This window comes from Winslowiella sp. 2C04 (assembly GCF_050037805.1).
Lineage (GTDB): Bacteria > Pseudomonadota > Gammaproteobacteria > Enterobacterales > Enterobacteriaceae > Erwinia > Erwinia toletana_A.
On sequence record NZ_CP188300.1, the window covers coordinates 2,012,417 to 2,243,102 of the forward strand.

General features: G+C 51.4%; 188 protein-coding genes, 2 tRNA genes, 9 pseudogenes, 1 riboswitch and 1 other annotated feature (1 of these 201 only partly in view). Of the genes and pseudogenes, 91 read left to right on the top strand and 108 right to left on the bottom strand.

Annotated features, from left to right (window positions below; genetic code table 11):
- Positions 1-17: 17 nt before the first annotated feature.
- Positions 18-1,394, bottom strand: a complete 1,377-nt coding sequence (locus ACP3TC_RS08980; protein ID WP_426818056.1) for an MFS transporter — start codon at positions 1,392-1,394, stop codon at positions 18-20.
- Positions 1,395-1,591: 197 nt separating this feature from the next.
- Between ACP3TC_RS08980 and kdgR the strand changes: the two genes are divergently transcribed.
- On the top strand, positions 1,592-2,383 hold the full coding sequence (gene kdgR, locus ACP3TC_RS08985; RefSeq protein ID WP_313852288.1) for a DNA-binding transcriptional regulator KdgR: 792 nt from the start codon (positions 1,592-1,594) through the stop codon (positions 2,381-2,383).
- Positions 2,384-2,430: 47 nt separating this feature from the next.
- Here the strand turns inward: kdgR and ACP3TC_RS08990 are convergent, their stop codons facing one another.
- Positions 2,431-2,667 carry a YobH family protein gene (locus ACP3TC_RS08990; RefSeq protein ID WP_313852286.1) on the bottom strand — a complete coding sequence of 79 codons (237 nt, stop codon included), beginning with the start codon at positions 2,665-2,667 and terminating at the stop codon, positions 2,431-2,433.
- Between the two features lie 239 nt (positions 2,668-2,906).
- Here ACP3TC_RS08990 and ACP3TC_RS08995 point away from each other — a divergent pair, with 239 nt between their 5' ends.
- The 5 genes and pseudogenes from ACP3TC_RS08995 (at position 2,907) to rlmA (ending at position 6,118) form a co-directional block, all read left to right on the top strand.
- Positions 2,907-3,179 (top strand): YebO family protein, encoded by a 273-nt coding sequence (locus ACP3TC_RS08995; protein ID WP_313852284.1) that lies wholly within the window; start codon positions 2,907-2,909, stop codon positions 3,177-3,179.
- 29 nt (positions 3,180-3,208) lie between these two features.
- On the top strand, positions 3,209-4,213 hold the full coding sequence (locus ACP3TC_RS09000; protein WP_313852282.1) for an MBL fold metallo-hydrolase: 1,005 nt from the start codon (positions 3,209-3,211) through the stop codon (positions 4,211-4,213).
- A gap of 540 nt (positions 4,214-4,753) precedes the next feature.
- Positions 4,754-4,825, top strand: a pseudogene (locus ACP3TC_RS09005) (DUF2627 domain-containing protein); the annotation flags it as partial.
- 85 nt (positions 4,826-4,910) lie between these two features.
- Entirely contained in the window at positions 4,911-5,120 is a 210-nt protein-coding gene (cspE, locus tag ACP3TC_RS09010) for a transcription antiterminator/RNA stability regulator CspE (RefSeq protein ID WP_313852280.1), read from the top strand.
- Between the two features lie 182 nt (positions 5,121-5,302).
- Positions 5,303-6,118 (top strand): 23S rRNA (guanine(745)-N(1))-methyltransferase, encoded by an 816-nt coding sequence (gene rlmA, locus ACP3TC_RS09015; RefSeq protein WP_313852278.1) that lies wholly within the window; start codon positions 5,303-5,305, stop codon positions 6,116-6,118.
- Here rlmA and mntP read toward each other — a convergent pair.
- From mntP to manX, 5 genes are all read right to left on the bottom strand, one after another.
- Entirely contained in the window at positions 6,115-6,675 is a 561-nt protein-coding gene (mntP, locus tag ACP3TC_RS09020) for a manganese efflux pump MntP (RefSeq protein WP_313852276.1), read from the bottom strand. The genes rlmA and mntP overlap by 4 nt on opposite strands.
- A 12-nt stretch (positions 6,676-6,687) precedes the next feature.
- Positions 6,688-6,862, bottom strand: a riboswitch (yybP-ykoY riboswitch).
- A 215-nt stretch (positions 6,863-7,077) separates the two neighbouring features.
- Positions 7,078-7,536, bottom strand: a complete 459-nt coding sequence (locus ACP3TC_RS09025; RefSeq protein ID WP_313852274.1) for a DUF986 family protein — start codon at positions 7,534-7,536, stop codon at positions 7,078-7,080.
- Positions 7,537-7,636: 100 nt separating this feature from the next.
- Positions 7,637-8,482: a PTS mannose transporter subunit IID gene (locus ACP3TC_RS09030; protein WP_313852272.1), complete on the bottom strand. Its 846-nt coding sequence runs from the start codon at positions 8,480-8,482 to the stop codon at positions 7,637-7,639.
- 16 nt (positions 8,483-8,498) lie between these two features.
- A complete protein-coding gene (locus ACP3TC_RS09035) occupies positions 8,499-9,299 on the bottom strand; it encodes a PTS mannose/fructose/sorbose transporter subunit IIC (RefSeq protein ID WP_426818057.1) in 801 nt (266 codons plus the stop codon).
- Positions 9,300-9,370: 71 nt separating this feature from the next.
- On the bottom strand, positions 9,371-10,336 hold the full coding sequence (gene manX, locus ACP3TC_RS09040; protein ID WP_426818058.1) for a PTS mannose transporter subunit IIAB: 966 nt from the start codon (positions 10,334-10,336) through the stop codon (positions 9,371-9,373).
- A gap of 519 nt (positions 10,337-10,855) precedes the next feature.
- Between manX and ACP3TC_RS09045 the strand changes: the two genes are divergently transcribed.
- Complete coding sequence (locus ACP3TC_RS09045) at positions 10,856-12,418, top strand: TerC family protein (protein ID WP_426818059.1); 1,563 nt, start codon at positions 10,856-10,858, stop codon at positions 12,416-12,418.
- A gap of 83 nt (positions 12,419-12,501) precedes the next feature.
- Here the strand turns inward: ACP3TC_RS09045 and ACP3TC_RS09050 are convergent, their stop codons facing one another.
- The 4 genes from ACP3TC_RS09050 to pabB all read right to left on the bottom strand — a co-directional run bounded on the left by ACP3TC_RS09050 (position 12,502) and on the right by pabB (position 17,867).
- The gene (locus tag ACP3TC_RS09050) at positions 12,502-14,049 is read right to left on the bottom strand and encodes an EAL domain-containing protein (protein WP_426818060.1); all 1,548 of its coding nucleotides are present in this window, start codon (positions 14,047-14,049) and stop codon (positions 12,502-12,504) included.
- A 216-nt stretch (positions 14,050-14,265) separates the two neighbouring features.
- Positions 14,266-15,630 (bottom strand): L-serine ammonia-lyase, encoded by a 1,365-nt coding sequence (sdaA, locus tag ACP3TC_RS09055; protein WP_313852261.1) that lies wholly within the window; start codon positions 15,628-15,630, stop codon positions 14,266-14,268.
- 301 nt (positions 15,631-15,931) lie between these two features.
- Positions 15,932-16,507 carry a CoA pyrophosphatase gene (locus ACP3TC_RS09060; protein ID WP_426818061.1) on the bottom strand — a complete coding sequence of 192 codons (576 nt, stop codon included), beginning with the start codon at positions 16,505-16,507 and terminating at the stop codon, positions 15,932-15,934.
- On the bottom strand, positions 16,497-17,867 hold the full coding sequence (pabB, locus tag ACP3TC_RS09065) for an aminodeoxychorismate synthase component 1 (RefSeq protein WP_426818062.1): 1,371 nt from the start codon (positions 17,865-17,867) through the stop codon (positions 16,497-16,499). The genes ACP3TC_RS09060 and pabB overlap by 11 nt, the downstream gene beginning before the upstream one ends.
- Before the next feature lie 112 nt (positions 17,868-17,979).
- On the opposite strand from pabB, the gene ACP3TC_RS09070 reads away from it, so the two are divergent.
- Positions 17,980-18,165: a YoaH family protein gene (locus ACP3TC_RS09070; protein WP_313852255.1), complete on the top strand. Its 186-nt coding sequence runs from the start codon at positions 17,980-17,982 to the stop codon at positions 18,163-18,165.
- 14 nt (positions 18,166-18,179) lie between these two features.
- Here the strand turns inward: ACP3TC_RS09070 and ACP3TC_RS09075 are convergent, their stop codons facing one another.
- Complete coding sequence (locus ACP3TC_RS09075; RefSeq protein ID WP_313852253.1) at positions 18,180-18,524, bottom strand: RidA family protein; 345 nt, start codon at positions 18,522-18,524, stop codon at positions 18,180-18,182.
- Positions 18,525-18,666: 142 nt separating this feature from the next.
- On the opposite strand from ACP3TC_RS09075, the gene ACP3TC_RS09080 reads away from it, so the two are divergent.
- From ACP3TC_RS09080 to rnd, 5 genes are all read left to right on the top strand, one after another.
- Positions 18,667-20,577, top strand: a complete 1,911-nt coding sequence (locus tag ACP3TC_RS09080; RefSeq protein ID WP_313852251.1) for an ATP-dependent DNA helicase — start codon at positions 18,667-18,669, stop codon at positions 20,575-20,577.
- Positions 20,578-20,634: 57 nt separating this feature from the next.
- Positions 20,635-21,336 (top strand): tRNA (adenosine(37)-N6)-threonylcarbamoyltransferase complex dimerization subunit type 1 TsaB, encoded by a 702-nt coding sequence (tsaB, locus tag ACP3TC_RS09085; protein WP_313852250.1) that lies wholly within the window; start codon positions 20,635-20,637, stop codon positions 21,334-21,336.
- 55 nt (positions 21,337-21,391) lie between these two features.
- Complete coding sequence (locus ACP3TC_RS09090) at positions 21,392-21,988, top strand: Slp family lipoprotein (RefSeq protein WP_313857738.1); 597 nt, start codon at positions 21,392-21,394, stop codon at positions 21,986-21,988.
- Positions 21,989-22,210: 222 nt separating this feature from the next.
- Positions 22,211-23,896 carry a long-chain-fatty-acid--CoA ligase FadD gene (fadD, locus tag ACP3TC_RS09095; RefSeq protein ID WP_313852249.1) on the top strand — a complete coding sequence of 562 codons (1,686 nt, stop codon included), beginning with the start codon at positions 22,211-22,213 and terminating at the stop codon, positions 23,894-23,896.
- A gap of 114 nt (positions 23,897-24,010) precedes the next feature.
- Positions 24,011-25,132 carry a ribonuclease D gene (gene rnd / locus ACP3TC_RS09100; RefSeq protein ID WP_313852248.1) on the top strand — a complete coding sequence of 374 codons (1,122 nt, stop codon included), beginning with the start codon at positions 24,011-24,013 and terminating at the stop codon, positions 25,130-25,132.
- A 62-nt stretch (positions 25,133-25,194) separates the two neighbouring features.
- Here rnd and minE read toward each other — a convergent pair whose 3' ends face one another.
- The 3 genes from minE to minC form a co-directional block, all read right to left on the bottom strand.
- Positions 25,195-25,464, bottom strand: a complete 270-nt coding sequence (gene minE / locus ACP3TC_RS09105) for a cell division topological specificity factor MinE (RefSeq protein ID WP_052900115.1) — start codon at positions 25,462-25,464, stop codon at positions 25,195-25,197.
- Positions 25,465-25,467: 3 nt separating this feature from the next.
- On the bottom strand, positions 25,468-26,280 hold the full coding sequence (minD, locus tag ACP3TC_RS09110; protein WP_052900116.1) for a septum site-determining protein MinD: 813 nt from the start codon (positions 26,278-26,280) through the stop codon (positions 25,468-25,470).
- 120 nt (positions 26,281-26,400) lie between these two features.
- Positions 26,401-27,102, bottom strand: a complete 702-nt coding sequence (gene minC / locus ACP3TC_RS09115; protein WP_313852246.1) for a septum site-determining protein MinC — start codon at positions 27,100-27,102, stop codon at positions 26,401-26,403.
- 160 nt (positions 27,103-27,262) lie between these two features.
- Between minC and ACP3TC_RS09120 the strand changes: the two genes are divergently transcribed.
- From ACP3TC_RS09120 to ACP3TC_RS09135, 4 genes and pseudogenes are all read left to right on the top strand, one after another.
- Positions 27,263-27,532, top strand: coding sequence for a YcgL domain-containing protein (locus ACP3TC_RS09120; protein WP_313852245.1), 270 nt, complete (start codon positions 27,263-27,265; stop codon positions 27,530-27,532).
- A 95-nt stretch (positions 27,533-27,627) separates the two neighbouring features.
- Positions 27,628-28,716, top strand: a pseudogene (locus tag ACP3TC_RS09125) (lytic murein transglycosylase).
- Between the two features lie 66 nt (positions 28,717-28,782).
- Entirely contained in the window at positions 28,783-29,442 is a 660-nt protein-coding gene (locus ACP3TC_RS09130; RefSeq protein ID WP_426818259.1) for a fumarylacetoacetate hydrolase family protein, read from the top strand.
- A gap of 62 nt (positions 29,443-29,504) precedes the next feature.
- Positions 29,505-29,957 (top strand): cysteine cluster protein YcgN, encoded by a 453-nt coding sequence (locus ACP3TC_RS09135; RefSeq protein ID WP_426818063.1) that lies wholly within the window; start codon positions 29,505-29,507, stop codon positions 29,955-29,957.
- Between the two features lie 33 nt (positions 29,958-29,990).
- On the opposite strand, the gene dsbB is transcribed toward ACP3TC_RS09135, so the two are convergent.
- Entirely contained in the window at positions 29,991-30,521 is a 531-nt protein-coding gene (dsbB, locus tag ACP3TC_RS09140; RefSeq protein ID WP_313852241.1) for a disulfide bond formation protein DsbB, read from the bottom strand.
- A gap of 122 nt (positions 30,522-30,643) precedes the next feature.
- Entirely contained in the window at positions 30,644-32,194 is a 1,551-nt protein-coding gene (gene nhaB, locus ACP3TC_RS09145) for a Na(+)/H(+) antiporter NhaB (protein ID WP_313852240.1), read from the bottom strand.
- A gap of 214 nt (positions 32,195-32,408) precedes the next feature.
- Here nhaB and fadR point away from each other — a divergent pair, with 214 nt between their 5' ends.
- Entirely contained in the window at positions 32,409-33,128 is a 720-nt protein-coding gene (gene fadR, locus ACP3TC_RS09150) for a fatty acid metabolism transcriptional regulator FadR (protein ID WP_426818064.1), read from the top strand.
- Positions 33,129-33,179: 51 nt separating this feature from the next.
- Here the strand turns inward: fadR and ACP3TC_RS09155 are convergent, their stop codons facing one another.
- Positions 33,180-34,715, bottom strand: a complete 1,536-nt coding sequence (locus ACP3TC_RS09155) for a SpoVR family protein (protein ID WP_426818065.1) — start codon at positions 34,713-34,715, stop codon at positions 33,180-33,182.
- A 531-nt stretch (positions 34,716-35,246) separates the two neighbouring features.
- On the opposite strand from ACP3TC_RS09155, the gene ACP3TC_RS09160 reads away from it, so the two are divergent.
- Together ACP3TC_RS09160 and dadX are read left to right on the top strand one after the other, a co-directional pair.
- Entirely contained in the window at positions 35,247-36,551 is a 1,305-nt protein-coding gene (locus ACP3TC_RS09160; protein ID WP_313852236.1) for a D-amino acid dehydrogenase, read from the top strand.
- A gap of 18 nt (positions 36,552-36,569) precedes the next feature.
- A complete protein-coding gene (gene dadX / locus ACP3TC_RS09165; protein WP_313852235.1) occupies positions 36,570-37,640 on the top strand; it encodes a catabolic alanine racemase DadX in 1,071 nt (356 codons plus the stop codon).
- A 3-nt stretch (positions 37,641-37,643) separates the two neighbouring features.
- Here the strand turns inward: dadX and ACP3TC_RS09170 are convergent, their stop codons facing one another.
- From ACP3TC_RS09170 to ACP3TC_RS09185, 4 genes are all read right to left on the bottom strand, one after another.
- Positions 37,644-38,834 (bottom strand): multidrug effflux MFS transporter, encoded by a 1,191-nt coding sequence (locus ACP3TC_RS09170; RefSeq protein WP_313852234.1) that lies wholly within the window; start codon positions 38,832-38,834, stop codon positions 37,644-37,646.
- A 154-nt stretch (positions 38,835-38,988) separates the two neighbouring features.
- The gene (locus ACP3TC_RS09175; RefSeq protein WP_426818066.1) at positions 38,989-39,675 is read right to left on the bottom strand and encodes a sugar transferase; all 687 of its coding nucleotides are present in this window, start codon (positions 39,673-39,675) and stop codon (positions 38,989-38,991) included.
- A 364-nt stretch (positions 39,676-40,039) separates the two neighbouring features.
- The gene (locus ACP3TC_RS09180; RefSeq protein ID WP_426818067.1) at positions 40,040-40,273 is read right to left on the bottom strand and encodes a DUF1480 family protein; all 234 of its coding nucleotides are present in this window, start codon (positions 40,271-40,273) and stop codon (positions 40,040-40,042) included.
- A 76-nt stretch (positions 40,274-40,349) separates the two neighbouring features.
- Positions 40,350-42,077 (bottom strand): potassium/proton antiporter, encoded by a 1,728-nt coding sequence (locus tag ACP3TC_RS09185; protein WP_313852232.1) that lies wholly within the window; start codon positions 42,075-42,077, stop codon positions 40,350-40,352.
- A gap of 476 nt (positions 42,078-42,553) precedes the next feature.
- On the opposite strand from ACP3TC_RS09185, the gene ACP3TC_RS09190 reads away from it, so the two are divergent.
- Positions 42,554-43,498, top strand: coding sequence for an omptin family outer membrane protease (locus tag ACP3TC_RS09190; RefSeq protein WP_426818260.1), 945 nt, complete (start codon positions 42,554-42,556; stop codon positions 43,496-43,498).
- A gap of 105 nt (positions 43,499-43,603) precedes the next feature.
- On the opposite strand, the gene ACP3TC_RS09195 is transcribed toward ACP3TC_RS09190, so the two are convergent.
- Positions 43,604-44,884, bottom strand: a complete 1,281-nt coding sequence (locus tag ACP3TC_RS09195) for a YeaH/YhbH family protein (RefSeq protein ID WP_313852231.1) — start codon at positions 44,882-44,884, stop codon at positions 43,604-43,606.
- A 92-nt stretch (positions 44,885-44,976) separates the two neighbouring features.
- Positions 44,977-46,911 (bottom strand): protein kinase YeaG, encoded by a 1,935-nt coding sequence (gene yeaG, locus ACP3TC_RS09200; RefSeq protein WP_313852230.1) that lies wholly within the window; start codon positions 46,909-46,911, stop codon positions 44,977-44,979.
- Between the two features lie 440 nt (positions 46,912-47,351).
- Here yeaG and ACP3TC_RS09205 point away from each other — a divergent pair, with 440 nt between their 5' ends.
- Together ACP3TC_RS09205 and ACP3TC_RS09210 are read left to right on the top strand one after the other, a co-directional pair.
- On the top strand, positions 47,352-48,101 hold the full coding sequence (locus ACP3TC_RS09205) for a MipA/OmpV family protein (protein ID WP_313852229.1): 750 nt from the start codon (positions 47,352-47,354) through the stop codon (positions 48,099-48,101).
- A gap of 81 nt (positions 48,102-48,182) precedes the next feature.
- A pseudogene (locus ACP3TC_RS09210) lies at positions 48,183-49,034 on the top strand (aldo/keto reductase).
- Between the two features lie 34 nt (positions 49,035-49,068).
- On the opposite strand, the gene ACP3TC_RS09215 reads toward ACP3TC_RS09210, so the two are convergent.
- The gene (locus ACP3TC_RS09215) at positions 49,069-49,947 is read right to left on the bottom strand and encodes a D-hexose-6-phosphate mutarotase (RefSeq protein ID WP_313852226.1); all 879 of its coding nucleotides are present in this window, start codon (positions 49,945-49,947) and stop codon (positions 49,069-49,071) included.
- 81 nt (positions 49,948-50,028) lie between these two features.
- Positions 50,029-51,027 (bottom strand): glyceraldehyde-3-phosphate dehydrogenase, encoded by a 999-nt coding sequence (gene gapA / locus ACP3TC_RS09220; RefSeq protein ID WP_313852225.1) that lies wholly within the window; start codon positions 51,025-51,027, stop codon positions 50,029-50,031.
- Positions 51,028-51,369: 342 nt separating this feature from the next.
- Here gapA and msrB point away from each other — a divergent pair, with 342 nt between their 5' ends.
- Together msrB and ACP3TC_RS09230 are read left to right on the top strand one after the other, a co-directional pair.
- Positions 51,370-51,780, top strand: coding sequence for a peptide-methionine (R)-S-oxide reductase MsrB (gene msrB / locus ACP3TC_RS09225; RefSeq protein ID WP_426818068.1), 411 nt, complete (start codon positions 51,370-51,372; stop codon positions 51,778-51,780).
- Positions 51,781-51,784: 4 nt separating this feature from the next.
- Positions 51,785-52,066 carry a YeaC family protein gene (locus tag ACP3TC_RS09230; protein WP_313852223.1) on the top strand — a complete coding sequence of 94 codons (282 nt, stop codon included), beginning with the start codon at positions 51,785-51,787 and terminating at the stop codon, positions 52,064-52,066.
- Between the two features lie 35 nt (positions 52,067-52,101).
- Here the strand turns inward: ACP3TC_RS09230 and pncA are convergent, their stop codons facing one another.
- From pncA to sppA, 3 genes are all read right to left on the bottom strand, one after another.
- Entirely contained in the window at positions 52,102-52,710 is a 609-nt protein-coding gene (pncA, locus tag ACP3TC_RS09235; protein ID WP_426818069.1) for a bifunctional nicotinamidase/pyrazinamidase, read from the bottom strand.
- Between the two features lie 18 nt (positions 52,711-52,728).
- Positions 52,729-53,742, bottom strand: a complete 1,014-nt coding sequence (gene ansA / locus ACP3TC_RS09240) for an asparaginase (RefSeq protein ID WP_313852221.1) — start codon at positions 53,740-53,742, stop codon at positions 52,729-52,731.
- 133 nt (positions 53,743-53,875) lie between these two features.
- Positions 53,876-55,732 carry a signal peptide peptidase SppA gene (gene sppA, locus ACP3TC_RS09245; RefSeq protein WP_313852220.1) on the bottom strand — a complete coding sequence of 619 codons (1,857 nt, stop codon included), beginning with the start codon at positions 55,730-55,732 and terminating at the stop codon, positions 53,876-53,878.
- A gap of 175 nt (positions 55,733-55,907) precedes the next feature.
- On the opposite strand from sppA, the gene ACP3TC_RS09250 reads away from it, so the two are divergent.
- Both ACP3TC_RS09250 and ACP3TC_RS09255 read left to right on the top strand, forming a co-directional pair.
- Positions 55,908-56,459 (top strand): NAD(P)H nitroreductase, encoded by a 552-nt coding sequence (locus tag ACP3TC_RS09250; protein ID WP_313852219.1) that lies wholly within the window; start codon positions 55,908-55,910, stop codon positions 56,457-56,459.
- Between the two features lie 243 nt (positions 56,460-56,702).
- The gene (locus ACP3TC_RS09255) at positions 56,703-58,619 is read left to right on the top strand and encodes a DNA topoisomerase III (protein WP_313852218.1); all 1,917 of its coding nucleotides are present in this window, start codon (positions 56,703-56,705) and stop codon (positions 58,617-58,619) included.
- 54 nt (positions 58,620-58,673) lie between these two features.
- On the opposite strand, the gene xthA is transcribed toward ACP3TC_RS09255, so the two are convergent.
- From xthA to ACP3TC_RS09280, 5 genes are all read right to left on the bottom strand, one after another.
- On the bottom strand, positions 58,674-59,480 hold the full coding sequence (xthA, locus tag ACP3TC_RS09260; protein ID WP_426818070.1) for an exodeoxyribonuclease III: 807 nt from the start codon (positions 59,478-59,480) through the stop codon (positions 58,674-58,676).
- Positions 59,481-59,614: 134 nt separating this feature from the next.
- Positions 59,615-59,699, bottom strand: a tRNA-Tyr gene (locus ACP3TC_RS09265).
- A gap of 56 nt (positions 59,700-59,755) precedes the next feature.
- A tRNA-Tyr gene (locus ACP3TC_RS09270) sits at positions 59,756-59,840 on the bottom strand.
- Positions 59,841-59,988: 148 nt separating this feature from the next.
- On the bottom strand, positions 59,989-60,837 hold the full coding sequence (gene purU, locus ACP3TC_RS09275) for a formyltetrahydrofolate deformylase (protein ID WP_052900153.1): 849 nt from the start codon (positions 60,835-60,837) through the stop codon (positions 59,989-59,991).
- Positions 60,838-60,902: 65 nt separating this feature from the next.
- Positions 60,903-61,361, bottom strand: coding sequence for a YchJ family protein (locus ACP3TC_RS09280; RefSeq protein WP_313852215.1), 459 nt, complete (start codon positions 61,359-61,361; stop codon positions 60,903-60,905).
- 106 nt (positions 61,362-61,467) lie between these two features.
- Between ACP3TC_RS09280 and rssA the strand changes: the two genes are divergently transcribed.
- The 5 genes from rssA to ACP3TC_RS09305 all read left to right on the top strand — a co-directional run bounded on the left by rssA (position 61,468) and on the right by ACP3TC_RS09305 (position 66,987).
- Positions 61,468-62,370, top strand: coding sequence for a patatin-like phospholipase RssA (rssA, locus tag ACP3TC_RS09285; protein WP_313852214.1), 903 nt, complete (start codon positions 61,468-61,470; stop codon positions 62,368-62,370).
- 100 nt (positions 62,371-62,470) lie between these two features.
- Complete coding sequence (gene rssB / locus ACP3TC_RS09290; RefSeq protein ID WP_313852213.1) at positions 62,471-63,484, top strand: two-component system response regulator RssB; 1,014 nt, start codon at positions 62,471-62,473, stop codon at positions 63,482-63,484.
- A 207-nt stretch (positions 63,485-63,691) separates the two neighbouring features.
- A complete protein-coding gene (gene galU / locus ACP3TC_RS09295; RefSeq protein ID WP_313852212.1) occupies positions 63,692-64,600 on the top strand; it encodes a UTP--glucose-1-phosphate uridylyltransferase GalU in 909 nt (302 codons plus the stop codon).
- A gap of 24 nt (positions 64,601-64,624) precedes the next feature.
- A complete protein-coding gene (locus ACP3TC_RS09300; RefSeq protein WP_313852211.1) occupies positions 64,625-65,965 on the top strand; it encodes a UDP-glucose dehydrogenase family protein in 1,341 nt (446 codons plus the stop codon).
- 14 nt (positions 65,966-65,979) lie between these two features.
- Positions 65,980-66,987: an NAD-dependent epimerase gene (locus ACP3TC_RS09305; protein ID WP_313852210.1), complete on the top strand. Its 1,008-nt coding sequence runs from the start codon at positions 65,980-65,982 to the stop codon at positions 66,985-66,987.
- Between the two features lie 156 nt (positions 66,988-67,143).
- On the opposite strand, the gene hns is transcribed toward ACP3TC_RS09305, so the two are convergent.
- Positions 67,144-67,551, bottom strand: a complete 408-nt coding sequence (gene hns / locus ACP3TC_RS09310; RefSeq protein ID WP_313852209.1) for a histone-like nucleoid-structuring protein H-NS — start codon at positions 67,549-67,551, stop codon at positions 67,144-67,146.
- A gap of 535 nt (positions 67,552-68,086) precedes the next feature.
- Here hns and tdk point away from each other — a divergent pair.
- The gene (tdk, locus tag ACP3TC_RS09315) at positions 68,087-68,707 is read left to right on the top strand and encodes a thymidine kinase (RefSeq protein ID WP_313852208.1); all 621 of its coding nucleotides are present in this window, start codon (positions 68,087-68,089) and stop codon (positions 68,705-68,707) included.
- Between the two features lie 97 nt (positions 68,708-68,804).
- Here the strand turns inward: tdk and adhE are convergent, their stop codons facing one another.
- Positions 68,805-71,489: a bifunctional acetaldehyde-CoA/alcohol dehydrogenase gene (gene adhE, locus ACP3TC_RS09320; RefSeq protein WP_313852207.1), complete on the bottom strand. Its 2,685-nt coding sequence runs from the start codon at positions 71,487-71,489 to the stop codon at positions 68,805-68,807.
- 491 nt (positions 71,490-71,980) lie between these two features.
- Between adhE and ACP3TC_RS09325 the strand changes: the two genes are divergently transcribed.
- The 7 genes from ACP3TC_RS09325 to oppF all read left to right on the top strand — a co-directional run bounded on the left by ACP3TC_RS09325 (position 71,981) and on the right by oppF (position 80,784).
- On the top strand, positions 71,981-72,628 hold the full coding sequence (locus tag ACP3TC_RS09325; protein ID WP_313852206.1) for a YchE family NAAT transporter: 648 nt from the start codon (positions 71,981-71,983) through the stop codon (positions 72,626-72,628).
- Between the two features lie 748 nt (positions 72,629-73,376).
- Positions 73,377-75,005, top strand: a complete 1,629-nt coding sequence (locus tag ACP3TC_RS09330; RefSeq protein ID WP_426818261.1) for an ABC transporter substrate-binding protein — start codon at positions 73,377-73,379, stop codon at positions 75,003-75,005.
- 177 nt (positions 75,006-75,182) lie between these two features.
- Positions 75,183-76,811, top strand: coding sequence for an oligopeptide ABC transporter substrate-binding protein OppA (gene oppA / locus ACP3TC_RS09335; RefSeq protein WP_313852204.1), 1,629 nt, complete (start codon positions 75,183-75,185; stop codon positions 76,809-76,811).
- 103 nt (positions 76,812-76,914) lie between these two features.
- Positions 76,915-77,835 (top strand): oligopeptide ABC transporter permease OppB, encoded by a 921-nt coding sequence (oppB, locus tag ACP3TC_RS09340; RefSeq protein ID WP_313852202.1) that lies wholly within the window; start codon positions 76,915-76,917, stop codon positions 77,833-77,835.
- A gap of 14 nt (positions 77,836-77,849) precedes the next feature.
- Positions 77,850-78,758: an oligopeptide ABC transporter permease OppC gene (gene oppC / locus ACP3TC_RS09345; RefSeq protein WP_313852201.1), complete on the top strand. Its 909-nt coding sequence runs from the start codon at positions 77,850-77,852 to the stop codon at positions 78,756-78,758.
- A gap of 11 nt (positions 78,759-78,769) precedes the next feature.
- Positions 78,770-79,786 carry an ABC transporter ATP-binding protein gene (locus ACP3TC_RS09350; RefSeq protein ID WP_313852200.1) on the top strand — a complete coding sequence of 339 codons (1,017 nt, stop codon included), beginning with the start codon at positions 78,770-78,772 and terminating at the stop codon, positions 79,784-79,786.
- Entirely contained in the window at positions 79,783-80,784 is a 1,002-nt protein-coding gene (gene oppF, locus ACP3TC_RS09355; RefSeq protein WP_313852199.1) for a murein tripeptide/oligopeptide ABC transporter ATP binding protein OppF, read from the top strand. The genes ACP3TC_RS09350 and oppF overlap by 4 nt, the downstream gene beginning before the upstream one ends.
- A 42-nt stretch (positions 80,785-80,826) precedes the next feature.
- Here oppF and ACP3TC_RS09360 read toward each other — a convergent pair whose 3' ends face one another.
- The 3 genes from ACP3TC_RS09360 to ACP3TC_RS09370 all read right to left on the bottom strand — a co-directional run bounded on the left by ACP3TC_RS09360 (position 80,827) and on the right by ACP3TC_RS09370 (position 84,491).
- The gene (locus ACP3TC_RS09360) at positions 80,827-81,150 is read right to left on the bottom strand and encodes an HI1450 family dsDNA-mimic protein (RefSeq protein ID WP_313852198.1); all 324 of its coding nucleotides are present in this window, start codon (positions 81,148-81,150) and stop codon (positions 80,827-80,829) included.
- Positions 81,151-81,194: 44 nt separating this feature from the next.
- A complete protein-coding gene (cls, locus tag ACP3TC_RS09365; protein ID WP_313852197.1) occupies positions 81,195-82,655 on the bottom strand; it encodes a cardiolipin synthase in 1,461 nt (486 codons plus the stop codon).
- A 156-nt stretch (positions 82,656-82,811) separates the two neighbouring features.
- On the bottom strand, positions 82,812-84,491 hold the full coding sequence (locus ACP3TC_RS09370; RefSeq protein WP_426818071.1) for a hypothetical protein: 1,680 nt from the start codon (positions 84,489-84,491) through the stop codon (positions 82,812-82,814).
- A gap of 204 nt (positions 84,492-84,695) precedes the next feature.
- Between ACP3TC_RS09370 and ACP3TC_RS09375 the strand changes: the two genes are divergently transcribed.
- A complete protein-coding gene (locus ACP3TC_RS09375; RefSeq protein ID WP_313852195.1) occupies positions 84,696-84,869 on the top strand; it encodes a YciY family protein in 174 nt (57 codons plus the stop codon).
- Positions 84,870-84,906: 37 nt separating this feature from the next.
- On the opposite strand, the gene ACP3TC_RS09380 is transcribed toward ACP3TC_RS09375, so the two are convergent.
- The 3 genes from ACP3TC_RS09380 to ACP3TC_RS09390 all read right to left on the bottom strand — a co-directional run bounded on the left by ACP3TC_RS09380 (position 84,907) and on the right by ACP3TC_RS09390 (position 88,540).
- Complete coding sequence (locus ACP3TC_RS09380; protein ID WP_313852193.1) at positions 84,907-85,203, bottom strand: YciI family protein; 297 nt, start codon at positions 85,201-85,203, stop codon at positions 84,907-84,909.
- A gap of 85 nt (positions 85,204-85,288) precedes the next feature.
- Positions 85,289-86,836, bottom strand: a complete 1,548-nt coding sequence (locus tag ACP3TC_RS09385) for a hypothetical protein (RefSeq protein ID WP_426818072.1) — start codon at positions 86,834-86,836, stop codon at positions 85,289-85,291.
- A 129-nt stretch (positions 86,837-86,965) separates the two neighbouring features.
- Entirely contained in the window at positions 86,966-88,540 is a 1,575-nt protein-coding gene (locus tag ACP3TC_RS09390) for a hypothetical protein (RefSeq protein ID WP_426818073.1), read from the bottom strand.
- Positions 88,541-88,826: 286 nt separating this feature from the next.
- Between ACP3TC_RS09390 and tonB the strand changes: the two genes are divergently transcribed.
- Positions 88,827-89,576, top strand: a complete 750-nt coding sequence (gene tonB / locus ACP3TC_RS09395) for a TonB system transport protein TonB (RefSeq protein ID WP_426818074.1) — start codon at positions 88,827-88,829, stop codon at positions 89,574-89,576.
- Positions 89,577-89,621: 45 nt separating this feature from the next.
- Here the strand turns inward: tonB and yciA are convergent, their stop codons facing one another.
- From yciA to ACP3TC_RS09415, 4 genes are all read right to left on the bottom strand, one after another.
- Positions 89,622-90,050, bottom strand: a complete 429-nt coding sequence (gene yciA, locus ACP3TC_RS09400; protein ID WP_313852189.1) for an acyl-CoA thioester hydrolase YciA — start codon at positions 90,048-90,050, stop codon at positions 89,622-89,624.
- Between the two features lie 66 nt (positions 90,051-90,116).
- On the bottom strand, positions 90,117-90,653 hold the full coding sequence (locus ACP3TC_RS09405) for a septation protein A (RefSeq protein WP_313852188.1): 537 nt from the start codon (positions 90,651-90,653) through the stop codon (positions 90,117-90,119).
- 70 nt (positions 90,654-90,723) lie between these two features.
- Positions 90,724-91,461: a YciC family protein gene (locus tag ACP3TC_RS09410; protein ID WP_313852187.1), complete on the bottom strand. Its 738-nt coding sequence runs from the start codon at positions 91,459-91,461 to the stop codon at positions 90,724-90,726.
- Positions 91,462-91,488: 27 nt separating this feature from the next.
- Positions 91,489-91,908, bottom strand: coding sequence for a YkgJ family cysteine cluster protein (locus ACP3TC_RS09415; RefSeq protein ID WP_313852186.1), 420 nt, complete (start codon positions 91,906-91,908; stop codon positions 91,489-91,491).
- A gap of 267 nt (positions 91,909-92,175) precedes the next feature.
- Between ACP3TC_RS09415 and ompW the strand changes: the two genes are divergently transcribed.
- A complete protein-coding gene (gene ompW / locus ACP3TC_RS09420) occupies positions 92,176-92,808 on the top strand; it encodes an outer membrane protein OmpW (RefSeq protein WP_313852185.1) in 633 nt (210 codons plus the stop codon).
- 80 nt (positions 92,809-92,888) lie between these two features.
- On the opposite strand, the gene ACP3TC_RS09425 is transcribed toward ompW, so the two are convergent.
- The 11 genes and pseudogenes from ACP3TC_RS09425 to ACP3TC_RS09475 all read right to left on the bottom strand — a co-directional run bounded on the left by ACP3TC_RS09425 (position 92,889) and on the right by ACP3TC_RS09475 (position 109,500).
- Positions 92,889-93,074 carry a YegP family protein gene (locus ACP3TC_RS09425; RefSeq protein WP_313852184.1) on the bottom strand — a complete coding sequence of 62 codons (186 nt, stop codon included), beginning with the start codon at positions 93,072-93,074 and terminating at the stop codon, positions 92,889-92,891.
- A gap of 220 nt (positions 93,075-93,294) precedes the next feature.
- On the bottom strand, positions 93,295-93,609 hold the full coding sequence (locus tag ACP3TC_RS09430; protein WP_313852183.1) for a BON domain-containing protein: 315 nt from the start codon (positions 93,607-93,609) through the stop codon (positions 93,295-93,297).
- A 406-nt stretch (positions 93,610-94,015) separates the two neighbouring features.
- Positions 94,016-94,606: a hypothetical protein gene (locus tag ACP3TC_RS09435; RefSeq protein ID WP_426818075.1), complete on the bottom strand. Its 591-nt coding sequence runs from the start codon at positions 94,604-94,606 to the stop codon at positions 94,016-94,018.
- A 24-nt stretch (positions 94,607-94,630) separates the two neighbouring features.
- The gene (locus ACP3TC_RS09440; protein ID WP_426818076.1) at positions 94,631-96,625 is read right to left on the bottom strand and encodes a reprolysin-like metallopeptidase; all 1,995 of its coding nucleotides are present in this window, start codon (positions 96,623-96,625) and stop codon (positions 94,631-94,633) included.
- Positions 96,626-97,030: 405 nt separating this feature from the next.
- Positions 97,031-99,637, bottom strand: a complete 2,607-nt coding sequence (locus ACP3TC_RS09445) for a zinc-dependent metalloprotease family protein (protein WP_426818077.1) — start codon at positions 99,635-99,637, stop codon at positions 97,031-97,033.
- A 405-nt stretch (positions 99,638-100,042) separates the two neighbouring features.
- Positions 100,043-102,694, bottom strand: coding sequence for a M12 family metallo-peptidase (locus ACP3TC_RS09450; protein ID WP_426818078.1), 2,652 nt, complete (start codon positions 102,692-102,694; stop codon positions 100,043-100,045).
- 283 nt (positions 102,695-102,977) lie between these two features.
- Positions 102,978-103,781, bottom strand: coding sequence for a tryptophan synthase subunit alpha (trpA, locus tag ACP3TC_RS09455; RefSeq protein WP_426818079.1), 804 nt, complete (start codon positions 103,779-103,781; stop codon positions 102,978-102,980).
- Positions 103,781-104,971 carry a tryptophan synthase subunit beta gene (gene trpB / locus ACP3TC_RS09460; protein ID WP_313852178.1) on the bottom strand — a complete coding sequence of 397 codons (1,191 nt, stop codon included), beginning with the start codon at positions 104,969-104,971 and terminating at the stop codon, positions 103,781-103,783. The genes trpA and trpB overlap by 1 nt, the downstream gene beginning before the upstream one ends.
- A 10-nt stretch (positions 104,972-104,981) precedes the next feature.
- Positions 104,982-106,343 (bottom strand): bifunctional indole-3-glycerol-phosphate synthase TrpC/phosphoribosylanthranilate isomerase TrpF, encoded by a 1,362-nt coding sequence (gene trpCF, locus ACP3TC_RS09465; protein WP_313852177.1) that lies wholly within the window; start codon positions 106,341-106,343, stop codon positions 104,982-104,984.
- Positions 106,344-106,345: 2 nt separating this feature from the next.
- Positions 106,346-107,938 (bottom strand): annotated as a pseudogene (trpD, locus tag ACP3TC_RS09470) (bifunctional anthranilate synthase glutamate amidotransferase component TrpG/anthranilate phosphoribosyltransferase TrpD).
- A complete protein-coding gene (locus tag ACP3TC_RS09475; RefSeq protein WP_313852176.1) occupies positions 107,938-109,500 on the bottom strand; it encodes an anthranilate synthase component 1 in 1,563 nt (520 codons plus the stop codon). Before ACP3TC_RS09475 ends, trpD begins: the two are co-directional and overlap by 1 nt.
- Before the next feature lie 25 nt (positions 109,501-109,525).
- Positions 109,526-109,627, bottom strand: a sequence feature (Trp leader region).
- A 155-nt stretch (positions 109,628-109,782) separates the two neighbouring features.
- On the opposite strand from ACP3TC_RS09475, the gene rnm reads away from it, so the two are divergent.
- Together rnm and ACP3TC_RS09485 are read left to right on the top strand one after the other, a co-directional pair.
- Positions 109,783-110,655, top strand: coding sequence for an RNase RNM (rnm, locus tag ACP3TC_RS09480; RefSeq protein ID WP_313852175.1), 873 nt, complete (start codon positions 109,783-109,785; stop codon positions 110,653-110,655).
- 34 nt (positions 110,656-110,689) lie between these two features.
- Positions 110,690-111,310 (top strand): L-threonylcarbamoyladenylate synthase, encoded by a 621-nt coding sequence (locus ACP3TC_RS09485; protein WP_313852174.1) that lies wholly within the window; start codon positions 110,690-110,692, stop codon positions 111,308-111,310.
- Positions 111,311-111,355: 45 nt separating this feature from the next.
- On the opposite strand, the gene ACP3TC_RS09490 is transcribed toward ACP3TC_RS09485, so the two are convergent.
- A complete protein-coding gene (locus tag ACP3TC_RS09490; protein ID WP_313852173.1) occupies positions 111,356-111,985 on the bottom strand; it encodes a serine protease in 630 nt (209 codons plus the stop codon).
- Between the two features lie 705 nt (positions 111,986-112,690).
- On the opposite strand from ACP3TC_RS09490, the gene rluB reads away from it, so the two are divergent.
- Positions 112,691-113,590: a 23S rRNA pseudouridine(2605) synthase RluB gene (gene rluB / locus ACP3TC_RS09495; protein ID WP_313852172.1), complete on the top strand. Its 900-nt coding sequence runs from the start codon at positions 112,691-112,693 to the stop codon at positions 113,588-113,590.
- A gap of 51 nt (positions 113,591-113,641) precedes the next feature.
- Here the strand turns inward: rluB and cobO are convergent, their stop codons facing one another.
- Positions 113,642-114,235 carry a cob(I)yrinic acid a,c-diamide adenosyltransferase gene (gene cobO / locus ACP3TC_RS09500; RefSeq protein ID WP_313852171.1) on the bottom strand — a complete coding sequence of 198 codons (594 nt, stop codon included), beginning with the start codon at positions 114,233-114,235 and terminating at the stop codon, positions 113,642-113,644.
- Positions 114,235-114,996 (bottom strand): YciK family oxidoreductase, encoded by a 762-nt coding sequence (locus ACP3TC_RS09505; RefSeq protein ID WP_426818080.1) that lies wholly within the window; start codon positions 114,994-114,996, stop codon positions 114,235-114,237. The genes cobO and ACP3TC_RS09505 overlap by 1 nt, the downstream gene beginning before the upstream one ends.
- A gap of 213 nt (positions 114,997-115,209) precedes the next feature.
- Here ACP3TC_RS09505 and sohB point away from each other — a divergent pair, with 213 nt between their 5' ends.
- On the top strand, positions 115,210-116,259 hold the full coding sequence (gene sohB, locus ACP3TC_RS09510) for a protease SohB (RefSeq protein ID WP_313852169.1): 1,050 nt from the start codon (positions 115,210-115,212) through the stop codon (positions 116,257-116,259).
- Positions 116,260-116,286: 27 nt separating this feature from the next.
- Here sohB and ACP3TC_RS09515 read toward each other — a convergent pair whose 3' ends face one another.
- A complete protein-coding gene (locus tag ACP3TC_RS09515) occupies positions 116,287-116,538 on the bottom strand; it encodes a DUF2498 family protein (RefSeq protein WP_313852168.1) in 252 nt (83 codons plus the stop codon).
- Between the two features lie 407 nt (positions 116,539-116,945).
- Here ACP3TC_RS09515 and topA point away from each other — a divergent pair, with 407 nt between their 5' ends.
- From topA to ACP3TC_RS09545, 6 genes are all read left to right on the top strand, one after another.
- Positions 116,946-119,549, top strand: a complete 2,604-nt coding sequence (topA, locus tag ACP3TC_RS09520) for a type I DNA topoisomerase (protein WP_313852167.1) — start codon at positions 116,946-116,948, stop codon at positions 119,547-119,549.
- A gap of 240 nt (positions 119,550-119,789) precedes the next feature.
- Positions 119,790-120,764: an HTH-type transcriptional regulator CysB gene (gene cysB / locus ACP3TC_RS09525; protein WP_313852166.1), complete on the top strand. Its 975-nt coding sequence runs from the start codon at positions 119,790-119,792 to the stop codon at positions 120,762-120,764.
- A gap of 501 nt (positions 120,765-121,265) precedes the next feature.
- Complete coding sequence (locus ACP3TC_RS09530) at positions 121,266-121,415, top strand: YmiA family putative membrane protein (protein ID WP_313852165.1); 150 nt, start codon at positions 121,266-121,268, stop codon at positions 121,413-121,415.
- A gap of 11 nt (positions 121,416-121,426) precedes the next feature.
- On the top strand, positions 121,427-121,594 hold the full coding sequence (locus ACP3TC_RS09535) for an AraC family transcriptional regulator (protein ID WP_426818081.1): 168 nt from the start codon (positions 121,427-121,429) through the stop codon (positions 121,592-121,594).
- 477 nt (positions 121,595-122,071) lie between these two features.
- On the top strand, positions 122,072-124,750 hold the full coding sequence (gene acnA, locus ACP3TC_RS09540) for an aconitate hydratase AcnA (protein ID WP_426818082.1): 2,679 nt from the start codon (positions 122,072-122,074) through the stop codon (positions 124,748-124,750).
- A gap of 170 nt (positions 124,751-124,920) precedes the next feature.
- Positions 124,921-126,006 (top strand): RHS repeat-associated core domain-containing protein, encoded by a 1,086-nt coding sequence (locus ACP3TC_RS09545; protein ID WP_426818083.1) that lies wholly within the window; start codon positions 124,921-124,923, stop codon positions 126,004-126,006.
- Between the two features lie 96 nt (positions 126,007-126,102).
- Here ACP3TC_RS09545 and ribA read toward each other — a convergent pair whose 3' ends face one another.
- Positions 126,103-126,696, bottom strand: coding sequence for a GTP cyclohydrolase II (gene ribA / locus ACP3TC_RS09550; protein WP_313852161.1), 594 nt, complete (start codon positions 126,694-126,696; stop codon positions 126,103-126,105).
- A gap of 209 nt (positions 126,697-126,905) precedes the next feature.
- Here ribA and pgpB point away from each other — a divergent pair, with 209 nt between their 5' ends.
- From pgpB to yciH, 5 genes are all read left to right on the top strand, one after another.
- Positions 126,906-127,676, top strand: a complete 771-nt coding sequence (gene pgpB / locus ACP3TC_RS09555; RefSeq protein ID WP_313852160.1) for a phosphatidylglycerophosphatase B — start codon at positions 126,906-126,908, stop codon at positions 127,674-127,676.
- Between the two features lie 151 nt (positions 127,677-127,827).
- Positions 127,828-128,136, top strand: coding sequence for a LapA family protein (locus ACP3TC_RS09560; protein ID WP_313852159.1), 309 nt, complete (start codon positions 127,828-127,830; stop codon positions 128,134-128,136).
- 6 nt (positions 128,137-128,142) lie between these two features.
- Positions 128,143-129,312 carry a lipopolysaccharide assembly protein LapB gene (lapB, locus tag ACP3TC_RS09565; RefSeq protein ID WP_313852157.1) on the top strand — a complete coding sequence of 390 codons (1,170 nt, stop codon included), beginning with the start codon at positions 128,143-128,145 and terminating at the stop codon, positions 129,310-129,312.
- Positions 129,313-129,560: 248 nt separating this feature from the next.
- A complete protein-coding gene (gene pyrF / locus ACP3TC_RS09570; RefSeq protein ID WP_426818084.1) occupies positions 129,561-130,283 on the top strand; it encodes an orotidine-5'-phosphate decarboxylase in 723 nt (240 codons plus the stop codon).
- The gene (gene yciH, locus ACP3TC_RS09575; RefSeq protein WP_313852155.1) at positions 130,280-130,606 is read left to right on the top strand and encodes a stress response translation initiation inhibitor YciH; all 327 of its coding nucleotides are present in this window, start codon (positions 130,280-130,282) and stop codon (positions 130,604-130,606) included. Before pyrF ends, yciH begins: the two co-directional genes overlap by 4 nt.
- Positions 130,607-130,720: 114 nt before the next feature.
- Here the strand turns inward: yciH and osmB are convergent, their stop codons facing one another.
- Positions 130,721-130,939 (bottom strand): osmotically-inducible lipoprotein OsmB, encoded by a 219-nt coding sequence (gene osmB / locus ACP3TC_RS09580; protein WP_313857734.1) that lies wholly within the window; start codon positions 130,937-130,939, stop codon positions 130,721-130,723.
- A gap of 435 nt (positions 130,940-131,374) precedes the next feature.
- On the opposite strand from osmB, the gene araD reads away from it, so the two are divergent.
- Together araD and ACP3TC_RS09590 are read left to right on the top strand one after the other, a co-directional pair.
- The gene (gene araD, locus ACP3TC_RS09585; protein WP_313857732.1) at positions 131,375-132,073 is read left to right on the top strand and encodes an L-ribulose-5-phosphate 4-epimerase; all 699 of its coding nucleotides are present in this window, start codon (positions 131,375-131,377) and stop codon (positions 132,071-132,073) included.
- 278 nt (positions 132,074-132,351) lie between these two features.
- Entirely contained in the window at positions 132,352-133,218 is an 867-nt protein-coding gene (locus ACP3TC_RS09590; protein ID WP_313852154.1) for a crotonase/enoyl-CoA hydratase family protein, read from the top strand.
- Here ACP3TC_RS09590 and pdeR read toward each other — a convergent pair whose 3' ends face one another.
- Positions 133,219-135,204 (bottom strand): cyclic di-GMP phosphodiesterase, encoded by a 1,986-nt coding sequence (pdeR, locus tag ACP3TC_RS09595; protein ID WP_313852153.1) that lies wholly within the window; start codon positions 135,202-135,204, stop codon positions 133,219-133,221.
- A gap of 312 nt (positions 135,205-135,516) precedes the next feature.
- Positions 135,517-135,672 carry a hypothetical protein gene (locus ACP3TC_RS09600; RefSeq protein WP_313852152.1) on the bottom strand — a complete coding sequence of 52 codons (156 nt, stop codon included), beginning with the start codon at positions 135,670-135,672 and terminating at the stop codon, positions 135,517-135,519.
- A 946-nt stretch (positions 135,673-136,618) separates the two neighbouring features.
- Between ACP3TC_RS09600 and ACP3TC_RS09605 the strand changes: the two genes are divergently transcribed.
- The 3 genes from ACP3TC_RS09605 (at position 136,619) to ACP3TC_RS09615 (ending at position 152,458) form a co-directional block, all read left to right on the top strand.
- On the top strand, positions 136,619-141,352 hold the full coding sequence (locus tag ACP3TC_RS09605) for a hypothetical protein (protein ID WP_426818085.1): 4,734 nt from the start codon (positions 136,619-136,621) through the stop codon (positions 141,350-141,352).
- Between the two features lie 77 nt (positions 141,353-141,429).
- A complete protein-coding gene (locus tag ACP3TC_RS09610) occupies positions 141,430-147,105 on the top strand; it encodes a hypothetical protein (protein ID WP_426818086.1) in 5,676 nt (1,891 codons plus the stop codon).
- 61 nt (positions 147,106-147,166) lie between these two features.
- The gene (locus ACP3TC_RS09615; RefSeq protein ID WP_426818087.1) at positions 147,167-152,458 is read left to right on the top strand and encodes a hypothetical protein; all 5,292 of its coding nucleotides are present in this window, start codon (positions 147,167-147,169) and stop codon (positions 152,456-152,458) included.
- Here ACP3TC_RS09615 and ACP3TC_RS09620 read toward each other — a convergent pair.
- From ACP3TC_RS09620 to ACP3TC_RS09635, 4 genes are all read right to left on the bottom strand, one after another.
- Complete coding sequence (locus ACP3TC_RS09620; RefSeq protein WP_313852147.1) at positions 152,455-152,751, bottom strand: YbdD/YjiX family protein; 297 nt, start codon at positions 152,749-152,751, stop codon at positions 152,455-152,457. The two genes, ACP3TC_RS09615 and ACP3TC_RS09620, sit on opposite strands and share 4 nt — an antisense overlap.
- Complete coding sequence (locus ACP3TC_RS09625) at positions 152,744-154,810, bottom strand: carbon starvation CstA family protein (RefSeq protein ID WP_426818088.1); 2,067 nt, start codon at positions 154,808-154,810, stop codon at positions 152,744-152,746. The genes ACP3TC_RS09620 and ACP3TC_RS09625 overlap by 8 nt, the downstream gene beginning before the upstream one ends.
- A gap of 244 nt (positions 154,811-155,054) precedes the next feature.
- Positions 155,055-156,992: an exoribonuclease II gene (locus tag ACP3TC_RS09630; protein ID WP_313852145.1), complete on the bottom strand. Its 1,938-nt coding sequence runs from the start codon at positions 156,990-156,992 to the stop codon at positions 155,055-155,057.
- Between the two features lie 132 nt (positions 156,993-157,124).
- A complete protein-coding gene (locus tag ACP3TC_RS09635; protein WP_426818089.1) occupies positions 157,125-159,434 on the bottom strand; it encodes an FdhF/YdeP family oxidoreductase in 2,310 nt (769 codons plus the stop codon).
- A gap of 248 nt (positions 159,435-159,682) precedes the next feature.
- Here ACP3TC_RS09635 and ACP3TC_RS09640 point away from each other — a divergent pair, with 248 nt between their 5' ends.
- On the top strand, positions 159,683-161,272 hold the full coding sequence (locus ACP3TC_RS09640) for a PTS transporter subunit EIIC (protein ID WP_426818090.1): 1,590 nt from the start codon (positions 159,683-159,685) through the stop codon (positions 161,270-161,272).
- 10 nt (positions 161,273-161,282) lie between these two features.
- On the opposite strand, the gene rsxA is transcribed toward ACP3TC_RS09640, so the two are convergent.
- Both rsxA and ACP3TC_RS09650 read right to left on the bottom strand, forming a co-directional pair.
- Positions 161,283-161,864, bottom strand: a complete 582-nt coding sequence (rsxA, locus tag ACP3TC_RS09645; RefSeq protein WP_313852142.1) for an electron transport complex subunit RsxA — start codon at positions 161,862-161,864, stop codon at positions 161,283-161,285.
- A gap of 99 nt (positions 161,865-161,963) precedes the next feature.
- Positions 161,964-163,175, bottom strand: coding sequence for a diguanylate phosphodiesterase (locus ACP3TC_RS09650; protein WP_426818091.1), 1,212 nt, complete (start codon positions 163,173-163,175; stop codon positions 161,964-161,966).
- Between the two features lie 306 nt (positions 163,176-163,481).
- On the opposite strand from ACP3TC_RS09650, the gene ACP3TC_RS09655 reads away from it, so the two are divergent.
- Positions 163,482-164,378, top strand: a complete 897-nt coding sequence (locus tag ACP3TC_RS09655) for a LysR family transcriptional regulator (protein WP_313852139.1) — start codon at positions 163,482-163,484, stop codon at positions 164,376-164,378.
- 4 nt (positions 164,379-164,382) lie between these two features.
- Here the strand turns inward: ACP3TC_RS09655 and ACP3TC_RS09660 are convergent, their stop codons facing one another.
- The 5 genes from ACP3TC_RS09660 to sapC form a co-directional block, all read right to left on the bottom strand.
- Entirely contained in the window at positions 164,383-165,516 is a 1,134-nt protein-coding gene (locus tag ACP3TC_RS09660; RefSeq protein WP_426818092.1) for a CMD domain-containing protein, read from the bottom strand.
- Between the two features lie 216 nt (positions 165,517-165,732).
- Positions 165,733-166,521, bottom strand: coding sequence for an enoyl-ACP reductase FabI (gene fabI / locus ACP3TC_RS09665; protein ID WP_313852137.1), 789 nt, complete (start codon positions 166,519-166,521; stop codon positions 165,733-165,735).
- Positions 166,522-166,661: 140 nt separating this feature from the next.
- A complete protein-coding gene (sapF, locus tag ACP3TC_RS09670; RefSeq protein ID WP_313857731.1) occupies positions 166,662-167,468 on the bottom strand; it encodes a putrescine export ABC transporter ATP-binding protein SapF in 807 nt (268 codons plus the stop codon).
- On the bottom strand, positions 167,468-168,460 hold the full coding sequence (sapD, locus tag ACP3TC_RS09675; RefSeq protein WP_426818093.1) for a putrescine export ABC transporter ATP-binding protein SapD: 993 nt from the start codon (positions 168,458-168,460) through the stop codon (positions 167,468-167,470). The genes sapF and sapD overlap by 1 nt, the downstream gene beginning before the upstream one ends.
- Positions 168,460-169,350, bottom strand: a complete 891-nt coding sequence (gene sapC, locus ACP3TC_RS09680; RefSeq protein WP_313852135.1) for a putrescine export ABC transporter permease SapC — start codon at positions 169,348-169,350, stop codon at positions 168,460-168,462. Before sapC ends, sapD begins: the two co-directional genes overlap by 1 nt.
- A 159-nt stretch (positions 169,351-169,509) precedes the next feature.
- Between sapC and ACP3TC_RS09685 the strand changes: the two are divergent.
- Positions 169,510-169,620, top strand: a pseudogene (locus ACP3TC_RS09685) (Arm DNA-binding domain-containing protein); the annotation flags it as partial.
- A 142-nt stretch (positions 169,621-169,762) separates the two neighbouring features.
- On the opposite strand, the gene ACP3TC_RS09690 reads toward ACP3TC_RS09685, so the two are convergent.
- From ACP3TC_RS09690 to ACP3TC_RS09775, 18 genes and pseudogenes are all read right to left on the bottom strand, one after another.
- Complete coding sequence (locus tag ACP3TC_RS09690) at positions 169,763-170,968, bottom strand: MFS transporter (RefSeq protein ID WP_426818094.1); 1,206 nt, start codon at positions 170,966-170,968, stop codon at positions 169,763-169,765.
- A 213-nt stretch (positions 170,969-171,181) separates the two neighbouring features.
- On the bottom strand, positions 171,182-171,418 hold the full coding sequence (locus ACP3TC_RS09695) for an acyl carrier protein (RefSeq protein ID WP_313852133.1): 237 nt from the start codon (positions 171,416-171,418) through the stop codon (positions 171,182-171,184).
- A gap of 41 nt (positions 171,419-171,459) precedes the next feature.
- A complete protein-coding gene (locus tag ACP3TC_RS09700; RefSeq protein WP_426818095.1) occupies positions 171,460-175,992 on the bottom strand; it encodes an amino acid adenylation domain-containing protein in 4,533 nt (1,510 codons plus the stop codon).
- Between the two features lie 121 nt (positions 175,993-176,113).
- Positions 176,114-177,460, bottom strand: coding sequence for a condensation domain-containing protein (locus ACP3TC_RS09705; RefSeq protein ID WP_426818096.1), 1,347 nt, complete (start codon positions 177,458-177,460; stop codon positions 176,114-176,116).
- Between the two features lie 98 nt (positions 177,461-177,558).
- Positions 177,559-178,497 carry an N-acetyl-gamma-glutamyl-phosphate reductase gene (gene argC, locus ACP3TC_RS09710; RefSeq protein WP_426818097.1) on the bottom strand — a complete coding sequence of 313 codons (939 nt, stop codon included), beginning with the start codon at positions 178,495-178,497 and terminating at the stop codon, positions 177,559-177,561.
- Between the two features lie 48 nt (positions 178,498-178,545).
- Complete coding sequence (locus tag ACP3TC_RS09715) at positions 178,546-179,391, bottom strand: ThiF family adenylyltransferase (RefSeq protein WP_313852129.1); 846 nt, start codon at positions 179,389-179,391, stop codon at positions 178,546-178,548.
- Positions 179,392-179,407: 16 nt separating this feature from the next.
- Complete coding sequence (locus ACP3TC_RS09720; protein WP_313852127.1) at positions 179,408-179,869, bottom strand: GNAT family N-acetyltransferase; 462 nt, start codon at positions 179,867-179,869, stop codon at positions 179,408-179,410.
- Between the two features lie 19 nt (positions 179,870-179,888).
- Complete coding sequence (locus ACP3TC_RS09725) at positions 179,889-180,614, bottom strand: 2OG-Fe dioxygenase family protein (RefSeq protein WP_426818098.1); 726 nt, start codon at positions 180,612-180,614, stop codon at positions 179,889-179,891.
- Between the two features lies 1 nt (position 180,615).
- The gene (locus tag ACP3TC_RS09730; protein ID WP_426818099.1) at positions 180,616-181,539 is read right to left on the bottom strand and encodes an iron-containing redox enzyme family protein; all 924 of its coding nucleotides are present in this window, start codon (positions 181,537-181,539) and stop codon (positions 180,616-180,618) included.
- A gap of 4 nt (positions 181,540-181,543) precedes the next feature.
- A complete protein-coding gene (locus ACP3TC_RS09735; protein ID WP_426818100.1) occupies positions 181,544-182,131 on the bottom strand; it encodes a pyridoxamine 5'-phosphate oxidase family protein in 588 nt (195 codons plus the stop codon).
- Positions 182,121-183,053: a fatty acid desaturase family protein gene (locus ACP3TC_RS09740; RefSeq protein WP_426818101.1), complete on the bottom strand. Its 933-nt coding sequence runs from the start codon at positions 183,051-183,053 to the stop codon at positions 182,121-182,123. Before ACP3TC_RS09740 ends, ACP3TC_RS09735 begins: the two co-directional genes overlap by 11 nt.
- 1,116 nt (positions 183,054-184,169) lie before the next feature.
- Complete coding sequence (locus ACP3TC_RS09745; protein ID WP_426818102.1) at positions 184,170-184,757, bottom strand: flavin reductase family protein; 588 nt, start codon at positions 184,755-184,757, stop codon at positions 184,170-184,172.
- Positions 184,758-185,045: 288 nt separating this feature from the next.
- Positions 185,046-186,011: a putrescine export ABC transporter permease SapB gene (sapB, locus tag ACP3TC_RS09750; RefSeq protein WP_313852121.1), complete on the bottom strand. Its 966-nt coding sequence runs from the start codon at positions 186,009-186,011 to the stop codon at positions 185,046-185,048.
- Entirely contained in the window at positions 186,008-187,636 is a 1,629-nt protein-coding gene (gene sapA / locus ACP3TC_RS09755; protein WP_313852120.1) for an ABC transporter substrate-binding protein SapA, read from the bottom strand. The genes sapB and sapA overlap by 4 nt, the downstream gene beginning before the upstream one ends.
- Before the next feature lie 300 nt (positions 187,637-187,936).
- Positions 187,937-188,191, bottom strand: a pseudogene (locus ACP3TC_RS09760) (Mor transcription activator family protein); the annotation flags it as partial.
- Positions 188,188-188,637 (bottom strand): annotated as a pseudogene (locus ACP3TC_RS09765) (DUF3102 domain-containing protein); the annotation flags it as partial. The pseudogenes ACP3TC_RS09765 and ACP3TC_RS09760, both read right to left, overlap by 4 nt.
- A 9-nt stretch (positions 188,638-188,646) precedes the next feature.
- Positions 188,647-188,952 (bottom strand): helix-turn-helix domain-containing protein, encoded by a 306-nt coding sequence (locus ACP3TC_RS09770; RefSeq protein WP_313852119.1) that lies wholly within the window; start codon positions 188,950-188,952, stop codon positions 188,647-188,649.
- 52 nt (positions 188,953-189,004) lie between these two features.
- Entirely contained in the window at positions 189,005-189,193 is a 189-nt protein-coding gene (locus tag ACP3TC_RS09775; protein ID WP_313852118.1) for a DNA-binding protein, read from the bottom strand.
- Between the two features lie 465 nt (positions 189,194-189,658).
- On the opposite strand from ACP3TC_RS09775, the gene ACP3TC_RS09780 reads away from it, so the two are divergent.
- From ACP3TC_RS09780 to ACP3TC_RS09800, 5 genes and pseudogenes are all read left to right on the top strand, one after another.
- Positions 189,659-190,645 (top strand): hypothetical protein, encoded by a 987-nt coding sequence (locus ACP3TC_RS09780; protein ID WP_313852116.1) that lies wholly within the window; start codon positions 189,659-189,661, stop codon positions 190,643-190,645.
- Between the two features lie 19 nt (positions 190,646-190,664).
- Positions 190,665-191,420, top strand: coding sequence for a hypothetical protein (locus ACP3TC_RS09785; RefSeq protein WP_426818103.1), 756 nt, complete (start codon positions 190,665-190,667; stop codon positions 191,418-191,420).
- Between the two features lie 156 nt (positions 191,421-191,576).
- Positions 191,577-191,732, top strand: a pseudogene (locus ACP3TC_RS09790) (putative holin); the annotation flags it as partial.
- Positions 191,695-192,045, top strand: coding sequence for a tail fiber assembly protein (locus ACP3TC_RS09795; RefSeq protein WP_426818104.1), 351 nt, complete (start codon positions 191,695-191,697; stop codon positions 192,043-192,045). The pseudogene ACP3TC_RS09790 and the gene ACP3TC_RS09795, both read left to right, overlap by 38 nt.
- Before the next feature lie 116 nt (positions 192,046-192,161).
- A pseudogene (locus tag ACP3TC_RS09800) lies at positions 192,162-192,462 on the top strand (helix-turn-helix domain-containing protein); the annotation flags it as partial.
- A gap of 320 nt (positions 192,463-192,782) precedes the next feature.
- On the opposite strand, the gene pspF reads toward ACP3TC_RS09800, so the two are convergent.
- Positions 192,783-193,781, bottom strand: a complete 999-nt coding sequence (gene pspF, locus ACP3TC_RS09805; RefSeq protein WP_426818105.1) for a phage shock protein operon transcriptional activator — start codon at positions 193,779-193,781, stop codon at positions 192,783-192,785.
- 176 nt (positions 193,782-193,957) lie between these two features.
- Here pspF and pspA point away from each other — a divergent pair, with 176 nt between their 5' ends.
- From pspA to tyrR, 8 genes are all read left to right on the top strand, one after another.
- Positions 193,958-194,623 (top strand): phage shock protein PspA, encoded by a 666-nt coding sequence (gene pspA, locus ACP3TC_RS09810; protein WP_313852112.1) that lies wholly within the window; start codon positions 193,958-193,960, stop codon positions 194,621-194,623.
- A gap of 81 nt (positions 194,624-194,704) precedes the next feature.
- Positions 194,705-194,932, top strand: a complete 228-nt coding sequence (pspB, locus tag ACP3TC_RS09815; protein WP_017799963.1) for an envelope stress response membrane protein PspB — start codon at positions 194,705-194,707, stop codon at positions 194,930-194,932.
- Positions 194,929-195,291, top strand: a complete 363-nt coding sequence (pspC, locus tag ACP3TC_RS09820) for an envelope stress response membrane protein PspC (protein WP_313852110.1) — start codon at positions 194,929-194,931, stop codon at positions 195,289-195,291. The genes pspB and pspC overlap by 4 nt, the downstream gene beginning before the upstream one ends.
- 58 nt (positions 195,292-195,349) lie before the next feature.
- Positions 195,350-195,574 (top strand): phage shock protein PspD, encoded by a 225-nt coding sequence (pspD, locus tag ACP3TC_RS09825; protein ID WP_313852109.1) that lies wholly within the window; start codon positions 195,350-195,352, stop codon positions 195,572-195,574.
- Between the two features lie 62 nt (positions 195,575-195,636).
- The gene (locus tag ACP3TC_RS09830) at positions 195,637-196,122 is read left to right on the top strand and encodes an N-acetyltransferase family protein (protein WP_426818106.1); all 486 of its coding nucleotides are present in this window, start codon (positions 195,637-195,639) and stop codon (positions 196,120-196,122) included.
- Positions 196,123-196,175: 53 nt separating this feature from the next.
- Positions 196,176-197,573 (top strand): YcjX family protein, encoded by a 1,398-nt coding sequence (locus ACP3TC_RS09835; protein ID WP_313852106.1) that lies wholly within the window; start codon positions 196,176-196,178, stop codon positions 197,571-197,573.
- Positions 197,570-198,634 carry a YcjF family protein gene (locus tag ACP3TC_RS09840; protein ID WP_313852105.1) on the top strand — a complete coding sequence of 355 codons (1,065 nt, stop codon included), beginning with the start codon at positions 197,570-197,572 and terminating at the stop codon, positions 198,632-198,634. Before ACP3TC_RS09835 ends, ACP3TC_RS09840 begins: the two co-directional genes overlap by 4 nt.
- 228 nt (positions 198,635-198,862) lie before the next feature.
- Complete coding sequence (tyrR, locus tag ACP3TC_RS09845; protein ID WP_313852104.1) at positions 198,863-200,428, top strand: transcriptional regulator TyrR; 1,566 nt, start codon at positions 198,863-198,865, stop codon at positions 200,426-200,428.
- A 90-nt stretch (positions 200,429-200,518) separates the two neighbouring features.
- Here the strand turns inward: tyrR and tpx are convergent, their stop codons facing one another.
- A complete protein-coding gene (gene tpx, locus ACP3TC_RS09850) occupies positions 200,519-201,022 on the bottom strand; it encodes a thiol peroxidase (RefSeq protein WP_313852103.1) in 504 nt (167 codons plus the stop codon).
- A gap of 211 nt (positions 201,023-201,233) precedes the next feature.
- Here tpx and ycjG point away from each other — a divergent pair, with 211 nt between their 5' ends.
- On the top strand, positions 201,234-202,211 hold the full coding sequence (gene ycjG, locus ACP3TC_RS09855) for an L-Ala-D/L-Glu epimerase (RefSeq protein WP_426818107.1): 978 nt from the start codon (positions 201,234-201,236) through the stop codon (positions 202,209-202,211).
- On the opposite strand, the gene mpaA is transcribed toward ycjG, so the two are convergent.
- Positions 202,195-202,902, bottom strand: coding sequence for a murein tripeptide amidase MpaA (gene mpaA / locus ACP3TC_RS09860; protein WP_426818108.1), 708 nt, complete (start codon positions 202,900-202,902; stop codon positions 202,195-202,197). The two genes, ycjG and mpaA, sit on opposite strands and share 17 nt — an antisense overlap.
- A gap of 159 nt (positions 202,903-203,061) precedes the next feature.
- Between mpaA and ACP3TC_RS09865 the strand changes: the two genes are divergently transcribed.
- The 3 genes from ACP3TC_RS09865 (at position 203,062) to licT (ending at position 207,016) form a co-directional block, all read left to right on the top strand.
- Entirely contained in the window at positions 203,062-204,684 is a 1,623-nt protein-coding gene (locus ACP3TC_RS09865) for a peptide ABC transporter substrate-binding protein (protein ID WP_426818109.1), read from the top strand.
- A 110-nt stretch (positions 204,685-204,794) separates the two neighbouring features.
- Entirely contained in the window at positions 204,795-205,946 is a 1,152-nt protein-coding gene (locus ACP3TC_RS09870) for an RHS repeat-associated core domain-containing protein (protein ID WP_426818110.1), read from the top strand.
- Between the two features lie 206 nt (positions 205,947-206,152).
- The gene (gene licT / locus ACP3TC_RS09875; RefSeq protein WP_426818111.1) at positions 206,153-207,016 is read left to right on the top strand and encodes a BglG family transcription antiterminator LicT; all 864 of its coding nucleotides are present in this window, start codon (positions 206,153-206,155) and stop codon (positions 207,014-207,016) included.
- A 50-nt stretch (positions 207,017-207,066) separates the two neighbouring features.
- Here licT and ACP3TC_RS09880 read toward each other — a convergent pair whose 3' ends face one another.
- The gene (locus ACP3TC_RS09880; protein WP_313852096.1) at positions 207,067-208,461 is read right to left on the bottom strand and encodes a glycoside hydrolase family 1 protein; all 1,395 of its coding nucleotides are present in this window, start codon (positions 208,459-208,461) and stop codon (positions 207,067-207,069) included.
- Positions 208,462-208,477: 16 nt separating this feature from the next.
- Positions 208,478-210,373: a PTS beta-glucoside transporter subunit IIABC gene (bglF, locus tag ACP3TC_RS09885; RefSeq protein WP_426818112.1), complete on the bottom strand. Its 1,896-nt coding sequence runs from the start codon at positions 210,371-210,373 to the stop codon at positions 208,478-208,480.
- Between the two features lie 340 nt (positions 210,374-210,713).
- Here bglF and zntB point away from each other — a divergent pair, with 340 nt between their 5' ends.
- Both zntB and ACP3TC_RS09895 read left to right on the top strand, forming a co-directional pair.
- The gene (zntB, locus tag ACP3TC_RS09890) at positions 210,714-211,697 is read left to right on the top strand and encodes a zinc transporter ZntB (RefSeq protein WP_313852092.1); all 984 of its coding nucleotides are present in this window, start codon (positions 210,714-210,716) and stop codon (positions 211,695-211,697) included.
- Between the two features lie 269 nt (positions 211,698-211,966).
- A complete protein-coding gene (locus ACP3TC_RS09895) occupies positions 211,967-212,128 on the top strand; it encodes a hypothetical protein (protein WP_313852091.1) in 162 nt (53 codons plus the stop codon).
- A gap of 43 nt (positions 212,129-212,171) precedes the next feature.
- On the opposite strand, the gene ttcA is transcribed toward ACP3TC_RS09895, so the two are convergent.
- The 3 genes from ttcA to ACP3TC_RS09910 form a co-directional block, all read right to left on the bottom strand.
- Positions 212,172-213,107, bottom strand: a complete 936-nt coding sequence (gene ttcA, locus ACP3TC_RS09900; RefSeq protein ID WP_426818113.1) for a tRNA 2-thiocytidine(32) synthetase TtcA — start codon at positions 213,105-213,107, stop codon at positions 212,172-212,174.
- Between the two features lie 192 nt (positions 213,108-213,299).
- On the bottom strand, positions 213,300-213,617 hold the full coding sequence (locus ACP3TC_RS09905; protein ID WP_313852089.1) for a helix-turn-helix domain-containing protein: 318 nt from the start codon (positions 213,615-213,617) through the stop codon (positions 213,300-213,302).
- Positions 213,607-213,963 carry a type II toxin-antitoxin system RelE/ParE family toxin gene (locus ACP3TC_RS09910; RefSeq protein ID WP_426818114.1) on the bottom strand — a complete coding sequence of 119 codons (357 nt, stop codon included), beginning with the start codon at positions 213,961-213,963 and terminating at the stop codon, positions 213,607-213,609. Before ACP3TC_RS09910 ends, ACP3TC_RS09905 begins: the two co-directional genes overlap by 11 nt.
- A 258-nt stretch (positions 213,964-214,221) precedes the next feature.
- Between ACP3TC_RS09910 and dbpA the strand changes: the two genes are divergently transcribed.
- On the top strand, positions 214,222-215,601 hold the full coding sequence (dbpA, locus tag ACP3TC_RS09915) for an ATP-dependent RNA helicase DbpA (protein ID WP_313852087.1): 1,380 nt from the start codon (positions 214,222-214,224) through the stop codon (positions 215,599-215,601).
- Between the two features lie 50 nt (positions 215,602-215,651).
- Here the strand turns inward: dbpA and ACP3TC_RS09920 are convergent, their stop codons facing one another.
- Together ACP3TC_RS09920 and nifJ are read right to left on the bottom strand one after the other, a co-directional pair.
- The gene (locus ACP3TC_RS09920; RefSeq protein ID WP_313852086.1) at positions 215,652-215,939 is read right to left on the bottom strand and encodes a putative quinol monooxygenase; all 288 of its coding nucleotides are present in this window, start codon (positions 215,937-215,939) and stop codon (positions 215,652-215,654) included.
- Between the two features lie 53 nt (positions 215,940-215,992).
- Entirely contained in the window at positions 215,993-219,523 is a 3,531-nt protein-coding gene (gene nifJ / locus ACP3TC_RS09925; RefSeq protein WP_426818115.1) for a pyruvate:ferredoxin (flavodoxin) oxidoreductase, read from the bottom strand.
- Between the two features lie 395 nt (positions 219,524-219,918).
- Between nifJ and ACP3TC_RS09930 the strand changes: the two genes are divergently transcribed.
- Positions 219,919-220,194, top strand: coding sequence for a putative hemolysin (locus tag ACP3TC_RS09930; RefSeq protein ID WP_426818116.1), 276 nt, complete (start codon positions 219,919-219,921; stop codon positions 220,192-220,194).
- A gap of 50 nt (positions 220,195-220,244) precedes the next feature.
- Here the strand turns inward: ACP3TC_RS09930 and ACP3TC_RS09935 are convergent, their stop codons facing one another.
- Complete coding sequence (locus ACP3TC_RS09935) at positions 220,245-221,237, bottom strand: 2-hydroxyacid dehydrogenase (RefSeq protein WP_313857730.1); 993 nt, start codon at positions 221,235-221,237, stop codon at positions 220,245-220,247.
- A gap of 203 nt (positions 221,238-221,440) precedes the next feature.
- On the opposite strand from ACP3TC_RS09935, the gene ACP3TC_RS09940 reads away from it, so the two are divergent.
- The 3 genes from ACP3TC_RS09940 to ACP3TC_RS09950 are packed head-to-tail and all read left to right on the top strand — an operon-like array spanning position 221,441 to position 224,589.
- Positions 221,441-224,074, top strand: a complete 2,634-nt coding sequence (locus ACP3TC_RS09940; protein ID WP_426818117.1) for a YdbH family protein — start codon at positions 221,441-221,443, stop codon at positions 224,072-224,074.
- Complete coding sequence (locus ACP3TC_RS09945) at positions 224,058-224,252, top strand: YnbE family lipoprotein (protein WP_390902363.1); 195 nt, start codon at positions 224,058-224,060, stop codon at positions 224,250-224,252. The genes ACP3TC_RS09940 and ACP3TC_RS09945 overlap by 17 nt, the downstream gene beginning before the upstream one ends.
- 13 nt (positions 224,253-224,265) lie before the next feature.
- Positions 224,266-224,589, top strand: a complete 324-nt coding sequence (locus ACP3TC_RS09950; protein WP_313852082.1) for a YdbL family protein — start codon at positions 224,266-224,268, stop codon at positions 224,587-224,589.
- A 114-nt stretch (positions 224,590-224,703) separates the two neighbouring features.
- Here the strand turns inward: ACP3TC_RS09950 and azoR are convergent, their stop codons facing one another.
- Positions 224,704-225,303, bottom strand: a complete 600-nt coding sequence (azoR, locus tag ACP3TC_RS09955; protein ID WP_313852081.1) for an FMN-dependent NADH-azoreductase — start codon at positions 225,301-225,303, stop codon at positions 224,704-224,706.
- A 257-nt stretch (positions 225,304-225,560) separates the two neighbouring features.
- On the opposite strand from azoR, the gene hrpA reads away from it, so the two are divergent.
- Complete coding sequence (gene hrpA / locus ACP3TC_RS09960) at positions 225,561-229,463, top strand: ATP-dependent RNA helicase HrpA (protein WP_426818118.1); 3,903 nt, start codon at positions 225,561-225,563, stop codon at positions 229,461-229,463.
- A gap of 41 nt (positions 229,464-229,504) precedes the next feature.
- Here hrpA and ACP3TC_RS09965 read toward each other — a convergent pair whose 3' ends face one another.
- Together ACP3TC_RS09965 and asr are read right to left on the bottom strand one after the other, a co-directional pair.
- Entirely contained in the window at positions 229,505-230,308 is an 804-nt protein-coding gene (locus tag ACP3TC_RS09965; protein WP_313852079.1) for a trypsin-like serine peptidase, read from the bottom strand.
- 285 nt (positions 230,309-230,593) lie between these two features.
- A protein-coding gene (gene asr, locus ACP3TC_RS09970) for an acid resistance repetitive basic protein Asr (protein WP_426818119.1) crosses the window boundary here: on the bottom strand, positions 230,594-230,686 show its end. Its footprint extends 306 nt past the window's final position; 93 of the gene's 399 nt are visible here — the last part of the coding sequence; its start codon lies off the right edge, out of view — the gene reads right to left on this strand; its stop codon occupies positions 230,594-230,596.

Consider the following 230,686-nt stretch of genomic DNA (forward strand, 5'->3'; position numbering starts at 1 on the left):
CCTTATGGTCCCCTTTTTTATTTTCCGGCGCGTGGCTGGGTCATGCGCATTGCACTGACAATGGCTGCCGCACTGGAGAAGCATCCGGCCATAATTAGCGAAGCATGGGTGCCGTGAGTACCAAACAGATTAAACATCAGTGCCACCAGCGCCGCACCACTGGTTTGCCCCAACAGACGTGCAGTACCCAGCATGCCACTGGCACCGCCACTGCGGTTACGCGGTGCGGAAGAGATAATCGTATGATTGTTTGGTGACTGGAACAGGCCAAAACCGGCACCGCACAGCATCATTCTCCAGATAATATCGACATCGGCCGGTGCGGGTGGCAACAACGCCAGCGCAAACAGACCGGCGGCAAACATCGCCAGTCCAATACCGCCGAGCAGACCGGCGTGATAGCGCTCAATTAAGCGGCCGGCAATCGGCGCCATCACCATGGTGGCCAGCGGCCACGGCGTCAACAGCAATCCGGTTGCGACTTCACTGCGTCCCAGCACGCTTTGCAGATAGAACGGCAGCGATACCATTGCCAGCATTTGCGCGCAGAATGAGCAAACGGAGGTGCAAATCGACAGTGAGAAAATCGGAATGCGCAGCAGATCGACCGGCAACAGCGGAAACGGCAGAGTAAGCTGACGGCGGATAAACAGTATCCCGATCACCAGTAACGCCACCAACTCTGCCGCGATAATTTCCCAGCGCTGGCCCTGCGCTGCGCCGCTCAGCGCGGAGATCAGCAGACCGAAGGTCAGCGCATTCATCACGGCACTGGTTATGTCAAAACGCTGTCCTTGCGCCTTCTGCGGATTATCCGGCAGAAAGCGCAGCGCGAGCCACAGCGCGGCAATACCCACCGGAACGTTGATAAAGAACAACCACTGCCAGGAAGCCACTGATAACACCGCAGCCGCCACTGTAGGGCCTGCTGCAGTGGAAACTGCCACGATCAGCGAATTTATCCCCATACCGCGCCCGAGATGGCGCTGAGGATAGATAATGCGGATCAGCGCGGTATTAACACTCATCAGTGCAGCACCACCAAATCCCTGTAACACCCTGGCAAAAGTCAGCATCTCCAGCGAGCTGGAGAGCGCACAGAACAGTGATGTGCAGCTAAAAACCACCAATCCCCACTGATAAATCCGGCGATAACCAAGAATATCGCCGAGAAATGACAGCGACAGCAGAGAAACAATGATCGCCAGCTGATAGGCATTGACGATCCAGATTGACTGGGCCGGGCTGGCCTGCAAATCGCGGGCGATGGTTGGCAGCGCGACGTTGGCAATCGCACCATCCAGTACCGCGACGGTGATGCCCAGCGCAATAGCAATGATCGCGCCGTAACGCTGCGGGATGGGTAAGCCATCCATTTGAGAGGTTTGTGACATAAGGAGAAATTAATCATGAGTGTGAATATCATCATGCTAATGGCTTTCTGCGACTAATGCATCGCATTTAATAGCAAAACTCGCTGTGCTCCTGCTGGCGCAAACTGCGTGATTTAATTGCGATATCGGCAACCTCACACGTATACTAGAAATAGTGTTCCATTTTTTGTAAAACAATTTCAGAAAGGTTGTGATTTATGGCCAATGCAGATCTTGATAAGCAGCCCGACTCCGTCTCTTCCGTGCTAAAAGTGTTTGGCATTTTGCAGGCGTTAGGTGAAGAGCGTGAAAACGGCATTACCGAACTGTCGCAGCGCGTGATGATGTCTAAAAGCACCGTCTACCGTTTTCTGCAGACCATGAAGTCACTTGGCTATGTGTCGCAGGAGGGCGAATCGGAAAAGTATGCCCTGACGCTGAAATTGTTTGAGCTGGGTGCGAAAGCGCTGCAAAACGTCGATTTGATCCGCAGCGCCGATATCCAAATGCGGGAGCTGTCGCGCCTGACCAAAGAAACCATTCATCTCGGCGCGCTGGAAGAAGACAGCATTGTCTATATTCATAAAATCGACTCAATGTACAACCTGCGGATGTATTCGCGCATTGGCCGTCGTAACCCGCTGCACAGCACCGCGATTGGTAAAGTATTACTGGCATGGCGCGATCCGGCCGAAGTGCAGGAAATTTTGCAGCATGTAGAATTTACCCGCAGCACCGCGCGTACTTTGGCCAGTGCTGAAGAGCTGTTACCGGTGCTGGAGAAAGTAAAATCGCAGGGATTCGGCGAGGATAACGAAGAGCAGGAAGAGGGCTTACGCTGTATCGCAGTGCCGGTGTTTGACCGTTTTGGCGTGGTGATTGCAGGTCTGAGTATGTCATTCCCGACAATTCGCTTCGCGGAAGAGAATAAAAAAGATTATGTCAGCATGCTGCATCGCGCTGCGAGTGCGCTGTCATCCCAGATGGGCTATCACGACTATCCATTCTGAATCTGATGCGGCTGGCGGCCAGTACGCCGCCAGCCGATCGGCGTCAATTAATTATCGACCACTTCACCGGTTTTCTTCAGGATTGGGCAGTCAGTCACGCCGATAATCCCGCTGTCGGTATGCAGATATTGTGCCGAAACCATACCGCGTGCGGTCAGATACTGACACTGTAAACCCATGCCTGCGGCATTTTTGTTACTGCCGGTCAACACCCCGTAGCCCGTTAATAACATCGCCAGCCAAATAATCGCCAGCAGTATGACGATACGAATAATCATTTTCATTTTTGTCTCCATGTTTAATCAGGCTGTTCCTCATCATCAGCCGTCGCGCCCAGCATAGCACCATGCCGTTTGCTGCACATCCCGTCGATAAGAGGATGCTGAAAGCGATGAGTATTACTCAGATTTCACCAGCAAATTATGTGAGTTATCTATCAATTCGCTGCCGAGCGAGTAAAATCGACAGGTTGTGTTGTGCGCATTGCAGCAACCTTTGAAAGTACGGTAACACTGAGGTTTGTATGAATGAGATGGCGAATGGCGTGATGGGTTTTGCGTCAATGGGATTTAGTGCAGCGCTGGTCATTGTTGGCCTGATCGCATGGTTTTTTGTTAACCGCGCCAGCGTGCGTGCCAGTGAGCAGATTCGCCTGCTGGAATCGCTGCTAGATGAGCAGAAAAAGCAAAACGCGCTGTTGCGCCGCCTGACGGATAGCGTCAGCGGTAGTGAGAGCAAAAACGCAGTGGAGCAGCAGGACGAGAAAGATTTCACTCGCCTGATTCCTGAGCGATAAGCAATGTTACGCGCTGAGGAGCGTTGAATATGGCGTGGAAAAATCCGTGGTATGACCCGTCTAAGGCGCACCATACGCCAGAGGGTTTTTGTAATCCGGAAACTGATTTACGTCAGCAGGGCGATTTAGCGCGTTGGCGCAAGGAGCGTAAAGCGCAGGGGCTGCCATTTCCCCCCGCAGCAGGGTATGCCGGGTTTATCTCCCAATGGTGGCAGCCAGCAGACCTCTCCGGCGATCAGGATGCTGTCTGGTGGCTTGGACACGCTTGCCTGATGCTGCGTATCGATCAGCGCTATACCCTGATCGATCCGGCGTTATCTCAGCGCGCTTCGCCGTTGCGCTGGTATGGCCCGGCACGTAAAACGCCTGCGGCGCTGAATATCGATGATTTACCCCGGCTGGATGTGGTGCTTATTTCGCATAATCACTATGATCATCTCGATCGTCCAACCATCAAGAAAATTTTGCGGCGCTTTCCTGAAGTGCAGTTTGTTGTGCCGCTCGGCCTGAAGCCGTGGTTTATTCGCCAGGGCGCGCGCCACGTCAGTCAGGCAGACTGGTGGCAAGCTACTGAGCTGGCGGGCATGACCATTCATGCCGTACCGGCACGTCACTGGAGTATGCGCACGCTGCGAGATCGTAATCGTTCACTGTGGTGTGGCTGGACAATAAACGTCAAAAAACTGAATTTCTGGTTCACCGGCGACAGCGGCTACTCCGAAAATTTACTCGAAATCCCGCGCCGTCTTGGGCCTTTTAATCTGGCCGCGTTACCGGTCGGTGCCTATGCACCAAAATGGTTCATGCACGCCCAGCATATGGATCCGCAGCAGGCGGTTTCTTTGCACCGCGATCTGGGTTGCCCTCTATCTATTCCGATTCACTGGGGAGTATTTGAGCTGGCTGATGAATCACTGGATACGCCGCCAGCCGAACTGGCGCATTCGATGCAGTCGGCAGGGCTTGATCCACAACGCTTCCAGCCGTGGAGAATAGGAGCAAGAGCGCTGATAAATAATATTATCCAGGAATAATCTTAGGGTGACAGATATCAACCGCAGAACATTCCACTAATCACATTATTTATAATTCTGCTTGGGAACAGATCAAATTAGTGAGTAATTTATCAGCGTTGCATTTAATTGGGGCAGGGCGAAATAATGCTCCTGATTTTGGTGCAATTTAATGTTTAATTTGTACGAAAGGATACTTGTTGTACAAGTTACATCTGCAAACTTTTAGCTTGTTACCGGCTGCTTTAATCAATCTATACAGAAGTTCTTTGCAATATTTATGCAATATTTATGCTGAATAGTAATGAGTTAGCGCAAGGTCGTATTAGACGAAACCTTTAGTTTAGGCTAAAGTAATCGGGACGTTATAGACATGCTGGGTGGGCCTTTCCTGCTTGGGTTGTATGTCTGTTTAGCCCGAAAGCGTGCATATTTGTGCATTCCGTGCCGTTAGTCGTTTCAATAATGTGCGGCAGGTCGATCACTGTTTAAAAATGGCTTGCCATTAATTAAAGGATATGTGATAACGCTTTCTGGGTAAAACGAGGTACAGTTCTGCTTATGTGTGGCATTTTCAGTAATGAAGTTCTGAGTAAAAACGTTGACGTTGAATACCGCTTCCTTGCCGAACCTTAAATTAGTGCCTCATTCAGTAATGTCTCTGGTTTCTCAGTAAGTAAGCCTCCGGGCGAATAAAACAATCTAAGGAATTTGCATAATGGCAAAGATTAAAGGTCAGGTTAAGTGGTTCAACGAGTCTAAAGGTTTTGGTTTCATTACTCCTGCTGACGGCAGCAAAGATGTGTTCGTACACTTCTCTGCAATCCAGGGTAACGGCTTCAAAACTCTGGCTGAAGGCCAGAATGTTGAGTTCGAAATTCAGGACGGCCAGAAAGGTCCAGCTGCAGTTAACGTTAATGCAATCTGATTTCGATCTCAGCCTCAGCAAGGTGTTGTAATTCATAACGCCGCTGAAACTGAATTGTGAAAGCCCCGTCATTCGTGACGGGGCTTTTTTGTTGCGCCTGACGCGAATCTGAGTGGATTACTGACGCACGCAGGCGATGAAAGGTGTAAACTGCCGCCCTGATTTTTTGCCGGAGAGCCTGAATGCCGTACCTTTGTCCACTTTGTCAGCAACCGCTGGCGCTTAATGAGCGCAGCTGGCGCTGCACGAATCAACATCAGTTTGATTGCGCGAAAGAGGGCTACGTCAATCTGCTGCCGGTACAGCATAAGCGTTCTAAACAGCCGGGCGACAGTGCGGAGATGATGCAGGCGCGCCGTGAGTTTCTTGATGCCGGTCACTATCAGCCGTTACAGCAGCAGGTAGCTGCACTGCTGGACAGCGTATTGCCACAGCAGGCGGTCAGCCTGCTGGATATTGGCTGTGGTGAAGGGTATTACACTGAAGCAGTCAGCCAGCGTTTATCGCAGCGTGAAAGCCGTCAAATATATGGTCTGGACGTGTCTAAGGTCGCCATTCGCTATGCCGCGAAACGCTATCCGGAAATTAGCTTCTGCGTGGCCTCCAGCCATCGCCTGCCTTTCGCCGCGCAGTCATTGGATGCGGTGCTGCGCATTTATGCGCCGTGCAAAGCCAGCGAGCTGGCGCGAGTCATTCGTCAGGGCGGATATTTGCTGACGGTTGCGCCAGGGCCGCGTCACCTGTTGCAGTTCAAAGAACTTATTTATCAGCAGGTAAAGCTGCATGATGAGAGTGAAGAGCAGCCGGAAGGCTTTACGCGCGTTGATCAGCAGGCGTTGAGTTACCCGATGACGCTTAACGGCGAAGAAGCCGCTGCGTTGTTACAAATGACGCCATTCGCCTGGCGTGCGCGCCCGGAAGTATGGGGGCAGCTGGTCGGTGAGACGGCGTTTATCTGCGAGACGGATTTTGTGCTGACGCTGTGGCAGCGCGATTAAGCCAGGCTGGAGTAAAGAATACTGCAACCAATGCCGATCAGCACTACGCCGCCGAGGATCTCGGCACGCTTGCCAAGCATCGGCCCGATAAAGCGCCCGACCATAATGCCTGCTGTTGACATAATCAGCGTTGCCAGGCCGATCATCATCGCGGTTTGCAGTATGTTGACTTGCAGGAAGGCAAGGCTGACGCCAATCGCCATCGCATCAAGGCTGGTGGCGATTGCGGTCATCACCAGCAGCCAGAAACCGTGACGGTGCACCGGCGCGCAGTCGCTGCTCTGGCCACGAAACCCCTCGGCGATCATTCGCCCACCGAGAAACGCCAGCAGTATAAACGCGATCCAGTCGCTCCATCCCATGACAAATTGCGTCGCAAACTGACCAATACACCAACCAATTAACGGTGTAATGGCTTCGATTACGCCAAAGATTAAGCCAGTACGGAGTGCTTCGGAAAAACGGGGTTTATGCAGGGCTGCACCTTTACCGATCGAGGCGGCAAAAGCATCCATAGACATGCCAAAAGCAAGAATAAGCATTGCGGAAAGATTCATCGAAGTCGTAACCTCGGCCGGGACATCCATATACACGTGCGCCATCCCCAACCTTACATGGGCACGTGTCTATGGTCTCGCCTTCCCGCTGCGGGCCGCAGCTGCCACGTTTATCTCTAAACGAGTATGTTGACAGATGCATTTCTGACACTCCGTCAGAAATCGGCTACTCCCCAATGACGCTGGCTACAATATCACAGCGACAAATGAAGGCAAATTAAAATTCATTATTTTTTAGCGCCAACTGATAACGATTTTCATTAATTATCTGACTTATCCGTTGCTGTTTAAATTAAGCGCAATGTTATTGCGGTTTTAACGGAAAAATAATATCCGCAGTTTTATTAGTGATTAGAATTAACATGCCTGGGGTATAATTCATACCCTTGGCTATATTTTAACTTATTGATTTTCTACCATTGTTTTATAAATTCTTTCAAGGTCGTCTAATTCTCTGACGTAAATCAGCAGGCGGCGCTGCTCTAATTGCATCACCAGTACGCCATCTTCCGATAAATTCATACTTTTGATACGGGAATAAGCTACCCAGACGTTCGCGTAGAAAAAGCCCTGCGGTTTTAACAACAATTTCGGTCGGCGAATCCAGAAAATATAAATGGCGATAAAAGCCAGAATCAGCAGTAACGTCGTGGTAACTTGTGGCCCGTTGGCTGAAACGTTGTGATAAAGCAAAATGGCGATCAAGCCGATAAAGATCAGGCTATCCAGCTTGTTACGGCGTTGCAGCAGCACTTTCAGACGGGTTTTACCGCGCAGACGATCCATCAGTAATTCATCATAAATCGCGTACAGCAGAAACAGGGCGATAACGGCAATGATGAGATAATCGGTTAAAGACATACTACAGCTCCGTGAAAGTCGTTTTGTCAGCGTTTGGCGTAAACGCTGATAAAAAGACTCTGCAATAAAAAACCGGGAGCCAGGCTCCCGGTTCAGCAGTTTACAGTCCGAGTAAACCAATCCAGTAGCCGAAGATACCAATGGCAAAGAAGCCCATGATAATCCACAGCGCATTCACTTTACGTCGCAGCAGCCACATACAGCCAAAGGTCAACAGCAGTGGCACCAGTCCTGGCATCAGCTGATCAAGGATGGTCTGAACTGTGGTGACATTGGTCTGGCCGGTCTGATCGGTGATCCTCGACACCACCAGTGGAATGTTAACATGCGTCCACTTATTAACCAGTGCCCCCATGACAAACAGGCCGAGAATTGACGCCCCCTCGGTCAGTTTTTGCAGGAAGCCGCCGCCCATGTCGCTAACAATATCGACACCTTTTTTATAGCCATACGCGACGCCATAATAGCGAGTTGCCAGACGCACCAGGTTAAACAGCACGAAGAACAGTATCGGACCGAGCAGGCTGCCACTCATGGCGATACCGGCTCCGAGTGCGGCAAATACCGGGCGCACCGTACCCCAGAAGATGGGGTCGCCGACGCCTGCCAGTGGCCCCATCAGACCGACTTTGATGCCGTTAATCGCCGCATCATCAATCGGTGCACCGTTGGCACGCTGCTCTTCCATCGCCATGGTCACGCCCAGTATTGGGGCTGCCACGTACGGGTGGGTGTTAAAGAACTCAAGGTGACGTTTAATTGCCTGTTTACGCTGGTCGTTATTCTCCGGGTAAAGGCGACGAATCACCGGCACCATTGAGAAGCAGAAACCGAGCGCCTGCATGCGTTCAAAGTTCCATGATCCCTGGAACAGGTTTGAGCGCAGAAATACACCGCGAATATCACCGGGTGTGAGTTTTTTTTGTGTGGTAGTGGTATCAACCATTTCTCTCACCTTATCCTTAGTCTAATTCGTTATCGAGGTCGTTTTTTGCCGGGCCAGACGCTGCTGCACCCGCGACGCGGTTATATTTCGGGCTGAGCTGAATATAGAGCAGTGCCATTACCACCCCAATGACACCCAGTGCGACCAGGTTGAATTCGGTAAATGCCGCGGTCACGAAGCCAAGATAGAAGAACGGCATCAGGTAACCGGCACGCATCATATTGATGACCATTGCATAACCGACCACGACAATCATGCCACCGGCGATATTCAGGCCATTGGTCACAACTTCCGGAATCGAGTTCAGCAGGTTGTGTACTACGCTGGTGCCGACGGATACAGCAACGATCAGTGCCGGAATGGCAATACGCATCGCCTGCAACACTAATGCCGAAACGTGAATCCAGCTGATTGCGGTCAGATTACCTTTCTCGGCCGCTTTATCGGCGGCGTGCTGGAAGGCAACGGTAATCGTACGCACAATAATGGTCAGAACCTGGCCAGCTGCGGCCAGCGGAATAGCCAGTGCGATACCGGCTCCGATGCTTTGCCCACCGGCGATAACCAGAATGGTCGAAATAATTGAGGCGAGGGCGGCATCGGGTGCCACTGCCGCACCAATGTTCATCCAGCCAAGGGCGATCATTTCCAGCGTACCGCCGATAATAATCCCGGTTTTAACATCTCCCAGCACAAAGCCAATTAACGTACAGGCCACCAACGGACGGTGAAACTGAAACTCATCAAGAATCGATCCCATACCTGCGACGCAGGCGACAATAAATATCAGTACAATTTGAAGAGTGGTAATCTCCATTGCACTTCTCCTTCTGACATAAGCATTCTGAGTTAAACCTGACGCGTCAGGCGATGAATAAGGCTTTCAACTTATTGATTCACTTTGGCAATCAGGTCCATCATTTTCAGTTTCTGGTCGGACGAGACCTTTCTGACTTCCAGCTCAATTCCGCGATCGTTAAGCTTCTTAAACGCGGCAATATCTTTTTCATCAACTGACACCGCATTGTTCACCTGGGTTTTACCCTGGCGGAATGCCATGCCACCGACATTGACCGAGGTGATATTGACGCCCTCTGCCACAATACGCTCGACATCCGTCGGGTTGGTGAACAGCAGCATCACTTTATCCTGACCGTATTTCGGGTTGTTGTAGACGCGCACCATTTTCGCGACGTCCACCACATGTGCAGTGACCCCTGGAGGGGCGACCTGGGTCAGCAGGGTTTTGCGCACGTTATCGGCAGCGACTTCATCACTGACGACGATAATGCGGTTTACGTTGGTTTCTTTAGTCCAGCGGGTGGCGACCTGGCCGTGGATCAGGCGGTCATCAATACGGGCCAGACCAATTTTCATATGGTCTTCCGCGCTCATTGGTTTGGTTGGTGCGGCAGGTGCGGCGGGTTTAGCTGCGGCCACCGCTGCGGGTTCAGGCTCTTTAGCCTTCAGTGCTTTGACGCCCTCACGGCCGGTTTCCACTGCCACTGCCACCAGCTCATCGAATGCCGGATCATCGTCACGTGCCATCAGCGTTTCCACCAGCATTGGGATATTAACGCCGGCGATGACTTCATAGTTTTGTTTATCGACCACAATACGGCTGGCGGCATTAAACGGGCTGCCACCCCAGGTATCAACGAGGAACAGCACGCCCTGGCTGGTGTCGAGTTCAGCAAGGCGCGCAGTGTACTTCTCAATCAGGGTTTCAGCATTTTCACCGGGGACAAAATCAATCCAGCCGACGTTTTCCTGATCACCCAACAGCATTTCGGCGGTTTTCAGAAGCTGCTCTGCTGCCCAACCATGCGTGCCGATGACAATAGCAATAGTCACTTGCTACCTCCTTTTAGAATAGTGAGCGTTTCAGCCAGTGAGCACTGAGCCGCCAACGAGTTTATCGCAACAGCGATAAGCCCACCCCAAGACAACGCTGCAATCATCAATAGAGATTTTTTGCAGAGTCAGGATATACAGCGAATGTTTCGACAATTATTTTAGTCTGTGAAAAAATAAATTATGTGACCTCGCTCAGTTAATCCGATGTATAACTTGATGATTTGTCATTCTGCTCATTTATCAGGCAGCCAAATAAAGCAGTTTTGTTAACTGTAAGAAAATATTTTGACGACAATGTTTCTGCTGGTAGAGTAATGACTCTTTTTTGCTACAGGAGTAACGGGCCTTTGCCCTCCCTATGGACTGTCACCGAAGTTGTTTATCCATGCCACCGGGTCATCCGGCTTGTTTTCTGACGCCTTCCGGCGTATCACGCACTATTGCCTGTCGTTATTCCCCACGCACGCCCATTAATATGGTGGCGGCGTTGTCCTGTTCCTTGTTTCGGAGTCTGTAATGGAATTTCTCTTAGACCCCTCAATTTGGGCCGGTCTGCTGACGCTTATCTTTCTTGAGATCGTGCTGGGTATTGATAACCTGGTATTTATCGCCATTCTTGCGGATAAATTGCCACCGAAGCAGCGCGATAAAGCGCGTATTATCGGCCTGTCACTGGCGCTGTTGATGCGTCTGGGGCTGTTGTCGCTAATTTCGTGGATGGTGACGCTGACCAAGCCGTTATTCAGCGTGGCGGACTTTAGTTTCTCCGGGCGCGATTTGATTTTACTGTTCGGCGGTGTATTTCTGCTGTTTAAGGCAACCATGGAGTTGCATGAACGGCTGGAGAACCGTCAACATGAGAGTGATGGCAACCGCAGCTACGCCAGTTTTTGGGCAGTGGTGATTCAGATTGTCATACTGGATGCGGTGTTCTCACTTGATGCGGTAATAACCGCAGTCGGTATGGTGAATGACCTGGCAGTAATGATGACCGCGGTGATCATTGCGATGGGGGTTATGCTGCTGGCGTCCAAGCCGTTAACTAACTTTGTTAACGCGCATCCGACAGTTGTGGTGCTGTGTCTCAGCTTCCTGCTGATGATTGGTCTGAGCCTGGTCGCTGAAGGCTTTGGATTCCACATTCCGAAAGGTTACCTGTACGCGGCGATCGGCTTCTCGATTCTCATCGAGCTGTTTAACCAGATTGCGCGACGTAACTTTGTCCGTCATCAGTCGCACCGCCCGATGCGTGAGCGTACCGCAGAAGCGATTCTGCGCCTGATGGGCGGGCGCCAGGGTTCGCAGCAGGTAAACAGTGAGACCAGCGAAGTGACATCGGTAATGCCGAAGGAAGCCTTTAAGGACGAAGAGCGCTACATGATTAACGGCGTATTAACGCTGGCCTCGCGTTCGGTGCGCAGCATTATGACGCCGCGCGGCGAAATCTCCTGGGTTGATGCTGAGCGCCCGCTGGATGAGATTCGCATTCAGCTGCTGGATACGCCGCACAGCCTGTTCCCGGTGTGTCGCGGTGAACTGGATGAAATTATCGGTGTGGTGCGTGCCAAAGAGCTGTTAGTGGCGCTGGATCATGGTATTGATGTGGCCACTTTCGCGTCGGCGACGCCGCCGATTATCGTGCCAGAAACGCTCGATCCGATTAACCTGCTGGGTGTATTACGCCGTGCCAAGGGCAGCTTTGTGGTGGTAACCAATGAGTTTGGCGTGGTGCAGGGGCTGATCACACCGCTGGACGTGCTGGAAGCGATTGCCGGTGAATTTCCTGATGAGGATGAAACGCCGGATATCATTGCCGACGGCGACGGCTGGCTGGTTAAAGGCGGCACCGATCTTCACTCGTTGCAGCAGCTGCTGGATACTCAGGATTTGGTTAAAGCCGAAGACGATCATGCTTCGCTGGCGGGCTTACTGATTGCGCAGAAAGGACAGTTGCCGTTACCCGGTGATGTCATTGAGCTGCCGCCACTGCGCTTCCAGATTATCGAAGCGACAGATTATCGCGTGGATTTGGTGCGTGTGACCAAAGAACGCAACGAAATGGACGATGAAGAGGCCTGATGGTTGGCCCGGGCGAGGATAATCTCGCCATCCGAAGAGAAAAACGGCGCTTAACAGCGCCGTTTTTTTTCTATCAGAGCAGGCTAACGTTCACTCAGCCATGTCGGGAAATCGGCTAACGGCATCGGTCGGGCAAAATAATAGCCCTGTAAAATATCCACACCGCGTTCACGCAAATAGGCTGCCTGCTCAGCGGTTTCCACACCCTCGGCCACCAGGCTGATATTCAGACGCTGCGCCAGCGAAATCACCATATCGGTTACCGTGGCGTTAATCGCATCGGTGCCAATTGAAGCAGTGAAGATTTTATCGATTTTCAACACGTCGGGGCTGAGCGTCTTCAGGTAGGAAAGCGAGCTGTGGCCAGTACCGAAATCGTCAATCGCCAACTTAACGCCAGCTTTTTGCAGGTGTGAAACGACGCGTTGATCGACCACCGGCAGGGCATCACGTTCGGTGAGTTCAATTACCAGCTGTTGACGCGGATTAGCTGGCCACCACAGATGCTGTAAATCGTTGAGAATGGCGCGATTGTGAAAGTGGCTGGCCGCTACGTTAAGGGCGATATGAAAATCGGGAGTATCGGGCAGCGAAGGCAGTTGGCTGACGACCTCATTAATCACGTAACGCGTCAGCGGTGCAATCAGATTTTGGCGCTCGGCCATTGGAATAAATACATCCGGTGGAACCCAGCCCTGACGCGGATTATTCCAGCGCAACAGCAATTCTATGCCGTCACATTCTCCGGTACGCGCATTAATTAGCGGCTGGCAGTAAACAAGAAACTCGTGGGACGACAGGCCATAGCTGATCTCCCAGGCGATACTCATACGGTTAGCGGTTGCCAGCCAGACGATATAACCCGTCAGCAGACTGAGCAGAAGCGCCAGCGGCAATTGAGAAGGAACGGCTGCGAGCGCCAGGCGTGCTGGCGATGGGCCAAACAGAGTAATTGTGTAGGGGTAGCGCAGCGAAGCCTCTTCGTAACTCACCTCATCTTCAGAGGGAATGGCCGGCTGAATCAGTGGGGTGCCGTATTCAAGGCTTTTACCGCCAACATTAAATATTGCCCGCTCAACCCACGGCAATGTCGGTTCGAGCAGATAATTGCTCATCATCTCGACGTTAATAACCTGCAGAATGCCGGATTTATTATTATCCTGCGATATGGGGGTCCACAGTATTAACACCGGTGAGCCTTTAAGCAGATAGTTATCGGTAGTCAACAGCATGCGCTGATTATGGATCGCCAGTTCAGGATATATTTTACTGAATGACAGGGTACGTTCACCAAATATGCTGGAGCAATAGATGCTGTCACTCTCTACCAATAACAGCGAGCGTAGTGTTTGCAGGGCCGCCAGTTTCTCCACCAGCGTAAAGCGCACGTCGCTACAGCGCTGACCGACCAGCCCGAGATTATCATTCGCTGATACATCCAGTGGCGAAAACATGCGGTCAAAGCGCAGAATGGCTTCATTGGCAAAGGTGTGTGACTGTTGCTCAATGCGATTTTTCTCTTCGAAAAAACGAAAAGCCAGGGTAAGAAAAATCACTAATGCGGCGACAGTTGCAGCAATAAATAGTCGTTTTCGGCGAAACTGACTAACAATTTGCTGGGACACTTGCATCAGTAACCATCCTTAAGTAAGCGCCAATGAAATTGCGAGTTTTAGTTATCGACCTTGCCTGGTGAAAGTTTAGTAGCAATGAATATAAATCGCTGTGAGCACAAGAACAACGCGGCCGTATAAGGCCGCGTTGTTCTACTGTAGCGTGTTAACAGCATAACCGATAGTTAGTAAGGTAACTACCGTGATGTCGCAGAATGCTAACTTTAAGAAAAATCAGTCACATTGTACTTTGATCGCCAGCCCACCACGCGAGGTTTCACGATACTTGGCGTTCATGTCTTTGCCGGTTTCGTACATGGTTTCGATGACTTTATCCAGCGAGACGCGCGGCTGACTGGTGCGGCGCATTGCCATACGCGCAGAGTTGATCGCTTTTACCGAGGCGATAGCGTTACGCTCGATGCACGGCACCTGCACCTGACCCGCAACCGGATCGCATGTAAGACCGAGGTTGTGCTCCATACCAATTTCGGCCGCGACGCAAACCTGCTCTGGGCTGGCACCCAGCAATTCCGCGAGGCCAGCGGCAGCCATCGAACAGGCGACGCCGACTTCGCCCTGACAACCCACTTCAGCACCTGAAATAGAAGCATTCATTTTGTACAGCACGCCAACCGCACCGGCAGCAAGGAAATAACGGATAAAAATATCCGGGCTGACCGATTCAATAAAGTGATCGTAGTAAGCCAGCACCGCAGGAACAATGCCGCAGGCACCGTTAGTTGGGGCGGTAACCACCCGGCCACCGGCGGCATTCTCTTCATTTACCGCCAGCGCAAACATATTAACCCAGTCAATTACGTTCATCGGATCGCTGGAGAGCTTATCGGATGACACCAGCAAACGACGCAGCGCTGCAGCACGACGCGGTACCCGCAGCGGCCCAGGCAGCACGCCTTCGGTATTCAGGCCCCGATCGATACAGTCGCGCATCGCCTGCCAGACATCGCCAAAATACTTCTCGATATCCTGGCGGCTGTGCAGCGCCAGTTCGTTTTTCATTACCATGCCGGAGAGTGACAGGCCGGTTTCATGGCAGTGAGCCAGCATCTCTTTTGCCGAATGGAAAGGATACGGCACGCTGACCTCGTCCAGCGTGGACTCACCAAAATGCTCTTCATCGACAATAAAACCACCGCCGATAGAGTAATAGGTTTTGCTGTAGATTGGTTGATCACCGGCAAAAGCGTGAATGCGCATGCCGTTCTCATGCAGCGACAGGTTATCACTGCGGAACACCATCCCGCCTTCACGTGGGAAATCGACTTCATGCTCACCATTCGCCAGCAGCAGCCGCTGACGTTGCTCAACATCACGAATAAAGCCAGGAATGCTGTCGATATCGACGCTATCGGGAGACGCGCCTGACAGGCCCATAATAATGGCGATATCAGTGTGGTGACCTTTGCCGGTCAGAGAAAGGGAACCATACACATCGACGGCAATACGCGTAACAGAAGAGATCTGGCCATTCTTTACCAGATCATCGACGAACTGTTTGCCGGCTTTCATCGGTCCTACCGTATGAGAACTGGAAGGGCCAATGCCGATCTTAAACATGTCGAAAACGCTAATCACGCTACACGCTCCTTAAAATGGTTATCTCTGCCCTGGTTATCGGGTGAGCAGAGCGACTGGTGGCAATCATGCGGGAAAAAAGATGGCTATCGCATGAAAAAAACTTATCTAAAAGAACATTCAGGCTAATGCCCGGCCTGTTTGCCGCTGGCATAGCATAACTGACTTTGTTTGTGCGAGGAATATAAATGAAAAGCCGCCTGATGTAAGTGATTTGGATCGCTTACTCAGGAATTGCCAGTGAAAAATAATGTTTTGTTCGGATATCAGGCGATAATTGCTGTGAAATGCATCAGCCGCATCAGGGCTGACCAATCTGCAGGCTGAGCTGGCGGATAATTCCGGCGGTCATGCCCCAGACAAAGTAATCCTCAAACCACGATAACCACACGCGATGCTCAATGCCATGACGGTGGATATCCAGCGGCGTATAGCGGCCAAGCCGCAGCGCTTCCTGCAGTGGCATTTCAAACACCGCCGCCACTTCATCTTCACTGGGCTGGTAAGTGATGGTGTCCGGCAGGATGCCGACCACCGGCGTAACCTGAAAGCCAGTGCTGCTGGTTACGGCGGGCAGGGTGCCAATCACCTGCACGCTGGCTGGCGTAATCGCCACTTCCTCTTCGGCTTCGCGCAGGGCAGTAAACACCAGTGAGGGATCGCTGTGGTCCATCATGCCGCCGGGAAACGCCACCTGGCCAGCATGCTTACGCAGCGAATCGGCACGACGGGTCAACAACAGTGTCGGCTGCGGGCGGGCGATAATCGGCACCAGCACCGCCGCGCGACGGGTTGGTAGCCCGGCAGGTTGCGTTTGGGGCTGTTGCAGCATAAAGCGGGTGATAAACTGTGACAGCGTGAGTGATTTAGCCGTCATGCCGTTGATCCAGTAAATAAGGAAGAATGCGATTCACTTTGTCGTAGGTTTCCTGATATTCAGCCTGCTGATTACTGTCGGCAACGATGCCACCGCCTGCAGAGCAGAACAGCTGTCCCTGTTCGGCAATTAGCGTGCGGATGGTAATACTGGTATCCATACGGCCGCACAGGCTGAGGTAGCCAATACTGCCGCACCAGGCATTACGCCGCTGTGGTTCCAGCTCTTCAATAATTTCCATTGCGCGCACTTTCGGTGCGCCGGTAATCGAGCCGCCGGGGAAGCAGGCGCGCAGCAAATCGCTGGCATTCAGTTCGGGTTTCAGTTGCGCACGAATAGTACTGACCAGATGATGTACCGCCGGGAAAGGTTCAACGACAAACAGCTGCGGCACTTTAACCGTACCGGGTTGTGCTACCCGGCCAATATCATTACGCAACAAATCGACAATCATCAGATTTTCTGCGCGATCTTTCGGCGACGCCGCCAGTTTTTCCGCCTGATGGCGATCGGCCTCAGCCTCCGCTAAGCGTGGCAGGGTGCCTTTAATCGGACGGGTTTCAATCTCTCCCTGTTGCAGTTCGAGAAAACGCTCCGGTGACAGGCTAAGAATCGCGCTCTGTTCCAGCCTGAGAAAAGCGCTGAATGGCGCGCGGTTCTGCTGATTCAACAGAGTGAACGCCTGCCATTCATCACCACGATAACTGGCGGTGAAGCGCTGAGCGAGATTTACCTGATAACAATCGCCCGCTTGCAGATACTGCTGTATGCTGTCGAACTTCTCACCGTACTGCGCGGGCGTCATATTCGATTGCCATTCGCTGGTGAGGGTAAAGTCTTCAGTCGGCTGTGCCGTCGGCAACGTCAGCAGCCAGTCGCGTCGGGCCTCATGCTGCTGGTGGGTAATCAGCGTCAGCGTCTGGCGATGATGATCGGCGACAAGCGCCCAGTCATAAAGCCCGACCGCCATATCCGGCGTGGTCAAATCGGCGCTGGCAGTCTGCGGCAGTTGCTCGAAACGTCGCCCAAGATCGTAACCAAACAGCCCCAGTGCGCCTCCCTGAAAAGGAAGGTCGGGATGCTGCACGGTCGGTAGATTCAGCTCATCCAGCGCTTGCTGCAACAGCGTCAGCGGGTCAGCCGCCGACTCGATAAGGATGCCATCCCGCTGCCAGCGCGTGATGTTACCGCGAGTTTGCAGCGTGGCGCAGGGCTCTGCCACCATAATATCGAAACGGTTATCGGCATGCTCGGCGAAGCCGGAACTGAGCAGCATTGCCCAGGGCAGATGTGCCGCGCGTGCAAACAGATTATGCAGAGCGTCGGGCGTATAGTCTAAGGCGTGGTAAACAGGCAGCATCGAATTAAGCAGGTCGTCACATCAGAAAAGTGCAAGCCTGGCATATTTTTGCCTTGCTGGCATCTGTTTGTTAGCCGTGAAATAATTTGCATCTTCATTGTAAGGAGTCACCATGATTACAGGTCTTCCAGCATTATCACATGAACAGCAGCAGCAAGCTGTGGAGCGTATTCAGGAATTGATGTCGCAGGGAATGAGCAGTGGCCAGGCAATTACGCTGGTGGCGCAGGAGATCCGTGAAACCCACACCGGTGGGCATATTACGGCGCGTTTCGAAGACGAGGACGACGAAGAGTAACGCGCCGCGCTGGCTTACATCGCCGCGATAACCTTGATCTCAACTTTATATTTCGGATTCATCAGATTCGCCTGCACCGTGCAGCGTACCGGTGCGTTACCCGGTGACACCCATGCGTCCCACGCACGGTTCATCGCCGGGAAATCTTCCAGGTTCACCAGAAAAATGGTGGCATCCAGAATACGACTTTTATCAGAACCGACACGCGTCAGAAGCGCATCGATCACCGCCAGCGCATTGGCCGTTTGCGCTTCAGCATCCTCATCCAGATTTTCCGGCACGCTGGTGTAATAAACAGTCTGATTATGAATCACTGCTTCAGACATGCGGTGCTCAGGATCAATTCGGGTAATGCTCATTTAGATTTCCTTCTGAAGGGTTTCGGCTGCCAGCCTGCCACAGAAAGCATCCTGCTGTCATCTGTGGTGCAGGGCGATTAAGGTGGAGGAGGATACAAAATACTGACATAATTACAGTGTTTTTCTCCGACAGAGAGGGTATGTGGCAGACGATTTTGCAGCAGATGGCGCACTGGCGCGGGAAATTCCCGGCTTTAAACCGCGTGAAGCGCAGCGACAAATGGCTGAGGCGGTCACCAAAGCCATTGAAAACCGCAGCGAGCTGGTAGTCGAGGCGGGTACCGGCACGGGTAAAACTTTTGCCTATTTGGCTCCGGCACTGCGCTCCGGTAAAAAAGTGATCGTCTCTACCGGCTCGAAGGCGTTGCAGGATCAGCTGTACAGCCGCGACTTACCGACCGTAGCGCGTGCGCTGAAATTCAAAGGCAGCCTCGCGTTGCTGAAAGGGCGCTCCAACTATCTCTGTCTTGAACGTCTCGAACAGCAGTCTATGGCCGGTGGTGAGCTGGCGGTGCAGGCAATGAGCGATCTGGTTCATCTGCGCGGCTGGTCAAATGAAACCGTGGACGGCGATATCAGTACCTGCGGCGGCGTGGCCGAAGACAGTACCATCTGGCCGCTGGTGACCAGCACTAATGATAACTGCCTCGGCAGTGACTGCCCGCTGTATAAAGATTGCTTTGTGGTGAAAGCGCGCCGTCGCGCGATGGATGCCGATGTGGTGGTGGTTAACCATCATCTTTTTCTCGCCGATATGGTGGTGAAAGAGAGCGGTTTTGCCGAGTTAATCCCCGAAGCCGACGTGATGATCTTCGATGAAGCCCATCAGGTGCCGGATATTGCCAGCCAGTATTTTGGACAGCAGCTCTCCAGCCGTCAGTTAATCGATCTGGCGAAAGATATTACCATTGCCTACCGCACCGAAATCCGCGATGCCCAGCAGTTGCAAAAATCTGCCGATCGGCTGGCGCAGTGTGCGCAGGATTTTCGCCTGGCGCTGGGCGATCCGGGTTTTCGCGGCAACTTACGTGAACTACTCAGTGACAGCCATATTCAGCGGGCGCTGACATTGCTGGATGACGCACTGGAACTCTGTTACGACGTGGCAAAAATGTCGCTGGGTCGCTCGGCGCTGCTGGATGCTGCTTTTGAACGTGCTGCGCTGTATCGCAACCGGCTGAAGCGGTTGAAAGACGTGTCGCAGCCGGGCTACAGCTACTGGTATGAGTGTAATTCACGCCACTTTGTTCTGGCGCTGACGCCGCTGTCGGTCTCCGAACGCTTCCGCGAAGTGATGGATGAGCGCCCGGCAGCGTGGATTTTCACCTCAGCGACGCTTTCAGTTAATGAACAGATGAGCCACTTCGTTGAGCGGCTGGGCGTAACGGGTGCAGAGTCGATGATTCTCTCCAGTCCGTTTGATTACGCCAGCCAGGCGCTGCTGTGCGTGCCGCGTAATCTGCCTTCACCGAATCAGCCAGACGGTGCGCGTCAGCTGGCTCGCATGCTGTTACCGCTGATCGAGGCGAATAATGGCCGCTGCTTCTTTCTCTGTACCTCGCACAAAATGATGCGTGAGCTGGCAGAACAGTTTCGCGCGCTGCTGACCCTGCCGGTGCTGTTGCAGGGCGAGACCAGCAAAGGACAGTTGCTGAAACAGTTTGTTGCTGCCGGCAACGCCTTATTGGTTGCCACCAGCAGTTTCTGGGAAGGCGTCGATGTGCGCGGCGATGCGCTGTCACTGGTGATTATTGATAAGCTGCCGTTTACCTCGCCTGACGATCCGCTGTTAAAAGCGCGGATGGAAGATTGCAAGGTGCGCGGCGGTGAGCCGTTTGATGATGTGCAGCTGCCGGACGCGGTTATCACTCTGAAACAAGGGGTGGGGCGTCTGATTCGTGATGTTGACGATCGTGGCGTGCTGGTGATTTGCGATAACCGGCTGGTTATGCGCCCCTATGGCGCTGTATTTCTTAACAGCTTGCCGCCGACGCCACGTACCCGCGATATCCAGCAGGCAGTTGATTTCCTTACCTCTGCGTCAGCGCAGTAATTCGCGGTACCTTGTGCTAAGATGCCGCCGAAAATTTTTATCCCGCCTGAGGTTGCTATGTCCACGCGAATTTTAGCCATTGATACCGCCACTGAAGCTTGTTCAGTAGCGCTGTTAAATGATGAAAACATTGATGCCCTGTTTGAACTCTGTCCGCGTGAGCATACGCAACGCATTCTGCCGATGGTGCAGCAGGTGCTGGAAAATAATCAGTTAAGCTTAAGCCAGCTGGATGCGCTGGCTTTTGGCCGTGGACCGGGCAGTTTTACCGGCGTGCGTATTGGCATTGGTATCGCGCAGGGGCTGGGGCTGGGCGCCGATCTTCCGCTGATTGGCGTGTCGACGCTGGCGACCATGGCGCAGGGCGCATGGCGTCAGACCGGTGCTACCCGGGTGCTGGCAGCGATTGACGCGCGGATGGGCGAAGTCTACTGGGCAGAGTACCAGCGCGATGAGCAGGGTAACTGGCTGGGTGAAAGCACTGAAGCGGTGCTGAAGCCGGACGCAGCCATGGCGCGTATGGCACAGCTGGATGGCGAATGGGCCACGGTTGGCACCGGCTGGCAAGCCTGGCCGGAGTTAGCGGCGCAAAGTCCTTTACGCTTAACCGCTACCGCCGTTGAACTGCCCGCCGCGCAAGATATGCTGCCACTGGCGGTGCTGGCGCTGGCCGCAGGCAACACCGTTGCCGCAGAGCATGCCGAGCCAACTTATCTGCGCAACGAAGTGACCTGGAAAAAATTGCCTGGACGTCAGTAACCGGCAACTTTTTTACCGGCTGAGAGTCTAAAAAACAGTACAGGGAGAGATCATGATGCGTAAACGTTTTTTTGGCCCGGTCAGTGCTTTATTGCTGGCAACTGTTTTACTTTCTGGCTGCGTTTCCATACCCGATTCGGTAAAAGGAAACTCGGCCGTTCCACAGCAAGATTTACTGCGCGTGATGAACGCGCCACAGCTCTTTGTCGGTCAGGAAGCGCGCTTCGGCGGTAAGGTGGTGAACGTCACTAATCTCACCGGTCGCACGCGTTTAGAGATTGCCACTCAGCGACTGGATGACGGCGCGCGGCCTATTCTCGGCTCGGCTTCTGTCGGGCGAATATTTGCCGATGTGAATGGTTTTATCGATCCGGTCGATGTGAATAATCAAATGGTGACGGTCGTCGGGCAGATTACCGGCACTGAAAAAGGGGAAATCGGTAAGGCTTCCTATAACTTTGTGGTAGTGAATGTGAGTGGTTATCAGCGCTGGCATATGACACAACAGGTTATTGTTCCGCCACAGCCGATAGACCCGTGGATCTGGTACGGTCCACCGCGCGGCCGACATGGCGGCTACTGGGGCCCAGGCCCGTGGGGCGGTTTTTACAATCCCGCACCGGCGCAGGTACAAACAATTTTGACAGAGTAATCCTCGCAGTAACATCGTGTTAAAACATTTTGCGGCCCGGTCGCGGTATCCAGCGTCCGGGCTTTTTTATTTAATTTCTCAGGGATTGAGAAATTTAGTGATGTGCTTCGCAACCTCGTCACAGAGAGATCTGCAAACTGGTACGCTGAGTTAAAATATTGTTAACAAGGCGTGCTGGCAGAGGCTGCGATGACAACAAATTATAATTTCCGAGGTGAATCCTTGAAAAAGGTTTGGCTTAACCGTTATCCGGCCGACGTTCCGGCTGAAATAAATTCTGAGCGCTATTCGTCGTTAATTGACCTGTTTGAGCAGGCGGCAAAACGCTATGCCGATCAGCCCGCATTTATCAATATGGGGCAGGCGATGACCTTCCGTAAGCTGGAAGAGCGCAGTCGGGCGTTTGCGGCTTATTTGCAGCAAGGGCTGGGGTTGAAAAAGGGCGACCGGGTGGCACTGATGATGCCAAACCTGTTGCAGTACCCGATAGCGCTGTTTGGCGTGCTGCGCGCCGGAATGATTGTGGTCAACGTCAATCCGCTGTATACCCCGCGCGAGCTTGAGCATCAGTTGAATGACAGTGGTGCCAGCGCCATTGTGCTGGTTTCCAACTTTGCCCATACGCTGGAAAAGGTGGTGGAGAAAACTCAGGTTAAACACGTTATCCTCACCCGACTGGGCGATCAGCTTTCTCCGGCCAAAGCCACTCTGGTTAACTTTGTCGTTAAGTACATTAAGCGGCTGGTGCCAAAATATAACCTGCCGAACGCCGTCTCTTTTCGCAGCGCCATGCATCAGGGCTACCGGTTACAATATGTTAAACCGGACATCATTAATGACGATCTGGCCTTCCTGCAATATACCGGTGGCACCACCGGCGTGGCGAAAGGCGCGATGCTGACCCACCGCAATATGCAGGCCAACCTTGAGCAGACCAAGGCCACGTATGGTTCGTTATTGCAGGACGGTAATGAAAGCGTGGTCACCGCGCTGCCGCTGTATCATATATTCGCGCTGACGGTTAACTGTCTGCTGTTTATCGAACTGGGCGGGTGTAACCTGTTAATTACCAACCCGCGCGATATTCCCGGTCTGGTTAAAGAGCTGGGTAAGTATCCCTTCACCGCCATTACCGGCGTCAACACTCTGTTTAATGCGCTGCTGAATGACAAAGACTTCCAGAAACTGGACTTCTCCTCACTGCGTTTATCGGCCGGTGGCGGTATGTCGGTGCAGAAGGCGGTGGCTGAGCGCTGGGAAAAACTAACCGGGCACTATCTGCTGGAAGGTTACGGACTGACAGAGTGCTCACCGCTGGTGTCGGTTAACCCCTACGACATTACCTGCCATAATGGCAGCATCGGTTTACCGGTGCCCTCTACCGATATCAGACTGGTGGATGATGAGGGTAACGAAGTGCCAGAGGGCGAGCCCGGTGAGCTTTGCATCAAAGGGCCACAGGTAATGCTCGGTTACTGGCAGCATCCCAAAGCCACTGATGAAGTGTTAAAAAATGGATGGCTTCGCAGCGGCGATATTGTTACCGTTGACCATGAAGGCTTCCTGCGGATTGTCGATCGCAAAAAGGATATGATTCTGGTTTCTGGCTTTAACGTCTATCCGAATGAGATCGAAGATGTGCTGATGCAACATCCGAAAGTGCGCGAAGCCGCCGCCATCGGTGTGCCAAGCGATCTGTCCGGCGAAGCGGTAAAAATCTGCGTAGTGAAAAAGGATGATTCACTGAGCAAAGATGAGCTTATTGAGCATTGTCGTCGCTACTTAACCGGATATAAAGTGCCGAAAATTGTCGAATTTCGTGACGAGCTACCGAAAAGCAATGTCGGTAAAATTTTGCGTCGTGAGCTGCGTGACGAAGCGATAAAAGTAGCGAAAGAGAGTCAGTAGCCTGGAGTATTGCTGCTAACAGTTTAAAAAACGCCGGAAATCCCGGCGTTTTTATTGATATCAACACCTGAGTACTGCCTGTTTTCAGTTTGCAGGCGGCGAGAGATAACCACTTTGAATTATTCACTAATTACGACTGATGATGCGCTGGCCGAGGTTTGTCAGGCTGCGCGCCAGTTCCCGGCGCTGGCGCTGGATACCGAATTTGTCCGTACCCGCACTTACTATCCCCGTTTAGGCTTGATCCAGCTGTACGATGGTGAGCGGCTGTCGCTTATCGATCCGCTGGCCATCAGCGACTGGTCGCCGTTTGAAGCGTTGCTGAGTGACGTTAAGGTGATCAAGTTTCTGCACGCTGGTAGCGAAGATCTGGAAGTGTTTCTCAACGAATTCGGCGTGATGCCGCAGCCGATGATTGATACGCAAATCCTCGCGGCGTTTAGCGGCCGCCCGCTATCCTGCGGTTTTGCCACCATTGTGGAGTCTTTTACCGGCATTGCGCTGGACAAAAGCGAGTCGCGAACCGACTGGATTGCTCGTCCGCTGACTGAGCGCCAGTGTGAATATGCCGCTGCCGATGTGTTCTATCTGCTGCCGATTGCCCATAAGTTGGTGGCTGAGACCGAAGCAGCAGGTCAGATGGCTGCTGCGCTGAGTGAATGTCAGCTGCTGTGTCAGCGTCGTAGCGATATTCTGCTGCCGGAAGACGCGTGGCGCGAAATCAGCAATGCCTGGCAGTTGCGCCCACGTCAGCTGGCGGCGCTGCGGCTGATGGCGGCCTGGCGTCTCGATTTGGCGCGTGAGAAGGATATGGCGGTCAACTTTGTGGTGCGTGAAGAGAACTTGTGGAAAGTGGCGCGCTATATGCCGGGTTCGCTGGGCGAGCTGGATCATCTCGGCCTCAACGGTCATGAAATCCGCTTCCACGGTAAAACGCTGGTGGGTTTTGTTGAGCAGGCCAATGCGCTACCGGAAGATCAGCTGCCAGAGCCGCTGAGCAATATTATTGAACACCCGGACTATAAAAGGGCGTTTAAGGCGTTGAAAGCACTGGTACAGGAAGCGAGTGAGCGCTCAGGATTGAGTCAGGAGCTGCTGGCGTCACGTCGTCAGATCAATCAGCTGTTAAGCTGGCACTGGCGTATCAAACCACGTGAGCGTTTACCGGAGCTGTTAGCCGGCTGGCGTGGTGAACTGATGGAAAAAGAGATAAACCAACTGTTGGCGCAGTACTAAACCGCCACGCTGAAAACATTTCCCCTGCAACAGCGCAGGGGAAACTTAACGGTAATGAAGAATCATTTCGTGGTTTCTTCCACTTCTGGCAGCGTAACGTTCAGCTCCAGAATCGAAATGTCATCTCCTTTTTGATCCAGCTGTACGGTTACCATCTCTGGATCTATTTTTACATACTTGCAGATCACTTCCAGTATGTCGCGCTTCAACTGCGGAAGATAGTGGGGCTCACTATCGCCCCTTCTACGTTCTGCCACGATGATTTGCAGCCGTTCCTTGGCTATATTAGCTGTGCTCTTTTTACGGGATAAAAAGAAATCGAGTAAGGCCATGGTTTATCCCCCGAACAGGCGTTTCAGGAAACCCTTCTTCTCTTCTTCAATGAAGCGGAAGGGGCGTTCTTCGCCGAGTAAACGATCAACGGTATCGGCATAGGCTTTGCCAGCATCGGACTCGCTATCAAGAATTACCGGCTCGCCCTGGTTGGACGCGCGCAGTACTGATTGATCTTCCGGAATTACGCCAGCCAGTGGAATGCGCAGAATCTCCAGCACATCTTCCATGCTCAGCATGTCGCCACGGTTTACGCGGCCTGGGTTGTAGCGGGTTAGCAGCAGATGTTCTTTGATCGGATCCTGACCATTTTCTGCGCGGCGTGATTTTGAGGCGATAATGCCTAAAATACGGTCGGAGTCACGTACTGAAGAGACTTCCGGGTTTGTGGTAATGATCGCTTCATCAGCGAAGTACAGTGCCATCAGCGCACCGGTTTCAATACCTGCCGGTGAGTCACAGACCACAAAATCAAACTCCATCGTGCCCAAATCGTTCAGCACTTTTTCCACGCCTTCGCGCGTCAGGGCGTCTTTATCACGGGTCTGAGAAGCCGGAAGAATAAACAGGTTCTCGGTGCGCTTATCTTTAATCAACGCCTGGTTCAGCGTGGCATCACCCTGAATGACGTTGACGAAATCATATACCACACGGCGCTCGCAACCCATAATCAGGTCAAGGTTACGCAGACCGATATCGAAATCGATCACCACCGTTTTTTTGCCTTTCTGCGCCAGGCCTGTAGCGATGGCTGCGCTTGACGTGGTCTTACCAACGCCCCCTTTACCCGATGTAACTACAATAATGCGTGCCATATTGATTAATTCCTTAAAAAAGGGGCTGTGGCTATTCCAACAGGCTATTTTACTGGTCATGCAGCGGCAGGCATTAGCCCGCCAACATTATGTGCGAATGACGCTGTAAATCAGGCCCGACTAATTCAATGTCTGAATGGTCAACGCGCCATCTTTCAGGCTCAGGCGCGAAGCTTTTCCAAAAAACTCAGCAGGAATCTGGTCCATAATCCAGTATTCACCAGCAATCGACACCAATTCAGCTGACAGGTTAGTACAAAAAATCTGGCAATCACGATCGCCACTGGCTCCGGCAAGCGCACGACCACGCATCATACCGTAGATATGAATATTGCCATCAGCAACCAGTTCGGCACCGGCGCTGACGCTGTTGGTGACGATCAGGTCAGCGTTACGTGCATAAATCTGCTGGCCGGAGCGCACCGGCGTATTGACCACGCGCGTTTTCAGCACCGTACTTTCAGCGGGCGTAGCGGCTTCAATTACCGCAGCAGGCTCCGCCGGACGTTTCTGCTCTTTACCTTCGGCCAGCACCGGCAGACCCGCACGGGCAATCATTCGTTTCAGGTTTTCATCTTTGCAACCACTGACACCAACGATTCGTAAACCGGTTGAGATCACCGCTTGCTGCATCTGTTTCCAGTTAACATCACCAGACAGGGTCGCGACATTGAGAACCACTGGCGCGTTTTTCAGGAAGGCGGGAGCCTGGTCAATTTTGTCCTGAAGCGCCTGGCGAACCACCTCGGGTTGAGAGTGGTGTAAGTGAACTACAGACAGCGTAAAACTACTGCCTTTTAACTCGATTGGCGTTTGCGACATCTGTGCTGACTCAGTCCTGTTATGTCTGTACCCGACTCAATTATGCTTAATTTTGCAATTGGCTAATCATGTCGACACATTATTCCGAAGTACTGCAAGCATGTTATAGTTACTGCTATATTCAGGCAAGTGACCATCCCGGTTAATTCGAGTAAAAAATATGTTTTGTGTGATCTACAGAAGCCCGCAGCGCGACCAGACTTATCTGTACGTTGAAAAAAAAGACGATTTCTCCCGCGTTCCTGAAGAGCTGTTGAAAGGTTTTGGTAAACCACAGCTTTCCATGCTGCTGCCGCTTGACGGCAGTAAAAAACTGGTTAATGCCGATCTGACCAAAGTGAAGGCGGCACTGGAAGAGCAGGGCTATTATTTGCAGCTGCCCCCGCCACTGGAAAGTCTGCTTAAGATGCATCTGGAAAATAGTAATTAAGCGGAATTAAGAATCATCTGTAAATATCTCCGTCGCATTCCTTAAATTGAGGTTTAAATTGCGGCGGATAAACCCGATAAATAAAGGATGCCCGCATGAAGCTGACAGCCATGAGTGCGCTAACCCTGTCGATTTTACTCAGCGGATGTGCCAGTAATAACAGCGCCGCAACGACTCCTGCTGCATCGCAGCCTGCTCCTGCTGCCGCCTCCGCGCAAAACGGTGGATTTCTGAAGCCGGGAAACGGCAAAACCACACTGGCCACCGAAGGGCGCAATCCCGCTGAGTTTCCTGCTTATGTGGAACAGCTGAAGGCGAAGGCGCGTGCGCAGGGCATCAGCGACAGTACACTGCAAAGCGCCTTTACCGACGTGCACTTTGTTGATCGGGTTATTCAGTCAGACCGTAATCAATTAGAAAAGAAAGTGACGCTGGATGATTATCTTGCGCGGACATTACCGGCTTGGAAAATTAAGCAGGCGAAGGAAAACTTTCAGCGCTACCAGCAAGATTTAGCGCCAATCAGCAAGAAATATGGCGTACCGGCGCAATATATTGTCGCGCTATGGGCGATGGAGAGTAGTTTTGGCAAAATCCAGGGTAAGGAAGATGTGATTTCCGCGCTGGCGACGCTGGCTTTTGAAGGCCGGCGTGAAGCTTTCTTCACTAAAGAACTGATTGCGGCGCTGAATATCATTCAGCAGCAGCATATCGCCGCCAGTGAGATGAAAGGTTCCTGGGCCGGAGCCATGGGGCAGAATCAGTTTATGCCAAGTTCTTTCCTGCGTTACGGCGCTGACGGCGACGGCGATGGCAAAATCGACATCTGGAACAATACCGACGATGTGTTTGCTTCAACCGCTAATTATCTGGCGCAAGAGGGCTGGCGCGCTGGCGAAGGTTAGGGGCGCGAAGTGGTGCTGCCGGTTGATTTTGTGCAAGAGCAGGCGGGCCTGAAACAGCAGCAGGCGAAAAGCGTCGGCGAGTGGCAAAAGCTGGGGATACGCATGACGAACAGCGTATCGCTGCCGGACACCTCGCAGCGCGCCTGGATCATTCTTCCCGATGATATGGAAGGGCGGGCATTTATGGTTTATGACAATTTCCGCACCATCATGCACTGGAATCGCTCTTATTATTTCGCTATCAGCATCGGTAAAATGGCTGACGCGATCGCAGAGTAAGCTATGACAGGATTAACGCCGGCAGTCAGGCTGGCGTTGCCAATCACTCACAAGCAGGGGAAAAGCATGTATCAGCATCGTAACTGGCAAGGCGCACTGTTAGATTTTCCGGTCAGCAAAGTGGTTTGTGTCGGCAGTAATTATGCCAAACACATTAAAGAGATGGGCAGCGCGACGCCGACCGAGCCGGTAATTTTTATTAAACCTGAAACGGCAATATGCGATCTGCGCCAGCCTATTGCCATCCCGCAAGAGTTTGGTTCAGTCCATCACGAAATTGAGCTGGCGGTTTTGATTGGCTCCACGCTGAAACACGCCTCGGAAGAGCATGTGGCAAAAGCGATTGCCGGTTACGGTATCGCCCTCGACCTGACATTGCGAGATGTACAGTCTGAGCTGAAAAAAGCCGGTCAGCCGTGGGAAAAAGCCAAAGGCTTTGATAACTCCTGCCCGCTGTCCGGTTTTATCGCCGCCAGCGAGTTTGCCGCTGATCCACAGAATACCGAGCTGAAACTGCTGGTGAACGGAGAAGTCCGGCAGCACGGCAGCACCTCTGATATGATCACTAAAATTCTGCCGCTGATTGCCTATATGAGCCGCTACTTTACCCTGCGCGCCGGCGATGTGGTGATCACCGGCACCCCGGAAGGCATTGGCCCGATGGCTTCGGGTGATAAGCTTGAGCTGTCGCTTGGTGGGCACGGTATTGCGACGCGGGTGCTGTAACAGTTGCATCTGCCGCCTGAACCCTTTATAAGGTGCGGGTTTTCACTAATCAGGACACAACGATGACAGAGACTCAAATCCCTTTCTGGCAACAGAAGTCGCTGGAGCAAATGACCGATGAGGAATGGGAATCCTTATGTGATGGTTGTGGCCAGTGTTGTCTGAATAAGTTGCAGGATGAAGATACCGATGAAATTTATTTCACCAATGTCGCCTGCGATCAACTCAATATTAAGACCTGCCGCTGTCGCAATTATGAGCGCCGCTTCGAATTTGAAGAGGACTGCATCAAGCTGACCCGTGACAATCTGCCGACCTTCTCCTGGTTACCGCCAAGCTGTGCTTACCGTTTGCTGGCCGAGGGAAAGGGATTACCCGTGTGGCATCCACTGCGCTGCGGATCTAAAGCGGCAATGCATGCTGAACGTATTTCAGTGCGGCATATTGCGGTGCGCGAAAGTGAAGTGGTGGACTGGGAAGATCACATCATGAATCGCCCGAGCTGGGCAAAATAGTTAACGGGCCGTCAGGCCCGTTTTGCTGTCTGTTTAGCGTGAGAACAGGTCGCGGCGCTTAGGTTTAAACGGCTGGGCAATCAGCACCAGAACGCCAACCGCCAGATATGCGGCAAACAATACCAACATCCATTGCGGCATGCTGAAAGTCAGAAAAGACCATGACTTTTCCATGCAGTCGCCGCTGGCAACAAACACGGAGGGCAGCCATTTATCCAGTGGCAGCCAGGTTGGGAAACGTGCAGCAAAGTCACAGGTGACAAAGGGACTCGGGTGTAGCTGAATCATAGTGTGCTCGTAAGAGAGGCGTACACCTTCCCATGCGCTGTAGATCCACAGGGCAATCCCGGCAAAGCGCAACGGGCTCTTGGGGGCAATTGCGCCAAGGATCCCTGCGGCTATCACCCCTAATAAAGCAAAACGCTGATAAATACACATCACACAGGGTTTCAGCCCCATGCCATACTGGAAGTAGAGCGCTACCATTTCCAGTGCGAAAGCGGTAAAAGCCAATAGTAACCAGGCACCACGTCCTCTGGAGCATTGATTTAAAAATCGCAACATAGTCTTTCCATGCAATAAACCTTGATAGCGCAGTGTAAACCAAAAGCGATGCGCTGCCAGCCTCGACAGCGAAAAATTAATCGGATAACTGACTTAAAATAAACAATTATTAACTAATGCTTTTACAACCCGGCAGAATTGATCCAGCCGTGTTGCAATAACCAGCCGGTCATCGGTTGCAGGGTAAATTCAATACACAGCAGTCCCACCACCGACAGCACCACGGTGAACGGCAGTGCCATCCACACCATACGGCCATAAGACAAGCGAATCAGAGGCGCCAGCGCTGAGGTGAGCAGGAAAAGAAACGCCGCCTGACCATTAGGGGTGGCGACCGACGGCAGGTTAGTACCGGTATTGGTGGCAACGGCTAACAGCTCGAATTGCTGCACCCCGATCGCTCCGCTGGTTAAGGCATTTTTCGCTTCATTGATATACACCGAGCCAACAAAGACGTTATCGGAGATGGAAGAGAGCAGGCCGTTGAAAACGTAGAACCACGTCAGTTGTGAACCGGGTTCAGCTTGCAGTACAAAATGGATGAGAGGGCTGAAGAGCTGCTGTTCAACAATCACCGCGACGATGGCGAAGAATACCGCCAGCAGCGCGGTAAACGGCAGTGCTTCAGTAAAGGCTTTACCAATCACGTGTTCATCCGTGACGCCGCACAGCGAGCTGGCGAGGATAATCACCGACAGGCCAATTAATCCGACTTCTGCCAGATGGAAAGCCAGTGCGATGATTAACCAGATACCAATAGCAGCCTGCACCCACAGGCGTACGCTTTCCTGACGGGTGCGTTTTGCCGCCGACTGGCGATCGTAATCTTGCAGGATTTCACGCACTTTCCCCGGCAACGGTTCGCCATAGCCAAAGATTTTAAAACGTTCAACCACTACGCTGGTGATAATGCCGCATATCAGCACTGGCACGGTGACCGGCGCCATGCGCAAAAAGAATTCGCTGAAGTTCCAGCCGGCCGCTTTGGCTATGATCAGATTTTGCGGCTCGCCGACCATGGTCATTACGCCACCCAGTGCGGTGCCGACGCCAGTCTGCATCATCAGGCTGCGCAGGAAAGCACGAAACTTTTCCAGCATCAGCCGTTGATCGGCGTCTTCAATATCGCTGTCATCATGGTTCAGCTGATCGCTGCCATTCGACACTACACGATGATAAATGCCGTAAAAACCCATCGCCACGCTGATAACCACCGCCACAACCGTCAGGGCATCAAGAAACGCAGAGAGAAAAGCGGCGGCGAGGCAAAATGCCAGCCCGATGCGCACTTTCGACTGGATGTTCAGCAACATTTTGGTAAACAGCGTCAGCAGCAGCTGCTTCATAAACCAGATACCCGCCACCATAAAGATCAGCAGCAGCAGCACTTCAAGATTCGCCGCCAGCTCTGCTTTTACCTGTTCGGGGCTGGCCATGCCAATAGCAATTGCTTCCAGCGCCAGCAGGCCGCCGGGCAACAGCGGATAGCATTTAAGCGCCATCGCCAGGGTGAAAATAAACTCTGCCACCAGCAGCCAGCCTGCCAGGAAGGGGCTAATAAAAAAGAACAGCAGTGGATTAATAATCAGAAAAGCCAGCAGTGTCAGTTTGTACCACTCTGGCGATTGCCCAAGAAAGTTGCGAGTCATCGCGCGCGTGACAGAGATATCCATCGTTAACCGTATCCTCGTTTTTATTATGCAGTCGCAATGTAAGGAAGGGTAAAGCGCATCCTGCACGCAGGCAATATGATTATGCTACAGATAATTTTCCGAATTTCTCACCGCGATCGCTTTTTACCGTCTTGTCAGGCTATGTCATGCCTGGGGGCTCTGGTATGATGAGCTGAATTTTTTGCAGTATATGAGAGCCACGAGAACAAACGCTATGGTCATTAAGGCGCAAAGCCCAGCGGGTTTCGCTGAAGAGTATATTATTGAGAGCATCTGGAATAGCCGTTTTCCACCTGGTTCCATTTTACCCGCAGAACGCGAGCTTTCTGAATTAATTGGCGTCACTCGCACCACGTTGCGCGAAGTGTTGCAGCGCCTTGCGCGAGACGGCTGGTTAACCATTCAGCATGGTAAACCGACGCGGGTGAATAATTTCTGGGAAACATCCGGGCTGAATATCCTCGAAACGCTGGCACGTCTCGATCATGATAGCGTCCCGCAGCTGATTGATAATCTTCTGTCAGTGCGCACCAATATTTCCTCAATCTTTATTCGCCGTGCGATTCGTCATCATGCGGAAAAAGCGCAGGAAGTGCTGGAAACGGCTAATCACGTCGAAGACCATGCCGAGGCTTATACCGAGCTGGATTACAATATTTTCCGCGGGCTGGCATTCGCTTCCGGCAATCCGATTTATGGTCTGATTCTTAACGGGCTGAAAGGGCTGTATACCCGCGTTGGGCGTTATTACTTCTCAAATCCTGAAGCACGCAAGCTGGCGCAGAACTTTTACCAGCAGCTGATGACTATCAGTCAGAATCAGCAGTTTGACGCGATTGTTGATGCGGTACGTGACTATGGCCGTCAAAGTGGTGATATCTGGCACAGCATGCAGAAAACCATGCCTGCCGATCTTGCGCATCAGCGTCGATAATATTCCCGCGCTAATACCGGCGGCGTTGTCGCAGCCGGTATTAACGACCCTTTATAACGCCGAAGGTCGCGGCGGGCAGCGGTCGAGGATCTCGGTGCTGCCATCCTCATTCTGCTGTTCAAGATGCACGTCGAAGCCCCACAGCCGGTGCACATGCTTCAGCACATCGCGGCGGCTTTTATCCAGCGGCGCGCGATCCTGCGGCACATAGCGTAACGTCAATGAGCGGTCACCGCGCAGGTCGACATTATAGACCTGAATATTGGGTTCCAGATTGCTCAGATTATATTGAGCGGAAAGCTGCTGGCGAATGGCGCGATAACCGGCTTCGTCATGAATTGCCGCAATCTCCAGATAGTTATTGCGATCGTCATCCAGCACCGTAAACAGCCGAAAATCGCGCATCACCTTCGGTGAAAGAAACTGGCTGATAAAGCTCTCGTCCTTAAATTCACGCATGGCAAAATGCAACGTTTCCAGCCAGTCTTTTCCGGCGATATCCGGGAACCAGTAGCGATCTTCTTCCGTGGGTGACTGACAGATACGTTTAATATCCTGGAACATAGCAAAGCCGAGCGCATACGGATTGATTCCGCTGTACCACTGGCTGTTATACGGCGGCTGATAAACCACGTTAGTATGGCTGTGCAGAAATTCCAGCATAAAGCGTTCGGAAACTTTACCTTCGTCGTACAGATGATTCAGTATGGTGTAGTGCCAGAACGTGGCCCATCCCTCGTTCATCACCTGGGTCTGCTTCTGCGGATAAAAGTACTGGCTGACCTTGCGCACGATACGCAGCACTTCGCGCTGCCATGACTCCAGCAAGGGCGCATTCTTTTCCATAAAGTACAGCAGGTTTTCCTGCGGCTCAGAAGGGTAGCGCGCGGCCTCGGTATGGACTTCCTCTTTCTCACGACGCGGCAGCGTACGCCACAGCGTATTCACCTGACTCTGCAGATACTCTTCACGACTTTTCTGACGCGCTTTCTCTTCCTGTAGCGAAATTTTTTGTGGGCGTTTATAGCGATCCACACCGTAATTCATCAGTGCGTGACAGGAGTCGAGCAGCCGCTCGACCTCTTCAACGCCGTAGCGTTCTTCACATTTGGCAATATAGGTACGGGCAAACAGCAGATAATCGACAATCGAGCTGGCATCGGTCCAGCTGCGAAACAGATAGTTATTCTTGAAAAAAGAGTTATGACCATAACAGGCATGCGCCATCACCAGCGCCTGCATGGTAATGGTGTTCTCTTCCATCAGATAGGCGATACAGGGGTTGGAGTTGATCACAATTTCATACGCCAGACCCTGCTGACCATGTTTGTAGCGCTGCTCGGTTTCAATAAACTTTTTACCGAACGACCAGTGTGCATAGTTAATCGGCATGCCAACACTGGAGTAAGCGTCCATCATCTGTTCGGACGTGATAACTTCAATCTGGTGCGGATAGGTGTCCAGCCGGTAGAGTTTTGCTACCCGATCGATCTCTGCCAGGTAGACATCAAGCAGTTCAAAGGTCCAGTCGGGTCCGTCACTGATTCTTTTGTTGTGCCTGATAGCATCGTCAAAAATAGTCGTCATAGCGCACCCCTCTTATGAGAATTGGCTTCCAGTCTCAACCTGCTGCTGAGGCTAAAATAACCATTCATAGTGACCTGAGTTTTCTCTGTTTTTCTTCCGACAAAGAAACCCCGAAAATCTGAGCGAATACTTCAATGATAGTTCACTGTCTCCCATCCGAAACAGGAAAACAAATGAAATATTTGGCAGAAAATAGAGTCGGTCAGTGAAAAGAACATTCAAATATTGAAAGATGCGAATATGGTCAATATTTTTAGAATAATATTCTGTTTATAAGATTTTTGTATCATCGATTTTTTTCTGCTGACAGATGTCGAAAAACTCAATAACAGCATAACTTGCTACTGCAAAGGGGCAGAAACTGAGATTTTATTCCGAATTTTGCTGCGTTAGTGTTTTTTGCTTACCACTCAGGTAAAAAAGATGTGAAATAGTTCACCGCGTTGGCTGCTGATTTTCGTTAGTATCATCATCTGAAGCCAGGCTGTATAAACAGTATATTATTCTTTTACTAACTGCCGTGGAGTGGTTATGCGAGTTGTCATTCTTGGAAGTGGGGTGGTTGGAGTAGCCAGTGCCTGGTATCTGGCGCAGGCGGGCCATCAGGTGACGGTTATCGATCGCCAGCCCGGACCGGCACTGGAAACCAGCGCCGCTAACGCCGGTCAGATTTCTCCGGGTTATGCTGCCCCCTGGGCAGCGCCGGGCGTGCCGCTAAAAGCGGTGAAGTGGATGTTTCAGCGCCATGCGCCGCTGGCAATCCGTCTTGACGGCAGCAGCTTCCAGCTGCAGTGGATGTGGCAAATGTTGCGTAACTGCGACATGCGTCACTATCAGCAGAACAAAAGCCGCATGGTGCGGATTGCGGAGTACAGCCGTGACTGCCTGAAGCTGCTGCGCGAGCAGACCGGAATCGCCTATGAAGGGCGTCAGGGCGGTACGCTACAGCTGTTCCGTACCGAGCAGCAATACCAGAGCGCAGAGAAAGATATTGCCGTATTGCAGCAGGCTGGCGTGCCTTATCAACTGCTGGAAGCCAGCCAGCTGGCAACGGTAGAACCGGCACTGGCGGCGACCAGTCATAAACTGACCGGTGGTTTACGTTTGCCAAATGATGAAACCGGCGACTGCCAGCTCTTTACCCGGCGGCTGGCAGAAATGGCTGCCGCCGCAGGCGTCACTTTCCGTTTTGATACGCCGGTTGATCACCTGCTGCGTGATGGCCATGCAATTTATGGCGTTAAATGCGGTGATGAAGTGATCAAGGCCGATGCTTATGTGGTGGCATTCGGCTCCTATTCCACCGCGCTGCTGCATAATATTCTCGATATTCCGGTGTATCCGTTAAAAGGCTATTCGCTGACCATTCCCGTCAAAGATGAAGCGTGCGCACCGGTTTCAACCGTGCTGGACGAGAGCTACAAAGTGGCAATCACCCGTTTTGATCAGCGGATACGCGTCGGTGGCATGGCAGAAATTGTCGGCTACAACAATCAGTTGCTGCCGGCTCGCCGTGAGACGCTGGAAATGGTCGTCCGCGATCTTTATCCGCAGGGCGGCCATATTGAACAGGCCACCTTCTGGAGCGGGCTGCGCCCGATGACCCCAGACGGAACGCCAATCGTCGGGCGGACGCCGCTAAAAAATCTTTTCCTGAATACCGGTCACGGAACGCTCGGATGGACCATGGCGTGCGGATCCGGTCAGCTGCTTTCTGATATCATTTCTGGTAACACCCCGGATATCGCTGCCGACGATTTGTCAGTAATGCGCTATCTGCCGGGATTTACCCCATCAGCCAGCACACCATTACAAAGCGCTAACGTTTCGCGTTAAGGGTTACAAGGAGAGGTTATGTCACGTCCGATTGTCGCAACCATTCATACTGCCGCGTTGCGACAAAATCTGGCTATCGCTCGCCAGGCTGCAGCTGGCTCGCGCGTGTGGTCAGTGGTTAAAGCCAATGCCTATGGTCATGGTATCGATCGCGTCTGGCAAAGTTTGTCAGATACTGATGGTTTCGCGCTGCTTAATCTGGAAGAGGCGATCCTGCTGCGTGAGCGCGGCTGGAAGAAACCGATTCTGCTGCTGGAAGGATTTTTCCATCGCGATGAGCTGGAACTTATCGATCGCTACCGGCTGACGACCAGTGTCCACAGTAACTGGCAGATTAAGGCCATTGCTGAAGCGCAGCTGTCAGCGCCACTGGATATTTATGTCAAAATCAACAGTGGCATGAACCGGTTAGGCTTTCAGCCCGAAGTGGTGCATAACGTCTGGCAAAAGCTGCGCGCGTTGGACAACGTCGCGGAGATGACCTTAATGGCGCATTTTGCTGAGGCAGAGAAGCCGGACGGCATTATTGCGCCGATGCAGCGCGTTGAGCGGGCGGCTGAAGGGCTGAACTGCCGACGCTCGCTGGCCAACTCGGCGGCGACGATGTGGCATCCTGAAAGTCATTTTGACTGGGTGCGCCCCGGTATTATTTTGTATGGCGCATCGCCGAGCGGCCAGTGGCAGGATATTGCCGGCAGCGGTTTGCAACCGGCAATGAGCCTCAGCAGCGAAATTATCGGCATTCAGAATTTGCAGGCGGGTGATGGCGTCGGTTACGGCAGCCGATATCGGGCATCCGATGTGCAGCGTATTGGGGTGGTTGCCTGCGGTTATGCCGATGGCTATCCGCGTCATGCTCCGACCGGCACACCGGTGGTGGTGGATGGTGTGCGGACGCAGACGCTGGGCGCAGTGTCGATGGATATGATTATGGTCGATCTGACGCCATGTCAACAGGCTGGAATTGGCAGCAAAGTGGAACTGTGGGGCAACGCGGTGAAAATCGATGAGGTCGCCAGTGCTGCCGGCACCGTGGGCTATGAGCTGATGTGCGCGCTCGCCCCACGGGTACCGGTAGTGATGGGTTAATGATCAGAGCGCGGTGATTCGGCCGCGCACTGTTTTACTGCAACGCCATGCAATGAAACTTAATATCGCACCTGTCAGCATCATCAGCGCCAGCGCGCTTTTCTCACCCAGTGGTATCGACATCATCAGTAAGCCGGCTGATGAGCCGCCGGCCATCTGAATAAAGCCAGCCAGTGCTGAAGCGACTCCCGCCTGTTGCTGATAGGGTTCCAGTGCATAGCTGGTCGCCGGGCCAACGGTAAAGGCCAGGCCCGCGACCGATACCGCAACCGGTAGCATATACATCGCCCAGTTGGTCTGCCAGGCGTCGGGTAATAACACCACACCGCCGTACATCATCAGCGCACCGAGCAGCATTGCCAGGCTACCGATCGCCAGACATACCGGACGGCCAACCTTACGGATCATTTTATTCACCACAACGCTGACCAGCATAATCCAGAAGCCATTAGTTCCAAAGGCGATGGAGAATTGCAGCGCGCTGAGATGACCTTCGGTCATCAGCACCTGCGGTGCCAGTGAAACATAGGTCAGTACCATGCCCAGTGCACCAGCGTTAGCGAAGGCAAACGCCAAAAAACGCGGTTGTTTCAGAATTTGCCAGTATTGACGCAGCGGCAGGCCTTTTACCGGCTGGGTATCAGCAGGGCGGGTTTCTGGCAGGAAGAACACCACAATCACACCAATAAACAGCGCATAGCTGGTAAGGAACCAGAAGGGCGCACGCCAGCCAAAGGCATCGGCCAGAAAGCCACCGAGCATGGGTGCCAGAGCCGGAACAATATTCAGCGCGCCGTTAAGAAAACCATAAGCCCGCGCCGCCTCTTCGCCGTCCAGACGGTCACGCACGCCGCTGAATGCTACCACTGCGGTACAGCAGACCGCGATACCCTGAATCAGGCGAGCGCTAAGGAACATTGGCCAGTTGATTGCCATTGCACCGAGGATACTGCCAGCGATATACAGCAGCAGGCCAATAATCGCGATCGGCTTACGCCCGAAGTTATCAACCAGGGGACCGGCAACAATCTGACCCAGCCCCATCACCAGCAAAAACAGTGGAATGGTGGTCTGAATATTACTGACCGGGGTGTCTAAACCTTCGGCAATTTGTGGCAGAGTTGGCAGATAAAGATCGATGCCAAGAGGAGCCAGCAGAACCAGACTCAGCAGCAGCAGAGTGTATTTTTGCATATAAGAGGGCGCGCAATCCGATAAAAAACAAGCCGCACAGGGTAGAGCTAACGCAGCGAAAAGAAAAGGGAAAATTACAGAAAGGTGGGGAATAAGCAGTGATAGTAATGCGTATTGCAATAACGCGCATTACTATCACCGGGCCAGCGGTTGATCAGTGTGATTTACCACTCAATAGCTGCCCCGCAGCTTTGAACAGGATGCGGCTGTCCGACCACAACGTCCAGCTGTTGACGTACAATGCATCGTAATAGGCACGGGTGCTGTAATCTTTACCCTGACGCCCTTCAGCCTGCCACAATCCGGTGATCCCCGGCTTCGCCGCCAGGTAATAACCGGCGTGGGTGTTATAGCGTTCCAGCTCTACCGCCATCAGAGGACGCGGGCCCACCAGACTCATCTCACCGCGCAGTACATTCCACAGCTGCGGCAGTTTATCGAGGCTGGTGCTGCGCAGGAACTTGCCGTCAGCGGTGACGCGTGGATCCTGCTCCAGCTTAAAATCATCTTCCCAGTCCAGCTGCGCTTGCTCACTGGTGGCAAGTAATTGGGTCAGGCGCTCATCGGCATTGACGACCATGGTGCGGAACTTGTAGCAGGTAAAGGTTTTGCCATTCTGTCCCACGCGCTGGTGGCCATAAATGGCTTTACCGCCATCGCGCGATGCCATCCACCAGAGTATTAATAGCGCTGGCGTAAGGAACAGCAGCAGGAGTGAGGCGAAAACAACATCGAAAGCGCGTTTCATAAACTGTGAGGGGCGACGTGAAAAAAGGTGGCGACCACTCATCAACATCTCCTGCTGGTCGTATAGACGCCGCGTGCGGGAGATGGCTTTCATGTCTTCCATAGATAGTTGCTCTCTTATAACAAGTAGTGGGTTATCCTGAACGCGCGCCAGGTCCGGGCAACGAACGATATTTGTTAATAACCTATCTGCTTTTAGTATTCAGGGTGAGCAATGCTACACCAGCATAATTTAACCAGGAGTGATTTAACGCTTTAAGCTTTCTGGTAACGCGAACGATTATGCAGTACAAATTGGAATTAGTTAATAGGGCAATAGTCTGAAAATAAATAAAACTTATCTTAGAAAATACCGATTAAAGAATGTTCCGATAATTCAGGTTATTGAAATAATCACAGAAAATTTAATGTTTCAGAAAAATCGCTGCCGCATTAAACAACAGGCGGCAGCGAGAAGATCAGACAGGTTTTTTCAGAATCCAGTGGTTGAGTTGCTTATCATAATGCGCGAGATCAAGATCGACCGGATTGCCGTCAATCCACGCGGGAACGCTGGTTTCGGTATCCCAACCGTCCAGTTGGTAACTGAGACCGGGATTAGTGCTGCAGGGAATACTGATGGTATCGAGGTTTTCAGTATCCATTTCTGCATCAATAATCTCGTAGCGACCAATTTTGAGTACATGACCCATATTATTCTCCCTCCGGAAAGACGTGAACAGTAAGCGTAGTCGCTCCGCTTAGGAAATCGAGGTGTCTGCGCTCAGATTATTCCTTATCTTCAGCGACGCGTACGCCAATTTTAACGACCTGATTATCCAGCTTCTCTGCCACCGTCCACACCAGCGATTTCCATTCCACCTGATCGCCGACCACTGGCGCACCCCCAATCATGCCGAGAATTAAATGCCCCAGCGTTTGTTGATCGTCAATATCTTCATCCAGCTCAAGACCATATATCTGCGAGATATCGCGTAAGCGGGCATCAGCTTCGAGTATGAAATCACCAAAGAAGCGCTGATCAAGAGAGACCGGAGGCGACTGGCTGAACAGTTTGCCAAGTGCTGGCAGGTCCCGTTCACGACCAATCACACAGAGCACATCGCCCACTTTTAGCCGGGTGTTGCCCGTTGGATGCAGCAGCAGATTGTCACGAAATAGGGCGGCAATTCGTGTTTCACGCGGCATATGCAGATCGCGGAGCGCCGCGCCGACACACCACTTATCGGCGCTTAGCTGATAAACAAACTGTTCCCAGGGATTTTCCGGATGAATATCGAGGCCGACCCGGCTAATTGGTGCGCCGGTCGGCGGCACCACTACCCGCGCTTTACGTGCGGCGTAACCGAGAGAGGTGCCCTGTAGCATCAGTGACACCAGCACGACAAAGAAGGCAATATTAAAGAACAACCGGGCGTTTTCCAGCCCGGCCATCATCGGAAATACCGCCAGAATAATCGGTACCGCTCCGCGCAGGCCGACCCAACTGATAAAAAAGCGTTCGCGAATATTAAAGCCGCGAAACGGCATCAGGCCGATCAGAATCGACAGCGGACGCGCCACCAGAATCAGCCACAATGACAGGATCATCGCCGGCAGGGCGATATGCCACAGATCCGATGGCGTCACCAGCAGTCCAAGCACCAGGAACATGCCGATCTGACTGAGCCAGGCCATCCCGTCGAAAGTTTGCAGAATACCGTGGCGGTTACGGATAGGGCGGTTGCCGAGGACAAAACCGCACAGATAAACCGCCAGGATACCGCTGCCTTCCAGTACGGTGGTCAGGGCAAAGACCAGGATGCCGCCACTGAGCGCCAGCAGCGGGTAGAGACCGTGAGCGAGGGAAATGCGATTGATCAATTGCTGAACCGCCCAGCCACCGCCCAGTCCTAATACAATACCGAGGCCAAATTGCTGCACCAGATGCACCACAAACATCCAGCTCAGGCCGCTTTGCCCCTGCTGAATCATTTCGATCAGCGTGATAGTAAGAAATACCGCCATCGGGTCATTACTGCCGGATTCAATCTCCAGCGTCGCGCTGACGCGCTCATTCAGTCCCTTGCCGCCCAACAGCGAAAACACCGCTGCCGCATCGGTTGAGCCAATAATCGCTCCGACCAGAAAGCCCTGCATCAGATCGAGCTTAAACAGCCAGGCGGCTACCATGCCGGTTAAGCCCGCGGTAATCAGCACGCCAACGGTAGCCAGCGACAGGGCCGGTCCTAAAGCGACTTTAAATGAGCTGGCCTGGGTACGTACGCCGCCGTCCAGCAAGATTATCGCCAGCGCAAGGTTAGAGATCAGGTAAGCCGCAGGATAGTTATCAAAAGCAATGCCGCCGATACCGTCAATGCCGGCCAGCATACCGAGGGCGAGGAAGATCACCAGAATCGGGATGCCGAGCCGCGAGGAAAAGGAACTTAGCAGGATGCTTGATGCGACCAGCACGGAACCGATGATAAACAGACTATAGATCGCGCTGGCTTCCAATGGGCGGGTCTCCTGCAGTAGTGGGTATTTTTACAGTGTGTAAAAGGCCGTGGTAAATGTCAAAAGCAATTCTGAAGAATAAAATAGACGATGTTGGCATCGGGCAAATGACCGTCAGTGCGTTCATTTTACGGTTTAATTGACGGATTGATCGCTGGATCTCTGGCAAACTTGCCGCGATGGCGAGCTGAGTAGCAGCAAAGTGCAATCAAACCGGCATTCACAATTGTGGGAAGTAGGGTTGATGAGTAGATAAAGAAAGGACGTTAATAATTATATGAAATATATTACCGTGTGAATACTAACTCAAAAAAGCACGATTAATTATTGTGTAACCCCAATATCTTTCGGGTTATATCGTGCAGAATTTATATTAACCAAAGCTAAACGCCTTTTTATTAGTTATTGACGCGTTATCTTGTTTCGAAGATAAAGTAGCGAATAATTAACAATCTATTAATAAAGAGAGTGGGATGATGCGATACAAGCTTTTGGTTGTGACGCTTTCCGCGCCGGTGGCCTTTGCTGCGGTAGCTGACAGTGCTAAGGATATTTTTACGCCAGGCAACGTGAGTGGGGAAATAGGTTTAGGCACGCTGAGTGGTAAAACTAAAGAACGTGTTTATGAACCCGATGAAGGGGGTCGCAAGGTAAGCCAGCTTAACTGGAAATACAATAATGCGGCAATTTTTAAAGGCTCGCTGGACTGGGATGTAATGCCGTGGGTGTCGGTCGGCGCTTCAGGCTGGACCACTATTGCCAGCCGCGGTGGTTACATGGATGACACTGACTGGGTAGATGAAAATCAGGACGGCTGGACGGATCAAAGTAAGCATCCGAATACGCGCTTAAACTATGCCAATCAGTTCGATCTCAACGTTAAAGGATGGCTGTTAAACAAACCGACTTATCGTCTTGGCGTAATGGCGGGTTATCAGGAGAGCCGTTACAGCTTTAACTCTACCGGCGGTTCCTATAATTATACAGACGAGGACACGGGATTACCGGATATTGGGGATTTCCCGGCCGGTGCAACGGTAATCGGCTATAAGCAGCGCTTTAAAATGCCGTATATTGGCCTTGTCGGTGTCTATCGCTATGAGCGTTACGAATTCGGCGGTGCTGTTAAATACAGTGGATGGGTGCGCTCATCTGACAATGATGAGCACTATAATACCGGCACTACCTTTAAGTCGCAGGTTAATAACCAGAATTATTATTCTGTTGCTGCGAACGCCGGATATTATCTGACCCCCAACGCAAAGGTTTATGTAGAAGGGGTCTGGAACCGTATTACAAATAAGAAAGGCAATACAAGCATTAACAATTCCGCAGAGGGGATCAGCGAAAGCATTACGAATGCCAGCGGTATAGAAAACTATAATTTTATGACGACAGTTGGCCTGAAATACGCTTTCTGAGTTTGTCGGATAGATGGAAAACAGGGAAGCCGCTTTAGGCTTCCCTTCGGCGGGGATGCAGACTCAGGCACCGGCGGTGAGAATGCCGGTGCCTGAATCTGCCAGTCAGTAACTCTCTTCAGCCTGTTTGTGAAACAGCTCACGAAATACCGGATAAATATCTTCCGGCTCACGGATATGCTGGATGGCAAAATTGCCGAACTGGGCTTGCAAATGCTCGTATTCACGCCATAGCGTCTGATGCGCCCGGCGGGTGATTTCAATGTAGGTATAGTAGCGCACCACCGGCAGAATATTCTTCGCCAGAATTTCATGGCACAGCGGCGAATCATCTGCCCAGTTATCGCCATCGGACGCCTGCGCAGCGTAGATATTCCACTGCGTTGGGTCATAACGCTCTTTCACCACCTCATCCATCAGTTTCAGCGCGCTGGAAACGATGGTGCCACCGGTCTCCTGCGAATAGAAGAACTCCTGCTCGTCGACTTCTTTCGCCTGGGTATGATGGCGGATATAGACCACTTCGACATTTTTATACGTCCGGCTCAGGAACAGATAGAGCAGAATGTAAAAACGCTTGGCCATATCTTTGGTCGCCTGATCCATCGAACCGGAAACATCCATCAGACAAAACATTACGGCCTGGCTGGACGGCTCAGGACGCTTCTCAAAGTTTTTGTAGCGCAGGTCAAAGGTGTCAATAAACGGCACTCTGGCGATACGCGCGCGCAGCTCGGCAATCTCTTTACGCAGCCGTTCCTCTTCCAGTAACTGGACAGGTTCCGCTTTTTCAACGTCTGCCAGCGCTGTTTCCAGTTCACCGAGCATCCGGCGTTTTCCGGCGGTCATAGCCGTGCGTCGCGCCAGCGAATTTTGCAACGAGCGTACGACGCTGATATTTGCCGGCACGCCGTTGGCGGTGTAACCGGCACGATGAGTTTTGTATTCATTCAGCTGACGATGCTGATTTTTTCGCAGGTTTGGCAGGGCAAGATCTTCAAATAACAGGTCAAGATATTCATCTTTCGAAATCTGAAAAACAAACTCATCCTGACCTTCACCGTCCTGGCTGGCATTACCCTGGCCGCTGCCGGAACCTCCGCCGCCACCTTGTGGACGCTCAACGCGGTCATTCTGCACAAAATGGTCGTTACCGGGATGAACGCGATGGCGATGACCGCCGCGTCCCTGATGGAAAATCGGTTCGTTGATGTCATCCACCGGAATAGAAACCGATTCACCACTTTCAACGTCGGTAACCGAACGCTTATTGATGGCCTCGGAGATCGACTGCTTGATTTGCGACTTGTAACGACGTAAGAAGCGCTGACGATTCACCGCGCTCTTATTTTTGCCGTTAAGTCGCCGATCGATAAAATAGGCCATAGGTCCCCCAAACAACTTTGCAAGCAGGTCGGGCGAACCCGACCTTTCCGATTTCACATCCTTGCGTGTTCTGAGCTCACATGACAGTCAGGTTAAGACGATTTACGCACCCGCAGATACCATTCGCACAGCAGGCGCACCTGCTTACGGGTATAACCTTTTTCCATCATACGGTCGACGAAGTCATCGTGCTTCTTCTGTTCATCCGTGGATGTCTTGGCGTTAAAGGAAATAACCGGTAACAGCTCCTCGGTATTAGAGAACATTTTCTTCTCAATAACCGTGCGCAGTTTCTCGTAGCTGGTCCAGTTTGGATTCCGGCCGTTATTATGCGCCCGGGCGCGCAGCACAAAGTTGACGATTTCGTTACGGAAGTCTTTCGGGTTACTGATACCGGCAGGCTTCTCAATTTTTTCCAGCTCCGCGTTCAGTGATTCGCGATCGAACAGCTGACCGGTATCCGGGTCGCGATACTCCTGATCCTGAATCCAGAAGTCAGCATAGGTAACGTAACGATCAAAAATATTCTGCCCGTACTCTGAGTAAGACTCGAGATAGGCGGTCTGTATCTCTTTACCGATAAATTCAGCGTACTTAGGAATCAGATAGCCTTTCAGATGCTCAAGGTATTTCTCCGCCTGATCCTGCGGGAACTGCTCGCGCTCAATCTGCTGCTCCAGTACGTAAAACAGATGCACCGGGTTAGCCGCCACTTCGGCGTGGTCAAAGTTAAACACCCGCGACAGGATCTTAAAGGCGAAACGTGTCGACAGGCCATTCATCCCCTCATCAACCCCGGCGTAATCACGATATTCCTGATACGACTTGGCTTTTGGATCGGTATCTTTCAGACTTTCGCCATCATAGACGCGCATTTTTGAGTAAGTACTGGAGTTTTCTGGCTCTTTCAAACGCGACAGGATCGAGAAACGCGAGAGGGTTTCCAGCGTGCCTGGTGCGCAAGGAGCATGGGTCAGCTCACTGTGGTTCAGTAACTTCTGATAAATTTTGATCTCTTCAGAGACCCGCAGGCAGTAAGGCACTTTGACAATATAAACACGGTCAAGGAACGCCTCATTATTTTTATTGTTGCGGAACTGTACCCACTCGGATTCGTTGGAGTGCGCCAGGATAATACCGTTAAACGGCAGGGCAGAGATGCCTTCGGTACCGTTGTAGTTACCTTCCTGCGTGGCGGTCAGTAACGGATGCAGCACTTTGATCGGCGCCTTGAACATCTCGACGAATTCCATGATGCCCTGGTTAGCACGGCATAGCGCGCCGGAGTAGCCATAAGCATCAGGATCGTTTTGCGCATGGTTTTCCAGTTTACGGATATCCACTTTACCAACCAGCGCTGAAATATCCTGGTTGTTCTCATCACCCGGCTCGGTTTTAGCAATTGCCAGCTGCTCAAGAATTGATGGCCAGACTTTTACCACTTTAAAGCGGGTGATATCACCGCCGAAATCGTGCAGCCGTTTTGCCGCCCATGGCGACATAATGGTGCCAAGATAACGACGCGGCACGCCATACTCTTTCTCCAGAATATTGGCGTCTTCCTGCGGATTAAACAGACACAGCGGGTGATCGTTGACCGGGCTGCGTTCGCCGTCTGCGCTCAGCACATAGATAGGCACGCGCTGCATCAGCGATTTTAACCGCTCGGCCAGAGATGATTTACCGCCACCTACCGGGCCCAGCAGGTAGAGAATCTGTTTCTTCTCTTCCAGCCCTTGCGCAGCATGTTTCAGATAAGAGACGATCTGTTCAATCGCTTCCTCCATCCCATAGAACTCTTCGAACGCCGGATAACGTGCGACGACACGATTGGAAAACAGGCGGGAAAGGCGTGGCTCAAGAGCAGTATCTACCATTACCGGCTCACCGATAGCCATTAATAGTCTTTCTGCCGCGTTGGCGTATGCACTGCGATCTTGCTTACAGGTGACAAGAAATTCCTGCAGTGTGAACTCTTCGTCCTTGGCAGCTTCATAGCGCTGACGATAGTGATCGAATATATTCATAGCGATGCCCGTCCTTTCGTTTTTAGCACAGGTAAAAGGAGCGTAATAGAAGAACTGGTTGCTCCCGGAAAATATTCTTTACTGAGTACAGCAACCCTTATGCCAACCTGACTTTTTTTATCGGCGTACATAATTATTGTGGTTACTTTTCCCGCACAAACTTAAGCCTTATGTTCACTGTAGATGGCATTGAAAAAAATTTCCTCAGCCGCATGCCATTTTTGATGAGATTTCAATAACAAAGTCACAAATCTTCTAAGCGAAACCCCTCGTCTGATGCGGCCTCAGGGCAATTTGTAAATAAGCGATATCAATCTTTAAGCACTTCTGGCGGATTAAATTGATTCTGAGTGCTGCTAAATATGTAAATTTCTCAACAGCGGCTCACACAATGGTTACACTTAGAGACCTGATTGTTATATTTATGGAACGAATAAATTGTGAACCATTTCAAAGTTAGCGCGCTTGCTGTTCTTTTACCTTGTTGTTTTACGGCTTTCTCCGCGTCAGCTGCGCCACTGACCCTGGGAGCGTCGGTACTCTACTCTGAAAGCCCTTACCGCAGTGGTCAGGACCGTTACTATCCGGTGCCGATCATTAACTACGAAGGAGAAAGCTTCTATTTCCGTAGTCTGCAGGCCGGTTACTATCTGTGGAAAGACCAGCAGGATCAGCTGTCATTGACCGTGCTTGGCTCACCTCAAAACTTTGATCCGGATGACGTCGATGACGGCGATATGAAAGAGCTGAACAAACGCCGCATGACGCTGATGGCCGGTGTTGCTTATCGTCACACCGCCGACTGGGGTACGGTTCGTACCACGCTGGTGGGCGATGTGCTGAACAACAGCAACGGTATTATCTGGGATCTCACCTATCTCTATCCGTTCCAGTTTGGCGACCTGCGCGTCACTCCGGGTATTGGTGCACTGTGGAACAGCTCGAATCAGAACCAGTACTATTACGGTGTGTCCAGCGGCGAATCTGCACGTAGCGGAATCGATCGTTATGATGCCGATGACAGCTGGAGCCCATACGTTGAGCTGAGCTTTGATTACAAAATCAATCAGAACTGGCGTGCTAACCTGGTCGGTCGCTATACCCGCCTGGGCGATGACATTAAAGACAGCCCAATGGTTGATACCAATTCTCAGGCGCTGGTCTGGACCGGTCTTAGCTATACCTTTTAACTAAAAATCATGCACTACACTGGGGCGCTTTGCGCCCCTTTGCACTTTTTGAGTGCTCGTTATTGGTGCAGGGAGGATGTTATGCGGCGTACAGTGACTTTTTCCGATGCCATTACTTTACCGGCCATCGGCCAGGGCAGCTGGTATATGGGTGAAGACCCGCATCAGCGTCAGCAAGAGGTCGCAGCGTTACAGGCCGGGCTGGAATGTGGCCTGACGCTGATTGATACCGCCGAGATGTATGCTGATGGCGGTGCCGAGCAGGTAGTGGGGGAGGCATTAGCTGGACGGCGTGATACCGCCTGGCTGGTCTCCAAGGTCTATCCGTGGAATGCGGGCGAAATTGATGCAGCAGAAGCCTGTGAGCGCAGCCTGCGCCGTCTGAAAACGGATTATCTCGATCTCTATTTGCTGCACTGGCGCGGTAATATTCCGCTGGAAGAGACGCTACGCGCGATGGAAAATTTGCAGCGGCAGGGCAAAATTCGCCACTGGGGCGTATCCAATTTTGACAGCGAAGATATGCATGAGCTGTGGTAAGAGCCGGGCGGAGAAGCCTGTGTAACGAACCAGGTACTGTATCATCTGGCATCGCGTGGTATTGAATATGACTTGTTACCCGAGTGTCAGCAGCGTCAGATGCCGGTGATGGCATATTGTCCGCTGGCACAAGCCGGCCGCTTACGTCACGCGCTAATGGATAATCCAATCCTGAATGACATTGCACAACAAAAGCGCATCAGTGTCGCTCAGTTGCTGCTGGCATGGGTTATCCGCAATGACGGGGTGATGGCGATTCCAAAAGCCAGTTCGGTGGCTCACGTTCGGGAAAATGCTGCGGCGTCAGAGGTGACGCTGACCCGCGAGGATCTGGCCGCGATTAATCTGCAATTCCCGCCGCCAGCAGTAAAAATGCCGCTCGACGTGGTGTAAGGTAATAAGGCGACGGTGAGTCGCCCCTGAATCATCAACTCTTTTTTCGCACCCGCAGGGTGGTGGCAAGGCGCGCAGGTTGCTCACAGGCACTCTTCATCGGCTTGCTGATATGGGCAGTCTCGACGCAAACAAACTTTTTATAACCGTCATTAGCCATATCGGCCATGCTGCAGGAAAGTTCTGCACCCGGATTCCACGTGACAACGTCACTATGATAGTGATGGTACACTTCAATAAAGCGATCGCCTGCTTTGTCGGCTATCACGCTGCAATCTTCAGGCTGGTTATAAATGCGGTCAACGCGGCCGGCATAGCGCTGTTTACCGTTGTCAGCATGTCCGCTCACGCCGTCAGCCACCTTATCGATAAAGCTGTTACCCAGCCCGCTGACTTCAACGTCGGCGATATCCGCGACGGCAAAGTAGCTGTGCAGCGCGGCAGTGGCCTGATAATCACCGTGAGCCTCCAGCTCAATCTCACAGCGTTCGCCGAAGCGGAAGCGGGCAAACAGGGTGAAATCATGCGGCCAGAGCTTTTTCGTCTGCTCGTTGCTTTCCAGCACCAGCGTCAGCATCGCGCTGTTTTCATTCTCGTCATGGGCAGACAGCGTCCACGGGAGATTACGTGCAAAACCGTGCGCGGGTTCACCGGCCGGGCCAAACCACGGCCAGCAGATTGGCACTCCGCCGCGAATCGCTTTGCCGGCAGTAAACGGGGTTTTATCGCTCAGCCAGATCACTGGCTTCTCACCGCTCGGTTGCCAGGCAATCAGTTGTGCGCCCTGCAAGGTTACGGCGGCACGCACCTTCGGATGACTGATCACAATCACCGGCAGGTCGCCAATCTGGCGTTGGGAAAGATAAGGCGTGATTTGGTTAATAACCGGAAGCGAAAAGAGTTTCTCGTTCATGATGAACCCTATTTTATGCAGATACTGACGATAAAAAAGGGCGACCGTAGTCGCCCTCTGTAATCAGCTTTTCAGCATCGCTTATTTTTTAGCGATGTGAGCAACCAGATCCAGTACTTTGTTTGAGTAACCAGTTTCGTTATCGTACCAGGAAACCAGTTTCACAAAAGTGTCGCTCAGAGCAATACCAGCCTTCGCATCAAAGATGGAAGTCAGGGTTTCGCCGTTGAAATCGGTAGAAACCACTTCATCTTCGGTGTAGCCCAGAACGCCTTTCATTTCGCCTTCAGCCGCGGCTTTGATTGCTTCACAAATTTCTTTGTAAGAAGCAGGCTTAGCCAGACGTGCAGTCAGGTCAACTACAGAAACGTTAGGCGTTGGAACACGGAACGCCATGCCGGTCAGTTTGCCGTTCAGCTCAGGAATCACTTTACCTACTGCTTTAGCTGCGCCAGTAGAAGAAGGGATGATGTTTTGAGATGCGCCGCGGCCGCCGCGCCAGTCTTTGTGAGACGGGCCGTCAACGGTTTTCTGCGTTGCGGTAGTCGCGTGAACGGTGGTCATCAGTGCTTCAACGATACCAAATTTGTCGTTGATTACTTTAGCCAGCGGTGCCAGGCAGTTAGTGGTACAAGATGCGTTAGAAACGATATCCTGGCCAGCATAAGAAGCATGGTTCACGCCCATTACGAACATTGGGGTGTCATCTTTAGAAGGACCAGTCAGCACAACTTTTTTCGCGCCAGCTTCGATGTGTTTACGAGCAGTTTCGTCGGTCAGGAAGATACCAGTTGCTTCAGCAACAACATCAACACCTGCTTCGTTCCACTTCAGATTAGCCGGATCGCGCTCAGCGGTAACACGGATGGTTTTGCCGTTAACAACCAGATGGCCGTCTTTGACTTCCACGGTGCCTTTGAAACGGCCGTGAGTTGAGTCATATTTCAGCATGTAAGCCATGTACTCTGCGTCTAACAGATCGTTGATTGCAACGATTTCAACGTCAGAACGTTCCTGAGCAGCACGGAAAACAATGCGACCGATGCGGCCAAAACCGTTGATACCTACTTTGATAGTCATATATTCCACCAGCTCGTTGTTAGTGAATAAAAGGTTGGCTGTAAAATTACAAAAACCTTACCAGGCGTCAAGCGGAATCGTGTCAATTGTTGCGACAAATCAATCCTTCGAGCAGGAATTATTCATCTTAAAACACACTCCGTGACGACAGATAACGTTACACATTGGGGCTGACAGCCCGAATATAAAGGGGTGACAGTGCCAAAGGGTGATCCGTATCACAATTTTTAGTGCAGCTTGAATTGTGACGGGCAGAGGCACGAAAAATTCACCTGTACTTGTTAAGTGTTTGTTAGAATACTAGCTGATTTTTCCAGAATAACACTGCCAGAGACTATCATTATGGCTAAAGATTTGACCAGACTTACACCCGAAACCGAGCTGAACGAAATGCAGCGCTATGTGACGCAACAGCGGGGTACTGAACCGCCGTTCTCCGGCGCGCTGTTGCATAACAAAAGTGATGGCATTTATCACTGTCTGGTATGCAGCGCACCGCTGTTTCTCTCCGAAACCAAATATGACTCCGGCTGTGGCTGGCCAAGCTTTTATCAGCCCTACAGCGATGAGGCGATCCGTTATATCGAAGATAACTCACACGGTATGCAGCGCATCGAAATTCGTTGCGGCAGCTGCGATTCGCACCTCGGTCATGTGTTTCCGGATGGCCCGCAACCCAGCGGCGAGCGCTACTGTGTTAATTCTGCCTCACTGAGTTTTACCGATGATGACGGCAAGCAAACCAAAGGGTGAGCTGATGCAAAAAGACCTGAATGAGATGATTGCGGCGATGACGCCAGACGTTTACCAGCGGCTGGTAACTGCCGTTGAACTGGGTAAGTGGGCAGATGGCGTGGCGCTGACTGCGGAGCAGAAAGAGAACTGCCTGCAACTGGTGCTGCTGTGGCAGGCGAAGAATAACCACCAGCCGCAGCATATGAGCATCGGACCGGATGGACAGATCGTCACCAAAACCAAGCAGCAGTTGAAAGAAGAGTTTGGTATCAGCCCTGACACCACGCGAATCACTCTGCAGTAAAGCTGACAGCGGGCTGATTTATTCAGCCCGTTGATTTAACTGATAATGGCACCCGCGGCGGCCATTTCTGCCAGCGCATGGTCACTGTCTTCTGCCGCCAGATTAACGCCGCGACAGCCTGCGCGTACCACCTCGACCTGATAACCGAGCGTCAGCGCATCCAGCACGCTGAATTTAACACAGTAGTCAGTGGCCAGCCCGAGGATCACCAGTGAGGTGATGCCGCGGCTTTTCAGCCAGTTATCCAGTTCGGTTTTGCACCGGTGACCGTTATCGAAAAAGGCGCTGTAGCTGTCCGTTAAGGCGTCCTGGCCTTTATAAAACACCGCCTCAATCACCGACGTGTCGAGCGCCGCATGAAACTGTGCGCCGTGGCTGTGCTGGATACAGTGATCCGGCCACCAGATTTGCTGCAGGCCGTTAAGCTCACCAACGGTATGCTGCGGCTGACCCGCTACTGAAGCAAAACTACCGTGGTTGGCAGGATGCCAGTCCTGTGAGGCGACAACCGCTTCGCCACACTGATAAAACGCTGCCGCCAGCTGGTTCGCCACGGCGATAGTGGCATCACCGTCATTGACCGCCAGCGCGCCGCCAGGGCAGAAATCATTTTGCAAATCGATCAGCAGTAAAGCGCGTTTCATCAGGCATCCTTAGTTGTTTCAGTTTGGGGTAAGTTCACCGCGCAGATTGCTCTGCATCAGCTGACGCACTTCGTCAGTGGAGAAGTTCTGGCTCAGCAGAAAGTGCAGTTTGGTCAGTGCCGCTTCCACCGTCAGATCGAAGCCGCTAATCACGCCGGCGTGAGCCAGCGCATTGCCGGTGGCGTAGCCGCCCATATTCACCTTTCCGGACATGCATTGCGTCAGGTTGACCACCACAATACCGCGTGCCGCCGCATCTTTCAGTTCGTTGATGAATTCAGCATTTTGTGGCGCATTACCGACGCCGTAGGAGCGCAGAATCAGCGCTTTTACCGGCTGACGCAGGAAGTTACGCACTACTTCGGCGGAAATTCCCGGATAGATGGTAACGACGCCAATCGGCTGCGGTGAAGTCGGATGAACAATTAATTCACCTTCACCTTGCGGGGTGGATGGGGTATTCAGGCGACGAATATGAATGCCGGCTTCCAGCAGCGGTGCCAGGTTAGGCGAATCGAAGGCATTAAAGCCATCGGCATGTGCTTTGGTAGTGCGGTTGCCGCGAAACAGGGTGTTATTAAAAAATAGCGTCACTTCATTAATCGGATAATTAGCGGCAACAAACAACGCGTTCAGCAAGTTTTGCTGGCCATCAGATCGCAGTTCTGCCAGCGGAATCTGTGACCCTGTCACAATGACCGGCTTCGCCAGATTTTCCAGCATAAATGACAGTGCTGAGGCGGTGAATGCCATCGTATCTGTGCCATGCAAAATAACGAAGCCGTCATAGGAATGGTAATTTTTCTGAATGTCGTCCGCAATCGATTGCCAGTCTTCCGGCGTCATATCGGAAGAGTCCATCAGCGGCTGATATTCATGGATGGTAAAGTCAGGCATTTCCGGGCGGTGAAACTCAGGCATGTTCGCCAGCTGAGTTTGCAGATGGCCGGAAACCGGAATGTAGCCGTGCTCAGAGCGTTGCATACCGATGGTGCCACCGGTGTAGGCTACATAAATTGATTTTTTTTGCATTATAAACGGACTCAACAACTTGCCATAAAGGACAACAGTATATTACTTCAGTGCAACGGCGAAAATGCCGCTGCACTGGCGGGGGTCTCAGAAACGGAATACGGGAGCGATTAATGCCCCCGTAACAGAGAGATTAACGTACGTCGCCGCAGGTCAGGCAAAGTGCGTAACGGTTTTGCGGATCGTTCATCTCATCGAACAGCCCAGGCTGTTTTTTCAAGTCTGCCACCACATCAGCCATTGGCGCTGGCAGCCAGGCTTTCAGCATGCCAGGCAACGAGGCGCGAACAGAGACGTCGAACTGGCTCAGCAGCGCATCAAACAGCGTCGGCTGATCTTGTGACCAGATCAGCTGATAATCTTTCAGCTTCGCCAGTTCGGCGGCTTTTGCGACCGCATCATCGAAGTCACCCAGTTCATCGACCAGACCATTCGCTTTAGCATCGCTACCGGTCCAGACGTGGCCTTGCGCGATCTGATCGATCTGCTCAGGGGTTTTATGGCGGGACTTCGCTACCAGGTCGATGAAATTCTTATAGCCGTTTTCGATAGTCAACTGCATCAACTGCTGAACTTCCGGCGGCAGCGCCTTCGTTAAGGCAACATCGGCCAGTGGGGAGGTGGCCACGCCGTCGGTATGCACGCCAATCGCGCCCAGCGAGTTTTCCACGGTATTGATAACGCCAAAGATGCCGATAGAGCCGGTCAGCGTACTTGGGCTGGCGATAATATAGTTGGCAGGCGTTGAGATCCAGTAGCCACCGGAAGCGGCCATGCCACCCATCGACACCACTACCGGCTTACCGGCTTCACGTGCGGCGGCCAGCTCTTCGCGGATCACTTCCGACGCTGACACGCTGCCGCCAGGACTGTTAACGCGCAGAATAATCGCTTTGATTTTTGCATCCAGACGCGCATCGCGAATCTGCTTCGCGGTGGTATCGCCACCGACCTGACCCGGCGTTTCTTCTCCATCCATAATCGCGCCATTTGCCACTATTACCGCGATATTGCCATTCTGATTGCTGTTATCGTTTAACGGATAATCATAGATACTGATGTTATTGTATTGATTATCCTGTTTATTCAGGCCGAAGATTTTCACCAGCTGCTGATCAACCAGCGCGCGTGATGCCAGTTCATCGACCAGTTTGTTGTCTTTGGCATACTGTGCAGTATCGCCGCCAACTTTCTGCAGGCCATCCAGCACGCCTTGCGCACCGGGGAACAGCTGTTGTGTCGTAAGCTGACGGTTGGCCGCAATGGTCTCAAGGTAGTTATTCCACAGTTCACCGATCCAGCGGCTGTCGGCATCGCGCGCGGCAGGGGACATATCGTCGCGCAGGAACGGTTCTACCGCCGACTTATAGGTGCCGACGCGGAAGACATGCGAGGTAACCTTCAGCTTCTCCAGCAGCGTCTTATAGTAGAGGCTGTTAGTGGCGAAACCGTGCAGATCTACATTACCCTGCGAGGAGAGCCAGACTTTATTGGCAAAGCTGGCGAGATAATATTGCGCCTGGCTGTAGCTGTCGCCAGTGGCATAAATCGGTTTGCCACTGTCGCGGAATTCACGCAGTGCTTTGCCGATATAGTGCAGAGAAGGCTGGTCGGCACCGGCGAAATCGCGCAGTTCCAGAACCATACCGGTAATGTTGTTATCATCTTTTGCCTGACGAATGGCGTTTACTACGTCGAACAGTGAATTCTCTTTCAGCCGGTCGCTGCTGGCACCCAGTAGCTGGCGGCCAATTTTGCTCAGTCGGTTACTGACCGAAGGCTGATCCACCACTACGCCGGTTAGATCGACTTTTAATGCGCCGCGCGGCACTTCAGCTGGCGCGTTGGCGCTGTTGATCTGGAAATAAATGCCAACGCAAATAAGGATCAAAAAAATCAGGAACAGGTTAAGAATGAACTCACGCATAAAGTTCATTACTCGCCATGTCCATTTAAAAATACCAGCGATAATTCGCCACAAAGTGCGCATGTCATCTCCATATTCGCAGAGTAATAGCCCGGAAGCCTTAGCTCCCGGAGGATGAGCTCATCCTAAAGAGCGCCAGCCCAATTGTCAGCAGGAAAAAGCACTATGCTGTAACAAAAGGTCAGCCTGTGTTAGTTTGCTGGCAAAAGTAAATGCAACTCATTATCAGGAGGCATTCATGGATGCACTGGATTTATTGGTCAATCGTCGTTCTGCATCACGCCTGGCCGAGCCCGCTCCGGCCGGTGAAGCGCTGGAAAATATTCTGCGCGCCGGTATGCGCGCGCCTGACCACGGTACGCTGCAGCCGTGGCGTTTTATCGTGATTGAAAATGAAGGGCGCGATCGTTTCAGTGCACTGCTGGAGCAAGCGGCGCGCCATGATCATATGGAGCAAAAAGCGATTGATAAAGCGCAGCAGGCGCCGTTCCGTGCGCCGATGATCATCACGGTGGTGGCCCATTGCGAAGACCATCCAAAAGTACCGCGCTGGGAACAACTGGTTTCTGCTGGCTGTGCAGTAATGGCGATGCAGATGGCCGCGGCGGCGCAGGGATTCAATGGTATCTGGCGTAGTGGTGCCTGGACCGAACATGCTGCGGTGCGCGACGCTTTCCACTGCCGTGAGCAGGATGCGATTGTCGGCTTCCTCTATCTTGGCACCCCGCAGCTGAAATCTTCCACCACGGTTCTTCCTCCTGACACCGCACCCTTTGTCAGTTATTTCTGAGTGACTTTTTCCACCGCAGCATGCAGGGTTGTCAGCAACCCTGTTTTCGTCGGCTTAATGAGCGAATAAACCACCAACGGTGAAGACGGGCTTATCACCGTTGGCTGAACACGCTAACATAGCGGCGGTAATGCGACGATGGAGTAAACCTAATGGAATACCTGGCTGACGAGCGGCTACGGATGTGCAGCAAACATGCATTGACTGAGATGAAACCGTGAAGCAAAAGGTTAAAGCGAAATAATGCGCCTGTTTATTGCCGAAAAACCGAGTCTGGCGAGGGCGATAGCCGATGTGCTGCCGAAACCCCATCGTCGTGGCGATGGCTTTATCGCCTGTGGTAACGATCAGGTGGTCACCTGGTGTGTTGGTCACCTGCTGGAGCAGGCACAGCCCGACAGCTACAACAGCCGCTATGCGCGCTGGTCGCTGGCCGATCTGCCGATTGTGCCGGACAAGTGGCAGTTGCAGCCACGTCCTTCCGTTGCCAAACAGCTTAATGTGATTAAAGGCCTGCTGGCGAAAGCCAGCGAAGTCATCCATGCCGGTGACCCGGATCGTGAAGGGCAGTTGCTGGTGGATGAAGTGCTGGATTATCTGGCACTGCCTGCCGAAAAGCGCGAGAAAGTGCAGCGTTGCCTGATAAACGATCTTAACCCGCAAGCGGTAGAGCGGGCGGTCAGCCGCCTGCGCGAAAACCGTGAATTTATTCCGCTGTGCGTTTCTGCACTGGCGCGGGCGCGTGCAGACTGGTTGTACGGCATCAATATGACGCGAGCATACACCCTGCTGGGGCGTAACGCCGGTTACGATGGCGTGCTGTCGGTGGGCAGGGTGCAGACACCGGTGCTTGGACTGGTGGTGCGCCGTGATGAAGAGATTGAAAACTTCGTCGCCAAAGATTTCTTTGAAGTCAAAGCGCATATCGTGACGCCAAAAGATGAGCGCTTTGTCGCCCTGTGGCAACCGAGCGACTCCTGTGAGCCTTACCAGGACGAAGAGGGGCGTTTGCTGCATCGGCAATTAGCGGAGCATGTGGTAGCGCGTATCGGCGGACAGCCCGCGATTGTCACCCAGTATAATGACAAGCGTGAAAATGATACGGCGCCGCTGCCGTTCTCACTTTCCAGTTTACAGATTGAGGCTGCGCGCCGCTTCGGCCTGAGCGCGCAAACGGTGCTCGATACCTGTCAGCGACTGTATGAAACCCATAAGCTGATCACCTATCCGCGTTCTGACAGCCGCTATTTGCCGGATGAGCATTTCGCGGGTCGCCATGCGGTACTCAACGCCATCAGCGTGCATCAGCCGGATTTAACCCCGCCAGCGGATTTCGATACTGACAGAAAAAATCGCTGCTGGGACGATAAAAAGGTCGACGCTCACCACGCAATCATTCCCACCGCGCGCAGCAGCCAGACGCGCCTGAGTGAAAACGAAGCCAATATTTATGGGCTGGTTGCCCGCCAGTATCTGATGCAGTTTTGCCCGGATGCGGTTTATCGCAAATGCGTAATTGATCTCGATATTGCTGGCGGTAAATTTGTGGCTAAAGCACGTTTCCTTGCCGAAGCGGGCTGGCGTGCGCTGCTTGGCAGTAAAGAGCGTGACGAAGAGAACGACGGTACGCCGCTGCCGGTGGTAAAAAAGGATGATGAGCTGCTGTGTGAACGCGGTGAAGTGGTGGAGAAGCAGACGCAGCCGCCGCGCCCGTTTACCGATGCCACCTTGTTGTCGGCAATGACCGGAATTGCACGCTTTGTGCAGGATAAAGATCTGAAGAAGATATTGCGTGCTACCGACGGCCTGGGGACTGAAGCGACGCGTGCCGGTATCATCGAATTACTGTTCCGCCGCACTTTCCTGTACAAAAAAGGGCGCTATATTCACTCGAGTGAGGCGGGGCGTGCGCTGATTCACTCACTGCCGGAGATGGCGGCGCGGCCGGATATGACAGCACAGTGGGAATCCACGCTGACTAAAATCAGTGAAAAGCAGTGTCGTTATCAGGACTTTATGCATCCGCTGGTGGAGACGTTGTACAGCCTGATTCATCAGGCGCGTCAGCAGCCAGCCGCCCATGCATTTCGCGGATTGCCCGCTGCGAGCAGCAGTAAAAAGCCGCCGCGTAAAAAGACGAAAGCCAAGGCCGCCGGCTAATCACAGCATCAGGACATTCCCGCTGACCGCCTCTGGCGCTCAGCGGGAGGGCTGTCAGAGGCGGAATTCTGCCCAGATTGGCGCATGGTCAGAAGGTTTTTCCATGCTGCGGATATCGTAATCGATGCCGGTGGCGACGCAGCGCTCTGCCAGGGGTTTGCTCGCCAGCACCAAATCGATACGCAGACCGCGATTATCATCAAATCCTTTCGAGCGGTAGTCAAACCACGAGAAACGGTCATTCAGCTCGGGGTTTTGTGCCCGCCAGGTATCCACCAGGCCCCAGTTCATCAGGCGATCCATCCATTCGCGCTCTTCCGGCAGGAACGAGCACTTGCCGGTGCGCAGCCAGCGCTTACGGTTCTCTTCGCCGATGCCGATATCCAGATCGCTGGAACTGATATTCATATCGCCCATGATTACCACCGGATTCTGCGGCTGCAGGCTCTGCTCAAGATAATCCTGCAGATCGCGATAGAACTTATCTTTGGCCGGGAATTTGGTCGGATGGTCGCGGCTTTCTCCCTGCGGGAAGTAACCGTTAATCACCGTCAGATTGCCGATCGGCGTTGCCAGCTCCGCCATGATCAACCGGCGCTGTGACTCTTCGTCATCGCCCGGAAAGCCACGGCGCACGGAAATCGGTTGCTCTTTGGTCAGCAGTGCCACGCCATAATGGCCTTTCTGGCCGTGATAGAAGACGTGATAGCCAAGTTTACTGACCTCTTCCAGCGGGAACATATCATCGTGAACTTTGGTTTCCTGCAAACCAATAACGTCGGGTTGATGCTGCTCGATAATCGCTGCAAGCTGATGTGGGCGGGCGCGCAGCCCATTGATATTAAAGGAAACGAATTTCATTTCAGTTGCCATTTCGCGAGGAAAAAGATGGCCGGATGGTAGCAGAATTTAACCGTGGCTGTCACCGTTTGTCGCGGTGTTACCGGGTATCGTTGCAATAGAGTCATGCGAGAAAACAGGGAGTAACGCTGAAATGGTGGTGGGGGAAGGATTCGAACCTTCGAAGTCGATGACGGCAGATTTACAGTCTGCTCCCTTTGGCCGCTCGGGAACCCCACCAGGGGAAGCGTCTTACCGTTATAGCAGGATAATCAAACTGACGTGGCGTCAGCAGATGGTGGTGGGGGAAGGATTCGAACCTTCGAAGTCGATGACGGCAGATTTACAGTCTGCTCCCTTTGGCCGCTCGGGAACCCCACCACTGGCCTGGCTACTATGCTGGTAAGCGGGGCGCATCATATCAAATGAAGCGTGGCTGTAAAGTACTGGATAAAGGAAAGTTTATCGTTTGCCGTTTTTTTACCCGTAGCGCTGAATTACCCAGCAAAACAGCGCTACCGGTGATCGATTACAGGATGATAGTGCGGTTGCCGTAAACAAATACGCGCTGCGCCAGCACTTTATCCAGCGCGCGGCTCAGCACGTTTTTTTCCACATCACGCCCGGCGCGCATCATATCTTCTGCGGTGTAATTGTGGTCGACGTGAATCACGTCCTGCATGATGATCGGGCCTTCATCAAGATTATCGTTCACGTAATGCGCCGTGGCGCCAATAATCTTTACGCCGCGTTCATAAGCCTGATGGTAAGGACGAGCACCAATAAATGCCGGCAGGAACGAGTGGTGAATATTGATGATTTGATTCGGGTAGCGTTGCACAAATGCGGGTGTCAGCACGCGCATATATTTAGCCAGCACCACGTAATCAGGCTGATAGCGATCAATTTCTGTCGCCATGTTGTTATCGTGCTGTTCACGCGTCATGCCTTCATGGCTGACCAGAACAAACGGAATATCAAAACGCTCCACCAGCGTGCGCAGGGTTTCATGGTTGCCAATCACCGCCGCAATTTCAACGTCCAGACCACCGTAAGTGCTTTTCATCAGCAGATCGCCAAGGCAGTGGGCCTCTTTGGTCACCAGAATGACCACCCGACGACGGCCTGCCGCACCCAGTTCGCGCACCGAGCCTTGCGGCAGCGCGCTGTCGAGATCGGCCAGCAGCGTGTTGTCGTTGAAAATTCCTTCCAGCTCGGTGCGCATAAAGAAACGCCCGGTGCGGTGATCAACAAATTCGTTGTTCTGCACGATGTTCAGTTCGTGCTTGTAACAAATGTTGGTGATTTTAGCGATCAGCCCTTTGGCATCCGGGCAAATAGTCCGTAAAACTTTTCGTTGCAGTGTTTGCGCTTGCATTTGTTTATGGATCCTGTCGAAGCGTTTGTTCGTTTATCAAACATCAAATCTAAACGGCAATAATTCTATTGGCCGCAACATTTTTTGTATTTTTTTTCACCGCCGCACGGGCAACGATCGTTTCGTCCCACCTGTGGAGTGGTACCGTCGATATAGTACCAGCGATGATCCTCCCGAATAAAGCGCGAGCGTTCATGAATGGCCGCAACACGCTGATTGTCGAGGAAACGCGCAAAAAAAGTCACGAAAGCTTCATTATCATGGCTTCCTGTCTCCTGAGCGATTACATTCAGACTAAGCCACTCGGTGCTGGCAAAACTTTCCTCAAGTACACTTTGCAATTGTGCTTGTCGACAACTACTGTGCCAGGTGGCAGCAAGATAAGCGGCATCCTGTTTAACATAGGCGGTATAACGCGAGCGCATTAATTTTTCAGGGGTGGACGGAATTGCCGACCCACTCAGCCATGGCTCGCAACATAGGCTATACTGCATTCCGCTACAGCACGGGCACTTTTCAGACACATGAACTCCGGGTTGTCAGATAACAGGTATAAATTAAAACAGGCGTTATGTTAACCGAGCGGCAGTCGGTTAGCCATTTGCACGTTAAGTTATCACCAGAGGTTGAATGAGACAGGTTAAAATTGGACTGGCGCTGGGTTCTGGCGCTGCCAAAGGATGGGCCCATATCGGCGTGATTAATGCCCTGCAACGCGCAGGCATTCAGGTCGACATCGTGGCAGGCTGTTCGGTTGGCGCACTGGTTGGTGCTGCCTATGCCAGTGAACGGCTGCCGATGATGGAAAAATGGGTGCGCTCATTCAGCTACTGGGATGTGCTCCGGCTGATGGATTTTTCATGGCGTCGCGGTGGTTTATTACGTGGGGATCGGGTGTTTAATCATGTTCGCCGGGTAGTGGAACATGAAAATATCGAGCAGTGTAAGCTGCGTTTTGGCGCGGTGACGACCAACCTCAGTACCGGCCGTGAGCTATGGCTGACGGAGGGCGATCTACATCGGGCAGTACGCGCATCCTGCAGTATGCCAGGCCTGCTGGCTCCTGTTGGTTATAACGGTTACTGGCTGGTCGATGGGGCGGTGGTGAATCCGGTGCCGATTTCACTGACCCGCGCGTTGGGGGCTGATATAGTTATCGCCGTCGACTTACAGCATGATGCCCACCTGATGCAACAGGACTTACTGTCAGTCACACCCCAATCTGAGGAGCAGCAATATGAACAGGCGACCAGCTGGGGTGGAAAGCTCCGTCAGCAACTGTCTAAAATGGCCCAGCGACGGATCAACCATAGCCCTGGGGCGATGGAGATTATGAGCACCTCTATTCAGGTGCTGGAAAACCGGATTAAACTTACTCGTATGGCTGGCGATCCGCCGGATGTACTTATTCAACCTTTTTGCCCGCAGATATCAACGCTGGACTTCCATCGTGCAGATGAAGCGATTGCTGCTGGCAAAGAGGCCGTCGAAAAAAAAATGGATGAGCTTTTACCGCTTGTTCGGAACAGATAATTGAGGCTGGTCAGGCACACATGTTACTTCAGGCAATTCTGACAGGCATAAGTGCGTTTTATGAACCACTATTTAATTATCTGGCGCACAAGGGGGAACAATGGAAAAACCATTAAACGGGAAACAAATACTCATCGTAGAAGATGAGGTGGTTTTCCGTACCCTGCTGGAAAATTTCCTTCAGGCATTGGGTGCAACTATCTTCTCGGCCACCGATGGTCTGGAAGCCGTTGATGCGCTACAGCGCGTGTCACCAGATTTGATGATTTGCGATTTGGATATGCCGCGAATGAATGGCATTAAGCTGGTGGAACATCTGCGCGCGCGCGGTAATCAGTTACCGATTCTGATAATCTCGGCAACCGAAAATATGTCGGACATTGCCCACGTGCTGCGTCTTGGGGTGCAGGATGTATTGTTAAAGCCGATCAAAGATCTTGAGCGATTGCGCGAGGCGGTTTATGAGTGCCTCTATCCGTCGATGTTCACCTCAAAAGTTGAGGAGGATGAGCAGCTTTTTCAGGACTGGGATGCCCTGGTGCGCGATCCTTCAGCGGCGGCAAAATTGCTTAAGCAGTTGCAGCCCCCGGTACAGCAGGTGATTGCCAACTGCCGTATTAATTATCGCCAGTTAACGATGGCTGAGCAGCCGGGACTGGTGCTGGATATCGCAGCGCTTTCCGAAAAAGACCTCGCATTCTACTGTCTGGACGTCACCCGCGCCGGTGATAACGGCGTGCTGGCGGCGCTGTTATTACGGGCGCTGTTCAATGGTTTACTGCAGGAGCAGTTATCCGGTCAGGGTCAGCGACTGCCAGAATTAAGCGGGTTGTTGAAGCAGGTTAACCTGTTATTACGGCAAGCCAATCTTACCGGTCAGTTTCCGTTATTAGTCGGATATTACCATCAGGGTTTAAAAAATCTGATTCTGGTTTCTGCCGGGCTGAATGCCACGCTCAACATCAACACTCATCAAATTCAGCTCAATAACGGCGTACCGCTGGGAACGCTCGGCAGCACGCATCTTAATCAAATTACTCAGCGATGTGATGCCTGGCAGTGTCAGGTTTGGGGCGCGGGTGGCAGATTAAGACTTATGTTATCTACTGAATAATAAACGAAGTAATAATAAACTCAGATCGGCTGACGACAGGCTCAGCCATTAGCTTTAAACTTACGATGAACTTGGGTAATAGTCTTAATTTTACTGGAATTTGTCTATCCGGGATAAATCCCGGGCCTCTGAACTGATATACTCATTTCGTTTTTAATTCGACATACTCAAGTAAAAAACTTGAACGGCCTAAAGAGAGGTATCTTGATGTCTGCCTATAAGTCTAAAGTAAAAAAAGCGGTAATCCCTGTAGCGGGTTTGGGAACACGTATGTTGCCAGCAACCAAAGCTATTCCAAAAGAGATGCTGCCGCTGGTTGATAAGCCGTTGATTCAGTATGTCGTTAATGAATGTATTGCCGCAGGAATTAACGAAATTGTGCTGGTTACGCACTCTTCCAAGAACTCCATTGAAAACCATTTCGATACCAGCTTTGAACTGGAAGCGATGCTGGAAAAACGCGTTAAGCGTCAGCTGCTGGACGAAATCCAGTCTATTTGCCCACCACATGTGACCATTATGCAGGTGCGTCAGGGTATTGCTAAAGGTCTTGGACACGCGGTGATGTGCGCGCATCCGTTAGTGGGCGACGAGCCCGTTGCGGTTATTCTGCCTGATGTGATTATCGACGAGTATGAGTCTAATCCATCCAAAGATAACCTTGCAGATATGCTGAAGCGCTTTGATGAAAGCGGCCACAGCCAGATTATGGTTGAGCCGGTAGCGGATGTGACCGCCTACGGCGTGGTGGATTGCGAAGGTCGCGAACTGAATCCGGGCGAAAGCGCTCCGATGGTGGGGGTGGTTGAGAAGCCTAAAGCCGCTGAAGCGCCATCTAATCTGGCAGTAGTGGGCCGTTATGTGTTGTCTGCTGATATCTGGCCTCTGCTGGCGAAAACCCCTCCGGGCGCAGGCGGTGAAGTGCAGCTGACTGACTCTATTGCCATGCTGATGGAAAAAGAGACGGTTGAAGCTTACCACCTGAAGGGCGTCAGCCATGACTGCGGTAACAAACTTGGCTATATGCAGGCTTTCGTTGAATATGGTGTGCGTCACGCGTCACTGGGTAGTGATTTCAAAGAGTGGCTTGAAAGCACCGTTGGCAACAAAAAGTAATGTTTTTTAACGCGAGATAAGTTAATGAAAGTTACCGTATTTGGTATCGGCTATGTGGGTCTGGTTCAGGCTGCGGTTCTGGCCGAAGTTGGACACGACGTTCTTTGCATCGATGTTGACGCTAACAAAGTCGAAAATCTCAAGAAGGGTATTATCCCTATCTTTGAACCCGGCCTGACGCCTCTGGTCATGCAAAACTATGAAGCTGGCCGACTGAAATTCAGCACCAATGCTGAAGAGGGTGTGAATCACGGTGTGATGCAGTTTATCGCTGTGGGTACACCGCCAGACGAAGATGGTTCAGCGGACCTGAAATATGTTACTGCTGTGGCACGTACCATTGCGCAGTTTATGAACGGTCATAAAGTGGTTATCGACAAATCTACCGTGCCGGTAGGTACTGCAGACCGCGTACGTGCTGTGATGTCGGAAACGCTGAAGACGCGCCAGCTGGATATCAGCTTTGATGTGGTGTCGAATCCGGAGTTCCTGAAAGAGGGCGCTGCGGTCAGCGATTGTATGCGTCCTGAGCGTATCGTGGTCGGTACTGACAATGAAGAAGTGGTTGAACTGCTGCGTGAGCTGTACGAGCCGTTTAACCGCAATCACGATCGTATGATCCTGATGGATATCCGCAGTGCAGAGCTGACCAAGTATGCGGCCAACTGCATGCTGGCAACCAAAATCAGCTTTATGAATGAGATTTCGAACCTGGCGGAGCGTCTGGGTGCCGATATCGAAAAAGTCCGTATGGGTATTGGTTCCGATCCGCGTATCGGCTACCACTTCATTTACCCTGGCTGTGGCTACGGCGGCTCCTGCTTCCCGAAAGACGTGCAGGCACTGATTCGTACCGCTGAGTCGATTGGTTACAACCCACGCCTGTTGAAAGCGGTGGAAGACGTCAACGATTCGCAGAAAACCAAACTGCCAGCGTTTATTAAGCGCCACTTTGGTGATGATCTACAGGGGAAAACCTTCGCACTTTGGGGCCTGTCGTTTAAACCGAATACGGATGATATGCGTGAAGCTTCCGCCCGCGTGCTGATGGAGACTTTATGGGAAGCGGGTGCTTCGGTTCAGGCGTTCGATCCTGAAGCGATGGATGAAGCACAGCGCATCTACGGTCATCGTACCGACCTGAAGCTGATGGGCACTAAAGAAGCGGCACTGCAAGGTGCCGATGGTCTGGTAATTTGTACCGAGTGGAAAAACTTCCGCGCACCTGACTTCGATGTGATTAAAAATGCCTTAAAAGAACCCGTGATTTTTGATGGTCGTAACCTGTATGATCCAGAAAGAGTCAGCAAGCGCGGTTTTGTTTATTATGCAATCGGCCGCGGAGCGTCTATTCAAATTGCATAATTAATGAGGACAGTATGAAATATCTGGTTACCGGCGCAGCAGGCTTCATTGGTTTTCACGTTAGCCAACGTTTGTTGTCAGCCGGTCACCAGGTTGTCGGAATCGACAACCTGAATGATTACTACGATGTAAACCTCAAGTTATCCCGCCTCGAACTGATTAAAACTCATCCTGAATTTGTATTCGTTGAATGTGACCTCGCCGACAGGCAGGGGATGGCGCAATTATTCGCCGAGCAAGGTTTTGAGCGGGTAATACATTTAGCAGCACAGGCTGGCGTGCGTTATTCCATCGATAATCCGCATGCCTATGCTGATGCTAATCTGATCGGCCATTTAAATGTGCTGGAAGGTTGTCGTCACCATAACATTGGCCATCTGTTATATGCTTCTTCAAGTTCGGTATACGGTCTTAACAAAAAGATGCCATTCTCGACAGATGATTCTGTCGATCATCCGGTTTCACTTTACGCCGCGACCAAAAAAGCTAATGAACTGATGTCGCATACTTATTCTCATTTGTACGGAATTCCGACAACTGGTTTGCGATTCTTTACTGTTTATGGCCCGTGGGGCCGTCCGGATATGGCACTGTTTAAGTTTACCCGCGCTATTCTCGCCGGTGAAAGTATTGATGTGTATAACCATGGACAAATGCGTCGCGATTTTACTTATATTGACGATATCGTTGAATCAATATTTCGGTTACAGGATATTGTGCCGCAGAAAGATCCACAGTGGACGGTTGAAACCGGATCGCCAGCCACCAGCTCTGCGCCTTACCGTGTCTATAATATCGGCAACAGCCAGCCCGTTACCCTAATGGCATACATTGAGGCACTGGAGAACGCGCTTGGAATGATAGCCGATAAAAATATGCTGCCGATGCAACCGGGTGATGTGCTGGAAACCAGCGCGGATACCAGCGCACTGTATGACGTTATAGACTTTAAGCCGCAGACAGGTGTGGATGAAGGGATTAAACGCTTTGTAGAGTGGTACAGGGCGTTCTACAAGGTGTAGTGGCGGGTATGCTATGACATGTCATAAAATAAAAAAGGAAGCCAATGGCTTCCTTTGTTTTTGCTTACCCTGATGGAACAAATGTTCAACAATTATCAACAATAAAAAACCCCATTTTATCAAATGGGGTTAATTGGGAAGCACCCTGAACAGCTATTACAGCAGGAAATCATCCAGCTGTTTACCTTGCTCTTCAATTGCTTTTTTGATTACTGCTGGAGTACGGCCCTGGCCAGTCCAGGTTTTGGATTCGCCGTTTTCATCGATGTATGAATACTTAGCCGGACGTGCAGCACGTTTCGCTTTGCCCGCAGCTTTGGTTGCAGCCATAGTCTGCAGCAGTTCATTAGGATCGATGCCATCAGCAATCAGCATTTCACGATATTGCTGCAGCTTACGAGTACGCTCTTCAATCTCAGCCTGAGCCTGAGTATCTTCTTCACGACGTTCGTTAACGACGACTTCCAGTTTTTCCAGCATCTCTTCCAGAGTTTCCAGGGTGCATTCTCTGGCTTGTGCACGCAGGGTGCGGATGTTGTTCAGAATTTTAAGTGCTTCGCTCATTGTCTAATCTCAAAATTATATTGGGTGGGAGAAAATGTTCTGCCTGATAATAATAGAGGTCGGAAATAGGAACTGCAATAGATAATTTTGTAAGAAACTCAAAATAACTATTTAACCTGCGATAAGTTTAACCCTATTTGCCAAATTTTAAAGCCTGCTGCCTTAGAAATATGCCATTTGATAAAAAAATAGGCCTTAACACCCCTGCGCGATCAAGGATATGTACTGCCACGAAAAGCCAATTATTGATAACGCACAGGTAAGAATGGGCTTACATAGCAGCTCCATGTAAAGTGAAATAGAGAAAAGTCTGAGAATATTAAAGACTTCTTTATAGCGTGTTTGACGTTTTATGCGATGCAAACGCCGATGCTTATGACGCTGTTTAAAACAGCAATCACAGTAATGAGTCGTAAGCAGGGTGGAAAACAGCTGGCAGCGACATCCGGTTTAGTCGCCGTAAAGGCGTATATAGCCCGATACTGTGATACACTTCCGCCGGACACTTGTTAACCTTTTTGTGGAGTTTGGCCTGATGGCTCAGCTTTATTTTTATTATTCGGCGATGAACGCGGGCAAATCTACCGCGCTGTTGCAGTCATCTTATAATTATCACGAGAGAGGCATGCGCACGCTGATCTATACCGCCGAGATTGACAACCGCTTTGGGCTGGGCAAAGTCAGCTCGCGAATTGGTCTCTCATCTCCAGCGAAGCTGTATAATAACCAGACATCATTGTTCAATGAAATTAGCGCAGAACATCAACAACAAACGGTACATTGCGTACTGTTGGATGAAAGCCAATTTCTTACAAGAGAACAAGTTAAAGAACTTTCCGATGTTGTTGATAATCTCGATATACCTGTACTTTGTTATGGGTTACGTACAGATTTTCGCGGTGAATTGTTTAGCGGCAGCGAGTATTTATTGGCCTGGTCAGATAAGCTGGTCGAGTTAAAAACAATCTGCCACTGTGGACGTAAGGCCAGCATGGTATTACGGCTGGACAGTAATGGCGCGCCTTATAAAGAGGGTGAGCAAGTGGTAATTGGTGGGAATGAGCGCTACGTCTCAGTTTGTCGTAAACACTATAAAGAGGCGCTGGAAACCGGTGCCCACAGTGCTATTTATGGCACCCGAAGCGTATCGGCATAGTGTGATAAGCCATGGGGTGACGTTGAACCGCAGACCTGTCCCCAGCCAACAATAAAAAAACCCGCCGAAGCGGGTTTTTTAACATCTGACTACAGCGTTACTTTTTTACTTTCTTTTCAGCTTTAACACTTTTGACCGGCTGCGCTTTAACCGCTTCGGCGACAGAGGTGAAAGGCTCAACAAAGTCACGACCATAGAAGGTATCCAGCATAATCTGTTTCAGCTCAGCAATCAGCGGATAACGCGGGTTAGCACCGGTACACTGGTCGTCGAATGCATCTTCAGCCAGCTTATCCACTTTGGCGAGGAAGTCCGCTTCCTGAACGCCTGCTTCACGGATAGATTTCGGAATGCCCAACTCTGCCTTGATCTCTTCCAGCCAGGCGAGCAGCTTCTCAATTTTCTCTGCGGTACGGTCACCGGCAGCGCTTAAACCTAAGTGATCAGCGATTTCCGCGTAGCGACGACGTGCCTGAGGGCGGTCATACTGGCTGAAAGCTGTCTGCTTGGTTGGGTTGTCATTCGCGTTGTAGCGGATGACGTTGGCAATCAGCAGGGCGTTAGCCAGACCATGCGGGATATGGAACTCAGAGCCCAGTTTGTGCGCCATTGAGTGACAAACCCCAAGGAAGGCGTTGGCAAAGGCAATACCGGCGATGGTAGCGGCATTATGTACGCGTTCGCGGGCGACCGGGTTTTTTGCCCCTTCTTTATAACTGGCAGGCAGGTTATGTTGCAGCAGTTTCAGAGCCTGTAATGCCTGGCCATCGGAGTACTCATTTGCCAGCACGGACACGTAGGCTTCCAGTGCGTGAGTTACCGCATCGAGACCACCAAAGGCGCAGAGAGATTTTGGCATGTTCATCACCAGGTTGGCATCAACAATCGCCATATCCGGAGTGAGCGCGTAATCCGCCAGTGGGTATTTCTGACCGGTAGCATCATCGGTAACTACCGCAAACGGTGTCACTTCTGAACCGGTGCCGGAAGTGGTGGTGACGGCGATCATTTTCGCTTTCACACCCATTTTCGGGAATTTATAGATACGTTTACGGATATCCATAAAGCGCAGCGCCAGCTCTTCAAAGTGGGTTTCCGGATGCTCATACATTACCCACATGATTTTAGCCGCATCCATTGGTGAACCACCACCCAGAGCGATAATCACATCAGGTTTAAAGGAGTGCATCTGCTCGGCACCTTTACGCACGATGCTCAGCGTCGGATCCGCTTCAACTTCGAAGAACACTTCTGTTTCAATGCCGTGAGATTTCAGCACAGAAGTGATCTGGTCAGCATAACCGTTGTTAAACAGATAGCGGTCAGTGACGATGAACGCGCGTTTTGCACCGTCGGTCGCCACTTCTTCAAGGGCAATAGGCAGTGAACCGCGACGGAAGTAAATGGACTTCGGAAGTTTATGCCACAACATATTCTCTGCTCGCTTGGCCACGGTTTTCTTGTTGATCAGATGTTTAGGTCCGACGTTTTCAGAAATGGAGTTGCCACCCCATGAACCACAACCCAGCGTTAACGACGGTGCCAGCTTAAAGTTATACAGATCGCCGATCCCACCCTGTGAGGCCGGAGTATTGATCAGGATACGGGCGGTTTTCATCTTGTCGCCGAAATAATTAACGCGTTCGCGTTCATTATCCTGATCGGTGTACAGGCAAGAGGTGTGACCGATACCGCCCATCGCTACCAGCTGTTCCGCTTTGCTGACCGCGTCGGCAAAGTCTTTCGCACGGTACATCGCAAGGGTAGGCGACAGTTTTTCATGAGCAAAAGGCTCAGATTCATCAACCAGTTTCACTTCACCGATCAGAATTCGGGTATTCGATGGCACGGTGATACCCGCCATCTCAGCAATTTTCACTGCTGGCTGGCCGACAATTGCCGCGTTTAACGCGCCATTCTTCAGGATGATATCCTGCACCGCTTTCAGATCCTGGCCCTGTAGCAGGTAGCCACCGTGGCTGGCAAAACGCTCGCGAACCGCGTCATAAACTGAATCAACCACGATTACTGACTGCTCTGATGCGCAGATCACGCCGTTATCGAAGGTTTTCGACATCAGAATCGATGCCACCGCACGTTTGATATCTGCCGTTTCATCAATCACCACCGGCGTATTACCCGCGCCGACACCAATTGCCGGTTTACCGGAGCTGTACGCCGCCTTCACCATGCCCGGGCCACCGGTCGCGAGGATCAGGTTAATATCCGGGTGATGCATCAGTTGGTTAGACAGTTCCACCGAAGGCACATCGATCCAGCCGATAATATCTTTTGGCGCACCGGCTGCGATTGCCGCCTGCAACACGATATCGGCCGCTTTGTTGGTGGCATCTTTAGCACGTGGATGCGGAGAGAAAATAATGCCGTTACGGGTTTTCAGGCTGATTAATGCCTTGAAGATAGCGGTGGAGGTTGGGTTAGTGGTCGGAACGATACCGCAAATAATACCGGTAGGTTCTGCAATGGTGATAGTACCAAAGGTGTCATCAGTTTCGAGGATACCGCAGGTTTTTTCGTCTTTGTAGGCGTTGTAGATGTATTCTGAAGCAAAGTGGTTTTTGATGACTTTATCTTCGACAATACCCATACCCGATTCGGCAACGGCTAATTTAGCGAGGGGAATTCGGGCATCTGCGGCAGCGAATGCGGCAGCGCGGAAAATTTTGTCTACTTGCTCTTGAGTGAAATTGGCGTATTCACGCTGTGCTTTTTTAACACGTTCAACAAGTGCGTTAAGTTCAGCGACATTAGTAACGGCCATAATGCTCTCCTGATGGAAGTTTAAACTCTTTTAGTAAATAAACCTGATTAGCGAGTATAGTCAGCGCATCTGATACTGTCGTTTCACTGCGCTGAAGTCGGCATTTGAATCGCGCTAACCTCTGCTTCATTTACTGAAAGAGTTTTACTGCATTTACAGACTGATGCTACGCTCTGCTGCGGTTTTATCTCTCCTTTATTTGTCACTGAGCTTACCCCCTCCGAGGTAGCTGTTTTTTGATCTGCATCAACCTTTATGTAAGCTGACACCTTTCAGCCGAAGTGATTTGTTGACAAAAAGTATAAATTTTTCTGATTAATTAACAGATTTGTTACTGCTTCGCATAACAAGCTGGGTTTGGTGCTATTTGTGGAATTTTATGCTGGTTAAATGACCTAATCTTTGTGTGATATGCTGCTTTGCCCGCTGGAATCCGCGACAATTTTCGATTAAATTAGCCGCCTTAAACTGGCTCAGGTCTGGAGCGCTGAGTGAACCCTGAAATTCTTGATTTATCCGGCTACATTAAATTCTTTGTCGGACTCTTTGCGCTGGTTAATCCGGTCGGCATTATTCCGGTATTTATCAGCATGACCAGCTATCAGGGCGCGGTAGAGCGCAATAAAACCAACCTGACGGCCAATCTGGCAGTGGCGATCATTCTCTGGACCTCACTGTTTCTCGGCGATGCCATACTGCATGTATTTGGCATTTCTATCGATTCCTTCCGCATCGCTGGCGGTATTCTGGTGGTGACGATAGCGATGTCGATGATCAGCGGTAAGCTGGGAGAAGATAAACAGAACAAGCAGGAGAAGTCAGAAAGCGCAATCCGCGAAAGTATTGGTGTAGTGCCACTGGCGTTGCCGTTGATGGCCGGGCCGGGTGCTATCAGTTCGACGATTGTCTGGAGTACCCGCTATCACAGCTGGCAGAACCTGATTGGTTTCAGCCTGGCGATTGCGTTGTTTGCCGGCTGTTGCTGGCTGCTATTCCGCGCGGCGCCGCTAATGGTTCGCTTGTTGGGTCAAACCGGAATTAACGTGATTACCCGAATCATGGGGTTACTGCTGATGGCGCTGGGCATTGAATTTATCGTCACCGGCATCAAATCAATTTTCCCCGGCCTGCTGGGCTAACCCTTTTCTCTGCTCCCACCTTCAAAAATAAGCGCATATTATGCGCTTATTTTTTAGTATTAAACTTCCCACGCGCAAAAACAGTGCATCCTGTGAAACTATTGCCTCTTTATGGTGCAATTATTCGTTCTGCTTAATCTGCGCGACACATTATAAGAATCATTTCTTTCGATCTGCTGACAATGATGGCAGTGTCTGGATGATGTTATTTTTTTCACATGATTCTCTGATAGCTAAATGCTTTTTTCTGGCGTTCTTATCATTAATTATGCATTTAATGCAGCGTATTGTACTGGGAGAGTGATAATTTAACAAAATTTGTGCATTTTGTGCGCACTCAGATCTTTCTGGTAACTTTAAACCAACATTAAATTAAATAATATCGATATAAATCAATCATTTGAAAGATGTTTTTATTTAACAAATAACGCTTTGACGTCAATCGTTAACATGATAAAAGAGAATTAGTTAACATTTTTAGGATTTTGCTTTGGCGCAGAATGACGTGTTCTGTTAATTTCCGACACATCGTGAAAAAAAATTCGGGCTGTTGGCAAAATGAGAACGGATTTTGCTTAACCCTTAAGTTATTTGAAGTTGTAGCGGAGCCAGCGGAATTCTGACAGCCGAATTACTGAGTTTAATCAGTTAATCGTCTGCTGCGATCCTGAAGTCTGGCTGCCATGTCAGACGTACTGGCTATCCAGTTGGTAAGCCCATTATAAGGATGAATTAACGTTTCATGAAATTGAGCAACGCTATGCGAAAACGCATTTCGCCCGGTTTTATCCTTACATTCGGACTGGCCGGTCCGGTTGTTGCCGCCAGCGTACCGGCGGGCACTGACCTTGCTGCACAACAGTCGGTGGTGATCAATAACGGCACCGAAGTGGCTTCCCTCGATCCGCATAAAACCGAAGGCGTGCCGGAAAGCAGTATTATTCTTAATCTGCTGGAAGGCTTAGTGTCGAATGATAACTACGGGCATCTGGTACCGGGCGTGGCAGAGCGCTGGGAAAATCAGGGAGGCAAAGTCTGGACGTTCTGGCTGCGTGACGATGCGCGCTGGAGCAATGGCGAGCCGGTCACCGCACAGGATTTCGTCTGGAGCTGGCAGCGACTGGTTGATCCCAAGACCGCGTCGCCTTACGCCAGCTATGTACAGTATGCCCATATTGAAAACGTCGATGACATCATCAACGGTAAAAAGCCGGTCAGTGCTCTTGGCGTTAAGGCGCTGGACGATCGTCGTTTGCAAGTGACGCTCAGTGAGCCGGTGCCTTATCTGCTGTCGATGCTGGCCCATACCGCGATGAAACCGGTGAATCGACACGCGGTGGAAAGCTATGGTGAACAATGGACGCGGCCAGAACACTATGTTGGTAACGGCGCTTACACGCTTGGCAACTGGGTGGTTAACGAAAAGATTGTGCTAAAGCGTAATCCGCAATACTGGAATAACAGTAAAACGGTCATTGAGCAGGGCACATTTTTACCGATTGCCTCTGAGGTCAGTGATGTAAACCGCTATCGCAGCGGTGAAATTGATATCACCAACAGCGCCATTCCGCCCGATCTCTACCCGATGCTGAAAAAGCAGCTTGGGCAGCAGGTGCGCGTCAGTCCTTATCTTTGTACCTTCTATTACGAAATCAATAATCAGCGTGCACCTTTTACCGATGCGCGGGTGCGCACCGCGCTGAAGCTGACGCTGGACCGGGATATCATTGCCGAAAAAATTATGGGGCAGGGACAAATCCCGGCCTATGGTTTGACGCCACCGTTTACCGAAGGAGCCAGTTTAACGCCACCGTCGTGGTTCACATTGACGCAGGCCGAACGCAACGCGAAAGCCAAAGCGCTGCTGGCGGAAGCGGGTTACAGCGCCGATAAACCGCTGAAATTCACCCTGCTGTATAACACCTCCGATCAGAATAAAAAGCAGGCGATTGCCGCCGCATCAATGTGGAAAAAGAACCTCGGTGCCGATGTCGCTTTGCAGAATCAGGAGTGGAAAACGCTACTGACCGCCCGTCACAACGGTGAGTTTGACGTGGTTCGCGCCACCTGGTGTTCTGACTATAACGAACCGTCGACCTTCCTCAATATGTTACTGAGTGACTCGTCGACCAATACCGCTTTTTATAAAAGCCCGGCTTTTGACCAACTGATGGCGAAATCACTGACGGCAGGCAACGATCGGGCGCGGGCGGCGATTTATCAGCAGGCAGAAAATCAGCTTGATAACGACTCGGCGATTATCCCGGTTTACTACCGCGTCAGCGTACGACTGGTTAAACCCTGGGTCGGTGGCTATACCGGTAAAGATCCGCAGGATAATACCGATCTGAAATATTACTACGTTACTAAACATTAATTTGCTGCGTACCGGGCGAAACAGCTCGGGTGCGGCGAACGATGAAGGCTCTGCGGGGCCACAAGAACGCTGCTGGCGACATTTATTCGTTCCAATGTCGCCAGCAGGTTACCCGGTTACGGGAGATAGCTGAGCTCTCACTGCATCAGCAATAATAATCACTGGAGTATTGACACAATGACCAACATCACGAGAAAAAGCCTGATCGCCGTTGCGGTGATGGCCGCGCTGGGTGCGCAAAGCGCACTGGCGGCAAATGTGCCGGCAGGCGTTGAACTGGCCGCTAAACAAGAGCTGGTAAAGGGCAACGGTGCTGAACTGCAATCGCTCGATCCGCATAAAATCGAAGGCGTGCCGGAATCAAACGCCAGCCGCAATTTGCTGGAAGGTCTGATTATCAGTGATTTGGACGGTCATCCAATTCCGGGTGTGGCAGAAAGCTGGGAAAATAAAGATGGCAAAGTGTGGACCTTCCACCTGCGTAAAAATGCCAAATGGTCGAACGGCGAGCCGGTAACTGCGCAAGATTTCGTTTACAGCTGGCAGCGTCTGGCCGATCCCAATACCGCATCGCCTTACGCCAGCTATCTGCAATACGGTCATCTGGCCAATATCGATGACATTATTGCCGGTAAGAAAAAGCCAACCGAACTGGGTGTAAAAGCGATTGACGCTAATACGCTGGAAGTCACCCTCAGCGAGCCGGTCCCTTATTTCTACAAACTGCTGATTCACCCATCAATGTCGCCAGTGTATAAGCCAGCGGTAGATAAATTTGGTGAGAAGTGGACTCAGCCAGCAAACTGGGTCGGCAATGGTGCCTTTAAACTGAAAGAGTGGGTGGTCAACGAGCGTATCGTGATGGAGCGTAACCCTGAATACTGGGATAACGCCAACACCAAACTGGAAAAGGTGACGTTCCTGCCAATCTCTTCTGAAGTGACCGATGTTAACCGCTATCGCAGCGGCGGCAGCGATATGACCTATAACAATATGCCGATCGAACTGTTCCAGAAGCTGAAAAAAGAGATTCCAAAAGAGGTGCGTGTTGATCCGTATCTCTGCACTTATTACTACGAAATTAATAACCAGAAGCCGCCATTTAACGATCCGCGGGTGCGTGCTGCACTGAAGCTGGGTATTGACCGCGATATCATCGTACATAAGGTGAAAAATCAGGGCGATCTGCCGGCTTACAGTTATACCCCGCCATACACCGACGGTATCAAACTGACCGAGCCGGAGTGGTTTAGCTGGTCACAAGAAAAACGTAATGAAGAAGCGAAAAAACTGCTGGCAGAAGCCGGCTTTACCGCCGATAAACCGCTGACCTTTGACCTGCTATACAACACCTCAGATCTGCATAAAAAACTGGCAATTGCCGCCGCCTCTATCTGGAAGAAAAATCTGGGCGTTAACGTTAAGCTACAGAACCAGGAGTGGAAAACCTTCCTTGATACCCGCCATCAGGGTAACTTCGATGTGGCGCGTGCTGGCTGGTGTGCGGATTACAACGAACCGACCAGCTTCCTGAATACCATGCTGTCTGACAGCAGCAATAATACCTCACACTATAAGAACCCAGATTTTGACAAGGCGATGAGCCAGACGCTGGCAGCACCTTCCGATGAGAAACGCAGTGAGCTGTATGCCGAAGCGGAAAAAATTCTCGATAAAGATTCGGTGATCGTTCCGGTTTATTACTATGTCAATGCGCGTCTGGTGAAACCGTATGTTGGCGGCTATACCGGTAAAGATCCGCTGGATAACGTTTACGATAAAAATCTGTATATCATTAAGCATTAATTAGCAGCCAACAGGTTGCGGGTCGCAGGGGCGGCGAATTGCTGCCCCTGATTGCGGCATCGTTTGTTTTTATTCTGTAGTTTGAGCCATGTAGGTACGGGCAATGTTAAAGTTCATTTTACGTCGTTGTCTGGAAGCGATTCCGACGTTATTTATTCTTATCACCATCTCATTCTTTATGATGCGTTTAGCACCGGGCAGCCCTTTTACCGGTGAGCGCACGCTCGCGCCAGAGGTTATGGCCAATATTGAAGCCAAATATCACTTAAACGATCCGATTATGACGCAGTACTTCAGCTACCTGAAGCAGCTGGCCCACGGCGATTTTGGTCCATCGTTTAAATATAAAGACTATACGGTGAACGATCTGGTCGCCGGTTCATTCCCGGTATCGGCCAAACTGGGCGCTGCGGCGTTTCTGCTGGCGCTGGTATTGGGGGTGACTGCCGGGGTGATCGCGGCACTGAATCAAAATACCAAATGGGACTACACGGTAATGGGGATCGCCATGACCGGGGTGGTGATACCCAGCTTTGTGGTTGCGCCGCTGCTGGTGATGGTGTTTGCGATTATGCTGAAATGGTTGCCGGGCGGTGGCTGGAACGGCGGGGCGCTGAAATTTATGATTCTGCCGATGGTGGCGTTATCGCTGGCCTATATTGCCAGTATTGCGCGTATCACCCGTGGCTCGATGATTGAAGTGCTGCACTCCAACTTTATTCGCACAGCGCGAGCGAAAGGTTTACCGATGCACCGTATCGTGTTGCGTCATGCGCTGAAACCTGCGCTGCTGCCGGTACTGTCTTATCTCGGGCCAGCCTTTGTCGGTATTATCACCGGCTCAATGGTAATTGAAACCATTTATGGCCTGCCAGGTATTGGTCAGCTGTTTGTGAACGGGGCGCTGAACCGTGACTACTCACTGGTACTTAGCCTGACGATTCTGGTGGGTGCGCTGACTATTCTGTTTAACGCGATCGTTGATGTGCTGTACGCCGTTATCGATCCTAAAATTCGTTATTAACGCTGGAGCTCGCCATGATTTTAAGTAAGAAAAATAGCGAAGCTCTCGATGCTTTCAGTGAAAAGCTGGAAGTCGAAGGGCGCAGCCTCTGGCAGGATGCGCGTCGTCGCTTTATCCATAACCGCGCAGCACTAACCAGCCTGGTTGTGCTGTTGCTGATTGCGCTGTTTGTTATTCTCGCCCCGATGCTGTCACAGTATGCCTATGACGATACCGACTGGGCGATGATGTCTGCGGCTCCGGATATGGCCTCCGGTCACTATTTTGGTACCGACTCTTCCGGGCGTGATTTGCTGGTGCGCGTGGCGATTGGTGGACGTATTTCACTGATGGTCGGCGTATCGGCGGCGCTGGTGGCGGTACTGCTTGGCACGCTGTATGGCTCGCTGTCCGGTTACCTTGGCGGTAAAATTGACTCGGTGATGATGCGACTGCTGGAGATCCTTAACTCCTTCCCGTTTATGTTCTTTGTCATCTTGCTGGTAACCTTTTTTGGCCAGAATATTCTGCTCATTTTTGTCGCTATCGGCATGGTTTCCTGGCTGGATATGGCGCGTATTGTGCGCGGTCAGACCCTGAGCCTGAAGCGTAAAGAGTTTATCGAAGCGGCCCACGTCGGCGGTGTCTCGACCTTCAATATCGTGGTGCGACATATTGTGCCAAACGTGTTAGGCGTGGTGGTGGTTTACGCTTCACTGCTGGTTCCCAGCATGATCCTGTTTGAATCTTTCCTCAGTTTCCTGGGTCTCGGCACGCAAGAGCCGCTGAGCAGCTGGGGCGCGCTGCTCAGCGATGGTGCTAACTCGATGGAAGTGTCGCCGTGGCTGTTGCTGTATCCGGCGGGCTTCCTGGTGGTGACGCTATTCTGTTTTAACTTTATTGGCGATGGCCTGCGTGATGCCCTCGACCCGAAAGATCGTTAAGGAGTTTCCCGATGAGCATAATTGAAACACAGCCAGCAATGGCAAAAACCACGGGAAGCGCGGCGCTGCTGGATGTAAAAGATCTGCGCGTAACCTTTAAAACCCCGGACGGAGACGTCACGGCAGTTAACGATCTTAACTTTAGCCTGAGTGCCGGTGAAACACTGGGGATTGTCGGTGAGTCCGGCTCCGGTAAATCGCAAACCGCTTTTGCGCTGATGGGGTTGCTGGCCAGCAATGGTCGTATTGGCGGTTCGGCACTGTTTAACGGTAAACAGATTCTTAATTTGCCGGAAAAGCAGCTGAACAAACTGCGCGCCGAACAGATTGCGATGATCTTCCAGGACCCGATGACTTCGCTGAATCCCTATATGAAAGTAGGCGAGCAGTTAATGGAAGTGTTGCAGCTGCATAAAGGCATGAGCAGCAGCCAGGCATTTGAAGAGTCGGTGCGGATGCTGGATGCGGTGAAAATGCCGGAAGCGCGCAAGCGTATGAAGATGTATCCGCATGAGTTTTCCGGCGGCATGCGCCAACGCGTGATGATTGCAATGGCGCTTCTCTGCCGGCCGAAACTGCTGATTGCCGATGAGCCGACTACCGCACTGGACGTGACGGTACAGGCGCAGATCATGACGCTGCTGAATGAGCTGAAACGTGAATTCAATACCGCGATTATTATGATTACCCACGATCTCGGCGTCGTGGCAGGCATCTGTAATAAAGTGCTGGTGATGTATGCCGGAAGAACCATGGAATATGGTCAGGCGCGCGATGTGTTTTATCGTCCGGCGCATCCTTACTCCATTGGCCTGCTGAATGCGGTGCCACGGCTGGATGCAGTGGAAAATGATACGCTGATGACCATTCCGGGTAATCCGCCAAACCTGTTACGTCTGCCGAAAGGCTGCCCGTTCCAGCCGCGTTGCCCGTACGCAATGGATATTTGTGCCAGTGCACCGCCGCTGGAAGCCTTTGGTGAAGGGCGCTTACGTGCCTGCTTTAAGCCGGTGGAGGAGTTGGTATGAGCGTGGTAGCCGAAAAGAAAGTATTGCTGGAAATCGCCGATCTTAAGGTGCATTTCGATATTAAAGATGGCAAACAGTGGTTCTGGCAGCCGCCGAAAACCCTGAAAGCGGTCGATGGCGTCAGCCTGCGTCTGTATGAAGGCGAAACCCTTGGGGTGGTGGGTGAATCGGGCTGCGGTAAGTCGACGCTGGCGCGGGCGATAATCGGGCTGGTGCCCGCTACCGACGGTCGCGTGGCCTGGTTAGGGCGCGATCTGCTTGGGCAAAATGCGGAAGAGTGGCGTAAGGCGCGCAGTGATATTCAGATGATCTTCCAGGATCCGCTGGCCTCGCTAAACCCGAGGATGACCATCGGTGAGATCATTGCCGAGCCGCTGCGTACTTACCATCCGAAAATGCCGCGTCAGCAAATTAAGGATAAAGTGAAGGCGATGATGATCAAGGTCGGCCTGCTGCCTAACCTGATCAACCGCTATCCACACGAGTTCTCAGGCGGTCAGTGTCAGCGTATTGGTATTGCCCGCGCGTTGATCCTTGAGCCGAAGCTGATTATCTGTGACGAGCCGGTGTCGGCCCTCGACGTGTCGATTCAGGCGCAGGTGGTCAATCTGTTGCAGCAGTTGCAGCGTGAGATGGGGCTGTCGCTGATCTTTATCGCCCACGATCTGGCGGTGGTGAAGCATATCTCCGATCGGGTGCTGGTGATGTATCTCGGCCATGCGGTGGAGCTGGGTACCTATGACAACGTCTACAGTAATCCGCAACATCCGTACACCAAAGCGCTGATGTCGGCGGTGCCGATACCCGATCCCGATCTGGAAAAGCAGAAAACTATTCAGTTGCTGGAAGGGGAGTTGCCGTCGCCAATTAACCCACCATCAGGCTGCGTGTTTCGCACTCGCTGCCCGATTGCCGGGCCGGAATGCGCTAAAACCCGCCCACTGCTGGAAGGCAGTTTCCGCCATGCGGTCTCTTGCCTGAAAGTGGATCCAATGTAACGGATGATGCAGTTGCAGGGGAGCCGCTTTCGGCTCCCGTTTTTACTCACGCCATAAAATATGGCACAGCTTATGATCTTTCTCCCGGCACAGCAGCACGCGGGCAAAAATATCGTTAATCGGCTCACCGTCGGCATCACCGAGGCCAATGACGACTTCAGCGAAAAAGTCAGGATTAAGGTCGAAATCGACATGCTCCTGCCAGTCTTCTGCCGGATCCATCAGTTCAGCGCCGCCACGTTCTTCAAACTGCAGATTAAATATAATAATATCGGCTGGATCGAGGTTATCCCCTGCCAGTTCCAGAAAGATATCGTAAGCCTGTTCCAGCGTTTCGTCTTCGGTAAGGCGGTTATTTAAATCCATGATTAATCCCTTGGCTTTGCGGACATTTTGCAATTTCGCTCGTTTTACAGCAACGGACTGAAGAAGTAAAACAGTCGTTCAACGATTCGTTGCCAGTAAGCACGTCGTGACCAGCGTTTGGCATCAAGCAGCTGTGAGCGCGCAATATAATCGTCCTGCACGCAGGCTAAATCAGCGCCAAAACCTTCATCATCAATCACCAGCGTAATTTCGAAATTGAGCCACAGGCTGCGCATATCCAGATTGACCGTGCCCACCAGGCTAAGTTGTCCGTCGACCAGAATACTTTTGGTGTGCAGCAAGCCGCCCTCGAACTGATAAATTTTTACGCCGGCATCAAGCAGTTCGGCAAAGAATGCGCGGCTTGCCCAGCCGACCAGCATCGAATCATTGTGATGCGGAACAATCAGACTGACATCAACACCACGCTGCGCGGCGGTGCATATTGCGTGCAGTAAATCATCGCTCGGCACAAAATAGGGCGTGGTCATTATCAGCTGTGAGCGCGCTGAATAAACCGCGGTTAACAGCGCCTGATGGATCATGTCCTCCGGGAAGCCAGGGCCGGAAGCAATTGCCTGAATGGTGTGGCCGCTCTCCTGTTCGAACGGCATCACATTATTATCCGGCGGCGGCGGTAAAATACGTTTGCCGGTCTCAATTTCCCAGTCGCAGGAGTAGATAATCCCCAGCGTGGTGGCCACCGGGCCTTCCATACGCGCCATTAAATCGACCCACTGGCCAACACCGGCATCCTGTTTAAAGTAGCGCGGATCTACCAGATTCATACTGCCGGTGTAGGCAATATAATTATCAATCAGCACCACTTTACGGTGCTGACGTAAATCCATACGGCGCAGGAAAACACGTAACAGGCTGACTTTTAATGCTTCCACTACATCGATGCCAGCATTGCGCATCATCGCTGCCCATGGGCTGCGGAAAAATGCCACGCTACCGGCAGAGTCGAGCAGCAGTCGGCAGTGTACGCCTCGCCTTGAGGCTGCCATCAGCGACTCGGCGACTTCATCTGCCATCCCGCCGGGCTGCCAGATATAGAACACCATCTCGATATTATGGCGTGCCAGCTGGATATCGCGAATCAGCGCCTTCATGGTGTCTTCGGAGCTGGTCAGCAGCTGAAGCTGATTGCCTTTCACCCCGGCAATACCCTGACGTTTTTCGCAAAGCTGGAATAGTGAACGCGCCACATCACTGTTTTCAGTGGCAAATATATGGTGGCAGGCCTTCAGATCATTAAGCCAACGCGCCGTTGAGGGCCACATGGTGCGCGCACGTTCGGCGCGCCGTTTTCCCAGATGCAACTCACCAAAGGAGAGATAAGCAATGATACCGACCAGCGGAATAATATAGATGATCAATAGCCAGGCCATTGCCGATGGCACTGCCCGACGCTTCATCAGAATGCGTAATGTCACACCGGCAATCAGTAACCAATAACCAAAAAATAGTAGCCAACTGATTAGGGTGTAAAAAGTTGTCATTAAGTGGAAATCCTGTTCACGCTCATGGTTAAGTCAGTTTACGTGCAGAAAACAGTTGGCGAAACCCTGTTACCCATTTTTCCGCGTTTAAGCAGGAAAAACGCTGACAGTTTACCGACGATTTATAAACAATCGTCGGTCGAAAGGGCCTGTTGATCACCGTTTAATCGATTTTACCGGCGTCGCTATCACTCTGCGCAGCTTATCGGCTACCGCTGGCGATAAGTCGGCCACCGTCGCGCTGCGTTTACGCTGCCGGGTGTCTGTCTGCCAGCGCGGAGCGTGGGTGGGGAGCTGCAATGCACGATCAAGAATATCTTCACCGCACTTTGCTATCATTTGCTGATAAAGCTGTGCGATTTGCTCATCCTGCACGATTTCCGGAGTCATCTGAGCGGCGACAGGTGCATTGACAGATTCTGGTAACGCAATGTCATCTTGCGCACCGGGCTGATTTAACCATTCAAGGATCCGCTGATTAGGCGGATAGATGGGCAGATATTGCAATGTCACTGAAGCTGCCACCTCCGTTTGGGCGGAGAAATCTTCTCTTAGATTATCCTTGTTGTAATCTCTGAATGCCTTAACGATGTAGCTTTTTGCTGGCGGATTTTCGTCCAGCAGCATTAGCGCGCTATGCAGCATAGAGGCGCTTATCGGTTGCGGCATCGCTGGCTGCCTGATTAATGCATTAATTTTATCGGTTATTGCTTGCGAATTGTTTTTCGCTGAGACCGTCCAGTGCAAAGTGACCCATTTCAACAGTGCGTCGCTGACGTTACTGTTTACCCTGATGAAGGCAATTCTGATCTGTTTTTTTTGCGGAGCATTACCGCCATACAGTTTTCTCATCGCCATATACAGTTTGTTGCTGTCACGCCAACTTTGCATTAGAGGGTCGCGTAACAATGCGATAAGTCGATTTGCTACTAAACCGGATGTGCGCTCCCAGCAATTGTTCAGCAGGTTAAGCGTGTCTGAATCATTAAAGGTTTTCGTTAAATCAAGCAGCCGGCGCACGGAGCTAAGGCCTGGTCCATTGATACCGAGGAGATTATACAAAGCAATAAACAGCGTATCTGCATCCAGCTCCACCGGCGGGTTGGGCTGAGACCGCAACAGATGGATTTTTTCCTGCAATTTAAGCTCTTCGTTGCGTGGCCAGTAGAGATTAACCCATCTGTTCACCTCGCTACTGGGTACTATTCTGCTGGCGTAAAATGCCAGCGTAATGGTATTTCTTGAGTATGCCTCGTTGATACTCATGGCCAGCAGGGCTGCCCGCACTTTTGCCGGAGTAAGATCTTCTGGCGTATCTTCACGCTTGAGCAGCGTTAATAATCTAAATTCTGCCGGGCCTTCATGGCACAGGTTTTGATAAATCCAGCTGATGATATGGGGTTCTGCGGGCTGTTGTACTTCAGTGAAGGCGTATTCTATCTGGCATAAACCGACTCCCCACGCATCGATCTGGCCTAACGCCTGGTGCAACTCTGCGGCGTTGAGCGTTAGCGGCTTTTCCGGCATTTGCAGTAGCTGATGAATACGTTTTAGTTTGGTATCTCCCTGCGTTTGCGGCCAATATTTTTCGCACCACGTGATGACTTCTTCGCGCACCGTGCTGCTGGTTCTGCCCGGCGGAGTCAACAGACCATTTCGTAGTCGATAATTCTGCATCAGTGCATCCGCTGGCTGCGATACAGATAACCGGCGGGTGCTTTGCGATACGCTGGTGACGCGACTCAGTATCTCAGGGGCAGTGAATATTGCCACCTCTTGAGCAGAGGCTGTCGAAGATGTCGATGAGGGGGGGATGGCGAAAAGATCGTTTGCCATATCATGGCTCTCCTTACAACTCACCTCAGGCTGAGTGCCATCATATCCCTGCAGGCGCGGTCAGATTTACACTATCCGGCTTTTTAGCTGTTGCGGAGCGATTTCATGCTAATTATTTTGTTTTGTGTCAACACATCGGATTTGGTCTGCCAGAAACCAGGTCTATAATGCATCGCCAGTTGACCATAAGCGGGATGAGCTAAAATGAGACGAAGCAGAAACGAAGTAGCACGCTGGCGAATGATACGCCAGGTTCAGCGTCGCAGGGCGCGTTGGCTGGAAGGGCAGTCCCGTCGCTATGGTCGTATGCACTCATTTCGTCATCAGATTAACCAGCAGCAGCGACGTTCAATACTGTTTATTTCGCAATATATGTGATCGATTGGGGCCAGTGGCTGGCCCCAATTTTACGTCATCAGAAGATGCGTTTAAACGGTTTCACTGCGACCTGACGGTAAACGCCCGCCGCAATATACGGGTCATCTTCTGCCCATGACTGTGCCGCTTCCAGTGAGGGAAACTCTGCAATCACCGTTGACCCGGTGAATCCTGCGACGCCGGGATCGTTGCTGTCGACTGCTGGCATTGGACCGGCGATAATCAGACGCCCCTCGTCCTGCAATAACTGCAGGCGGGCAAGATGAGCAGGGCGCACGGCGGTGCGTTTTTCCAGAGAATCAGCATTATCTTCAGCGTAAATTACATAAAGCACGTTCAGAACCCCCGTCGGGTCGTTAAGATTCGGCGATCACGGTAAGTCATCATTCGCCAATGTGCAATTGAAAGATAACCCCGGGTTAATCCAGATCACTCTTTGCCGGGGGACGTGAGGCCGCCGCAGGTATCACTCGGCGCAACTTATTTACCACCGCAGGCGCCAGGCCCGCCCCAGTATCGCTGCGCTTATATTGCTGCTCGCGTGTCGGGTAGGAAAGCTGTTCTGATGCCCGATCGAGAATATTTTCGCCGTACATATGTACCAGCAACTGATAGGTTTGCGCGACCTGCGCATTCTGTGCAATTTCCAGCTGCAACTGGACTTCAGCAGCCTTAGCTAACATGTGCTGTTTAAAAACCTCAAAAACGTGACTTTTTGCCGGTGGATTGCTGCCTACCAGCAGCAGCGCGCTGTACAGCATCAGGGCGGTGACCGGTTGCGGCATCTCTGGCTGGGTGAGTAATTTTTCAACTCTGCTCATTGTTACATCCACACTGTCTTCTGATAAGGCCATCCAGTGTTTGGCGACCCAACTTAACAGCGCGTCGGTGACACCACCGGTGACGCGAATTACCGCTGTTCTGATCTGATGTTTAACCGGTGCATCATGGCTATAGAGTTGCTTCATCGCCCTGAGCAGGTTGTTGATATCGCGCCACTGCTTCATTTGCGGCAGGCTTAACAGTGTGATGAGCCGGTCTGATGTCAAACCGGAGGTACGCCTCCAATGATGGTCCAGCAGGCTAAGTTGTTGTACATCGTCACTGATTGCGGTGGAGTTAAACAGCTGACGGACGGTGTTCAGTTTCGGCCCATTCTCACCCAGTTGGTGAAACAGCGCGATATAAACGGTGTCTGCATCAAAGTCAGCAGGAGGATTAGGTTGCCCCTGCAAGTGTTGAATTTTTTGCGATAACGGGATATCCGGATTACACGGCCAGTGGCGACCGACCCATGACCTCATCTCGTCACTTAACGCGATTTTACTGGCTTTAAACGCCAGACTGATGGTACTTCTGCCAAATGCAGTGCTGAGATCCAGCTCCAGTAGCGCTGCGCGCATCATTTTCGGCGTGATCCCGGCTGGCCTGTCGTCACGTTTAAGCAGCGTTAATAATCTGAACTCGGCATTGCCGACACGGCATGGATTATGCTTAATCCAGTTAACCATGTGCGGATCGGCTTGTTGGTGATATTCATCGAAAGTATGCTTGATACTGGTTACGCCTGGGATCCAACTGTCAATCTGACCCAGCGCGTTGCGCAGTTCTGTGGCGTCCAGGTTTTCCGGTTTCCCTGGCGTGCGCAACAGCTGGTGGATGCGTTTTATTTTGGTGTCGCCCTGAGCCAGCGGCCAATACTTTTCGCACCAGCTAATGACTTCTTTGCGTACCTCTCCGGCGGAGTGATCACTCTTCCTGAAATGTTGCAGTTGCGCAGCATTGTGCTGTATCGGTCTGTCATGCTGTGATTGTGTGTTCAACGGCGAGGATGATAACTGACGGGGGCTTTGTGATGCACCGGTCACCTGACTCAGTACCGTGGAGGCAGGCTGCGTGCGCGCCATTGAAGCAGGCGATGTCCGGGGTGTCGATAGCGGCGGAACAGCGGTGAAATCATTCGCCATATCATTGCTCTCCTTGCAACTTAGCTTCCCTGCAATGGCGGGGCAGCACTTCAGGCAGAGGCTAATCATATCCCTGCGGTCGGGGTGAAATTTACAGTATCCGGCTTTTTTGCCGTTGAAATCACATTCCTAATCAGAGCGAGGAGCACGCCCCTCAGCTGCGGGTATCACCTTGCGCAGTTTATTAACAACGGCATCTGGCCATCCGACCGCAGCAGCGTTGCGTTTATATGACTCGGGAAAGGCCGGTTCGCCTCGAATATATTCTGCTGCCCGCTCAAGAATATCCTCGCCGCATACCTCGACCAGCAACTGATAAGCCTGGGTAATTTGCTGATCGAGCGGGGGTACAGGTTGCATCAGGGAATGAGGGTCGGTATTGCTGAGGATCACCGGCTTATTTTTTATGTAGTGATTAAAGGCTGCGATCGCGTAGCTTTTGACTGGTGGATTGCCGCCCACTAACTGTAGCGCGTGATACAGCATTAAGGCGCTGATTGGCTGCGGCATGCCCGGCTGCCTGAGTAAGGCGTCAAATCTTCTCATGGTGATATCAAAACTTATTTCCGGTGTGGAAACCCAGTGCCTGGCGACCCAGTCCAACAGTGCATCACTGACATTACCGGTGGCCCTGATAACCGCAGTTCTGATTTGATATTTTAGCGGTGCACTGTAGCTATACAGTATCTTCATCGCCCGATACAAACTGTTGGTATTACGCCACTGTTTCATATGAGGCTGGCGTAACAGCGTCAGAAGCCGGTCTGAGACCAGACCTGAAGTGCTTTGCCAGCAATCTTTCAACAACAAAAGTTGTTGTGAGTCGTTACTGATTTCGGACTCATTAAACAGTTGGCGGATGGTGGTCAGCCCCGGTCCTTTGGCACCCAGCCGGTAGAACAATGCGATATAAACGGTATCCGCTTCAAAATCTTCAGGTGGATTTGGCTGCGCGCGCAACAGATGAACTTTATCCTGTAATGAGAAATCGGAGCGGGTGGGCCAGTATTGATTAATCCATGCCTCCATTTCGCTGCTTAACACAATCTTATTAGCATGAAAGGCCAGGTTGATGGTACTTCTGCCATAGGCGGAACTGACGTTCACCGCCAGCAGTGCTGCCCGCATTTTGGCCGGAGTAATATCAGCTGGTTTGTCCTGGCGTTTAAGCAGCGTCAATAATCTGAATTCTGCGGAGCCGATATGACATTGATGACGAGTAATCCAGCGGATAATAGCCGGGTCTGCTGCCTGGTACTCTTCATGAAAGGTGTACTCAATCTGACTGAGGCTTGGCCCCCGGTTATCGAGCATATTTAAAGCCTTGAACAGCTCCGGGGCACCCAACATTGCCGGTTTATTCGGTGCATTCAGTAATTGATGAATACGTTTTAGCTTGGTTTCTGTAACGCTCAGCGGCCAGTTTTTCTGACACCATATGATGACTTCTTCACGTACAGCGACGCGGGGGAGATCGGTCGCGACCAGTTGTGTCGATGGTGCGAAGTGATAGATCGGAGAATTATAGTGTGGTTGCACCTCCGGCGTTGTTGGCGGCGGTATTAATGCTAACTGGCTGGTGCTCTGCGAGACAGCGGTAACCCTGCTCAACGCCGTGGCGGCGTTGCTTCTGGCCGTCAGTGCCGCAGCTGATACTGTCGAATAGGGGGTTATGGATGTGACGGCGGGAAAATCATTGGCCATATCATTGCGCTCCTTGTCACTTAACGTTGCGGTAATAACAGTTAAGTCCATCAGGCAAACTGCAATAATATCCCTGCTGAGGTTATCCGATTTACAGTATCCGACTTTTTGCTGTTGGTGATCACGTCATCCAGCTTAATAATCCCTTAACCTCAGCTATTTCTGAATGCAGACAGTCGTTGTTTAACGCGATTAGGCGCTTTTGCGCTGTTTAACCCGACTGCTTGTTGAAACTGATTGCTATTTGCATTTACTATTGTCCCCTGATTAAAATAGCTGAATGACTATGACGACGCTCACTACAACATTGCCCCGACGTTCTCCTTTGCCACTGCTACTGTCTCTCGCACTGCACGGCTCGGTGATCGCCGGTTTACTTTATGCTTCTTTTCACCAGGTTGTTGAAGTACCGAAAGCGTCGCAACCGATTAGCGTGACGATGGTGGCCCCTGAAGTGCAGCCAGAGCCAGAACCTGCGCCTGCACCGGTGGCACAGCCCGAACCGGAGCCAGAACCAGAACCTGCGCCGGAACCCGAACCGGCTCCTGAACCGCCAAAACCGGAACCGGTGCCAATTCCTAAACCGGAACCGAAGCCCAAGCCAAAGCCGGTGAAGAAAGATGTGGTGCAGCCGAAGAAAGAGGTGAAGCCAAAAACGCAGCCGCGTGAAGCCAACCCGTTCCAGAAAGATACCCCTGAGAATGTCGCCGCGAAACCGTCTACCGCGCCGAAACTGTCAAATGCGCCGGCGGCGAAAACGGTGTCTGACGGTCCGCGCGCGCTGAATGTTGGTAAGCCGGCTTATCCGGCGCGTGCTTTTGCGTTACGCGTAGAGGGTAAGGTACGGGTACAGTTTGATGTCGACAGTAGCGGCCAGGTCGGTAACGTGCGTATTCTCTCTGCGGAGCCGCGCAATATGTTTGAACGTGAAGTGAAGCAGGCGATGAAGAAGTGGCGTTATGAAGCCGGTAAGCCAGGCAACAATATCACCATGAGTATTGTCTTCCGCATCAATGGCGGGGCCAGTATCGAATAGTCCGGGCAGTCTCTGATAACAGGGCGGAACTCTCCGCCCTGATTATTATGGTTGGCTGTCGTGATTAAGATTGCTTTTACCGTCGGGCAGCGGGCGAGATTTGCCTTCAGGATCGACGGCAACATAGATAAACACCGCTTCGGTTGCGCGATAGCGCTGGCCAATCGGCTCAGAAGAGACTTTCTTTACCCAGACTTCCACGTTAATGGTAATTGAGCTGCTGCCGGTACGCATACAGCGTGCATAGCAACACACCACATCACCGACTGCTACCGGTTTTAAGAAGGTCATTCCGTCAACCCGCACCGTCACCACACGACCCTCGGCAATCTCTTTTGCCAGAATCGCACCGCCCATATCCATTTGCGACATCAGCCAGCCACCAAAAATATCGCCGTTGGCATTGGTATCGGCAGGCATGGCCAGCGTACGCAGCACTACTTCACCCTGCGGTGACTTCTGTTTATCGTCCATTGCTTCACTTCTTATTAAATGTGCCAGACAGGCAAAATGCCCGGCAGAGCTGCCGGGCAATAATGATTACTTTTGTTCCTGTGGCATCAGGCGGTAGATATAGACACCGCTGACCAGGGTAAATATCAGCGTCAACCCGGTCAGGCCGAACACTTTGAAATTAACCCAAAACGCCTGCGACAGCCAAAAGGCGACGTAAATATTCGCCAGGCCACAGGCGAGGAAGAACAGTGCCCAGGCGATATTCAGTTTGCGCCATGCATGCTCAGGTAACTGAATCTCTTTACCTAACATGGTCTGGATTAGCGGTTTTTTCATCCAGAACTGGCTAAAAAGCAGGGCGATGGCAAACAGTCCATAAATCACGGTGACTTTCCACTTAATAAACTCATCGTTGTGGAAAACCAGCGTCAGGGTGCCAAAAACGGCAACCAGCACAAAGGTGAAAATGGTCATTTTTTCCAGCTTGCGATAGAGCACCCAGCTAATGACCAGCGCCAGACCGGTGGCGACAATCAGCGCGCCTGAGGCGACAAAAATGTCGTAAAGCTTGTAAAAGACAAAGAATACAACCAGCGGGAGAAAATCGAGTAACTGCTTCATAAAGGTTTCCAAATCACTGACGGGGCATTGTTCAGAGTCCGGCATGCCCGTTACGGGCATGCCTTACTGTTTAACGTAACAGCATATACAGTCGATACAAATAAATTATTAATATCGCTGAAACCAGATTGCTGATTGCGTTAAATACCACCGAAGCAACATTGGCGGGCAATACGGTAAACGACGTAGCCAGCAACATCAGCAGAATTTTAGCCAGTAGCCAGAAGATGATCGCGGGTGCCACCAGTTTCATCTGGCCCCAGACCATGCGTACGCTGGTGCGCATTGAAGCAAAAACGCCGCTCTTTTCCGTCGCCAGTATTACCGGCGACAGCGCCAGCACAATCGCCAGCAGCACACCCGGCACCACCAGCACCATGAAGCCCAACTGAACCACCAGCGTGACCAGAAAGGTGAGCAGCAGCAAGCGTGGCAGCATTGGTGCGGAAGCGCCGATAGCGCGCAGGGCGCTAACCCGTTGCCCGGCGGAGACCATCGGGATCAGACATAGCATTCCACCTAACAGCAACACATTACCGACCAGTGACGCAAAGGTGCCGGCGGCAGAAGCGCGCAGTAACACCTGTTGCTGTTCGGGCGTCATGTTTTGCACCATTTCAAATAGCGTCGAAGCGCTGCCGCTGTCACCTTCGCTTAATATCGACATTTGATCGGCATCAGGCGTCAGTGCGTGACCAATGATTAGCGTAATAAATGAGGTCAGCAGCGCCATCAGTAAGATAGTAATCATTTGATGGCGCAGGAAATTTCCCGTGTCACGGTATAGCGATCCCGCCGTGATAGACATGTACACTCCTTTAGTGAATTACCGGGTTTAACTACCCGGCGATTGTACATGGTCTGGCAGTAAGCTGGCACCCTGACTTACATAACTTTCGGTAAATGCAGCGATTACTGGATGAAAAAGCGGCGGTAATCCGTATTTTGCCCGCGCGCGGTCGCAAGCATCATTAGGCTCACCATTTTCACCTGCCATCTGAAACTCCCGACAGGGGGTCGGGCGCTGCTCATAAATAGCGCATGAGACACAACCGCCAATCTCCCCCTGTAATGAGCTACATCGCGGTGTTTTATTATTCGTGCCGGCCATTGCGCGCAGAAAAGGGGTGATGGGTTCGGTCAGTTCTGCTGGCACGCGGCCGCCGCCATCATTGGCTTCAGCCCAGTAGAAAGAGACACGAAAATAGGCGCAGCACGCGCCACAGGTTACGCAAGGATTAAGATTATCGCTCATTTGATCGCCCGCCCCTCCTGAGGCTTCGAACCAAAATCACATTAATGGGGATAAGCAAAGTATCCGCTTCATGACCTTTATTCAACGGCTTTATTTGTGTAACGAATTTGTCGCAGATTGATTCAGATCAATGCATCGACTGTTAAAGGATTTGAAACAATTGATTGACATGATCTTTTGTAAATCTGCTGTCAGTATGTGCCGCGCAATAATTAAGAACACCTCAAAAGAGGTAGCAAATACAACGTGATAACAACAGGAGTGGTTATGAAGTTGGCAGCGGTAGTCCTGGCATTAACAGCAGCAATGCCAGTGATAGCAAGTGCGCATCAGGCGGGTGATTTTTTTATGCGTGCCGGTTCGGCGACGGTACGTCCGACAGAAGGGTCGGATAATGTGCTGGGTATGGGCTCGTTCAGTGTTGATAACAACACCCAACTTGGCCTGACCTTTACCTGGATGGCTACCGATAATATCGGTGTCGAACTGCTGGCGGCAACGCCGTTCCGTCATCGGGTTGGCCTGGCGGCTACCGGTAACCTGGCTGAAGTGAAACAGCTACCGCCAACGTTGATGGCCCAATGGTACTTTTTCGACAGCAGCAGTAAAGCGCGTCCCTATATTGGCGCGGGGATTAACTACACCACCTTTTACGATGCCGACTTCAATCAGACCGGGCGTGATGCCGGTCTCAGCGATCTGAGTGTTAAAAATTCCTGGGGTCTGGCCGGGCAGGTCGGTCTCGATTATCAAATCGATCCTGACTGGATGCTGAATATGTCGCTCTGGTATATGGATATCGATACCGAAGTGAAATTTAAAGCTGGTGACGAACAGCAGAATATCAAAACCCGTATCGATCCCTGGGTGTTCTTCTTTGGCGTTGGCTACCGTTTCTGATTTATTCGATAAAAATTTCATGCCAGCTAATCACTTTTTAAGGGCAATATTTGCCCTTTTTTCGCTGTCAGACTGAGCGATTAACTCTCATCACGAATATCGCTGGTTGGTCCATTTTGCTGCACTGACTTTATTCCATTGTGAGCCGCTTGTTTTGAGGTGTACATCTCGCTGGTGGCGATCACCTCGCCATTAGACGCTTTCAGTACAAAGTAGAATTCTGTTTTAACCGTCGATTTGCTTCTTTTGATCACGTAATAACCCATGACAGTCTCCTTATTCCGCCGCACAGCGCAGCAGCTTCAATATTGACCAGAAATGGCACTATTTCAATAAGTTTTATTTAACATTGTGAACCATGCCAGCGCCATGCCGAGTCTGCGATTGCGCGACAGAGGATAATTAGCCGGTTATTGTTGTGCGCAGGGTGGGGCGACGAAAAAAAAGGCCGGGTAAATCCCGGCCAGATTAATCTCAGCGTATCTGCTACTTGATTTGCATATCGTTAACTACTGATTTGACGCCTGGGACCGTGCGGGTCACTTCCACTGCGCGGTTTGCCATCTGTGGTGAGGCGACAAAGCCACTTAGCTGCACGCGGCCTTTAAAGGTTTCGACATTGATCTCAGTGGATTTCAATGAATCCTCGCGCAGAAGCTGGGTTTTCACTTTGGTGGTAATGACGGAGTCATCAAAATAACCGCCGGTGCCTTCTTTCGTTGGTGTCGGGGCGCAGGCACTGACTGCCAGTGCAACCACTGCCGCGATAACTGCACCACTTACGACTTTAAATAACTTCATTGTTTATCTCCCTGTCTGTATCAATGGATAGCACCGTCACAGATAACGGCAACCTCAATGATTGTCGGACAGAATAGTTAAATGTACAAATAACAGAGATAAAAAAGAGAAAGGAAAGAGTGCCTTATCGTGGAGCAAAGCATTTTATGCCTGGAAAACTCACGCCAGCCGTTATTAAGAATCAGTTACCGTTTTTTGAATCAAATCTCGATTGGATCCAGGATGACGCTTATTTGAACAGGATGTAAAAGGCAGATTCTAATTCGAGGAGAAATTTCTGATGATGACATCACTTAAAACAACCAGAGTTAAATGGCCGGGAGTGCCCCGGCCAGCCTGAACATCAGGTCAGATTTAAATAGCTTAACTCTTTATGGCAGCGTGACTGCTAATCAGCGGCGACAGGTTAATTAACCAGATTGCCGTTGGCATCGCGGGTTTCAATGGTCACGGTTAACTGGTCGTTTTGCGCCAGCGGCAGCCAGATATGGTTGCGATAGGAGCTGCCGGCTATCCACTGAAGGGAGCCGTCAGCCTGCATCTCACCTGCACGCAGCGTCGCTGGCGTTTCGGCGTTAAGCGCACGGGTCAAATCGGATATCCACTGGTAACGGCCAAAGTTGGCGCTGGTAATCGGCAGCTTCACTTCCTTCACAATCGAGTGGGTGGTGGAATTGCGCACGGTGACCACCTTGGTGGTGCCCGGCGTGGCATCGAGCTCGTTATGGTTGTATTTGCTGACCCACTTGTCGCCCAGCGCTTCGCCGTAGGTTCCCTGGTTGATCTGCAACTGCAATTTTCCGTCGAGGATGGACGAGATCCAGAGATTATTGCGATAGTGGCTACCCTTGATCAGGGTGATAACGCCGCTGGCAGCGTCCCTCTCACCGGCGCGGACTTCATTGGCAGACAGTCGGCTGTTAATCGTCTCGCCAATTTCTGTCGGCCAGTGATACATGCTGGTATTGCTGAACGGCAGGCTGAAGGCGGACTGCATCTTGCCAGAGGCCAGATTCTTCAGCTACACCTGGAAAAACTGACGTGCGGGCAGGTCGGCCGATCCGAGCAGTGCGCCGGTCTGATTCCAGCTGACAGGGGCGGCGCTGACCGTCTCTATGCTGGCGGTCAGCGCCTGGCGTTTGGCCAGCGGAACCCAGATTTGGTTACGGTACGAACTGCCCGCGGCAACGGCAATGGAGCCATTGGCCTGGATTTCACCGGCGCGCATCTCCTGGGTATTGCTGGCGTTAACCGCGCGGGCCAGCTGCTCCGGCCAGCTCCAGGCACCGGCGTTGCATTCGGTTATCAGAAGCGACTCGCGGGCCACTTCCTGATCGGTCTGGCTTTGTTTCAGGACGACTTGTTTTTGCGTGCCGGGTTCGGCAGCCTGTTCATCGGAGCTGATTACGCCGACAGTAAACCATTTCTGATTATCAGCTTCGGCGTAGGTGCGGCGGGTCATCTGCAGCTGATTCTGGCCGGACAAGCTGTTGTGGACCCAGATTTTGTTGCGATAGCTTGAGCCCGGGATGAAATGAATGTCGCCATTGCTGTCTCTTTCACCGGCGCGCACGGTGTTGGCCGGGAAATAGGCATTAATCGCCGCGGCCGTTTCTGCTGGCCACTGGTACATACCCCGGCCGTCGACCACCTTGTCGAGAGAATAGATGACCTGGCCGGTGGTTCTGTTTTTCAGCTGGATCTCAAAAAACTGTCTGGCGGCCAAGTCACCATTGCCTGTCAGTTCGCCGGACTGTACCCAGGTCGCAGGAGCAGGATAAAAATTCGCGACGTTCTGGGCACGGTTATTCATCCTCCGGGCGTTATTATGCTGATTGGTTGTGCCGGCGGGAATGTTCATGTAAGTGACATCCGGATTCGAGAAGTTTTGTATTCTGGAGCAGGTTGGTGAGCAATCGTTAGCCATAACTGTACGGAATCTTGGCGTGACAGTATGCTGGAATCCAGCTTCATGCGTGGCGCCGATATTATGGCCTGTTTCGTGAGCATAGGTGTAATTGGTGACAGAGCAATCCCCATTTACCACACTTAAGCCCTTGGCTTTGTTGGCATCCTGGTGTGCAACGCCGCAAACGTTTTTAACCTGGCTAAACAGAACTGCTAAGTCAGCGAGATTCTCATCACGCATCTTCTGAATAGGCGCTCCTACTGCAGAGCTTGTATTCGTCATCAGCGACAGCAGACCGGCGGCGAGCGTACCATTTTCATTGTAATTCAGGTCAAGAATACCGGCGTTAACTAATTCAATATTGACGTTACTGCGTTTATAGATTTCGTTGGTGCGTGCAATCGACAGGTTAGCCAGCGCCCGCGTATCAGGGTATTTGATACGGGCATCACTGGTCGATGCCGTTAGCACGCGGATTTTAATCGGGTAATTCTGAATGCTGACGTCATTATCTTCGCTGTGGGCAGCACGGTGTTCATCATCGCTGGCGTCAGCTGTTGCGCCATGATTATGTTCATGACCGTGAGCCGAATGGTCTTCGATGCCGTCGTCGCCATAGTCAGGGAACTTACTGGCATCAGTTTTAACAATGGCGTGATTGCCATCTGCCATTGGGGTAACCATATACTGCTGGCCGTCAACGGTGATGACGCCGGTGATATTGTTACCGTTGCGCACCAGCAGAACTTCGTTTTTGGCTGACTCTTCATCAGACATCTGGGCAGGCTCACCGAGAGTCCCTTTCCAGAGGCTGGTGCCGTCGGCATTGTCTTTAAAATCGAGCTGATGTGCGGTAACGACCAGGCCCGGCTCAACTTCCAGGGCAATATCTTTGGTGCTGGCGGCAACCAGTGCGGCGCGGACAGTGATAAAATTAACCGATTCCGTCGCCGGGCTTTCAGTAAAGATATTTTTTTTGGTGTCCAGTATCGAATGGGTTTCAGCAAACAGCTGATTTTCCTGTGACCAGGCGGCAGTGGAAGCCAGCATTAATACGCCAGCCGAAAGTAAGCGCGTGCGCTTTAATTTAAAATCCGGGAGAAACATTTTTACACCTCGTTTATTAGAAGTGTGAAATATATCCGTATGCAAGGTTTGATCAATGCTCTGCGCGGCGATTAAATAAAAACAGAAAAGTCCTGATTGATGGCGGGTGGTTTCTGCGAAAATTAATGTAAGCAAAATAAATATTAAATAAGCGATCGTTTAACTAAGTTTTAATCATGGCGTAATTGTCCTCTGCCAGCAGTGTAATCATATACAGGTCGCGCTCAATGCTGACAGCAGAAGCCAGAATAATCTCTGTTTGCGAAGGGAAGGTTCTTGATGAGTACGTTGCTAAAAATAACTGGAGTTAAATGGCCGGGAGTGCCCCGGCCAGCCTGAACATCAGGTCAGATTTAAATAGCTTAACTCTTTACGGCAGCGTGACTGATAATCAGCGGCGACAGGTTAATTAACCAGATTGCCGTTGGCATCGCGGGTTTCAATGGTCACGGTTAACTGGTCGTTTTGCGCCAGCGGCAGCCAGATATGGTTGCGATAGGAGCTGCCGGCTATCCACTGAAGGGTGCCGTCAGCCTGCATCTCACCTGCACGCAGCGTCGCTGGCGTTTCGGCGTTAAGCGCACGGGTCAGATCGGATATCCACTGGTAACGGCCAAAGTTGGCGCTGGTAATCGGCAGCTTCACTTCCTTCACAATCGAGTTGGTGGTGGAATTGCGCACGGTGACCACCTTGGTGGTGCCCGGCGTGGCATCGAGCTCGTTATGGTTGTATTTACTGACCCACTTGTCGCCCAGCGCTTCGCCGTAGGTTCCCTGGTTGATCTGCAACTGCAATTTTCCGTCGAGGATGGACGAGATCCAGAGATTATTGCGATAGTGGCTACCCTTGATCAGGGTGATAACGCCGCTGGCAGCGTCCCTCTCACCGGCGCGGACTTCATTGGCAGACAGTCGGCTGTTAATCGCCTCGCCAATTTCTGTCGGCCAGTGATACATGCTGGTATTGCTGAACGGCAGGCTGAAGGCGGACTGCATCTTGCCAGAGGCCAGATTCTTCAGCTGCACCTGGAAAAACTGACGTGCGGGCAGGTCGGCCGATCCGAGCAGGACGCCGGTCTGATTCCAGCTGACAGGGGCGGCGCTGACCGTCTCTATGCTGGCGGTCAGCGTCTGGCGTTTGGCCAGCGGAACCCAGATCTGGTTACGGTAAGAACTGCCCGCGGCAACGGCAATGGAGCCATTGGCCTGGATTTCACCGGCGCGCATCTCCTGGGTATTGCTGGCGTTAACCGCGCGGGCCAGCTGCTCCGGCCAGCTCCAGGCACCGGCGTTGCTTTCGGTTATCAGAAGCGACTCGCGGGCGACTTCCTGATCGGTCTGGCTTTGTTTCAGGACGACTTGTTTTTGCGTGCCGGGTTCGGCAGCCTGTTCATCGGAGCTGATTACGCCGACAGTAAACCATTTCTGATTATCGGTTTCGGCGTAGGTGCGTCGGGTCATCTGCAGCTGATTCTGGCCGGACAAGCTGTTGTGGATCCAGATTTTGTTGCGATAGCTTGAGCCCGGGATGAAATGAATGTCGCCATTATTGTCTCTTTCACCGGCGCGCACGGTATTGGCGGGGAAATAGGCATTAATCGCCGCGGCCGTTTCTGCTGGCCACTGGTACATACCCCGGCCGTCGACCACCTTGTCGAGAGAATAGAGTACCTGGCCGGTGGTTCTGTTTTTCAGCTGGATCTCAAAAAACTGCCTGACGGGCAAGTCACCGTTGCCTGTCAGCTCGCCCGACTGTACCCAGGTCGCAGGAGCCGGGTAAAAATTCGCGACGTTCTGGGCACGGTTATTTAGCGTCCGGGCATTGTTATGCTGATTGGTTGTGCCGGTGGGAATATGCATCCAGGTCACATTAGGATTTGAAATGTTTTGTATTGCGGAGCAGCCTGAGCATGAAGTGGACATGACAGTATAGAATCGCGGCGTGGTAGTGTGTCGGTATCCAGCTTCATGCGTGGCGCCGATGTTATGGCCTATTTCGTGAGCATAGGCGTTATTGGTGACAGAGCAATCCCCATTTACCACACTTAAGCCCCTGGATTTGTTGGCACTCTGATGTGCTACGCCGCAAACGTTTTTAACCTGGCTAAACAGAACCGCTAAGTCAGCGAGATTCTCATCACGCATCTTCTGAATAGGTTGTCCGATTGCAGAGCTTGTATTCGTCATCAGCGACAGCAGGCCGGCGGCGAGCGTACCATTTTCATTGTAATTCAGGTCAAGAATACCGGCGTTAATTAATTCAATATTGACGTTACTGCGTTTATAGATTTCGTTGGTGCGTGCAATCGACAGGTTAGCCAGCGCCAGCGTATCAGGGTATTTGATACGGGCATTACTGGTCGATGCCGTTAGCACGCGGATTTTAATTGGGTAATTCTGAGTGCTGACGTCATTATCTTCGCTGTGGTCAGCACGGTGTTGATCATCGCTGGCGTCAGCTGTTGCGCCATGATTGTGTTCATGACCGTGAGCCGAATGATCTTCGATGCCATCGTCGCCATAGTCAGGAAACTTACTGGCGTCGGTTTTAACAATGGCGTGATTGCCATCTGCCATTGGGGTAACCATATACTGCTGGCCGTCAACGGTGATGATGCCGGTGATATTGTTACCGTTGCGCACCAGCAGAACTTCGTTTTTGGCTGACTCTTCATCAGACATCTGGGCAGGCTCACCGAGAGTCCCTTTCCAGAGGCTGGTGCCGTCGGCATTGTCTTTAAAATCGAGCTGATGTGCGGTAACGACCAGGCCCGGCTCAACTTCCAGGGCAATATCTTTGGTGCTGGCGGCAACCAGTGCGGCGCGGACAGTGATAAAATTAACCGATTCCGTCGCCGGGCTTTCAGTAAAGATATTTTTTTTGGTGTCCAGTATCGAATGGGTTTCAGCAAACAGCTGATTTTCCTGTGACCAGGCGGCAGTGGAAGCCAGCATTAATACGCCAGCCGAAAGTAAGCGCGTGCGCTTTAATTTAAAATTCGGGAGAAACATTTTTACACCTCGTTTATTAGAAGTGTGAAATATATCCGTATGCAAAGTTTGATCAATGCTCTGCGCGGCAATTAACTAAAAACAGAAAAGTCCTGATTGATGGCGGGTGGTTTCTGTGAAAATTAATGTAAGCAAAATAAATATTAAATAAGCGATCGTTTAAGTAAGTTTTAATCATGGCGTAATTGCCCTCTGCCAGCAGTGTAATCATATACAGGTCGCCTTCAATGCTGACAGCAGAAGCCAGAATAATCTCTGTTTGCGAAGGGAAGGTTCTTGATGAGTACGTTGCTAAAAATAATTGGAGTTAAATGGCCGGGAGTGCCCCGGCCAGCCTGAACATCAGGTCAGATTTAAATAGCTTAACTCTTTACGGCAGCGTGACGGCTAATCAGCGACGATGTGTTAATTAACCAGATTGCCGCTGGCATCGCGGGTTTCAATGGTCACGGTTAACTGGTCGTTTTGCGCCAGCGGCAGCCAGATATGGTTGCGATAGGAGCTGCCGGCTATCCACTGAAGGGTGCCGTCAGCCTGCATCTCACCTGCACGCAGCGTCGCTGGCGTTTCGGCGTTAAGCGCACGGGTCAGATCGGATATCCACTGGTAACGGCCAAAGTTGGCGCTGGTAATCGGCAGCTTCACTTCCTTCACAATCGAGTGGGTGGTGGAATTGCGCACGGTGACCACCTTGGTGGTGCCCGGCGTGGCATCGAGCTCGTTATGGCTGTATTTGCTGACCCACTTGTCGCCCAGCGCTTCGCCGTAGGTTCCCTGGTTGATCTGCAACTGCATTTTTCCGTCAAGGATGGACGAGATCCAGAGATTATTGCGATAGTGGCTACCCTTGATCAGGGTGATAACGCCGCTGGCAGCGTCCCTCTCACCGGCGCGGACTTCATTGGCAGGCAGTCGGCTGTTAATCGCCTCGCCAATTTCTGTCGGCCAGTGATACATGCTGGTATTGCTGAACGGCAGGCTGAAGGCGGACTGCATCTTGCCAGAGGCCAGATTCTTCAGCTGCACCTGGAAAAACTGACGTGCGGGCAGGTCGGCCGATCCGAGCAGTGCGCCGGTCTGATTCCAGCTGACAGGGGCGGCGCTGACCGTCTCTATGCTGGCGGTCAGCGCCTGGCGTTTGGCCAGCGGAACCCAGATTTGGTTACGGTACGAACTGCCCGCGGCAACGGCAATGGAGCCATTGGCCTGGATTTCACCGGCGCGCATCTCCTGGGTATTGCTGGCGTTAACCGCGCGGGCCAGCTGCTCCGGCCAGCTCCAGGCACCGGCGTTGCTTTCGGTTAACAGAAGCGACACGCGGGCCACTTCCTGATTATCCTGGCTGTTTTTCAGCAGCGCCAGCTTTTGCGTGCCGGGCGTACCTGCCTGCTCAGCAGATTCAATGCCAGCGATGCTCACCCATTTTTGGTTATGTGTCTCAGCGTAAGTATGGCGCGTCAGCTCCACCTGGTTCTGGCTGGAGAGGCTATCATGTACCCAGAGCTTGTTGCGATAGCTTGATCCCACGATTACATTGATACTGCCATTGCTGTCCATTTCACCGGCGCGCAGGGTATTAGCCGGGAAGTGACTATTAATTTCCCTGGCCGTAGCGGTGGGCCAGGCGTTCATATTGCCATCAACAATTACGCTGTCGAGGGAGTAGATAACCTGGCCGGTGGTTTTATTTTTCAGCTGGATAGTGAAAAACTGCCTGGCGGGTAAAGTGCCGTTCCCAACCAGTTCGCCCGACTGTATCCAGTGAGTCATCGGTGGGTAGAAGTTGGCCACCGTCTGCGCACGCTGGTTTAGTACCCGGGCGTTATCATGGCGAGCGGCTGTGCCCATAGGGATATTTTCGTACGTGACATCAGGATTCGACCAATAATTGATTCTCGGACACGCATTAATTTTGCAGGTCGGATAAGCCATAACGGTGGCGAAGTAGGGTCTCACCGTTTGTTGCTGATAACCGTGACCGTAAGAATAAGTGGAGTTGTTGGTATTGCCGGGATCGTGATGTGCGCCGAGGTTGTGGCCGATTTCATGGGCGAAAGTGCGCCCTGACAGGCAGGTTTCGGAGGTAACACTCACAGCATTGGATTTATTTGCGTTAAATTGGGCCTGCCCACAGCTTGAGCCACGCACCTGATTGACTAATGTCACAACCAAATCGGCACGATTCTCTTCGCGGAAGCGATGCACAGGACCGCCAAACACCGGGTCGGAAGTATTTCGCGACTGGCTGAGCATGGCAGCAATAGTACTTAATTCATTATAATTTGCATTAAAAATACCGGCGTTAACCAGCTCAATATTGATTTTACTGTTTCTGAAACCGTTATTCGCGTCGGCAATTGCCCAGGCAACTCTGCCCGGCACATCAGCGACTCTGGCGCGTAACTGATTTGTGGTTGCCACCATTACGCGTATTTGTATTGGGGCATTTTTCGTGTTCACGTCACCCATGGCCTGGGTATTTTCATGCTCTGAATGGTCGTGTTCGTCGCTGCTCGATTCATCAGCCGTGCTATGGGCTGAAGACTCCTCAATGGTATCGTTTTCGTCCTCAGCAATTTTGCTGGGGTCTGTTTTGATAATCGCGTGGGTGCCATCACCCAGTGGATCAATCATATACAGCTGGCCATTAACATTGATGCTGCCGGTAACGTTGTCGCCATGACTTACCAGAATGACCTCATTCAGGGCTGACTCCTCGATGGAAGGATGGGCCGTATCGCTGACTACGCCAATCCAGACGCGGGTACCGTCATTGTTGTCTTTAAATTGCTGCTGGTAGGCGTTGACCACCACTCCTGGTTCGACTTCCAGCGCAATAATTTGGCTGTTAGCAGAAACCATGGCTGCGCTGGCGGCCATAAAGTGAACAGCTTGCGTAGTTCCCGGTTCACCGTAGTGATAATTTTGCATCGCTGCCGTTACCTGTGTGTCGGCAAACAGATTATTTCCCTGTGACCAGGCGGCAGTGGAAGCCAGCATTAATACGCCAGCCGAAAGTAAGCGCGTGCGCTTAAATTTAAAATTAGGGTAAAACATATTCGCACTCCATATCTATGAGGAGGGAAATATATAGCGATACAGATGTTGATCAATGCTTGCTGAGGATAATAAATAAAGATAGAAATATCTTATCTGACACAGGGTGTTTTCTGTGGTTAATGATGTCACTAAGTTAAATATATCTTAAATGAAGCGCTGATTAACTATTTGTCAGGGTTTAACTGATGATTTATTGCTGGCTGAGTAAGTGATTGATTATTATTGGCGACAAGCTTTTGGAATAATGCCTTTTGAAATAAAAGGCATTATTCAGCGCGGATTAACGTGAGGCGGCTTTCAGACTACTGACGAATTGGTGTAATTCAGCCAGCATCACATCCGGACTGGCATGGTTTCGCTCGATAATTTTGACAATCGCCGAGCCAGAAATCGCACCGGCAGCACCGGAGGCAATCGCTTCTTTTACCTGAGAAGGTTCAGAAATGCCAAAGCCTTGTAGCGGCGGTGCCGCGTGATATTCACGCAGTTTGTCGACCAGATGCTTGAGTGGCAGGCTGGCGCGGGTCTCAGCACCGGTCACCCCGGCACGTGACAACAGATAGGTATAGCCACGACCATGCGAGGATATTTCCCGCAGCAGATCGTCATCGGCATTCGGCGGGCAGATAAAGATCGGTGCGATATTATGGCGTAATGCAGCCTGGCGGAAGGGCGCTGACTCTTCCACCGGCACATCGGCTATCAACACCGAATCAACGCCGACTTCTGCGCAGCGCGCATAGAAGTTATCAATGCCGTTGGAAAACACCAGATTGGCATACATCAGCAGGCCAATTGGTAAATCCGGGTATTTCTGACGAAGGGTTGCCAGCATTTCGAAGCAGTGGGCCGGCGTAACACCCGCTGCAAAGGCGCGCAGGTTGGCACCCTGAATCGTCGGGCCATCAGCCAGCGGGTCGGAGAACGGTATCCCCAGCTCCAGTGCATCTGCCCCAGCCTCAACCAGCGTATCGATGATTTTCAGCGACAGCTCGGGAGTGGGGTCGCCCAGCGTAACAAAAGGAACAAAAGCCCCCTGATTCGCTGCGTCAAGACGGTTAAATAATTGCTGATAACGCTCCATCAGATCTCTCCCTTCGCTTTCAGAATGTCGTGAACGGTGAAAATATCTTTGTCGCCACGGCCGGAAAGGTTAACCACCAACAGCTGCTCTTTTTCCGGATTTTCAGCGATCATTTTCAGCGCGTGCGCTAAGGCGTGTGACGACTCCAGCGCCGGAATAATTCCTTCGGCACGGCACAGCGTCTTAAACGCGTCCATCGCTTCATCATCGGTAACGGACACGTATTCAGCGCGGCCAATGCTGTTCAGATAGGCATGCTGCGGGCCGACGGACGGGAAGTCGAGACCGGCAGAAATCGAATAAGACTCTTCAATCTGACCATCTTCGGTCTGCATCATTGGCGCTTTCATACCGAAGTAAATACCAACCCGGCCATGCTTCAGCGGCGCGCCGTGTTCACCGGTTTCAATACCGTGACCCGCCGGCTCAACGCCAATCAGGCCAACTTCCGCGTCATCAATAAAATCGGCAAACATGCCGATGGCATTTGAACCGCCACCCACACAGGCCAGCACTGCATCCGGCAGGCGACCCTCGCGCTCGAGAATCTGTGCTTTGGTCTCTTCACCAATCATGCGCTGGAATTCACGCACGATGGTCGGATAGGGGTGCGGGCCAGCGGCAGTACCCAACATATAATGCGAGTTTTCATAGCTGCCGGACCAGTCGCGCAGCGCTTCGTTACAGGCATCTTTCAGCGTTGCTGAACCGCTGTGTACCGGTATGACTTCGGCACCCATCAGGCGCATACGGAACACATTCGGCGACTGGCGCTCAATATCCTTCGCACCCATATAAATGCGGCATTTCAGCCCCAGCAGGGCGCTGGCCAGTGCCGAGGCGACGCCATGCTGACCCGCGCCGGTCTCAGCGATAATTTCGCTTTTACCCATCCGTTTTGCCAGCAGAGCCTGACCTAACACCTGGTTGGTTTTGTGCGCGCCGCCGTGCAGCAGATCTTCGCGCTTCAAATAGAGACGAGTTTTCGTCCCTTTGGTCAGGTTCTGGCACAGGGTCAGCGCGGTCGGGCGACCGGCATAGTTTTTCAGCAGATCGGTAAACTGGGCCTGAAATTCAGGATCGCGCTGTGCGCTGACAAAGGCTTCTTCCAGCTGGCGCAGTGCTGGCATCAAAATCTGCGGCACATACATACCGCCAAATTCGCCAAAATAGGGGTTCAGTAATGTCATCTTATCTCTCTCAATAGGCTTTCAGGGTCTGAAATACGGCGGCGATTTTGGCGCTGTCTTTGATGCCTGGCGCGCTTTCCACACCGGAGTTAAAGTCCAGCCCGGCACAGCCGAGTTGCGCGGCGGCGACACAGTTATCCGCGCTTAAGCCACCGGCCAGCAGCACATTGTCCAGCTGCTGACCCTCCAGCAATGACCAGTCAAATTGCTGGCCGCTACCGCCGTTACCATGATCGAATACATAGCGGTTAACCTGTTTCAGGTCGCGCGCGGGCAGGCTCTGCTGCACACTCAGCGCTTTCCAGATCTCCACCGTGGCCGGTAACTGCGCGCGTAACGCATCGATATATGCCTGATCTTCCGCACCGTGCAGCTGCACCGCGTGCAGCGACAGCGCCTGAGCAGTGGCGACGACTTCATCAATGGTTTGATTGCGGAACACGCCAACGAATTTTAACGGCGCCGCAGCCACCAGTTCAGCGGCTTGCGGCAGGCCGATCTGGCGCGGCGAACCGGCGGCAAAAATCAGACCGCCATAGATTGCGCCTGCCTGATATGCCGCAACGGCATCTTCAGTGCGCGTCAGGCCACAGACTTTATTATCTCCCAACAGAACCCGGCGTACCGCTGCTTCAAGATTGTCTTCCGACATCAGCGCCGAGCCAATCAGGAAGCCATTGGCGAAGTGACTCAGCTCACGCACCTGCGCATAGCGGTTAATGCCGGACTCGCTGATCACCGTGACGCCGTGCGACAGGCGCGGAGCCAGCTGACGGGTGCGATTCAGATCAATCGACAGATCGCGCAGGTCGCGATTATTGATGCCGACCACTTTTGCCTGCAGCGCGATGGCGCGCTCCAGCTCTTCTTCATTACTGACTTCGGTCAGCACGCCCATTTTCAGGCTGTGTGCCACCGCCGCCAGCTGACGATACTGCTCATCATCCAGTACCGACAGCATCAGTAAAATCGCATCGCCCTGATAATAACGTGCCAGATAAATCTGGTAAGGATCGATGATAAAGTCTTTGCACAGCACGGGCTGGGTGATCGCCGCGCTGACAATCGGCAGAAAATCGAAGCTGCCGTGAAAATATTTCTCATCGGTTAATACCGATACCGCCGAGGCATACGACTTATAGACGCCAGCAATGGTTGCCGGATCAAAATCGTCGCGAATCACCCCTTTCGATGGCGAGGCTTTTTTGCATTCAAGGATGAAAACGGTACGCGCTCCCTGCAATGCATCATAAAAGTTGCGGCTCGCCGGAACCACATCCTGCTGAAAGGAGGCCAGCGGCTGCTGTGCCTGACGTGCTTCCAGCCAGATGGCCTTGTCCTGAACAATTTTATTAAGTACGGTTTCCTGCATGATTATCCTCTTGCTGCCAGTGCGACGACGCGCTCCCAGGCCTGACCACTGCGAATCGCTTGCAGTGCGCGCTGGGCATTTTCACGTAAATCTTCATTGCCGAAGACCTTGAGTAGCATCGCGACGTTAACCGCTACCGCCTCTTCATGGGCGCGCTCGCCATTACCCTGAAGTAATCGCATCAGAATGTCACGATTTTCTTCCGGGGTACCGCCCGCCAGTGCTTCCTTCGGATGGAAGCTCAGACCAAAATCTTCTGGCGTCAGCTGATAGTGGGTGATTTCACCGTCGCGCAGCTCGGCAACCTGCGTGGCGCTGTGCAGCGCTACTTCATCCATGCCGCCACCGTGCACCACCGCTGCGCGTTGATAACCCAGCACTTTCAGCGTCTGGGCAATCGGTAGCACCAGTTCAGCACTGTAGACGCCAATCACCGCCAGCGGTGGACGCGCCGGGTTGATTAACGGGCCAAGCACGTTAAACAGCGTGCGGGTTTTCAGCTGCTGGCGTACCGGCATCGCATGGCGGAAGCCCGTGTGATACTGCGGCGCAAACAGAAAACAGACGTTCAGATCATCCAGCGCCTGGCGTGCCTGTGGCGCTGGCATATCAAGGTTAATCCCCAGTGCCGCCAGCAGGTCAGACGATCCCGATTTGCTGGAGACGCTGCGGTTGCCGTGCTTCGCGACTTTCAGCCCGCAGGTGGCGGCGACAAAGGCGCTGGTGGTTGAAATATTAATGCTGTTGCTGCCGTCACCGCCGGTACCGACGATATCAGCAAATAGATAATCCGGGCGCGGGAAGGGCTTGGCGTCTTCCAGCAGCGCGCAGGCGGCACCGGCTATCTCTTCCGGGCGCTCACCGCGGACTTTCATCGCAATCAATGCGGCAGCAAGCTGGGTCGGTTCCAGCTGACCAGTAATAATTGCGGAGAACAGCTGGTGGCTCTCTGCCTGACTCAGGGTTTGCGCCTGATAAAGTTTTTCCAGAATATCGTGCATCGGATTCTCCTTAGATTACGCCAGCGCCCAGTCGAGGGTCTGTTCTAACAGGTGTGCGCCCTGAGTGGTCAGAATTGACTCCGGATGAAACTGGAAACCGCAGACGCGGTCGGCGTCGTGGCGCACCGCCATTACCATGCCGTTATAGCTGGCGTTAATCGTTAATTCTTCCGGGATGTTGCTGCCTACCAGCGAGTGGTAGCGGGCCACCGGCAACGGATTACTCAGCCCCTGAAACATGGCTGCACCATCGTGTTCAATGGCGGAAGCCTTCCCGTGCAGAATTTCTCCCGCCTGGCCGACATGGCCGCCATAGGCTTCAACAATTGCCTGATGGCCCAGACAGATACCGATAATCGGCAACTGGCCGCGCAGGCGTTGCAGCAGTTCGGGCATGCATCCGGCTTCAGCAGGTGCGCCGGGTCCAGGTGACAGCATCAGCACCGGCTTTTCCATCTTTTGCAGCCGGTCGATCAGCGTGTCGGCTGGCACATTGTTACGATAAATCACCACGTTATGGCCAAAGGCGCGTAACTGGTCGACGAGGTTATAAGTAAAGGAGTCAATATTGTCGAGCAGCAGGATGTCGGCCATCAGAAAATCTCCGTGCAGTGATGAGCAGTAGCGATTGCGCGCAGTACCGCACGCGCTTTATTGCGGCTTTCGTCCGCTTCGGCTTGTGGGTTGGAATCGAGCACCACGCCCGCTCCCGCCTGCACCGTTGCCACGCCGTCTTCGACATAAGCTGAGCGAATGACAATGCAGGTATCAAGATCGCCCTGCGCGGTGAAGTAGCCGACCGCACCGCCGTAGCTGCCGCGACGCGTGCCTTCAGCGGCGGCAATCAGCTGCATCGCCCGCACTTTCGGTGCGCCGCTCAGGGTGCCCATATTCATACAGGCGCGATAGGCGTGCAGCACATCCAGATCGCCACGCAGTTTTCCAACCACCCGTGATACCAGATGCATCACAAACGAGTAGCGGTCGACTTTGGTTAAGTCAGCCACATAGCGGCTACCGGGTTCGCAGATGCGCGCCAGATCGTTGCGGGCCAGGTCGACCAGCATCAGGTGTTCTGCCAGCTCTTTATGATCGGTACGCATTTCCAGTTCGATACGGCTGTCGAGATCGCGATCCAGTGAACCATCGGCATGACGACCGCGGGGGCGAGTACCGGCAATCGGGTAGATTTCTATCTGACGGTCGGTGGCTTCATATTTCAGTGAGCTTTCCGGCGAAGCGCCAAACAGCGAAAAATCCTGATCCTGCATAAAAAACATATACGGACTTGGATTGCTGTTTTTCAGCGTGTCATAAGCGGCCAGCGGCGACGGGCAGGGCAGTGAAAAGCGGCGCGATGGTACGACCTGGAAAATCTCACCAATGCGAATCGCTTCCTGCATATTACGCACCACATTGCAGTACTCTTCATCGCTCTGATTACAGCTCAGTGACATCTTTTCAACCTGCTGGACCGGCAGCGCTGGCGCAGGTTGCAGCATCTGACCATGCAGTTGCTCAATACGGCTCTGCAAACGCTGAAACTCAGCGGTGGATGGCGCAAACAGGCTGGCTTGCAGCCGTGAGGTTTGCGTCTGATGGTCGATAACCAGCAGGGTTTCCGCCAGATAGAAGCAGTAATCCGGGCAGCGCTGCTGATTTTCCAGCGTCGGCAGTGCTTCAAAGCCGGCGACCAGATCATAGGCAAACAGACCGCCGAGCAGCATCGCTTCACGCTCTTCGGCTGGAGTATTGACCAGCGTCGGGAACAGGCGCAGCGCGTCAAATACTGACAGTGACTGCAAGCGCGAGTCCTCATCCTGCAACTGATCGATTTCCGGGAAGGTCAGGACGCGGCCGTCCGGGCGAATCTGGTTATCCACTTCCGCAGGCAGCGCGGCATCCAGCAGCGGCAGCAGCGCCCGACCATTTTCCGACAGCGCCTGCAAGGTAACGGTTTTGTCCAGTGCGGTAATGCGCAGCGCGCTGTCGACAATCAGCAAGCTTTTCAGATTTTTTTTGCTGTCGATATCGGCGGATTCGAGCAGCAGAGTTGCCGGGCGTGCGCCGCATAACTGATGGAACACTGCGGCCGGATCTTCGCGATAAGGCGCGTTGCCGGTAATCAACTTCAATGTAGGTTTCGCAATTGGCATGATGATATCTCTGTTGGTATAGCTCAAAAAAAAGCCCGCTTTCGGCGGGCTCGGGTATCTGCACTGAGTTCCTTGGAATGTGCATGACGACGTCGCCCTGTCAGGGAGAAGTGCGCCACCAGCTATGCATATTCGTATTATAAGAAGTCATTTTCGTGATACCCCGCATGTGAACTTGTGTACTAGTTAACTGGTTCGTGAGAAAAATGTCAATACTCTTTTTCCCTCGTTGCTAATTGTCGTTATGATGGCGGCACAAATTCTTAGTGTCCCGGAGTAGTTTTGACAGCCGCAACGCCCCTCAGCAATTTTCCGCTTTACGATCTCCACAGTCATACGCTTGCATCTGATGGATTACTCAGCCCTGAAGCGCTGGTACTGCGTGCGACCGAAATGCGGGTGGGAGTGCTGGCGATAACCGATCACGACACTATCGCCGGTATTGCCCCGGCGCAAGCCGCCATTGCTCAGCATCAGCTGCCGCTACAGCTTATCAGCGGTGTTGAAGTATCGACGCTATGGGAAAATCATGAAATTCATATCGTCGGTCTGGGTATCGATATTCACGATGCAGGAATGATTCAGTTCCTGCAATCGCAAAGCGATCGTCGCCTGGCGCGCGCGCAGTTGATGGCTGAACGACTGGAGAAAGCGCAGATCCCTGGCGCTCTGGAAGGCGCACAGCGCCTGGCCGACGGGGGGGCAATCACGCGCGGCCATTTTGCCCGTTACCTGATTGAACAGGGTAAAGGCACCACGATGGCGCAAATCTTTAAAAACTACCTGGCGCGTGGCAAAACCGGTTACGTGCCGCCACAGTGGTGTACAATAGAACAAGCCATTGATGCAATTCATCATTCCGGAGGTCGTGCGGTGCTGGCGCATCCCGGTCGTTATGGGTTGTCGACCAAGTGGCTGAAACGGTTGATAGCGTACTTTGCCGAGTGCGGAGGCGATGCGATGGAAGTGGCGCAGTGTCAGCAGCCACCTCAGGAGCGAAGCCAGCTGGCGCAATATGCTCAGCACTATCAACTGGCCGCATCGCAAGGCTCCGATTTCCACCAACCCTGTCCGTGGATTGAATTGGGGAAAAAGTTATGGCTGCCCGGAGGCGTTGAAGCTATCTGGACACGCTACCCGGATATTGCGCAGTAATCATCCCGGATAACAGGGCGACAAGAGGTTTGTTATGAGTCAATTTTTTTATATTCATCCGGAAAATCCGCAGCCGCGTCTGGTGAAACAGGCGGTTGAGATGCTGAATAAAGGCGGGGTGATTGTTTATCCCACCGATTCCGGTTATGCACTGGGCTGTAAGCTGGAAGACAAAAACGCGATGGAGCGGATTTGCCGCATTCGTCAGCTTGATGGCAATCATAATTTCACGCTGATGTGTCGCGATCTCTCGGAGCTTTCGACTTATGCCCACGTTGATAACAGTGCTTTTCGCCTGATTAAAAATAACACCCCAGGCAACTACACCTTTATTCTCAAGGCGACCAAAGAGGTGCCGCGCCGCCTGATGAATGAAAAGCGTAAAACCATCGGTTTGCGCGTGCCGTCTAATCCCATCGCGCTGTCACTGCTTGAAGCGTTGAATGAACCCATGATGTCGACGTCATTAATGCTACCGGGCAACGATTTTACCGAGTCCGATCCGGAAGAGATCCAGGACAGCATTGGTAAAGTGGTCGATCTGATTATTCATGGCGGTTTTTTGGGGCAGCAGCCGACAACTGTTATCGATCTTACTGATGATGCCCCGGTGGTTATCCGCGAAGGGGTAGGCGACGTTAAGCCGTTTTTGTAACTTTTGCCGGGCCGCATCTGCAATGCGGCCTTTAATCCCGCAGGTTTACGACGAGGTGGTTTCTTCCAGCCACTGCTTAAAGTTAGCATACGGGATATACAGTGAAACATCCTTCAGTACTGATTGACTGTTGGCGCGATTTTTCACTTTCGACGTGTAACCCACGATCACCCCGCCGATGGTGTCATCACTGTTAAACACCGCTCCACCTGACATCCCTTTTACTACGCCAGCATTGGACGCCATTGCCACGCATGGGCGCTTATTCCAGCTATTACGAATACCGGTTCGGGTTAAATTAACGCCTGATGATTCCACTGGCATCGCAGAAATAAAACTGTAGCCATACATTTTGATTGGGTCGCCAATTTCGCTGTTGCGAAACTTAGGTAAATCCTTGATATCATTTTTATGATAGATAACGGCAATGTCGCAATAAGGATGATAAGCTTTAACACGTTGCACGGAATATTTAGCGACATGAGCGGCCGTCAGGCTATATTCCGGCGTAATCGGAATACTGCTGCCCAGCATTCCGACGCCCAGCACGGTGGGAATACCGGTAAAATTCATATCCACATGCTTCATGGCTTCACTGCTGTACTCATATTTTCCCACGGAGCAACCTGACAGCAATAGCGTCAGCAACACTGGTAAAAAAGTCAGTATTTTCATTACATTAAACTTTATATTTGAGCATGTCGGCAATCCCTGGTGAAGATTTTTGACATGCAAGCCTGGCGCTAACTAATTAGCGAAATTATCAGCAAAGTGTTCGCTGATGCGTAATTTTTTGTCGTGTCATTTATAAAAAAATGGTTTTAATATCAGGAATCAGATTTTAATCTTAGCTAAGAATAATCTTATGGTTAAATTCTACACAATATCTGACTTCAGGCAAATCAATTAAAATGGCTTAAAGTAAATAATTATAATAATAATGGGTTAAGTTAATTTAATATGTATTAAGACTGTTTATTTGATGTTGAATATATTCAAAGATTGGGTAATTTAACTTAACACAGAGTAAAAAATTAAAAGATAAATTCAACTTAATATTAACAACTACCGATTTGCAGAAATGTAGCGGTGATAACCGTTTTAGTGCGCCGAAACTGGGATTACCTTTTACCGTTGGCAGCGAAGAGCAGTCGCTTGCCGTCTGAAGGCGTTAAGGCGGCACTGCCCAGGCGTGCGGTTGCTATACTGATTGAATCATTATCAATGGTAATCAACTTAGTGTAGAATGCCTTTCCCCTGAAAGACGTTGAGTATTAACACGCTGTTTTTATTATATTTGCAGTCTAAAGCGTACCACTCTGTCAGGGCCGAATTGACTATCATCCATGACGCCTGGGAAGGCGACAGTGAGGCTGCTCTATGAGCGAGAAGTTACAGAAAGTTTTGGCGCGTGCCGGTCACGGTTCACGTCGTGAAATCGAAACCATGATCTCTGCGGGACGTGTCAGCGTCGATGGTAAGCTGGCAACACTTGGCGACCGTGTTGAGCTTGATAAAACCCTTAAAATTCGTATTGACGGTCATGTTGTCTCTATTAATGAGTCAGCGACCGAAGTTTGCCGTGTGCTGGCGTATTACAAGCCGGAAGGTGAGCTTTGCACCCGTAACGACCCGGAAGGGCGTCCAACGGTATTTGATCGCCTGCCTAAGTTGCGCGGAGCGCGCTGGATTGCGGTAGGACGTCTTGACGTTAATACCTGCGGTCTGCTGCTGTTTACCACCGACGGTGAGCTGGCGAATCGCCTGATGCACCCGAGCCAGGAAGTTGAGCGTGAATACGCAGTGCGCGTTTTTGGCCAGATTGATGAAGATAAAATTCGTCAGCTGAGCCGTGGCGTGCAGCTGGAAGATGGCCCTGCGGCATTTAAAACCATCAAGTTTGCTGGTGGCGAAGGGATTAACCAGTGGTACAACGTCACGTTAACTGAAGGACGTAACCGTGAGGTGCGTCGTCTGTGGGAAGCGGTGGGTGTGCAGGTGAGTCGACTGATTCGCGTGCGTTACGGCGATATTAATCTGCCAAAAGGTTTACCGCGTGGCGGCTGGACCGAGCTGGATCTGCAACCGACTAACTACCTGCGTGAGCTGGTGGGTCTGAAACCAGAAACCGTCAGCAAAGTGCCGGTGGAGAAAGATCGCCGTCGTACTAAGGCGAATCAGATTCGTCGTGCGGTCAAGCGTCATAGCCAGGTGAGCACCACCACTAATCGCCGTTCATCAGCGAAAGCGGCGAAGCCTGCCAGCCGTCGTCGTCCTTAGAACGCGATTGTATTAACGGGGCAGCATGCTCGCTGCTCCGCTAACTTACCTCTACCAGTCAATTCCTTGCTGAGCCTGAATACCCGCGTCAAAGGCGTGTTTAACGGGTCGCATTTCGCTGACGGTATCCGCCAGTTCAATAATCTCACGATGACAGCCGCGTCCGGTAACGATCACGCTTTGATGCGCGGGCCGCTGTTGCAGCGCTTCCAGTACCTCAGTTAACGGCAAATAGTCGAAACTCACCATATACGTCAGCTCGTCGAGGATCACTAAATCCAGCGCCGGATCCTGCAACATTCTTTTGCCATGCTGCCATACCTGTAAACAGGCGGCGGTGTCGGTCTCGCGGTTTTGCGTATCCCAGGTAAACCCGGTCGACATCACCTGAAACTCCACGCCATGCGGCTCCAGCAGATTGCGTTCACCGTTCGGCCATTCGCCTTTAATAAACTGGATAACGCCAACCCGCTTCTGATGGCCTACCGCGCGAGTCGCGGTGCCAAATGCGGCGGTGGTTTTGCCTTTACCATTGCCGGTAAACACCATCAAAATGCCGCGGGATTCTGTCGCCGCCGCCACGCGTGCATCAACCTGATCTTTCAGGCGTTGCTGACGTTGTTTATGGCGATCGTCTGCAGCCATTATTCTGCGGCTCCGGCTTTGCGACCCGGCTGCGCGTCGTAGGTCATACCGGTTTTGCGACGGCTGTCATCGCCCATCAACCACAGGTAGAGCGGCATAATATCCGCTGGCGTTTTTAATTTATTGGCATTCTCTTCTGGGAACGCGCTGGCGCGCATTTTCGTGCGGGTGCCGCCCGGATTGATGCAGTTAACGCGTAAATGGCGGCTGTCATATTCGTCAGCCAACACCTGCATCATGCCCTCGGTGGCGAATTTTGAGACTGCATATGCTCCCCAGCCTGAACGACCGGTGCGACCGACGCTGGAACTGGTGAATACCAGCGAGCTGCCGTCAGATTTCAGCAGCAGTGGCAGCAAGGCCTGAGTGAGGAAGAAAGTCGCATCGACATTAACCCGCATCACCTGTTGCCAGACTTCCGGCTGTTGTTCGGTCATCGGCACGATATCGCCCAGCAGCCCGGCGTTATGCAGCACGCCATCGAGGCGCGGATAGTGCTGGCTGATAGTCCCGGCCAGTTGCTGACAGCTTTCCGGCGTGGCGCTGTCGAGATCCAGTGTAAACCAGCGCGCCGGTTTCTTGCCCAACGCGCTGATTTCATCACTGACCGATTGCAGTTTCTGCGCATTACGCCCCAGCAGCAGCACTTCGGCGCCGTAACGGGCATAGGTCAGAGCAGCTTCCCGGCCAATGCCGTCGCTGGCGCCGGTGACCAGAATGATTCGATCGGTTAGCAGATCGCTTTTAGGTTGATAGTGCACAGCGTGGTCCTCAGGCGATGTAAGTGGCGCGCCGCATCAGGATAGCAGCAGGCGGCGCGTACTGAATAACTGCTTTATGCCTGAAAAAGCCGGTGAATTCAATGTAACAGCAGCGCAATTTGGTGACGTTGCGCGCGAATCAGGCGACGAACCGCATTGAGTCAGCTAAAATAGTCCTTTGGCCCTAATGCTATGTAAATCAAGGCGGATTGAGTGGAACTACTCTCTTATTATGGACTTTTTTTAGCCAAAACCGTGACGGTTGTGGTCGCTATCGCGGCGATCGGCATCATTATCGTTAACCTGGCTCAGCGTAAGCGCGCGCAAAGTGGTCAGCTGAAGGTCACTCATCTTGGCGATCAGTATCGCGAGATGAAGGAAGACATGACGCTGGCAAAGATGAAACATCACGATCAGAAACTGTGGCAAAAGGCGCAGAAGAAAAAAGAGAAACTGGAAGCGAAAGCCGCGAAGCAGCGCGCGAAGCAGGGACTGAAAAGCGAAAGCAGCAAGTCGACGCTGTGGGTGCTTGATTTTAAAGGCAGTATGGATGCCGGGGAAGTCGCGTCGCTGCGCGAAGAGATTTCGGCAGTGATGGCGGTAGCCAGCGCCGGTGACGAAGTGTTGTTGCGGCTGGAAAGCCCGGGCGGGGTGGTGCACGGTTATGGTCTGGCATCTTCTCAACTGCAACGTTTGCGTCAGCAGGGCATTCGCCTGACGGTGGCGGTGGATAAAGTGGCGGCCAGCGGTGGCTACATGATGGCCTGCGTCGCCGATCGTATCGTCGCTGCACCGTTTTCGATTATCGGATCGATCGGCGTGGTGGCTCAGATCCCTAACTTTAATCGTCTGCTAAAGCGTAATGATATTGATGTCGAACTGCATACCGCCGGTGAATACAAACGCACGCTGACGCTGTTTGGCGAAAACACCGAGCAGGGGCGGGAAAAATTCCGTGAAGATCTCAATGAAACCCATCTGCTGTTTAAGCAATTTGTTCATGAGATGCGCCCAACGCTGGATATCGATCGGGTGGCGACCGGTGAGCACTGGTTTGGTAGCCAGGCACTGGAAAAAGGTCTGATCGACGGCATTGGCACCAGCGATGACCTGATTATCGCGCAGATGGATCAGTTTGAAGTCATCGCCGTGCGCTATGCGCGCCGTAAGCGCATGATGGATCGCTTCACCAGCAGCGCGGCGGCCAGTACCGAGCGGCTGCTGCTGAAGTTATGGCAGCGGGGCGAGAAGCCGCTGCTGTAAGCCCGCGAAGGCCCGGTTTTCCGGGCCTTATGATTTCAGGTGGTACTGTGATGAAAGCTGCTGGGCTAGAAATTTAAATACGTTAAATACCGTCGTGCTTTTGCTGGTCGGCAGGCCTTGCTGATCAAGAAAATATTCGCCGCGAAACACCAAAATATCGCCGTTTTGTTCAACGTCGGTTGCCTGAAGACCCGTAAAATAATCCTGATGTTCCACAATCAACGCATTGGCTATTTCCAGTAATGGCTCACGTTCAATCGGTTGGGTGTTTTCGTACATATTTTGCACTCCTTTTTACAAATAGCGATTTCCTTCTATATTACTTGCCAGCAATGCAGAACCGCAAACTCGCGGCAAGATTTTTGCTGCCGGTGAACATTCTTCTCTGGCTGGCGGAAAATTGTCGGAGATGCTAATTAAGTTGCGTAACAGATTTTATCAGGTACAGTGTGGGCGTTTCAGGTTCCGAGCGTAAAAAAGGGCTAATCGGCGAACCTGCAGACGCGAAATTTTTTGTAAATAATCTCCTTAATCAGCATGTTGGCAGTATGTTTATTGGGCTGATTACCGGTGAGCAGAGCAGGGTTGAAAACGCTAAACCCCGCTGCAATATCATTATCGCGCTGTAAAAGTTATCGATAAGCGCCGTCACTACATTCGGAAGTTTTCATTAGGTAAAGGTAAATATGGGTAAAGCTCTCGTAATAGTTGAGTCCCCGGCAAAGGCCAAAACAATCAATAAATATCTCGGTAATGACTACGTGGTTAAGTCCAGCGTGGGTCATATACGCGATTTGCCGACCAGTGGTTCAACAGTTAAAAAGAGCGCTGACTCTACAACCAGTAAAGCTGCTCCCAAGAAAAAGGTTAAAAAAGACGAAAAAGCGGCTCTGGTGAGTCGTATGGGCGTCGATCCTTATCATGGTTGGGAAGCCAATTATCAGATTTTGCCCGGTAAAGAGAAAGTGGTCGCCGAGCTGAAGTCGCTCGCTGAAAATGCTGACCACATCTATCTCGCAACCGACCTTGACCGCGAAGGGGAAGCCATTGCCTGGCACCTGCGGGAAGTGATCGGTGGCGATGAATCACGCTACAGCCGCGTGGTATTTAACGAAATTACCAAGAATGCGATTCGCCAGGCGTTTGAGAAGCCGGGTGAACTGAATATCGACCGGGTTAACGCTCAGCAGGCGCGTCGTTTTATGGACCGCGTGGTGGGCTATATGGTTTCTCCGCTGCTGTGGAAGAAAATTGCGCGCGGACTCTCTGCGGGTCGCGTTCAGTCGGTTGCGGTGCGTCTGGTGGTCGAGCGCGAACGCGAAATTAAAGCGTTTGTGCCAGAAGAGTACTGGGAGCTGGCTGCCGACCTGACCACGCCAAAAGGCAGCGATCTGCCGATGCAGGTCACGCATCAGGGCGATAAGCCTTTCCGTCCGGTCAACGGCGAGCAGACGCAAGCGGCGGTAAGCCTGCTGGAGAAAGCGCGCTATGTGGTGGCCGATCGTGAAGATAAGCCAACCAGCAGCAAACCTGGCGCTCCGTATATTACGTCAACGCTGCAACAGGCCGCGAGCACCCGTCTGGGCTTCGGCGTGAAGAAAACCATGATGATGGCCCAGCGTCTGTATGAAGCCGGTCATATCACTTACATGCGTACTGACTCCACCAACCTGAGTCAGGATGCGGTCAGCATGGTGCGCGGTTTTATTGAAAGCAGCTTTGGCGCGAAATATCTGCCGAAAGATGCCAATACCTACGCCAGCAAAGACAATTCACAGGAAGCGCACGAAGCGATTCGTCCTTCAGACGTCAGCGTGCAGGCCGATCATCTGAAAGATATGGAAGCCGATGCGCAGAAGCTGTATCAGCTGATCTGGCGTCAGTTTGTCGCCTGTCAGATGATGCCAGCGCAGTACGACTCCACCACGCTGACGGTTGAAGCCGCTGATTTCAAACTGAAAGCGAAAGGCCGTACTCTGCGTTTTGACGGCTGGACAAAAGTGATGCCGGCGCTGCGTAAGGGCGATGAAGATCGTACGCTGCCACCGGTTAATGTCGGTGATGAACTGAGCCTGCAGCAACTGTTGCCAAGCCAGCACTTTACCAAGCCGCCAGCCCGTTTCAGCGAAGCATCGCTGGTGCGTGAACTGGAAAAACGTGGCATTGGCCGTCCGTCTACCTATGCATCGATTATTTCGACCATTCAGGATCGTGGTTATGTGCGGGTGGAAAGCCGCCGTTTCTATGCTGAAAAAATGGGTGAAATCGTCACCGACCGCTTAGAAGCCAACTTCCGTGAGCTGATGAATTACGATTTCACCGCGCATATGGAAAGCAGCCTCGACGAAGTGGCGAATAATCAGGCGCAGTGGAAAGGCGTGCTGGACAAGTTCTTTGGTGAGTTTACCGAGCAGCTGGAGCAGGCAGAAAAAGATCCTGAAGAGGGCGGCATGCAGCCGAACCAGATGGTGCTGACTTCCATCGACTGCCCAACCTGTAGCCGTGCAATGGGCATTCGTACCGCCAGCACCGGCGTGTTCCTCGGTTGTTCTGGCTATGCTTTACCGCCGAAAGAGCGCTGTAAGCAGACCATTAACCTGATTCCGGAAAATGAAGTTCTTAATGTTCTGGAAGGGGATGATGCGGAAACCAATGCGCTGCGTGCCCGTCGTCGCTGCCAGAAATGTGGCACCGCCATGGACAGTTATCTGATCGATCCGCAGCGTAAACTGCACGTTTGTGGTAACAACCCAGGCTGTGATGGGTACGAGATCGAGCAGGGTGAATTCCGCATTAAGGGTTATGACGGCCCGATTGTTGAGTGTGAGAAATGTGGTTCTGAAATGCACCTGAAAATGGGACGTTTCGGTAAATACATGGCCTGTACTAACGACGACTGTAAAAATACCCGCAAAATTTTGCGCAATGGCGATGTGGCACCACCAAAAGAAGACCCGGTACCCTTGCCAGAACTGCCTTGCGAGAAGTCCGACGCGTATTTTGTACTGCGTGATGGTGCTGCCGGGGTATTCCTTGCCGCTAACACTTTCCCTAAATCGCGGGAAACGCGTGCGCCGCTGGTTGAAGAGCTGAAACGCTTTAAAGACCGCCTGCCAGAAAAGTTAAGTTATCTGGCTGATGCGCCGGTTGCGGACGACGACGGTAACAAAACCGTGGTGCGTTTTAGCCGCAAAACCAAGCAGCAGTATGTCAGCTCAGAAAAAGAGGGCAAAGCCACCGGTTGGTCCGCTTTCTTTGTTGACGGCAAATGGCAGGTCACCAAAAAGTAACTGCCGATACGGGCGGCACGTTTGTCGCCCGTTTAATCATTTCAATCAGCATAATCCCACCGCCTTATATCTAAACGCTATACATATTTCTTTAAAATGATATAGTTGTTATAGAAACAGTTTTTATCAATTCTCACTGCATTAAACCGTAAACCTCAGCGATTCCACCGCCTGAACACTCCTGCCGCGGTCTTCGCCGGTATTCGGCGTGTTGCTACAAACCTGGATGGAATCGAACTAATGAAATTGCAGCAGCTGCGTTACATCGTTGAAGTGGTTAACCATAACCTGAACGTTTCTTCAACGGCAGAAGGGCTTTACACCTCACAGCCGGGCATCAGTAAGCAGGTCAGAATGCTGGAGGATGAGCTGGGGATTCAGATCTTTGCCCGCAGTGGCAAGCATCTGACTCAGGTGACGCCAGCGGGTGAGGAGATTATCCGCATCGCCCGTGAAGTGTTGTCGAAAGTTGACGCGATTAAATCCGTTGCCGGTGAACACACCTGGCCGGATAAAGGCTCACTGTATGTTGCCACTACCCATACTCAGGCGCGATATGCTTTGCCGGGAGTGATTAAAGGCTTTATTGAGCGCTATCCACGCGTCTCACTGCATATGCATCAGGGCTCGCCAACGCAAATTGCAGAAGCGGTATCAAAGGGCAACGCCGATTTTGCTATCGCCACCGAAGCCCTGCATCTGTATGACGATTTGATTATGCTGCCTTGCTATCACTGGAATCGCGCCATTGTTGTGACGCCCGATCATCCTTTAGCCGGAAAAAGTAAAGTTTCTATCGAGGAGCTGGCTGAGTATCCACTGGTTACCTATACCTTTGGCTTTACCGGACGTTCAGAGCTGGACACCGCGTTTAATCGCGCAGGCCTGACGCCACGTATCGTCTTTACCGCCACCGATGCAGATGTGATTAAAACCTATGTGCGTCTGGGGCTTGGCGTTGGGGTGATAGCCAGTATGGCGGTGGACCCGGTCTCCGATCCTGATCTGGTGCGCATTGAAGCGACGGATATCTTTACCTTCAGCACCACCAAAATTGGATTCCGCCGAAGCACCTTCCTGCGTAGCTATATGTATGATTTCATTCAACGTTTTGCGCCACACTTAACGCGTGACGTGGTGGATGCTGCGGTGGCGTTGCGGTCAAATGAAGACATCGAAGCGATGTTTAAAGACATTAAGCTGCCAGCAAAATAATCTGGTGATTATTTATTAATCTAAAATCAGGTCGCGAAAGCGGCCTTTTTTATAAGCCGCGTATAACCGGCAGCAGATATGATAAAAAGTTGTGGCGCTTTTTTACATTAATGAAACATGTATCACATGTTTATCTTTTGTTATTGCCTAAATGCGAAACAGAACACATTTCTAACTGGCCGACTTTGCACGTAGCCAGGACTATTCTCATACTCCAGTTAATGCCAGATAACACCAGCCGTTCGGCAAGGTGTTAAGCGGGAATGTTATTAAAAAATCGAAAGGTAACTGGAGTTTTTATAAACTTATTTGAGTTAATGTATTATTAATATTTACAAACTGAGTGTGTTTCAGCCGTGAGCTTTAAATGTTTTGATAAAGCGCACCAATCGCTGCATACAGTAAAAACCGCTGGATTTTGCGACGCAATGTGTTTAGGATTCGTCTTAAAATCTTGATTGGTGTTAACAATCGTTCTGTTGAGAGTGATTATCAAAAACTATGGCGACGAAATTTACAGTACAGCCCTTAACAGGGGAGAAAACTGCCAGACATCAGCGTCGCGGCCTTACTCGCCGTGCTTCATGGTTGGCTGTGTTTGCCGTATCAGCGCTGTTTTGGGTTGGTGTTGCAGGATTAATTTTTAGCTAGGGGGTTTTGATATGATGGAACAGACGCGTGGCGTTAAAGCTCAGCAACTGAGCAAGATAAAATCCGGTTGCTGTAAGACCAGTAAACAGAGCCATCAGCAGGCGATACCTGCATCCTGGAATCTGAGTGAACTGCAGCGTGACTTTATCGAATCAATGTTTGATAAAAACAAAGAATAGCCTTTGCAGTATGTTTTTTGACCCATGCTGCGGGCGCTATCAGTATATAAGTCCCGAACCCCAGGCGACTCTGCTTTGTCAGGCCGGGTAACTTAATGCTCTGATGATTACATCATTTCAAACGGTAAAATCAATTCGACCGCAGGCGATTTGATTTAAGTAGTACGTATGATTGGCCGGTTAGCGGTCTGAGCGAGTTAATAATGAATATTGCACCGATTTCATGGATAACCACCTGTGCTTTTTCAATGGCGATCTGGGCCAGTGTTGCATGGGTAATAATGCATTAAAAATGCATTAATGTTTAAAAAACGCCTCATTGATGAATATCAGTGGGGCGTTTTTGTTTTTAAACCTGTTACTGATATTGTCATTTTGTGTTGTTATCAAAACGTTAACTCCCGTTTGTACTATCTTTAACACTAACCTTGTTATCAGCCGGGTTATTGTTTGAAGCAAAATAAAAAAGGAGGAGTCATGTCGTTAACTTTACGCGAAATCAGCCAGGACACACTGGAAGTGAATGGTCAGCAGTACCAATATTTTAGTCTTCCTCTTGCCGCGCAACAGCTCGGTGATATCTCCCGATTACCTAAGTCTATGAAAGTTTTGCTGGAAAACATGCTGCGCTGGCAGGATGGCGACTCAGTGACCGCCGAAGATATTCAGGCGCTGGCCGGCTGGCTGAAAAATGCCCATGCCGATCGCGAAATCGCTTATCGACCCGCACGCGTTCTGATGCAGGACTTTACCGGCGTGCCGGCAGTGGTCGATCTGGCCGCGATGCGCGAGGCAGTAAAACGTCTGGGTGGTGATGTGGCTAAAGTGAATCCACTGTCTCCGGTTGATCTGGTGATTGACCACTCGGTGACGGTCGATCGCTTTGGCGATGATGATGCGTTCGAAGAGAATGTGCGGCTGGAAATGGAGCGTAATCACGAGCGCTACGTCTTCCTGCGCTGGGGTCAGAAAGCCTTTAATAAATTTAGCGTGGTGCCACCCGGTACCGGCATCTGTCATCAGGTCAATCTCGAATATCTCGGTAAGGCCGTCTGGCACGAACAGCAAAACGGTCATGAAGTCGCTTATCCCGACACGCTGGTCGGCACCGACTCCCACACGACCATGATTAATGCACTCGGCGTACTGGGCTGGGGAGTTGGCGGTATTGAAGCGGAAGCGGCGATGCTTGGGCAACCGGTCTCGATGCTGATCCCTGACGTTGTCGGTTTTAAACTGAGCGGCAAGCTGCGTGCCGGTATTACCGCAACCGACCTGGTGCTGACGGTCACCCAGATGCTGCGCAAGCATGGTGTGGTTGGGAAATTTGTCGAGTTTTACGGTGACGGTCTGGATGATTTGCCGCTGGCGGACCGTGCCACTATTGCCAATATGGCGCCGGAATATGGGGCGACCTGTGGCTTTTTCCCGATTGATGATATTACCCTCGGCTACATGACGCTGACCGGTCGCAGTAGCGAGCAGGTGGCGTTAACCGAAGCCTATGCCAAACAGCAGGGTCTGTGGCGTAACCCCGGTGACGAGCCGGTGTTTACCAGTTCCCTTGCGCTGGATATGGCGACGGTCGAGGCCAGCCTGGCGGGGCCGAAGCGCCCGCAGGATCGGGTTGCGCTTGGCGATGTCCCGCGTGCGTTCCAGCAGAGCAACGAGCTGGAAGTCAATCAGACGCTGAAACCGCATAAAGCCATTCGCTACAACGATAAAGGCCAGCAGCGTGAACTTACAGATGGCGCGGTGGTTATCGCTGCCATCACCTCCTGCACCAATACTTCGAACCCCAGCGTCCTGATGGCAGCTGGCCTGCTGGCGAAAAAAGCCGTAGAGCTGGGGCTTGATCGGCAGCCGTGGGTGAAAGCGTCGTTGGCACCGGGATCGAAAGTTGTCTCTGACTATCTGGCGGTGGCTCGCTTAACCCCGTATCTGGATAAACTGGGTTTTAACCTGGTCGGCTACGGTTGTACCACCTGTATTGGTAACTCAGGGCCGTTACCGGAAGCAATAGAAAACGCAATCAAGCAGGGCGATCTGACGGTGGGTGCGGTGCTGTCGGGTAACCGTAACTTTGAAGGACGTATTCATCCCTACGTGAAAACTAACTGGCTGGCATCACCGCCGCTGGTGGTGGCTTATGCATTGGCCGGGAATATGAATATTAATCTGCAAACCGATCCGTTGGGCCATGATAAAACCGGTAAACCGGTGTTTCTGAAAGATATCTGGCCAAGCCCGGAAGAGATTGCTGAAGCGGTGCAGCAAGTATCGACCGATATGTTTAATAAAGAGTATGCCGAAGTATTTGAAGGCACGCCGGAGTGGCAGCAAATTAAGGTCAGCGAGGCGGCGACCTATGACTGGGATCAGGGATCAACCTATATCCGTCTCTCTCCGTTCTTTGATGATATGGAAAAACAACCGGCCCCGGTAAAAGACATCAAAGGCGCGCGGATCCTGGCAATGCTCGGTGACTCGGTGACGACTGACCATATTTCTCCGGCGGGCAGTATCAAAGCGGAAAGTCCGGCTGGCCGCTATTTACTGCAACACGGCGTTGAGCGCGGCGATTTTAACTCCTACGGTTCGCGTCGTGGTAACCACGAAGTGATGATGCGTGGCACCTTTGCCAATATTCGTATTCGTAACGAAATGGTGCCGGGTGTTGAGGGTGGGGTAACTCGCCATATCCCCAGCAATCAGCAGCTGGATATTTATGATGCCGCGATGCTTTATCAACAGGAAGGCGTGCCGTTAGCGATTGTCGCCGGTAAAGAGTACGGTTCTGGCTCCAGTCGTGACTGGGCAGCGAAGGGGCCTCGCCTGCAAGGCGTGCGCGTGGTTATCGCCGAGTCATTTGAACGTATCCACCGTTCGAACCTGATCGGCATGGGGATTTTGCCGCTTGAGTTTCCACAGGGAGTCACGCGTAAAACCCTGAATCTGACCGGCGACGAGCAGATTGATGTGGAAAACCTGACGCAACTGCAGGCCGGTGGTGAAGTGAAAGTCACGCTGACGCGCGTCGATGGCTCTCAGGAGATCTTAAATACTCGTTGCCGTATTGATACCGGTAATGAACTGACCTATTACCGTAACGACGGCATTCTGCATTATGTGATTCGTAATATGCTGCGCGATTAAATTCCGCTGACGATCATCCGGTTAAAGCCCGCTTCACTGTAGCGGGCTTTTTTTATCTGCCATGTTTCACACTGTGGCCGCTGTCAGCCGGTGATAAGTGTGATTTGTTTCTGATGGCGCTTCTGCGCTGTAGTGGCTGCTGAACTTAATTGTTATCAGGGAAAGCAGTGATGAATCAGCAACTACTGAGTTTTACCGGCCTGCGGCGCGATGCGCTAAGCGGGGCTTATCATCCGGGTAACGGCTATCGTGCTTATTATCCGCCGCTAATGCGCTTTAGCTGTCCGGACAGTATCAGTCCGTTCGGTGCCGGGGGTATTAACGGCTACAGCTTTTGTATTGGCGATCCGATAAACCGGGTCGATCCGTCCGGCCACTTCAGCTGGCAGGTTGGGTTGGGGATAGGACTGAGTCTTCTGGGCATGCTTGCGGCGATCTGGACCGGAGGTGCTTCGCTGGTGGCGGCCGGAAACCTCAGCAGCGCGCTGGAGTCTGTGGCGGTGATGCCGTTGTTAACCGGTGCGGCCAATGCACTGGCGGATATCAGCGGGCTGGGCAGTGCGCTGACGCAAATTCCTCATCCACAGCTTTCGACAGCGCTCGGGTGGCTCGCGTTTGCCGCCGGAGTGCTCGCCATTGGGGCCGGACTTAGCGTGGCGGGTTACCGGAAATTATCCGCAGTCACTGACGGGCTGCGTCGGCGGCTGGGTGCTCTTCGCCATATTGGACTGAGCGGTGGCGCAGAGGCTGCGGGTCGCGAAATGGCATCAGCAGGGCAGGTGTTAACCGGTGAACAGCGAATGGCACTGATCGGCGATCCGACAAAAATGACGCATGACATTCATCAGCTCAATAGTAACCAGATAATCTCCATAAATAATCAGCGCGGTTTTAACAGCCGACTGAATGCCGAGTACCATCCAGACCAATGGATTATCTGGTCCATGGAACGAGATCCCGATGAGCGTTTTTTTATGAGTGACCTGGTGAAATATCAGTATCACCGTATTGCCCGTCAGCAGGGTTTTTACGGCATTATGCCTGACAGGATTGAGCAACGCCTGGTTATCAATCCGCAGACCAGAATTCTGGCGGACAATGCAGAGGGCGAGGAGCTGAAAGCGATTTTTCTGACGCAAACGCCAAATGGAAAACTAATACAGCGACTGGCGGAGAGTTTTGGTTTTAGCGTGACGCATATTGAGAAACGGGGAAATGCAGTGGATTACATTGCCCATATTGATAACGGACTTTAACCGCTGCGATACAGCTGAAAGGATGATTTTGAAGCAGGCTACTCTGCTTTGGCGTGGCGCGCAATCTATAAGCCGGATTTCTCCGGCTGTTGATGCTTATTCTTTCGGCAGCAAATGGCCCATTTTGGCCGCTTTGGTGTCGAGATAGTGGGCGTTGTTTGGATTACGCCCAACCACCAGCGGTACGCGCTCAACGATATTGATGCCCGCTTCGCTAAGAATCTCCACTTTACGCGGATTATTGGTCAGCAGGCGGACTTCATTGATGCCGAGAAGTTTGAACATATCGGCGCACAGTGTGAAGTCGCGTTCGTCAGCGGCGAAGCCCAACTGATGGTTAGCTTCTACCGTATCGTAGCCTTTATCCTGTAACGCATAAGCGCGGATTTTATTTAGCAGGCCGATATTGCGCCCTTCCTGACGATGATAAAGCAGTACGCCACGACCTTCTTCGGCAATGGTATTCAGCGCCGCTTCCAGCTGAAAGCCGCAATCGCAGCGCAGGCTAAATAGCGCGTCGCCGGTCAGGCATTCAGAGTGAACACGTGCAAGAACTGGATCATTACAGGTAATATCGCCAAATACCAATGCCAGATGATCGTGCCCGGTTGCCAATTCTTCAAAACCAACCATGAGGAAGTCTCCCCATGGCGTTGGCAGTTTGGCTTCTGCCACCCGTTTAAGCTGCATGTGACTCTCCGCAAACATCGCCTCAGATCCGTGTGTCACTGGCGGATCTGGCAAAATGATTCATAAAAACCCGACTATTTTGCCATAATTGTCAGGCTCATTCTCTGAATTGCGCTAATTTAAATGCACAAAGGCACGATAAGCAACCTGATAGTTAGCTTGTTAATTTTATGTAATAAATTATGCATAATGCTGCACAAGGAAGAACTATGTTAGATATCGCCAAGCGTACCGCTATTGGTGCGCTGTTGTTAATGATTATGCCGCTGGCGGTGTGGATTTCAGGCTGGCAGTGGCAACCGGGAGCCAGTGGATGGTGGCTACGGGCGCTGTTCTGGGTGACCGAAACCGTGACCAGTCCATGGGGCATTCTGACCAGCACTCTGCTTTGTGGCTGGTTTTTATGGTGTCTGCGCTTTCGCCCAAAGCCTGCCGTCTTTCTGTTAGCTATTATGATAGCCGCTATTCTGGTAGGCCAGTATACCAAGTCGTTTATCAAACAGCAGGTGCAGGAACCTCGTCCTTATGTGCTGTGGTTAGAGAAAACCCACGGCGTTAATGAGCAGGAGTTTTATGCACTTAAACATAAAGAGCGGGGTAATAAGGTGACCGGGCTTCTGGAAAATGACACTGAGCTGCCGCCGTGGTTAAAAAAACACTGGGCTTTTGAAACCGGTTTTGCATTTCCTTCTGGCCATACTATGTTTGCTGCCAGCTGGGCGTTACTGGGGGTTGGATTATTATGGCCGCGTCGCCATGTCAAAACCGTGTTGCTGCTAATGGTATGGGCCAGTGGTGTGATGGGCAGCCGGCTGCTGCTGGGGATGCACTGGCCACGAGATTTAGTGGTGGCAACGTTGATCAGCTGGTTACTGGTGACGCTCGCCTGCTGGCTGGCGCAACGCATTTGTGGGCCGCTGACTATCCCGCCGCAGGAGCAGCGTGAGATAGCTCAGCGTGAAGATGCCGCCGGTAATTGAAAAAGGCTCATTGCGCCCCCATAACCATTCAATAGAGTGTGGGGCCGGGGGCTTATTCCTGCAGGACCGGATGTTTTAACTGTTAACATGCAGCATCCGCTCGAATTTTTTGGCATAATTCTTTGGTTAACACCAAATTACGGGACAAAACGTGAAATATTTGCTGATTTTTTTACTGGTTTTGGTGATTTTTGTCATCTCGGTGACGCTGGGTGCACATAACGATCAGGTCGTATCATTTAACTACCTGCTGGCGGCGGGCGAGTACCGAATTTCCACCCTGCTGGCCACACTGTTTGCGGTTGGTTTTTTACTCGGCTGGGCGATTTGCGGTCTGTTCTGGCTGCGTGTGCGCGTTGCACTGGCAAATTCCCAACGCAAGCTCAAACGCCTTCAGCAGCAGCTGGGCGAGGCAGATGCAGCGGTGACAACGTCACGCGTTCCTGCCGTCAAGGAATAACCACTCATGCTTGAATTGCTGTTTCTGTTACTGCCCGTTGCTGCCGCCTATGGTTGGTACATGGGGCGCAGGAGTGCGCAACAGGATAAGCAACAGGAAGCGAGCCGTCTGTCCCGAGACTACGTTACAGGCGTTAACTTCCTGCTTTCAAACCAACAGGACAAGGCGGTCGATCTGTTCCTCGATATGTTGAAAGAGGACAGCGGTACGGTGGAAGCACACCTGACGCTCGGCAACCTGTTTCGTTCGCGCGGCGAAGTGGATCGCGCCATCCGCATTCACCAGTCGTTGATGGAGAGCGCTTCGCTGACCTACGATCAGCGCCTGCTGGCTATTCAGCAGCTCGGTCGTGATTATATGGTTGCCGGTATGTATGACCGTGCGGAAGATATGTTTGGTCAGCTGATTGATGAGACCGACTTCCGCGTGGGTGCGCTGCAACAGCTGTTGCTGATCCATCAGGCTACCAGCGACTGGCAGAAAGCGATTGAGGTGGCCGAGCGGCTGGTGAAACTGGGTAAAGACCGTCAAAAGATGGAAATTGCCCACTTTTACTGTGAACTGGCGCTGCAGGCGATGGCCAGTGACGATCTCGACCGCGCGATGAGTCTGCTGCACAAAGCTGAGGCGGCGGATCGCCAGAGCGCCAGGGTGTCGATCATGATGGGGCGCATTCTGATGGCGCAGGGGGAAAATGCCAAAGCGGTTAATCATCTCCAGCGGGTGATTGAGCAGGATAAAGAGCTGGTCAGTGAAACGCTGGAAATGCTGGAAACCTGTTATCAGCGGTTGAATCAGCCGCAGGCCTGGACGGATTACCTGAAACGCTGCGTTGAAGAGAACACGGGCGCTGCGGCTGAACTCTATCTGTCGGATATTCTGGAGCGGCAGGAGGGCGCAGAGGTGGCGCAGGTGTATATTAACCGGCAATTGCAGCGCCATCCGACCATGCGCGTCTTTCACCGCCTGATGGATTTCCACCTGCACGAGGCGGAAGACGGCAGGGCGAAAGACAGCCTGATGGTGCTGCGGGATATGGTTGGCGAGCAAATTCGTACCAAGCCGCGATATCGCTGCCATAAATGTGGTTTTACCGCTCATGCGCTTTACTGGCACTGTCCTTCGTGCCGCGCCTGGTCGTCGGTGAAGCCGATTCGTGGATTGGACGGCCAGTAAACAGAGATTCCCGGCAGCGGGAATTTTTTGTTGCCGGCTTTAGTTACAACATACTATGAATCATATTGTTTATCACGGTGCGCATTTTAGCCACCGGGCTGATATGCGGTCTGGCAGGGGCGAGAGGGTTTTTCCCTGCTCTGCGATTTACTACCAGCTTGCGCTGTAAACCTGGGCGCGGCGCAGGTAGAATGCTTGCCGTTTATCCATTGCGCCATGCTGGTGCTACACCGTCAGAGGGTTTTCTCATGTCATCACCTCAAACTGTAAACGACTCGCCGATTCTGGTGGCGCTGGATTATGCCGATCGCCAACGCGCAATGGCCTTTGTCGACCGCATCGATCCGCAATCGTGCCGCCTGAAAATTGGCAAAGAGATGTTTACGCTGTTTGGTCCGCAGCTGGTGCGCGACCTACAACAGCGCGGCTTTGAAATCTTCCTCGATCTTAAATTTCACGATATTCCTAATACCGCCGCGCATGCGGTGGCTGCTGCTGCCGATCTCGGTGTCTGGATGGTTAACGTCCACGCCAGCGGCGGCAGGCGGATGATGACCGCAGCACGCGAGGCGCTGCTGCCATTTGGTAAAGATGCGCCTTTACTGATTGCGGTTACCGTATTGACCAGCATGGAAGCCGAAGATCTGCGTGATATCGGTATCGATCTCTCTCCGGCAGAGCATGCTGAGCGGCTGGCGCGCCTGACCAACGACTGTGGTCTTGATGGCGTGGTCTGTTCCGCTCATGAAGCGAAGCGGTTAAAAGCGGCCATTGGCCAGAATTTCAAGCTGGTCACGCCGGGCATTCGCCCGGCAGGCAGCGCCGCAGGCGATCAGCGTCGGATTATGACGCCGCCAGAAGCGCAGCGCGCGGGCGTTGACTATATGGTGATTGGTCGTCCTATTACGCAGTCTGACGACCCGGCGCAAGCGCTGCAAAATATTTTGGCATCGCTGAAGGAGCCATCATGAACGACGACAACAGCCGTTTAGTCTACTCAACCGACAGTGGCCGTATTGAACAGCCCAAAGAAAAGGTGCAGCGTCCCAAAGGTGACGGCGTGGTACGTATTCAGCGGCAGACCAGCGGGCGCAAAGGCAAAGGTGTTTGCCTGATTACCGGCATTGAGCTGGATGATGCTGAGCTGTCCAGACTGACGGCCGAACTTAAGAAGAAATGCGGCTGCGGTGGCGCAGTCAAAGAGGGCGTGATTGAGATTCAGGGTGATAAACGCGACCTGCTTAAAAGCTTGCTGGAAGCAAAGGGCATGAAAGTTAAGCTGGCTGGCGGTTAATCAGACTGGCGCTCAGGAAAAATTCAAAAGAAAAGGCCGCGAGATTCGCGGCCTTTTTTGTTATCAGATGCGCTGCGTTAAGCCAGAACAGTTTCTTATAATGGTTAGTAAAAACTACTTGCTGATCTGATGACCAATGATACCGCCAACGGCAGCGCCACCAACGGTACCTAAACCGCTGCCGTTCGTCAGAACAGAACCGCCGATTGCACCGGCACCGGCACCAATAGCAGTATTACGGTCGCGTTTAGACCAGTTTGAACAGCCACTTAAAGACAGCACTAAAGTGGCAGCCAGCATTGCGGCGGTAATACGTTTAGCATTAATTGACATCATGACATCTCCTTAATTTTTTCTCACAGAGAATACCCATTTAGTATAGTTGGTGATCTCTGCATACAGGTCCACTTGCTGCTAATTTATGACGTTTTACTTCTGTTCCATGCCGTAAGCGTCAAAACGTCGGGCTCTTCTTCCATGATATTCAGTCTTACAGCACTCCAGTGCTCTGGTAAGTCACTGTTGGCAGCAGTGGAGTGCAATTGCGGCTGAAGGAAGATAGAAAGGGGGCTAACTATCACTTCATAAGCTATTGCATGTAAATATTGTATCTGGCTGTACATCATCTGGCAGGGTAAAAATTCTCAATTTCCAGCAGATAATCACGGGTTCAGCAACTTTCTGCCGTTGATACAGCAGTCCGCTCCATAGCCAGCTGCGCAAGGCACGCTGAAAATAGTGCTAAAGCCGTCAATGGAGAGCTATGCGATGCTGGAACAACTTAAACAACAGGTGCTGGAAGCCAATCTGGCATTACCACGCTACGGGCTGGTGACCTTCACCTGGGGTAACGTCAGCGCCATTGATCGCGAAAGCGGGCTGATGGTGATTAAACCCTCCGGCGTCAGCTATGCACTGATGACGGTCGACGATATGGTGGTGGTGGAGCTTGAAAGCGGTAAGGTCGTTGAGGGGAGCAAGCGCCCGTCATCTGATACTGACACGCACCGCGCACTGTATCTTGCCTGGCCGCAAATTGGCGGCATCGTTCATACCCACTCGCGCCATGCTACCATTTGGGCGCAGGCTGGCAGGGACATCCCGGCGTGGGGGACTACCCATGCGGATGATTTTTACGGCAATATCCCCTGTAGCCGCAAAATGCTGCAAGCAGAAATCGTTGATCGCTACGAATGGCAGACGGGACAGGTGATTGTTGAAACCTTGCGCCAGCGGGATATCAGTCCGCTGGAAATACCGGCGGTGCTGGTCAACTCGCATGGCCCCTTTGCCTGGGGAAAAACCGCTGATGACGCGGTACACAGTGCGGTAGTGCTGGAAGAAGTCGCCTATATGGCCATTTTCAGTCAACAGTTGGCGCCTGAATTACCGCAGATGCAGCAAGATTTACTCGATAAACATTACCTGCGTAAGCATGGCGCTAATGCCTGGTACGGTCAGAAATAAGTGTTAGCTGCCGGGCGGCATTGTCGCCGCTCAGGTGGTTTCCAAATCTGCAACAATACTCTGATGCTGTATTTACTTTGTCTTCAACGGAAATCAGCAGATTGAAAAACGATATTTTCAGCTTCTAAACTGCAACCCTACTTATATTTTTCTGGATCGCCAGCTTGCGAGAGAAAAAATTATTTTTATGTTGAAAATCAGTCTTTAATTTAGCACTGACTGACTCTGGATTACGCTGAGGATGCGTATAACGCATTCAATAATCCGAGGATCAAACAATGTCAGTAATTAATCAACCTACCTGCAGATTGTTCACCGAAGCCGGTCACACGACTCAGCTTGCTGCCTATTATGAGGAAGAGCGGCGCACCCTATGGATGTTGCTGAAGGCGGAACCGCGCCCATGTTTTAACCATCCACTGATTGAAGAGATTATGAATCTGAGCTATGCCGCGCAGAATTCCGGTTTAGTCATCGATTTTTGGGTAACCGGTTCGCTGGTGCCCTCGATGTTTAATACCGGCGGCGACTTAAGCTTCTTTGTTGAGTCGATTAAGGGGGGGCGTCGAGAGGCGCTGCGCGCTTATGCCCGCGCCTGCGTCGACTGCGTCCATGCAGCGGCAAAAGGCTTTGGTACTGGTGCGGTCAGTATTGCGATGATTGAAGGCAGTGCACTCGGGGGTGGTTTCGAAGCGGCGCTGGCGCATCATTTTATCCTGGCGCAAAACAACGCGCGGATGGGTTTCCCAGAAATCGCTTTTAATCTGTTCCCGGGAATGGGGGGATATTCACTGGTCGCTCGCCGCGCCGGGATGAGGCTGGCCGAGGAGCTGATCTGTGAAGGGGAGTCGCACACCGCAGAGTGGTTTGAACAGCGCGGACTGACCGATCGTCTGTTTCAGCCAGGAGAGGCTTATCGTACCACCCGCACCTTTATCGATAGTTTAAAACCTAAGCTGAATGGAGTGAGGGCAATGCTGAAAGCACGTCAGCGGGTATTACAGCTGACGCGGGCTGAACTGATGGATATCACTGAGGACTGGGTCGATTTTGCTTTTACGCTGGAGCCAAAAGATCTGGCTTATATGGAGCGACTGGTACAGCTGCAAAACCGCCACAGCGCGCACCTGCGCAAAGCGGGATAACTATTTTTTAACGTTATGATGTGCAAGCCAGTGCCCGAGTTGTTCTGCGGGCATTGGTTTTGCGTAATAGTAGCCCTGACAGGAATCGACGCCGCTGGCGATAATAAACTGTTCTTCGGCCTTGGTTTCAATGCCTTCAGCAATCACCCGCAATTTCAGCGCTTTGGCTACCGCCACAATCGCGCGCACCAGTGATTGAGACACCAGCTGTTGGTCCACGCCGCGCACAAAGCTTTGATCCAGTTTAATAGCATTTACCGGTATACGTGCCAGCTGTGACAGTGAAGAATAGCCGGTGCCAAAATCGTCCAGATGTACTTCAGCGCCCAGATCCTGAAACTGTTTCATTAGCATCAGCGCCTGCTTTTCGTTATCAATTAAACAGCTCTCGGTCAGTTCGATATCAATCGGGCAGCCCACGATACCGGCCTGCTGCAGCGCCTGTTTCAGATCGCTGTAGATGCTCTGATCGAGCAACTGTCGTGCTGAAACATTGACCGCCACCCGCAGCGTGATCCCTTGTTCGCGCCAGGCAATAATCTGTGCCAGCACCGATAACATCACCCAGCGACCGAGCGGAACGATCAATCCGGACTCTTCAGCGTAGGAAATAAAGTCCTTGGGAGGAATCAGCCCACGTTCGGTTGACTGCCAGCGTACCAGCGCTTCAACCGTGGTGACTTCACCGTTGAGTTCAACCTGCGGCTGATAATGAATGACCAGGTTCTGGTTTTCCAGCGCTTTGCGCAGGTTAGTATCCAGCCATAAATACTCAAATACCCGCTGGTTCATTTCGGCATGAAACAGGCAAAACTTGCCACGACCACGCTCTTTCGCGGTATACATTGCGGTATCAGCATTACGAATCAGGCTTTCACGATCGTCACCGTGCAGTGGAGCAATAGCAATCCCAATTGAGCAGCCGGTATAGACTTCAATCAGACCGATGCGGAACGGCTGCTTCAGTCGTTCAAGAATGCGCGACGACATCGCTTCCAGGGCTGACTGAGTGCTATCTTCGGCCTGAATAACAAACTCATCGCCTCCCAGCCTCGACAGCGTCTGGTTTTTTTCAAGACAGCTGAGGATCGCCAGCGCGACGGCCTGTAAAAGCTGATCGCCAAACATATGGCCGTAGGCGTCATTAACCTTCTTAAAGTTATCGAGATCGAGATAGACCACGCCAAGCTGACTTTCACCGCGCTGTTCCAGCGCCTGGCTTATCTGATGATTGAAGGCATGACGATTCGGCAGGCCAGTAATAGAGTCTGTATTGGCGAGCAGTTGCAGGCGCTCTTGCGCGCGTCGCTCCTCGGTAATATCAGTCCCGGAGCAGATGAGAAATATTTCGTTCTTACCGCTGCCGCTGTGGACAAACTTATTGCGAAACAGAAACAGCCGCTGGCCTTTTTTGGTTTTGATCCAGCGCTCCACTTCATAGGAACTGCCGTCACGAAAAAAACCGCTGATATTGTGGCGCGAAGCGGCGGCTTCCTGCTTGGTCATAAACAGCTGAAACACATTGCGGCCAATCACTTCCTGCTCTTTCAGGCCGGTGTATTCCTCACTTAGCCGGTTAAAGCGCTGAATATTGCCCAGCTTATCCAGAATCACAATTACCGAGTTGGCTTCAGAGACTACCTGCTCGGCGAACGACAGGCCCAGGGTTAGATCGCGTGCCACCGACGAGGTATCGCCCCATGCCGATGCGGTTCCAGTCCAGGTAAACTGATCTTTTTTACGTCCCACCAGATGGAGCGCGACCAGCGTGCCATGCAGCGATATGCTCAGATTAACGCTGGAGGTGATCACCGTCATGCTGCGAATCAGACTGGCCTGTGCCGGAACCAACGCGACGGCAAGATTGATATCCGCCTGTTCATTTTCGGCAAAATTAAGTGCATCGCTGTCTGCAGAAAGATGCCAATGAGGGCTGGTGGTACCAAACAGCGTATACAGCAATGTTTGCCCTTGTTCATCGGTCATGAAAACGTCCTCCGCAATGTGCACTGCAGTCAGTATCTCATTATTTTAGTAAAAGTATTCGGCAACATGCAGCAGCATAAGAAGTAATCATCGCAGATTTTAATCGGCATCATCTTTTCTGCCCGAAACTCAGGTGTAAAGCACTGACGTGCAGAGACAAAAAATCCAATAGTCATGAAAATGGTTAGCGCTGTCATGTTGGCTTAATCGTTTTTTGATCATTTTAGTAGTGAAGGAATAGTTAACAACGCCTACTCTTTTTTCTGCAATTATTACAAGATTGGTTCGCGTCTGAAATTGGCAGATCGCGAGTCACTGACAAGGGCGTAACCACTTATCATGGAAGATAACTGTGAAATTAACTATCCACCAGCAGGATTGTGTATCCGCGCCGGTTCCCGCCGGAATATCTGCCAGCGCTGCGGTGCGCAACACGGTGTTCAGCGTACTGACAAAAATCTCAAACACATCCTTTAATCTGTTATTTGCAATGCCCACGCACGACTATCAGCGCGCGTTTGCTGAAGCAAAGCAATTGCTGGATTTGTCAGAACAGACAGTCAGTGAATTTATTGCCAGTATCAAAAGTCGCTTACAGCAGCCGGAAGCGTTGGCGCTGATGCATCCCGGGGCGGAAACTGAGTCGTTCCATAGTCTGCATCGCTGGTTACCCGCGGTTCCTCAACCGCTGCTCAGCAAACAGCAGTGTGACAAATTAATTTCACTGGCGCTGGGGCAGCCAGCGCAGAGGTTTTCCGGCCTGGAGCGTCGGCTGCCAGCGCTTAATAATTTGTTAGTTGATGAAATTAATCAGGCGGCAGCAAAACGCCTGGCCGGAATTGCCGGAAAAGTCCTGCCTGAGTTATTGCGGCTTAAGGTTGTTAGTGACAATCTGCATCGGCTCCATCCCTTGTTGCCCACCGCCGTCTGGGTAGCTCAGATCCTGTGGAGCCTGCGTCAACAGGGGATACTAAAGGCGCTGGATGGCGAACTCAGAATGCAGTTACATCAGTGGCTCAGCGGATTCGACGCCAGGCTGGCCAGCGCGGACAGCGCCAGACTGGCACTGTCGGATAAAAGCCTTTTTCGCGCAATTGACCATTGGATTGAACAGCGGTTGGGTGATTTGCGCGGCAGTGATGGTTCATTGCCGCTAGTCGAAGCGGCCAGAAGTACCACTGTCCCGGATACTGAATCGCGCGCCCCGGTGGCAAATGGGCAACTGCGGTCTGAATCCGATCCCGCTTGCGGCTTCTCTGCTGAGGGCTGGAGCCACAATAGCGTGCTGAATAACCCGGCAGCAGAAAAATCAAATCTGCTGCTTAACGTTCAGACCTGCTATGAGCTGGTAAAACGGGAAGCACAGCCGGCTAATTTTGCCGTCGGTTGTGCCGTACTCAGCGAGAACGTTACGGTGGTTCATCCCGACTTTAGTGCGGCGCAGTTTAGCCGAACGCTGGCGACAGACAGTAACGGCGAACTGTATTCACGTCTGCAAATAGAATGTGGGGAGTCGCCGTTAACAGTTGATGGTGCAGCCATCCCGGGGGAAAGGCTAAGGCCGCTGGCAATGAATCCGCTGGCAGGCGCGGGCGATATACTGATGCCGTTTACTGCAGATGAAAAAGAGCTGCCAGAGTCGCAGAGGGATCAGGTGGTCTCTTATGTGATTAACAGTAGCCTTGACCTGCTCAGTTATCCGAATCGCCTTTCTGAACAATCGCTGAAAGTTAAGCCGCTGGATGAGAATAACACCGTTGATACTGTTTTATTACGTGCCGGTGAAATGACGGCTGATATTCCACTCAAGCCGGGATTATTTAATCATTTATTACATCAGCAGATTCAGCAGCGAGAAACCTTACTTTCGACAGCGGATCAGTGGGGGGCTGGCTGGCCATTCGCTGGCGTGAAAGCGAGCCCTGTCAGAGCGTTACCTGCAATCACTGGGCGACAGCAGAACAGCTCTGCTGACGTCTCGGTGAACGATTTTATGGACTCGTTATACTTCAAATATCCGCAGCAATTAGAAAACTATTCAAAGGTCATCGTCACGTTAAATCAGACCAGCTCAGTTATGGATGAAGAAGTGCCACTAAAGCAGGCACTGGAGATGATGCAGGAAAAGGAGCAAGGCGTAAAGTTAACGCTAAATTCTCACCCTGGCTGGAGCAGCTCCTTTGAAAGTGATGTGAGAACATTTATTTCAGGTAAGTTTATTCACGATTTTGACCTGAATAAAATCATGGAATGGGACAGCCCAACAAATAAGCAGGCTGTCTGGTTGCTGGGGCGAGGGATAGCTAAAAAAGGGGTAGAGAAAGTTGCTGATATCATCACTAAGATGACCTCGCCAGTTTGGGATGTTAATGTGTGGGTTAATGATAGAATTAATACATTTTTAAAAGAAAACAGTGTGGATATCAGCAAAATAAACGGTAACACCACGGTAATGGCCGGTGTCTGGTTGCCATCCAATCATGGTGCTTATCATATGCCTATGTTGCATCCAAGTTTTGACGGCACCTGGCAGCCAATAGGTAATTATACGTTACGGCAAATTTTTATCCGCGAACATTTACGCAATGATAATCACTTTTTACAGGATAGCATATCATTACGCTACCCAGTTGAAATTGATCAGTCGCTACAGACTAAAATTAAGCAGTCTGATTTGCAATCGGATTATATCGAGGATCTTAAACAGGTCCTTTCTGGTGGTGATGTAAAAATAGGTATGCTTATATTATTCAGAACCATGCTGGAGAAAGCGGTAGATAAATTTTTCGCTAAATTTACAGAGAAAAAATACCCGCTGAATCTCACAAAGTTGCGAGAGTCAGCGGTGAATGGACGCTTTTGTCAGATGCAATGGAATGGTTATAAGCTGCATAATCTGGTGTTTATGCCGGAAGAAAATGAAACTAAAGGCGTGATTATTTCATTATGGGATGAGAAGTGTTGGGTGGTCTCGATAGATCCACTCAGCACTCTCTCTCTTTATGGTGACGGAAAAGTGAAAGATCTGCTGGACGCGATTAATCGAGGCGTCTCGATTGGCACACGAGTAAAATCTGCAGTCGCAGAGATAGTAGATAATCAGATCGTGATTAACACATCAGGAAAATATATCGTAGAGTTTAACGCTAAGGTTTTCGTTAAAAAATACTGGCAGCCTGCTACCGTTGACAGAGCAATATTATCTCTGACCAGCAGAGAATGGATAGAGAAAGAATTACTGATTAATTTCATTACGACGTTAAAAGATGATATGAATTACCTGGTCAAATCCCCCGGAGAGTATCAGCGTGATACTGCCATTGAGGTGCTGAATACTATTGCGACTCTGATAGGGCTGTTTAACATACCCTTTACCATCACCACTGCAACCGGATCCGGATATATGGCGACAAAATTATTTAACGCCATCACCAGCTGGAAGACCAGCTTAGCGTTAACCTCAACCTTTTCAATATTCCCTAATCTGGTGCGGGCGAATACAGCCGATCGCCCTGACGATGCGGCAAAATCCTATATTGATGCTCTGCTCAGCCTGATGGGTGAAGGTGCAGGCCACCTGATCAGTAAATACGGTCTCAGACAGATTGCCGGACTGTTTTACCAGGGGGGGAAGCTGGTAAAACTGGCATTCAATCAGCTTCCTGATGAGATATTAAGCCGAATATCACAGCATGCGAATGACTATTTCGCTCTTTACAGGAAAAATATATTACAGGTTGATGAACTATCATCTGCGGTCACCAAAATTGGCGAAAAGTATAATGTGCCATTTGTGGATGCCAAAGCACCCGCACCAATAATAGATATGACGGTGGAGTTTATTAGTTTTACTGCTTTTTTTAAGGCGTATGCGGTAAATATTTCCAGGCTGTCTGATCTTTTTACCGATGCGGCAAAAATCCCTGAAATCGCCTGGCTCTATTTTCAAAATAAAGGATTTCAGGTGTTATTCGGTGGGGTCGTGCGATGGGATAATCTTATTGATGCCAGCCCAAAAATCCACTATATCGTGCGAGTCAAATCCCAGCCTCCTGAGGTTAATTCAGGCTTTGTGGAAACCGAAGATGTTATTGTTGATTTCTCTTCTGGTCGGTTTGCTCCAGACGATGCTAAAGGCGAGTCAATTTCTGGCGAAAAAAAGTGGTTAATGACCTTTAGCGAATTAAGCCAGAATCGCGATAAAGCCATCAGCATTGAATGGTTTGATAATCCGCAGCAAGCAGTGAGTTATTACAAGAAGCTCCAGAATGCCAATAAGATGAATATTGCGCATTTTGCCAATGCAATGGAAGTCAGGCCTGAGTGGTATAACCATGCACTGAAGCGCAGGGCGCTGCTCGAAATTGAGACCCGACAGGCGGCGATGCTGGAAGAAATTTATAAGATAGAGAATGAGATCGAGTTACCTGATTTAAACGAATTAACCCGCGACACGGCAAGCCTCAGGCTCGGTACGCTGTTTGCACAAGGAACCCTACCGGCGTTTGATGCATTAAGTAAAAAAATAAACGTATTGCTGACCAGGCCAATCAGTAAACAGGTAGTGGCCTTACCGGAAGGAGAGTATTTTCTGATCGGTGCCGAGTTGCGCGGCATCAGGAGTGATCATCAAGGAAATGTCACGCTGATTAATTATTCCGCGCCGGCCAGGCAGATAATTAATAATCTGACCCAAACCTATGCGCCCGCCGAAATTCTTAAAGCAGGACAGGCGGCAGTAAACAGCAGTTTATATGCATCAAGACTGGATGAGTTACTCATGCATCAGGAAACAGACAGCGATATGTCATTGCCTAAGAAGCGTTATCATGAGCTAAATAAAAGTTCAGAGTGGTTTGGGCAGAAAGTTAATGATATTCGTGTGCCGCTTATTATGGCGGTTAACAGCACAACAATTGGTATGGCAGAAACGGAAAAAGAACATCAGGTAGCCAATGTCATCCCAGCGGAATCGATTAAATTTGTGCTGGCTCCCGACGATTTAAATCATTTGGTTCGGGATATTCTGCTGTCAGTCCGAAAGAAGCCCATTCCGGTCAGATCGCTGTTGATAGAAGACTCTGTACCCTTACAGCAAATGCTTGCTCAGGCGGAAGCTTATGTGCTTTTCCCCACTGAAGACACCACTCTTAACACCATTAAGGGCTATGAGCAGCAGCCGTGGATGCCAGTTATCAATTTACATGCCAGCACGCAGTTTATTAGTTATGCCACCGCAAAAATATTGCGGGAACAGACTCGCCGCGACAGCTATCGACATTTCCTCGGCGGCTACGGCAAGGAGGTAACCAGCTATAGCGATATTTCCGCCGCAGAACCCGGTGCGCGCATTGCAATTTTTGATGCGGAACTGGGGCCGGGGGAACCGCCATTGTCACATGCCATGATGATGGTTAAGGATGCGGCGGCAGTCGGCGTGAATAACCAGTTGATTGGTGGTCTGCCGGGCTGGGAGAAAATCTGGCTGGGTACGCTTAACTGGATTCAGGATAAGCAACTCGGCTTTGTAATCGAGGCGGATGGCCATAAATATCGTATGCGCATCCAGCAATCAACGCACCAGCCGGAAATTACAGCGCCTGAAATCATCCCGGAGATAAATATCTATACCCGGCGCGTGCTGGAAATTGCGAGGAATTATGCGTCGTCTGCGGGGGCTCATGATGCAAAAAACGCAGGAATGGGTGAGCCATCATGGTTTGCCATAATCCGGCTGTATGCATTGGCAGGGGCGATAAATCTGACCAGAATGCACCAGTTATTGAATACAATTCGTCCTGATGATTATCAATCCTTACTTGGTGATACGCCGCAGCTTGCCCGAAGTTTAACGGAATTAGTTAATGCTGATGCCGGATCGCTACTGTTGTTTACCGAGCAATCAGCCGGTCAGATTAAAGGAAAGCCTGCAATGGTTCATGCCATGATGATGAACGCCAATGGCATAGCAACAGGGATGAATAACCAGGTTATTGGCCAGCAGCCGGGATGGCAGAATATCGACCTTGCTGCTCTTAAATACGATCCGGACAACCGCTATGGACTGGTGTTGCTGGCCGGAAATCGCCGATTTAACTGCATCATCAGTCCGCTTTCTGGCAATAAGTTACTGGGTATGAATGGTTAGTTAATTGTCCCGTTCTATTGCAGCGCGATCTGCTCATGGCATCAGAGGATGATCGCCAACCGTCAAGGATGACCATTATGAAATTAAATTTTTCTCATTCAGAAAGTATTGTGGCGGCCTCAGCGATGCATGCCAACAACAGTGTGGCTCAGGGCAGGTTGATTGGCTCACTGAAAGCGATCATTAATTTGTCGTACGCCCTGTTTCGTACCGCGCCGGAACATGATTATTCGCGCGCGTTTGCAGAAGCCAGGCAAGATTTTACTCAGCCGCAGCGGGATGCCGGCGAGTTTATTGCCAGCATTCGCCGTCGGCTACAACAGCCGGAAGCGCTGCAACTGATGCGCCAGCAGCCTGAAGATCGCTCCTTTGATGGTATCAAACAATGGTTGCCGACCGTTGTGATGCCATTACTGAGCGAAAACCAGCTGCGCAAACTGGCTTGTCTGGCGTTGAATATCAACCCGCAAAGGTTTAGCCCGGCATTTTTTGTCAGTCTGGAGATGACCCATCCCGCGCTGTATAACCTGCTGGTGGATGAAATCAATCAGGCTGCCGCAGCACAGCAGACCAGCGTCGCCATGCGTGCCATTCCGCAGCTGCTCAGGCTCCGGGTGGTCAGTGATAATCTCCGTTCTCTTCATCCGCTGTTACCCACGGTAGTCTGGGCAGCACAGATACTGTGGCAAATCAGCAGGCAGGGAATAATGTCGGCGCTGGATACCGAATTAAGACTGCAACTGCATAAGTGGCTGTCCTCTTTTGACGGGAGTTCTCCCGGTCAGCATCCCGGCAGGCTGGCACTGTCGGACCAAAACCTGTACAGCCTGCTAAATAACTGGGTGGAGCGGCGGCTGAGTGACGATCGTCAGCGGCTGCCGGAGTCGGGCAGAAGCGCAGCGGATTACAGGGAAATGCCGCCAGAGGAGGCTGAAAGTCGTCAATTGCTGGTGGCTGCTGAGGGATGGGTGAGCAACAGTGAGCTGAACGTGGCGGGAAATGAGTGTGCTGAGCTACTGGTAAAGGTAAAAACCTGCCATGAAATGCTGAAACTCCACACTGCACCGGTCAATTTTGCTACAGGCTGCCCGGTTCCGAGGCTTAATCATTCAGTTCCGCAGCAGAATAGTGAAGTTGCCAGTACTCAATTTGCCTACTCAGTGACGCAGGATAGTCGTGGCCAGCTGTTTGAACGTCTGCAAATTGAAACTGGCCCACAACCTTTTATGCTGTCGGGTGTGAGCATTCCGGACCATCAGCCACGTGCGCGCGCGGTGAATGAGCTGGCCGGGCCGGATGATGTACTGATGTTGCTTCCGTCTGAACAGCAGCAGCAGGACAATGAAGATATCAGTCAGCTTTACTCTGGATTAAAGCGCTGGACAGAACATCAGCTTAGCTTGCCTGATGGAATAGCAGACCGGGTCCGGTCGGTTAAGAATCCGGTATTTTATCGCCCGGGCGAAAGAGAGGTGGCAATTCCCTTACAAGCTGGTTTTTTTAACCAGCTATTACACAAGATGGCGCATCCGCACCACGTAATCCCCGAGGTTGGCGCGAATGCCTGGCCCTTGCCTGGTGCTGCCGGCCAATTTTTTGGCATGGTAACGCTTCCCGCCATTATCAGTAAGCCGAACGCTGGGTCTGTGGCGATAACGGCAGAAGATTTTTATCAGTCACTGTTGTTCAAATATCGCGAGGAGTTAATTAACTATCCTGACGTGACCGTGACGCTTAATCATCATGGCGATATCAGCGATCAACTGATGCCGCTGTTACGTGCTTTACAAATGATCACCGAACCACACCGCGACGTACCGCATCTGACGCTGAACTATCATCCGGACTGGAGTGCTTCGCTGCGTACCGAAGTGGAGAACTTTGCCTCGGGTGCGCTGCTGGCGGATATCGATCCACAAGAACCGATGATCTGGGAAAGTGCTGAAAATCAGTATGCTGCCTGGTTAATTGGCGTCGGGCTGGCGAGAAAAAGCCTCGATAAAATGGATGAGGTGATCAATAAGTTGCGGTCGCCGGTCTGGGATGTTCGCAGCTGGATTAATGATAAAATTAATCAGATCGTTATTGACGGCGGCGGTGATATTCGCAAGGTTAACGGTACTACCCCAATCGGCGTCGGCGTCAGGCTGCCTGTTAATCAGGGCAGGCAGTATCTGCCGCTGCCTGTTTTATCCGGGCAATGGTTTAAAGTCGGCGACTATACGCTACTGGATATTTTTACGCGGGAATATTTACGCGGAAATTATCGCTATGAGAGTCTGGAGTTTAAATTTCCTGCCAATATTAGTGACAGCCTTAAAAAGAGTATACTGAATACTGATTTACAATCGAAATATATTACTGAACTGACACAGGTGCTTTCGGAAGGCGATGTTAAAGCTGGAATGCTTAGGTTGTTCAGGATTATGTTTGAGCGAGCAGTTGAAAGCTGGAGCTTAAAAACTAAAGCCATAAAAAGTTACTTTGATGAGAGTAAGATTCGCGCAGCCATTCTGAATGATCGGGTATTTCAGATTGAGTGGCATGGTCACAGGTTGAATAATATGCTTTTTATTCCCGCGGAAGAAGGAAGTGTTAGTCAGGGTGTGATTATTTCACTGTGGAATGAAAATTCCTGGGAGGTGAATATTGATTTGGCCGGAAATCTCTCTTTTTTTGATAAAAGCAAAGCAGAAGATTTTATTGACGTGGTTTATAAGAGTATGTCAGTTAAGGGGCGGCGCGAGTGCCCCAGTGCAAATATCAGGAATAATCAGATTGAAATCAATCATTCAGGCTACTTTAAACTTGAATTTGTCGGTAAGACCTGGGTAAAAAAAACATGGGTAGAACCAAGCACTGACAAGTCGATAGTGTCGCTCAATATCCCGCAAGGTGGCATCGAGGTAGAACTCCTTAAATCCTTTGTCTATACCCTGCGTGCAGATATGGATTACCTGATCAAATCTGATGCCGAGCACTTCAGAGACAGCACCATTGAAGTCCTCAATACGGTAGCATTGATGATTGGATTATACGTGATGCCAAATGCGGCTATACCGCTTAAGGGAATCAGTGAGTCAGCGGCCAAACTGGCGACCGCGGTAACTAACTGGAAAACCAGCTTAGTGCAGTCGGCTTCCTTAACAATATTTCCCAACCTGGTTAAAGGATTCACCGCTGACCGACGTGTAGAGGCGCAAAAGGCCTACCTGAACGCTGCGCTGGGTCTGATCGGTGAGGGAGGAAGTTATCTGATTGCACAGCACTGCCCAAAAGTATTGGTAAGTTTATTCAAGCAGGGCAACAGAATGATTAAAATTCACGTTGACCAGTTACCAGGGATTGTTTCAGATAAGATACTGCAATATACAAAAAACACCTTCAGTATTTATAATTCCGCGATGTGCCGTATTTTTGGTGTGCCTTTACCTGATAACGTCTCACGACCACAGTATCCGCAATTGCTGCGAAAAGCGAAATCCCCGGCACCGATCGAAATGATTCGAAAGGTGATTGAAGGCTTTCCTGATTTTTTAAATAATCACCACAGACAGTTATTTACCGGTAAAAATCTGTTTACCAATCTGGTTATGATGCCGGGTATTCTGATGGAGTACCTGCAAAGTAATCACTATCAGGTTGAAATTGGCGAGATATTAGTATGGGGAAGCCTGAGTGACGGTCGACCAGTAAATCACTATCCACTTAAAGTTATTTCCGCGCCGGTTGGTGGTGCGCATTCCGCTCATCCCGTCGAAAACAGCATCATTGAATTTACGATTTCGCATTATAAACCGGGTGATACTGAGCAAATCATCATCACTGCTGAAGAGCAGTGGTTGGCTCGGGCGCAGTTCAAAGATAAAGCCGTCAGCATCGTCTGGTACAGCACGCTGGAGCAGGTCAAAGAACGCTATCGGGTAACCATTCACTCACGACAGCTGGCCCTCTCTTCTTTCCCGGACTCAATGGCGTTATGTCCCGAATGGCGTCATCAGCTAATAAAACAGAGTGCATTAGAGGAGATTGAAAAGCTGCAAGAAAAAGTAAGGAAAGAAATTTATCTGCTGGAAACCCTGATTAATGTTTACGGATTTAACCCCGAGACGCTGAGTCTGCGGCTTGGGCAGCGTTTTGTTGTTGGTACGCTGCCGACGTTTGATGAGATGGGTGAAAAGCTGCGCCTGTTGGCTGAGAATCCTGTTGCTATGCAGCCGGTCCCGTTACCTGAAGGTGACTATCTGCTGATAGGCTGCGATCTGCGCGGCATTAGTGATATTGCCAATGGCACTGTCACACTGACCGACTTTGGTGCACCAGCAGCACTGATAAAGCAGCAGAGGCTACAGGGATATTTACCCCGGCAGGTGCTTGAGGCCGGAATGGCGGCGGAAACCAGCCAACTGTATGCCTACCGTGTGGATGAATTTCTGGTGCATCGCAATCGGACGGATATCGCCCTGCCGGAACAGCGGTTGGCGCTGCTGGAGGCGGCAACTGACTCGCTGGGTAAGGAAGTCAAATATGCTCACGTCCCGTTGATTATTGCGGTGGATAAAACGCGGTTAGCCGATGATTCCACCATAGTAAATAATCAAATCAATGCCACTCTGCCGCTGGAAGCGCTGCTGTTTGTTATTGCACCGCAGGATCTCCTCAGACCGGTCAGGCAGATTCTGAGCACGCTGCGTGCCGCCCCGATTCCGGTTAGCGCGCTACTGATTGAATATTCGCCGAAATTGCTAAAAGCCATTGCGCTGGCAGAAAGTTATGCCTTGCTCCCGGGCTTTGAAGATGCGCGGCTGGCGATGGAAAAAGACAGCCTGCGTCCGTGGATGGCGATTGTTAATTTGCAGGCCAGTAGCGGGTTTATCGATCATATGCAGTTGAAGGTGTTGCGGCAGCAGGTTCGGGCGGAAGATTACCGATTATTTCTGGCAAAAAATCCCCGGCGGGTAAAGAGTCTTGATGATATCCGTAAGGCACAACCCGGCGCGCGTTGCATCTTTAGCGAGATGCAGGCAGGGCCAGGCGAACCGCCGTTGTCACATGCCATGATGATGCTGAGAGAGGGGGCGGCGGTAGGAGCCGATAATCAGATTATTGGCGGCAAGCCTGGCTGGCAAAAAATGTATCTGACGACGCTGAACTGGATTGAGGATGCGCAATACGGTTTTGTACTCGAATTTAACGGCGCGAAATTCAGGATGCTGATTCAGACCTCACTGGAACAGCCGGTTGCGCCATTATCTCCGCCGGGAGAGGGGCTGGATACCGCCATCAGGCGGGTCATCTCCCTGGCGGAAAATCATATAGACAACCCTGACATTGCGGATAATTTAAAGGTTTACTGGGGAGAATTAGTAAAACTGTATCAGGAGGCAGAACTTCTCGATAAAAATACCGCCAGTCTGATTATGCACAGCACCAGCGAAGATAACTTCGAGTTATTCCTCGGTCAGTATCCGCAACTCGCCCGCAGTCTGTCAGAGCTATTTGAGGCGGTTCCCGGCTCCCGCATTGCCTTTACGGAAAAGACCGCTGCCGGTAAACATAAATTAGTTCATGCCATGATTATGACCTACGGCGGATTTGCCGCCGGCGTTAACAATCAGGTTTTAGGCGGTGATGCAGGGTGGAATAAAATCCACCTGGCTGCGCTGCAGTACAGCAATGATACCCGGCTGGGCCTGGTGTTGGAGGCAGGAAGCCGCCGTTTCAATTGCATCATTATTCCTCCGTGGAGCTAAGGCTAACCGGTCGAATTAAAGGATGTACCTGGAGCGTTACCCCTTGTAATGGATGATTATTGTGAAACCTACCTCCTTTCAGCCGGGTGTTGGCGTTGCGCAACTGGCCAGCACGACCTCAGCTGCGTCAGCAGAAAATCAGCGTGGGCGCAGCGTATGGGGCAACTTATTGACTGCGGTGATAAACACTTCATTTAGTTTGTCGGTTGCTCCACCCGCACAGGATTATCAACTGGCGTTTAATCAGGCCGGTGCCCGATTCAGCGTGGCGCAGCACACCGCCGCAGAATTTGTTGTCGCTATTCGCCGCCGCTTACAGCAAGCAGATGCAGTGGCAATAATGCGTACCAGTGGCGAAAGTGATCGCTTTCACTCCCTCAAACGCTGGTTACCCGCGATACCGCAACCACTGCTTGGCGCAGAGCAGCTGTGCGCTTTAGCCAGCCTGGCGCTGGGTCTGAAGCCATCAGCACTGGAGCTGGACAGCTTTTTTCGGCTGCAACAAAACCAGCCGGCGTTGTTTCAGCTGTTGGTTGATGAAATTAATCAGGCCGCAGCCAGGCAAAGTAACGGCATCGGTGAAAATGCGCTGCCAGCGCTATTGCGGCTGAAAGTGTTCAGCGACCAGCTGAATAAGATCCATCCTTTACTGCCGATGGTGGTATGGGCTATTCAGGTGTTGTGGCAGGTCCGGCGGCAGGGGGGGCTGAATACGCTGGAGGCAGAACTGAGAATCCATTTACACCACTGGCTTGGCACGCTGGATAGCGGGCCATCACTGACGGGCAGTCACCGCCATGCAACTTCGGATAAAAACCTGTTTCTCTGTATCAACGGCTGGCTGGAAAGGCGGCTGGACGATCTGCACGGCAGTGATGGTATGCAGCCATTACTGCATCCTGCCAGAAGCGTTACTGCCGGGCAGCCACCCAACATAAGCGTCACCTCCGATATATTCCCTGCAACTGCCCCGGCATCGGCGCTGCCTGCCGATGGCTGGCTGGTGAACAGCGCTCTGAATATGGCGGGAGTGGCCGATACCGATCTGTTAGTCGAGGCCAATACCTGTATCGAGTTGCTTAAGCGAGAAATGCAGCCATTGAATCTGGCGGTGGGCTGTGCGCCGTCAGCGACAAACCGCTCAGTTAAAGCAGAGCCGCTGGCGGGTGTGCAGTTCTGGCGCTCACTGGTGTTGGATGAGACGGGAAAGGTAGCTTCACGTTTGCAGATAGAGAGTGGAGATTTTCCTGTTCGGCTGCAGGGAGTGACGATTCCGTCTACTTTGCCACGGCCCCAGACCGTGACAGCGTTAGCCGGGCCGGGAGATACGCTGATCGCTTTGCCGCCGTCAGCCTGGGAGCCGTCTGCTGACAAACTCAGACAGATGGCCTCAAGGCTGATGCTATCTGCTTCGTTTCCGATCCCAGCGCAGCAGGATATCAAGCTGGCAGATCGGCTACACAGGGTAAATAACATTCTGTCAGCTGATTCTGCTGCAACTGAGGCTGACAGCCTGCCCGCCAGCGGCTGGCTGGGCGGCCTCAGTTATCAGACGCTATGGCAGCACCCCAGGCTGCAGGCTACGCCGGTTTCCACGGGCTCGGCCTGGCCGTTATCCGCCGCCAGCGCGCAGAAATCAGAGCTACCTGCGCGGTTTAAAGGTCAACGTCAACGGCTGGCATCGTCATTTACTGTCGATGATTTCTATCAGTCACTGCTGCTGACATATCGCGAACAGTTAACGAAATATTCACGGGTTACCGTAACTCAACAGTATCAGGGGGAAATCCGCGACAAGGTGTTACCGCTGGAGCAGGCGCTGCACATGATCGATGAAGCGCAGGGCAGCCAACCGCATTTGACGCTTAATTTTCATCCAGAGTGGAGCAATGCCCTGCGCAAGGAAATTGAAGGTTTTATTCTGTACAGACCGGTGGCTGATATTGATAGCGCAGAAAATATGGACTGGCAGAGCACTAACAATCAGCAGGCCACCTGGCTGGCCGGAACAGGCATCGGCAGAGCCAGTTTAAATGAAATGACCGATATTCTGTTGAAAATTCAATCTCCGGTATGGGATGTGCATAAATGGTTAACCGATAAAGTGGATCTGATCGTCAAAGAGTTCAGGGGGGACACCACTAAAATCAACGCCCGCACGCCGGTCAATATCGCGGTCAGGTTGCCGTCAAGTCATGGCCGGCAGCATATTCCGATGCCGGGTTATGCCGGTACTTTGCAATCTCTCGGCAACTACACCGTTATGGATATTGTCACCCGGGAATATTTACGTAAGCATTTTCGCTATGAGAGTATGAATTTTATTTTTCCTGCTGGCGTCAGCAGTGAGCTGAAACAGCGACTGCTGGAAATTGATATGCAGGCGCTGTATATGCGTGAACTGGAAGAGGCTCTCACTGAGGGCGTGATAAAACAGGGGGTACTGAGTTTATTTCAAAAAACCTTCGAGCACGCACTGGATGCTTTTTATGAAAAGAATAAACAAAATCGCAGTGAGATGACTAATCAACAGGTACGCGAGGCGGTAAGTCAGAAAAGATTTTTTCGCCTGGTCTGGCAAGGGGAGCGGTTAACTAATCTGATTTTTATCGCGACGGAAACGGATTCTTTCAGTAAAGGTATTATTCTTTCCATGTGGGACAAAAGTGCTTATTCAGTCAGGATCGACCCGGCTGAGTTTCTCTGTTTATACCATGGTGGCAAGGCTGAAAAGTTACTCGATTTAATTGAAAAAAATATGTCAATTAAAGCGCGCCTGACCTCCGAACGGGCAGAAATTAGTGATAACAAGATTAAAATCAATACGTCAGGATATTATGCTATCAGGGTGTCGGGTAAGCTTCGTACTGAAAGAGAGTGGATAGCGCCTGACGTAGATAAAAGTATGCTGGTGCTGATAAAAAGCCGTAATCATCACGAGGATTGTCTGACCAGCCTGGTGACTACGCTCAAATCTGATATGGATTATCTGGTAAAATCCAACGTTGAGCACTTTCGCGACAGTGCCATTGAAGTCCTGGACACTATCTCCACGCTGGTGAGTATTTTAACCGTGCCGGCCACTCTTGCTCCGGTAGCAGGGTTGACGAGCATGGGCAGGGGAATCTTCGCGGCGATTTCCAGCTGGAAAGCCAGTTTTACGTTTACATCCACATTGTCTGTTTTTCCCGGACTGGTGAAAGCTATCACCGCCGATCGCCCGGAAGAAGCACAAAGAGCCTATATTGACGCCGCACTGGTATTACTGGGTGAAGGCGGGCGTTACCTGGTGACTCAGTATGGTACCAGAACGATAGTTGGCCTGTTCAGGCAGGGCAGCAAGGTGATTAAAATTGGCTGGGATAAATTGCCGGAAACAGTATCCAACCAAATTATTCAACATGCTAAACAGGTATTTTCGGCTTATAAAAGAGAAATTCGTCGCATTGCTGGCTTAACCTTACCGGCTGAACCCTTTGGTAAACATTATCCGTTTTCGTTTATTGATGCCAGGTATCCGGCACCGGTCAGCCAGATTAAACATGAGCTGGCTGACTTTGCACAATATATTAACCAGCACCATAAACAGTTGTTGCAACCGAAAATGATGACGGCTGAGCAGGGTGATTTTGCCGAAGTTGTTCAGCACTACTTGCAGGCTCGTGGACATAAAGTAGAGATTGGCGCGGTGGCCAGCTGGAGCAGTATCGGTGATGCGCAGCCTGCTCTTCGTTATATCGCCAGGGTGAAATCGCCTAAGCCTGATATTGATGCAGAACTCTGTGAAATAGACGATACCATCATCGAATTTACTGCCGAGAATTTTAAAGCCAGCGATCCGTTGGGGAGATCAATTTGTAGTGAAGAGGGCTGGCAAGAACGCTTATTTACTCTGAATCAGAATAAAGCGATCGGCGTTGAGTGGTTTAATACATTGTCTCAGGCTCGTGCACGATTTAATCCTCTGGTGCCGGGAAGGTCGATGCTGATATCTCTGTCTTCTGACTCGATAATCCTGCAACCTGACTGGTATAAAGCCGTAGCAAAACGGGCTGCGCTGTCTGAAATAGATGCTAGCCAGGCGATATGGCGCCAGTCGCTTCATTCTCTTGAAGAAGAGAGTATCAATAAACATGGGATGATAATCATCACTGATTTAATTAGCCTGAAGCTTGGCGATCTGTTTGCTAAAGGTTATATCCAGGGGTTTGATGCCATGGGGAAAAAGCTTAACGTGCTGGCCAATAAAAAGATTAGCCAGCGGCCAGCGGCACTGCCTGCCGGAGAGTATCTGCTGGTTGCCAGCGATATACGCGGTATCAGTAGCGATAATCAGGGTAATGTTACTCTGACTAACTTTGCCGCGCCAAAGGCGCTATTCGAGCAAAACCGTATCCAGGGTTATCCCCCCGATCAGATTATTGCGGCAGGCACGGCGGCGGAAGTCAGCAGCCTGTATGCGCCAGGATTTGATGATCTGTTCCTGAAGCAGGCGAAAGAGCAAAATGTCACGCTGGCGAAAATGCGGCTTTCCCGACTTGAAAGCGGTGCGCGCTGGCTGGAGAAAAACAGTTATCACCTGAAAGTGCCGCTGATTTTCGCCCTTAACAGCACCGAGGCGCAGATGGAAAATAATCAGATCAATGATACTTTTGCCGCCGAAGATATTTTATTTGTGCTGGCACCCGATGATATCACCGATCAGGTTAAACAGGTTCTGGCCCCGCTGGGTAAGCGGCCAATACCTGTCAGCCCACTGTTGATTGATGACGCATTCGCACTGCACGAGCTGATGAGCCTGGCGAAACATTATATTCTGCTGCCGGAGTTTGAAACCTCGCAACAGGCACTGGCGGGTGGTGATAATGCGCCATGGATACCGCTGATCAATTTACAGGCCAGTGCCGGATTTATCAGCCAGTCAGTAGCCAGCAAGTTGCGAGAGTCAACGCAGTCCGGGAATTACCGATACTTTCTCGGTGAGGCGAGCAAGGTGATTCATTCGCTGGAACAGCTTGAAAGGGCGGAGCCTGCCGCAAGAATGGTATTTATTGATGTCGATCCCCAGCCCAATATTACCCTGACGTCCCATACCGTCATGATGCTTGAGGACGGCACCGCCATAGGCGCGAATAATCAACTTATCGGAGGCAGCAGCGGTTGGGAAAAAATCTATCTGAAGTCGCTTAACTGGCTGGAGGATAAATACCACGGCCTGGTGCTGGAAAATAACGGTAAACGTTATCGCTTGCATGTACAGACTACGCCGTTAACCGAACAAAGTGAGGGCGGCCTGACGTCGTTGATAGAGGATGTCGCAAAGCCCCCTCTGTTCGAGGGGGCTGACGATTAGCAGGGGCACTTACCCAGTTTTCCCGCTTTGCTGGGGAAACGTGCTTCCAGGCAGTAGCGATGAAAGTCACGCTCACTCATGGGTGGGGTCAGCGGATGCTGCGCCTGCATATGGCGCAGATAATTTTGATAGTCCTGTACGCCGACCATCAGACGAAAACATTGCGCCAGCCGTTTAACGATTAACCTTAGCGATAACGGCTCGGCTGGTGGTGGCGCCGTGATTAACCGGTGGCAGCGAAGCAGCTGCGGCACGCCGGTCAGCGCTCGACGCGCATGGATAGCATCAGGCATGACGACCCTCCTTGCGCAGTGAGATCTCCGCTTCATGCATAGTCGGCACGCTACTTTTCAGCGCACGGCGAATGACAAAGCAGGCCGAGACCAGCATGGTGATCGCCACCAGCATAAAGAAGCCGCACAGTGCCGCATTGATCTGATTACTCAGCACAATAGTCTGCATATCGGCGATGGTTTTGGCGGGAGCAATCATCACGCCATCTTCAATGCCTTTTGAGAATCTCTTCGCCTGCGCGAGGAAGCCAATACTCGGTTTTTCGTGGAAAATCTTCTGCCAGCCTGCGGTCATCGAGGTGATAAACAGAAACACCGTCGGCAGGATGGTGACCCACGCATAGCGCTGTTTTTTCATTTTAAACAGCACCACAGTACCAAGGATTAGCGCCATTGATGCCAGCATCTGGTTACCAATACCAAACAGCGGCCACAGGGTATTGATGCCGCCCAGCGGATCGATTACCCCCTGGTAGACAAAGAATCCCCAGCCGGCGACCGCGACGGTGGTTCCCGAGAGGTTACCCAACCATGAACGGTTATTGGCCATCGATGGCACTACGGTACCGACCAGATCCTGCACCATAAAGCGACAGGCGCGGGTACCGGCATCAACCGCGGTGAGGATAAACAGCGCTTCGAACAGGATGGCAAAGTGATACCAGAAGGCCATCATGGCGCGGCTGTTAAACACCTCGGTAATAATATGCGCCATACCGACGGCAAAGGTCGGTGCACCACCGGCGCGTGACAGCACGCTGTTTTCGCCAACGTCGCGGGCAATACCGCTGAGCATTTCCGGCGTCACCACAAAGCCCCAGCTGTTAATTACCTGTGAGGCGCTCTCTACCGTGGTGCCAATCAGCGCCGCAGGAGAGTTCATGGCAAAGTAGACGCCTGGGTCGATAACGGATGCGCAGATCAGCGCCATGATGGCGACGAACGACTCCATCAGCATCGCGCCATAGCCGATAAAGCGAATATGACTTTCACGCTCAACCAGTTTCGGCGTTGTGCCGCTGGACACCAGCGCGTGGAAACCAGAGATGGCACCACAGGCGATGGTAATAAACAGGAACGGGAACAGCGCACCGGAAAACACCGGGCCGCTGCCGTCGATAAAGCGCGATACCGCGGGCATCTTCATTTCCGGCGCGGCAAATACAATGCCAACGGCCAGGCCGACGATCACGCCAATTTTCAGGAAGGTGGAGAGGTAGTCACGCGGTGCCAGCAGCAGCCAGACCGGCAGTACCGAAGCGATAAAGCCATAAATCACCAGCACCCAGGTCAGTGACGTGCCTTTCAGGGTAAAGAACGGCCCCCAGTAAGGATGCTGGGCGATATCGCCACCGTAGATAATCGCCGCCATCATTAACACAAAGCCGATGATCGAGACTTCAGCAATTTTTCCCGGCCGCAGAAAGCGCATATAAACGCCCATAAACAGCGCGATAGGAATGGTTGCGGCAATGGTAAACAGACCCCATGGGCTGTCTGCCAGGGCTTTTACCACCACCAGCGCCAGTGCAGACAGAATGATAATCATCACCGCCAGCGCGCCAAGCATAGTGATGACCCCGGCGAAGGCACCGAGCTCCTGTTTTGCCATTTCCCCCAGAGAGCGACCGTCGCGGCGGGTAGAGATAAACAGAATCAAGAAATCCTGTACCGCACCCGCCAGCATCACGCCGACCAGAATCCAGATGGTGCCAGGCAGGAAGCCCATTTGTGCGGCAAGTATCGGCCCGACCAGCGGCCCGGCACCGGCAATCGCGGCGAAGTGGTGACCAAACAGCACCCATTTATTGGTCGGCACATAATCCAGCCCGTCATTAAGGCGTTCGGCAGGAGTGAGACGGCGATCGTCCAGCTCGAAGATATTGCGGGCAATAAACAGGCTATAAAAGCGGTAGGCGATGCTGTAGCAGGAAACGGCGGCAATCACCAGCCAGACGGCGTTGACATGCTCGCCGCGACTGACTGCCAACATGCCAAAAGCAAAGGCACCGATTAACGCCACAACTAACCAGATAACTCCGGTTTTGACGTTTTTCATTACACAACTCCTTGTTTGGTCCAGAGGGAAAGGATCAGATTTAGCAACAAGTTAAAAGTAATGTAATGGTTTGTTAATGAAAGTGAATCAGCAGAAAAGTGTGAGCTACAGCTAAAGTAATTGATTTACCTGGGGAGGGATCGTTAAGGTGAGCCGTTTTCGACTTCCGTGCTGATAAGATGCGGGGTGCAAATCCTCAACAGGGATGACGAGAACGCCATCCCTGAGATGTTGCAGTACTGCTTTAAACCGCCGGGCGAGCCACTACGCTACGCGTTTCCATCCGCACTTCGGCGATGGTGACATCAATGATATCAGTAACGCGATAAACCACTTCGCCTTTGATCTGCACGGTGCCGCTTTCCTGGCTGCAAACCATTTCGTCGCGCACTGCATGCAGGAACGGAGCAGGAATAAAGGCGACCGCGCCGATATCCAGCAGACGCACGCGCATACCGCCGCGTGAGATATCAATAATCTCAGCGCTGAAGCGGGTGTCAGTGCCAGCAGATTTTTGCAGATAGCGTGAGTAGAGCCAGTCACCAACGTCACGTTCCGCCATACGGTTCTGACGGCGACGTTCGCTCATTTTCACCGTCAGATCATCTACCGGACGCGCAATCTGCTCGCCTTTAATAATCGCTTTCAGCAGGCGATGGTTGATCATATCGCCGAACTTACGGATAGGTGAGGTCCAGGTTGCGTAGGCTTCCAGACCCAGACCAAAGTGCGGGCCCGGCTCGGTGCTGATCTCTGCAAAGGACTGGAAACGACGTATACGGCTGTCGAGGAACTGAGTCGGATGAGAATCCAGTTCGCGACGCAGCGCGCGGAAACCTTCCAGCGTAACAATCGCGGTGGGGTCAACGGTCACGCCATTAGCCGCAAGAATTGCCGCCGCTTGTTCAGCGTTGGTGCTGTCAAAACCAAGGTGGACGTTGTACACGCCGAAGCCCAGTTTCTCACGCAGCACTATCGCAGCGCAGATATTTGCGGTAATCATCGCTTCTTCAACGATGCGGTTGGCGATACGACGCGGTTCAGCAATGATGTCGAGGACTTCGCCTTTTTCACCCAGCAGGAAGCGGTAATCAGGGCGGTCTTTAAACACCAGCGCATGGTTCTGACGCCATTCGCCACGTGCCAGACACAGACGGTGTAACAGACGGATCTGATTGGCAATGGCGTCAGATTCCGGCTGCCATTCACCGCTGTTTTCCAGCCAGTCGGAGACGTTGTCATAAACCAGTTTGGCTTTCGACTCAATCCAGGCAGCGAAGAAGTGAATATCATCAGCCAGCGTGCCGTCCGCAGCGACGGTGACGCGGCAAGCCAGCACCGGACGACGTACGTCAGGGCGCAGCGAGCAGATGTCGTCCGACAGCTGCCGCGGCAGCATCGGAATATTGAAACCTGGCAGATAGTTGGTGAAAGCACGTTCAGCGGCGATGGCATCCAGCTTGCTGCCAGCCTGCACATAAGCGGTAGGGTCGGCAATCGCGATGGTCAGGCGCAGTGCGCCATCGGCGGCTTCTTCCACATACAGCGCATCGTCCATATCTTCGGTGCTGGCGCTGTCAATCGTGACAAATTCCAGCGCGGTAAGATCTTCACGCTCCAGCTGCTCGTCAATCATTCCGGTCGGTGCGGCAACATCCGGCGCTTCACGCTCGAGATTATGACGTGACAGTGTCACCCACCACGGCGCCAGGTGGTCGTCAGCAGTGGTGATAAAATGGGTCAGCTCAGCATAAAAACTGCGGTCGCCTTTTAGCGGGTGGCGACGCATTTCTGCTACCGCCCAGTCACCGGCCTGGAAATCGTGCTGTACTTGACGATCCGGGCGACACTGGATGGCATCTTTCAACAGCGGATGATCGGGGACAATGGATAAGCGATCGTCTTTCTTCTGCACACGCCCAACAAAGCGCGTCAGGAAAGGCTCTACCAGTTTTTCCGGCTCGGCAATTTCACGATCCTTGTCAGTCTGCACCACGGCGATCACACGGTCACCGTGCATCACTTTCTTCATCTGCGGTGGCGGAATGAAGTAGCTTTTTTGCGCATCGACTTCTAAAAAGCCGAATCCTTTTTCAGTGCCTTTAACCACACCCTCAACACGCGGCGTCTGGGAGTGGAGCTTCTCTTTAAGCTGCGCGAGCAGCGGGTTATCCTGGAACATAATGAGTTATTTTCGTGGCCTAAGAGCGGCTGACAGTTTTACGCGATTAACCGCCTGCGGGCAAGGGTGAATTGAGCTTTTCAGTGCAGGTCAGGGGTGCCTGACCTGCTGCTGTAACCGAGAGAATGCGGTTCAGGCGATACGTTGACTGGCGACAACCGGAGATAGCGATATTTTTACCGGTACCGATTTTGAGGTCGGTGTACCACTGCCGTCACCAAAGCTGGAGAGCGGGACCAGTGGGTTAGTTTCCGGATAATAGGCTGCCAGATTGCCGCGCGGAATGGCATAAGGCACCAGTTTGAAACCGGTCACTTTACGGGTAATACCGTCGTTCCAGAGCGTTTCGATATCGACGTTTTCTCCTGCCTGCAGACCAAGTTCCGCCATATCATCCGGATGGATAAACAGCACCTCGCGCTGGCCATATACGCCACGGTAACGGTCATCAAGGCCGTAGATGGTGGTGTTGTACTGGTCATGAGAACGCAGGGTTTGCAGCGTGAAAGGCACCTCAGTGTCGCCCAGCTGCGGGAACAGTGAATCTGGCAAGGCGGCGGCGCTGAACTGAGCTTTGTTATTCAGAGTGTTAAAACGCAGTTCCGCTGCGGCATTGCCGAGGTAAAAACCACCCGGCAGTTCACACTGCTGGTTAAAGTTCTGGAAACCTGGAATGGTGGCGGCGATATGATCGCGAATCAGATCGTAGTTGCCAGCCAGCGCCTGCCAGTCGAGTTTGTCACTACCCAATACCGCATTGGCAATACCGGCGACAATCCACGTCTCTGAACGCTGAGTATCCGCCAGCGGTTTACCGACACCTTCAGAGGCGTGAACCATGCTGAAGGAGTCTTCAACGGTAATAAACTGCGGGCCGCTGGCCTGAATGTCCTGCTCGGTACGGCCAAGAGTGGGCAGTATCAGCGCATCCTGTTTGCCCGGAACCAGGTGGCTGCGGTTAAGCTTGGTGCTGATTTGTACCGTCAGTTCACAGCGGCTGAGCGCTTCTTCGGTGCGCGGGCTGTCCGGCGCAGCCGCAGCGAGATTACCACCGAGGGCGATCAGCACTTTAATTTCATCGCGCAGCATCGCTTCCAGCGCTTCAACCGTATTGTGGCCGATATTACGTGGCGGCTCGAAACCGAAGTGGTTTGCCATACTGTCGAGGAAGGCTTTTGACGGTTTCTCATCGATACCCATGGTGCGGTTACCCTGCACGTTACTGTGGCCGCGTACCGGGCACAGGCCTGCGCCCGGTTTACCCAGCTGACCAAACAGCAGTTGCAGATTAACGATTTCCCGTACGGTATCCACCGAGTGCTTATGCTGGGTGATGCCCATCGCCCAGGTGCAGATAACGCGCTCTGCGCTCTGATAAATTGCCGCCGCCTCACGAATTTGCTGCTCGGTCAGGCCGGACTGTTGTTCAATTTGCGCCCATTCAGTGGCGGCAACCTGTGCCAGATACGCATCAACACCCTCGGTATTGGCCTGAATAAAGGCTTCATCAAACAGACCTTTCTCACCGGCGGCAACGCGAGCGTGATGGCTTTCGCTTAATACTTTCACCATCCCGCGAACCGCAGCCATATCCCCGCCAAGGTTTGGCTGATAATAGGTAGAACTGATGGTGCCCGCTTTTGATGTCACGACTTCCAGCGGTTTTTGCGGATCGGCAAAACGCTCCAGTCCGCGTTCACGCAGGGTATTAAACGTAACAATTTTCGCGCCATGATCGGCGGCGTGGCGCAGGCTGTGCAGCATGCGCGGATGGTTGGTGCCCGGGTTCTGACCAAACACGAAAATTGCATCGGCATGGTCGAAATCATCAAGGCGAATCGTGCCCTTGCCGACGCCGATACTGCGCTTCAGGCCAGTACCGCTGGCCTCGTGGCACATATTGGAGCAGTCAGGGAAGTTGTTGGTGCCGAACATGCGGCCAAACAGCTGATACAACCACGAAGCTTCGTTACTGGCGCGACCCGACGTGTACAGCTCGAGCTGATTGGGATTGTCCAGCGCCTGTAAATGGCGGGCAATTAATGTGAAAGCGTCATCCCAGCCGATCGGCTCATAATGGTCGGTGGCGCGGTTGTAGCGCAGTGGTTGAGTCAGACGCCCTTGATATTCAAGGAAGTAATCGCTTTGCTGGTACAGCGCAGAGACGCTGTGCGCAGCGAAGAATTCCGCATCAACGAAACGGCGGGTTGCTTCCCAGGTCACCGCTTTGGCACCGTTTTCGCAAAAACTAAAGGTGCTTTTATTGTCGTCGCCCCATGCGCAACCCGGACAGTCAAAGCCTTTCGCTTTATTCATGCGCATCAGGTTGCGCATGTTTTTTAGCACTTGTTTGCTGTCGAAAACGAAACGGGTGGTGGCTTCCAGTGAACCCCAGCCGCCAGCAGCGGCCTGATAGGGCTTAATCTCAGATTTAAATTTCATGATAAATGCAGGCTTTTATGTTTATGAGTTGTTATGAAGTTATTACTGCTTATAGCGGGAAAGTTTGCGACTCACTCTGATTTTTGTCTAATTGATTGACTTAATGGTGCGATAGCTACGGTTTATCGCGCAGCGGTTAAAACTGTGATGCTGCTCAAATTTCGCGGGTGATCCGCGTTTCATTTCAGCGTGATTATTAATTTGTTGGCTAATAATTGTTCTTTAACAGGCGGGTAAAGGGGCGGGTTATGAAAGATTTTGGCAGTAAAGTGCACGCTTTCGGCAAAGCGCTGATGATGCCGATTTCGGTAATCGCCGCAGCCGGGATATTTTTAGGCGTGGCGGCAGCAATGCAAAATCCGGCGATTACCGGTGAAGCCTTTGCCCAACTGAAAACGCCCCAGCTGATTATTGGCTTTATCCGTCAGATAGCCGCCGCGCTGTTTACTAATCTGCCGCTGTTTTTTGCTGTTGCCTGTGCTATCGGGCTGGCAAAGGCCGAGAAACCCACTGCCGCTTTTGCCGCAGTGATTGGCTTTATCGCCATGCATGTCGGGGTCAGCGCAACGCTGTCGGCACAAGGATTAACGGCGGCCACCACCACCGCCGAAGCGTTGCAAAAGTCCGGCATGGATCAGACCACGGCAATGATGACCTCAGCCGAATATATCCAGATGCTCGGTATCTTTACCTACAATATGAGCGTGTTGGGTGGGGTGATTGCCGGTTTGGTAACCGTGGCGCTGCACAACCGTTTCTACACCCAGCAACTGCCGACGGCGATCAGTTTCTTTGCCGGACGGCGCTTTGTGCCGATAGTCACGGTAGTGGTGCTGCCACTGACGGGTGTGCTGCTGGCAACCGTCTGGCCCACTATCGGCGCGGGCATCGCCTGGGTTGGTGAGCTGATCGGCAAAAGCGGCCAATATGGTGCATTTCTCTATGGCGCTGCTGAGCGCATTCTGATCCCGACCGGGCTGCACCATATTCTCAATGAAACCGTGCGCTTTACGCCAATTGGCGGCATCGCCACCGTCGATAATCAGAGCATTGTCGGCGCGCTGAATATCTTTAATGCCTCGCTTACTCATCCTGGAATGATTCCTGATGAAATTATCCGCAGCGCTACGCGCTTCCTTGCGCAGGGCAAAATTCCGGTAATGATGTTTGGCCTGCCGGCGGCGGCGCTGGCTATTTATCACTGCGCGCGGCCAGAGCATAAACAGCGGGTGAAAGCGCTGGTTTTGGCTGGCGCGTTAACGTCATTTACCACCGGGATTACTGAACCGCTGGAGTTCTGCTTTATTTTTGTCTCGCCGGTGCTGTACATCCTGCACGCGTTACTGACCGGGCTGTCATTTATGCTGATGGCGCTGATGCATCTGATGATTGGTAATGTGCAGGGTGGGGCAATTGACCTGGTGGTATTTGGCATTCTCGGCGGCAGTAAGACCCAGTGGTGGTGGAGTCTCGCGCTGGGCGCAATTTATGCGCCGATCTATTACTACAGCTTCCGTTTTATTATTCAACGTATGCAGGTCGAAACCCCGGGGCGTGAGTCGGAAGAGGGGGTAACGGCTGCGCCGGTGGCCGCCGATGAGCGTACCAAAGTGATTATCAGTGGGCTGGGTGGTGAGGGCAATATCGAGGACGTCGATTGCTGTTTTACCCGGCTGCGGGTGCGCGTCAAAGAGATGAAGCAGGTGGTCGATCAAACGCTGATGACCACCGGAGCCAATGGCGTTAACCGGATTAACGACCACGATATTCAGGTGATTTATGGTCCACAGGTAGAGAAAATTGCCAATGACGTCAAGACTGCGCTTGGCACAAGCTGATGACAGCAGCTTATGCTTCGGTCAGCCCGATAAAGCCCATAAAAGAGAGTGACATCAGCCCGGCGGTGATCAGCGAAATCGGCGAGCCCTTAAACGGCAGCGGAACCTTAGCCAGATCCAGTCGTTCGCGCATCGCGGCAAACAAGACCATCACCACTGAGAAGCCGACTGCGGCACTGAAACCATAGAATGCCGCCTCGAAAAAGCCGTGGCTGCGGTTGGTACTTAACAGGGGAACGGCCAGCACTGCACAGTTGGTGGTTATCAACGGCAGAAAAATGCCGAGTAAGCGATAGAGCGACGGACTGGTTTTGCGGATCACCATTTCGGTGAACTGCACCACCACCGCGCTGGCGGTGATATACACCAGAATGCGCAGATAACCCAGATCAAGCGGGGTGAGAATCAGATGATTGGCAATCCACGCCAGTACCGCCACCAGGGTCAGCACAAAGGTGGTGGCCAGCCCCATACCGATGGCCATTTCAATTTTCTTCGAGGAACCCATAAACGGGCAGAGCCCGAGGAACTGCACCAGCACGAAATTGTTAACTAACACCGTCCCTACAAACAGTAATAAATAATCTGACATCCCGACTTCCAGCTAAATGAAAATAATTATCGCTTAGATTAATAGTGTGCTCAACCCGCTGCGCACTGACTGTGCAATGCAGTCAGTGCGCGGACCGGGTTATTTTTGTTCTGGCCACGCCACCGCCGGGATGGCGTTAAGTTTCGCTTTGGCAAACAATGCGCCCTGGAAATGGAAAATTCCGGCGGCTTCCAGCCACATCCACTCTTCGGGCTTGTCGACACCGGCGGCAACTACCGCAATCTCCAGCGATGAACAGCATTTGACAATAGCCTGCACAATCGCTTGTTTTGCGCCACTTTTGTGCACATCACAAATGATATTGCGGTCAATTTTAATCCTGTCAGGCTGGAATCGCGCCAGTAGCGAAAGCCCTGCAAATCCGGCACCGAAATCATCAATGGCAAAGCTGATGCCTGCGGCTTTAAGCTGCTTAATCGCCGCCTGAAATTCGTCGGGACGTGAAATCACTTCATTCTCGGTGACTTCGACCACGATCTGTTCAGGCACCAGTTGGTTGGCCGCAATCTCGCGCAGCAGGAAATCTACCGCGTCAGGAATCACTACCAGTGACATTGGCAGCAGGTTTACTGACAACCTTTGCTGGTGGATGCCAAGTTGTTTTGCCATGGCAAAAGCCAGTTTCTTGGATTCGAGGTCGGCACGGTAAATATCATCCGCTGCTAACTGAGAAAAATAGTGCTGCGCGGAACCGCCATCTGCCTGGCGAAGCAACGCTTCATACGAGAGGATCTGCCGACCAAACGGGTCGATAATTGGCTGAAAGGCATAACTGTACGCTTCTGACGCCGGGATAAAATCCGCTTCCTGCACGCTGTCAGCCTCGTCAACAATAAAATCCCAGCAGTCTGCCGACGGGATTTCAAAATAATTTTCCCGTTCCCTGGCTTCAACAAAGGTGCGAAGAAACTGTAGCGCACGGTCATCATAGGTCAGCTGATATTTTGATGTGCCTTTATCCAGCACCGCCTGCAGAACGGAAGCCTTGTCATATTCTCGCAGATCAAACAGCTCCATTCCGGCGTTACCGAAGCGGCGTGACGGCGCATAATCGCGCAGCAGCTCAACCAGATTATGGTGGCGGGTATCCTGACAGATACGCTGATAGATGGTGTTCACGGCATCTTCAGGGCCTTCTAACAGCTGAAAAAAATGCGTGCCGTTAAACAATAAAATGCCGGTGACATCAAATGCATTGTTAACTTTGTTGGCTTTACCAGCTAACCCCTCCAGTATCAGTTCTGACACGTCATCAGAAAGGTGGCTGCGATAGATGATTGTTGACAACATTGGCGGTTCCAGAATTTTCGCACTTGGGCCGCATACATTAGCAGAATTCTGGCCAGTTTTGTCCACAACAGATGGATAAATAGCGTGAAAATCGTTGAATATCTGACGAAAAACATCCTCCTGCGGCGCGGCTGAAAGGGCGGCAAAGCTGCGGGCTGTTTGTTGGTTTACGGCAACCGGTAAACGTGGGACATTTGCCGGTATAAAATCCTGAAACGTTTTGCCGCTAGCGGATACAATAGTCAGGCGATCGGTAATACGTTTTGCGACCGCCGATCTAATATAATTAATTGAAAAATAAGAATAATGGATATAAAACAACTTATTTATCTGGTGAATCTTGAGCGTGAGCGCCATTTTGGTCGTGCGGCGGAGGCCAGTTTTGTCAGCCAGCCAACGCTGTCGATGCGGCTAAAAAATCTTGAGCGTGAGCTTGGGCTTTCATTGATCAATCGCAGCAACAACTTTGCCGGCTTTACTGCCGAAGGCGAGCGCGTACTGGCGTGGGCGCGGGAAATTGTTTCTGTTTATCAGGGGCTCAAGTTAGAAGTCGAATCATTAAAGCATGGCGTCACCGGCACGCTGCGGATTGGCGTGGTGCCGCAGTGCAGCATCTCGTTGCCGCTGATGCTGAAGGCGATAAGCGATCGTTATCCGCAGCTTGATTACCGGGTGGCGGTGCTGAGTGCCGATCAGCTGCTGGAAGCGTTAAACAGCCATACGGTAGATGTCGGAATCGGTTTTTTTGAGCTGGCGACGCTGCGTGAGCTGCATTTTCAGGCGGAAGCGCTGAAGGACAATGGCGTTGAACTGCTGTATCACCCGCAACATTTTCCGCAGCTCAACGACAGCGAACCGCTGACGCTCGGGCAGCTGTCAGCATTGCCGCTATGCCTGGCGGAGCCAACCCGTTATTTTCGCCGCTACATTGATGGGCATTTTCGCGAGGCGGGCTTGCAGCTGCGGGTGATTCTCGAAACGACTTCGGTGTTTCAGCTATTGCAGGCGGTGCAGGTTGGGCTGGGTTGCCTGATTACGCCAACCGGTCACTTATTGCCAGCGATGACGCCGGAACTGAAAAGTCGCCAGCTGTTAATCGCGCCGATGACGCGCCACGCGGCGGTGGTAATCGCCGAGCCGGGGCGCGCCACGCCGCTGGCTCAGCATTTTTTTGATGAGGTGCGTCGCTGGCTGAGTGAATAATGACTCAGCCGCCCAGCGTTTGCATCAGTCGGTTATTCCAGTTAGCCAGCGCCACACTGTGAATCAGCTTAAGCTGCGCTGGCGGCGAGAAGCCGCTTTCCGCCAGCGGCTGGAGGTGCGCCGCGCTGAACCTTTCCGGCGCGCGGGTAAGCTGGGCCGCTGCCTGTATCACCGCATGCGCAACGGGCTGCGCCTTACTGGCCGTCAGCGCGTCATCAATACCCTGAATTAACGCCTCGCGCCACTCTCCCTGATAGTGCCAGAAGCAGCTGTTGCTGCCATTGATCCGCGCACTCACTGCGCTGGCCAGCGCGTCATGTTCGTTCTGCTGTTGCGTGCTGAGCAGCAGTGCCCAGCCATGCAGCGCTTTTGCATCGTGCGCTAACAGCCAGGCGCTGTGCTGCAATGCCTGCTGCGGCTGGCAAAATGTCAGCGCCTCGAGCTGTTCGGCACTGGCGTAGCGCAGTTCTACCGGCGGCAGCTGCGGTTGCCACTCGGCTTGCTGGCTGAAGCGCGAGCTGTCGGCATCCGGCGGGGTTGTAATGCCGGGAATCCAGCGCACCGGCAACGCCATCATTGCCTGTATTCCGGCGATCGCGCGCGCCTGATAGCTGACAAAACCAATCAGTTGACTAAAGGTAATAATATCCGGCTCGGTCAGGCCGACCTCGGCCAGCCGGTGCAGCGCGGCGCGGTCAATCAGCGTCGGCTGGCTGGCCAACTGGCGTGAATATTGGGTGATTTGCGTCAGACGGTTATTACTTTCGCGTGAAGAGTCTGGCCCCGGTAGCGGATTCAGTCGCGCCGCATAGTGATTACACATGCGCTGAATGCCGGTGACCTGCGCGACGGTCAGCGCGGTACAGAGGCGGTCATACAGGGTCAGCGTGTGGGTCAGCGAAGTATTAAGCGTATCCGGTAAAAGGATATCGCTGATATGGCGGGCAGCCTGCAACATTTCATGCTGGCCGCTTAATATTGGCTGCAACGAAGTACTGGCTTGTTGCGACAGACCCAACAGGAAACGGTCTTCCACTTCCGCAGCTTCAGGCACCAGCGGCGACTCCTGCTTAGCGCCCACACTGGATTGTGTTTCGTGATACCAGTGATTGTTGCCCGAAAAACGGCGTTGCTCCATGGTCATTCCTTTTCAAGTTAACTGACCCGGACGTTCGACTGGCTAAAGGAGAGAAAAATGCGGTTACGCCGGGCCTGGATGGCACAACTATCCTGGCGTAAGCGGTGGAATGCACAAAAGATTGTTGAGTGATAATTAATATCAGAAAGGTATAACAGAAAGAGCGCGGGAGGATTGACGCGAAAAGCAGGGCGAGGCAAGCCTCGCCCGTTAAGCTTATTTCAGTTCCAGCTCGTTCATTGCAGCGATGCTGAAACCGCCGTCAACGTGCAGAACTTCACCGGTCACACCGGCTGACAGATCGGAACACAGGAAGGCAGCGGAGTTACCGACATCTTCAGTGGTCACGGTACGACGAATTGGGGTTACCGCTTCGCAGTGGGACAGCATCTTACGGAAATCTTTGATGCCTGACGCCGCCAGAGTACGGATTGGACCGGCAGAGATGGCGTTCACACGGACGCTGTCCGGGCCCATCGCGTTCGCCATATAGCGCACGTTAGCTTCCAGAGAAGCTTTAGCCAGACCCATCACGTTGTAGTTAGGGATTGCACGCTCGGCGCCCAGGTAAGACAGGGTCAGCAGGGCGGAGTTCGGGTTCAGCATCGCGCGGCACTCTTTGGCCATGGCGACGAAGCTGTAGGCGCTGATGTCGTGCGCGATTTTGAAGCCTTCGCGGGTCACAGCGTTAACATAATCGCCATCCAGCTGGTCAGCAGGAGCGAAGCCGATGGAGTGTACGAATCCATCAAATTTTGGCCAGGTTTTTGCCAGTTCAGTAAACAGCGCTTTGATGCTCTCATCTTCAGCAACGTCACAAGGCAGAACGATGTCAGAGCCCAGATCTTTAGCAAACTCCTCCACACGACCTTTCAGTTTGTCGTTTTGGTAGGTGAAAGCCAGTTCAGCGCCCTGTTTGTGCATCGCTTGCGCAATACCGTATGCGATAGAGAGTTTACTGGCAACGCCAGTAATCAGAATGCGCTTACCGGAAAGAAAACCCATAGCTGTAATCCTTATGGTCATTGTTGTTGGCGGCCGCTTTGAACAATAAATGAGCGACCGACGTGAATCGACCCGGCATTCTAGCACGAGTCTTTACAGTAGCGTAGAGCCGCATTTCTGCAGCGCTTAACATCGGTTGTTTAGCGGTCTCGTCGCCAGGCGTCGGCGGTTAAGGCTTCGCCGAAATGGCTGGTAATCAGTCGTTTGGTTAAATCATTTAGCGGGCAGGCCAGTACGTCGGCGGTACTGCCGCGCTCGACCACTTCGCCCTGGTGCATCACTATCACCTGATCGCTGATGTGTTTCATCATGCCGAGGTGCTGGGTCACATAGATATAAGAGATACCGTGTTTTTCCTGCAGTTCAAGCATCAGGTTTATCAGCTGTGAGCGCATCGACATATCCAGCGAAGCCAGCGCTTCATCGGCGACAATCACTTTTGGTTGCAGGATCAGCGCACGTGCCAGGCCGACGCGCTGTTTCTGGCCGGGAGCCAGCATATGTGGATAGTAGGCCGCGTGATCGCGCAACAACCCGACCTGGCGCAGCGTGGCGATAATGCGTTTTTCACGCGCCGCGGCATCAAGATCGGTGTTCAGCCGCAGCGGAAAATCCAGCATCTGACTAATGCGCTTTCGCGGATTAAGTGAAGTGGACGGATCCTGAAAAATCATACGGATACGCTGGCTGCGGTAGCCATAATCTCCATACTCTAACGGATGGTCGTCAATCAGCATCTCGCCTGCACTGGGGGCGATCATGCCGCTGAGCATTTTTGCCAGCGTCGATTTGCCGGAACCGTTCTCGCCGATAATTGCCAGCGTCTGTTTTTCCCGCAGGGTGAAACTGACGCTTTTCACCGCCTCGACGTGCTGACGGCGAAACAGTCCGGTGCGATAGCGGTAGGTTTTGCTCAGGTTACGCACTTCAAGCAGGGTTTCGACCATCACTGACCCTCCATATTAAGCGGGAAATGACAGGCATACAGGTGCGAACGGGTGCCGGTGAGACGCGGCGTATCAATACATTTTTTCTGCGCGTAAGGGCAGCGCGGGCCGAGACGGCAGCCAACCGGCAGATGTTCCAGTGATGGAATGGCGCCCGGCAAGGTATTCAGGCGGCTTTTGTGCGGCAGCGATCGACCAAAATCCGGCATCGCGCGAATCAGCGCCTGCGTATAAGGATGATGCGGCGAGGAGATCAGATCCTCGCTCTGGGCGGTTTCTACCGTCTGCCCGCAGTACATCACATTGATCCGGTCCACCCAGTGGCTCATCATTTGCAGATCATGACTGATCAACAGGATGGTGGTGTTATTGTTCTGGTTGAGTCGCGACAGCAAACGGAAGATTTGCGCCTGGGTGGTCGGCTCCATGGCGTTGGTTGGCTCATCGGCGATCAATAAGCGCGGCTGATTCGCCAGCGCAATGGCAATCATCACTTTCTGACATTCGCCATCGGTCAGTTCATAAGGGAAGCTGCGCATAATATCGCGATGATCTTTGATGCCGACGCGGTGCAAAAGCTCAATGGCGCGGCGGTGACGCCAGTGAAAACGCTGATACCAGCGGCCTTTATAGGTCCAGCCCGGAATCGCCTGCATAATTTGTCGACCCACACTTTCCGAGGGATCGAGGCAGGATTGCGGTTCCTGAAAAATCATTGAGACATTATGCCCGACGATGCGTCGACGCTCGCGTGGCGACAGCTGCAACAGATCGATATCATCAAAGCGCATGCGATCGGCGGTGACGCGCCAGTTGTCTTTGGTCACGCCGCAGATGGCTTTGGCAATCAGGCTCTTACCGGAACCGGACTCACCGACCAGCCCGCGTACTTCTCCGGCGCTCATGGTAATACTGACGCGATCGACCGCTTTTACCGGGCCATCGGCAGTCATAAATTCAATCGTCAGATTGCGAATATCGAGTAACGGCATTATTCCACTCCCGCTTCAATGGCGCGGCGGATACCGTCACCGAGCAGGTTAACGATCAATACGCTGATCATAATCGCTGCGCCAGGCAGCATTACTGTCCACGGCGCAACATAAATCAGCTCCAGCGAGTCTCCCAGCATCGCCCCCCATTCCGGTGAGGGCAGCTGCGCGCCGAGATCGAGGAAACCGAGCGCCGCAATATCCAGAATCGCCATCGACAATGCGCGGGTAAATTCGGTGACCAGAATTGATAATATATTGGGCAGTATCGCGTGCCGAAGGATATTGAAGCTGCTGGCACCGTCAAGGCGTGCGGCCACCACGTAATCTTTTTCCAGTTCATCATGAACCGCACTGTAAATAGCGCGCACCAGGCGTGGCAATACCGCCAGCCAGACAGCCAGCAGCGCATGTTCCAGCCGTGGTCCTAAAAAGGCCACCACCACAATCGCCAACAGCAGTGAGGGAATCGACAGCAGGGTGTCGAGCACATGGTTCATCACCGCTGAGCGCAGGCCATGGGTTAATCCGGCCAGCACGCCAAGCACCATGGCGCACAGTGCGGCCAACACCGTCACCAGTATTGCCGAACCGACGGTTGGTGCCGCGCCGCTCAGCAGCCGGCTTAACAAATCGCGACCTAAATCATCGGTGCCGAGAAAGAATGAGACATCACCATAACGCGACCACGATGGCGGAAGTAGCTGATAGCCGAGAAATTGCTGATCGAGGCCATAAGGTGCCAGTAACCCGCCAAATACGCACATTAGCAGCAGGGCGATAAAGCCATAAAAGCCGACCATCGCAGTGGTATCGCGATAAAACAACCGCCAGGTATGGCGGAGTGGGCTGGGCAGGCGCTTCTCAGCGTAAATATTATCGGCTGGCATAGGTTGTCATTTGATACCCATTTGAGATGTTCGGGTTTCCTTTGAATATCTTTTCATATCAATGTCTTGAGCTTAATTTTATGAGTAACATGCCTGATCGTGGCTCAGTATGAATCGCTTTGATTGGTCGGTGATAGCGGCACAGTGCTAATCAATACCCAACTCAGCACAGGCGATTATCCTTCTATATCACTATCACAAGCAAGGGAAGGCAGGCAGCAATTTCGCGCACGGGTTACAGATGGTTATGAAGCGTGCAGCCAGGGTGTGCCGGGAGGGATGCAAACATCTTGTTTCCTTATCAGACGTTCTGACTTTCGCCAGCACGCCCCTTGCCACTAAAAGTGGGTACGCTGCAATCGCTAAAACAGATGGCAGCGCGATTATTTTGACCGTACCTGGATGAAAGTTGTCAGGCAGACTTCATCTCTGCAGGCATTTTTTTTACGTTATTGAAGACTACGATTCCAATCAATATGCATAGTGCCACAAAAGTCAGTAGCCACCTTGCTGATGCAACGCCAAGAAAGTGCTCTGAGATAACAAAACCCATCATAACGGGGCCTGCTGCCTGACACAGAGAATACACAGTGGTGATTTTAGCCGCCAAATCCTCTTCTGATTGCCCCTCGGCGATTGAATCAATAAACTCTGAACGAAGGCCAATACGCACTAAATTGAGAAATAGCCCCAAAAAGAAACAGGATGCGACGTTAACTGATTTAATTTCAATGTTGCAAAAAACCGTATCACTGATCACTAGAAGTAACGCAGCCAGAGCATAATTCCATTTTTTTGTCGCTAACAGGGCGGATAAAAAAGCACCAAAGCACGCTGCTCCGCTCGCGATACCAAACTGTTCACTGCCCCAGTGGTTTAAACTCTGATAGATAACAGGCGTAAGCAGGTTGAATGATGAAATATGAAGGCCGATGAGGCCGATTAAACAAATCAGCAGCTTCTGGGAAGTGAACAGAGAAGGGAGGCTGATAATATTGACTGAGTTGGCAGATTCAGGATTTGGCGTTTTTGGTGGGGAAGCGATATCTTTAAGAAAAATAAATCCTACAATGCTTATTAAAATATCATACAGACTAATATACAGCACGATGTTGTGGAAACTGTATTTGTCTAATAACATCCCACTTATCAATGCTCCAACAAAAGCGCCTGTCTGAATGACGGTCTGCAATAATCGGGAGCCATTTAGTGACGATACTACACCGGACCTGACCAGTTTAATATTTCCGGCTTCAAAGGTGCTCAATGTTGATAAGGTTAAAATTCCATAAAGGATAATAATTATCGAGGTCTCAGTGTATTTATCTGAGAAGTTTGAAATGGCAACGAAAGCAATCAGTAAATAGGAGCACAGGCGAAGGATAAATAATTTTTTAAAGTTTAGATGTAAAAGATTGATGCCGTTGAAAAAACGCCGGATGATAAAGGGTATGAGTACACTTACTGAAAGAACAACGCCTAAGAAGTAGGGCGCTTTAGTCACTTTATAAGTGTTCCAGATCAGACCAACCAGTAAAACCATATCACTAAAATAAAGTAGCGCTAACATCCCGTAAAACTTCACTAAGTCTCTTAATTTATAATCAATTATACCCATGAGTTGTACTCGTATCCCTTGAACAATGGCGCAAAAATTATAAAGTAAAATTAATCTTAAAGGAAATTTGGCTGACCTGAATAATCATGTCTAATCCTCCATGAAATGGAATATAGACAGTGAAACTCACCATTTATATAAATTAAAACAGCGAATTTCACTGGGTTGGTGATTTGTAAATTCAAAATAATCTGGTGTGATTTTTTTGAAAACTTACGCTTTGCTTAAGCTTTCTGTCAGGCCTGCCACCGTTCGGCTGCGCAGAACCCTGACCATATTCACGGGTTTGCCAAGTTGTCTTTGACATTCATTAGCAATTTTGAGCGCATCGAGTGACTGACCGCCAATGCCGATAAGATCATCATCCAGGGCGATGTTCTCATTGTTTAATACCTGTTTCCAGATAGATAAAATGATAGCCTGAAGAGTATTAGTGTCTGCTGCTTTCATAACTTTCCTGTTTAAAATTACGCTGATTTTTATCGACCCGATTAGTCGGACAATACGTGTTGGTCAGTTTCCCATAAGGGATTAATTGATATGTCTGACAGGCATGAAATGAAATCACTCATCAGAGCATTAGCTTGCTGAAAACTAATGTACCCAGCGCTGCTTTCTATCCTGAACAGGTTCTCATCTCTGTTGTTGCCGCCAGCCACATAGACATTAAGTGGATAGTGGAAGCGGTCATGCCAGTATTCACTGATAAGTTCCATGCCAGAATGAGTGCCAAAATCAAATTTGTTATGAAAATTCACAAAATTGAATGTCACACAGGGCTTGATATAACTGTCATGAAAAGCTATCGGGTAAACACCAAACTGTTCGCAAGCCAGTAGATCATCATGCACTCTTTTGAGTGACGCCATAGTGTGCAAATTTTTAAAACGTACAGGAAGCATGTTCCAGTACAGGCCCAGAGAACGCAATGGATCGCTTAAATTATCTTTCCGACCATTGCTGACAACGCCAATAACTTTATCGTAATTGCATTCTGTGTTTAACAAAGCTGAGTTGAGTGCATAAAGAATCAAGGATTTCAATGTGACATTATTTTTACGCGCTATTTTTTCCAGTCGTGCCATAAGTGTACTGTCAACGAAACGGTCAATTCTGGGATTCGCCAAACCATCATATGATGCATAAGTATTGCTTTTAGCATCTTGAGTTGTTTTTCTGAACGGTAACCAGTAGTGTTTATGTGCTCTGTCTGCTGCATTGTTTTTCTCAAGCGCTAAATATTCCAGAAATACATTAGGACGGATATCGGGCTGGCTGTCTTCTCCTTTTCTGATGGCGCGATAAAGGTCAAATAATTCTGTCAGTAATACCTGGTTTCCCCACCCATCAGCGATACCATGATGGCTGGACAGTAATAACTCAAAGCGGTTAACTGAAATCTGAAACCAGTTACATCTGAAGAGTGCCTTCCTCGACACGTTGTAAGTGAAGGGCATCTCAAGGTCTTGTTCCCTGATAGCCGAGATTTTATTATCAATATCAGAGCCATTAAGCTTGGTTAAATCATGAAACTTAAAGTCGACAGGAATGTCATCAGCAAACATTTGACTCCAGCCATTAACATCATCATGCAAAGCGACAGTCCTTAATACAGGATGAGATTCCATTATCATCTTAATCGCTTTCAACATCGCCTGGGGCTGTGGGTTTTCATCAGTCATGCGATATGACTGCTGTACATGATAAGCGCCGGAACAACGGGCAGAAACCTTATTATAGTTTTCAAACATTACCTGCTGCATACCCGACATCGGGTATATACCGTCTGGTGGTGCTGATTTATTTCCTTCAACATTCTCATGTTCGGTGACGGCATTCTTATTTGAGGGCGAGTCAACATCCTCACTTTCTCCGAACATCGCGAGTTCTGCAATAGTCTGATGATTGAGTAAATCAATCACGTTAAGTGTTATATTATTTTTACGGCATTGCTGGGAAAACATCACCGCAAGCAGGGAATCGCCACCCAGGGCAAAAAAGTTATCATGAATGCTAACCTGCGTTCGCCCGAGAATGTTGCACCAGATACTGTGCAGTTTAGTCTCCAATAAGCTATTGGCTTTAACCGGCATCAAATCTGTCTGGCTGGTGCAGAGGGAGTTTTCCGGCAATGCCTGAGTATTCACTTTACCGTTTGTTGTCAGAGGAATACTGTCGATTATGATGATTTCTTGTGGAATCATATATGAAGGCAAAGACGCGGCTAACTGCGATTTGATCAGTAGAGGATTGCACCGCATTTTCGACGCAATACTCACCCATGCTTTAAGTTTATCCTTTCCATGCGCGTCGCGGTGAGCCAATACGACAGCTTCTGACACGTCAGGGAGTTTTATCAGAGCGCTTTCAATCTCACCCAGTTCTATGCGATGCCCGCGGATTTTAACCTGCTTATCAGCCCGGCCATAGTATTCCAGCTCGCCATCAAACCGACGTTTAGCTAAATCACCGGTTTTATAATATCTTTTCTTTCTGCCTTTAAGACTAATGTTAATGAATCGTTCACTGTTCAGACTGTCACGATTAAGATACCCAATCGCCAGACCGGCACCTGATATGTACATTTCGCCAACCATCCCTGTTGGTACTGGCCTGCCCAAAGAGTCAAGTATAGCGATATCGAGGTCAGGTATGGCCTCACCAATATAGCTGGCGCTATTATTTATAATATCATCCAAGGAAATTTTTCTGTGTGTTACATGAACGGTTGTTTCAGTTATTCCATACATATTAACGAGGTCAGGTTTGCTATCACCATACTTGGATACCCAGCCGCTGAGGGTGGCAAAATTTAATGCTTCACCACCAAATATTACATATCTTAAATTCTTTAACCGATCATTCTCATCAAAGTTTGTCATTTCAACCAGGCTTAGCTGGTTAAAAGCCGATGGAGTCTGATTTAACACGGTGACTTTTCTCTCCTTGAGTAATTTGCGAAAATCTTCCGGGCTGCGTGAAATATCATAAGGAACGACAACTAACTTGCCGCCATGCAGTAATGCACCAAAAATTTCCCAGACTGAAAAATCAAATGAATAAGAGTGAAATAGTGTCCAGACATCATGTTGATCGAATGAGAACCATTGGTGTGTATTATCAAATAAGCGCATCACATTGGTATGAGAAATTAATACTCCCTTAGGATTGCCCGTGGAGCCTGAGGTATAAATACAGTAGGCAAGTGATGAACCATCGTTGATCACTTCACCCAATGTCCTGATTTTCTTCTCATTGGTACAGCCTGAAACATCAACTAACCGAACATTTTTTCCGGCTAACAATGGCGCGGTGTCATTATCGGTAACAACTATCCTGCAATCAGTGTCCTGCAAAATATAATCGATGCGGGAAAGGGGATAAGTGGGATCCAGTGGTAAGTAGCCACATCCTGTTTTTAGAATTGCGATAATCCCGATGATCAGATATTCATTTCGCTTTAACGACAAGCCAATAAGTTCACCGGGTTTGGCTCCCTGCTTCAAAAGCTCTCTGCTGAGACTGTTAGCTTTGTCGTTTAACTGAGCATAGGTGAGAGATGCTTGTTCACATTCAACTGCAATCCGCTCAGGATAATTTGCTACGATTGTCTCAAACCAGCAGTTTAGAGAGTGGTAGCTGGATTTCCCGGCAGAGGAGGTTTTTTTTGCAGGTTGCGGCTCAGCATCTGCCAGGACAGGGGCATTCAGTGGCTGATGGACATCGTTAGCAAAACTGGTCAGAAGCTGAAGATAGTGACGCCATAAAACCTCAATCTCCTTTCTCTCAAACAGCTGATCTGAGAATTCAATGATGCCTTGCGTGCCGTTGCTGTCAGTGTCAATCATAACGCTTAAGTCGAGCTTGACGTTAGACGCCGGCATTGAGTACTGGCAAGTGCTCACCCCAGTCAAATTGAGGCCATATCCACGACGATCCTGTTGTGCAAAAAGGACCTGCCAGAGGGGATTACAGGATGCGCTACGAGGAACATTTAATTCATTGATAACGGTTTCAAGTTGAACATTGTCATGGGCATATCCCGACAGCAGAGTATCGTAATTTCTGCTGAGTAATGTTGAGAAGCGCTCATCCGGATTAAATTCAGCTTTCAGAACCAGCGTATTGGTAAACAGGCCACCGATCATTTCACTTCCCGGCATGGCACGATTAGCCGATGGATATCCAATACAAAACAAAGTTTGATTTGAATAACGCTGCAGCAACAGGGAAAAAACAGTCAGATAAAAACACCAATCTGTAACATGATGCTGAACGGAAGAATGTTTCACGGACTGACAAATTTTTTCGGGTATCGGTAAAGTCATCGAGGATCCAGCGGAGTTAAAATTGCCTCCTCTTTTTCTGTTCATCGGTAGCTCAAGAATCGGTGAGGCATCACTGAGATACTTGCACCAGTACTCATGACTATTTTGACGAGCGAGCTTTTGTTGTGCATCCTGCTGCCAGGATAAGTAATTAAAATAACTTGCAGCAGGTTTATCATTGCTGGATTCTGTATCGTCTAAATATTTGCTATAGTTGGCGTTTAAATCATTATAAAAAAGCTGTGCCGACCAGCCATCAATCGCGATATGATGAAAACAGAGAGCAACGATACTGTGCTGGTGTGCATATCGTGCAATAATCATTCTTACTGGAATTTCTTTATACAGGTCGAAAGGCGTGTTGGATTTTTCACAGACGAACTTTTGGGCTTCATTATAAGAAGGAAAACCCTCTGCCTGAGTAATATACTCTGCACGCTCTACAACATCTGGTGCAGGGGACTGCCAGGTACCGTCATCCTTTTCTTGAAAGATAACGGAAAGGGCGGGGGTATTGTTAAGGGTGAGCTTTAAAGCGGAAATCAAAGCCGCAAAATTAATTTCGCCTGAACATTTAAATCCTTCTGAAATATTATAGGCTGTCTGATTAGGCTGCTGAATAGTCTGAGCCCATATTTTTTTCTGTTCTAATGATAATCCGTAAACATCGTCAGATAAGTTAAAATCTTTGCTCACAGGTGAACTCCATTACAATAGCAGAAAGCACGACAATCTGATTATGATTGCATTGCCATTATATAATTCAAGACATGTCAGTGTTTAAATCTGTTTAATAGCTTAAATATAAGTCTTGAATTTACGCTATGATAGCGGCCGACTCAGTGCCTTCAGCCTCATTACTTGTCTCAAGATTATTGTTCAAAACTGACTGCAGGAAATGCGAAAAATCTTGCCATAAGGTCGAAATGCTTTCATCAGAGAAGTTTTTGGATGAAAACTCAATAAATACCACAGGTTGAATTGAGTGAAGATCCAGCATTATCAACAGATCCGTTTTGGTATAACCGGTATGAACAGGTAATTGTTCAATGCTGGCAGATTTAAGGTCAAGCCCATTGTTTACCCGGCCAATTTGCCCAAAAACAATTTTGAACAAGCCAAAGGGGTTTATATCGTTATTCAAACCCGCTTCCTTGACGATATCTGCCATGCAGCATAAGTCGTGTTCGCTATTATCAAGGAGAGCCTCATAGGCTTTTGCTGCCATCTCCTTTAACGAGCTTTCCGCTCCGAATGTAAATCTTACGGGCAGTAAGCGTGTAAACAACCCCAGAATTTCATCTGATTCAGGCATGTTTCTGTTGGAACTCGGATATGACAGGCAGAAATCGTTCTGCTGTGTGCAATGCTGTAAGAAAGCAGCGAACAGTGTCATATAAATAGCGTAGGGTGTGACTGCATAATTTTTAGCTAAAGCACAGGCCTGGCTGTGAATAGTTCCAGCGAGGTTTTTTATTGCAACGCCGCCTGAAAAAGGGGAGGCGTCTGAAGGATCTTTATATTTTGACAGATCTAAATGACTATCCACGCCCTGCAGATACGTTAACCAATATGACATATTCGATTTGGCTTTTTCCTGATGCTGTTTTTGCCACAGTGAAAAACTCATATAACTGATGGCATTGTCAGCAACGACGGTCTCTTTATCATTATATAATGAATTATAATATGAACTCAGCTCTTCGAAGAAAAGTGATGCAGACCAGCAATCGCAAACAATCTGATGAACAGTAATGTTAACCAGAAAGGTGTCGTTGGCCATCGGGACAATATCGGCTCGGATGGGTGAAGCCAGGTTTAGTCGGAAGGGCACGACACTACGCATTTTAATAATGTCATGCGCTTCTTTAAAGTTTTCTGCTTTCTCAAATAAATAGACAAAGTCAGAAATTTTATCTTCAGTTTCTGACGGCCCATATTGCATGGCATGCTCAGTATTTCCACCGAAACGTGAGGATAATCCACCGTGACGAGCAACGACCAGCCTCAACGCTTGCACAAAATAATCACATTCGAATCCTGATTTAATATGAAACAGATAATTTGCATTAAACAATGGAATGCCTGGGTTATCAATATGCAATTGCCAAATATTCTTTTGTTCATAGGTCAGGGGAGATGTAATTTCATGATGTTTATTCATGGCGAGACTAACCCTCTCAGTTATGTAATGAGTGCTGGTTTTCAGATTAATTTAATCAATATCCTCTCCAGAAGCTGGAGAGGAAGTTAGCATGTTATTTACAGCAATGTATTTTCTAACATGATATTCAGATTCTGGATAGCAGCGCGAGACGCACCTTTACCCAGGTTGTCGAACACCGTAGCTAACAGAATTTGTCCGGAATCTTCATTAGCAAAGACGTAAATATCGAGATTATTTGTTCCATTTAAATATTCAGGATCCAATTGTGTAATCGTTGCTGCCTGTTCAACGGGAACGACATTAATGTATTCTGAATCAGAATAATAAACAGACAGACAATCATGTATCTGTTTGGCGCTGACTCCAGGCTTCAGAAGTCTCAAATGCAGTGGAACATACAGAACGATCCCTTGACGGTATTTTCCATAGGAAGGCGTAAACAACGGTGGAAATGAAAGCAGTGCCTGTTTCTGCATCTCAGGAACATGTTTATGCTTAAGACTTAAACCATATCCACGAAAAGGAGCATTAGTTGCCTGAGGATGCTGGGGATCTTCATAGGCATCAATCAACGAGCGTCCGGAACCGGAATAACCCGATATGGCATGTACATTGACAGGGTAATCACGCGGAACGATGCCTGCCTCAGTCAGAGGACGCAGCAAAGTAATCGCCCCTGTAGGATAGCAGCCAGGGTTAGTCACTCTGTTGGCTTCAGCAATCAACTGTACTTGACCCGGAGTCAGTTCAGGCAGACCGTATACCCAGCCGGTGGTGGAACGATGAGCCGAGCTCGCATCCAGGATACGTACCCGTGGGTTTTCAACAAATGATACTGCTTCGCGTGCTGCATCATCAGGCAGGCACAGAATCGCAATGTCACATTCGTTTAGCGCCTGGCTACGTTTCTGTGGGTCTTTTCGATCCGAACGCGCCAGCTCAATTAACTCAATATCATCACGGTCATTGAGTTGAGAATGTATCTGCAACCCTGTCGTTCCCGCTTCACCGTCTATAAAAATGCGTGATTTCATAATGTAAGTGCCAATGTAATGGTGAGATTCAGTTCCGCACGTCGCTTCCTATCCGGCTGCCTGAAGCTTCATGACGGATTTAAGCCCGTTAACGCCCTCATTTACATACGTTTGTTCAAATCGTCCAGCCATGTAGTCGATCTGATGCACATAAGGGACCGGTTTAAAAAACATATCACGATCAAGCAGTTTCGCTAATGTAAAAGTTGACGTTAGAGTTGTTGCCAGCAGGCACGAAGAACTTAGTGAAGCGACTTTTCGGCTTTCAAAATCCAGTCGGGGTGAATCCAGGTAACTACTGTGTAAGCGCAAAGGATCCAGACCGATGCCAAAATTGATCAGTTTCTGTGTTTCATTCATTTCGGCAGACAGAGCGAAATACTCTTCAAAGGACATCGATTGTGGGTCGAAGAAATGCAAGGTTCCGCCAAACCCGATGGGGCATGAGATCACTGCCGGAATGCCCAGTTCCCTGGCACGGCGATACATGACAATGCGTGGTTCAATCACAAAGTAGTCAAGCGCATCGCACAGTACATCCACACCTTCGAGAAAATCGTCTACATTGTCAGGATTCACCTCTTCAAACTGAGAAATCCTCAATGCCGGATTAATGGACAGCAGACGTTCCCTGAGTACATCTGCTTTTTTTTGTCCTACAGTATGAATACTTGAACCAAACTGTCGGTTGAAATTCTCCGGGCCAAAGGTGTCAAAGTCGGCGATGTGCACGCCACCCACTCCCATTCTTACCAGGGTTTCAGCATGTGTATAGCCAACCCCCCCACAGCCAGGAACGGCGATAGTTTTATCTGCCAGTAAGGCGAGTTCTTCTTCGTTCACAATTCCCAACATACGACTGTAAATGACATCTCTGGAATAGTTATGTTCCATGATAGATTCCTTATAATTAATGCTGTAATACGTAATGAAAACCAACAATATTAAATTTATGCTTTGACCAGTACTTCTGTGCCTGTGAGTTGCCAGTAAAGGTATCAAGGCATATATGACCGCACTGATTCTGTTCGGCTACCTCTTTTATCTTTTGCATCAGAAGTGCACCGACACCTGATTGCCGGAAAGCGTCATCAACCACAAAGTGATCCACGTATAAATACTTTCCGCAATAAAGTCGTGTGTTTAACCAATAGCCAGATATACCGACAAGACTATCTTTATAAAATACGCCCAAACAGGACCAGTTAAGATGTTTTATCTCGTCAAGTCGGGACTTAATCGTCTCAATTGGTAAATTCTGATAAAGCTGTACTAATAATGGGACGATAATAAATATTTCATTTTCATCGATTGTTCTTGAAGTCAGTTCTCTTGTGGTCAAATCTGGTTGTATCGCAACCTGAATAGTCACAATTCACATCCTTTATATATCAGTAAAACTCGATAACCAGTACGTCTCTGTAGCCTTCTTTAAATCCTTCATTAACCGTAATCGCACTGGTATCATGAATCACAGTGTCATCGCGGAAAATTAAAACATCAGATGGATTTTGCAGTGTTCCGGTGAACACTTCTTGTTGATATAAGATATCAGTCAGTGTGGTTGATCCACCCGAAACATTTAAACGGTTTGCCATAAACAAACAGCTAAATTTGACACCGTCACGATGTTTACCTTCGGGCACTGGCTGTCCAGAAAAGTCTTTTGTCGCAATGATCCTGTTAAAGTAAGCATTGATTTTCCAGGTCTGAATATCTTCCAGCTCACCATAAGCCTTAGCCAGTCTCAGAAGAATTTCTCTTACGACCTGATTATTTACAATTGTATCGGTTAAAGGGGCAAAGTGTCGTTCAATGCCACCATTCAGTGGATTAAAGTACAGCGGCTGTGTATAGGGCGTTTGTGGCTGCTGTTCCAGCCGGTTTCCATCAGCAAACCATTTGAAGCGGCCAAAGCGACGCTGTCGATATAATCCGCCATCCATCATGTATTGGTCTAATTCCAGGTCTTCAAAAAATGCCTGAAATGCTTTCCAGTCTGGATGCGTGAGGAAATCAATGCCGAAAACTTGAGATGCGCTACCCAAAATAAAACGTTGACTTTCCAGGTTGTAAATTTTTGCTGTTGACGGTTTTTCCAGTGTGGTACTACTCATTTTAATACTCCTTTTCTTTTTGTAAGGTGATTTTATCCATTTCCGCTTCAACACTATTGTAATAATCCACTGCGACGTTATATCGGACAAGGCAACCGATACATAACTCCGGAATGATATCCGGGTTATCTTTAGCAAGAGTCATTAACACTCTTTCTATAAGTTGCTTTCCATGATTTGCATCGACCTGAATATGCATGTCATGGTAATAGATGACATCCTCAGGTATTCCTAACCGGCGCATTGCTTGTACTGTTTTTGCGAATCGATAGGGTGCGGTATGCTCGAGAATAGCCAGCGTACCGAGCAATCGTGGGTGATATTTTCTGCGCAAGGCATACATCAACAACAGGTTGCCATTTTTTAATGCTGCGCTGGGTACCTGAATTTTTTCTGAGGATAATCCGGCAATCCCACGCAGCTTTTCTGCTGAGGCGGTAAACAAAACCGTGTGCATCTCTTCCAGGCTGCCCATCCCCATCTCATCCCAATAATTTTCGGCGAGAGCCAGTTTCATATCGCCGGTCATACCAAGTTGAGCAAGAGAAATCACATCGTCAAATCGTCCATCTACCTCATTTTCCATCGCAATATAAAATGTCAGCTCTTCAAGTGTTGAATGCTCAGCCAGCCGTGTGAAAAAAGGGGCCACGATTTTTCTGTGCGCCATATGCAATTTGTTGTACCAGCTTAGAAAATCTTCCGCATTGGTGGGGTAATCCTGCATTGCCAATCTGGATGCTTCATATGCATTCCATCTGTCCTCGATTTCTTCGATGAAGAAATACTCACTTAAATCTGGACTCTCCCTGAAATCTGCAGGCTGTCCGATTTCTCGCAGATAGAATGAATTTAATGTTTTTTGTTCTTCAAGCGTTGTATCGGAAACGTCAATCCCTTTTACAAGTTGTTTTTTGGAATTCATATCCTCACTCCTTTTTTGGCACAAAATCTTTGAGATCATCTTTACTTTTCCAGTCGGGTTCCGGGGGGGTATAACCATAATCTGGGTTATATGCCGAGCTTTGCTTCACTTCCAGTAGCGGAACATATCTGGGGCAGTTAGGGAAAATATCCCTGACTTTAACAATAACGGCTAATTTTGCGCCCGGTAAATTTATTAAGATATCCGGTTCTTCACTTACAGAAGCCTGACCGTTAATTCTTAATTTTCTTCGCCCACCTTCATACTCAAGAAATAACATTCCTATATTAGGATTAGAGGCTATGTTACCTAAGCTTCTGTACATTCCGTTTCCATCATAATCAGGAAAGATTAAGGTGGAAGAATTTACTATTTTTACAAAACCTGGATTTCCCCCTTTCACAGAACAATCCGGGTAGCCATCCGGAGATGACGTGGCTAAAAAGAACATGGGTGACTTTCGTATTATCTCTCGATCTGATTCGAGAAACTCGTTATGTCTTCTGGTTTTTTCCAGCTGGTCAGCTAATCCTCTGCTGTTAAATCTGTCCTGAAAGTAACGAGCTTCTTGCAGATAGAACTCATTTTTCATTACTTTCTTTCCTTAACATTTTTTTCAGAACCCCCATATAGAAGGCTCGATAGGTTGGACTGTAATGTTCATACTTACCGCTAATTTTTGCATGTAAATCGTGCAGGCGGTCGATCGGCAGGCCGGGCATCATGTGATGCTCAACATGAAAGTTATTCCCATTAGTAAACCATGTCATAAATGCATTGCTTTTAATGGTTCGTGTATTTGAGTATTGATGTGTACTTTCGGTATTACATTGATAATGTTCTGGCATTTCGATAAGTGCGTGTATAGGTGATGCAATAACAACAAAAGGTATCAGCCAAAATGTCGCGATGATCTCCCATCCGTAAAGATATGACAGTGTAGCCAGCACAGTCATAAAAGAAATCATCACCAGATAGTCTCTGCGAATCTGTTTAGAAACTTTTGGCGTGGTGTCCTCATAATCCTGAAAGGTAAGGGCGATGAAAGCCTTTTTAATAAATGCATAGTACTGGGGGATCATAAAAAGACGTGAAACTAAAGCCCAGATCGTCATGAAACTAAGCGTGCCATATTGGTCACCGTAATCAAAGTATTCTTTGTTTTGTGGCGTTCCTAAAAACTTATGATGATTCAGATGACTATACTTATAATCAGCATACGAGACCAGCATGGGAAGACCCAGCAAGATACCAATAATTTCGTTTCCTTTTCTGTTTTTTATTCCCTGGGCGTGCAAGACCTGGTGCTGTAATTCAACCCCATGCGCGAAGATGGCACCCATTAAAAACACGCCTACAGACTTAATCCATAATGAATCATTCATGGCGAAAAAGATTGCTATGCCAATAACTGAGATATAGATAAAGAATTTCAACATAAACGTGACGTCGCTGGATCTGCTGGGCAGGTTAGTGAGACTGATTTTCTCGACGGTAAAATCTGCATTACTCAAGGTTATCTCCTTATTTTTCCGAATGACTTAAAATGTTTGGTGAATAAAACGGGTAAAATGCCTGCGAGTTTCAGACGATGTTTTGCCATTTGTACTTTTTTGAGCTGTCGCTGCACTGTTTAATTACATAATTTAATAGGGCTTTTCACCTCTCATGGGGCTCGGTGTCCCTTAATTTTTTATCAGACTAATACGCTGTCTATTTACTGTTGAGCATGTACTTCTTCTGACGCAAAGATCTCCTTGTTTGTTGCCTTTCAAGAGCAATTTTCTTCTGGGCGACGATTTTCCTCATTGGTTTCATAGTGAAAAATGATCATTTATGCACTTGCCGTGGTTAATAATTCACTTTTTCGTTGATTTAAATCTTAAACAAATTAGTGTTACCAACAAAAGTCTGCTTTATAGTATTGATTATAAACAATAAAATAATACAGCATGGGTTTAAATGTTATGATGTGATTGATTTGCAGGATAAAAAAACAAACATTCATTAAATCTTATGGAATGGTTTTGCTTACTGTTCGGGGGGTTATGTTGCTAAACGATATTTCTATAGATTATTAATCCAGAGAATCGCATCTTAAAAAGAATATTTTAGTTCAGGGTATCAATGGGCAGTATAATCGATCGATTTCAGATCAATCATCAACTTATCAGATGATAATGGTTATCAATACTATCCTGAGGTTTTTTTAGTGCTATAGCGCTAAAATTTAACTTAAATCACTTATTTTATTTTGACTTCCTTATCTTTTTACATGTTCTGATTAGTCAATTTCCAACTTCTCTGCGAAAACACAAATTTTCCACCCCTCATTTCATAAGTAATTTTCTGAGTAGTTCAGATTTTGGCAATAAAACTTATGTCATTCGGCAACCTCTCACGGCTTGATGACTTACAGAATCCATAAAATTGAAGATGTTTTTCAGATTCAGCCATCGTGCTGATCTCACCAGCCGTAGCGGATGGTTGTCTGATGGTGCTTACTGCAATTAAGTATTATTCAGAATCAGAGGGTGTCGCTTACGCCGTTAAGGCGTAGCGAGAAGAGGAGGGGCAGTTAATAAAACGCCTGAAGACAGGCGTAAATACCGGTCTGTTGCCTGTAGATATCAGGGCATTTCTTCTCCGCCGATATCCATTGCTTCCCCTGTTGCGTAAAAATGTCCGCCTGCAATGTAGTGCAGGCTTCGCCAGGCAGGATCGGCATGTTCGAATTTCCAGTGTCCTTCACTAAAAATCCGTGTATCGGCCCATGCGCCGGTTATTTCAGCAATAAACAGATCATGGCTCTGCTGATTATGTAATTCAGGGATCACCTTGCAGGCCAGCCAGCCTGAGCAGCCTTCAATAAAAGGTAAATCGTTGCCTGGTATGCTAAAAACCCTGGCGTCGGCATGTGCCATTTTGTCCGGATCATCATGCAGGCTATGTGTTCCGGCATAGTGGGTAAGCTTAAGCTGAGCAACCGTTGGCACCTGAATAACAAACTGCCCAGTTTTTTCGATTAGTTCGCGTGTTTTCGCCATCTTATCCAGCACAGCGGTTAACTTCGGTGGTGAATAATCCAGTGCGCATACCCATGACGCTGACATGACGTTATCAACGCCCGCATGTCGCGCTGAGACCAGCGTTGTCGGTCCATGATTGATCAGACGAAATGCTTTAGAAAGCTCAACGGGAGCAATAAATTTATTCATGCCTTTTCTACTCCAGTGATATGAGTATTGTCCAGTTATCAGACAGGTGTGTCTTTAGAGAGTGACAGATTCAGGGCTTTGCGTGCAGTGCGCGCGATCAAACTCACAGTGAAAATAAGTAGGGCAATGCCCGCAAGACTAAGTGCGCCATCGTACGGATTAACAGGGATTTCGCCGTCTAAAAACTGGGTAATGTTGGTGACCAGCGTCCGCCAGATACCTTGTCAATGGTGCGTCTAACCCGGAAGGCTTTCGCGCGCCGGGTAGAATGCCGTGCATTACTGCTAACTATCGAAGGGCATACCACTCTTTATGCTTTAACGGATTGGTCATGGCGCCTAAAATATCGGACAGTACGTTGACTGTAATGACCATCCCGCCCACCACCATCACACCGGCGGAAATCGCTGCATAATCCTGCTGGCGAATGGCGTTAATCAGCCAGCGGCCTAATCCCGGCCAGCTGAATACCACTTCGGTGATCATTGCCAGCGTCAGCATAGTGGCAAATTGTAAGCCAAGACGCGGGATCACCGGCGGCAATGCGTTATGTATCACATGACGGCGGATTACGGCAAAACGCGACAGACCACGGGTGGCTGCGGCTTTGATATAGTTTTTGTCGATAACATCGCTGGTACTGATGCGCAGCAGGCGAACGACCTCGGTAGTGGGTGCCACCGCCAGAGCGGTTACCGGTAGAATCATATGGGTGAAGGCACTAAGTAACATTTCCTCACGCCACGGTGAGTCGCTGAGCCAGGCATCAATTAAGGCAAAACCAGTGACGGTTTTGACCTGATACAACAGATCGAAACGACCGGATACCGGCAGCCAGCCGAGGTGGAGTGAAAAAAACAGCGTCAGCAGTAGCGCCAGCCAGAATACCGGCATTGAAAAGCCGAGCAATGCCAGCGCGCTGATCAGTTTATCCTGCCATTTATTGCGCATCACACCGGCCATAATTCCCAACGGAATACCGACCAGCAGCGCCAGGCTGAAGGCCATCAGGCAGAGTTCCAGCGTGGCGGGGAAGACCTCGCGCAGTTGCAGATTGATTGACTGACCGTTGATGCTGGAGACGCCGAAATCAAGCTGCAGGATGCCTTTAAACCAGAACAGCCAGGCATCCAGCAGCGATGCTCCCTGTAACGGTGCATTCGGCGTAAAGTAGCTCAGGCTGAAACCGACCAGCGTCAGCATAAATAGCGTGGTCAGCAACAGCACCAGGCGGCGCAGCGTATAAATAATCATTGCTTCAGATCCCTGGCTTCATCACGGTGTACGCCGGCAAAGGAAGCATTGCCAAACGGACTTAACACCAATCCTTTAATATCGTGGCGATAGGCTTGCAGCCGTAGCGATGAAGCCAGCGGCAGCACCGGCAGCTCCTGCGCCAGAATATTCTGCGCTTCGTCATAGCGATCGATGCGGGTAGCCAACTGTTGTGACAACAACGCCTTATGCAGTACTTCATCGAATGCCGGGTTGCACCAGTGGGCAAAATTGGTTTGAGAATTAATTGCGGCGCAGCTTAACAGCGGCCGGAAAAAACTGTCCGGGTCGTTACTGTCAGTCGCCCAGCCGGTTAGCGTCAGATCGTGATTCATTTCCATTAAACGCGCCTCCTGGAAGCGGCCTTCAACCTGTACAATGGTGACGCGTACTCCGATCTGTGCCATATCTGCCTGGATCAGCTCGGCGGTTTTCAGCGGGCTGGGGTTCCACGACTGGGAAGCCGAGGGCACCCAGAGTTTCAGGTGCAGATTTTCCAGCCCGAGTCGTTTCAGCTCATCGCGCGCTTTCTGCGGATTATATTCTGTGATGCGTGCATCATTATCATAAGCCCAGGAGGCGCGCGGCAAAATAGAAGCGGCAGTTTCTGCCGTACCGTAGTAAATCGACTCCATCAGGCGCTCATTATTAATCGCCAGTGCCAGCGCCTGTCGAACCTCGCGGCGATCCAGCGGTGCTTTACGGGTATTAAAGGCCAGATAGGCGATATTCATGCCCGGGCGCAAGGTAAGGCGCAGGCGCGGGTCGTCGCGCAGTATCGATAACTGGCTGGCGGCCGGATAGGCCAGCACATCACACTCACCGGTTAGCAGTTTCGACAGCCGGCCCATACCTCCGGCTCCCATATCGACTACCACCTGCGGCATGCGTGGTACGCCTTTCCAGTAGAGCGGATTACGAGCCAGACGAATAAATTGCCCGGCGCGGTACTCATTCAGCATAAATGGCCCGGTGCCAACCGGCTGGCGATCCAGCAGTTCCTGACGATTAATTTTTGTCAGGTTGTCGGCGTACTCCGCTGAGAGCACCGGCGCATAGTGGGTGGCCAGATGCCAGAGAAAAGAGGCGTCCGGGCTGTTCAGGCGAATTTCAACGGTATCTTTATCGAGTTTTTTAACGCTTTGTACCGCATCGGAGAATTGCAGACTGTCAAAATAGGGATAGTTGCCGCCACCAACGTTATGCCAGGGATGCTTGCGGTCAAACATCCGGGCAAAACTGAATACCACATCGTCGGCATTCATCATGCGTGTCGGTGTGAACCAGCTGGTGGTCTGGAATGGCACGTTAGGGCGTAAATGAAAACGATAGGTGGCACCGTTATCCAGCACTTCCCAGCTCTCCGCCAGCTCTGGGATCAGGCGGTAAGTATAAGGATCGACGTCCAGCAGGCGATCGTAAAGCTGCGCTGCCAGCGTATCGACGGCCAGCCCGCTACTGGCCAGCTGTGGGTTAAAGGTGTTCATCACGCCGCTGACGCAATAGACAAAACCGCTCTGGCGAATATCGCCGGGCGTTGCCGACCAGGCAGCGCTGCTTAACACGCTGAGTCCGAGAAGCAGGGTGGAGAATATTTTTGGCATCGGATTTTTTGGGTTCACGGGCAATAGGCAGAGTGTATCGCACTCTTGGCGTTGCCCCAAAGTTTGACTGGATAACCGGCTCTTTTCCAGGCAATTTTCATGCTGGAAATGCCTGCCGAAAAGCAAAGGCTGATGATAATGATCAGATTTGAGATAAATGACAGGGAATTAGTGAGATAATTATGGGAGGAACTGGGTCAACATGGGAAGATACTGGATGTAATGTGCAATAACCTTACAGTATGTGAAAATCAGACTGGCCCGAATAAAAACAAGTTCGAACCAGTCTGGTTTGTGATTTTACTCCCTTGTTCCGGCAACGTCATCAGATTCACCATCAAACAGCTTACCCTGCATCCGATCCAGTTCTTTCCTTTTAACCCGTTTCACCACGCTGTAGATCCACTGCAGAGAAACGCCAAACTTGCGGGCCAGTTCGTAATGGTTGCGCCCGTCGAACTCCAGGAAGATTTTCCTGTCGCGCTGGCTGACCTTCCAGACCATGCCCATCGGGAAGTACACGTTCTGCCCGCCCCAGACCTGCATCATACGGCTACCGTTCGACCATCAGCTAGCTGAGCAAGTTCTTCATCATCTTCCAACATCAATTCGTAAAATTTTGAACGGCCTAAAAGCGAAAACGTTTTCGCTTTTGACTCAAGTTCAGGTGATAAAAATTTAAGGGAGGCTTGAGCCTTTTTTTGCGCAATACGGGGTTCAATGCTGAGATGTTCTCTGACAATCTCAACAAACTCGCCATGCGGCTCATTTTCCTTAAGGATAATTAGGCGTTCACCTGCTTCCAGCATAGCCTCAGCACTCTGAGCCATATAAAAACGTGTCTCGTGTACAATACGATCGCGTTCATACGGCAGCCCATCACCAAATTGCTGCATGATTTCTAGGCGATGTTCGGTCATGGCGTTCAGACTAACGTTGAGGCCATCGCTTAGCGGTGCATCTTTCACTAGTTCAACTGGTTGTGATTTTGTACGTCCCATGCCAAATCCTTAGCGACTGCCAGCTATAACACGCTGGTTAATTTCATTGATACGATCCTGCGCCCGTGCCATCTCGGTACTGTGCGCCATGGCGATTTGTAATAGCTGGACTCCAGGGGCAAAATGCCCGTTATCCAGTTTTAGAGCCAAACCCTCTTCGATAAGGGTATTGAGCGCCCGATTGATATTCGCCGGGGACTCGCCCAGAGCTGATGCCAGTTCACCGTTAGAAACACCGTTGAGAGCGTGACCGCGCAGAGCTTTAAGAACGCGCAGAATGCGTGAGCCAGAACTGGATACATTTGCCTTGCTCATGTCACATTCCCCTTTTTGCGATATGTGATAATCTGTTACACGGGCTAAAAGGTTAGGCCGCATTCGAATCTGGTTTCAGATCCAGCTTCACTGCAATTCCGTGGGATTTGCCGTAGCGGGCTTTGGTGAAACCGTTAAGAACACGGTAAACCTCATTGCGGCTGTAGCCGTTTTCTTCTGCCCAGCGGGTGAAAGTGACCCCGCGCTGGCGGAAGAGTGATTTGACTTGCTCTGCAGTCATCGTTGTCTCCTTTGTTGATGCAATGATGTTTGGTTTATATGTGATGGATTATGGTATTCATTTGAATACCTGCCAGCGGGATTTGCATGCAATTGAGTATCGGTGAGCGATTAAAAGAAGAACGAGAGAGACCAGGACTGAGCCAATTGGCATTCGGTGAGCATGGTGGCGTGAAAAAAATTGCTTAGCTTAACTATGAGAAAGGTGACAAGTATCCCGATGCACAATATTTGGCTGCGTTAGCTAGGTTCGGTGTTGTTGTAACTGGTGACCGTTCAGTTTCTTCGATGCCACAAGATGAGGCTAGTCTGATTGAGTTATATCGTGCTGCTCCAGTGGTTGTTAAAATGGTTCGTCACAAGAGCGAGCCGAGCAGGTTATTCAGGGAGATGTTCTGGGGAACGTTATTAAAGGTAATGTGACCATAGGAGCTGGAGCCGTAATGAACAAAAACACGAAGAGAACATGAATAAGCAAAAGCAAACAGTTAATGGGGATGTAGGCAATGTTGTCAGCGGTGATGTAACTATCCATAACTATACCGCTGGGGTATCCCATGCTGCTCAGCAACCAATCTCACTGCTACAAAAACGTGATCTGCATCGATTAATGGATGAATTTGTTGACGCTGGTGAAAGCAAGCGCGAACTGTGGCTGGTGCTCCATACGAAACTTCACACCAAAACTGTCAATGAGATGACTGCAGCTGATTACCATTGTGCTGTTAAGATCCTCCAGAAGTATGCCCAGCGGGTCAAGGTCCAGAAGGACTGTAATACTTTAGTCAGTAAAATAATGACTATTACTAACCCAGCATATCGCCTTGATCGTGACCGATATTGCTTGAAGCATTTCGGTACAACCCATCTTAAGGATTTAGATAAAGAGCAGCTTCAATCAGTGTTTGGTTACTTTGATGATTTATTGAATGTTGAACCAGACGAAAACACAGTTTCTCCTGTGGCTCAGGGTACTGAACTAAAACCTTCCCGAGTGACATCGAAAGCGAATTATAAGATTTTTGTCATTTTAAGCAGCGTAGTCGCACTAGTCATAGCCGTGGGGATTGGCCTCACCATCTTTCTCAATGGCAGTCCCGCGACCAAACAGGCTTATCAAAATGGAATAAGTAGTTTTACTGCCGAGACAAATGATAGGGTCGTAAATACCGCAATCCCAGCCTTACGGAGTGTTTTTCCAGAATTGGATAAATACAAATCTGATTTTGTTAACGTATCAAATTATATACAGAAAATCGGTTGGCACACGTTAGTATTGACGATGACAAGTGGCTCGCCAGCATGGGTGAAGTACAACCTTAAGCAGGAAAAGTGCTACATCAACATTTCACCTGATAGCAGCTATGCCAGAGTACTCAACTCTTCTTGTCTGAGTTTCTTAATGTATAGTAGCAGTCGACGGGGATATGTCTTTAAATACCATTTGAAATAGCGAAGAAATGAACGGAGTTATGATGAAAGATTTTTTGATTTTAGTTGCAGTAATAGCTATCTGGGTTGTAGTTGCAAGATTATTATCACGTCATTTTATAAGGAAAGGTCATAAACCTTGGCTGAGTAAGACTAGTGGTGGCATCGTCGGATTTGTGGTTGCTTTATTTTTCTTGGTTTTATTTATTCCCACCCAAGATAAAAATGAAAAAGCAAGAACAGAAACCAGTACGGCTATGCAAACGGCAAAACCTAAAAATGAACCGGTTGAGACACCTTCTCAACCTGAAGATGCCTCTGAAGAAACGGTTACCAGTGTTCCTGAAGTAACGCTGGAAATATCCCCTGAGGTATTCTCGAAGCGAATGAATGCCAACCTTAAGACTTTCGGTAGCTCATTTAGGTTGAAAGCACATATCGAAAGTGGTGAGGTCAAGAATGTTTTTAAATATACATTCAACGATCATCTGGCCATTGTTGGTACAGTCGATAAGAAAAGCAAGAACCTTTCAGGTATCACATTGATTACCAGGGGTGATGGCACAGCTAAATCAGGTGCCGATGTCATGGCTGTTGTTGTATCAGCATACTCTGCCGTGTTAGGTGAGAACACCATGAAAACTGGAGAGCCAGCAAAAATCGTGATCAAGCTGGTCAAATTGAAGGAAGAAAAAAAAGACAATACCCCAACGGTTTCGACCATATTCAATGGTGTGAAATTTAGTTATATGAGTAGTGACACCATTGGTAATTTGTTTACAGCGGAGCCAATTTGATTTATTGGTGGGGCGCATTCATGCGCCCCATAACTCACTTTCGGTGACATTTTATATCTAAATGACATGCATCCACGATAAACACTTATAACGCGGTTTAAAATCCCCTTTAATTGACATTTGTGATGCTGTTTCCACTACACAAGGAGACGCATCATGAAAAACCTGAAAAAAATCATTCCCCCTGTTAAAAAGCCCCGGCTCAGCGGCTGGCTGCTGACTGCTGTGCTTCTGCTCGGCATCATCGGTCTGGTCTCACCCCAGCAACTGCCGATTGTGGTCTACAAGCTGTCGCTCATCACGCTCGCTGCGGGATGTTTACAGCCTGCCTGCATGGGTTGATATCCCTCCGCCAACACATGAACAACTGATCGTCGAAGCCTCAGCAAAGAAAAACCAACTTCGTGCAGCGGCAGACACTGAAATAGAATGGAGACAGGACGCGGTTGATGCCGATATCGCGACAGAAGAAGAAGCCGCAACGCTTGCAGCATCGAAGAAATACAGGGTCCTGCTGATGCGTATCGATACATCAAAAGCCCCCGATTTAGCTGGCCCGAGAAGCCGTTCTGGACAACTGGCGGGGATGGTAGCGCATGACTACCATCCTCAAGATTTTATATAGGCACACAGTTTCCTGCGATATTCAGTCCATGCTGATAACTCAGCGTTCACTGCCTTTTCAGTCATTCCCGCATAATCTACCTCTTCTATCTACTCGTTCTACTCGTTCAGCGCGGCAATATTGATACCAGCACTTGCTTGGGGCGTTTCTTTTACTATGTGATGCCGGTATTAACGGAGATGGAACGAGAGCAGATCGTCGGACGAACACTGGCTGGTTAGCAGCAGCCAGGGCACAGGGATGCACTAGCGGATGACCAACGCGTTAAAGCAACATGAGCGGGAACAGGTTGGACGGCTATTTGCTAAGGGACATACCCTCCAGCAGTTGGCCATTATCTAAGGTGTAGGGTTATCGACGTTTTACCGATACTTTCCGGTGGTTGGCCTTAGGAAGGGTAAAGCAGTAGGATTGTAATTCTTTTGCAAATATTGAAACGCCGCAGCGATGCCATTTATCTCACAGAACTAGGTGCATTTATCGCGCGGCGCATCATGATAATACGCACAATGTTACTATGGTAATGAGAAAGATTCTCAACAAAATGCTTTACAGATGATAGTGAGAATGATTACTATTCATTTGCGCTTCGACGGTGGCTCTACCGAAGAAGAGCACGACATTGCTCACATTGCTTCCAGTATTTTTCGGCCCGCCTTGCGCGGGCCTTTTTTTTGCATTTGATGGCTGGTGGCGTCAATGCTTAATATCAGCTGACGCCTGAATGACTTGAGCCGTCACTCTTCAGTTTCTTCCGTCACTCGCACCCCATGCTTTTTCATCATTGCGCGCAGTTGGTGGTAGGTGACGCCTAATAACTCTGCGGCACGTCGTTGATTAAAGCGCGCCTGTTGCAGGCTCTTTTCCAGCAGCGCTTGCTCCTGCTGATTCTGCCACTGGCGTAAATCAAGCGGCAGATCGGGATACGGGGATTCAGGCGGTTGCGCAACTTCCGTTGCGGCTGTACGGCTGAACGGATTAATAATAATGGTATCCAGCTGTTCGTCGACGGTGCTGTGGCGATATACCGAGCGCTCGACGACGTTTTTCAGCTCGCGAACGTTACCGGGCCAGTGATAATCCAGCAGTACACGTTGCGCCGCTGGCGTGAAGCCAGGAAACAGCGGCAAGCCGAGCTCGCGACACATCTGAATGGCAAAATGGTTGGCCATCACCAGGATGTCGCTGCGGCGCTCGCGCAGCGGCGGCAGCTGCACCACATCAAATGCCAGGCGGTCCAGCAGGTCGGCGCGGAATTTGCCTGCGCGTGCCAGCGCCGGTAGATCATCATTGGTCGCACAGACCAGGCGTACGCTGACCTGCAGCGGCTGGCTGCCGCCGACGCGTTCCAGCTGGCCGTACTCAATGACCCTCAGCAATTTTTCCTGTACCAGCATCGGTGCGGTGGCCAGCTCGTCGAGGAACAGCGTGCCGCCATCGGCGCGTTCAAAGCGGCCGAGATGGCGCTTTTGCGCGCCGGTAAAGGCCCCCGCTTCATGACCAAACAGCTCAGAATCGAGCAGATTTTCGTTCAGCGCGGCACAGTTAAGCGAGATAAATGGTCCTTGCCAGCGGTCGGAAAGGTAGTGCAGGCGGCTGGCAATCAGTTCTTTACCTGTGCCGCGTTCACCGATTACCAGCACCGGTTTATTTAGCGGAGCCAGCCGTGAAACCTGCTCTAATACTTCGAGAAAGTTATTCGACTCGCCCAGCAGGTTTTCAGTCTGTTCGCTCATGATGAATTTCACCAGGTGTTAGTGATTAAAACCAGATTACGCGTAGCATTACGCAAAGTAAAGCAGGGGAGTCATTGAAAATCAATAACATAAAAGTTGGCACGCATCTTGAATTACTTAGCAGCAGCTGTGCAGAGCATGGCGTAACGCAGACAATATTAATGAGGATTTTGATTATGGGTATTTTTTCTCGTTTTGCCGACATCGTGAACGCCAACATCAACTCTCTGCTGGAGAAAGCAGAAGATCCACAAAAGCTGGTGCGTCTGATGATTCAGGAAATGGAAGACACGCTGGTAGAAGTCCGCTCAACCTCCGCTCGCGCGCTGGCTGAGAAAAAACAGCTGATTCGCCGTATTGAGCAGGCAGAGACTCAGCAGAGTGAGTGGCAGGAAAAGGCCGAACTGGCGCTGCGTAAAGACAAAGACGATCTGGCGCGTGCCGCGCTGATTGAAAAACAGAAACTGACCGATCTGATCGCCACCCTGACGCAGGAAACTTCGCAGGTAGAAGAGACGCTGGACCGCATGAAAGGCGAAATCGGCGAGCTGGAGAAAAAGCTGAGCGAAACGCGCGCTCGTCAGCAGGCGCTGACCTTACGCCATCAGGCGGCTTCTTCCTCACGTGATGTACGTCGTCAGCTCGACAGCGGAAAAATTGATGAAGCCATGGCGCGTTTCGAATCCTTTGAACGTCGTATTGATCATATGGAAGCGGAAGCGGAGAGCGTGAGCTTTGGTAAGCAGAAAACGCTGGATCAGGAGTTTGCCGAACTGAAAGCCAATGATGAAATCAGTGAGCAACTGAACGCGTTAAAAGCCAAAATGAACCGTAGCGAGTAACATCGCTAGCGGGCAGCCATTCGGCTGTCCGCCCGATGATTACTGTCTCAGATGACGGCCAGATAAGATCAAGGAGAGTGAATGAGTGCGTTATTTCTTGCCATACCGCTGACAATTTTTGTGCTGTTTGTAGCACCTATATGGTTATGGCTGCATTACAGCAATCGTCAGAACAGCGGCGCTGAGCTATCACAAAATGATATGCAGCGTCTGCAACAGTTAACCCAGGATGCCAGACGGATGCGTGAACGTATTCAGGCGCTGGAAGAGATTCTTGATGCTGAGCACCCGCACTGGAGGCAACCATGACAGGATTAGCGTTTAGAGGAAATAAGCTGTGGCGCATTCCGCAGCGCGGGAAAATTAAAGGCGTATGTGCCGGAATTGCTCAGTATCTCAATATACCGGTACGTTTAGTGCGGATCATTGCGGTGCTGTCGCTGTTTTTCGGCCTGTTTATGTTTACCGTGATTGGCTACTTTATTCTTAGCTGGGTGCTGGATCCAATGCCGTACGGTGCCGATAGCGAGCAACAGCCGGTCACCGCACATCAATTGCTCAACGACCTGAGTAGTGAACTACAGGCAGGTGAAACCCAGCTACGTAATGTTGAACGCTATGTAACGTCGGAGACCTTTAGCGTGCGTAGCCGCTTCAGCCAGCTGTAATCGCTGATAACGCGGGCCGCTGCTGACCCGAATCTCTTTTTTACCGGGAGAATATCTGATGCAAAACTGGCAACAGACTGTACGCCGTAACGCCGCGCCCGCGTTGAAATCGGCCGGCAAATTTATCATTATCAATGCCCTGAACTATGGCCCGGCGGGCGTGGCTGGCTGGGCAGTAAAATCGGTCGCGCGTCGGCCGTTGAAAATCCTGCTGGCTTTGGCGCTGGAGCCGCTGCTGAAGCGGGTGCTACGCGGTGTCACGGCTCGCTGGAGCAAAAGCTGATACTCAGAGCTGGCAATCGGCATGCTATGCTGCTGATATCATCTCTGAATCAGGAGGCTACGATGCCTGCAACAATCCGCTTTGCCACCCTCGAGGATGTCGAACCGATCGCTCAGTTACTGGTTGCCAACTCTGCCGACGAGGGTGGGGCGCTGTATGGTAGCTACTCGACAGAAAAGGTCCGTGGCTGGTTGCAACGCACGTCTCCTACCGTTGTCGCTATTGTTGAAGGCAAGGTAGTGGGCGTGCTGTTCAGTGCCAGTCGCTCTGAGGCCGTCGCCCCGCCGGTGCGTGCGATGTTACAGGCGTGGCCGGGTCAGCCTGATAACTGGATCTACGGCCCGGTTTGCATTGATGCCAACCAGCGCGGCAAGCAGTTACTGTCGGCGCTGGTCAAAACGCTTAAAGCGGCAATGGATGGACGTGAGGGCTTACTGTTCATTAACGAAAACAACCCGCGATCTATTCATGCTCATCAAAGACTGGGTATGCCGGTTGTCGCCGAATTTACGCTGGAACAGCAGCGTTTTGTGGTAATGACTGCCTGATATAATCAATCAAATCAAAGAATAATAATTCTGCTAAGGCGCTAAATTTCACAATGATACGACTGCAAAATGAATTGATGTCGCTGGTGAATCGTGGTGTGGACCGCCATTTGCGTCTTGCCGTCACCGGCCTGAGCCGTAGTGGTAAAACGGCTTTTATTACCTCGATGGTTAACCAATTACTGAATGTTAACGCCGGTGCGCGCCTGCCGTTGTTTTCAGCAGTGCGAGAAGATCGCTTGCTGGGGGTAAAACGAGTGCCGCAACGCGATATGGGCATTCAGCGTTTTACTTACGACGAAGGTTTATCGCAGCTGTATGCCACACCGCCAGCCTGGCCAACGCCGACCCGTGGGGTCAGCGAAATGCGTCTGGCGCTGCGTTATCGATCGCGCGATTCGCTGCTGCGTCACTTTAAAGACACCTCAACACTGTATCTGGAAATCGTCGATTATCCTGGCGAATGGTTGCTGGACTTGCCCATGCTGGCGCAGGATTATCTGAGCTGGTCGCGGCAAATGACCGGGCTGTTGCAGGGCGATCGTGCCGAATGGGCCAGACCGTGGCGCGAGCTCTGCGCCGGGCTGGATCCACTGGCTCCGGCAGATGAAAACCGGCTGGCAGAGATTGCTCAGGCCTGGACCGAATATCTGCTGCAGTGCAAACAGCAAGGTCTGCATTTTATCCAGCCCGGACGTTTTGTGTTACCTGGCGATATGGCCGGTGCCCCGGCACTACAGTTTTTTCCGTGGCCGGATGTCGATGCGGCCGGTGAATCTAAGCTGGCGCAGGCCGATAAGCACAGCAATATAGGCACGCTACGCGCACGCTTTAATTACTACTGCAATCATGTCGTCAAAGACTTCTACAAGAACTACTTCCTGCGTTTTGACCGCCAGATTGTGCTGGTCGACTGCCTGCAACCGCTAAACAGCGGGCCACAAGCCTTTAACGATATGCGCCTGGCGCTGACCCAACTGATGCAGAGTTTTCATTATGGCCAGCGCACGCTGTTTCGCCGCATGTTTTCACCGGTAATCGATAAGCTGCTGTTTGCTGCAACCAAGTCGGATCATGTTACTGCCGATCAGCACGCTAATTTAGTGTCGCTGTTACAGCAACTGGTGCAGGATGCGTGGCAAAACGCCGCTTTTGAGGGGATCAGTATGGATTGTGTCGGCCTGGCCTCGGTGCAGGCGACGCAGAGTGGGCTGGTCGATCATAACGGTGAAAAAATCCCGGCGCTGCGCGGACATCGTTTACAGGATGATGCTGCTTTAACCTTTTATCCTGGTGAGGTACCGCCACGCCTGCCGGGAAACAGTTTCTGGCAGCAGCAGGGTTTTCACTTTGAACAGTTCCGGCCGCAAAATCTTGATATTGATCGGCCGCTGCCGCATATCCGGATGGACGCGGCGCTGGAATTCTTACTGGGAGACAAACTGCGATGAACGCACCGCTGAAACCGCGCATTGATTTTGCTAAACCGCTGGAAGCGGAATCGACTCCGTTGATCAAACCGGCGGTAGCGTTTGAACAGCAACAACAGGCGCAATTTACTGCCTTGCAGGATGATGACATTGAGCCGCTGGAAGAGAGCGCCGGTGAGCGAGCAGTCGAAGCCGCATTAAGGCCGAAGCGCAGCCTGTGGCGCAAAATGGTGACTGCCGGAGTGGGGCTGTTTGCCGTCAGCGTCGTCGCGCAAGGCGTGCAGTGGATCCATAACGCCTGGCTCGCTCAGGACTGGGCGGCGCTCGGCGGTGGCGTGGCGGGTGGGCTGATTGTGATGGCGGGTGTTGGCTCGCTGGCGACGGAGTGGCGGCGGCTGTACAAGCTGCGTCAGCGTGCCGAAGAGCGTGATATCGGCCGCGAACTGCTGAACAGTCACGGCATCGGCAAGGGGCGCGAGTTTTGCGAAAAGCTGGCGCGTCAGGCGGGTCTCGATCAGGGGCATCCGGCACTGCAACGCTGGCAGGCATCGCTGCATGAAACCCAAAACGATCGCGAGGTTGTTGCGCTGTATGCGCAGCTGGTGCAGCCGGTACTGGATCGTCAGGCACGTCGCGAAATCAGCCGTTCGGCCGCCGAGTCGACGCTAATGATTGCGGTCAGCCCGCTGGCGCTGGTGGATATGGCATTTATTGCCTGGCGTAATCTGCGGCTGGTAAACCGTATTGCCACGCTATACGGCATCGAACTTGGCTACTTCAGCCGTATCCGCCTGTTTCGTCTGGTGCTGCTGAATATTGCTTTTGCTGGTGCGTCTGAACTGGTGCGTGAAGTCGGCATGGACTGGGTATCACAGGACATTGCTGCCCGGCTGTCGGCGCGAGCCGCGCAAGGAATCGGCGCAGGTTTATTGACCGCACGGCTTGGCATTAAGGCGATGGAACTCTGCCGACCGCTGCCGTGGCTGGAGGAAGATAAACCGCGGCTGGGTGATTTTCGCCGTGAGCTGATTGGTCAGCTAAAAGAGTCACTGCAAAAAAACGGTAATAAATCAGAGAAGTGAACCATTAGTGGCGAACAATTCGCCACTATTCACTGACTGAAGTCTGATATTTGCTATATCCCGCTAAAAAATTCCATTCCGGCATGATAATCGATACCTTTTCAGCTACTCTCTTTTTGCCGAATGCTGCTGGCTGTCAACTTTTCATGACAGAACGCTTCTGACCAGACGCATCCTGGCGTATTATTTCAGTAACCGCTTTTCTCATCTTTGAACAAGGCCAACCCAATGCGTTTGGAAGTCTTTTGCCAGGACCGAATTGGTCTGACTCGTGAACTGCTGGACTTACTGGTCGAACGCAGTATCGATCTTCGCGGTATCGAAATCGCCGCTATCGGCCGTATCTATCTCAATTTCTCCGCCATTGCCTTTGAGCAATTCAGTAATCTGATGGCCGAGATCCGTCGCATCCCCGGTGTTACTGATGTTCGCACCGTGGCATTTATGCCGTCAGAGCGCGAACACCGCGCACTGAGTGCACTGCTGGTGGCGCTGCCGGAACCGGTTTTTTCGGTGGATCTGAAAAGCAAGGTCGAGCTGGCTAACCCGGCGGCGCAGCTGTTGTTTGGTCTTGACGAGCAGAAAATGCGGAATCACAACGTCAGTACCTTGATAACCGGTTTCAATTTTACCCGTTGGCTGGAGAGCGAGCGGGTTGAAGCGCACGCGCAGCACGTGGTGATTCAGGGCCGTGACTTTTTGATGGAGGCGCGGCCGATTTATACCGCTGGCGATGACGAGGCGCAAACCAGCCTGGTTGGCGCAGTGATTATGCTGAAATCGACGGCGCGGATGGGGCAACAATTACAGAATCTGGCGGTTAACGATGATTCTGAATTCGACCATGTGGTAGCGGTTAACCCGAAAATGCGTCAGGTGGTCGAGCAGGCCCGTAAACTGGCGATGCTCGATGCGCCGCTGCTGATCGTCGGTGATACCGGTACCGGTAAGGATATGCTGGCACGCGCCTGCCACCTGCGCAGCACGCGCGGTAAAAAACCCTTTTTGGCGCTTAACTGCGCATCGCTGCCGGATGATGTGGCAGAGAGTGAGCTGTTTGGCCATGCTGCGGGTGCTTACCCCAATGCGCTGGAAGGTAAAAAAGGTTTCTTTGAACAGGCAAATGGCGGCTCGGTGCTGCTGGATGAAATTGGTGAAATGTCACCGCGTATGCAGACAAAACTGCTGCGCTTCCTGAACGACGGCACGTTCCGCCGGGTAGGGGAAGAGCATGAAGTGCATGTCGATGTGCGGGTGATCTGCGCAACGCAGAAGAATCTGACTGAAATGGTCAATCGCGGCGAGTTTCGTGAAGATCTGTTCTACCGGCTGAATGTGCTGACGATTAACTTGCCGCCGCTGCGCGATCGCCCGCAGGATATTCTGCCACTGACAGAACTGTTTGTTGCCCGTTTCGCCGACGAGCAAGGGGTGGCGCGTCCACGCCTGTCGCCACAGCTGAATGCTTTTTTAACCCGCTATAACTGGCCGGGTAACGTGCGCCAGCTTAAAAATTCGCTGTATCGGGCGCTGACCCAGTTGGAGGGCTACGAGCTACGTCCACAGGATATTGTATTGCCGGAACTGGCGATGGACGTTTCGCTGGGAGATGATGCGATTGAGGGATCGCTGGATGAGATTACCAGCCGCTTCGAACGCTCGGTACTGACGCGCCTGTATCTCTCCTATCCCAGTACCCGCAAACTGGCAAAACGCCTTGGGGTTTCTCATACCGCCATCGCCAATAAACTGCGCGAATATGGTCTGGGGCAGAAGAAAGAGTCGTCGTCCTGACGCTGGCGGCATCAGGTGAAACAGAGGGGAGCCGTTTTCGGCTCCCTTAATGAGGGCATGCCGGGGGTATAATCCCAACAGACTTCTCAATTATTTCAGTGCTGCCAGTGCCGCATCATAATTCGGTTCAGTGGTGATTTCATTGACCAGTTCGCTATACAGCACCTGATCTTTTTCATCCAGCACCACCACCGCGCGGGCAGTCAAACCCTGCAGCGGACCGTCAACAATTGCCACACCGTAATTCTGTTTAAAATCACCGCCACGCAGCGTTGACAGCGTCACCACATTGCTCAGGCCATCTGAGCCGCAAAAGCGCGACTGGGCAAACGGCAGATCGGCAGAGATGCACAGCACCACGGTATTATCCAGCTCGCCTGCCAACTGATTAAATTTGCGCACAGAAGCAGCGCAAACACCGGTATCAATGCTCGGGAAGATATTCAATACTTTGCGCTTGCCAGCATAATCGGAAAGTGAGGCGTCAGAAAGATTTTTGGCCACCAGGGTGAACGGCTGAGCTGCCTGACCCGGCGTTGGGATCTGACCAGCAACCGCCACCGGGTTACCCTGGAAATGAACTGTCTGAGACATATTGATTCCTTTTACATGTGTTTGACTGGTCAGCCAGTGTAGGGCATCTGGCTTGATAAACAGAGAGAAATTATTCAGGTCGCAGATGACATCTCTATGACGCTGGTTGAATCAGTAACCCTGGCACAGGTTTAAATTTTTACCTAAGTAAATAGCGGTGAACTGCGCGATGCGCTACAAACTGAGTATCAACTGGAAAAAGGAAGCGTGGATGAGAGCTGTAAAAGTTTACCCGGAAGCCTGGCCGTTGCATTCGCCATTTGTTATTGCGCGCGGTTCACGCAGCGAGGCCGGGGTGGTAGTGGTGGAGCTGGAGCAAGAGGGAATTAAAGGCGTTGGAGAATGCACGCCTTATCCACGTTATGGTGAGAGTGAAGCCTCGGTGCTGGCACAAATCAGTGCGCTGTTACCGCAGCTTGAGCGCGGGATGACGCGAGCTGAGTTGCAAACTCTGCTGCCGGCTGGCGCAGCGCGCAATGCTATCGACAGCGCAATGTGGGACTGGCAGGCGCGGCGTGACGGCCAGTCGCTGTGGCAGCTGACCGCCACCCGCATGCCTGACGAAATTATGATGGCGCAGACCGTCAGTATTGATGCCCCGGAAGCGATGGCGGCCAGTGCGCTGGCGCTGTGGCAAAACGGCGCGCGTCTGCTGAAAATCAAACTTGACGATCATCTGCTGACCGAGCGGCTGATGGCGATACGCAGTGCGGTGCCGGAAGCATTGCTGATCGTTGATGCGAACGAATCCTGGAAAAGTGAAGGGCTGGCGGCACGCTGCCAGCTGCTGGCAGATGTTGGCGTGGTGATGCTGGAGCAACCGTTACCGGCGCAGGATGATGCGGCGCTGGAGAACTTTGTACATCCATTGCCGATCTGCGCTGATGAGAGTTGCCATACCCGCGCCAGCCTGAGTAAGTTGGTTAACCGCTACGAGATGGTGAATATTAAGCTGGATAAAACCGGTGGCCTGACTGAAGCACTGGCGCTGGCAGCGGATGCCAGCGCCGCAGGGTTTAGCATTATGCTTGGCTGTATGCTTTGTACCTCAAGAGCGATCAACGCAGCGCTGCCGCTGGCCCCGCTGGCACGCTTTGTCGATCTCGACGGGCCAACCTGGCTGGCGGCGGATGTCGAACCGGCGTTACGTTTCTCCAGCGGGCGCATTGACCTTACGGCTGCCAGCTAAGCAGGTCGATCATCGCCTGCAGATATTTCTCCGTCGATTCATCGGCGGAGATTGGCGGCAATTCGGCGGTGATGCAGGGCAGGCTGAGATCGGCGCACCAGCTGCCGAATGAGCCGGGAGTGGCATAACCGACGCTGGTCACCAGTGGCAAAGCCATTTTTTTCGCCAGCCAGTGCCCCAGCGGGCTGCTGTGCGGGTCTTCGATACAGGCCAGCGGTTCGTGAAAAGTGACAATCCACTGCGGCTGCAAATGATGAATTAACTGGCATAGCGCCTCGGTCTCCGGTTCAGAGGCGGGGCTGTCGCCGGTCGAAAGCCGCACGTCGCGTTGATCTGCTGCGCTATTCCAGCGGTATACCGTATCGCCCGGCTGCCAGTTGGCGGCCGGAAAGTTGCGGTTGAGATCAACGCCCCGCGAATTGGCTCGCAGGCCGAGCTGGCAGCCATCCGGATTGACCGCCAGTACGACATGATGACGACGGTGTGGCTCCAGCAGGGTGCGCATTGCACAGGAGAGCGTCACCACGGCGGCCGTTTCATCGCCGTGAGTGCCTGCCAGAATCAGCCCGCTCTCTTCATCGGCGGCCGGTGCCGGAAACCATAACAGTGGCGCGCCCAGCACCGAGCTGCCGTAAATTTTCATGTCGGCATCCAGCTTGCCGCGCTGCGTTCGCGGGTGTAACAAAGACATAGTGTCGCTCCTGTGAGGGTGATCCCAGTAAAGCTAGCTTAAAACGACAGCAGAGAAAATAGCTATTTATCGATCAACAATTTGCGCTAAAGTGCCAGTCAAAATCTTCAGCCGTGAATAACTCTTTCAACTTATACCGTGACTGGTTAGGGGTACGTTATGATCAAACCGTTCCGCTTCACTTTGGGCGCGTTGCTGATTGCCAGCGCCTGTTCTTCAGCGCTGGCTGCGACGGTTCCGGCCGGTACTCAGCTGGCAGAAAAACAGGAAATCGTTCGTCACATTAAAGATGAGCCCGCTTCGCTCGATCCGGTTAAAGCGGTAGGGTTGCCGGAAATTCAGGTCATTCGCGATCTGTTCGAAGGGCTGACTAATCAGGATGCCGAGGGCAATATCGTGCCGGGTGTGGCGAAAAGCTGGCAAAGTAACGATAACAAAACCTGGACGTTTACCCTGCGCAAAGATGCGCGCTGGTCGAATGGTGACCCTGTCACCGCACATGATTTTGTTTACAGCTGGCGTCGGCTGGTCGATCCTGCAAATACCTCGTCATTTGCCTGGTTTGCCGAACTGGCGGGAATACAGAATGCCGGTGCGATTGTTAAAGGAGAGATGCCGACGGATAAGCTTGGTATCACGGCACTGGATGATTATCGCCTGCAGATCACACTGGATAAACCGGTGCCGTATTTTGCCAGTCTGACGGCCAATTTCAGTCTCTACCCGACACCACAAAAAGTCATTGAAAAGCTGGGTAATGACTGGACAAAAGTGGGCAACCTGGTGGGGAACGGCGCGTATAAATTGCAGCAGCGAGTGGTTAACGAAAAAATTGTGCTGGTGCGCAACGATAACTACTGGGATAACGCCCACTCGGTACTGACCAGGGTAACTTTTTTGCCGATTAACGAAGAGTCCAGCGCCACTAAACGCTATCGTGCGGGTGATATTGATATCACCGAATCCTTTCCCAAAAATCTCTATCAGCTGCTGAAAAAACAGATTCCAAATGAGGTGTATACGCCAGATCAGCTGGGCACCTATTATTATGCGTTTAACACGGAGAAAGGCCCAACCGCCGATGTGCGGGTGCGCAAAGCCTTATCCTGGAGCATTGATCGTCATATTATCGCCGAAAAAGTGCTGGGCACGGGTGAAAAACCCGCCTGGCATTTTACTCCGGACGTGACTGCCGGTTTCAAACCGAAAGCCAGCATTTTACAGCAGCACTCACAGGAAGAGCTGAATGCGCAGGCCAAAGCGTTGCTGGCCTCAGCCGGTTACGGCCCGGCAAAACCGCTGAATCTGACCTTGCTGTATAATACCTCAGAGAACCATCAAAAAATTGCGATTGCAGTAGCCTCGATGTGGAAGAAAAATCTCGGCGTAAACGTTAAGCTGCAAAATCAGGAGTGGAAAACCTACATCGACAGCCGTAACACCGGTAATTTCGATGTTATCCGCGCGTCATGGGTCGGGGATTATAACGAACCTTCAAGTTTCCTCAGCCTGCTGACCTCCAGCCACAGTGGTAATATTGCGCGCTTTAAAGATGCGAATTATGACAGCGTGCTGGAAAAGGCCAGTAACGAAAATAATGATGCGGCACGCAATGATGATTACAACCAGGCCGAGCAGATCCTTGCCGATCAGGCTCCCATTGCGCCGATATATCAGTACACTAATGGCCGCCTGATTAAGCCATATGTAAAAGGGTATCCAATTAACAATCCGGAAGATGTGGCTTACAGCCGCGAAATGTATATTCTGCAGCATAAATAAATGATCGCACTGTGACAGCAAAAGCATCATGATTTTCATGATGCTTTTTTATTTGCCTGCCATCGTCAATTGCCCTATTAGATCGTTATTTAAACAACAGGGAACTGTTTATGAATAACGTTATTCTCGGTTTTAACGGCGAACGTCTGGATTCGGTCAGCAGCAACTATCTTCTTGGTAACGGTTATCGTGCATATAATCCACAGCTAAAGCGTTTCATTTGTCCGGACAGCTGGAGCCCGTTCGGACAGGGCGGCATTAATCCCTATGTTTACTGCGTGGGAGATCCAATCAACCGGGCCGACCCTTCGGGGCATATGAGCTGGCAGTCGGTATTGGGAATAGGTTTGAGTGTGCTTGGTTTACTGAGTGCATTATTTAGCGCTGGCACTTCGATAGCGGCGGCAGAGAGTGTTTTCGCCGCACTGGACTCGGCCTCGACGGTATCACTGTTGGCTGGGTCATCGGCGGCTACGGCGGATTTAACCGGCTTAGCCAGCACGGTAATCAGCCGGAGCAATCCTGAAGCTTCGGCGGTGCTGGGCTGGCTATCCCTGGCTTGCGGCATTCTCTCATTTGGTGCCGGCCTGGTTGCCGCTGGAAATAAGCCGCGCGCTGAGATAGCACAATCCTATCCCCGTGGGCCGATGATGGCAGGATCGTCCGCAATCAACAGCACATACTATTTAGACGGTGTCAGACCGTATAATTTTAAATTACTCGGGCAGTCACCTGGACATGACTGGGGACATGGGATGTGGCTGGATTATACTTTTTACGATCATATTGATGGCGAGCTCCGGCTAAATATAGCCGCACATGGTGATAAAACCAGGCGAATTGCCCGTATTATGTTACCGGACGCCGGCGATGACGGTTTTACCGTCACACAAACCATAAGATGGTTTAATAATAATAATTATCCTCTGGACTCCGGGGTCATTAAAAAAGTCAGATTTATAATGTGTGACGGTGCCAAATATGGTTTTGGTAGCTTTGTGGCTAAATTTGCTGAGGCAACCAATATCACCTCTACCGGCTGGCCTGAAAGTGTGTGGATAACCGGACGACTGGATCAATTACTGACCAATCTCGACAGGGAGTTTCCGGGAAATCGTCTTTTCGTTGAGGGAGTGGTTCAGCATTTTGTCGAAAGCGTGGGTCAGACATCAGAATTGCTCTATATCACGGAAGGTATTCCGGTAACTTACCGCCCTGATTCTGGAGGGATAATGCATCAGGAGACCGGCGTTTATTTCTGAACCGGGCTGTTAATGCCGGTTAAAAGCATGCTTGCCTGTCTGACAGTTCGCGATCTAAGTCACACTTCGCTCTGTCGGGGCTTGAGGCGGTAACAGAATGAATTAAGGTAATGGGCTGGATTGTTACTGCCTTCGTGCAGGCAAAACCTGATTGACTGGAGAAATGCGACTCTGGCAGTCAGGTTTTTTTGTTTTCAGGCCGGAAAATGATAATAGCCAAGATACTGAATAATAATGTAGTGGTCGTCCACGACGAACAGGGCCATGAACAGGTAGTGATGGGCTGTGGTCTGGCATTTCAAAAGCGAGCCGGAGATTCACTGAACGATGCATTAATCGAAAAGATTTTTGCCCTGCAAAGTCACGAGCTGACCGGCCGGTTAAGCGAACTATTATCTGAAATTCCCCTGGAGGTGGTAATTACCAGTGAATGTATCATCGCGCTGGCGAAAGAACGGCTTAATTCGCGTCTGCATGACAGCGTGGCGATTGCGCTGACCGATCATATCAACTTCGCCATTGAGCGCCACCGGCAGAATTTGCCAATGCGCAATGTGTTGCAGCATGAGATTCGTAGCCTCTATCCCCGTGAGTATGCGCTCGGGCTGGAAGCGCTGATCATCATTGAAACACGCTTAGCGGCGGCGCTGCCGGAGGACGAAGCCGGCTTTATTGCCCTGCATCTGGTTAACGCCCAGTTGAACAGCGAAATGCCGGAAGTGATGCATATCACTCGTTTTATGCAGGAGATACTGCATATCGTTAAATATCAACTGCAACTTGATTATCAGACCGATGCGCTCAGCTATAACCGTTTTGTCACTCATCTGAAGTTTTTTGCCCAGCGAATGCTGGGAAAGCGCGGCGTCTACAGCGATGACCCGTCACTGCATGATGTGGTGCGCGACCGTTATCCGCAGTCTTATCAGTGTGTGCAAAAGATCGATCGCCATGTAATGAAAAAGTATTCCTACGCGCTGGGTAGTGAAGAACGGATGTTTCTGACGATTCATATCGAGCGGGTCAGAAAAGAGACGCTGGCGCTGAAGGAAACAGACGACGAAGCCTGAAGTTAAACTGAAGCTGCCGTTGGCTAACGGCAGCTTCAGTGACAGAGAGATTATTTCAGCGACTCACCGTGGCTGCTGATTACCTGCTGATACCAGAAGAAACTCTTCTTACGGGTGCGAACGAGGGTGCCATTACCGTTATCATCGCGGTCAACGTGGATAAAGCCATAGCGTTTGGAGAGTTCGGCTTTCGAGGCACTGACCAGATCAATTGGGCCCCAGCAGGTATAACCCCAAACGTCCACGCCGTCTTCAATCGCCTCACGTACCTGCACCAGATGATCGTTAAGATAAGCGATGCGGTAATCATCGTTTATTGAGCCATCGGCTTCAACGGTGTCGCGCGCGCCAAGACCGTTTTCAACGATAAACAGCGGCTTCTGGTAGCGCTCCCACAATACGTTCAGCAGGTAGCGCAGCCCTTCAGGGTCAATCTGCCAGCCCCATTCTGAACTGGCGAGGTGCGGATTTGGCACCATATCGAGGATATTACCGCGTGATTTCTGATTCAGTTCTTCATCCGTGGTGACGCAACCGGTCATATAGTAGCTGAAGGAGATAAAATCGACTGTGTGTTGCAGATCGTGTTTGTCCTGTTCATCAATGACAAGGCTGATGCCTTGCTCCCTAAAGAAGCGGTTCATATAGCCGGGATAGTAGCCGCGCACCTGCACGTCCCCAAAGAACAGCCAGTCATGGTTCTGTCGCAGGCTTTCCATTACATCTGCCGGGCGGCAGGTTAACGGATAGAGCATTGCGCCCAACAGCATGTTCCCGACTTTCCCTTCCGGCACGATCTCATGGCAGGCTTTCACCGCACGTGCGCTGGCGACCAGCTGATGATGAATAGCCTGATAAATCGCCTGTTTATCGCTCTCTTCCGGCAGGCCGACGCCGGTAAACGGCGCATGCAGCGACATATTGATCTCGTTGAAGGTCAGCCAGTGCTTTACTTTGTCTTTATAGCGGGTAAATACCGTGCGGGCATAATTGACAAAGAAATCGATGGTTTTACGGTTGCCCCAGCCGCCATAGTTTTTTACCAGCCCATACGGCATTTCATAGTGGGAAAGGGTGACCAGCGGCGTGATATTATATTTCGCCATCTCATCAAACAGGCGATCATAAAAGGCCAGTCCGGCTTCATTGGGCTGAGTTTCATCGCCCTGCGGAAAAATTCGCGTCCAGGCAATGGAAGTGCGCAGCACGGTAAAGCCCATTTCAGCAAACAGTTTGATGTCTTCCGGATAGCGGTGATAGAAATCAATCGCCAGATCCTTGATACCACTGTCTCCAGGCTGACGTTCGACACGCTCACCAAAAATGCCTTTTGGCTGCAAGTCAGAGGTCGATACGCCTTTACCGTCTTCCTGCCATGCGCCTTCAACCTGATTGGCGGCTACGGCGCCACCCCAAAGAAAATGTTGCGGGAATGCTGTGGTCATAGTGGGTTCTCCTGAGTTATTTAAACAGAGTCAGCAGCGGGGCGCCTTCATCAAGCTGGCTTTGCTGACTGGCGGCTAAAATATCGATGTAGTCATCGCTGTTGCTGATCATTACCGGCGTGGTCAGGTCATAGCCTGCCGCGGTAATCGCGGAAATATCGAATTCAATCAGCAGGTCACCGATCCGGACTTCGTCATCCTGCTTTACATGGGCGATGAAATGCTGACCATTGAGCTTAACGGTATCGATACCGACGTGGATCAGCACTTCCGCTCCGTTTTCATCGGCCAGACCGATGGCGTGGCGGGTACGGAACAGCGAAGAGACGCATCCGTTGACCGGTGAAACGACCCGACCCTGGGTTGGTTTGATTGCGATGCCTTTACCCAGCAGTCCACTGGCAAAGGTTTCATCATTCACCTGTTCGAGCGGCATTACCTGACCGGCGATCGGATTGCTGAGGGTGGTTTTCGTTAACAGAGCAGCAGCGGCGACGGTTGGTGGTTCGGCCCTCACGCCAGCGGCTTCAGCGCTGGCGACGGGGGCGACGCTGTCGGTGCTGAAAAAGCGCGTGGCGATAGCGGCAAAGATAAAAGCGACAGCAGAGCCGGCAATCGCCGCGACGACCGTGGCATCAAAACCGGTTTTGGGTATCACCTGTGCAAAGGTGAATACGCTGGCTAATCCAAATGAGAAGGTAGCGGTATGCCAGTAGCCAAGGATTGCTGCGCCGAGTGCGCCGCCGATGCAGCCGAAGATGAATGGACGGCGTCTCGGCAGGGTGACGCCATACACCGCAGGCTCGGTGATACCGAACAGGCTGGCGCTGAAGGCTGAGGCGGCAATGCCTTTCATCCGGGCATCACGGGTCTGAAGCAGTACGCCAAGGGTCGCGCCGGCCTGGCCCATAATCGCCGGAAGCACCAGCGGTAACAGCGTGTCCTGACCGGTGATGCTGAGGTTGTTCAGCATAATCGGCACCAGCCCCCAGTGCAGACCGAAAATCACGCATACCTGCCACAGCGCGCCGACTAACGCACCGGCAATCGTCGAGTTAAGCTGGTAAACAAACAGATAGCTATCAGCCAGCAGCTGACTTAGCCAGGTCGCCAGCGGACCAATAACCAGAAATGTTAGTGGTACTACCAACGCCAGACAGAGTAATGGCGTGGTGAAGTTGCGAATAGCAGAAGGCAGCCGCGTATGGATGGTGCGCTCAGTCAGGCAGGAGAGCCAGCTGGCGAAGATAATCGGAATAACCGACGAGCTGTAGTTAATCAGCAGCATCGGAATGCCAAAGAAGTGAATCGGCGCGCCACCATTTTGTTCTGCCTGAAAGGCTTCCAGCATCACCGGATGCACCAACGCCGCGCCAATGGTCATACAAATAAACGGATTACCACCGAATTTTTTTCCAGCGGTGTAGCCCAGTGCAATGGGTAAAAAGTAAAACAGTGCATCACTGGCGGCAAACAGGGTCTTGTAACTGCCGCTGGTCTCGTCAATTGCCCCGATCGTCAGGCCCACCGCCAGTAAACCTTTCAGAATCCCGGAGGCGGCCATCACGCCAATAAATGGCGTAAAAATACCGGAAACGATATCAATAAAACGGGCAAACAATGACTCGTTATCGGCATCGGTCGAAGAGGCGTCCTGCCGATCGCCGAGGCCGCTTTCGGCCAGCAGCGCCTGATATACCTCAGATACGTGGTTGCCAATCACCACCTGATACTGGCCACCGCTTTCCACAACCATTATCACGCCGGGATTATTCTTCAGTCCGGCGCTGTCTGCTTTGCTGTTATCTTTCAGCTTAAAACGCAGGCGGGTGGCGCAGTGCATCACAGATTTAATGTTGTCTTTACCGCCAACGCCCGCGAGAATCGATTCTGATAATTCCTTGTATTTCATTTTGTTAGCTCCTGAACAAGCCTGCTGCTTTCGCCGTTACTGAACGCTGGCCAAAAAAAAACCTAAACCGCCTGTCCCAACGCCAGCAAGGGCGAAGACAAGGAGTTTAGGTTTTGCCTGATAACTCAGTAACAATCCTGTATTTCTGAGCCGAGTGTTGCTCAGCCTTACGCACCAGGCAAGGTATTTACGTCATGAAAAATCAAATACGTGAGCCCGATCCAGCTTTTACCGATAACGATGACGTGCTTTGTAACGCTTAACCGAGCAAGGGAGATTGCATCTGCCAGGTTGCACGCTAGACTGTATCACATTGATTATGCAGCAACTGAGGCGCGACGTGGACGTCATTGAAGGCAAAGCACTACAGGTTTCCGATGCGATTATCTCCTGCCAGCTTGATGGCAAAGGTGGGCTGATTCCTATCAACGACAGCGAAGTGATTGACTGCGAACGTCCTTGCTGGTTGCACCTGAACTATACCCACAGTGAAAGCGCCGACTGGCTGATGTCAACGCCGCTGATTCCGGATACCGTGCGGGCAGGGCTTGCCGGTGACAGCATGCGTCCGCGCGTCAGTCGTCTGGGCGATGGCTTTATGATCACCTTACGCAGCGTGAATCTGAACACTGAGTCACGTCCCGACCAACTGGTAGCGATCCGGGTGTTTATCAACGATAAACTGATCGTCTCAACCCGGCGTCGCAAGGTTTACGCCATTGATGAAGTGCTGACCGATCTGCAAAATGGCAATGGCCCGGTGGATGGTGGCAGCTGGCTGGTGGACGTTTGTGATGCGCTAACCGATCATGCCAGCGAATTTATCGAAGAGCTGCACGATAAAATTATCGAGCTGGAAGATGCGCTGCTTGATCAACGTGTTCCGGCACGCGGCGAACTGGCGCTGATTCGTAAGCAGATTATTGTGATGCGCCGCTATATGGCACCGCAACGTGATGTTTATGCCCGACTGGCCAGCGAACGTCTGGGCTGGATGGACGACGATCAGCGCCGCCGGATGCAGGAAATCTCTGACCGGCTGGGTCGCGGGCTGGATGATCTGGATGCCAGTGTGGCGCGTACCGCGGTACTGGCTGACGAAATCACCACGGTAATGGCGGACGCGATGAATCGTCGGACCTATACCATGTCACTGCTGGCGATGGTCTTTCTGCCAACCACTTTCCTGACCGGACTGTTTGGCGTCAATCTTGGCGGTATTCCGGGTGGCGACTGGCGGTTTGGCTTCAGCGTTTTCTGCCTGATGTTAGTCGTGCTGGTACTCGGCGTTGCCTGGTGGTTAAAACGACGTAACTGGCTGTGAAAATGAGCAATAACTCGTAAAAAGGGCGGCTAAAGCTGATCGATATCAATAAATTGATGGCGCTGTCGCGGCACAATCTTTCCCGCAGGTGAATGTAACGTCAAGCGATGGACGTTGCGCTCCATATTGTCTCACTTCCTTTTTCGAATTAACGCATAGCACTAATTGATTCGTACGACGCCGGCTACTCGCCGGTTTTTTTTTGCTTGTTTGCCAGCCAGAGCGATCCTTCCTATGCTTAAACTCCATGCCTAACGAAGGAGCAACGCATGTCTACCCGTGATTATGCTGAACGTCCGCAGGCTTCTGACCCGGTTCCCACCGATCCGATACCGATTCCCGAACCGATTCCACGGCCACAGCCGATGCCCGATCCGCCACCTGACGAGCCAAACCCGCATCCAATCATTGATCCACCGCCACACGTATAAAAAAAGGCGGCAGAATCTGCCGCCCTTGATAATCTGGCTATGATTATTTGATTTCTAACACGTCGAGACGTTGCAACGGCTGCTGCTCGTCGTCATCCTCTGGCTGCCAGCCGACCGGCTGCACGGGCACTGATTCACGATCAAACGCCAGATCGCCACCGTCAACGACTTCACTACCGTGCTGAATGCCTTTGAAATCAAACAAAGCGTGGTCAGCCATGTGCGATGGCACCACGTTCTGCATGGCGCTGAACATGGTTTCAATGCGTCCTGGATAGCGTTTATCCCAGTCGCGCAGCATATCGGCAATCACCTGGCGTTGCAGGTTAGGCTGTGAACCACACAGATTGCATGGAATGATAGGGTACTGGCGTGCGATGGCAAAACGCTCGATATCTTTCTCACGGCAGTAGGCCAGTGGACGGATAACGATATGTTTACCATCATCGCTCATCAGTTTCGGTGGCATACCTTTCATCTTGCCGCCGTAGAACATATTCAGGAACAGCGTTTGCAGGATGTCATCGCGATGGTGACCGAGCGCGATTTTGGTCGCACCCAGCTCGCTGGCGGTACGGTAGAGTATACCGCGACGCAGACGAGAGCACAGTGAGCAGGTGGTTTTGCCTTCCGGGATCTTATCTTTAACGATCGAATAAGTGTCTTCATTAACGATCTGATATTCAACGCCCAGCGTTTCCAGATATTGCGGCAGAATATGCGCCGGGAATCCCGGCTGCTTCTGGTCAAGATTCACCGCCACCAGCGAGAAGGAGATTGGCGCGCTTTTCTGCAGGCTGCTCAGCATCTCCAGCATGGTGTAGCTGTCTTTACCGCCCGAGAGACAGACCATGATGCGATCGCCATCTTCTATCATATTATAATCGGCAATCGCTTCACCGACGTTGCGGCGCAGGCGTTTTTGCAGCTTGTTCAGGTTATACTGCTCTTTCTTGGTGTTTTCTTGATTTTGTTGCATTTTATTAAGGCTCTGACTCTAAAATGGGCACCAGAGGGGCATGGCGGGCTACATATGGTACGGATTCCGGCGGCGAATGCCAGCGCGTTTTACGGCGACATGCCAATCTGCGCCTGCTGAACGAGACCCGATGATAGCGATTATCAGCAAAGCGGGCTTGCAGACAGCCTGATAAGTCAGGCTGTCTGGGTATCAGGCAAATACAACTTTCAAGCTGCCGGGGGTGCAGCGCGGTTTGCTGACCACAATCTCGATATCACGGCCTAAGCGAGTCAGGCAATCAAGCATTTTGGCTTCGCTGATCCCGCGGAACTGCCCACGCAACAGCGTAGACAGTTTAGGCTGGCTTATTCCGAGCAGCTTGGCTGCCTGTTCCTGGGTCAGGCGACGGCTTTTAATAATATTGCCAATAGCGGTAGCAAGCTGAGCTTTTACCTGCATCTCTTCGGCATCATTCAGGCCGATGTCGGCGTACACATTGCCGCTGCTGATTTCAATATCATGACTCATGGTAAACTCCTTTAGCATGGTTTTCTGCGGTTTTCAGCCTTTCACGAATTTTGTCCATGTCCGGCTTTGGCGTCACCATACCGGATGAAGATTTTTTCTGAAAAGCGTGCAGGACGTACACAGCATCATTAAAATTAACGGTATACACCGCCCGGTAAGTGTCACTAAAAAAGTCCTCAACAACTTCCAGTACACCGGCACCGCCAAATCCTTTTAATGGCTTAGACTGCACATGTTTATCGCCACACTGCGCCAGATGCAGGGCAAAGCCGAAGGTGTCCTGAACCTTCTCAGGTAACGACTGAAGATCTTTTTTACTACTGTTGATCCAATATAGTGTTTTCATCCGCGTATCCATTCGTCGGATTATACCCATATAGGTATAATTTAGCATGAGGTTTGGTAATTGCATAGTCACCGGGTGACATTTTCAGCGAGAGGCTGTATTCCTCCCTTTGCTGATGATGAACCCTGCCTGACATTTAGTCTTATACCTCAAGCTCTGTTGGCTGGCAGCGAGTTCGCCAACTCTTGTGAGATACTGCAGGATCTTTTCTGCTAAACTACGCGCCATTAACCCGCCCGATTTCTGCAGAGAGTTTACGTGACCGCTTTTTCAACCCTGACGCAATTACCCGCCAGCCAGCTGACCAATCTTGAAGAGATGGGCTATCTGGCGATGACGCCGATCCAGGCGGCTGCACTGCCTGACATCCTTGCTGGCCGCGATGTGCGTGCGCAAGCTAAAACCGGCAGTGGCAAAACCGCTGCGTTCGGTCTTGGCGTGCTGCAGCGTATCGACCCGACGCAGTACACCACTCAGTCGTTGGTGCTGTGCCCGACGCGCGAACTGGCGGATCAGGTGACTAAAGAGCTCCGCCGTCTGGCGAGATTTACCCAGAATATTAAAATTCTGACGCTGTGCGGTGGGCAGCCGATCGGTGTGCAGCGTGACTCGCTGCAACATGCCCCGCATATCGTAGTGGGCACGCCAGGGCGCATTCTCGACCATCTTAAGCGTGAAACGCTGAATATTGGCAGCATCGCCACGCTGGTGCTGGATGAAGCCGATCGGATGCTGGAGATGGGGTTCCGTGATGATATCGATGCGATTATCGGCTACAGCACGCCATCACGTCAGACCCTGCTGTTTTCTGCCACCTGGCCGCAGGGTATCGCTCAGATCAGTAATCGTATTCAGCGCGATCCGCTGACGGTAGAAACGGATGATGTTTCTGAACTGCCGGCGATTGAGCAAAGTTTTTGGGAAGGCAGTAACCGCGATAAGCTGCCGATGCTGATGGGCCTGCTGAGTGAGCAGCAGCCAAAGTCCTGCGTGGTGTTCTGTAATACCAAACGTGAATGCGACGATATCGCGCAGGCGCTGGAGGGCAGCCAGATCAGCGCCATGGCATTGCACGGCGATTTAGAGCAGCGCGACCGCGATCAGGTGCTGATTCGTTTTGCCAACGGCAGCTGCCGGGTGCTGGTGGCGACCGATGTCGCGGCGCGCGGTCTGGATATTAAAGAGCTGGCAATGGTGGTTAACTACCAGCTGTCTTTCGATCCAGAAGTGCACGTGCACCGTATTGGCCGTACCGCGCGCGCCGGTCAGCAAGGTAAGGCGGTGAGTTTCGTTGCCCCGGATGAGATGGTGCGCGCCCATGCGCTGGAAGATTATCTGCAAATGAAGCTGAACTGGCAGTCAGGCAGCGCACTGAAATCGGTTGCGATTAAACCGCTGGATGCGGAGATGGCGACGCTGTGTATTGATGGTGGGCGCAAAGCGAAAATTCGTCCGGGCGATATTCTCGGCGCATTGACCGGTGATGCCGGATTAAAGGCTGAGCTGATTGGCAAAATCGATATTACGCCAACCCATGCTTACGTGGCGATCCGCCATGATGCCGCACGCCAGGCAATGAAACAGCTGCAGCAGGGCAAAATCAAAGGTAAAACCTGCCGCGCACGCTTGCTGAAGTAAGCAACGATCCGCCAAGGCCGCAGTCGGCGTGCTTTGGCGGTTATCGATAATCAGTGTTTAATGATTTCCGGCGGGGATTTCAGCAGATTCTCGCAGCCGGCCAGCAGCTTTTTAAAATGCGGCTGTTCACCATGTTCGGCGATAGCGGCTTCATCCTGCCAGGTTTCATGAAACAGAAACACGTTGCCGTCTTCAACGCTGCGATAAAGATCGTAATGCACACATCCGGACTCGGCGCGGCTTGGTGCAATGCAGGCGCTTAATACTTTTTTCAGCTCATCGGCTTTACCCGGTTGTGCAACGAATTTAGCCACAATCATCAGACTTTTATTACTCATAGCTGTTCTCCTGTTTTGTTGTTATCGGAGCGACATGCATGTCGCCCTCAGGGTTACGACTCGTTTGTTTCCTCTTTACCAGCCATCCGTGCCAGCATTTGATAGCGGCGTTGCAGATCCTCACTGGCATCATGCCACAGCTGGCGCGCAACTTCAGGTTGTTGCGTGTAAAGACGGCGGAAACGTTGCTCATTCATTAGTGCCTGTTCCAGTTCGCTGGTCGGGGGGCGTGAATCCAGCGCCAGCGGTAACTTGCCTTGCTCAGTACGGCGCGGATCAAAACGATACAGCGGCCAGAAGCCACTGGAGGTCAGCAGCCGCATCTGGTCGTGGCTGCTGGCTAAATCATAGCCGTGATCCTCACAGGGACTGTAGGCGATAATCAGTGAAGGCCCTGGATAAGCTTCCGCTTCCTGAATCGCTTTTACCGTCTGATTCAGCTGTGCGCCAAGCGAAATCTGCGCCACATACACATGGCCATACATCATCATACTGACGCCCAGATCTTTGCGCGCCTTACGCTTACCGTGTTCACCGAATTTAGTTACCGCACCCATCGGTGTAGCTTTGGATGCCTGACCGCCGGTATTGGAGTAGCCCTGCGTATCAAGTACCAGGATATTGACGTTCTCCGTCAGGCTCAGCACATGGTCAAGACCGCCAAAACCGATATCATACGCCCAGCCATCCCCGCCAATCAGCCAGATTGATTTCTCCACCAGCGCATCAGCATCGCTGATTAACTGCCGGGCATCGTCTTCATCAATATGCTGTAGGGCATCGCGCAGGGCGGAAATCTGCTGCCGCCGCTGCGCTATGGTGACACTGTCACTTTTAAGCTCGTCTGCCAACTGCTCTGGCAGTTGATTGCGGTAGTGCTCCAGCAGACGATTGACGCGCTGTCGGTGTTGGTCGACGGTTAAACGAAAGCCCAGACCAAACTCGGCATTATCCTCAAACAGCGAATTGGCCCACGCCGGCCCACGTCCTTCAGCATTGGTGGTGTAAGGCGTTGACGGCAGGTTACCGCCATAAATCGATGAGCAGCCGGTGGCATTGGCGATCAGCAGGCGGTCACCGTACAGCTGCGTCAGCAATTTAATGTACGGCGTTTCCCCACAGCCTGAACAAGCACCTGAGTATTCAAACAGCGGCGAAATGAGCTGCGAGGTGCGGATATCAATGCGCTCAAGCTGGGCCGGATCGATTTCTGGCAACTGAAGAAAGAAGTCATAATTCTGTTTTTCTTCTTCCACGTGTTCAAGACGCGACATCATATTAATCGCCTTGATCGACGGCTGCTGACGGTCTTTCGCCGGGCAGACTTCGACGCAGAGATTACAGCCGGTACAATCTTCTGGTGCCACCTGTAAGACATACTTCTGACCGCGCATGTCGCGCGCTTTCACATCCATTGACTGTAACTGTTCAGGTGCTGAGTCAAGTGCTTCTGGCGCCACGACTTTGGCGCGGATTGCCGAATGCGGGCAGGCGGCGACGCAATGATTACACTGAGTGCACAGTTCAGGTTTCCAGATTGGCACTTCTTCCGCGATATTGCGTTTTTCCCATCGGGTGGTGCCGGTTGGCCAGCTGCCATCTGGCGGCAGAGCGGATACCGGCAGCGCATCGCCCAGTCCGGCCAGCATTGCGGCGGTGACCGTTTTCACAAAATCGGGTGCCGCATCGGAAACCACCGGCGGGCGCAGCGGACTGTTGGCATCGACCGGCTGTAACGGCACATGCTGTATAGCCTGCTGCGCTACTGCCAGTGCCTGCCAGTTACGTTCAACCAGCTGCTGGCCTTTGCTGCTGTAGCTGCGGGCAATGGCGTTCTGCAGTTCAATTAACGCACTGTCGCCGGATAAAATTTGGCTCAGCTGGAAGAAGGCCATCTGCATCACGGTGTTAATACGCGCGCCCAGCTGGCAGTCGCGGGCAATTTTCGCCGCGTTAATGACATAAAAATGCGCCTGTTTCTGCCGCAGCAGCGCCTGGACTTCCTGCGGTAAGCGTGACCAGACTTCTGTGGCGCTATACGGGGTATTCAGCAGGAAGGTGCCGCCCGGTTTAAGTCGCTCAACCATCTGGTATTTATCAATAAATTGTAGCTGGTGGCAGCCAATAAAGTCTGCCTTATCGACCAGGTAGGCAGAGTGGATCGGTCGTTCACTGACGCGCAGATGGGATACGGTTAATCCGCCCGCTTTTTTCGAATCATAGACAAAGTAGCCCTGCACGTTTAACGGCGTGCTGTTGCCAATAATTTTAATATTGTTTTTAGTTGCAGAGACGGTGCCGTCGCTGCCGAGGCCGTAAAACAGTGCTTCAAGTTTGGCATGGTTTGGCAGGCTGTTTTCCGGCAGCGGCAATGAAAGGTGGGTGACATCGTCGTAAATGCCAACGGTAAAGCGCGCCGGTGGGTTGTCCATCGCCAGTGTGCGGTAAATCGCCAGCACGCAGGACGGGCCGAATTCTTTCGATGATAAACCGTAGCGTCCGCCCGTCACCCGTGGCATTTGTTGACGTTCACCGCGGCTGAACGCTTCCGCGATTGACGTCATTACATCCAGATACAGCGGTTCAGCCACAGCGCCCGGCTCTTTAGTGCGGTCCAGCACCGCAATATTTTTGGCGCTAAGAGGAATTGCCTGTAGCAGGTGTTTGGCAGAAAACGGCCGATACAAGCGTACTTTCACCACACCGACGCGCTCGCCACGTTGCAACAGTTCGTCAATCACCTCTTCGCAAGTACCGGCCGCAGAACCCATGATCACGATAACGCGATCGGCCTGTGGATGACCGTAATACTCAAACGGCTGATACTGACGGCCGGTTTCGGTGGCGAAATCATTCATCGCCTTTTCCACATGACCGCAGGTGGCGTTATACCAGGGATTGGTGGCCTCGCGCGACTGGAAGTAAGTATCCGGGTTAGCGGAGGTGCCGCGAATAATTGGATGATCCGGTGATAATGCTCGCTGGCGATGGGCATCGATAGCGCTTTGTGGCATCAAATTTTGCAGCGTGTTATCGGAAATCGGTGCAATTTTGTTGATTTCATGGGACGTGCGGAAGCCATCAAAAAAGTGAATAAATGGAATCCGGCTGTTCAGTGACGCCATTTGCGCAATCAGCGCAAAATCCTGCGCTTCCTGCACGCTGCTGGCGCACAGCATCGCGCAGCCGGTCTGGCGCACGGCCATCACATCCGAGTGATCGCCAAAAATTGATAACGCGTGGGTGGCAACGGTGCGAGCCGCGACGTGCAGGACAAATGGCGTTAGCTGACCGGCCAGTTTGTACAGCGTCGGGATCATCAACAGTAAACCCTGAGATGAGGTGAAAGAGGTGGAGAGGGCGCCCGTTTGCAGTGCGCCATGCACCGTGGCAATGGCTCCGGCTTCCGACTGCATCTCCACCACGCGCGGGACATCGCCCCAGATATTTTTACGGCCATCACCAGACCAGGCATCGGCTAACTCGGCCATGGTGGAACTGGGGGTAATTGGGTAGATAGCAATCACTTCGCTGGTGCGAAAAGCGACAGAGGCAACAGCCCCGTTACCGTCAATAGTTATCATAGTCAGCCCTTAGGGATAAAGTTTGTACCGCACAAAGACAGGGGGTATTGCTGTAGTTTAGCAAATGGCGGATCGGGCAATTTTGACTTTAGTGTGCTGTTAAGGCGAACAGCACCGCAGAGCAAAGGTGGTTAGTTTTTAATTGAAGGGGGCTGCTGAGGTTCCATGTGCCGAGCGGAGTGGTAGCGATGAAAGAAGAAAATATAATCGATTGAATAATTTGAAATTAATTTTTCAGAGAGAATTCGTACAGACCATTCTGGTGGTAAACAAGAATTTTGCTATTGCTATTTCGCTAATTTAATTTCTCTGATTTTCAATTCTGCTCTCGACCTCGGATAGATCGTGACATAAGCTGACAAAGCTTTTCCCCTTATTATCCCGGAGCCCGATACATGAAAGCAGCGACCTTTCTGCTTGCCAGCGCTGCGTTGCTGTTATCAGCATGCAGCAGCAACGTCGACAATGAACCGCCGCAGCAGGCAACTGCCGCCCACGTACCTGCCAGAGTGAATATGTCTGAGTTAGCCGCATCCAACTGCGCCAGCGCCGGTGGCACTCTGGCGTTTTCGCGACAGTTAGACGGTAGCTCGACAGGCATGTGTCAGCTTGCCAATGGGCGTCGCTGCGGGGAAAGCGCCTTGCTGAGTGGCACCTGCGCCAGATTTTAATGGTCAGCTTGAGCGATAAGACGGGTCACCTTACAGTGACCCGGCCATTGTTACACGGTTAATTCATTGGCGCAGGTTTCGCCTTTTTCCAGCTGGCTTAAATTGGCCAGTGTGGTTTGTGCAATGCTGGTTAAGGCTTCGGCGGTTAAAAATGCCTGGTGGCCGGTAAACAGCACGTTGTGGCAGGCCGACAAGCGGCGGAACACATCATCCTGAATCACGTCATTGGATTTGTCTTCGAAGAACAGGTCGCGTTCGTTTTCATACACGTCCATTCCCAGTGAACCAATCTTCTGTTTTTTCAGCGCCTCAATAGCTGCCTGAGAATCAATTAATCCACCCCGACTGGTGTTAATGATCATAACGCCATCTTTCATCTGGCTGAAGGCGCTGGCATCAAGCAGGTGATGGTTTTCCGGCGTCAGTGGGCAGTGCAGGCTAATCACATCCGACTGTTTAAACAGCGTATTGATGTCGACATACTCGACGCCCAGTTCCAGTGCCTGCGGGTTTGGATAAGGATCAAACGCCAGCAGGCGCATGCCAAATCCCTTCAGAATCCGCAGCGCAGCAATACCGATTTTACCGGTGCCCACGACACCAGCCGTGCGGCCGTGCATATTGAAACCAATCAGTCCTTCCAGTGAGAAATTAGCTTCGCGGGTGCGTTGATAAGCGCGATGAATATGGCGGTTGAGCGTCATCATCATGCCAATGGCGTGTTCCGCTACTGCTTCCGGCGAATAAGCCGGGACGCGTACCACGCGAATACCCAGCTGTTTAGCCGCATCAAGATCAACATTGTTAAAGCCGGCGCAGCGCAGAGCGACAAATTTTACGCCCAGCCCAGCCAGCTCTTCCAGCACCACACGCCCACCGTCATCGTTAACGAACAGACAGACGCCATCACAATCAACGGCGGTTTTAGCGGTATGCTCATTTAACAGGAAGTCAAAAAACTCCAGCTCAAAACCGTAGCTTTCATTGACGTGCTCAAGGTATTTCCGGTCATATTGTTTGGTGCTGTATACCGCAAGTTTCATCATTCCTCTCCTGCCTCAAGGCGATTAAGTTGATTCTCTTTTCATCATAACAACTATTCCCAACAGGCTGTTAAAATCTCGTTGCCCTGACGACATTTTCTGATGATGAATTGTTTGATTTGCAGATAAAAACTTCACCGATATGCCGTTACGTGCCATCATTTAACCTAATAACTTCACGGACAGAACGGATATTCAGTGCCATGACTCGGGGCTTTTACATTTTCTGTGCTGCGGTGCTGGCTTTAGTTCTGCTGTTGACCGGGATGATGCTGACCGTCACCCAATGGCTGCCGCGGCTGGCAGGCATCTGGTTGCCGCAGGATACCACTATCGCGCTGGACGGCAGCCCACGCTGGCGCAACGGCGGATTGTGGCTACCCGGCGTGCAGTATTACGCTGGTGATTGCCGGCTGGCGATGCTGACCAATGTTTCGCTGAGTTATCAGGCGCGCCGCTGGCAGGCAGGTGCGGATAACGTCAGTTTAAACAGCGCCTGTCTGAGCAAATTGCCGCAAGGCGATAACAGTGCTGCGCCACGTTCACTGGCCGACTGGCAGGCAATGCTGCCGGATGCCGATGTCAGCATCAGTCAATTGTCGATTGCCCCTTATCAGGATTACGCCGGCAAGCTTCAGCTCTCTTTCTCTTCCGCAAGCCAACAGCTGGATTACCAGGGCGATAACCTGCGCGTCAGCGGAATGTTACAGGGGCAACAGCTCGATATCCGCCAGTTCAGGGTTAATCATCCGGCGCTGGCACAGCCTGTTGAACTGTCGGGAGAGTTAACCTTACCCACCTTTCCTGATGGTTTACCGCAAGCGGGCCAGCTGCATGGCGACCTCAATTTAAAGGGAGTGCCGCAACCGCTTAACCTGCAACTTAACTGGCAGCAGCAGCAGGGTGAATTGCAGGTCAAACAGCAGGGCGATGCTCAACCGCTGGTGACACTGCCCTGGGCGGTATCGCCGCAGCAGATTGAGATCAAACAGGGAACATGGCGCTGGCCTTATGCGATGCAGCCGGTATCCGGCGGCGTCTCGCTGATGTTAAGCCATTGGCAGCAGGGGCTGGCAGCAACTGAAATTGTCGCGCGGCTCAATGTGCTGACCGAGGGACGCGGGGGCAAAGGCAACGTGGTGTTGAGTGTCGGGCCGGGCCACCTGGATATGCTCAACAGCCAGCTGCCTTTCCAGCTAACCGGCACCAGTAAGCTGGAAAATTTGCAGTTCTATACCAGCATGCCGGGGATGATCAGTGGCTCGCTGCTTGATCCTCAGGTGATTCTGCAGCCTGGCGCGCTGCTGCGGATGCGTGGCCGTTTATTGTCGACGCTGGAAGTTGATGAGGCACGCTGGCCGCTGGCAGGGATAAAAGTCTCATCAGCGGGCATCGACGGCCGTTTACAGGCGATCCTGCAAGCACACGATCCGAGTATGGGGCGCTTTGCCCTGCATCTTGATGGCCGTGCAGCCGACTTCTGGCCGGATAAAGGGCGCTGGAACTGGCGTTACTGGGGAACCGGATATATGGCACCGCTGTCCGCCAAATGGGACGTTGCCGGTACCGGTAGCTGGCAGGACTCCACCATTGAACTGGATACGCTGTCGACCGGTTTTGATCGCCTGAGCTATGGCTCGGTCACGATGAGAACACCGCGACTGACGCTGACTTCACCGCTGCGCTGGCAACGTGCGGCGGATAAACCCGCTTTCAAAGGTGAATTGCAGCTGACGGCACGTGAAACCAGTTTCAGTTCTGGCGGTTTCCTGCCGTCGTCAAACCTGAAGCTGGCGGTGAACGGACGCGATCCTGCTGACTTTTTATTCAATGGCACGCTGAAAGCAGAAGCGATTGGCCCGGTAAGAGTCAACGGGCGCTGGGATGGCGAGCGGCTGCGTGGCCAGGCCTGGTGGCCGGAACAGTCGCTGACGGTGTTTCAGCCACTGTTAAGTAACGATCTGAAAATAAATATTCAATCGGGCACGCTGAAAGCGCAGGTCGCGTTCTCGGCGGCTGCCGGACAGGGCTTTGAGGCGGGCGGCCACTGGGTGGTTAACCAGGGCAGCGTGCGCATGCCGGACAACGAAATTAACGGTATCGATTTTTCGCTGCCGTTCCGGCTGCAGGCGCATCAGTGGTATTTTGGCTCGCGCGGCCCGGTATCGTTGCGGATTAAAGAGATTAAGAATCAGTTTGCGATGCATAATATCACCGCCGACCTGCAGGGAAATTACCCGTGGAGTGAACGGCAGCCACTGACGTTGAGCAATGTCAGCGTCGAGGTTCTTGGCGGTCAGCTCAGTATGGCGCAGCTGGCGCTACCCCAGCATCAGGCGGCGACGGTGCGCTTACAGGGAATTGACCTGAGTGAGCTGATAACCGCGATTAAACCCAAACAGATTGCCATGTCGGGGCGGATTAACGGCGCACTGCCGCTGTGGCTGAATCATTCGCAGTGGCTGATAAAGGATGGCTGGATAGCCAACAGCGGCAATCTGACTTTGCGACTGGATAAACAGATGGCGGATGCTATCGCCAGCAATAATATTGCTGCCGGTGCAGCGATAGACTGGCTGCGCTATATGGAAATAACGCGTTCGTGGGCGACCATTAATCTCGACAATTTAGGCGAGCTAACCATGAGGGCTCAGGTCGATGGCAGCAGCCGTTTTCGCGATAAAAATCAGCGGGTGGCATTGAACTACACCCAGCAAGAGAATCTTTTTCAGCTCTGGCGCAGTCTGCGCTTTGGCGATAATTTACAAACATGGCTTGAAGAGAATGCCAGCTTGCCGTTGCAGAAGGAAAAAAAACGTCATGACACTGACAACTAAACTGCTGGTGCTGTCACCGGCGTGGGTACTGCTGGCGGGTTGCGTTCCACGCATTGAAGTCGCGGCACCCAAAGAGCCGATCACCATCAATATGAATGTGAAAATTGAACATGAGATTCATATTAAGGTGGATAAAGATGTGGAAGCTTTACTGAAAAATCAAAGCGATCTGTTCTGATAAGGAGGCGGGCATGAAAAAGTTACTCTGGCTGATGCTGGCTGGCATGCTGTTATCTCCGTCGGCATGGGCGCTGTCGCTGGATGAGGCGCGGCAACAGGGGCGGGTAGGCGAAACCCTGAGCGGCTATATTGCGCCGGTGAAGCAGGACAGCGCAACGCTGGCGCTGGTTGAACGGATCAATCAGGGGCGTGAACAGCAGTATCAGCAGCTGGCGCAGCGCAATGGTATGTCCACCGCGCAGGTGGCGCGTATTGCCGGAGAAAAACTGGTACAGCGCGCCGAGTCAGGAGAGTATGTGCGCGGCATCAATGGAATGTGGCTACAGAAAAAGTAGTAAGCCACCAGATTGCGGATATATGTAGGGGAGCCGTTATCAGCTCCCGTCCTGATGATATGCTGGATATTCACTCAGCACGAGCGGCAAAAGTGCCACCCCCACGATTAGCTGTTAAGCCGCAACGATCTGCTTGATAGCATCTTTCGCTTCGGTCGATGCTTTGGTCGCCACTTCCGGACCGTAAGCAATACCTTCTGCAAAGACAAAGTTTACGTCGGTGATGCCGATAAAGCCGAGGAACAGTTTGACGTAAGGGGTCAGCAGGTCGGTAGGGGTATCTTTATGAATGCCGCCACGGCTGGAGATGATCACCGCACGCTTATTTTTCACCAGGCCTTCCGGGCCTGCTTCGGTATAACGGAACGTCACACCGGCACGGGCAATCAGGTCGAAGTAGTTTTTAAGCTGAGTTGGGATGTTGAAATTGTACATTGGCGCCGCAATAACCACGGTGTCGTGTGCTTGCAGCTCAGCAATCAGTTCGTCAGACAGTGCCAGCGCTTCCTGCTGACGTGGAGTCAGTGGCGCTTCGGAAGGGCGCAGTGCTCCCACCAGCTCGCCATCCAGCACCGGAATTGGGTTTGCCGCTAAGTCACGGACGGTAACGTCGTCACCTGCTGATTTAGCTTGCTCAACGTAGAAGTCAGCCAGCTGGCCTGATTGTGAGTAACCGGCGAGAATACTGGATTTAAGAACTAATACTTTGCTCATGATCTTTTCCTGTCTGTTAATGCGGAAGGCTGTCCGCTCAATGATTTACACTTTAGGGATATTTTTTAAGGAGTGATAGCGCAATATTTCGAGAGCTATGTTCGAAATTATTGAACAAGCATACAGAGAGATGACGCCGACACTTATTACGCTGTGCTAAACTGCGCGCCGACAACTGAAGAATTTTATTAACGCCAGCAGGGCGACACTTCCTCTGATAATTAACCGTCGCTGCGCTAAACGGGTACTGAACCAACATGTCTGAAAACACCAATAACTCGCCGCTGACGGCACTTTATCCCCGTCTGGACGCACTGATGCTGCGCGATCGCCAGCGCTTGCAGCGCCGGATACAGGGCGCAAAGAAAGTGAAAAATCCGGCGGCTCAGCAGGGCATTGCCGATGATCTGAGTCAGGAGATTGCCGTAGCCGAGCAGCGCGTGGCGCAGCGTCTGGCGGCAATGCCAAAAATTAGCTATCCGGAAAATTTGCCGGTCAGCCAGAAAAAACAAGCAATCGCTGAGGCGATCCGCGACCATCAGGTGGTGATTGTTGCCGGTGAAACCGGCTCAGGCAAGACCACCCAGCTACCAAAGATTTGCATGGAGCTGGGGCGCGGTATTAGAGGGCTGATAGGGCATACTCAACCGCGTCGTCTGGCGGCACGTACCGTAGCGAATCGCATTGCGGAAGAGCTGGAGACCACGCTCGGTGGCTGTGTCGGCTATAAAGTGCGTTTTAACGATCAGGTTGGCGATACCACTCAGGTAAAACTGATGACCGACGGGATCCTGCTGGCCGAAATCCAGCAGGATCGCCTGCTGATGCAGTACGACACCATCATTATCGATGAAGCGCACGAACGCAGTCTGAATATCGATTTTCTGCTGGGCTACCTGCGTGAACTGCTGCCACGTCGCCCGGACCTGAAAATTATAATTACCTCCGCGACCATCGATCCTGAGCGGTTTTCCCGTCACTTCAATCACGCCCCGATTATTGAAGTTTCTGGCCGAACCTATCCGGTTGAGGTGCGCTATCGCCCGGTTTCCGAAGATGTGGATGACAGCGAACGCGATCAGCTACAGGCGATTTTCGATGCGGTTGATGAACTGGGCGAAGAGAGTCGCGGCGACATTCTGATCTTTATGAGCGGAGAGCGTGAGATCCGCGATACCGCCGATGCGCTGATCAAGCGCGACTTACCGCACACCGAAGTGCTGCCGCTGTATGCGCGCCTGTCGAATGCCGAGCAGAACCGGGTGTTTCACTCGCACACCGGCCGCCGCATCGTGCTGGCAACTAACGTAGCGGAAACCTCGCTGACGGTACCGGGAATTAAATATGTTATCGACCCGGGAACTGCGCGTATCAGTCGCTACAGTTACCGCACCAAGGTTCAGCGTCTGCCAATTGAGCCGATTTCGCAGGCTTCGGCTAACCAGCGTAAAGGGCGCTGCGGCCGCGTTTCGGAAGGTATTTGCATTCGTCTGTACGCGGAGGACGATTTTAATAATCGCCCTGAGTTTACCGATCCGGAAATTCTGCGCACGAACCTCGCGTCGGTGATTCTGCAGATGACCGCGCTCGGTCTCGGTGATATCAGCGCTTTTCCGTTTGTCGAAGCGCCGGATAAACGCAATATTCAGGATGGCGTGCGCCTGCTGGAAGAGCTGGGAGCGATTACCCAGCATGAAGGCCAGCGCTATCAGCTGACCGCATCCGGTCGTCAGCTGGCGCAGTTGCCGGTTGATCCCCGACTGGCGAGAATGGTGCTGGCGGCACAGCAATACGGCTGCGTGCGTGAAGTGATGATCATCACCGCCGCGCTGTCGATTCAGGATCCGCGTGAACGCCCGGTGGAAAAACAGCAGGCGTCCGATGAGAAGCATCGGCGCTTTGCGGATAAAGACTCCGATTTTATGGCGTTTGTGAATCTGTGGGACTATTTGAAAGAGCAGCAAAAAGCGCTGTCATCCAGTCATTTCCGCCGCCAGTGCAAAACCGATTATCTCAACTATCTGCGGGTGCGTGAGTGGCAGGATATTTATACCCAGCTGCGTCAGGTGGTGCGTGAATTAGGGCTGCCGGTCAACAGCGAGCCGGCGGAATTCCGTGAAATCCATCTGGCGCTACTCAACGGGTTGCTGTCACATATTGGTCAGAAAGATGCGGATAAGCAGGAATTTACCGGCGCGCGCAATGCCCGATTTGCCATTTTCCCAGGCTCGGGTTTATTTAAGAAGCCGCCGAAATGGACGATGGTTGCCGAGCTGGTGGAAACCAGCCGCCTGTGGGGGCGCATTGCGGCACGTATCGAACCAGAATGGATCGAGCCAATTGCTCAGCATCTGCTGAAACGCAGCTACAGCGAGCCGCATTGGGAGAAAGCCCAGGGTGCGGTGATGGCCAGTGAAAAAGTCACGCTGTATGGTCTGCCCATTGTCGCCGCGCGTAAAGTTAACTACGGCAAAATTGATCCAACACTGTCGCGCGAGCTGTTTATTCGCCATGCGCTGGTAGAAGGTGACTGGCAGACGCGCCACGCGTTTTTTAAAGCCAACCTGAAATTGCGCAATGAAATAGAGGAGCTGGAGCATAAATCCCGCCGTCGCGACATTCTGGTGGATGATGAAACGCTGTTTGCTTTTTACGATCAGCGCATTGGTCACGAGGTGGTTTCAGCGCGTCATTTTGATAACTGGTGGAAAAAGATCAGTCAGCAGACGCCGGAATTGCTGAATTTTGCCAAAGAGATGCTGATTAAAGAGGGCGCGGGTAATGTCAGTAAACTGGATTATCCAAACTTCTGGCATCAGGGCAATCTGAAGTTGCCGCTCAGCTATCAGTTTGAACCCGGCACCGATGCTGATGGCGTCACGGTGCATATCCCGTTGCCGCTGCTGAATCAGGTCGCAGAAACCGGTTTTGAGTGGCAAATCCCCGGTGTGCGTCGGGAATTAATCATCGCGCTGATTAAATCGCTGCCAAAACCGCTGCGACGCAATTTTGTGCCCGCGCCGAACTACGCTGAAGCTTTTCTTGGGCGTGCTACTCCGCTGGAAACCCCGCTGCTCGAAGCGCTGGAGCGCGAATTCCGCCGCATGTCCGGCGTCACAATTGAGCGTGACGCATGGCAGTGGGATCAGGTGCCCGATCATCTGAAAATGACCTTCCGCGTGGTCGATGAACACAACAAAAAGTTGAAGGAAGGTAAAGATCTGAGCGCCTTGCGCGCCGGGTTGAAAGGCAAGGTACAGGAGACGCTGTCGCTGGTGGCCGATGACGGGCTGGAGCAGAGTGGGCTGCATCTGTGGAGTTTCGGCGATCTGCCGGACCACTTTGAGCAGAAACGCGGTAATTACAGCGTGAAAGCCTGGCCAGCACTGGTTGATGAAAAGGACAGCGTGGCGATTCGCCTGTTCGACAGTCAGCACGAGCAGCAGAAGATGATGTGGCGTGGCCAGCGGCGATTGCTGCTGCTGAATATCCCGTCACCAGTCAAATATCTGCATGAAAAATTGCCGAATAAGGCCAAACTCGGACTGTACTTTAACCCTTATGGCAAGGTGCTGGAGCTTATCGATGACTGCATTGCCTGCGGCGTAGATAAACTGATCGCAGAATTTGGCGGTCCGAGCTGGCTGGAGGCCGACTTTACCCGCCTGCATGATAAAGTGCGCGCGGAGCTGAATGAGACGGTGGTCGAGATTGCCAGGCTGGTCGAGCAGATTCTTACCTCGGTATTTACTATCAATAAACGCCTGAAAGGGCGCGTGGATATGACCATGGCACTGGGGCTGTCGGACATTAAAGCGCAAATGAACGGTCTGGTATATCGCGGCTTTGTTACTCAAAACGGCTGGAAACGTCTGCCGGATACCCTGCGTTATCTGCACGCTATTGAGCGCCGTCTGGAAAAATTACCGGTTGATCCACACAGCGATCGCGCGCGGATGCTGAAAGTTGAGCAGGTGCAGCAGGCATGGAGCCGCTGGTTTAACAAACTGCCGCCGACGCGTCAGGATGATGAGGATGTGCAGGATATACGCTGGATGATTGAGGAGCTGCGCGTCAGCTACTTTGCTCAGCAGCTGGGAACGCCGTATCCGATTTCCGATAAGCGTATTTTGCAGGCGATGGAGCAGATTGCACAGTAACAGGTCGGCATCAGGGCGACGTTTTCGCCGCCCTATAATTTCTACAGCGCCAACTCTTCCAGCTGATCGCGAAACGCGGTAACCGCAATGGCGCGGTTATCTGCGCGATAGCGGTCTTTCGCCGCCGGAGCGGAGCTTTGCACTGCAATTAACTGCCAGCCATCACCGACTTTTAACAGCAGTGGCGAACCGCTGTCGCCCGGCAGCGTATCGCACTGATGCGATAACACTGAACGCTGCGCCCAGCCAGTGATCAGACAGTCGCGATGGGAATAGAGTGTTTCCAGATGATCTTCCGGATAACCCGCCTGTGTCACCTTACGTCCTGTCGCTTTCAGGGCTGCGGTCAGCTCACTGCGTGAACCGGAAAACAGGGGGATCGGCGTAATGCCGGCCGGCGGGTTACGCAGTACAATCAGGCCATAATCATAAGGCGCTGCTGCGGAAGGAACGATCCAGCCGTCACCATCTGCCTTAAGTTTTTTACCCAGCGCCGGATCAACCCGCGCTTCGATATCGTGAATCTCATAGCGCCAGCCTTTATCATTAGCGATAAAACGTAATGCTACCGGTTTATCCAGTTTACCGGGTGGCGTCAGCAGGCAGTGGCCAGCGGTCAGGGCCAGATGCGAAGAGATCAGGGTAGCGCTGCACAGGTTACCGCTGGCGGTTTCCAGTTGGCCGATAGCTTCCCACGGTACGCTGGCGGTATCGTCCACCGCCTGGCGATCGTCTTTACCAAAAAACAGGGTCTGAGTGTCGTCTTCGCTGAGCGAATCTTCATCAGCATGGGAATAAAATGCCAGCGACAGCAATCCCATTAATACCACGGCCGTTATGCGCATATCACTCTCAGGAAGGGTGAGAACTGTTAAATAGTCATTATCACGCGTGAAGAGTTAACTATAGACGGTAAGCGGGAAAAAAGGGAGTTTAATTCGTAATATCAGCACGCTACAGCATTTAAAGCCAGAAACTGACGGTAATGATACCGCAGATAATCATCGTAACGAGGATGATTTCGAATAAATAGCGACGCACCATTTCCGCTACTCCAGGAAGAAAACACCCGGAAGAACCGGGTGTTTATCATAGTCAGACCGGCTGTCGCAGGTTAACCTGCGACACTGTTATGCTGCAGGCGCAGCAGCGGTTTTCTTAGCGACTTTTTTGTGATGTTTTTTGGCAGCCTGCGCTTTCTGCGCGACAGGTTTTGCGGCTTT

Coding starts and splice junctions, on each gene's coding strand:
- ACP3TC_RS08980 (WP_426818056.1), bottom strand. CDS start 1,394: ATGTCACAAACCTCTCAAATGGATGGCTTACCCATCCCGCAGCGTTAC.
- kdgR (WP_313852288.1), top strand. CDS start 1,592: ATGGCCAATGCAGATCTTGATAAGCAGCCCGACTCCGTCTCTTCCGTG.
- ACP3TC_RS08990 (WP_313852286.1), bottom strand. CDS start 2,667: ATGAAAATGATTATTCGTATCGTCATACTGCTGGCGATTATTTGGCTG.
- ACP3TC_RS08995 (WP_313852284.1), top strand. CDS start 2,907: ATGAATGAGATGGCGAATGGCGTGATGGGTTTTGCGTCAATGGGATTT.
- ACP3TC_RS09000 (WP_313852282.1), top strand. CDS start 3,209: ATGGCGTGGAAAAATCCGTGGTATGACCCGTCTAAGGCGCACCATACG.
- cspE (WP_313852280.1), top strand. CDS start 4,911: ATGGCAAAGATTAAAGGTCAGGTTAAGTGGTTCAACGAGTCTAAAGGT.
- rlmA (WP_313852278.1), top strand. CDS start 5,303: ATGCCGTACCTTTGTCCACTTTGTCAGCAACCGCTGGCGCTTAATGAG.
- mntP (WP_313852276.1), bottom strand. CDS start 6,675: ATGAATCTTTCCGCAATGCTTATTCTTGCTTTTGGCATGTCTATGGAT.
- ACP3TC_RS09025 (WP_313852274.1), bottom strand. CDS start 7,536: ATGTCTTTAACCGATTATCTCATCATTGCCGTTATCGCCCTGTTTCTG.
- ACP3TC_RS09030 (WP_313852272.1), bottom strand. CDS start 8,482: ATGGTTGATACCACTACCACACAAAAAAAACTCACACCCGGTGATATT.
- ACP3TC_RS09035 (WP_426818057.1), bottom strand. CDS start 9,299: ATGGAGATTACCACTCTTCAAATTGTACTGATATTTATTGTCGCCTGC.
- ACP3TC_RS09045 (WP_426818059.1), top strand. CDS start 10,856: ATGGAATTTCTCTTAGACCCCTCAATTTGGGCCGGTCTGCTGACGCTT.
- ACP3TC_RS09050 (WP_426818060.1), bottom strand. CDS start 14,049: ATGCAAGTGTCCCAGCAAATTGTTAGTCAGTTTCGCCGAAAACGACTA.
- ACP3TC_RS09060 (WP_426818061.1), bottom strand. CDS start 16,507: ATGACGGCTAAATCACTCACGCTGTCACAGTTTATCACCCGCTTTATG.
- pabB (WP_426818062.1), bottom strand. CDS start 17,867: ATGCTGCCTGTTTACCACGCCTTAGACTATACGCCCGACGCTCTGCAT.
- ACP3TC_RS09070 (WP_313852255.1), top strand. CDS start 17,980: ATGATTACAGGTCTTCCAGCATTATCACATGAACAGCAGCAGCAAGCT.
- ACP3TC_RS09075 (WP_313852253.1), bottom strand. CDS start 18,524: ATGAGCATTACCCGAATTGATCCTGAGCACCGCATGTCTGAAGCAGTG.
- tsaB (WP_313852250.1), top strand. CDS start 20,635: ATGTCCACGCGAATTTTAGCCATTGATACCGCCACTGAAGCTTGTTCA.
- ACP3TC_RS09090 (WP_313857738.1), top strand. CDS start 21,392: ATGCGTAAACGTTTTTTTGGCCCGGTCAGTGCTTTATTGCTGGCAACT.
- minE (WP_052900115.1), bottom strand. CDS start 25,464: ATGGCCTTACTCGATTTCTTTTTATCCCGTAAAAAGAGCACAGCTAAT.
- minD (WP_052900116.1), bottom strand. CDS start 26,280: ATGGCACGCATTATTGTAGTTACATCGGGTAAAGGGGGCGTTGGTAAG.
- minC (WP_313852246.1), bottom strand. CDS start 27,102: ATGTCGCAAACGCCAATCGAGTTAAAAGGCAGTAGTTTTACGCTGTCT.
- ACP3TC_RS09120 (WP_313852245.1), top strand. CDS start 27,263: ATGTTTTGTGTGATCTACAGAAGCCCGCAGCGCGACCAGACTTATCTG.
- ACP3TC_RS09130 (WP_426818259.1), top strand. CDS start 28,783: ATGTATCAGCATCGTAACTGGCAAGGCGCACTGTTAGATTTTCCGGTC.
- ACP3TC_RS09135 (WP_426818063.1), top strand. CDS start 29,505: ATGACAGAGACTCAAATCCCTTTCTGGCAACAGAAGTCGCTGGAGCAA.
- dsbB (WP_313852241.1), bottom strand. CDS start 30,521: ATGTTGCGATTTTTAAATCAATGCTCCAGAGGACGTGGTGCCTGGTTA.
- nhaB (WP_313852240.1), bottom strand. CDS start 32,194: ATGGATATCTCTGTCACGCGCGCGATGACTCGCAACTTTCTTGGGCAA.
- fadR (WP_426818064.1), top strand. CDS start 32,409: ATGGTCATTAAGGCGCAAAGCCCAGCGGGTTTCGCTGAAGAGTATATT.
- ACP3TC_RS09155 (WP_426818065.1), bottom strand. CDS start 34,715: ATGACGACTATTTTTGACGATGCTATCAGGCACAACAAAAGAATCAGT.
- ACP3TC_RS09160 (WP_313852236.1), top strand. CDS start 35,247: ATGCGAGTTGTCATTCTTGGAAGTGGGGTGGTTGGAGTAGCCAGTGCC.
- dadX (WP_313852235.1), top strand. CDS start 36,570: ATGTCACGTCCGATTGTCGCAACCATTCATACTGCCGCGTTGCGACAA.
- ACP3TC_RS09170 (WP_313852234.1), bottom strand. CDS start 38,834: ATGCAAAAATACACTCTGCTGCTGCTGAGTCTGGTTCTGCTGGCTCCT.
- ACP3TC_RS09175 (WP_426818066.1), bottom strand. CDS start 39,675: ATGAAAGCCATCTCCCGCACGCGGCGTCTATACGACCAGCAGGAGATG.
- ACP3TC_RS09180 (WP_426818067.1), bottom strand. CDS start 40,273: ATGGGTCATGTACTCAAAATTGGTCGCTACGAGATTATTGATGCAGAA.
- ACP3TC_RS09190 (WP_426818260.1), top strand. CDS start 42,554: ATGCGATACAAGCTTTTGGTTGTGACGCTTTCCGCGCCGGTGGCCTTT.
- ACP3TC_RS09195 (WP_313852231.1), bottom strand. CDS start 44,884: ATGGCCTATTTTATCGATCGGCGACTTAACGGCAAAAATAAGAGCGCG.
- yeaG (WP_313852230.1), bottom strand. CDS start 46,911: ATGAATATATTCGATCACTATCGTCAGCGCTATGAAGCTGCCAAGGAC.
- ACP3TC_RS09215 (WP_313852226.1), bottom strand. CDS start 49,947: ATGAACGAGAAACTCTTTTCGCTTCCGGTTATTAACCAAATCACGCCT.
- gapA (WP_313852225.1), bottom strand. CDS start 51,027: ATGACTATCAAAGTAGGTATCAACGGTTTTGGCCGCATCGGTCGCATT.
- msrB (WP_426818068.1), top strand. CDS start 51,370: ATGGCTAAAGATTTGACCAGACTTACACCCGAAACCGAGCTGAACGAA.
- ACP3TC_RS09230 (WP_313852223.1), top strand. CDS start 51,785: ATGCAAAAAGACCTGAATGAGATGATTGCGGCGATGACGCCAGACGTT.
- pncA (WP_426818069.1), bottom strand. CDS start 52,710: ATGAAACGCGCTTTACTGCTGATCGATTTGCAAAATGATTTCTGCCCT.
- ansA (WP_313852221.1), bottom strand. CDS start 53,742: ATGCAAAAAAAATCAATTTATGTAGCCTACACCGGTGGCACCATCGGT.
- sppA (WP_313852220.1), bottom strand. CDS start 55,732: ATGCGCACTTTGTGGCGAATTATCGCTGGTATTTTTAAATGGACATGG.
- ACP3TC_RS09250 (WP_313852219.1), top strand. CDS start 55,908: ATGGATGCACTGGATTTATTGGTCAATCGTCGTTCTGCATCACGCCTG.
- ACP3TC_RS09255 (WP_313852218.1), top strand. CDS start 56,703: ATGCGCCTGTTTATTGCCGAAAAACCGAGTCTGGCGAGGGCGATAGCC.
- xthA (WP_426818070.1), bottom strand. CDS start 59,480: ATGAAATTCGTTTCCTTTAATATCAATGGGCTGCGCGCCCGCCCACAT.
- purU (WP_052900153.1), bottom strand. CDS start 60,837: ATGCAAGCGCAAACACTGCAACGAAAAGTTTTACGGACTATTTGCCCG.
- rssA (WP_313852214.1), top strand. CDS start 61,468: ATGAGACAGGTTAAAATTGGACTGGCGCTGGGTTCTGGCGCTGCCAAA.
- rssB (WP_313852213.1), top strand. CDS start 62,471: ATGGAAAAACCATTAAACGGGAAACAAATACTCATCGTAGAAGATGAG.
- galU (WP_313852212.1), top strand. CDS start 63,692: ATGTCTGCCTATAAGTCTAAAGTAAAAAAAGCGGTAATCCCTGTAGCG.
- ACP3TC_RS09300 (WP_313852211.1), top strand. CDS start 64,625: ATGAAAGTTACCGTATTTGGTATCGGCTATGTGGGTCTGGTTCAGGCT.
- ACP3TC_RS09305 (WP_313852210.1), top strand. CDS start 65,980: ATGAAATATCTGGTTACCGGCGCAGCAGGCTTCATTGGTTTTCACGTT.
- hns (WP_313852209.1), bottom strand. CDS start 67,551: ATGAGCGAAGCACTTAAAATTCTGAACAACATCCGCACCCTGCGTGCA.
- tdk (WP_313852208.1), top strand. CDS start 68,087: ATGGCTCAGCTTTATTTTTATTATTCGGCGATGAACGCGGGCAAATCT.
- adhE (WP_313852207.1), bottom strand. CDS start 71,489: ATGGCCGTTACTAATGTCGCTGAACTTAACGCACTTGTTGAACGTGTT.
- oppA (WP_313852204.1), top strand. CDS start 75,183: ATGACCAACATCACGAGAAAAAGCCTGATCGCCGTTGCGGTGATGGCC.
- oppB (WP_313852202.1), top strand. CDS start 76,915: ATGTTAAAGTTCATTTTACGTCGTTGTCTGGAAGCGATTCCGACGTTA.
- oppC (WP_313852201.1), top strand. CDS start 77,850: ATGATTTTAAGTAAGAAAAATAGCGAAGCTCTCGATGCTTTCAGTGAA.
- ACP3TC_RS09350 (WP_313852200.1), top strand. CDS start 78,770: ATGAGCATAATTGAAACACAGCCAGCAATGGCAAAAACCACGGGAAGC.
- oppF (WP_313852199.1), top strand. CDS start 79,783: ATGAGCGTGGTAGCCGAAAAGAAAGTATTGCTGGAAATCGCCGATCTT.
- ACP3TC_RS09360 (WP_313852198.1), bottom strand. CDS start 81,150: ATGGATTTAAATAACCGCCTTACCGAAGACGAAACGCTGGAACAGGCT.
- cls (WP_313852197.1), bottom strand. CDS start 82,655: ATGACAACTTTTTACACCCTAATCAGTTGGCTACTATTTTTTGGTTAT.
- ACP3TC_RS09370 (WP_426818071.1), bottom strand. CDS start 84,491: ATGGCAAACGATCTTTTCGCCATCCCCCCCTCATCGACATCTTCGACA.
- ACP3TC_RS09375 (WP_313852195.1), top strand. CDS start 84,696: ATGAGACGAAGCAGAAACGAAGTAGCACGCTGGCGAATGATACGCCAG.
- ACP3TC_RS09385 (WP_426818072.1), bottom strand. CDS start 86,836: ATGGCGAATGATTTCACCGCTGTTCCGCCGCTATCGACACCCCGGACA.
- ACP3TC_RS09390 (WP_426818073.1), bottom strand. CDS start 88,540: ATGGCCAATGATTTTCCCGCCGTCACATCCATAACCCCCTATTCGACA.
- tonB (WP_426818074.1), top strand. CDS start 88,827: ATGACGACGCTCACTACAACATTGCCCCGACGTTCTCCTTTGCCACTG.
- yciA (WP_313852189.1), bottom strand. CDS start 90,050: ATGGACGATAAACAGAAGTCACCGCAGGGTGAAGTAGTGCTGCGTACG.
- ACP3TC_RS09405 (WP_313852188.1), bottom strand. CDS start 90,653: ATGAAGCAGTTACTCGATTTTCTCCCGCTGGTTGTATTCTTTGTCTTT.
- ACP3TC_RS09410 (WP_313852187.1), bottom strand. CDS start 91,461: ATGTCTATCACGGCGGGATCGCTATACCGTGACACGGGAAATTTCCTG.
- ACP3TC_RS09415 (WP_313852186.1), bottom strand. CDS start 91,908: ATGAGCGATAATCTTAATCCTTGCGTAACCTGTGGCGCGTGCTGCGCC.
- ompW (WP_313852185.1), top strand. CDS start 92,176: ATGAAGTTGGCAGCGGTAGTCCTGGCATTAACAGCAGCAATGCCAGTG.
- ACP3TC_RS09425 (WP_313852184.1), bottom strand. CDS start 93,074: ATGGGTTATTACGTGATCAAAAGAAGCAAATCGACGGTTAAAACAGAA.
- ACP3TC_RS09430 (WP_313852183.1), bottom strand. CDS start 93,609: ATGAAGTTATTTAAAGTCGTAAGTGGTGCAGTTATCGCGGCAGTGGTT.
- ACP3TC_RS09435 (WP_426818075.1), bottom strand. CDS start 94,606: ATGCAGTCCGCCTTCAGCCTGCCGTTCAGCAATACCAGCATGTATCAC.
- ACP3TC_RS09440 (WP_426818076.1), bottom strand. CDS start 96,625: ATGTTTCTCCCGGATTTTAAATTAAAGCGCACGCGCTTACTTTCGGCT.
- ACP3TC_RS09445 (WP_426818077.1), bottom strand. CDS start 99,637: ATGTTTCTCCCGAATTTTAAATTAAAGCGCACGCGCTTACTTTCGGCT.
- ACP3TC_RS09450 (WP_426818078.1), bottom strand. CDS start 102,694: ATGTTTTACCCTAATTTTAAATTTAAGCGCACGCGCTTACTTTCGGCT.
- trpA (WP_426818079.1), bottom strand. CDS start 103,781: ATGGAGCGTTATCAGCAATTATTTAACCGTCTTGACGCAGCGAATCAG.
- trpB (WP_313852178.1), bottom strand. CDS start 104,971: ATGACATTACTGAACCCCTATTTTGGCGAATTTGGCGGTATGTATGTG.
- trpCF (WP_313852177.1), bottom strand. CDS start 106,343: ATGCAGGAAACCGTACTTAATAAAATTGTTCAGGACAAGGCCATCTGG.
- ACP3TC_RS09475 (WP_313852176.1), bottom strand. CDS start 109,500: ATGCCAATTGCGAAACCTACATTGAAGTTGATTACCGGCAACGCGCCT.
- ACP3TC_RS09485 (WP_313852174.1), top strand. CDS start 110,690: ATGAGTCAATTTTTTTATATTCATCCGGAAAATCCGCAGCCGCGTCTG.
- ACP3TC_RS09490 (WP_313852173.1), bottom strand. CDS start 111,985: ATGAAAATACTGACTTTTTTACCAGTGTTGCTGACGCTATTGCTGTCA.
- rluB (WP_313852172.1), top strand. CDS start 112,691: ATGAGCGAGAAGTTACAGAAAGTTTTGGCGCGTGCCGGTCACGGTTCA.
- cobO (WP_313852171.1), bottom strand. CDS start 114,235: ATGGCTGCAGACGATCGCCATAAACAACGTCAGCAACGCCTGAAAGAT.
- ACP3TC_RS09515 (WP_313852168.1), bottom strand. CDS start 116,538: ATGTACGAAAACACCCAACCGATTGAACGTGAGCCATTACTGGAAATA.
- topA (WP_313852167.1), top strand. CDS start 116,946: ATGGGTAAAGCTCTCGTAATAGTTGAGTCCCCGGCAAAGGCCAAAACA.
- cysB (WP_313852166.1), top strand. CDS start 119,790: ATGAAATTGCAGCAGCTGCGTTACATCGTTGAAGTGGTTAACCATAAC.
- ACP3TC_RS09530 (WP_313852165.1), top strand. CDS start 121,266: ATGGCGACGAAATTTACAGTACAGCCCTTAACAGGGGAGAAAACTGCC.
- ACP3TC_RS09535 (WP_426818081.1), top strand. CDS start 121,427: ATGATGGAACAGACGCGTGGCGTTAAAGCTCAGCAACTGAGCAAGATA.
- acnA (WP_426818082.1), top strand. CDS start 122,072: ATGTCGTTAACTTTACGCGAAATCAGCCAGGACACACTGGAAGTGAAT.
- ACP3TC_RS09545 (WP_426818083.1), top strand. CDS start 124,921: ATGAATCAGCAACTACTGAGTTTTACCGGCCTGCGGCGCGATGCGCTA.
- ribA (WP_313852161.1), bottom strand. CDS start 126,696: ATGCAGCTTAAACGGGTGGCAGAAGCCAAACTGCCAACGCCATGGGGA.
- pgpB (WP_313852160.1), top strand. CDS start 126,906: ATGTTAGATATCGCCAAGCGTACCGCTATTGGTGCGCTGTTGTTAATG.
- lapB (WP_313852157.1), top strand. CDS start 128,143: ATGCTTGAATTGCTGTTTCTGTTACTGCCCGTTGCTGCCGCCTATGGT.
- pyrF (WP_426818084.1), top strand. CDS start 129,561: ATGTCATCACCTCAAACTGTAAACGACTCGCCGATTCTGGTGGCGCTG.
- yciH (WP_313852155.1), top strand. CDS start 130,280: ATGAACGACGACAACAGCCGTTTAGTCTACTCAACCGACAGTGGCCGT.
- osmB (WP_313857734.1), bottom strand. CDS start 130,939: ATGTCAATTAATGCTAAACGTATTACCGCCGCAATGCTGGCTGCCACT.
- araD (WP_313857732.1), top strand. CDS start 131,375: ATGCTGGAACAACTTAAACAACAGGTGCTGGAAGCCAATCTGGCATTA.
- ACP3TC_RS09590 (WP_313852154.1), top strand. CDS start 132,352: ATGTCAGTAATTAATCAACCTACCTGCAGATTGTTCACCGAAGCCGGT.
- pdeR (WP_313852153.1), bottom strand. CDS start 135,204: ATGACCGATGAACAAGGGCAAACATTGCTGTATACGCTGTTTGGTACC.
- ACP3TC_RS09610 (WP_426818086.1), top strand. CDS start 141,430: ATGAAATTAAATTTTTCTCATTCAGAAAGTATTGTGGCGGCCTCAGCG.
- ACP3TC_RS09620 (WP_313852147.1), bottom strand. CDS start 152,751: ATGCCTGATGCTATCCATGCGCGTCGAGCGCTGACCGGCGTGCCGCAG.
- ACP3TC_RS09625 (WP_426818088.1), bottom strand. CDS start 154,810: ATGAAAAACGTCAAAACCGGAGTTATCTGGTTAGTTGTGGCGTTAATC.
- ACP3TC_RS09630 (WP_313852145.1), bottom strand. CDS start 156,992: ATGTTCCAGGATAACCCGCTGCTCGCGCAGCTTAAAGAGAAGCTCCAC.
- ACP3TC_RS09635 (WP_426818089.1), bottom strand. CDS start 159,434: ATGAAATTTAAATCTGAGATTAAGCCCTATCAGGCCGCTGCTGGCGGC.
- ACP3TC_RS09640 (WP_426818090.1), top strand. CDS start 159,683: ATGAAAGATTTTGGCAGTAAAGTGCACGCTTTCGGCAAAGCGCTGATG.
- rsxA (WP_313852142.1), bottom strand. CDS start 161,864: ATGTCAGATTATTTATTACTGTTTGTAGGGACGGTGTTAGTTAACAAT.
- ACP3TC_RS09650 (WP_426818091.1), bottom strand. CDS start 163,175: ATGTTGTCAACAATCATCTATCGCAGCCACCTTTCTGATGACGTGTCA.
- ACP3TC_RS09655 (WP_313852139.1), top strand. CDS start 163,482: ATGGATATAAAACAACTTATTTATCTGGTGAATCTTGAGCGTGAGCGC.
- ACP3TC_RS09660 (WP_426818092.1), bottom strand. CDS start 165,516: ATGGAGCAACGCCGTTTTTCGGGCAACAATCACTGGTATCACGAAACA.
- fabI (WP_313852137.1), bottom strand. CDS start 166,521: ATGGGTTTTCTTTCCGGTAAGCGCATTCTGATTACTGGCGTTGCCAGT.
- sapF (WP_313857731.1), bottom strand. CDS start 167,468: ATGGTCGAAACCCTGCTTGAAGTGCGTAACCTGAGCAAAACCTACCGC.
- sapD (WP_426818093.1), bottom strand. CDS start 168,460: ATGCCGTTACTCGATATTCGCAATCTGACGATTGAATTTATGACTGCC.
- sapC (WP_313852135.1), bottom strand. CDS start 169,350: ATGCCAGCCGATAATATTTACGCTGAGAAGCGCCTGCCCAGCCCACTC.
- ACP3TC_RS09690 (WP_426818094.1), bottom strand. CDS start 170,968: ATGGGTATAATTGATTATAAATTAAGAGACTTAGTGAAGTTTTACGGG.
- ACP3TC_RS09695 (WP_313852133.1), bottom strand. CDS start 171,418: ATGAAAGCAGCAGACACTAATACTCTTCAGGCTATCATTTTATCTATC.
- ACP3TC_RS09705 (WP_426818096.1), bottom strand. CDS start 177,460: ATGAATAAACATCATGAAATTACATCTCCCCTGACCTATGAACAAAAG.
- argC (WP_426818097.1), bottom strand. CDS start 178,497: ATGAAATCACGCATTTTTATAGACGGTGAAGCGGGAACGACAGGGTTG.
- ACP3TC_RS09715 (WP_313852129.1), bottom strand. CDS start 179,391: ATGGAACATAACTATTCCAGAGATGTCATTTACAGTCGTATGTTGGGA.
- ACP3TC_RS09725 (WP_426818098.1), bottom strand. CDS start 180,614: ATGAGTAGTACCACACTGGAAAAACCGTCAACAGCAAAAATTTACAAC.
- ACP3TC_RS09730 (WP_426818099.1), bottom strand. CDS start 181,539: ATGAATTCCAAAAAACAACTTGTAAAAGGGATTGACGTTTCCGATACA.
- ACP3TC_RS09735 (WP_426818100.1), bottom strand. CDS start 182,131: ATGAAAAATGAGTTCTATCTGCAAGAAGCTCGTTACTTTCAGGACAGA.
- ACP3TC_RS09745 (WP_426818102.1), bottom strand. CDS start 184,757: ATGAATAAATTTATTGCTCCCGTTGAGCTTTCTAAAGCATTTCGTCTG.
- sapB (WP_313852121.1), bottom strand. CDS start 186,011: ATGATTATTTATACGCTGCGCCGCCTGGTGCTGTTGCTGACCACGCTA.
- sapA (WP_313852120.1), bottom strand. CDS start 187,636: ATGCCAAAAATATTCTCCACCCTGCTTCTCGGACTCAGCGTGTTAAGC.
- ACP3TC_RS09770 (WP_313852119.1), bottom strand. CDS start 188,952: ATGAGCAAGGCAAATGTATCCAGTTCTGGCTCACGCATTCTGCGCGTT.
- ACP3TC_RS09775 (WP_313852118.1), bottom strand. CDS start 189,193: ATGACTGCAGAGCAAGTCAAATCACTCTTCCGCCAGCGCGGGGTCACT.
- ACP3TC_RS09780 (WP_313852116.1), top strand. CDS start 189,659: ATGAATAAGCAAAAGCAAACAGTTAATGGGGATGTAGGCAATGTTGTC.
- ACP3TC_RS09785 (WP_426818103.1), top strand. CDS start 190,665: ATGATGAAAGATTTTTTGATTTTAGTTGCAGTAATAGCTATCTGGGTT.
- pspF (WP_426818105.1), bottom strand. CDS start 193,781: ATGAGCGAACAGACTGAAAACCTGCTGGGCGAGTCGAATAACTTTCTC.
- pspA (WP_313852112.1), top strand. CDS start 193,958: ATGGGTATTTTTTCTCGTTTTGCCGACATCGTGAACGCCAACATCAAC.
- pspB (WP_017799963.1), top strand. CDS start 194,705: ATGAGTGCGTTATTTCTTGCCATACCGCTGACAATTTTTGTGCTGTTT.
- pspC (WP_313852110.1), top strand. CDS start 194,929: ATGACAGGATTAGCGTTTAGAGGAAATAAGCTGTGGCGCATTCCGCAG.
- pspD (WP_313852109.1), top strand. CDS start 195,350: ATGCAAAACTGGCAACAGACTGTACGCCGTAACGCCGCGCCCGCGTTG.
- ACP3TC_RS09830 (WP_426818106.1), top strand. CDS start 195,637: ATGCCTGCAACAATCCGCTTTGCCACCCTCGAGGATGTCGAACCGATC.
- ACP3TC_RS09835 (WP_313852106.1), top strand. CDS start 196,176: ATGATACGACTGCAAAATGAATTGATGTCGCTGGTGAATCGTGGTGTG.
- ACP3TC_RS09840 (WP_313852105.1), top strand. CDS start 197,570: ATGAACGCACCGCTGAAACCGCGCATTGATTTTGCTAAACCGCTGGAA.
- tyrR (WP_313852104.1), top strand. CDS start 198,863: ATGCGTTTGGAAGTCTTTTGCCAGGACCGAATTGGTCTGACTCGTGAA.
- tpx (WP_313852103.1), bottom strand. CDS start 201,022: ATGTCTCAGACAGTTCATTTCCAGGGTAACCCGGTGGCGGTTGCTGGT.
- ycjG (WP_426818107.1), top strand. CDS start 201,234: ATGAGAGCTGTAAAAGTTTACCCGGAAGCCTGGCCGTTGCATTCGCCA.
- mpaA (WP_426818108.1), bottom strand. CDS start 202,902: ATGTCTTTGTTACACCCGCGAACGCAGCGCGGCAAGCTGGATGCCGAC.
- ACP3TC_RS09865 (WP_426818109.1), top strand. CDS start 203,062: ATGATCAAACCGTTCCGCTTCACTTTGGGCGCGTTGCTGATTGCCAGC.
- ACP3TC_RS09870 (WP_426818110.1), top strand. CDS start 204,795: ATGAATAACGTTATTCTCGGTTTTAACGGCGAACGTCTGGATTCGGTC.
- licT (WP_426818111.1), top strand. CDS start 206,153: ATGATAATAGCCAAGATACTGAATAATAATGTAGTGGTCGTCCACGAC.
- ACP3TC_RS09880 (WP_313852096.1), bottom strand. CDS start 208,461: ATGACCACAGCATTCCCGCAACATTTTCTTTGGGGTGGCGCCGTAGCC.
- bglF (WP_426818112.1), bottom strand. CDS start 210,373: ATGAAATACAAGGAATTATCAGAATCGATTCTCGCGGGCGTTGGCGGT.
- ACP3TC_RS09895 (WP_313852091.1), top strand. CDS start 211,967: ATGTCTACCCGTGATTATGCTGAACGTCCGCAGGCTTCTGACCCGGTT.
- ttcA (WP_426818113.1), bottom strand. CDS start 213,107: ATGCAACAAAATCAAGAAAACACCAAGAAAGAGCAGTATAACCTGAAC.
- ACP3TC_RS09905 (WP_313852089.1), bottom strand. CDS start 213,617: ATGAGTCATGATATTGAAATCAGCAGCGGCAATGTGTACGCCGACATC.
- ACP3TC_RS09910 (WP_426818114.1), bottom strand. CDS start 213,963: ATGAAAACACTATATTGGATCAACAGTAGTAAAAAAGATCTTCAGTCG.
- ACP3TC_RS09920 (WP_313852086.1), bottom strand. CDS start 215,939: ATGAGTAATAAAAGTCTGATGATTGTGGCTAAATTCGTTGCACAACCG.
- nifJ (WP_426818115.1), bottom strand. CDS start 219,523: ATGATAACTATTGACGGTAACGGGGCTGTTGCCTCTGTCGCTTTTCGC.
- ACP3TC_RS09930 (WP_426818116.1), top strand. CDS start 219,919: ATGAAAGCAGCGACCTTTCTGCTTGCCAGCGCTGCGTTGCTGTTATCA.
- ACP3TC_RS09935 (WP_313857730.1), bottom strand. CDS start 221,237: ATGAAACTTGCGGTATACAGCACCAAACAATATGACCGGAAATACCTT.
- ACP3TC_RS09940 (WP_426818117.1), top strand. CDS start 221,441: ATGACTCGGGGCTTTTACATTTTCTGTGCTGCGGTGCTGGCTTTAGTT.
- ACP3TC_RS09945 (WP_390902363.1), top strand. CDS start 224,058: ATGACACTGACAACTAAACTGCTGGTGCTGTCACCGGCGTGGGTACTG.
- ACP3TC_RS09950 (WP_313852082.1), top strand. CDS start 224,266: ATGAAAAAGTTACTCTGGCTGATGCTGGCTGGCATGCTGTTATCTCCG.
- azoR (WP_313852081.1), bottom strand. CDS start 225,303: ATGAGCAAAGTATTAGTTCTTAAATCCAGTATTCTCGCCGGTTACTCA.
- hrpA (WP_426818118.1), top strand. CDS start 225,561: ATGTCTGAAAACACCAATAACTCGCCGCTGACGGCACTTTATCCCCGT.
- ACP3TC_RS09965 (WP_313852079.1), bottom strand. CDS start 230,308: ATGCGCATAACGGCCGTGGTATTAATGGGATTGCTGTCGCTGGCATTT.